This window comes from Arthrobacter sp. OAP107, from assembly GCF_040546765.1.
Classification (GTDB): Bacteria; Actinomycetota; Actinomycetes; order Actinomycetales; family Micrococcaceae; genus Arthrobacter.
Genome location: NZ_JBEPOK010000001.1, coordinates 1,078,133 through 1,305,155, shown reverse-complemented (window position 1 = coordinate 1,305,155; position 227,023 = coordinate 1,078,133). Strand labels below are relative to the sequence as shown.

Annotated in this window: 215 protein-coding genes, 5 tRNA genes and 3 pseudogenes (2 of these 223 cut by a window edge); 84 read left to right on the top strand and 139 right to left on the bottom strand. The window is 65.8% G+C overall.

From position 1 onward, the window contains the following. Window positions 1-222: the 3' end of an MFS transporter gene (locus ABIE00_RS06125; protein WP_354258032.1), read on the top strand. Its footprint begins 1,080 nt before the window's first position; 222 of the gene's 1,302 nt are visible here — the last part of the coding sequence; the start codon falls outside the window, past its left edge; its stop codon occupies window positions 220-222. Between the two features lie 118 nt (window positions 223-340). Then, on the top strand, window positions 341-850 hold the full coding sequence (locus ABIE00_RS06120; protein ID WP_354258030.1) for an Lrp/AsnC family transcriptional regulator: 510 nt from the start codon (window positions 341-343) through the stop codon (window positions 848-850). Between the two features lie 7 nt (window positions 851-857). Here the strand turns inward: ABIE00_RS06120 and ABIE00_RS06115 are convergent, their stop codons facing one another. The 3 genes from ABIE00_RS06115 to ABIE00_RS06105 form a co-directional block, all read right to left on the bottom strand. After that, complete coding sequence (locus tag ABIE00_RS06115) at window positions 858-1,127, bottom strand: 2-nitropropane dioxygenase (RefSeq protein ID WP_354258028.1); 270 nt, start codon at window positions 1,125-1,127, stop codon at window positions 858-860. Beyond that, a complete protein-coding gene (locus ABIE00_RS06110; RefSeq protein ID WP_354258025.1) occupies window positions 1,124-1,843 on the bottom strand; it encodes an ArsR/SmtB family transcription factor in 720 nt (239 codons plus the stop codon). The genes ABIE00_RS06115 and ABIE00_RS06110 overlap by 4 nt, the downstream gene beginning before the upstream one ends. Before the next feature lie 128 nt (window positions 1,844-1,971). After that, window positions 1,972-3,207 carry an MFS transporter gene (locus tag ABIE00_RS06105; protein ID WP_354258022.1) on the bottom strand — a complete coding sequence of 412 codons (1,236 nt, stop codon included), beginning with the start codon at window positions 3,205-3,207 and terminating at the stop codon, window positions 1,972-1,974. 156 nt (window positions 3,208-3,363) lie between these two features. On the opposite strand from ABIE00_RS06105, the gene ABIE00_RS06100 reads away from it, so the two are divergent. The 5 genes from ABIE00_RS06100 (at window position 3,364) to ABIE00_RS06080 (ending at window position 6,926) form a co-directional block, all read left to right on the top strand. Then, window positions 3,364-3,912, top strand: coding sequence for an Lrp/AsnC family transcriptional regulator (locus ABIE00_RS06100; RefSeq protein ID WP_354263283.1), 549 nt, complete (start codon window positions 3,364-3,366; stop codon window positions 3,910-3,912). Window positions 3,913-4,097: 185 nt separating this feature from the next. Beyond that, the gene (gene corA / locus ABIE00_RS06095) at window positions 4,098-5,093 is read left to right on the top strand and encodes a magnesium/cobalt transporter CorA (RefSeq protein ID WP_354258019.1); all 996 of its coding nucleotides are present in this window, start codon (window positions 4,098-4,100) and stop codon (window positions 5,091-5,093) included. Further along, a complete protein-coding gene (zapE, locus tag ABIE00_RS06090; RefSeq protein WP_354258016.1) occupies window positions 5,093-5,599 on the top strand; it encodes an AFG1/ZapE family ATPase in 507 nt (168 codons plus the stop codon). The genes corA and zapE overlap by 1 nt, the downstream gene beginning before the upstream one ends. A 75-nt stretch (window positions 5,600-5,674) precedes the next feature. Further along, entirely contained in the window at window positions 5,675-6,016 is a 342-nt protein-coding gene (locus tag ABIE00_RS06085; protein WP_354258013.1) for a hypothetical protein, read from the top strand. Window positions 6,017-6,524: 508 nt separating this feature from the next. Further along, on the top strand, window positions 6,525-6,926 hold the full coding sequence (locus ABIE00_RS06080; RefSeq protein ID WP_354258010.1) for an Hpt domain-containing protein: 402 nt from the start codon (window positions 6,525-6,527) through the stop codon (window positions 6,924-6,926). A 59-nt stretch (window positions 6,927-6,985) separates the two neighbouring features. Here ABIE00_RS06080 and ABIE00_RS06075 read toward each other — a convergent pair. The 5 genes from ABIE00_RS06075 to galU all read right to left on the bottom strand — a co-directional run bounded on the left by ABIE00_RS06075 (window position 6,986) and on the right by galU (window position 10,573). Then, a tRNA-Ala gene (locus ABIE00_RS06075) sits at window positions 6,986-7,058 on the bottom strand. A 44-nt stretch (window positions 7,059-7,102) separates the two neighbouring features. Continuing rightward, the gene (locus ABIE00_RS06070; protein WP_354258007.1) at window positions 7,103-7,903 is read right to left on the bottom strand and encodes an SDR family oxidoreductase; all 801 of its coding nucleotides are present in this window, start codon (window positions 7,901-7,903) and stop codon (window positions 7,103-7,105) included. 33 nt (window positions 7,904-7,936) lie between these two features. Beyond that, window positions 7,937-8,914: a hypothetical protein gene (locus ABIE00_RS06065; RefSeq protein ID WP_354258004.1), complete on the bottom strand. Its 978-nt coding sequence runs from the start codon at window positions 8,912-8,914 to the stop codon at window positions 7,937-7,939. A gap of 126 nt (window positions 8,915-9,040) precedes the next feature. Beyond that, entirely contained in the window at window positions 9,041-9,661 is a 621-nt protein-coding gene (locus ABIE00_RS06060) for a GNAT family N-acetyltransferase (protein ID WP_354258001.1), read from the bottom strand. A 6-nt stretch (window positions 9,662-9,667) separates the two neighbouring features. After that, on the bottom strand, window positions 9,668-10,573 hold the full coding sequence (galU, locus tag ABIE00_RS06055) for a UTP--glucose-1-phosphate uridylyltransferase GalU (protein ID WP_354257998.1): 906 nt from the start codon (window positions 10,571-10,573) through the stop codon (window positions 9,668-9,670). 88 nt (window positions 10,574-10,661) lie between these two features. Between galU and ABIE00_RS06050 the strand changes: the two genes are divergently transcribed. The 3 genes from ABIE00_RS06050 (at window position 10,662) to cpaB (ABIE00_RS06040) (ending at window position 12,721) form a co-directional block, all read left to right on the top strand. Then, entirely contained in the window at window positions 10,662-11,273 is a 612-nt protein-coding gene (locus ABIE00_RS06050) for a 5-formyltetrahydrofolate cyclo-ligase (RefSeq protein ID WP_354257995.1), read from the top strand. Window positions 11,274-11,421: 148 nt separating this feature from the next. Next, complete coding sequence (locus tag ABIE00_RS06045) at window positions 11,422-11,709, top strand: FmdB family zinc ribbon protein (RefSeq protein WP_354257992.1); 288 nt, start codon at window positions 11,422-11,424, stop codon at window positions 11,707-11,709. A gap of 265 nt (window positions 11,710-11,974) precedes the next feature. Next, complete coding sequence (cpaB, locus tag ABIE00_RS06040) at window positions 11,975-12,721, top strand: Flp pilus assembly protein CpaB (protein WP_354257989.1); 747 nt, start codon at window positions 11,975-11,977, stop codon at window positions 12,719-12,721. A gap of 39 nt (window positions 12,722-12,760) precedes the next feature. Here the strand turns inward: cpaB (ABIE00_RS06040) and ABIE00_RS06035 are convergent, their stop codons facing one another. From ABIE00_RS06035 to ABIE00_RS05985, 11 genes are all read right to left on the bottom strand, one after another. Further along, window positions 12,761-13,048: a hypothetical protein gene (locus ABIE00_RS06035; protein WP_354257986.1), complete on the bottom strand. Its 288-nt coding sequence runs from the start codon at window positions 13,046-13,048 to the stop codon at window positions 12,761-12,763. After that, window positions 13,045-17,253 carry an AAA family ATPase gene (locus tag ABIE00_RS06030; protein ID WP_354257983.1) on the bottom strand — a complete coding sequence of 1,403 codons (4,209 nt, stop codon included), beginning with the start codon at window positions 17,251-17,253 and terminating at the stop codon, window positions 13,045-13,047. The genes ABIE00_RS06035 and ABIE00_RS06030 overlap by 4 nt, the downstream gene beginning before the upstream one ends. Before the next feature lie 159 nt (window positions 17,254-17,412). Then, the gene (gene guaA / locus ABIE00_RS06025) at window positions 17,413-19,002 is read right to left on the bottom strand and encodes a glutamine-hydrolyzing GMP synthase (protein ID WP_354257980.1); all 1,590 of its coding nucleotides are present in this window, start codon (window positions 19,000-19,002) and stop codon (window positions 17,413-17,415) included. 71 nt (window positions 19,003-19,073) lie between these two features. Beyond that, window positions 19,074-19,574: a DUF3817 domain-containing protein gene (locus ABIE00_RS06020; protein WP_354257977.1), complete on the bottom strand. Its 501-nt coding sequence runs from the start codon at window positions 19,572-19,574 to the stop codon at window positions 19,074-19,076. Further along, window positions 19,571-20,425 (bottom strand): SURF1 family protein, encoded by an 855-nt coding sequence (locus tag ABIE00_RS06015; protein ID WP_354257974.1) that lies wholly within the window; start codon window positions 20,423-20,425, stop codon window positions 19,571-19,573. Before ABIE00_RS06015 ends, ABIE00_RS06020 begins: the two co-directional genes overlap by 4 nt. A 251-nt stretch (window positions 20,426-20,676) precedes the next feature. Continuing rightward, window positions 20,677-21,165, bottom strand: a complete 489-nt coding sequence (locus ABIE00_RS06010) for a PTS sugar transporter subunit IIA (protein ID WP_331575587.1) — start codon at window positions 21,163-21,165, stop codon at window positions 20,677-20,679. 47 nt (window positions 21,166-21,212) lie between these two features. Beyond that, window positions 21,213-22,964, bottom strand: a complete 1,752-nt coding sequence (locus ABIE00_RS06005; protein WP_354257971.1) for a glycerol-3-phosphate dehydrogenase/oxidase — start codon at window positions 22,962-22,964, stop codon at window positions 21,213-21,215. 97 nt (window positions 22,965-23,061) lie between these two features. Continuing rightward, entirely contained in the window at window positions 23,062-24,198 is a 1,137-nt protein-coding gene (locus ABIE00_RS06000; RefSeq protein ID WP_354257968.1) for a GuaB3 family IMP dehydrogenase-related protein, read from the bottom strand. Window positions 24,199-24,466: 268 nt separating this feature from the next. Next, window positions 24,467-26,326: an ABC transporter ATP-binding protein gene (locus ABIE00_RS05995; RefSeq protein WP_354257965.1), complete on the bottom strand. Its 1,860-nt coding sequence runs from the start codon at window positions 26,324-26,326 to the stop codon at window positions 24,467-24,469. A gap of 97 nt (window positions 26,327-26,423) precedes the next feature. Beyond that, a complete protein-coding gene (gene guaB / locus ABIE00_RS05990; RefSeq protein ID WP_331575577.1) occupies window positions 26,424-27,935 on the bottom strand; it encodes an IMP dehydrogenase in 1,512 nt (503 codons plus the stop codon). A 189-nt stretch (window positions 27,936-28,124) separates the two neighbouring features. Further along, on the bottom strand, window positions 28,125-30,194 hold the full coding sequence (locus ABIE00_RS05985) for an acyltransferase family protein (protein WP_354263281.1): 2,070 nt from the start codon (window positions 30,192-30,194) through the stop codon (window positions 28,125-28,127). 217 nt (window positions 30,195-30,411) lie between these two features. On the opposite strand from ABIE00_RS05985, the gene ABIE00_RS05980 reads away from it, so the two are divergent. After that, entirely contained in the window at window positions 30,412-31,368 is a 957-nt protein-coding gene (locus tag ABIE00_RS05980) for a DUF389 domain-containing protein (protein ID WP_354257961.1), read from the top strand. A 105-nt stretch (window positions 31,369-31,473) separates the two neighbouring features. Here ABIE00_RS05980 and groL read toward each other — a convergent pair whose 3' ends face one another. The 3 genes from groL to ABIE00_RS05965 all read right to left on the bottom strand — a co-directional run bounded on the left by groL (window position 31,474) and on the right by ABIE00_RS05965 (window position 34,083). Beyond that, window positions 31,474-33,084 carry a chaperonin GroEL gene (groL, locus tag ABIE00_RS05975; protein ID WP_354257958.1) on the bottom strand — a complete coding sequence of 537 codons (1,611 nt, stop codon included), beginning with the start codon at window positions 33,082-33,084 and terminating at the stop codon, window positions 31,474-31,476. Window positions 33,085-33,169: 85 nt separating this feature from the next. Then, window positions 33,170-33,463, bottom strand: a complete 294-nt coding sequence (gene groES / locus ABIE00_RS05970; RefSeq protein WP_003805290.1) for a co-chaperone GroES — start codon at window positions 33,461-33,463, stop codon at window positions 33,170-33,172. Window positions 33,464-33,681: 218 nt separating this feature from the next. Beyond that, complete coding sequence (locus ABIE00_RS05965; RefSeq protein WP_354257955.1) at window positions 33,682-34,083, bottom strand: hypothetical protein; 402 nt, start codon at window positions 34,081-34,083, stop codon at window positions 33,682-33,684. A 54-nt stretch (window positions 34,084-34,137) separates the two neighbouring features. Between ABIE00_RS05965 and ABIE00_RS05960 the strand changes: the two genes are divergently transcribed. Next, window positions 34,138-35,367 carry a THUMP-like domain-containing protein gene (locus ABIE00_RS05960; protein ID WP_354257952.1) on the top strand — a complete coding sequence of 410 codons (1,230 nt, stop codon included), beginning with the start codon at window positions 34,138-34,140 and terminating at the stop codon, window positions 35,365-35,367. A gap of 17 nt (window positions 35,368-35,384) precedes the next feature. On the opposite strand, the gene ABIE00_RS05955 is transcribed toward ABIE00_RS05960, so the two are convergent. Both ABIE00_RS05955 and ABIE00_RS05950 read right to left on the bottom strand, forming a co-directional pair. Then, window positions 35,385-36,212: a shikimate 5-dehydrogenase gene (locus tag ABIE00_RS05955; protein WP_354257949.1), complete on the bottom strand. Its 828-nt coding sequence runs from the start codon at window positions 36,210-36,212 to the stop codon at window positions 35,385-35,387. Window positions 36,213-36,254: 42 nt separating this feature from the next. Further along, on the bottom strand, window positions 36,255-37,694 hold the full coding sequence (locus ABIE00_RS05950; RefSeq protein ID WP_354257946.1) for a glycoside hydrolase family 3 N-terminal domain-containing protein: 1,440 nt from the start codon (window positions 37,692-37,694) through the stop codon (window positions 36,255-36,257). Window positions 37,695-38,154: 460 nt separating this feature from the next. Here ABIE00_RS05950 and ABIE00_RS05945 point away from each other — a divergent pair, with 460 nt between their 5' ends. Further along, window positions 38,155-39,306, top strand: coding sequence for a glutamate--cysteine ligase (locus ABIE00_RS05945; protein WP_331575566.1), 1,152 nt, complete (start codon window positions 38,155-38,157; stop codon window positions 39,304-39,306). Between the two features lie 13 nt (window positions 39,307-39,319). Here the strand turns inward: ABIE00_RS05945 and tsaD are convergent, their stop codons facing one another. From tsaD to ABIE00_RS05915, 6 genes and pseudogenes are all read right to left on the bottom strand, one after another. Then, on the bottom strand, window positions 39,320-40,489 hold the full coding sequence (tsaD, locus tag ABIE00_RS05940; protein WP_354257943.1) for a tRNA (adenosine(37)-N6)-threonylcarbamoyltransferase complex transferase subunit TsaD: 1,170 nt from the start codon (window positions 40,487-40,489) through the stop codon (window positions 39,320-39,322). Continuing rightward, a complete protein-coding gene (gene rimI / locus ABIE00_RS05935) occupies window positions 40,486-41,022 on the bottom strand; it encodes a ribosomal protein S18-alanine N-acetyltransferase (protein ID WP_354263280.1) in 537 nt (178 codons plus the stop codon). Before rimI ends, tsaD begins: the two co-directional genes overlap by 4 nt. Window positions 41,023-41,120: 98 nt before the next feature. After that, the gene (gene tsaB, locus ABIE00_RS05930; RefSeq protein ID WP_331575562.1) at window positions 41,121-41,792 is read right to left on the bottom strand and encodes a tRNA (adenosine(37)-N6)-threonylcarbamoyltransferase complex dimerization subunit type 1 TsaB; all 672 of its coding nucleotides are present in this window, start codon (window positions 41,790-41,792) and stop codon (window positions 41,121-41,123) included. Continuing rightward, complete coding sequence (gene tsaE / locus ABIE00_RS05925) at window positions 41,792-42,430, bottom strand: tRNA (adenosine(37)-N6)-threonylcarbamoyltransferase complex ATPase subunit type 1 TsaE (protein WP_354257939.1); 639 nt, start codon at window positions 42,428-42,430, stop codon at window positions 41,792-41,794. Before tsaE ends, tsaB begins: the two co-directional genes overlap by 1 nt. Beyond that, window positions 42,427-43,680, bottom strand: a complete 1,254-nt coding sequence (gene alr, locus ABIE00_RS05920) for an alanine racemase (protein WP_354257936.1) — start codon at window positions 43,678-43,680, stop codon at window positions 42,427-42,429. Before alr ends, tsaE begins: the two co-directional genes overlap by 4 nt. 65 nt (window positions 43,681-43,745) lie before the next feature. After that, window positions 43,746-44,838 (bottom strand): annotated as a pseudogene (locus ABIE00_RS05915) (carbohydrate kinase family protein). A gap of 126 nt (window positions 44,839-44,964) precedes the next feature. Between ABIE00_RS05915 and ABIE00_RS05910 the strand changes: the two are divergent. From ABIE00_RS05910 to ABIE00_RS05895, 4 genes are all read left to right on the top strand, one after another. After that, window positions 44,965-46,419 (top strand): family 4 glycosyl hydrolase, encoded by a 1,455-nt coding sequence (locus tag ABIE00_RS05910; RefSeq protein ID WP_354257933.1) that lies wholly within the window; start codon window positions 44,965-44,967, stop codon window positions 46,417-46,419. A 180-nt stretch (window positions 46,420-46,599) separates the two neighbouring features. After that, the gene (gene mshA, locus ABIE00_RS05905; RefSeq protein ID WP_354257930.1) at window positions 46,600-47,877 is read left to right on the top strand and encodes a D-inositol-3-phosphate glycosyltransferase; all 1,278 of its coding nucleotides are present in this window, start codon (window positions 46,600-46,602) and stop codon (window positions 47,875-47,877) included. 21 nt (window positions 47,878-47,898) lie between these two features. Continuing rightward, window positions 47,899-49,611: a formate--tetrahydrofolate ligase gene (locus ABIE00_RS05900; protein ID WP_354257928.1), complete on the top strand. Its 1,713-nt coding sequence runs from the start codon at window positions 47,899-47,901 to the stop codon at window positions 49,609-49,611. Between the two features lie 210 nt (window positions 49,612-49,821). Beyond that, window positions 49,822-50,781: a hypothetical protein gene (locus tag ABIE00_RS05895; protein WP_354257925.1), complete on the top strand. Its 960-nt coding sequence runs from the start codon at window positions 49,822-49,824 to the stop codon at window positions 50,779-50,781. Window positions 50,782-50,889: 108 nt separating this feature from the next. Here the strand turns inward: ABIE00_RS05895 and ABIE00_RS05890 are convergent, their stop codons facing one another. Then, window positions 50,890-51,426, bottom strand: coding sequence for a DUF2306 domain-containing protein (locus tag ABIE00_RS05890; RefSeq protein ID WP_354257922.1), 537 nt, complete (start codon window positions 51,424-51,426; stop codon window positions 50,890-50,892). Between the two features lie 98 nt (window positions 51,427-51,524). Here ABIE00_RS05890 and ABIE00_RS05885 point away from each other — a divergent pair, with 98 nt between their 5' ends. After that, complete coding sequence (locus ABIE00_RS05885; protein WP_354257919.1) at window positions 51,525-52,148, top strand: MerR family transcriptional regulator; 624 nt, start codon at window positions 51,525-51,527, stop codon at window positions 52,146-52,148. Window positions 52,149-52,280: 132 nt separating this feature from the next. On the opposite strand, the gene ABIE00_RS05880 is transcribed toward ABIE00_RS05885, so the two are convergent. The 9 genes from ABIE00_RS05880 to ABIE00_RS05840 form a co-directional block, all read right to left on the bottom strand. Then, a complete protein-coding gene (locus tag ABIE00_RS05880) occupies window positions 52,281-53,366 on the bottom strand; it encodes an inositol-3-phosphate synthase (RefSeq protein ID WP_354257916.1) in 1,086 nt (361 codons plus the stop codon). A gap of 176 nt (window positions 53,367-53,542) precedes the next feature. Next, complete coding sequence (gene mgrA, locus ABIE00_RS05875; protein WP_354257913.1) at window positions 53,543-54,583, bottom strand: L-glyceraldehyde 3-phosphate reductase; 1,041 nt, start codon at window positions 54,581-54,583, stop codon at window positions 53,543-53,545. A gap of 143 nt (window positions 54,584-54,726) precedes the next feature. Continuing rightward, a complete protein-coding gene (gene treZ, locus ABIE00_RS05870; RefSeq protein WP_354257910.1) occupies window positions 54,727-56,523 on the bottom strand; it encodes a malto-oligosyltrehalose trehalohydrolase in 1,797 nt (598 codons plus the stop codon). Next, entirely contained in the window at window positions 56,520-58,862 is a 2,343-nt protein-coding gene (treY, locus tag ABIE00_RS05865) for a malto-oligosyltrehalose synthase (protein WP_354257907.1), read from the bottom strand. The genes treZ and treY overlap by 4 nt, the downstream gene beginning before the upstream one ends. Then, window positions 58,859-61,330 carry a glycogen debranching protein GlgX gene (gene glgX / locus ABIE00_RS05860; protein WP_354257904.1) on the bottom strand — a complete coding sequence of 824 codons (2,472 nt, stop codon included), beginning with the start codon at window positions 61,328-61,330 and terminating at the stop codon, window positions 58,859-58,861. Before glgX ends, treY begins: the two co-directional genes overlap by 4 nt. A gap of 110 nt (window positions 61,331-61,440) precedes the next feature. Continuing rightward, window positions 61,441-62,970, bottom strand: a complete 1,530-nt coding sequence (locus ABIE00_RS05855; protein WP_354257901.1) for an NAD(P)H-hydrate epimerase — start codon at window positions 62,968-62,970, stop codon at window positions 61,441-61,443. Between the two features lie 19 nt (window positions 62,971-62,989). Further along, window positions 62,990-63,337 carry a holo-ACP synthase gene (locus tag ABIE00_RS05850; protein WP_104136634.1) on the bottom strand — a complete coding sequence of 116 codons (348 nt, stop codon included), beginning with the start codon at window positions 63,335-63,337 and terminating at the stop codon, window positions 62,990-62,992. A gap of 4 nt (window positions 63,338-63,341) precedes the next feature. Then, on the bottom strand, window positions 63,342-65,234 hold the full coding sequence (gene glmS, locus ABIE00_RS05845; RefSeq protein ID WP_354257898.1) for a glutamine--fructose-6-phosphate transaminase (isomerizing): 1,893 nt from the start codon (window positions 65,232-65,234) through the stop codon (window positions 63,342-63,344). A gap of 45 nt (window positions 65,235-65,279) precedes the next feature. Continuing rightward, on the bottom strand, window positions 65,280-65,996 hold the full coding sequence (locus tag ABIE00_RS05840; RefSeq protein ID WP_354257895.1) for a signal peptidase I: 717 nt from the start codon (window positions 65,994-65,996) through the stop codon (window positions 65,280-65,282). 53 nt (window positions 65,997-66,049) lie between these two features. Here ABIE00_RS05840 and coaA point away from each other — a divergent pair, with 53 nt between their 5' ends. The 3 genes from coaA to mscL are packed head-to-tail and all read left to right on the top strand — an operon-like array spanning window position 66,050 to window position 68,450. Continuing rightward, window positions 66,050-67,015, top strand: a complete 966-nt coding sequence (gene coaA, locus ABIE00_RS05835; protein ID WP_354257891.1) for a type I pantothenate kinase — start codon at window positions 66,050-66,052, stop codon at window positions 67,013-67,015. Window positions 67,016-67,020: 5 nt separating this feature from the next. Further along, window positions 67,021-67,986 carry a M15 family metallopeptidase gene (locus ABIE00_RS05830; RefSeq protein WP_502914201.1) on the top strand — a complete coding sequence of 322 codons (966 nt, stop codon included), beginning with the start codon at window positions 67,021-67,023 and terminating at the stop codon, window positions 67,984-67,986. Between the two features lie 50 nt (window positions 67,987-68,036). Then, a complete protein-coding gene (mscL, locus tag ABIE00_RS05825; protein ID WP_354257888.1) occupies window positions 68,037-68,450 on the top strand; it encodes a large conductance mechanosensitive channel protein MscL in 414 nt (137 codons plus the stop codon). Between the two features lie 93 nt (window positions 68,451-68,543). On the opposite strand, the gene glmM is transcribed toward mscL, so the two are convergent. The 3 genes from glmM to rplM form a co-directional block, all read right to left on the bottom strand. Continuing rightward, complete coding sequence (gene glmM, locus ABIE00_RS05820) at window positions 68,544-69,905, bottom strand: phosphoglucosamine mutase (RefSeq protein ID WP_354257885.1); 1,362 nt, start codon at window positions 69,903-69,905, stop codon at window positions 68,544-68,546. A gap of 214 nt (window positions 69,906-70,119) precedes the next feature. Then, window positions 70,120-70,626: a 30S ribosomal protein S9 gene (gene rpsI / locus ABIE00_RS05815; protein WP_354257882.1), complete on the bottom strand. Its 507-nt coding sequence runs from the start codon at window positions 70,624-70,626 to the stop codon at window positions 70,120-70,122. 36 nt (window positions 70,627-70,662) lie between these two features. Further along, window positions 70,663-71,106, bottom strand: coding sequence for a 50S ribosomal protein L13 (gene rplM / locus ABIE00_RS05810; RefSeq protein WP_003805351.1), 444 nt, complete (start codon window positions 71,104-71,106; stop codon window positions 70,663-70,665). A 305-nt stretch (window positions 71,107-71,411) separates the two neighbouring features. On the opposite strand from rplM, the gene ABIE00_RS05805 reads away from it, so the two are divergent. The 18 genes from ABIE00_RS05805 to ABIE00_RS05720 all read left to right on the top strand — a co-directional run bounded on the left by ABIE00_RS05805 (window position 71,412) and on the right by ABIE00_RS05720 (window position 87,202). After that, the gene (locus ABIE00_RS05805; RefSeq protein ID WP_354257878.1) at window positions 71,412-72,092 is read left to right on the top strand and encodes a prepilin peptidase; all 681 of its coding nucleotides are present in this window, start codon (window positions 71,412-71,414) and stop codon (window positions 72,090-72,092) included. A gap of 271 nt (window positions 72,093-72,363) precedes the next feature. After that, window positions 72,364-72,570, top strand: coding sequence for a Flp family type IVb pilin (locus ABIE00_RS05800; protein ID WP_354257875.1), 207 nt, complete (start codon window positions 72,364-72,366; stop codon window positions 72,568-72,570). A 143-nt stretch (window positions 72,571-72,713) separates the two neighbouring features. Next, window positions 72,714-73,058: a TadE/TadG family type IV pilus assembly protein gene (locus ABIE00_RS05795; protein WP_354257872.1), complete on the top strand. Its 345-nt coding sequence runs from the start codon at window positions 72,714-72,716 to the stop codon at window positions 73,056-73,058. Continuing rightward, window positions 73,046-74,041 (top strand): pilus assembly protein TadG-related protein, encoded by a 996-nt coding sequence (locus ABIE00_RS05790; RefSeq protein ID WP_354257869.1) that lies wholly within the window; start codon window positions 73,046-73,048, stop codon window positions 74,039-74,041. The genes ABIE00_RS05795 and ABIE00_RS05790 overlap by 13 nt, the downstream gene beginning before the upstream one ends. 19 nt (window positions 74,042-74,060) lie before the next feature. After that, the gene (gene cpaB / locus ABIE00_RS05785) at window positions 74,061-74,825 is read left to right on the top strand and encodes a Flp pilus assembly protein CpaB (protein WP_354257866.1); all 765 of its coding nucleotides are present in this window, start codon (window positions 74,061-74,063) and stop codon (window positions 74,823-74,825) included. Further along, the gene (locus ABIE00_RS05780; protein WP_354257863.1) at window positions 74,822-76,027 is read left to right on the top strand and encodes a CpaE/TadZ family protein; all 1,206 of its coding nucleotides are present in this window, start codon (window positions 74,822-74,824) and stop codon (window positions 76,025-76,027) included. Before cpaB (ABIE00_RS05785) ends, ABIE00_RS05780 begins: the two co-directional genes overlap by 4 nt. Further along, entirely contained in the window at window positions 76,024-77,514 is a 1,491-nt protein-coding gene (locus ABIE00_RS05775; RefSeq protein WP_354257860.1) for a TadA family conjugal transfer-associated ATPase, read from the top strand. The genes ABIE00_RS05780 and ABIE00_RS05775 overlap by 4 nt, the downstream gene beginning before the upstream one ends. A 2-nt stretch (window positions 77,515-77,516) precedes the next feature. Continuing rightward, entirely contained in the window at window positions 77,517-78,458 is a 942-nt protein-coding gene (locus ABIE00_RS05770; RefSeq protein ID WP_354257857.1) for a type II secretion system F family protein, read from the top strand. Window positions 78,459-78,471: 13 nt separating this feature from the next. Continuing rightward, a complete protein-coding gene (locus ABIE00_RS05765) occupies window positions 78,472-79,350 on the top strand; it encodes a type II secretion system F family protein (protein ID WP_354257854.1) in 879 nt (292 codons plus the stop codon). A gap of 307 nt (window positions 79,351-79,657) precedes the next feature. Then, window positions 79,658-79,876: a Flp family type IVb pilin gene (locus tag ABIE00_RS05760; protein WP_354257851.1), complete on the top strand. Its 219-nt coding sequence runs from the start codon at window positions 79,658-79,660 to the stop codon at window positions 79,874-79,876. A 105-nt stretch (window positions 79,877-79,981) separates the two neighbouring features. After that, the gene (locus tag ABIE00_RS05755; RefSeq protein WP_354257848.1) at window positions 79,982-80,362 is read left to right on the top strand and encodes a TadE/TadG family type IV pilus assembly protein; all 381 of its coding nucleotides are present in this window, start codon (window positions 79,982-79,984) and stop codon (window positions 80,360-80,362) included. Further along, on the top strand, window positions 80,359-81,264 hold the full coding sequence (locus ABIE00_RS05750; protein WP_354257845.1) for a TadE/TadG family type IV pilus assembly protein: 906 nt from the start codon (window positions 80,359-80,361) through the stop codon (window positions 81,262-81,264). The genes ABIE00_RS05755 and ABIE00_RS05750 overlap by 4 nt, the downstream gene beginning before the upstream one ends. Window positions 81,265-81,276: 12 nt before the next feature. Beyond that, window positions 81,277-82,011 carry a Flp pilus assembly protein CpaB gene (cpaB, locus tag ABIE00_RS05745; protein ID WP_354257842.1) on the top strand — a complete coding sequence of 245 codons (735 nt, stop codon included), beginning with the start codon at window positions 81,277-81,279 and terminating at the stop codon, window positions 82,009-82,011. 440 nt (window positions 82,012-82,451) lie between these two features. After that, window positions 82,452-83,216, top strand: coding sequence for a CpaE/TadZ family protein (locus ABIE00_RS05740; protein ID WP_354257839.1), 765 nt, complete (start codon window positions 82,452-82,454; stop codon window positions 83,214-83,216). Next, window positions 83,213-84,709 (top strand): TadA family conjugal transfer-associated ATPase, encoded by a 1,497-nt coding sequence (locus ABIE00_RS05735; protein ID WP_354257836.1) that lies wholly within the window; start codon window positions 83,213-83,215, stop codon window positions 84,707-84,709. The genes ABIE00_RS05740 and ABIE00_RS05735 overlap by 4 nt, the downstream gene beginning before the upstream one ends. Then, the gene (locus ABIE00_RS05730; RefSeq protein WP_354257834.1) at window positions 84,709-85,662 is read left to right on the top strand and encodes a type II secretion system F family protein; all 954 of its coding nucleotides are present in this window, start codon (window positions 84,709-84,711) and stop codon (window positions 85,660-85,662) included. Before ABIE00_RS05735 ends, ABIE00_RS05730 begins: the two co-directional genes overlap by 1 nt. Window positions 85,663-85,693: 31 nt before the next feature. After that, the gene (locus ABIE00_RS05725; RefSeq protein WP_354257832.1) at window positions 85,694-86,575 is read left to right on the top strand and encodes a type II secretion system F family protein; all 882 of its coding nucleotides are present in this window, start codon (window positions 85,694-85,696) and stop codon (window positions 86,573-86,575) included. A gap of 165 nt (window positions 86,576-86,740) precedes the next feature. Next, window positions 86,741-87,202: an Hpt domain-containing protein gene (locus ABIE00_RS05720; protein WP_354257829.1), complete on the top strand. Its 462-nt coding sequence runs from the start codon at window positions 86,741-86,743 to the stop codon at window positions 87,200-87,202. 66 nt (window positions 87,203-87,268) lie between these two features. On the opposite strand, the gene ABIE00_RS05715 is transcribed toward ABIE00_RS05720, so the two are convergent. Continuing rightward, complete coding sequence (locus tag ABIE00_RS05715) at window positions 87,269-88,048, bottom strand: response regulator transcription factor (protein ID WP_354257826.1); 780 nt, start codon at window positions 88,046-88,048, stop codon at window positions 87,269-87,271. A gap of 252 nt (window positions 88,049-88,300) precedes the next feature. Here ABIE00_RS05715 and ABIE00_RS05710 point away from each other — a divergent pair, with 252 nt between their 5' ends. Together ABIE00_RS05710 and ABIE00_RS05705 are read left to right on the top strand one after the other, a co-directional pair. After that, window positions 88,301-89,968 carry a sensor histidine kinase gene (locus ABIE00_RS05710; RefSeq protein WP_354257823.1) on the top strand — a complete coding sequence of 556 codons (1,668 nt, stop codon included), beginning with the start codon at window positions 88,301-88,303 and terminating at the stop codon, window positions 89,966-89,968. Between the two features lie 115 nt (window positions 89,969-90,083). Beyond that, window positions 90,084-92,036 (top strand): HNH endonuclease signature motif containing protein, encoded by a 1,953-nt coding sequence (locus tag ABIE00_RS05705; RefSeq protein WP_354257820.1) that lies wholly within the window; start codon window positions 90,084-90,086, stop codon window positions 92,034-92,036. A 4-nt stretch (window positions 92,037-92,040) separates the two neighbouring features. Here the strand turns inward: ABIE00_RS05705 and ABIE00_RS05700 are convergent, their stop codons facing one another. The 33 genes from ABIE00_RS05700 to rpsJ form a co-directional block, all read right to left on the bottom strand. After that, entirely contained in the window at window positions 92,041-92,526 is a 486-nt protein-coding gene (locus ABIE00_RS05700) for a sensor histidine kinase (protein ID WP_354257817.1), read from the bottom strand. Between the two features lie 95 nt (window positions 92,527-92,621). Then, entirely contained in the window at window positions 92,622-93,392 is a 771-nt protein-coding gene (locus tag ABIE00_RS05695; protein WP_354257814.1) for a response regulator transcription factor, read from the bottom strand. 131 nt (window positions 93,393-93,523) lie between these two features. After that, window positions 93,524-94,414, bottom strand: coding sequence for a tRNA pseudouridine(38-40) synthase TruA (truA, locus tag ABIE00_RS05690; protein ID WP_354257811.1), 891 nt, complete (start codon window positions 94,412-94,414; stop codon window positions 93,524-93,526). Window positions 94,415-94,445: 31 nt separating this feature from the next. Further along, window positions 94,446-95,030 carry a 50S ribosomal protein L17 gene (gene rplQ / locus ABIE00_RS05685; protein WP_354257808.1) on the bottom strand — a complete coding sequence of 195 codons (585 nt, stop codon included), beginning with the start codon at window positions 95,028-95,030 and terminating at the stop codon, window positions 94,446-94,448. Between the two features lie 78 nt (window positions 95,031-95,108). Continuing rightward, on the bottom strand, window positions 95,109-96,119 hold the full coding sequence (locus ABIE00_RS05680) for a DNA-directed RNA polymerase subunit alpha (protein ID WP_003803733.1): 1,011 nt from the start codon (window positions 96,117-96,119) through the stop codon (window positions 95,109-95,111). A 132-nt stretch (window positions 96,120-96,251) separates the two neighbouring features. Next, window positions 96,252-96,653: a 30S ribosomal protein S11 gene (gene rpsK, locus ABIE00_RS05675; protein ID WP_003803734.1), complete on the bottom strand. Its 402-nt coding sequence runs from the start codon at window positions 96,651-96,653 to the stop codon at window positions 96,252-96,254. Between the two features lie 71 nt (window positions 96,654-96,724). Then, window positions 96,725-97,099, bottom strand: coding sequence for a 30S ribosomal protein S13 (gene rpsM / locus ABIE00_RS05670; RefSeq protein WP_003803743.1), 375 nt, complete (start codon window positions 97,097-97,099; stop codon window positions 96,725-96,727). 172 nt (window positions 97,100-97,271) lie between these two features. Next, window positions 97,272-97,385, bottom strand: coding sequence for a 50S ribosomal protein L36 (gene rpmJ / locus ABIE00_RS05665; RefSeq protein ID WP_009358722.1), 114 nt, complete (start codon window positions 97,383-97,385; stop codon window positions 97,272-97,274). Between the two features lie 70 nt (window positions 97,386-97,455). After that, complete coding sequence (gene infA, locus ABIE00_RS05660) at window positions 97,456-97,677, bottom strand: translation initiation factor IF-1 (RefSeq protein WP_011775571.1); 222 nt, start codon at window positions 97,675-97,677, stop codon at window positions 97,456-97,458. A 171-nt stretch (window positions 97,678-97,848) separates the two neighbouring features. Beyond that, a complete protein-coding gene (locus ABIE00_RS05655; protein ID WP_354257802.1) occupies window positions 97,849-98,895 on the bottom strand; it encodes a P1 family peptidase in 1,047 nt (348 codons plus the stop codon). 167 nt (window positions 98,896-99,062) lie between these two features. Continuing rightward, window positions 99,063-99,890: a type I methionyl aminopeptidase gene (map, locus tag ABIE00_RS05650; RefSeq protein ID WP_354257799.1), complete on the bottom strand. Its 828-nt coding sequence runs from the start codon at window positions 99,888-99,890 to the stop codon at window positions 99,063-99,065. A 127-nt stretch (window positions 99,891-100,017) separates the two neighbouring features. Next, window positions 100,018-100,587, bottom strand: coding sequence for an adenylate kinase (locus ABIE00_RS05645; protein WP_354263278.1), 570 nt, complete (start codon window positions 100,585-100,587; stop codon window positions 100,018-100,020). A gap of 5 nt (window positions 100,588-100,592) precedes the next feature. Further along, window positions 100,593-101,903 carry a preprotein translocase subunit SecY gene (gene secY, locus ABIE00_RS05640; RefSeq protein ID WP_354257796.1) on the bottom strand — a complete coding sequence of 437 codons (1,311 nt, stop codon included), beginning with the start codon at window positions 101,901-101,903 and terminating at the stop codon, window positions 100,593-100,595. A 196-nt stretch (window positions 101,904-102,099) separates the two neighbouring features. Continuing rightward, entirely contained in the window at window positions 102,100-102,585 is a 486-nt protein-coding gene (gene rplO, locus ABIE00_RS05635) for a 50S ribosomal protein L15 (RefSeq protein WP_354257793.1), read from the bottom strand. Beyond that, window positions 102,585-102,791: a 50S ribosomal protein L30 gene (gene rpmD / locus ABIE00_RS05630; protein ID WP_003803757.1), complete on the bottom strand. Its 207-nt coding sequence runs from the start codon at window positions 102,789-102,791 to the stop codon at window positions 102,585-102,587. Before rpmD ends, rplO begins: the two co-directional genes overlap by 1 nt. Window positions 102,792-102,794: 3 nt before the next feature. Then, window positions 102,795-103,511: a 30S ribosomal protein S5 gene (rpsE, locus tag ABIE00_RS05625; RefSeq protein WP_306924872.1), complete on the bottom strand. Its 717-nt coding sequence runs from the start codon at window positions 103,509-103,511 to the stop codon at window positions 102,795-102,797. Further along, window positions 103,508-103,891, bottom strand: a complete 384-nt coding sequence (rplR, locus tag ABIE00_RS05620) for a 50S ribosomal protein L18 (protein WP_003803763.1) — start codon at window positions 103,889-103,891, stop codon at window positions 103,508-103,510. Before rplR ends, rpsE begins: the two co-directional genes overlap by 4 nt. A gap of 2 nt (window positions 103,892-103,893) precedes the next feature. Next, a complete protein-coding gene (rplF, locus tag ABIE00_RS05615; protein WP_003803764.1) occupies window positions 103,894-104,430 on the bottom strand; it encodes a 50S ribosomal protein L6 in 537 nt (178 codons plus the stop codon). A gap of 18 nt (window positions 104,431-104,448) precedes the next feature. Further along, on the bottom strand, window positions 104,449-104,847 hold the full coding sequence (rpsH, locus tag ABIE00_RS05610) for a 30S ribosomal protein S8 (RefSeq protein WP_018769139.1): 399 nt from the start codon (window positions 104,845-104,847) through the stop codon (window positions 104,449-104,451). 82 nt (window positions 104,848-104,929) lie between these two features. Further along, the gene (gene rplE, locus ABIE00_RS05605; RefSeq protein ID WP_331572343.1) at window positions 104,930-105,511 is read right to left on the bottom strand and encodes a 50S ribosomal protein L5; all 582 of its coding nucleotides are present in this window, start codon (window positions 105,509-105,511) and stop codon (window positions 104,930-104,932) included. After that, entirely contained in the window at window positions 105,511-105,870 is a 360-nt protein-coding gene (gene rplX, locus ABIE00_RS05600; RefSeq protein ID WP_003803770.1) for a 50S ribosomal protein L24, read from the bottom strand. Before rplX ends, rplE begins: the two co-directional genes overlap by 1 nt. Window positions 105,871-105,873: 3 nt before the next feature. After that, complete coding sequence (gene rplN, locus ABIE00_RS05595) at window positions 105,874-106,242, bottom strand: 50S ribosomal protein L14 (RefSeq protein WP_003803789.1); 369 nt, start codon at window positions 106,240-106,242, stop codon at window positions 105,874-105,876. Window positions 106,243-106,721: 479 nt separating this feature from the next. Beyond that, window positions 106,722-107,027: a 30S ribosomal protein S17 gene (rpsQ, locus tag ABIE00_RS05590; RefSeq protein ID WP_076801234.1), complete on the bottom strand. Its 306-nt coding sequence runs from the start codon at window positions 107,025-107,027 to the stop codon at window positions 106,722-106,724. Then, on the bottom strand, window positions 107,024-107,353 hold the full coding sequence (gene rpmC, locus ABIE00_RS05585; protein WP_003803792.1) for a 50S ribosomal protein L29: 330 nt from the start codon (window positions 107,351-107,353) through the stop codon (window positions 107,024-107,026). The genes rpsQ and rpmC overlap by 4 nt, the downstream gene beginning before the upstream one ends. A gap of 2 nt (window positions 107,354-107,355) precedes the next feature. Continuing rightward, entirely contained in the window at window positions 107,356-107,772 is a 417-nt protein-coding gene (rplP, locus tag ABIE00_RS05580) for a 50S ribosomal protein L16 (protein WP_003803795.1), read from the bottom strand. Beyond that, entirely contained in the window at window positions 107,773-108,609 is an 837-nt protein-coding gene (rpsC, locus tag ABIE00_RS05575) for a 30S ribosomal protein S3 (RefSeq protein ID WP_003803796.1), read from the bottom strand. It lies immediately after the preceding gene. Next, on the bottom strand, window positions 108,610-108,975 hold the full coding sequence (gene rplV / locus ABIE00_RS05570) for a 50S ribosomal protein L22 (RefSeq protein ID WP_003803798.1): 366 nt from the start codon (window positions 108,973-108,975) through the stop codon (window positions 108,610-108,612). 38 nt (window positions 108,976-109,013) lie between these two features. Next, on the bottom strand, window positions 109,014-109,295 hold the full coding sequence (gene rpsS, locus ABIE00_RS05565) for a 30S ribosomal protein S19 (RefSeq protein ID WP_003803803.1): 282 nt from the start codon (window positions 109,293-109,295) through the stop codon (window positions 109,014-109,016). 12 nt (window positions 109,296-109,307) lie between these two features. Further along, the gene (gene rplB, locus ABIE00_RS05560; RefSeq protein ID WP_003803804.1) at window positions 109,308-110,147 is read right to left on the bottom strand and encodes a 50S ribosomal protein L2; all 840 of its coding nucleotides are present in this window, start codon (window positions 110,145-110,147) and stop codon (window positions 109,308-109,310) included. A 30-nt stretch (window positions 110,148-110,177) separates the two neighbouring features. Beyond that, on the bottom strand, window positions 110,178-110,483 hold the full coding sequence (rplW, locus tag ABIE00_RS05555; protein ID WP_003803807.1) for a 50S ribosomal protein L23: 306 nt from the start codon (window positions 110,481-110,483) through the stop codon (window positions 110,178-110,180). Continuing rightward, window positions 110,480-111,100 (bottom strand): 50S ribosomal protein L4, encoded by a 621-nt coding sequence (rplD, locus tag ABIE00_RS05550; protein WP_003803809.1) that lies wholly within the window; start codon window positions 111,098-111,100, stop codon window positions 110,480-110,482. The genes rplW and rplD overlap by 4 nt, the downstream gene beginning before the upstream one ends. A gap of 4 nt (window positions 111,101-111,104) precedes the next feature. Continuing rightward, window positions 111,105-111,755, bottom strand: coding sequence for a 50S ribosomal protein L3 (gene rplC / locus ABIE00_RS05545; RefSeq protein WP_331572353.1), 651 nt, complete (start codon window positions 111,753-111,755; stop codon window positions 111,105-111,107). Window positions 111,756-111,772: 17 nt separating this feature from the next. After that, window positions 111,773-112,081: a 30S ribosomal protein S10 gene (gene rpsJ / locus ABIE00_RS05540; protein WP_003803825.1), complete on the bottom strand. Its 309-nt coding sequence runs from the start codon at window positions 112,079-112,081 to the stop codon at window positions 111,773-111,775. A 408-nt stretch (window positions 112,082-112,489) separates the two neighbouring features. Here rpsJ and ABIE00_RS05535 point away from each other — a divergent pair, with 408 nt between their 5' ends. After that, window positions 112,490-113,938 carry a GH1 family beta-glucosidase gene (locus ABIE00_RS05535; RefSeq protein WP_354257780.1) on the top strand — a complete coding sequence of 483 codons (1,449 nt, stop codon included), beginning with the start codon at window positions 112,490-112,492 and terminating at the stop codon, window positions 113,936-113,938. 24 nt (window positions 113,939-113,962) lie between these two features. On the opposite strand, the gene ABIE00_RS05530 is transcribed toward ABIE00_RS05535, so the two are convergent. The 7 genes from ABIE00_RS05530 to rpoB form a co-directional block, all read right to left on the bottom strand. Further along, window positions 113,963-114,088, bottom strand: a complete 126-nt coding sequence (locus ABIE00_RS05530) for a hypothetical protein (RefSeq protein ID WP_331572357.1) — start codon at window positions 114,086-114,088, stop codon at window positions 113,963-113,965. Between the two features lie 152 nt (window positions 114,089-114,240). Continuing rightward, window positions 114,241-115,431, bottom strand: a complete 1,191-nt coding sequence (gene tuf, locus ABIE00_RS05525; protein ID WP_003803827.1) for an elongation factor Tu — start codon at window positions 115,429-115,431, stop codon at window positions 114,241-114,243. A gap of 255 nt (window positions 115,432-115,686) precedes the next feature. Then, a complete protein-coding gene (gene fusA / locus ABIE00_RS05520) occupies window positions 115,687-117,801 on the bottom strand; it encodes an elongation factor G (RefSeq protein ID WP_003803828.1) in 2,115 nt (704 codons plus the stop codon). 69 nt (window positions 117,802-117,870) lie between these two features. Then, on the bottom strand, window positions 117,871-118,341 hold the full coding sequence (rpsG, locus tag ABIE00_RS05515; RefSeq protein ID WP_003803829.1) for a 30S ribosomal protein S7: 471 nt from the start codon (window positions 118,339-118,341) through the stop codon (window positions 117,871-117,873). A 1-nt stretch (window position 118,342) separates the two neighbouring features. Then, entirely contained in the window at window positions 118,343-118,717 is a 375-nt protein-coding gene (gene rpsL / locus ABIE00_RS05510) for a 30S ribosomal protein S12 (protein WP_003803830.1), read from the bottom strand. Window positions 118,718-119,154: 437 nt separating this feature from the next. Then, window positions 119,155-123,054 carry a DNA-directed RNA polymerase subunit beta' gene (locus ABIE00_RS05505; protein WP_314191557.1) on the bottom strand — a complete coding sequence of 1,300 codons (3,900 nt, stop codon included), beginning with the start codon at window positions 123,052-123,054 and terminating at the stop codon, window positions 119,155-119,157. Between the two features lie 102 nt (window positions 123,055-123,156). Further along, window positions 123,157-126,663 (bottom strand): DNA-directed RNA polymerase subunit beta, encoded by a 3,507-nt coding sequence (rpoB, locus tag ABIE00_RS05500; RefSeq protein WP_331572364.1) that lies wholly within the window; start codon window positions 126,661-126,663, stop codon window positions 123,157-123,159. A 393-nt stretch (window positions 126,664-127,056) separates the two neighbouring features. Here rpoB and ABIE00_RS05495 point away from each other — a divergent pair, with 393 nt between their 5' ends. Beyond that, a complete protein-coding gene (locus tag ABIE00_RS05495) occupies window positions 127,057-128,256 on the top strand; it encodes an acetyl-CoA C-acetyltransferase (RefSeq protein ID WP_354257773.1) in 1,200 nt (399 codons plus the stop codon). Between the two features lie 31 nt (window positions 128,257-128,287). Then, on the top strand, window positions 128,288-128,755 hold the full coding sequence (locus ABIE00_RS05490) for an aminoacyl-tRNA deacylase (RefSeq protein ID WP_354257770.1): 468 nt from the start codon (window positions 128,288-128,290) through the stop codon (window positions 128,753-128,755). A gap of 209 nt (window positions 128,756-128,964) precedes the next feature. Here ABIE00_RS05490 and rplL read toward each other — a convergent pair whose 3' ends face one another. The 9 genes and pseudogenes from rplL to ABIE00_RS05445 form a co-directional block, all read right to left on the bottom strand. Continuing rightward, entirely contained in the window at window positions 128,965-129,342 is a 378-nt protein-coding gene (rplL, locus tag ABIE00_RS05485) for a 50S ribosomal protein L7/L12 (protein WP_331572370.1), read from the bottom strand. A 73-nt stretch (window positions 129,343-129,415) separates the two neighbouring features. Continuing rightward, window positions 129,416-129,997, bottom strand: a complete 582-nt coding sequence (gene rplJ / locus ABIE00_RS05480) for a 50S ribosomal protein L10 (RefSeq protein ID WP_076801202.1) — start codon at window positions 129,995-129,997, stop codon at window positions 129,416-129,418. Between the two features lie 308 nt (window positions 129,998-130,305). Next, window positions 130,306-131,413 (bottom strand): annotated as a pseudogene (locus ABIE00_RS05475) (GNAT family N-acetyltransferase). A gap of 81 nt (window positions 131,414-131,494) precedes the next feature. Then, window positions 131,495-132,586: a GNAT family N-acetyltransferase gene (locus tag ABIE00_RS05470; RefSeq protein WP_354257765.1), complete on the bottom strand. Its 1,092-nt coding sequence runs from the start codon at window positions 132,584-132,586 to the stop codon at window positions 131,495-131,497. A gap of 227 nt (window positions 132,587-132,813) precedes the next feature. Further along, window positions 132,814-133,521 (bottom strand): 50S ribosomal protein L1, encoded by a 708-nt coding sequence (rplA, locus tag ABIE00_RS05465; protein WP_331572376.1) that lies wholly within the window; start codon window positions 133,519-133,521, stop codon window positions 132,814-132,816. Between the two features lie 187 nt (window positions 133,522-133,708). Then, the gene (gene rplK, locus ABIE00_RS05460) at window positions 133,709-134,140 is read right to left on the bottom strand and encodes a 50S ribosomal protein L11 (RefSeq protein WP_003803853.1); all 432 of its coding nucleotides are present in this window, start codon (window positions 134,138-134,140) and stop codon (window positions 133,709-133,711) included. Between the two features lie 133 nt (window positions 134,141-134,273). Next, entirely contained in the window at window positions 134,274-135,134 is an 861-nt protein-coding gene (gene nusG, locus ABIE00_RS05455) for a transcription termination/antitermination protein NusG (RefSeq protein WP_354257761.1), read from the bottom strand. 114 nt (window positions 135,135-135,248) lie between these two features. Continuing rightward, window positions 135,249-135,533, bottom strand: coding sequence for a preprotein translocase subunit SecE (secE, locus tag ABIE00_RS05450; RefSeq protein WP_354257758.1), 285 nt, complete (start codon window positions 135,531-135,533; stop codon window positions 135,249-135,251). Window positions 135,534-135,613: 80 nt separating this feature from the next. Continuing rightward, a tRNA-Trp gene (locus tag ABIE00_RS05445) sits at window positions 135,614-135,686 on the bottom strand. Between the two features lie 272 nt (window positions 135,687-135,958). Here ABIE00_RS05445 and ABIE00_RS05440 point away from each other — a divergent pair. After that, on the top strand, window positions 135,959-137,176 hold the full coding sequence (locus ABIE00_RS05440; RefSeq protein ID WP_354257755.1) for a pyridoxal phosphate-dependent aminotransferase: 1,218 nt from the start codon (window positions 135,959-135,961) through the stop codon (window positions 137,174-137,176). A gap of 193 nt (window positions 137,177-137,369) precedes the next feature. Here the strand turns inward: ABIE00_RS05440 and ABIE00_RS05435 are convergent, their stop codons facing one another. Next, window positions 137,370-138,047: a LuxR C-terminal-related transcriptional regulator gene (locus ABIE00_RS05435; RefSeq protein WP_354257752.1), complete on the bottom strand. Its 678-nt coding sequence runs from the start codon at window positions 138,045-138,047 to the stop codon at window positions 137,370-137,372. After that, on the bottom strand, window positions 138,044-139,489 hold the full coding sequence (locus ABIE00_RS05430) for an ATP-binding protein (RefSeq protein WP_354257749.1): 1,446 nt from the start codon (window positions 139,487-139,489) through the stop codon (window positions 138,044-138,046). The genes ABIE00_RS05435 and ABIE00_RS05430 overlap by 4 nt, the downstream gene beginning before the upstream one ends. A gap of 125 nt (window positions 139,490-139,614) precedes the next feature. Here ABIE00_RS05430 and ABIE00_RS05425 point away from each other — a divergent pair, with 125 nt between their 5' ends. The 5 genes from ABIE00_RS05425 to ABIE00_RS05405 all read left to right on the top strand — a co-directional run bounded on the left by ABIE00_RS05425 (window position 139,615) and on the right by ABIE00_RS05405 (window position 143,961). Then, the gene (locus ABIE00_RS05425; protein ID WP_354257746.1) at window positions 139,615-141,321 is read left to right on the top strand and encodes a PspC domain-containing protein; all 1,707 of its coding nucleotides are present in this window, start codon (window positions 139,615-139,617) and stop codon (window positions 141,319-141,321) included. Between the two features lies 1 nt (window position 141,322). After that, window positions 141,323-141,607, top strand: coding sequence for a hypothetical protein (locus ABIE00_RS05420; RefSeq protein ID WP_354257743.1), 285 nt, complete (start codon window positions 141,323-141,325; stop codon window positions 141,605-141,607). Window positions 141,608-141,610: 3 nt separating this feature from the next. After that, window positions 141,611-141,865, top strand: coding sequence for a PspC domain-containing protein (locus tag ABIE00_RS05415; protein ID WP_354257740.1), 255 nt, complete (start codon window positions 141,611-141,613; stop codon window positions 141,863-141,865). A 234-nt stretch (window positions 141,866-142,099) separates the two neighbouring features. Continuing rightward, window positions 142,100-143,125: a 6-phosphofructokinase gene (locus ABIE00_RS05410; protein WP_354257737.1), complete on the top strand. Its 1,026-nt coding sequence runs from the start codon at window positions 142,100-142,102 to the stop codon at window positions 143,123-143,125. A 119-nt stretch (window positions 143,126-143,244) separates the two neighbouring features. Continuing rightward, window positions 143,245-143,961, top strand: coding sequence for a GNAT family N-acetyltransferase (locus ABIE00_RS05405; protein WP_354257734.1), 717 nt, complete (start codon window positions 143,245-143,247; stop codon window positions 143,959-143,961). A 95-nt stretch (window positions 143,962-144,056) separates the two neighbouring features. On the opposite strand, the gene ABIE00_RS05400 is transcribed toward ABIE00_RS05405, so the two are convergent. From ABIE00_RS05400 to ABIE00_RS05375, 6 genes are all read right to left on the bottom strand, one after another. Beyond that, a complete protein-coding gene (locus ABIE00_RS05400; RefSeq protein WP_354257731.1) occupies window positions 144,057-145,571 on the bottom strand; it encodes a DHA2 family efflux MFS transporter permease subunit in 1,515 nt (504 codons plus the stop codon). A gap of 4 nt (window positions 145,572-145,575) precedes the next feature. Then, entirely contained in the window at window positions 145,576-146,022 is a 447-nt protein-coding gene (locus ABIE00_RS05395; RefSeq protein WP_354257728.1) for an ankyrin repeat domain-containing protein, read from the bottom strand. Then, entirely contained in the window at window positions 146,019-147,104 is a 1,086-nt protein-coding gene (ygfZ, locus tag ABIE00_RS05390) for a CAF17-like 4Fe-4S cluster assembly/insertion protein YgfZ (protein ID WP_354257726.1), read from the bottom strand. Before ygfZ ends, ABIE00_RS05395 begins: the two co-directional genes overlap by 4 nt. 41 nt (window positions 147,105-147,145) lie before the next feature. Then, entirely contained in the window at window positions 147,146-147,868 is a 723-nt protein-coding gene (locus ABIE00_RS05385) for a flavodoxin family protein (RefSeq protein ID WP_354257723.1), read from the bottom strand. A 120-nt stretch (window positions 147,869-147,988) separates the two neighbouring features. Continuing rightward, window positions 147,989-148,621 carry a nitrobindin family protein gene (locus ABIE00_RS05380; RefSeq protein WP_331571716.1) on the bottom strand — a complete coding sequence of 211 codons (633 nt, stop codon included), beginning with the start codon at window positions 148,619-148,621 and terminating at the stop codon, window positions 147,989-147,991. 164 nt (window positions 148,622-148,785) lie between these two features. Further along, window positions 148,786-149,577 carry a permease gene (locus tag ABIE00_RS05375; RefSeq protein WP_354257720.1) on the bottom strand — a complete coding sequence of 264 codons (792 nt, stop codon included), beginning with the start codon at window positions 149,575-149,577 and terminating at the stop codon, window positions 148,786-148,788. A 221-nt stretch (window positions 149,578-149,798) separates the two neighbouring features. On the opposite strand from ABIE00_RS05375, the gene ABIE00_RS05370 reads away from it, so the two are divergent. The 11 genes from ABIE00_RS05370 (at window position 149,799) to asd (ending at window position 160,239) form a co-directional block, all read left to right on the top strand. After that, window positions 149,799-150,497, top strand: a complete 699-nt coding sequence (locus tag ABIE00_RS05370; RefSeq protein WP_354257717.1) for a winged helix-turn-helix transcriptional regulator — start codon at window positions 149,799-149,801, stop codon at window positions 150,495-150,497. Between the two features lie 279 nt (window positions 150,498-150,776). Continuing rightward, on the top strand, window positions 150,777-151,748 hold the full coding sequence (mshD, locus tag ABIE00_RS05365; protein WP_354257714.1) for a mycothiol synthase: 972 nt from the start codon (window positions 150,777-150,779) through the stop codon (window positions 151,746-151,748). A gap of 104 nt (window positions 151,749-151,852) precedes the next feature. Further along, window positions 151,853-154,102 (top strand): RNA degradosome polyphosphate kinase, encoded by a 2,250-nt coding sequence (locus tag ABIE00_RS05360; protein WP_354257712.1) that lies wholly within the window; start codon window positions 151,853-151,855, stop codon window positions 154,100-154,102. An 11-nt stretch (window positions 154,103-154,113) separates the two neighbouring features. Next, a complete protein-coding gene (locus ABIE00_RS05355; RefSeq protein ID WP_354257710.1) occupies window positions 154,114-155,085 on the top strand; it encodes an NUDIX hydrolase in 972 nt (323 codons plus the stop codon). A 90-nt stretch (window positions 155,086-155,175) separates the two neighbouring features. After that, window positions 155,176-155,979, top strand: a complete 804-nt coding sequence (locus ABIE00_RS05350) for a thymidylate synthase (RefSeq protein ID WP_354257708.1) — start codon at window positions 155,176-155,178, stop codon at window positions 155,977-155,979. Then, window positions 155,976-156,560, top strand: a complete 585-nt coding sequence (locus ABIE00_RS05345) for a dihydrofolate reductase (protein WP_354257706.1) — start codon at window positions 155,976-155,978, stop codon at window positions 156,558-156,560. The genes ABIE00_RS05350 and ABIE00_RS05345 overlap by 4 nt, the downstream gene beginning before the upstream one ends. A 3-nt stretch (window positions 156,561-156,563) precedes the next feature. Further along, entirely contained in the window at window positions 156,564-156,782 is a 219-nt protein-coding gene (locus ABIE00_RS05340; protein WP_354257703.1) for an NF038396 family protein, read from the top strand. 119 nt (window positions 156,783-156,901) lie between these two features. Next, a complete protein-coding gene (locus ABIE00_RS05335; RefSeq protein WP_354257701.1) occupies window positions 156,902-157,981 on the top strand; it encodes a WXG100 family type VII secretion target in 1,080 nt (359 codons plus the stop codon). Between the two features lie 9 nt (window positions 157,982-157,990). Then, the gene (locus ABIE00_RS05330; RefSeq protein WP_354257698.1) at window positions 157,991-158,644 is read left to right on the top strand and encodes a hypothetical protein; all 654 of its coding nucleotides are present in this window, start codon (window positions 157,991-157,993) and stop codon (window positions 158,642-158,644) included. Further along, entirely contained in the window at window positions 158,631-159,032 is a 402-nt protein-coding gene (locus ABIE00_RS05325) for a hypothetical protein (protein ID WP_354257695.1), read from the top strand. Before ABIE00_RS05330 ends, ABIE00_RS05325 begins: the two co-directional genes overlap by 14 nt. A 76-nt stretch (window positions 159,033-159,108) precedes the next feature. Further along, the gene (asd, locus tag ABIE00_RS05320; RefSeq protein ID WP_354257692.1) at window positions 159,109-160,239 is read left to right on the top strand and encodes an aspartate-semialdehyde dehydrogenase; all 1,131 of its coding nucleotides are present in this window, start codon (window positions 159,109-159,111) and stop codon (window positions 160,237-160,239) included. A gap of 57 nt (window positions 160,240-160,296) precedes the next feature. Here the strand turns inward: asd and ABIE00_RS05315 are convergent, their stop codons facing one another. Further along, window positions 160,297-161,265: a hypothetical protein gene (locus ABIE00_RS05315; RefSeq protein ID WP_354257689.1), complete on the bottom strand. Its 969-nt coding sequence runs from the start codon at window positions 161,263-161,265 to the stop codon at window positions 160,297-160,299. Between the two features lie 246 nt (window positions 161,266-161,511). On the opposite strand from ABIE00_RS05315, the gene ABIE00_RS05310 reads away from it, so the two are divergent. Beyond that, window positions 161,512-162,630, top strand: coding sequence for a winged helix DNA-binding domain-containing protein (locus tag ABIE00_RS05310; protein WP_354257686.1), 1,119 nt, complete (start codon window positions 161,512-161,514; stop codon window positions 162,628-162,630). Between the two features lie 268 nt (window positions 162,631-162,898). Here the strand turns inward: ABIE00_RS05310 and ABIE00_RS05305 are convergent, their stop codons facing one another. The 6 genes from ABIE00_RS05305 to ABIE00_RS05280 form a co-directional block, all read right to left on the bottom strand. Next, entirely contained in the window at window positions 162,899-163,966 is a 1,068-nt protein-coding gene (locus ABIE00_RS05305) for a UDP-N-acetylmuramate dehydrogenase (protein WP_354257683.1), read from the bottom strand. A 34-nt stretch (window positions 163,967-164,000) separates the two neighbouring features. Further along, window positions 164,001-165,269 carry an MFS transporter gene (locus tag ABIE00_RS05300; protein WP_354257680.1) on the bottom strand — a complete coding sequence of 423 codons (1,269 nt, stop codon included), beginning with the start codon at window positions 165,267-165,269 and terminating at the stop codon, window positions 164,001-164,003. Window positions 165,270-165,281: 12 nt separating this feature from the next. Continuing rightward, window positions 165,282-165,719, bottom strand: a complete 438-nt coding sequence (locus ABIE00_RS05295) for a MaoC family dehydratase (RefSeq protein WP_354257678.1) — start codon at window positions 165,717-165,719, stop codon at window positions 165,282-165,284. Window positions 165,720-165,721: 2 nt separating this feature from the next. Beyond that, the gene (locus ABIE00_RS05290; RefSeq protein ID WP_354257675.1) at window positions 165,722-166,183 is read right to left on the bottom strand and encodes an FAS1-like dehydratase domain-containing protein; all 462 of its coding nucleotides are present in this window, start codon (window positions 166,181-166,183) and stop codon (window positions 165,722-165,724) included. A 35-nt stretch (window positions 166,184-166,218) separates the two neighbouring features. Next, window positions 166,219-166,443, bottom strand: coding sequence for a DUF3188 domain-containing protein (locus ABIE00_RS05285; RefSeq protein ID WP_354257673.1), 225 nt, complete (start codon window positions 166,441-166,443; stop codon window positions 166,219-166,221). 159 nt (window positions 166,444-166,602) lie between these two features. Continuing rightward, window positions 166,603-167,466: an HpcH/HpaI aldolase/citrate lyase family protein gene (locus ABIE00_RS05280; protein WP_354257670.1), complete on the bottom strand. Its 864-nt coding sequence runs from the start codon at window positions 167,464-167,466 to the stop codon at window positions 166,603-166,605. Window positions 167,467-167,781: 315 nt separating this feature from the next. Between ABIE00_RS05280 and ABIE00_RS05275 the strand changes: the two genes are divergently transcribed. Both ABIE00_RS05275 and ABIE00_RS05270 read left to right on the top strand, forming a co-directional pair. Further along, window positions 167,782-168,819 carry an ABC transporter substrate-binding protein gene (locus tag ABIE00_RS05275; protein WP_354257667.1) on the top strand — a complete coding sequence of 346 codons (1,038 nt, stop codon included), beginning with the start codon at window positions 167,782-167,784 and terminating at the stop codon, window positions 168,817-168,819. A 58-nt stretch (window positions 168,820-168,877) separates the two neighbouring features. Beyond that, window positions 168,878-169,798, top strand: a complete 921-nt coding sequence (locus ABIE00_RS05270) for a TauD/TfdA dioxygenase family protein (protein WP_354257664.1) — start codon at window positions 168,878-168,880, stop codon at window positions 169,796-169,798. A gap of 78 nt (window positions 169,799-169,876) precedes the next feature. On the opposite strand, the gene ABIE00_RS05265 is transcribed toward ABIE00_RS05270, so the two are convergent. From ABIE00_RS05265 to ABIE00_RS05245, 5 genes are all read right to left on the bottom strand, one after another. Continuing rightward, window positions 169,877-170,842, bottom strand: coding sequence for an aldo/keto reductase (locus ABIE00_RS05265; RefSeq protein ID WP_354257661.1), 966 nt, complete (start codon window positions 170,840-170,842; stop codon window positions 169,877-169,879). Between the two features lie 123 nt (window positions 170,843-170,965). Further along, window positions 170,966-172,675 carry a glycoside hydrolase family 13 protein gene (locus tag ABIE00_RS05260; protein WP_354257658.1) on the bottom strand — a complete coding sequence of 570 codons (1,710 nt, stop codon included), beginning with the start codon at window positions 172,673-172,675 and terminating at the stop codon, window positions 170,966-170,968. A 52-nt stretch (window positions 172,676-172,727) separates the two neighbouring features. After that, the gene (locus ABIE00_RS05255; RefSeq protein WP_354257656.1) at window positions 172,728-173,648 is read right to left on the bottom strand and encodes a carbohydrate ABC transporter permease; all 921 of its coding nucleotides are present in this window, start codon (window positions 173,646-173,648) and stop codon (window positions 172,728-172,730) included. After that, the gene (locus tag ABIE00_RS05250) at window positions 173,648-174,595 is read right to left on the bottom strand and encodes a carbohydrate ABC transporter permease (protein ID WP_354257653.1); all 948 of its coding nucleotides are present in this window, start codon (window positions 174,593-174,595) and stop codon (window positions 173,648-173,650) included. Before ABIE00_RS05250 ends, ABIE00_RS05255 begins: the two co-directional genes overlap by 1 nt. A 22-nt stretch (window positions 174,596-174,617) precedes the next feature. After that, complete coding sequence (locus ABIE00_RS05245; RefSeq protein ID WP_354257650.1) at window positions 174,618-175,910, bottom strand: ABC transporter substrate-binding protein; 1,293 nt, start codon at window positions 175,908-175,910, stop codon at window positions 174,618-174,620. Between the two features lie 257 nt (window positions 175,911-176,167). On the opposite strand from ABIE00_RS05245, the gene ABIE00_RS05240 reads away from it, so the two are divergent. After that, a complete protein-coding gene (locus ABIE00_RS05240; protein ID WP_354257648.1) occupies window positions 176,168-177,370 on the top strand; it encodes an ROK family transcriptional regulator in 1,203 nt (400 codons plus the stop codon). Between the two features lie 102 nt (window positions 177,371-177,472). Here the strand turns inward: ABIE00_RS05240 and ABIE00_RS05235 are convergent, their stop codons facing one another. From ABIE00_RS05235 to ABIE00_RS05225, 3 genes are all read right to left on the bottom strand, one after another. Then, a complete protein-coding gene (locus tag ABIE00_RS05235; protein WP_354257646.1) occupies window positions 177,473-179,044 on the bottom strand; it encodes a Na+/H+ antiporter in 1,572 nt (523 codons plus the stop codon). A 143-nt stretch (window positions 179,045-179,187) separates the two neighbouring features. Beyond that, window positions 179,188-179,847 carry an SDR family oxidoreductase gene (locus ABIE00_RS05230; RefSeq protein WP_354257644.1) on the bottom strand — a complete coding sequence of 220 codons (660 nt, stop codon included), beginning with the start codon at window positions 179,845-179,847 and terminating at the stop codon, window positions 179,188-179,190. Window positions 179,848-179,886: 39 nt separating this feature from the next. Continuing rightward, on the bottom strand, window positions 179,887-180,447 hold the full coding sequence (locus ABIE00_RS05225; protein WP_354257642.1) for a dihydrofolate reductase family protein: 561 nt from the start codon (window positions 180,445-180,447) through the stop codon (window positions 179,887-179,889). A 326-nt stretch (window positions 180,448-180,773) separates the two neighbouring features. On the opposite strand from ABIE00_RS05225, the gene ABIE00_RS05220 reads away from it, so the two are divergent. Continuing rightward, entirely contained in the window at window positions 180,774-181,463 is a 690-nt protein-coding gene (locus ABIE00_RS05220) for an HNH endonuclease family protein (RefSeq protein WP_354257639.1), read from the top strand. Between the two features lie 92 nt (window positions 181,464-181,555). On the opposite strand, the gene ABIE00_RS05215 is transcribed toward ABIE00_RS05220, so the two are convergent. The 4 genes from ABIE00_RS05215 to ABIE00_RS05200 form a co-directional block, all read right to left on the bottom strand. Next, window positions 181,556-181,629 (bottom strand) — tRNA-Met (locus ABIE00_RS05215). A 61-nt stretch (window positions 181,630-181,690) separates the two neighbouring features. Then, window positions 181,691-181,762: transfer RNA gene (locus ABIE00_RS05210), tRNA-Thr, on the bottom strand. Between the two features lie 256 nt (window positions 181,763-182,018). Then, entirely contained in the window at window positions 182,019-184,103 is a 2,085-nt protein-coding gene (locus tag ABIE00_RS05205) for a DEAD/DEAH box helicase (protein ID WP_354257636.1), read from the bottom strand. 502 nt (window positions 184,104-184,605) lie between these two features. Next, complete coding sequence (locus ABIE00_RS05200) at window positions 184,606-185,259, bottom strand: MOSC domain-containing protein (RefSeq protein ID WP_354257634.1); 654 nt, start codon at window positions 185,257-185,259, stop codon at window positions 184,606-184,608. 226 nt (window positions 185,260-185,485) lie between these two features. Between ABIE00_RS05200 and ABIE00_RS05195 the strand changes: the two genes are divergently transcribed. The 5 genes from ABIE00_RS05195 to ABIE00_RS05175 all read left to right on the top strand — a co-directional run bounded on the left by ABIE00_RS05195 (window position 185,486) and on the right by ABIE00_RS05175 (window position 191,950). Continuing rightward, entirely contained in the window at window positions 185,486-186,187 is a 702-nt protein-coding gene (locus ABIE00_RS05195) for a Tat pathway signal protein (protein WP_354257631.1), read from the top strand. Window positions 186,188-186,189: 2 nt separating this feature from the next. Next, complete coding sequence (locus ABIE00_RS05190; RefSeq protein WP_354257628.1) at window positions 186,190-187,413, top strand: glutathionylspermidine synthase family protein; 1,224 nt, start codon at window positions 186,190-186,192, stop codon at window positions 187,411-187,413. Further along, window positions 187,410-188,930: an APC family permease gene (locus ABIE00_RS05185; protein WP_354257625.1), complete on the top strand. Its 1,521-nt coding sequence runs from the start codon at window positions 187,410-187,412 to the stop codon at window positions 188,928-188,930. The genes ABIE00_RS05190 and ABIE00_RS05185 overlap by 4 nt, the downstream gene beginning before the upstream one ends. Window positions 188,931-188,995: 65 nt before the next feature. Next, window positions 188,996-190,216 (top strand): acyl-CoA dehydrogenase family protein, encoded by a 1,221-nt coding sequence (locus tag ABIE00_RS05180; RefSeq protein ID WP_354257622.1) that lies wholly within the window; start codon window positions 188,996-188,998, stop codon window positions 190,214-190,216. 51 nt (window positions 190,217-190,267) lie between these two features. Then, a complete protein-coding gene (locus tag ABIE00_RS05175) occupies window positions 190,268-191,950 on the top strand; it encodes a phospholipase D family protein (RefSeq protein ID WP_354257619.1) in 1,683 nt (560 codons plus the stop codon). A gap of 66 nt (window positions 191,951-192,016) precedes the next feature. Here ABIE00_RS05175 and ABIE00_RS05170 read toward each other — a convergent pair whose 3' ends face one another. The 7 genes from ABIE00_RS05170 to ABIE00_RS05140 all read right to left on the bottom strand — a co-directional run bounded on the left by ABIE00_RS05170 (window position 192,017) and on the right by ABIE00_RS05140 (window position 200,084). Beyond that, the gene (locus tag ABIE00_RS05170) at window positions 192,017-192,760 is read right to left on the bottom strand and encodes an SDR family oxidoreductase (protein ID WP_354257616.1); all 744 of its coding nucleotides are present in this window, start codon (window positions 192,758-192,760) and stop codon (window positions 192,017-192,019) included. Continuing rightward, window positions 192,757-194,097 (bottom strand): glycosyltransferase 87 family protein, encoded by a 1,341-nt coding sequence (locus ABIE00_RS05165; protein WP_354257613.1) that lies wholly within the window; start codon window positions 194,095-194,097, stop codon window positions 192,757-192,759. Before ABIE00_RS05165 ends, ABIE00_RS05170 begins: the two co-directional genes overlap by 4 nt. A gap of 87 nt (window positions 194,098-194,184) precedes the next feature. Further along, complete coding sequence (locus ABIE00_RS05160) at window positions 194,185-195,612, bottom strand: MFS transporter (protein ID WP_354257610.1); 1,428 nt, start codon at window positions 195,610-195,612, stop codon at window positions 194,185-194,187. Continuing rightward, window positions 195,609-196,157 (bottom strand): winged helix-turn-helix transcriptional regulator, encoded by a 549-nt coding sequence (locus ABIE00_RS05155; protein WP_354257607.1) that lies wholly within the window; start codon window positions 196,155-196,157, stop codon window positions 195,609-195,611. Before ABIE00_RS05155 ends, ABIE00_RS05160 begins: the two co-directional genes overlap by 4 nt. 37 nt (window positions 196,158-196,194) lie before the next feature. After that, window positions 196,195-197,529 carry a glycosyltransferase 87 family protein gene (locus ABIE00_RS05150; protein ID WP_354257604.1) on the bottom strand — a complete coding sequence of 445 codons (1,335 nt, stop codon included), beginning with the start codon at window positions 197,527-197,529 and terminating at the stop codon, window positions 196,195-196,197. Beyond that, window positions 197,526-198,686 (bottom strand): cystathionine gamma-synthase, encoded by a 1,161-nt coding sequence (locus ABIE00_RS05145; RefSeq protein ID WP_354257601.1) that lies wholly within the window; start codon window positions 198,684-198,686, stop codon window positions 197,526-197,528. Before ABIE00_RS05145 ends, ABIE00_RS05150 begins: the two co-directional genes overlap by 4 nt. Before the next feature lie 12 nt (window positions 198,687-198,698). Continuing rightward, entirely contained in the window at window positions 198,699-200,084 is a 1,386-nt protein-coding gene (locus ABIE00_RS05140; protein ID WP_354257598.1) for a cystathionine beta-synthase, read from the bottom strand. Window positions 200,085-200,203: 119 nt separating this feature from the next. Here ABIE00_RS05140 and ABIE00_RS05135 point away from each other — a divergent pair, with 119 nt between their 5' ends. Together ABIE00_RS05135 and ABIE00_RS05130 are read left to right on the top strand one after the other, a co-directional pair. After that, a complete protein-coding gene (locus ABIE00_RS05135; protein WP_502914272.1) occupies window positions 200,204-201,337 on the top strand; it encodes an SLC13 family permease in 1,134 nt (377 codons plus the stop codon). Between the two features lie 202 nt (window positions 201,338-201,539). Next, window positions 201,540-201,983, top strand: coding sequence for a VOC family protein (locus ABIE00_RS05130; RefSeq protein ID WP_354257592.1), 444 nt, complete (start codon window positions 201,540-201,542; stop codon window positions 201,981-201,983). Here the strand turns inward: ABIE00_RS05130 and ABIE00_RS05125 are convergent. Beyond that, entirely contained in the window at window positions 201,973-202,377 is a 405-nt protein-coding gene (locus ABIE00_RS05125; protein ID WP_331571620.1) for a VOC family protein, read from the bottom strand. The genes ABIE00_RS05130 and ABIE00_RS05125 overlap by 11 nt on opposite strands. A gap of 151 nt (window positions 202,378-202,528) precedes the next feature. Here ABIE00_RS05125 and ABIE00_RS05120 point away from each other — a divergent pair, with 151 nt between their 5' ends. Next, a complete protein-coding gene (locus tag ABIE00_RS05120) occupies window positions 202,529-203,527 on the top strand; it encodes a DNA-3-methyladenine glycosylase family protein (RefSeq protein WP_354257589.1) in 999 nt (332 codons plus the stop codon). A 79-nt stretch (window positions 203,528-203,606) separates the two neighbouring features. Here the strand turns inward: ABIE00_RS05120 and ABIE00_RS05115 are convergent, their stop codons facing one another. Both ABIE00_RS05115 and ABIE00_RS05110 read right to left on the bottom strand, forming a co-directional pair. Next, window positions 203,607-204,524, bottom strand: a complete 918-nt coding sequence (locus tag ABIE00_RS05115) for a putative endonuclease domain-containing protein (protein WP_354257587.1) — start codon at window positions 204,522-204,524, stop codon at window positions 203,607-203,609. A gap of 131 nt (window positions 204,525-204,655) precedes the next feature. Continuing rightward, entirely contained in the window at window positions 204,656-206,329 is a 1,674-nt protein-coding gene (locus tag ABIE00_RS05110; protein ID WP_354257584.1) for an AMP-binding protein, read from the bottom strand. A gap of 33 nt (window positions 206,330-206,362) precedes the next feature. Here ABIE00_RS05110 and ABIE00_RS05105 point away from each other — a divergent pair, with 33 nt between their 5' ends. Then, window positions 206,363-206,641, top strand: coding sequence for a putative quinol monooxygenase (locus ABIE00_RS05105; RefSeq protein WP_354257581.1), 279 nt, complete (start codon window positions 206,363-206,365; stop codon window positions 206,639-206,641). A gap of 75 nt (window positions 206,642-206,716) precedes the next feature. On the opposite strand, the pseudogene ABIE00_RS05100 reads toward ABIE00_RS05105, so the two are convergent. Further along, window positions 206,717-207,172: pseudogene (locus ABIE00_RS05100) on the bottom strand (IS30 family transposase); the annotation flags it as partial. Between the two features lie 237 nt (window positions 207,173-207,409). Between ABIE00_RS05100 and ABIE00_RS05095 the strand changes: the two are divergent. Further along, window positions 207,410-208,612: an IS110 family RNA-guided transposase gene (locus ABIE00_RS05095; RefSeq protein ID WP_354257578.1), complete on the top strand. Its 1,203-nt coding sequence runs from the start codon at window positions 207,410-207,412 to the stop codon at window positions 208,610-208,612. Here ABIE00_RS05095 and ABIE00_RS05090 read toward each other — a convergent pair. Beyond that, window positions 208,600-209,373: an IS30 family transposase gene (locus ABIE00_RS05090; protein WP_354257575.1), complete on the bottom strand. Its 774-nt coding sequence runs from the start codon at window positions 209,371-209,373 to the stop codon at window positions 208,600-208,602. The genes ABIE00_RS05095 and ABIE00_RS05090 overlap by 13 nt on opposite strands. Before the next feature lie 97 nt (window positions 209,374-209,470). Further along, window positions 209,471-209,905 carry a thioredoxin gene (gene trxA, locus ABIE00_RS05085; RefSeq protein ID WP_354257572.1) on the bottom strand — a complete coding sequence of 145 codons (435 nt, stop codon included), beginning with the start codon at window positions 209,903-209,905 and terminating at the stop codon, window positions 209,471-209,473. Window positions 209,906-210,302: 397 nt separating this feature from the next. Between trxA and ABIE00_RS05080 the strand changes: the two genes are divergently transcribed. Beyond that, window positions 210,303-211,304, top strand: a complete 1,002-nt coding sequence (locus ABIE00_RS05080) for a LysM peptidoglycan-binding domain-containing protein (RefSeq protein WP_354257569.1) — start codon at window positions 210,303-210,305, stop codon at window positions 211,302-211,304. A gap of 972 nt (window positions 211,305-212,276) precedes the next feature. Beyond that, window positions 212,277-212,402: a hypothetical protein gene (locus ABIE00_RS05070; protein ID WP_354257563.1), complete on the top strand. Its 126-nt coding sequence runs from the start codon at window positions 212,277-212,279 to the stop codon at window positions 212,400-212,402. A 61-nt stretch (window positions 212,403-212,463) separates the two neighbouring features. Here the strand turns inward: ABIE00_RS05070 and ABIE00_RS05065 are convergent. Further along, window positions 212,464-212,545, bottom strand: a tRNA-Tyr gene (locus ABIE00_RS05065). A gap of 210 nt (window positions 212,546-212,755) precedes the next feature. On the opposite strand from ABIE00_RS05065, the gene ABIE00_RS05060 reads away from it, so the two are divergent. Then, window positions 212,756-213,124 (top strand): hypothetical protein, encoded by a 369-nt coding sequence (locus ABIE00_RS05060; protein ID WP_354257560.1) that lies wholly within the window; start codon window positions 212,756-212,758, stop codon window positions 213,122-213,124. A 356-nt stretch (window positions 213,125-213,480) separates the two neighbouring features. Here ABIE00_RS05060 and ABIE00_RS05055 read toward each other — a convergent pair whose 3' ends face one another. Continuing rightward, complete coding sequence (locus ABIE00_RS05055) at window positions 213,481-213,735, bottom strand: hypothetical protein (RefSeq protein ID WP_354257557.1); 255 nt, start codon at window positions 213,733-213,735, stop codon at window positions 213,481-213,483. Window positions 213,736-213,934: 199 nt separating this feature from the next. Here ABIE00_RS05055 and ABIE00_RS05050 point away from each other — a divergent pair, with 199 nt between their 5' ends. Together ABIE00_RS05050 and ABIE00_RS05045 are read left to right on the top strand one after the other, a co-directional pair. Next, window positions 213,935-214,426 carry a YajQ family cyclic di-GMP-binding protein gene (locus ABIE00_RS05050; protein ID WP_354257554.1) on the top strand — a complete coding sequence of 164 codons (492 nt, stop codon included), beginning with the start codon at window positions 213,935-213,937 and terminating at the stop codon, window positions 214,424-214,426. Window positions 214,427-214,526: 100 nt separating this feature from the next. Further along, window positions 214,527-214,919, top strand: coding sequence for a GNAT family N-acetyltransferase (locus ABIE00_RS05045; RefSeq protein WP_502914200.1), 393 nt, complete (start codon window positions 214,527-214,529; stop codon window positions 214,917-214,919). A gap of 222 nt (window positions 214,920-215,141) precedes the next feature. On the opposite strand, the gene htpX is transcribed toward ABIE00_RS05045, so the two are convergent. Together htpX and ABIE00_RS05035 are read right to left on the bottom strand one after the other, a co-directional pair. Further along, window positions 215,142-216,011 (bottom strand): zinc metalloprotease HtpX, encoded by an 870-nt coding sequence (gene htpX, locus ABIE00_RS05040; protein WP_354257551.1) that lies wholly within the window; start codon window positions 216,009-216,011, stop codon window positions 215,142-215,144. Window positions 216,012-216,051: 40 nt separating this feature from the next. Further along, complete coding sequence (locus tag ABIE00_RS05035) at window positions 216,052-217,323, bottom strand: MFS transporter (protein ID WP_354257548.1); 1,272 nt, start codon at window positions 217,321-217,323, stop codon at window positions 216,052-216,054. A 76-nt stretch (window positions 217,324-217,399) separates the two neighbouring features. Between ABIE00_RS05035 and ABIE00_RS05030 the strand changes: the two genes are divergently transcribed. The 3 genes from ABIE00_RS05030 to ABIE00_RS05020 all read left to right on the top strand — a co-directional run bounded on the left by ABIE00_RS05030 (window position 217,400) and on the right by ABIE00_RS05020 (window position 220,147). After that, window positions 217,400-217,873, top strand: a complete 474-nt coding sequence (locus tag ABIE00_RS05030) for a Fur family transcriptional regulator (protein WP_331571600.1) — start codon at window positions 217,400-217,402, stop codon at window positions 217,871-217,873. Window positions 217,874-217,892: 19 nt separating this feature from the next. Next, window positions 217,893-219,374 (top strand): catalase, encoded by a 1,482-nt coding sequence (locus ABIE00_RS05025; RefSeq protein ID WP_354257545.1) that lies wholly within the window; start codon window positions 217,893-217,895, stop codon window positions 219,372-219,374. Window positions 219,375-219,511: 137 nt separating this feature from the next. Continuing rightward, the gene (locus ABIE00_RS05020) at window positions 219,512-220,147 is read left to right on the top strand and encodes a DUF2461 domain-containing protein (protein WP_354257542.1); all 636 of its coding nucleotides are present in this window, start codon (window positions 219,512-219,514) and stop codon (window positions 220,145-220,147) included. 42 nt (window positions 220,148-220,189) lie between these two features. Here ABIE00_RS05020 and ABIE00_RS05015 read toward each other — a convergent pair whose 3' ends face one another. Then, entirely contained in the window at window positions 220,190-221,743 is a 1,554-nt protein-coding gene (locus ABIE00_RS05015) for an amino acid permease (protein ID WP_354257539.1), read from the bottom strand. A 252-nt stretch (window positions 221,744-221,995) separates the two neighbouring features. Continuing rightward, window positions 221,996-227,023: the 3' portion of a peroxidase family protein gene (locus ABIE00_RS05010; protein WP_354257536.1), read on the bottom strand. It continues 936 nt past the right edge of the window; the window shows 5,028 of its 5,964 coding nt (coding positions 937-5,964); its start codon lies beyond the right edge, outside the window — the gene reads right to left on this strand; the stop codon is at window positions 221,996-221,998.

Genomic DNA, 227,023 nt, shown 5'->3' with positions numbered 1-227,023 from the left:
GCCCAGGCAGCGTCGCTGTACAACCTCGCGTACTACCTCGGTTCCAGCATTCTGGGCTGGGCAGGTGGACTGGTGTTCCAGTCCTTCGGCTGGCCGGCGCTGGCTGCCGCCGTCATCATCCTGGGATGCACGACGGCGGTGATCACCGCCGTCGTGCATCCCACTTCCGGGCGCCAGCGGCAGCCGCGCCGGCAGGACGAAGCAAGCCTCCAGCACTCCTGAATAACTCGCCGCCTAACAGATCGGCCAGCCTGCAGATGTTCGGAAGTGCCGCCTGCCCGTGAATGTCTTGGCCACTTTGCCGCCGCTAAGATGAACGGAGGACACTTCAGGAGGATCCGTGAGCAGCAACCCGAAGAATATTCGGCCGGCGGCGGGGCACGAACCGCTCGACGCCATCGATGAGCGGCTGCTCGCGGCCCTGGTGGACGACGCCCGGATCTCCAACAAACAGCTGGCGGAGCTGGTGGGCATCGCCCCCTCCACCGCCCTCATGCGGACCCGCGCACTCTCGGACCGGGGCATCATCCAGGGATACGAGGCGAAACTGAGCCTTTCCGCGATCGGCCGTTCGGTGCAGGCGCTGATCGCCGTCCGGCTCCGCGCGCACGACCGGGAGCAGATCGACCGGTTCACCTCCCGCGTCCCCAAGCTGCCCGCCGTGCTGTCGACCTTCCACACGTCGGGCTCGGTCGACTATCTGCTGCACATCGCCGTCGCCACCACAGAGGACCTGCGGGACTGGGTTCTGGACAACCTCGCCACCGACCCCGTGGTGGGCCACACCGAAACCACACTGGTGTTCGACCACATGCAGGGCAATCACGGGCCGCTGCCCGACCAGGACTGACCTGCGGCTAACCCGTCCTGCCGGAGCGCGGGCCTTCACCCTTGGCGGCGGGAAGCAGCAGGCCCGAGTGCGCTGCGCCGAGTATGTCGCCCCGGAGGAGGGCCAGCTCGTCCCGGCGACGCGCGGCGTTGCGCTGCTGCCGCACGGTTTCCTCCGGAACAACCCTGCGCCGCTCCGCCCACGCCACCAGGCCGGCGCCGACACGGACCGCCACAGCTTCCAGGACAGAGGCACGGCGGTAGCCGGAGACGGACTGGTTGAGCGATAAAGCACTCATGGCTCTTTCCTTTCGGGACTCGCTGACTTTTTTGTGCTGCTGGATTCCGCTTGGGGCGGGTTCTGCGTCTTGCGCTGGCCGCGGGTGCCTGCGGAAGCGGGGACACCGAGGATGGGGAAGGCGTTGAAGTGGATCTGCACGGGCCGGGCCCCCTCCTGGTCCCCCTCGCCGCGGATCTCCTCCAGCAGCCGGTAGGAGTAGGCCTCCATGGCCCGTGTGTACGCGTCCAGCTGCTCCTCATTCATCCGCACGTTGGCGGTGCTGACCGTGGCCGCTTCCAGCCAGTCGCGGTCCAGGGTGTCCGCCCCGTGCGCCATGAAATCGGCGAGCACGGCCTGGCGGCGGTGCTCGAACTCCCGATTGACCAGCCGCGACGCTTCCTGGGTGGCGGGGGAACTGGCAAGTTCAGGCGAGGACACCTCGATGGCGCCGCGCGGCCGTTCCCACCACCGTTCCCGTGCCGTGCCTTTTCCCTCGACCTCCCGGACGAAGTCGTGCTTGGCCAGCTGGCGCAGGTGATAGCTTGTGGAACCGCTGGACTCCCCCAGCAGCTCGCCGAGGCTGCACGCCGTCTGCGCGCCGTACCGTGACAGCATTTCCAAGATCTGGACCCGCAGCGGATGGGCCAGGGCCCTGAGGGAGGCGGGGTCCATCTTCCGGACGGGGTACGGCAGTTCCTGCACATCAGGGGCTTCGGGGGTGGGGTGGGTGGCCATACGCCAAGGCTACCGTTGCAAAGATTTATTTGCAACGGTTATTTTGCAACCATTTCTTTGCAATAGTTTCTTTGCAAGAAGCCGGTGGTGGGTGCCCGCCGTCGCAACCCGGCCGGGTTCCTGCGTTGCTACCGTTGGAGGCCGTGGCGCCAGGTGACCGCTGCCAGCAGCCCCGCCGCGCAGGCACAGGCAGTCACGAATCCGGCGACAGCCGCGTCCAGTCCGTAGGCCGCCGTCGCGAACCCCAGCCCCACCACGGGGACGGCACTGCCGAGGTAGGTGATCACGTAGACGGTGCTGATGATCTGCGCATGCCGGGACGCCTCCACCTTTCCGGCCACGTCATTGAAGACGGTCCGGAACGCAACTCCCTGCCCGAGGCCCGCGGCCACGCTCGCCGCGACCAGCAGCCACGGGTTGCCGGCGGCAGCCGCGGCGGCGATGAGCGCCACCGCGCCGCCCAGGACGGCCAGCCCTGCCGGCACAGCGAACCTGCTGCGGACGGCGATCAGCTGGCTCAGGGCGGACGCCCCGAGGGTGAGCCCGGCGAGCAGTCCGATCAGCGGCCGGGAATCGGTGCCGATGATCTTCGCGAAATAGCTTGGTGCGAGGGACAGGCAGAAGCCGAAGACGGCAAAGCTGAGGAAGCCGACGGCCGCCGCCAGCCAGAATGCACCGCGGGCCTCGCTGGACACCGTCGGCCGGCGGGGGGCCAGGGCCTTCAGCGGGCGGGGGCCGGCGGCAGGCTTGATGGCGGGGCGGGCGCGCAGCAGGTAGAGCGGGACGAGCAGGGCCGCCAGGACGATCGAATGGATGAGGTACGGCGTGGTGGTGGAGCCCGGCAGGAGGGAGAGGATCCCGCCGATCGCGGGGCCGGCCGCCACTCCCCCGGCCGAGGCCAGCAGGGTGAAGCGGGAGGCCCACTCCGGGCGCTCCGGCAGCAGCTCACGCAGGGCCGCCGAGCTCGCCCCCGTGGCCAGGGCGACTGCAACGCCCTGGAGTGCCCGGCCGCCGCACAGCCCGGCAAGAGTGTCCGCGTTCGCAAAGACCAGGCCGCCCGCGAGCCCCGTCAGCACGGCAAGGAGGAGCGCGGCACGGCGGCCAATGTGATCGGACCAGTGCCCCGCCAGCATGAGCGTGGCCACGAGCGCCAGGACATAGGCAGCGAACGCGACGGTGATGCCCAGGGAACTGATGCCCAGCCGCATCTGCAGCAGCGGATACAACGGGGTCGCCAGGTTTGCGCCCACCAAGAGGGTGAAAATGACGACGCCGGCCATGGCCAGCCGTGAGGTGGTGGACGCATCCCAGCCCCAGCGGGTGGCCGCAGCCGGACGCATTCGAAGTTCGCTAATGACGGTCATGCCCGTGCCCTTGCCTGTGTGTCCGCGGAACCTGCCCCTTGTGGGGGCGGCTCGCGCGGATGGAATCTTGGTACCTAAAGAATGCGGCAAGAGTGCGTACCGGGCCCGACATTCTGTGGGAATATTGAGCAAAACCATCAATCTTTGGCCGGATACATGAACCGGAGTGACGATTTGAACACCTTGGACCCCACGGATCTGAAGATCCTGCTCGAGCTGATCCGCGACCCCCGGGTCCAGATCGGCGAGCTGAGCGAAAAACTGGGCATCGCGCGGAACACTGCCCAGTCGCGCGTGCGCCGGATGCTGCGCTCCGGCATCCTGCACGACGGCGGGCGCGAGATCGACCTCGAAGCGGTGGGCTACGACGTCGTCGCCTTTGTGACGATTGAGGTGACCCACCGGGAGCTCGACGGCGTGATCGCCGCCTTGCGGCTCATCCCCCAGGTCCTCGAAGTGCACGAAATCTCCGGCAGGGGCGACGTCTGGTGCCGGGTGGTGGCCACCGACACACATAACCTGCAGGCCGCACTGCGCTCGATCCTGCGCATCAAGGGTGTGATCCGCACCGAAACGGTGCTGGCCCTCCACACGCACATCCCATACCGGACCGAGCCGCTGATCAGCCGCCTCGTTCAGTCGACAGGTGTTCAATCGGCGGGTACCCAGTCGGCTGCGGCGTCCCCGACGCTGCGGCCGGAATAGGATTCGAGGATGGATTGGCTCTCTTACCTCGCCGGACGCTCTGCCGCGGTGACGCTGATCGACTCCGGCCATGATGTCCTCGCTGTGACGGCCGCCGGAGCCATCACCGGCGCCATGTCCTAAACGCCCGAATGTCCTGGACCAACACGAGGCCCTGCCCCCAAACAGACGGAGACCTGCACACCGTGACCATCATCGACAACGCCGTCTACGTGGACGGGGTCCGCGCCGCGGAGCCCGAAAACCTGGAACAGACGTTTGAAACGCTTGGCAGCCATGGCGGAATGGCCTGGATCGGCCTGTACCGGCCCTCGAAGGCCGAGATGGCCGCCGTCGCCGAAGAGTTTGGCCTGCACGAGCTGGCCGTCGAGGACGCCATCTCGGCCCATCAGCGGCCGAAGCTGGAGCGCTACGGAGACAGCCTTTTCACCGTGCTGAGGCCCGCCCGGTACCGCGACGACACCGAAACCGTGGAATTCGGGGAGCTCCATATTTTTGTTGGCACGAACTTCGTGGTCACGGTCCGGCATGCCGAGATGTCCGGCGTCGGGCAGGTCCGCCGCCGCCTGGAGTCCCGGCCGGACCTCCTCCGGCACGGACCGCCGGCGGTGCTTTACGCCCTCCTGGACCAGGTGGTGGACGACTACGCCCCGGTGGTGGCCGGGCTGCAGAACGACATCGACGAGATCGAGGACCAGCTCTTCTCCGGGGACTCCGCAGTGTCCCGCCGCATCTACGAACTCGCCCGCGAGGTCATCCAGTTCCAGCGGGCCATCCATCCGCTGCCGGCCATGATGCAGCAGCTCAACCAGGGATTTGACGACTTCGATGCCGACGACGAGCTCCAGCACAATCTCCGGGACGTCGAGGACCACGTGGAGAGGGTGATTTCGCGGGCCGATTCGTTCCGCGACCTCCTGCAGAACGCGCTGACCCTGGACGGCACGCTGACGGCCAACCGGCAAAACGAGGCCAGCGCCCAGCAGAACGAGCAGGTAAAAAAGATCTCGTCCTGGGCGGCCATCTTCTTCGCTCCGTCCTTCGTGGCCGGCGTGTACGGCATGAACTTTGACCACATGCCGGAGCTGCACTGGGCTTACGGCTATCCCATGGCGATACTGCTGATGGCGGCCACAGCCGCCCTGATGTACCTCATCTTCAAGCGGAAGGGTTGGCTCTAGTGGCCGGTTTTCACCGGGGCCTGGTCATCACGCCCGGCACGGAACGGCAGCTGGGCGCGTGCGGGCTCTTCAGGCCTTCGCCTTCCCAGCGGGACGTACTGCCCCTGCCCACCGGTCCCCTGGCGGTCAGGGGCGCCGACCCGGACATCCTGTGGGTGGGCTTCGCCGAGCTGTGCAGCGCGTCGAGGACAGCGGCGGACTATCTTCTGCTGGCGCAGCGGTTCCCGGCCTTGGTGGTGGACGGCATACCCTCACCTTCTGCAGAGACCGCGGCGAGCAAGGCTGGGTGGCAGAGGTTCCAGGCTTTGCTCGACGTCCTCCACGGGCAGGACATCACGCCGTTCCTCATCGCGCCGGGACCGCTTGGCAGCCCCTTTGGTGAGCCGGAGGGCAGCGCCCATGGGGAAGTGGGCGCCGTCCTGTCCCTTATCGGAGAGCGGCTCTCCATGCTTCGCCGGATCGAGTCGGACGAGCAGTTGGCGGATGAGCAGTCCGGCGGCTGCTAGCAACGGCCGTAATCCGTCCGCCCTGGGCCGGCTGCGTCTGCTTACAATCGATTGACATCAACTACTGAGGGAATCATGAAGAAACTCACTACTGCCCTGCTCGCTGCCGGGTTCGTCCTCTCCGCATCAGCCTGCGCCGCACCGCAGCTCACCACCGCGCAAACCTGCGACCGGATCCGGACGGTTGTCTCGAACCCCACGAACTCCGTGGGCAAGACCGGCATGACCCGCCTGGCCAACCAGATCCGTCCTATCGAGGCAGTGTCCTCGGACGAACTGCAGCCCGCGCTGCAGGCCATCCTGGAATACACGGACGAGTCCGCCAAGGAAACACCTGACCAGGCGAAGCTCACCGAGCTGAAGGCCGGCTATGAGCAGGCCGGCAGCACCTACAGCAAGTTCTGCGGCGGTCAGTAGCCCGCATCTCTTCCACGCCAGGCGGCCACGGACAGGCATTCCTCCTGCCCGCGGCCGCCTTTCGCGTCGGCAAACAGGACCGCCCCTGCCACGCTTTCCTGGTGCAGATAGCCAGCCCCAAGCTTGGGAGTTCCTTGGGCGTGCGGCGTGAGACCCCTCACCCAGGGGGTAAAAGCGAAGCCTGGCTCTCAGGTAGCTCCGGCGTTTCATAGCGTTCGCGCCGCAGACTGTTCCTGTCCCTGAAGCGGAAGGTAGCCGCGAACCGTCGCTTCAGACTGCCGGGTCCGGAACGCATTCCCCCCATGTCTCCGGACCCGGCGGACAATCACCTGACCCGGCCAGGAACCGCTGGAGCCCGCTGCCGGTGACGCCCAGCTGTGGCTGGCCGGGTGAACGCTAGGAAGTCTTGATCCGAATCTGCGATGACAGTGTCGGGTTCTTGAGCTGCGTCCCGGACCATTTTGTTGAGAATCGCAGGACAACGTGGACAACTGGATGAGGTGGCTGCATGGTGGAGGACGCTGACGCGGGCCAGGACCTTCCGGTCCTGGACGACGGTGCGCTGCAGACCCTCACGGACGAAGCCGGGGAGGACGCAGCGCAGAAGTTCATGGAGGAGTATCTGGTGATGCTTCCCGTGCGGGCGGCCAAGATCTTCAAGGGCCTCACGCGCGGCGATGCGGAGACGACTCTGGAAGCCATCATCAGCCTGAGGGTCAGCTCCGGGATGGCGGGCGCGCAGCGCCTCGAGGCATACTGCGGCAGCCTGGAGAGCGCGCTGAAACACGGGCACAACCCGGACATGACAGCAGTGAAGGCAGTGCTGTTCGCCAACATCCGGCAGGTAGTCCGCGAAGCGTCCCGGCGCGGCCATCTGCCGCCCAAGTCACACGGTTCTTCAGGCCCATGAGCCGCAGCCGCGGATTCTGCAACCAAAAACACCCCGGTCCGCAGACCGGGGTGTAACTGTGGAGCTAAGGGGATTCGAACCCCTGACCTCTTCGATGCGAACGAAGCGCTCTACCAACTGAGCTATAACCCCGTGGCGCCGTTTTCCGAAGGAACTCCAACGCCGGTTTCCCTAGGCTACAAATTTTCTCGCCGGTTTGCCAACCAGGCCTCAAATGTCGTGTCTCCGTACCGCCGGTCCGGCACCAGGTTCCGTCCTTCACGCAGAAATCTGCCTGCGGATCCCGGCAGCGGCAGTTCGGTAACCAGGCCTCTGGCGCCGGTTATCCGCTTCCAGGTGCCGGCCAGCGATCGCATGCCCAGCACCTCCGGCCCTCCGACCGTCTGCAGGGTGTGGGAACCACCGGAAGGCGGTGCCAGGGCCTCTGCGAGCAGCGCCGACGCCACTTCGGCAGGCGAGATGGTCTGGAACCGGGCACCCTTGATCACCGGCACAAGCCCGGCGCGGGAACCCGCACCGAAAATCCCCGCCAGCAGGCTGTGGAACTGCGTAGCCCGCACGGTGCGGGTCTCCAGCAAGGATCTCGAGTACACGCGCTCCTTGTCCGCCTTTGACCGGTAATAGGAAAGGGTGCTCTGGTCGCAGTTGACGATGGACAGCTGGACGGCGCGGGTAACACCCGCCGCCGCCGCTTCACCGAGCAGCAGTGCGCCGCCAGCAGCATAGTGCCTCAACGCTTTGCCGGTCCGGGCTTCGAGGCAATCGATCACGACGCCGGCACCCGCCAGCGCTTCCGGCACCCCTTCTCCGGTGGTGACGTCCGCGCGGAAGTAAGCGGCGCCGTCGTAATAGCCCCTGGCCCCCGGAAGCGGCGGGTTCCGGCTCAGAACGGCGACGGCGTGCCCCAGGTCAAGGGCCTGGCGCACCACCTCACGGCCGGCTTCGCCGGTACCGCCGGCAACGCAGATGCGGACCACTAGCGTGATGCCCGGTCCGGCCCCGGCCTCCGGTTACGCCCGGCGGCGCTGCAGGACGTCATCAAGGTTGCTCAGCGCGCTCTGGGCCTTGGTCAGCGGCTTGGCGGGCGCGGCGTTCGGGGAGGCAGCGGGAGGAGCGGCCGCTGGCCCCTGCTTGAGTGAGGGCTTGCCCACGGACTTGGGGGCCTCGGGCAGCGCCAGCGGCTCAGGTGCCGGACGCTCGGCCTTGGCTGCTTCAACATAGGTCGGCTTGGGAACTTCCACCGGATCCCAGCTGGAATCGGGCGAAGCCGTCGGGCCCTGTAGCGGGGCTGCTGCGCTGTCGTCGCCGGCCGCAAGGGCAACTTCCAGCGCCGCCTCGCGGAGTTCGACTGCCGTCAGGGGCTTGGGCTTCGGTGCTTCTGCCTCGGCATCGAAAAGTGCATTTTCCCGGGGCATGGCAGGCTCGGGGGCGGGTGCTGCCTCCGCGGGGGGCTCGGCAACGGACTCCCGGCCGGCGGGTGAGTCCATGGCCGCCCTGAAGGCGGCGCTGACTTTCCTGCGGCGGTCGCGGACGGCCAGTCGCCGCAAAACCACGACGGCGGCAGCACCGGTCAGGAACGCCACGGCCGGAACCCAGGGGTTGCCGAGCCCAAAAAGCCGTAGAACTCCGGCCACAATGGCCGTCAGGAAGGACAGCAGCCCAACGAACGCGATGGCCGTCCGTCCGTAGCGGATCCGAAAGGCGCCGGTTTCCTTGGCGGCAGGCCTGCTGCCGGACGGAGCCGGGGTGAGGCCTGTAGCTGGTTCGCTGCTCTTCCTGGTGTCCATGCGTTTCTCCTGCTGGGCGGCCATATACACAACCGTTCCGGCTTGCGGGTTTGCAGTTTCGGCGTCGACGCTCTCCAGCGTCAGGTCACCGGCAGTCTGGAACTGATGCCGGCCGTTGCGGAGCACGTAAGGGGCAACCCAAACGATCCAGAGCGCAACTGCAGCCACGAGGATGACTGAGCTGCTAAGGGGGAAGTCCACACACAAAACCGTATGAGGAATGTTGGGGCTCTTGTGGCATTCGTCTCGGTGTGTCGCGGCCCAGCTTCAAATCAATGGACTTATGCGTGGAACCCGGCCCTGACCAGCGGCTCTGTCCATCCGCGGTCAGGCAGGCCGGACCCGCAGCCAGCGACTGAGGAGCCCTTCCGGTATCTCCTCTGAAGTCAGTGCGAAGGAGCGGTGGTCCGCCCATTCCCCGTTGATGTGCAGGAAGCGCGGGCGGTAGCCCTCGTCCCTGAAACCGAGCTTTTCCACGACGCGCAGGCTGGGACGGTTTTCGGGACGGATGTTGATTTCCATCCGGTGCAGGCCAAGGGTCCGGAAACAGTGGTCGGTGGCCATCGCCACCGCCGTGGGGGCGATCCCGTGGCCGGCGCGGTCCTTGTCCACCCAGTAGCCGAGCGTCGCCATCATGGCGGATCCCCAGACAATGGAGGAAACCGTCAGCTGGCCCACGATGACCGGGTCACGGTGCCCAGGTGTCCACTCCGCGATCACAAAGGGCAGCGCCGTCGCCTGGGCGGCCTGGGTTTTCAGGGACCGGACCATCTGCCGGTAATCGGGCAGGGCCCCGCCCGGGATCGGGTTGGAGGCCTCCCAGGGCGCAAGCCAGTCGCTGTTGCGGGAACGGACGTCAGTCCATTCCTTCCTGTCCCGGTACCTGATGGGCCGCAGGACAAGGTCACCGCATTCCAGCGTGACCGGCCAGATGTGGCTGACCCTCATGAAGGGTTATTCGGACAAACGGGCGGCAACCTGCGGAAGCCACTCACGCAAACCGGGTCCGAGGTCGTCGCTGTCGATGGCGAGCTCCACGCAGGCCTTGAGGTAACTGAGCTTGTCCCCGGTATCGTAGCGGCGGCCGCGGAAGACCACGCCGTACACGCCGCCGCCTTCGCCATCCCTGCTGGCCAGCTCCTGCAGGGCATCCGTGAGCTGGATCTCCCCGCCGCGGCCGGGTTCGGTCTTTTCCAGCACGTCGAATACATCGGGGTGGAGCACGTAGCGGCCGATGACAGCCAGGTTGGACGGCGCCTCGTCGACGTCCGGCTTCTCCACCAGCTTGTTGATCTTGACGAAGCCTTCGCCCTCAATTTCGGAGATGTCAGCGCAGCCGTAGGCACTGATCTGGGACGGCTCCACCTCGATGAGGGCCACGACAGAACCGCCGGTCTTGGCCTGCACGTCGATCATGACGCTGAGGAGCTCGTCACGGGCATCGATGAGGTCGTCACCGAGGAGAACGGCGAACGGCTCGTAGCCCACGTGCTGGCGGGCACGCAGCACCGCGTGGCCCAGTCCCTTGGGGTCACCCTGGCGGACGTAGTGGATGTCGCCCAGGTTGCTCGCGGCCTGGATCGATTCCAGCTTGGCGGTGTCGCCCTTGGCCTCCAGCGTGGCCTCAAGCGCCGGAACGCGGTCGAAGTGGTCCTCGAGCGCACGCTTGTTGCGTCCGGTGATCATCAGGACGTCGCTCAGGCCCACTTTGACGGCCTCCTCGACGACGTACTGGATGGCCGGCTTGTCAACCACCGGCAGCATCTCCTTGGGCATGGCCTTGGTGGCAGGCAGGAACCTGGTGCCGAGCCCAGCAGCGGGGATTACGGCCTTGCGGACTGAACAATTAGTGGTAGTCACTGGTCTAATCTATCCGAGGGAACATTCATACGGTAAATGCTTCCGGCAGCGGCCCGGCCGCCTGCCGCCGCGACAAAGGATGAAATCCATGCCAACAGGGACCATGCCGTCGAAGGACGGGATCCGTTCGCAGCACCGGCAGATCCGGGCCACGATGACAGCAACAGACCTCGCAATGGCCGGCGAGGGCATCGCTACCCATGGTCTGCCCTGGGCCGAGGCCATCGCTGCGGGCAGGCCAGCCACCTTCACCGCCTACCTCGGCGTCGATTTCGAACCGCCGACCCTTCCCCTGCTGCACGCGCTGCATGAGGCTGGCCACAGCATCCTGCTCCCGGTCTGCGAACCGGACCGGGAGCTCAGCTGGGTCTTCTGGACCCCGGACAGCGAGTTCGTCCGCAGCAGGTATGCGCCCATTCAGGAACCGGCAGGCGAGCGCCACGGCCTGGACACGGTGCGGACTGCCGCCGGAATGTTCATGCCGGCCACTGCGGTGGACCGCAGCGGCAACAGAATCGGGCAGGGCGGCGGCTATTACGACAAGTTCCTGGCCGCAGCCAATGCCGGCGGGCTGCACCTCCCGAAGGCTGCCATCATCTACGACGCTGAGCTCCTGCCCGCTCAGACCATCCCGGCCGAAGACTTCGACCGTCCCGTCGAGGCAGTGCTCATGCCCTCCGGTCTGGTAGCCTTCGCGTGACCTCGCCCGGACGGGGTGCTAGAATTGGCACTCAGGCCCTGCGACTGCTAATGGAGTCATTTCGTCCGCGGTGATCCGTCAAGGAGAAACCGGGAAAATGAGACCAGGCAGCACGGGACCTGTCGTTTGTCCAAGAGGAGGATCTACAGTGCCCACGTATGCCTATGCCTGCAAGGATTGCAGCCATGCCTTCGACATCGTGCAGTCTTTCACCGACAGCACTCTGACGTCCTGCCCCGAGTGCCAGGGCACGCTGCGCAAGAAGTTCAACAGCGTGGGCGTTGTCTTCAAGGGCTCCGGCTTCTACCGGACTGATTCGCGCGATTCCAAGGGAAGCACCGTTTCGCCTTCCCCCGCTGCGTCAGCGCCGGCCACCCCTGCGGCTTCCTCGTCCTCTGCCTCATCCGCTGCCCCGGCAGCTGCCGCCGCGAGCTAGGCGGTTTTCCGCGGCACCTGCCGCCATTGAGCTCCGAGAGTCCGGCCGGGTTCACCACGGCCGGACTCTTTTGTATCCCGCGGGCACTCCCGGGGGGCTTGGGTGTCCCTTCGCGCTTGGCTGGACCGTACGACGGCGGCGGCAGGCTCGGGGGCTCAAGTGTCTGTTCGCGCTTGGGCTGGGTAGTACGACGGCGGCCGTGGCTTTTCCACATACGGCTGCGAGCACCTGTTGTGCGCCACGGGAGGGCCCGTAGCGTGGCGGCATGCCAGCTACCGGAATCTTCCCCGCGAGGGCATCGCGCCCGGCCGTTCGTCCTGCACGCCGCAACGCCTTGCCCGCTTCCGCCGCCCGTCCCCGCCCGCGCGGAAGGCGCCTCGCCGGGTGGCTGAACCGCAACCGCCGCCTGGCCGTGGCGCTCCTCCTCTGCGCAGCCGCCGGGATCGCCGTCCACCAGCTCACTCCTGCCCCTGCCCAGACCGTGCGCGTCCTGGCCGCTGCCCGTGACCTTCCGGCCGGAGTGAACCTCGGCGGGAGTGACGTCAGGACCGTCAGCGTCCCGCCGGCCATGGTCCCGGAGGGGACCTTTGCCGACAGCGCCGGGCTGGCCGGCAGGCAGCTGGCAGCGCCGCTTCGCCAGGGCCAGCTCCTCACCGATGCACAGCTCGTTGGGCCGGGCCTGCTGACGGGAGCGCCGCCCGGGTCCGCCGCGGTCCCGCTCCGGATGGCCGACCCGTCCTCCATCCAGCTGGTGTCCCCCGGCCAGCTCGTGAACGTGGTCCTGACAAGCGGCAACGGCTATGAGCAGGCATCAACATCCAAAGTACTCGCCCAATCAGTGCCCGTTCTCTGGACCTCCGGTCAGGAAGGCCAAAGCGGCCAATGGCTTGCTGCCGGGGACTCGGACGGGCTGTTGGTGGTGGCGGCCACCCCTGCGCAAGCCAGTGCGCTGGCAGGTGCGTCCACCCAGGGAAAGCTGTTTTTCGTGCTGGTGGGATCCGGTGCCCGGTGAGCCAGTCTCCTCGGATGCGCATCCTGTTTGCGCGATTGCTCAGCCCCAGTGCGGGGGCTTCTGCTCCTTCAGCCAGGCGTCGTGGTCGTTGCCGGACTCTGCGTCGCCCCAGGAGCGGGGATCGTCCTCGGCGGCCCTGGCGGGGACCACGCCCGTCCGCTGCTGCCCGCCGCCTGTGGCACGGCGGCCTTTTACGGGCTTCGCCGGTGCCGCCGGCTTCTCATCTTTGCGTTCGGCAGCGTCTTCACGCCCTGCCGCGTCTTCACGCCTGGTCCGGTCTTTGCCTTCGGTCCGGTCTTGGCGTTCGGCCCCGGCGTCGGATGTCACAGCGGGCCCTCCTTCCGTTCCGTGGCCAGCCCGTCCTGCCTGGCTTCCGAACGGAAGCCCACTCCGGCGCCGGCTGCGTCGTAAGCAGCAGGGCCGCCGTCTGCGGGGGCAACCCTGGCCCGATGAGCCTCTGCCTGATCCACGTCCTGCTGATCAGTGTCCGTCTCATCCGAAACGGTCTGGTCCGACCCCTCCGACACCGCGTGCTGCGGGACCGCGTGCTCCGAAGACGCTTCCGTTGCGTTCCGGCCTGGTGCGTCCCAGCCACTCATGTCCGCATCGCTACCGTTCGGGCCGTCGCCGTTCGCGGCGTCGCCGAAACGATCATCCATGTTCGCGTATCCGGTCTCTTCCCCCGCCTCAGAGTCGAAATTGCCCACGGCGAGGGTGCTGACGTCGTCATCCAGGAAGAATCCCGGCGCACCTACAGAGCGCGCGGGAAGGGCCGGCTTCTCAAGCCCGAGGTATCCGCCGATCCTGTCGGCGCAGGCCGAGGGATCGGTGAAGACCTCGATGGTCCACAGCGGCATGTACCGCCAGCCGAGCCGTTCCAGCAGCTGCGGGCGCAGCCGGCTGCGTTCCCGGACAGTCATCTGGCGGTACTGCTCGGTGCCGTCCGATTCGATGGCTACCGGACGTGGAATGTCGGCCTCGTCCTGGCCCATGGTGCTGAGCGGATCAGCTGCGGCCACCACGTCGATGGCACCGTCGTACTGGTGCCAGACGCGGGCGCCGCGGGCACGCAGCCGGTCGCCGAGGTCGGCCACCAGCGGATCGGCCCCCAGCGCCTGTTCGCTGGCAGCCGCCCGGGAGGCAGGTGTCCCCAGGTCGGTGTTGCCCGAGATCTCCCGGTCGAGGAGTTCGAAGAGGTCGACGGCGCCGTGGGCCAGCCGCGTCCGGTCAAGGTCCTCTGGCTTGAAGCACGTCAGCACATGCAGCGACTGCCGAGCCCGGGTCATGGCCAGGGCAAACTTGGCCCTGCCGCCCTCGGCGGACAGCGGGCCGAAGCTGTGCAGGGCGCGGCCGTGCGGCGTCCGCCCGTAGCCCGGCGAGAAGATCACGCGGTCGCGGACAAGCCCCTGGGCGCGCTCCAGGTCCACCACCCGGAAGGATTCATCACCTGCCGTAAAGAACCCGGACAGCGACAGATGGTTGGGCAGCTGCAGCCGGATGGACTCACCGATGCGGGCCGCGTGCCGGAGGCTGGCAGTCACCACCGCCAGCGAGGTCCGGGGCCGGAGCCGCGCGTGCTCGAACACCAGTTCCACCACCCGGTTCACCTCGGCCACCACCGATTCGACGCCCTCATGGTCGGCGCTGGGCAGACCGGTGCCGTCGGGCAGGTACTCCACCGTCAGCGCACGGTCCAGTCCGGTGGCCGACTGGCCCTCGGGGAGGCGGCGGAGGCCGCCGTCGTAAAAGTTCTTGCTCAGCTGCAGCACCAGGTCCTCGTCCACCGCGCGGTAGACGGAGCGCAGCGGCGCCGTCGGCAGCACCGCAGAAAGCGCCGTGAACGCACTTTCGACGCTCTGGTGCGACTGCTCGCCGGCAGCGAGCCGCTCCACCGCAACGGTAAAAGTTCGCGGGCTGGCGATCTTGTCGTCGCCAAACGCGATCACCTGCCGGGCACGGGCGACGGCGGGGAGGACCGCCTGCAGCGACGTCGCCTCCGCGTCGAGGATCACCACGGCGTCGAACTTTTGCTCGGCAGGCAGGAGTCCGGTCATGAGGTAGGGACTGACCGACCAGACAGGCACCAGCATGGGAACCAACCCGGGTGCCTGTGCCGTCAGCGCAGCCAGCGTGACACGCCCGTCCTTGAGCAGGCTGCGGAGCAGGTCGGCCTGGCGGGCATGCTCCTCGATCCCGGCACGCCAACGCTCGGCCAGCTTCCACCGCAGCCGGCCTGCGCCGCTGGCGATGTGGGCGTTGTCGGCGAGCCGGTACTCCGCCTCAAGCTGGCGCAGCGCGTCGCCGTCGGACATGGCCAGGTAGTCGTCGCCGCTGATCATCGCTTCGAGCGCCGACTGCCACCAGGCGAGGTCGAGTTCGGCAGCGACGGACCCGGCACCGACCTCGCGTTCCGAGAGGTCTGCAAGCAGTTCGCCCAGCCCGTGCTCGCGCATGTTCTCGATGAGCAGTGTGCGCTCGGGCAGGGTCTGCAGTGTCTGCGTGTCCGCGACCAGCCGTTCGAGGCGCTCCATGAGCTCCGGGTAAGGAACGTTTTCGAGCGAGCCGCCGGCAGCGGTATGCCGCAGGGCCTCACCCAGCATCTTCATCTCGCGGGTCAGTCCGCGGTGCATGATGCTGATCTCGGCCAGGCCGGAGGGGACGGCCGGGTGCCGCTGCGTGGTGGCGTACCCGGCCCACTGGGCACGCTGTTCCTGCACCAGCACCAGCGAACTGTGAAGGTCGGCAATGTGCACACCGGGTCGGACATACTCCTTGGCCACCCGGCGCAGGCGGGACCGCTGCATGGAGGCCATGTCGATGCCCCGCTCCCTGCGCCAGGAGGACGACGCGGTCGCGGAAATAAGGTCGGTCACGGGCCGGTCAAAGATATCCGGGGTGAACTTGTCCAGGCTTTCGCGGACGGCCACCAAAAGCTTGAGCTGGGAGCCCCATTCGGCAAAGGTGGTGCCCAGCCGGATTTCGGCGTGGCTGGCCACATCCTTCATCCGGTCCTGCAGCAGCGGCAGCTTGTTCGCCACCGCACGCGCCAGCTCCTGGGCTTCCTCGGTTTCCTTGCGCGTCACCAGCCGCGCCCCGTGCCAGGGGCTGGTGGTGGATGCCCTGCTGAACGCACCGAGTTCGGCGGCACGTTTCAGCCGGCCAGCCAGCTCCTCGCGGTCCCGGATGCTGTCCAGGACGCTGCGCTTCAGGCGTACGGTGGTGGCCGGAGCCGGCTGGATGGACGTCAGCTCCGCGAGCGACTGCATGGCCTGGTACGGCGAGCAGCCCCACCGCTGCCGGACGTTGTGCAGCGACGCGACGTGGTCCACAAGCGCGTGGCGGTGCTCGGTGAGGGTCTTGTGCAGGCTGCCGAGCTGCGGCTCCTGGGCCTTCTCGTTGCGCACGATGGCGCGCACCAGCTGTCCCTTGAGCTGCTGCGGCGCGGCGTTTCCGGACAGCTGGAAAAGGATGGAGTCCAGGCCCAGGTTTTCGAGACGTCCGGCCACTTCGTTGAGGCTGGCACGTCGGTCCCCCACCACCAGGACGGTCTTGCCTTCGTCCACGAGGGCACCAATGGTGTTGATGGCCGTCTGCGTCTGGCCGGTGCCGGGCGGGCTGCTCACCACCAGGGAGTCCCCTGCACGAACGGCGTCGATCACATACTGCTGGTCGGTGTCGGCGTCGAGGAGCAGGAGCTCCTCAGCAGGGTCACGCTCGTCCACGCTCGGAAAGCGTCCGGGCTCGAGCGCGGGCACGTCCACGACTTCACCCGCCGCCGCCTTGGCCAGCGAGGCCACCAGCGTGTTCTGCCCGTTGATCCACGGATCGTCGAGGTTCCCCGAAAGGTCGGCGAAGGTCGAGACCAGCAGGTTGTGCTCCACCTCGGCGCCGTGGATCGGCTTGACCAAGGTGCTGATCCGGTCCAGCACGGGCAGGGGGTCGAAACGAGCGGTACTGTACGCCATCCGGGTCACTGCGTTCACGTCGAACACGATCCCGTGGATGGTCTTGAGGTGACGGATCAGGGCGGGGTTGATACGCGCCTGCTCCGTGAGCTGGAGTTCGTAGTCGTCTTCGCCGGGCCGGATGGTCAGCGACATGGCGGTCAGCATCACCGGTGCCGAGACGCGCTGCGGCTTGCCGCCGACGGCGGAGGTCCACACCACCGTACCGGCCGAAAAGTACCCGGCCTCGATGCCGCGGTCATTGGCCAGTTCGAAAATCTTCGAGCGCAGGTTCCGGCAGGCCCGTGCGGCCACGACGTACTGCTGCTGGTCGCGGATCAGCGTGGAGAGCCGCGTCCGCCGCCCGGCCATCAGCTGCGCCAGGCCCGAAGGGTGCGCGTGCGTGAGGTCGATGGAACCTTCGGGCGTCTTGGTGAAGCGCAGCATGGTGTCTGCCCCTGTAACGGGCTTGAGCCCGGACAGCCACTTCCTGAGCTCCTCCGAACCCTCGGAGTCGACCTGACCTACTGACACTACTGCCTTCTTTTCTGCGCTTGCGCGTGATGACGCCTTGGACCATACGGGCATAGTTTCGAGCGTAGCCGGAAACCGCCGCGGTTGAGAGACCGCAACACTGGGACGGCCCAAGTTGCGGCGCATTTCGCACCGTTGCCCGCCGTGCCGGATGCGATGCCCGGGAATGCAAAATGGCCGGCCTCCCTGCGGAGGCCGGCCAGTTTTACAACGCTATTCCCACTCGATGGTTCCCGGCGGCTTGCTGGTGACGTCGAGAACCACGCGGTTGACGCCGTCCACCTCGTTAGTGATCCGGTTGGAGATCCGGGCCAGCAGGTCGTAGGGAAGACGGGACCAGTCGGCCGTCATGGCGTCCTCGGAGGAGACGGGGCGCAGCACGATCGGGTGGCCATAGGTGCGGCCGTCGCCCTGGACGCCGACGCTGCGGACGTCCGCGAGCAGCACCACGGGCATCTGCCAGACGTCGTTGTCGAGCCCGGCGGCGGTCAGTTCGGCGCGGGCGATGGCATCGGCTTTGCGCAGCAGGTCAAGACGTTCCTTGGTGACTTCGCCGACGATGCGGATGCCCAGGCCGGGGCCGGGGAACGGCTGGCGGCCGACGATCTCCTGGGGCAGGCCGAGCTGGGCACCGACGGCACGCACCTCGTCCTTGAACAGGGCACGCAGCGGTTCGACGAGCTCGAACTCCAGGTCCTCCGGCAGGCCGCCCACGTTGTGGTGGCTCTTGATGTTCGCTGCGCCTTCGCCGCCGCCGGATTCGACGACGTCCGGGTACAGGGTGCCCTGCACCAGGAACTTGATCTTTTCGCCGTGCGCGGCGGCGTCGGCGATGATGGCGCGCTCGGCCTCTTCGAAGGCCCGGATGAATTCGCGGCCGATGATCTTGCGCTTGGTTTCGGGATCGCTGACGCCGGCCAGCGCCGCCTGGAAGCGCTCCTGCTCGTTGGCCACGTAGAGGTTCACGCCGGTGGCGGCGACGAAGTCGCGCTCCACCTGCTCAGCTTCGCCTTCGCGCAGCAGCCCGTGGTCAACGAAGACACAGGTCAGCTGGTCGCCGACGGCACGCTGGACGAGCGCTGCCGCAACGGCCGAGTCCACGCCGCCGGAGAGGCCGCAGATGACCCGGGCATCGCCGATCTGCTGGCGGATGCGCTCCACCTGCTCCTCTAGGATGTTGCCCGTGGTCCAGTTCTGCTCCAGCTTGGCGCCTTTGAAGAGGAAGTTTTCCAGCACCTGCTGGCCGTAGGCGGAGTGCTTCACCTCGGGGTGCCACTGCACGCCGTACAGGCACTTCTCCTCGTTGGCGAACGCGGCAACTTCGGCGCCCGCCGTGGTGGCCAGCACTTCGAAGCCCTCGGGAGCCTCGTGGACGGAGTCACCGTGGCTCATCCAGGTGTTCTGGTGCTGGGGCATGCCGTCGAGGACGGAGCGGCTTTCGCCGAGGATGGTGGTCTGGGTGGAGCCGTACTCCCGCAGGCCGGTCTTGTCCACCTTGCCGCCGAGGGCGTTGGCCATCGCCTGGAAGCCGTAGCAGATGCCGAAGACCGGGACGCCGGCTTCGAACAGCTCGGCGCCAACACTCGGGGCGCCGTCGGCGTAGACGCTTGCGGGTCCGCCGGAGAGGATGATGGCGGCGGGGTTCTTGGCCAGGAGCTGCTCAGTGCTGTAGGTATGCGGAACCACTTCCGAATACACATTCGCTTCCCGGACGCGGCGGGCAATCAGCTGCGCGTACTGGGCACCGTAGTCAACAACCAGCACCGGCTTCTGGGAAGTCTGGGATGCAGTGGGAGTAGTCACCGTACTAGCCTACTTGGCGGGCTTGCCCCGACGCATCTTGAGCGGGCCCGCTGTGATGCACGGAACGCAAATCAGTAGCGGCTGGCGGCCTGCGGGTTGGCAGCGAGCTCGGCCTCCACCTCGGCGTGGAACTTCTTCTCCACAATGAAGGACAGGAACGGGACCACGCCGCCGAGCGCCAGCAGGATCATCTTGGCGAACGGCCAGCGCATCAGCGACCACAGCCGGAAGTTGGACATCAGGTACACCACGTACATCCAGCCGTGAACGATAAGCACGGTTACGGACACGTTGAACCCGCCGATGACGCCCTTCGGTTCCGCCTGGGTGAACCCGAAGCCGAACGCCTGGCCGGTCAGGGCGTCCGTCCCGCCGGCGAAGAGATACTGGCCGAAGCCGTAGCGGGCCACCAGCTCAGCGCACAGCAGCAGCAGCATGGCGCCCGTGAGGTAGGCCATGACCTTGTAGAACTTCAGGGCGGAGCGGATCTGCGCCTCCGTGCCGCCAAAGCGGCGCTTCTTCGCCGCCCCGGTCGGGTTGGAGGGCTGGATTGCCGGCTTGGGTTCGATCATGGCTGTACCTTTTGTTGGATCTCGTTGGGTTGGGTCGGTTCTGGTCCGCCGTGGCTGTGGCCATCGGCGTCGTGGTCCTCGGCGTCCTCGAGGCTCCTGCGGTAGTCGTCCTTGACCAGCCGCCACCAGATGAACAGGGCGAAGCCGGCGAAGACGATCCACTCCACGGAGTAGAACAGGTTCAGCCAGTTGACCTTCGCGGCCGGCGGCTGCGCGGCAATGCCGAGCGGCTCCAGGCCGCTGCCGGCGGCAGCACCGACGTCGGCCGTTCCTGACTTTTCCGCCGTGGCGGACACAAATGCGGGGTAGCTGCTGACGTTCCAGGCGTTGATGAGTTCGGCCACCGAAACGGCCGTTGCCTGTCCGGGTGCGGGTGCGGTGTTGGGCACCGGCGCCTCGGACGGCAGCAGCCGTCCGGTCAGCCGGATAATGCCCGACGGCGGGGCGCCGGCGTCGGCGGGATCGGCGATCCAGCCGCGGGCCACCGGTATGTAGGTTTTCGGTGAGGCTGCCACGCCTTTGAGCGCCGGGGCGTCCGCGACTGCGAAGGCTGTGACCACCCAGTATCCGGTCTTGCCGTCCTTGATCCGGTTGGGCACCAGGACCTGTTTGGCCGGGTCGTAGGTGCCGGATGCCGTGACCATCTGGTCCGCCGCCGAGCCATGGAAGAAGTCGCCGGGCTGCAGGGTTTTCGTTAGGGCCTGGACCTGCTCCGTGGTGGGGTTGACCGGCACTTCAGGCTGTGTGGAACGGCCGAACTGCCATTGGCTCAGGAGCACAAAGACACCCGAAACGGCGATCGCAAAGACCAGGCCTGCGATCCACCGGGGCTGGAGGGCTGTTTTCCACACCCCTTAACGTTACTTCGTCCGCGTGTAGAACAACGAAACGCCTGCCCAGAGGCGGGCCTGCCCCAAGAGTGGGGCAGCCGGGTCCCTACGTGGCGACGGAGTCGACACGAAAGGGCCTGCCCCAAGAGTGAACTGGTCCCCGATAGTTGGACTGGCCAAGTATCGGGGACCAGTTCAAAGCCGGGTCCCTACGTGGCGACGGAGTCGACACGAAAGGGCCTGCCCCAAGAGTGGGGAGCCTGCCCCAATCTTTAGTGGTCGAAGAAGACCAGGCTGGAGTTGATGAGCTCTGCGATGACCTCGGCATCGTAGGCCCGGCGCAGCGATTCCCGGAAGGATTCCTTGGACAGGGACCGCGCCAACGTGGCGAGCACTTCCAAGTGGTCGGAGAAGGAACTCGCCGGCGTGGCGATCAGCAGGATCACTGTGGCAGGGCCGTCGGAGGCGCCGAAGTCCAGGGCCTTGCCGTACTTGGTGATGCCGACGGCGATCGAGGTCTCCGAGACGTACTCGCTGCGGGCGTGCGGCAGGCCCACTCCCCCGGGCAGGCCGGTCGCCAGCTGGTGCTCGCGGGCGTTGACGTGCGCCAGGAAGCCCTCGAGGTCTGAGACGCGGCCGGCATCGTAGAGCTTCCGGGCCAGCTGGCTGGCCGCATCCACCTTGTCCTCGGCCTCCATTTCGAGGATCACCATGTCCGGCGTGGTGAGTTCGGCATCGTAACGGTCCAGTGGTTCCGCCAAGTGGTGTCCCTTCAGTGAGGCTGGGCCCGTCCGGGCGGGGCGCGATCTCAGCGCAGCGGGACGATATCCTCCGCACCCAGCCGGGCAGCATCCGCTGACTCGTCATCGGGCTGCTGCTGGCTGAGCCGTTCGGCCTCCACCCGCGCAAGGTAATGCTTGATTTCGCTTTCCCGCTGCGCATCGCTCCAGCCAAGAATTTCTCCCATAAGCTTAGCGACTACCGGGACGGCAGACACACCGCGGTCCCAAGCCTCGATGGAAATCCGGGTACGCCTGGTCAGGACGTCGTGCACGTGCCGGGCGCCTTCGTGGGTCGCCGCGTAGACCGCCTCGGCCTGCAGGTAGTCGTCGGCGCCGGGCAGCGGTTCGGCGAGTTCGGGCCGCTCGCGAATGATGGCCAGCACCTCGGAGGCCATGGATCCGTAGCGGTTCAGCAGGTGCTCCACGCGCGCCACGTGCACCCCCGATTCCTCGGCAGTCCGGTTGCGGCGGTTCCAGGCGGCCTTGAACCCGCTGGCCCCCAGCAGCGGAATGGTCTCGGTGCAGCTCGGCGGCACGCGCTCGTCCATGCTGCGCACGGCCTCGTCCACGGCGTCCTTGGCCATGACGCGGTAGGTGGTCCACTTGCCGCCGGCCACCACCACCAGGCCGGGCACCGGATGCGCCACGACATGCTCGCGGGAGAGCTTGGCGGTGGAGTCGCTTTCCCCCGCCAGCAGCGGCCGCAGCCCGGCATAGACACCCTCCACGTCCTCCCTGGTGAGCGGCCGTTTCAGGACCTTGTTGACGTGTTCCAGGAGGTAGTCGATGTCCTTGCTGGACGCCGCGGGGTGGGCCTTGTCCAGGTGCCAGTCGGTGTCCGTGGTGCCGATGATCCAGTGCCGCCCCCACGGGATGACGAACAGCACGGACTTCTCCGTCCGCAGGATCAGCCCGACCGTTGACTGGAAGCGGTCCCGCGGCACCACCAGGTGGATGCCCTTGGACGCGCGCACCTTCAGCTGGCCGCGCTCGGTGACCATGGCCTGGGTTTCGTCGGTCCATACCCCGGTGGCGTTGATGACCTGCTTGGCCCTGATGTTGAAGGTGGAGTTGTCCTCGCGGTTGACCACCTTGGCGCCCACCACGCGCTCGCCCTCGCGCAGGAAGTCGACGACGGCGGTCTGGTTGACCGCGTGGGCGCCGTAGTATGCGGCGGTGCGGACCAGGTTGGCCACGTACTTCGCGTCATCCACCTGACCGTCGTAGTAGCGGATGGATCCGACGAAGGCGTCGTCCTTCAGGCTCGGGGCGGCGCGCAGGGTGCCCCGGCGCGAGAGGTGTTTGTGGAACGGCACGCCGCGCTTGTGGCCGCCGGAGATGGACATGACGTCGTACAGTGCGATGCCCGCGCCGATGTACGGCCGCTCGACGAAGTGTTTGGTCAGCGGGTACAGGAACGGCACCGGCCGGGCCAGGTGCGGCGCCAGTTCGGAAAGCAGCAGGCCCCGTTCCTGGAGTGCTTCCTTCACGAGTGCGAAGTCGAGCATTTCCAGGTAACGGAGGCCGCCGTGGATGAGCTTGGAGGACCGTGACGATGTCCCGGCGGCCCAGTCGCTGGCTTCCACGATGCCGACGTTCAGGCCGCGGGTAACGGCGTCGAGGGCAACGCCCGTCCCGACGATGCCGCCGCCGACGATGAGGATGTCCAGTTCCTTGCCCGGCTCCGCCGAAGCCTTCAACGCGGCTAGTGCAGCCTCCCGCGCCTCGGGTCCCAGAGCGCCTTTGGTCGCCGCCGGACGTTCATCGAAACCGGTCATGACAGGCCTCCATCCTCATCGAACGTTGTAGTTCACCAGAGTACTTCGTACGTCAGCCGATGGGCAGGGCGCGGACTATGTTGCCGGGTGCCGCAGGTCAGTTTCCTTCGTAGGGGGAAACCACGACGTCGACCCGCTGGAACTCCTTGAGGTCCGAGTAGCCGGTGGTGGCCATGGAGCGGCGGAGCGCGCCGATGAGGTTGGAGGTTCCGTTGGTGTGGTGGCCCGGCCCGAAGAGCACCTCTTCCAGCGGACCGACAGTTCCGATGTTGACCCTGTCGCCGCGGGGCAGTTCCAGGTGGTGGGCCTCCTGGCCCCAGTGCCAGCCCTTCCCGGGGGCTTCCTCTGCCCGGGCGAGGGCCGTGCCGAGCATGACGGCATCGGCGCCCACAGCGATGGCCTTGACGATGTCCCCCGAGGTGCCCATGCCGCCGTCGGCAATCACGTGGACGTAGCGTCCGCCGGACTCGTCCATATAGTCGCGGCGGGCGGCCGCGACGTCGGAGATGGCGGAGGCCATGGGCGAGTGGATGCCCAGGGCGCGGCGCGTGGTGGTGGTGGCGCCGCCGCCGAATCCGACCAGAACGCCGGCGGCCCCGGTGCGCATGAGGTGCAGGGCGGGCGTGTAGCCGGCGGCACCGCCCACGATGACGGGGACGTCGAGTTCGTAGATGAACTGCTTGAGGTTCAGCGGCTCGTGGTCCTTCGAGACGTGCTCGGCGGAGACCGTGGTTCCGCGGATCACAAAGATGTCGACGCCGGCAGCCACCACGGTCTTGTAGTGTTCCTGGGTGCGCTGCGGGGTCAGGGAGCCCGCCACGGTGATGCCGGCGGCGCGGATTTCGGCCAGCCGGGACGTGATCAGTTCGGGCTGAATCGGGGCCTGGTAGAGCTCCTGCATCCTGCGCGTGACGGCCGGGCTGTTGGTTTCATCCGCGAGCGCGCCGATCTCGTCCAGCACGGGCTGCGGGTCCTCGTACCGGGTCCACAGGCCCTCGAGGTCCAGGACGCCCAGGCCGCCGAGCTTGCCGAGCGTGATGGCCGTCGCCGGGGACATGGCCGAGTCCATGGGTGCCGCGATGACCGGCATGTCGAACTTGTAGGCATCGATCTGCCACGAGACGGAGACGTCCTTGGGGTCACGGGTGCGACGGTTGGGGACGATCGCAATGTCGTCCAGGGAGTAGGCACGACGCCCACGCTTGCCACGGCCAATCTCAATCTCGTAAGTCACTGCTCTAGGTTATCCCAGCTACAGTAGGCGCACGGGCAAGCGGTGGGTCTTCGACGGCCATATCGCAGGGATCGGAACCGCCTCCGGCCTGCGCGCGGTGGTGGGCAGACTTCATAGCGGGTACCTACAGCTTCTGCGCCGTCGTCAATTGGCACGGCAAGGACACCGGGACCCTGTCCGCCGTTCAGCCCTCCGGTGACTTTCGGGTTCAGCAGCGTTCAGCCGCGGCCCAGCCTCGCCCGGGTCCGGACAACCGTGGTGGAAAGCCTCAGATCCCGCCGGCCTCCTCGACGCTGAGCTGGGACTCGAACATCCGGAAGTAGCGGCCGCGGAGGGCCACCAGTTCCCGGTGCGTGCCCTGCTCCACGATCCTGCCGTCCTCGAGCATGTACACGATGTCCGCCTTCTCGATCGTGGCGAGCCGGTGGCTGATGGCGATGATGGTGCTGCTGCGCTCGGAGAACAGCCGGGTGAAGATGCGGTGCTCCGCCAGCGCGTCGATGGCGGAGGTTGGCTCATCCATGACCATGAAGGAGGCGTTCCGGTAGAAGTTCCGGGCCATGGCCAGCCGCTGCCACTGCCCGCCGCTCAGCCCGCTCCCCTTCCGGCCGCGCGGATCTTCCATCCAGTTGCTGACGTGGTTGTCCAGGCCGTTGGGCAGCTTGTTGATGAACTCCAGTGCCTCGGCGTCGGCGGCCGCACGGCTGATCTGCTCATCGTTCCGGGGTGCGTCGACGTCGCCGAAGAGGATGTTTTCCGCCGCGGTGGCGAACTCGTACTTGAGGAACTCCTGGCTCAGCACCGCCAGGTGGCGGTGCCAGGAGGTGACGTCGACGGCGGCGAGGTCCACGCCGTCGAGCATCACCTGGCCGGAGTCCGGGCGGTAAAGCCCGGCAAGGATGCGGATCAGCGTGGACTTCCCGGCGCCGTTCTCCCCCACGATGGCAATGTGCTGACCTTCGCGGATGGTCATGCTGATGCCGCGGATCACTTCGATGTCACTGCCGGTATAGGTGAAGCGGATGTCCCGCAGCTCAACCGTCCTGGGCGCCTCCAGCAGCGGCGGTGCGTGGCTGGAATGCACGGGCAGCGCCATGAACAGCTCGTAGTCCTTGAGGTTGGCCAGGTCCTCGTCGATCGAGCTGAGTGAGGACACCAGGCTGTTCGCCGTGGACAGCGCCCGGCTGACGATCTGCTGGATGTAGAGGAACTGCCCCACCGGCTGGGCCCTGACGATGATCTGGCCCACCACCCAGATGAGCGAGACAACCTCCGCCGCGTATTGCAGGGCATCGGCGGCCAACTGCTTGGGCATGTACCGCTTCTGGAAGTCCAGCCGGCGCTTCTCGTCGGCGTCGCGGAGCCGGGAGCGAAGATCCATAAGGTACCCGACGATCCCGTACAGGCGCATCTCGGCGATGTGCTGCGGGCGGAGCAGATTGGTCTCGATCATCCGCCGCTGCCGCCGCGAATCCACCTGTGTGTTCCAGTGCGCGATCTGCTCGCGGGACAGCTTGAACTGCAGGTACACGCTCGGAACGATCGCGACCAGCACGATCACCGCGATCCACCAGCTCACCAGAAGCAGCGCGCCGATGGCCAGAAGCACCGACACCAGCTGCGTGAAAATGGCCGCAATCCGGTCCAGGACCCTGGCATAGGAGTCCGAGAACCGCTTGGCGCGGTCGTAAAGATCTACGGTTTCCTTGTCGTCGTACCGCCAGAAGTCCAGCGCAAGAAACCGTTCGTACATCAGGTCGCCCACGATGGCTCCCACCCGGAAGCTCATGACCTGCTGGATGTAGCGGTCCAAACTGCCGAAGGCGCCCCAGAACAGGCCCAGCGCGGCGGTGATGATGACGTAGACGATGGCCTGCTGCCCGGCCGCAGCGTCCCCGCTGTAGGCTGCCGCCAGCGCGGTGGTGGTCAGGCCGGCGAAGTAGGTGGTGACCAGCGGCAGCACCGCCGAGATCAGCGAACCGGCCACCTTCATGAGCACGGCACCCGGCGACGCGCGGAAACTGACGCGCAGCACCTGGGCCACGGCGCGGGCATAGGGCTTCAGTGCCAGCCGCCGCTGGGGCTCCCTTTTCGGGTTCAGTTCGGCGGGATGGCGTGGTTGGGACATGGCTCCAGCCTAGTCCCGGTGCACCGACACGTCTGAGGCGGCGCAAACGACGACGGGCCGCTGGGAGGTAAACCCGCGGCCCGTCAGCGGTACCCGGCTAGCGTGAACCGTAGTTCGGCGCCTCGACGGTCATCTGGATGTCGTGCGGGTGCGATTCCTTCAGCCCGGCCGGAGTGATCCGGACGAACTTGCCGCGGGCCTTCAGCTCGGCAACGGTCGGAGCGCCCGTGTAGAACATGGTCTGGCGCAGGCCGCCGACCAGCTGGTACGCCACCGAGGCCAGCGGACCGCGGTAGGCAACGCGGCCTTCGATGCCTTCGGGGATGAGCTTGTCATCGCCGGAGACGTCGGCCTGGAAGTAGCGGTCCTTGGAGTAGGACGTGTTCTTCCCGCGCGACTGCATGGCGCCGAGGGAGCCCATGCCCCGGTAGCTCTTGAACTGCTTGCCGTTGACGAAGATCAGCTCGCCCGGGGACTCGTCACAGCCGGCCAGCAGGGAGCCGAGCATCACGGTGTCTGCGCCCGCAACCAGCGCCTTGCCGATGTCGCCCGAGTACTGCAGGCCGCCGTCGGCGATCAGCGGTACGCCGGCCGGAATGGCAGCCTTGGCCGATTCGTAGATCGCGGTGATCTGCGGAACGCCCACACCGGCCACCACGCGGGTGGTGCAGATGGAGCCCGGACCAACGCCCACCTTGATGCCGTCGGCACCGGCGTCGATCAGTGCCTGGGCGCCTTCGCGGGTGGCAGCCTGGCCGCCGATGATGTCCACGTGCGCGGCAACCGGATCGGACTTGAGGCGGCGGATCATGTCCAGCACGCCCTGCGAATGGCCGTTGGCGGTGTCGACGAAGAGGGCGTCCACGCCGGCGTCGATCAGCTTCATGGCGCGTTCCCAGCCGTCACCGAAGAAGCCGATGGCGGCACCGACGCGCAGCCGGCCCTCGTCATCCTTGGTGGCCAGCGGGTACTGCTCGGCCTTGGTGAAGTCCTTGGTGGTGATGAGGCCCTTCAGGCGGCCCTGCTCGTCCACCAGCGGCAGCTTCTCGATCTTGTTCGTGGCCAGCTTGTGGGAGGCCTCTTCGCGGCTGATGCCGACGTGGCCGGTGACCAGCGGCATCTTGGTCATGACGTCGCTGACCAGGCGGATCGGGAAGTCGGATTCCGGCACGAAGCGGGTATCGCGGTTGGTGACGATGCCGAGAAGGCGATTGCCGTCGTCGACCACGGGAAGGCCGGAGACGCGGTAACGGGCGCACAGCTCGTCGAGTTCCTGCAGCGTGGCCTCGGGGCCGATGGTGAGCGGGTTGGTGATCATGCCCGACTCGCTGCGCTTGACGCGGTCCACCTGGTCGGCCTGGTCGTCGATAGCGAGGTTGCGGTGGACCACACCGAGGCCGCCCTGGCGGGCCATGGCGATGGCCATCCGGGATTCGGTGACGGTGTCCATGGCCGCGGAAAGCAGCGGAGTCTGGACGGTGATGCGCTTGGAGATCCGGGACGACGTGTCGGCCTCGGAGGGGATCACGTCGGTGTGGCCGGGAAGCAGCAGGACGTCGTCGTACGTCAGGCCGATGAAGCCGAAGGGGTCGTGCTCGGGCTGGGTCATGAGTGCGCCTCTTACCTTGGTTTACAGGTTCACGGGTAGGGGTTGCAACCGATGACCAGCCCGTCATTACGGGACTGGCCTGTGCAGGGTTGGCTCGGGGCCAGGAGGTGGTTCTGGAGGAATTGAATTAATACTAGAACCTTGGCGGCGATCCCCATATTCCGCAGCGGCACTGTGAGCAAGGGCACGCTACTTCCACCCCGTGGACGCCAGGAGCCTCTTCTCGAACATCGGAATCATGGACTGCACGTAGGTCTTGGTGAGGTGGTTGTCGTCCTTGTAGACGTAGACGTTGCCCACCACGGCCGGGCAGATGCCGCCCGCGCAGATGAAGTCGCTCATGTCCATCAGATGCAGCCCGTCCACCTTGCCCCGGTATGCATCCAGCGGGGACTTGGCGGCAAGGGATTCTCCCAGCGGCGGGTTGCACTCCGCCGCGTCGGTGCCGTACTTCTGGACGCATTCAGGCATGTTGATGGCGAAGCGGGGGTTGTCCCTGACGCCCACCACGTCTATTCCGGCATCGGTGAACGGCTTGATGCCCTCCAGGTAGCCGGGCACCTCGGTTTCGAACGGGGCTTCCTTGTGCGTGAGGGACGCCACTGTGAACACGGCGTCCGGCTTGTGCTCCATGACGTACGCGGCGCTGGCCTTGTTAAAGGCATTGCAGTCGGCCTCCCGTTCCGTGGATTCGGCGCCAAACCGGCAGTTCCCCTTCAGGAGGGTGACCACCTCCCAGCCGTGGTCCCTGGCGATGGGCCCGAGCGCGGCCATGTACTGCTGGGCGTGCGAGTCACCGAGCACCACGATCCGTTTGGTCACCTTGTCCGGCTTGCTGTTCTGCAGGCAGCCGTTGAGCAGCGGGTCGCTGGGGACGTTTTCGTCGGTGCACAGCCCGTCTATGTCCGCCCACTCGTTTTTCATGGCGGCAGGGGCCGGAATCACGGTGGCGTCCGGCGTCGGCTTGCCGGCGTTTTCCGGCGCCAGCGCGGCAGCACCCGGAGTCAGCTCGCGCGGCTGCGCCGCTGCGGCTGCTTCCTCGGCGTTCAGTCTGGTCTGCCACAGCGCAACCGGCCCGGCCAGCAGGGCACCGCAGGCAACAATCACGACGGCGGTGCGCCAGGCCCGCAGCTGCGGCCAGTGCCACTCGCGCAGGGGCTTCTCGACGAAGCGGGTGGTCAGTACGGCCAGGACCACTGAACCTGCCACGATGGCGAGGCCCTGGACCAGGTTGGGCTTTTCGATGCCGGTGGCTGCAAGTGAGAGCACCAGGACCGGCCAGTGCCAGAGGTACAGGGCATACGAGTTGTCCCCCAGGCCTACGAGGGGCTTGGAGCACAGGATCCGGTCCACGCCGAACCGGCTGCCGCTTTGCCCGGCGACGATGATGGCAGCCGCGGCCAGCGTGGGCCACAGTGCGATGAAGCCCGGGAAGGACCGGTCCACGGTGAGGAGCAGGCCGCAGGAAATCATGGCGGCGAGCCCGGCCCAGCCCAGCACCACGCGCAGTGCCTTGCCCGGTTTCAGGTAGGGCAGTGCCAGGGCCAGCAGCGATCCCAGCGCGAACTCCCACAGCCGGGTCCGGGTGTCGAAGTAGGCGTACGCCTGGTTGCTGGCCGTCTGGTCGATCGAGAACACCAGGGAAGCGATGAAGATGCCGCCGAAGGCAACCATCAGGACGGTCCGGTAGCTGACGTCCCGGCGGCGCCGCAGCAGCCGCCACACGAGGGCGGAGCCGGCGAAGATGAGGGGCCAGAGAATGAAGACCTGGCCCTGGATGGAGAGCGACCAGAAGTGCTGGAGCGGGCTGGCCCCGGAGTGGTCCTGCGCGTAGTAGTCCACTGCGGTGTTGGCCAGCAGCCAGTTCTGCCCGTAGAGGAGGGATGCCCAGGCCTCGTTGAGGACGTCGGGCCAGCGGCTCTGCGGCAGGACCAGCCAGGTTCCGGCCAGCACACCAAGAATCACGACGACGGCGGCCGGGATCAGCCGCTTGAAGAGGTGCAGCCAGTGGCTCACGAGCCGCAACGGCGTGCCCTTCTCCACCTTGCGGACGAAGGACAGGGTCAGCAGGAACGCGGAGATGAGCAGGAAGATATCCACGCCGCCGGAAACCCGGCCAAGCCAGACGTGGTAGGTGACCACCATGAGCACCGCCAGGGCGCGGAGGCCCTGGACCTCGGGCCGGTAGCCCGGCTTGGCTTTCAGCCGGGCAGCTCTCGGCTCACGGTTTTCTTTTCCCGCCGGCTCCTCGCGCGGCATGCTTTTCAGCGGGTCCGTCGATCTCGCTTCTGGCACAGATAACCCCTCAAACGGCAGCACAAAGCACCTATGTTACCGATTCGTGACATTCGAGACGAATCAAACGCGCCGGGGGTGACCGGCGTCTCAGCAGGGCGGGTTCCGGTTTCCTGGGCACTATAGAGTCGGTGCCTAAGGGGATTTGGTGCGTGGATTGGAGTGTCAGGTGATCGTCCAGATGCGGATTTGCGTACCAGCCGAACTGACCACCCTCGTGGCAGACCTGTGCCAGCAGCAGGCCGGCACAGCCGAGGTAGCACTGCACACGGCTGCTTCGATCCTTCCCAAAGGCGACGTGGTCCTGGTGCATGTGGCCCGGGAATCGGTCGAGGAGCTGATGGAGAAACTCCGCGCCCTGAACGTTGAAAGGGTCGGTTCCATTGCCCTTACAGCTCCGGACCTGGTTCTTTCCGACAGGGCCGACAGGGCCGAGGAGACTGCCCCCGGAGAAGGCGCCGACACGGTTATCTGGGACGAGGTCTCGCGGCAGACCGGTGAGGAGTCCCGGCTCAGCTGGACCCTCCTGTCGTTCCTTGTGCTGGCCACCCTGCTCGCAGCGATCGGCATCGTGACGGACTCCACCATCGCAATCGTCGGTGCCATGGCCGTGGGGCCTGAGTTCGGACCGCTCGCTGCGCTGGCGGTTGCCGTGGTGCGCCGAAACTGGAGGCTCGGCGGGCGGGCGGCGGTTGCCCTGGGCGTGGGCTTCCCCGCGGCCATGCTGATCACAGCGCTGATCACCTGGCTGGCCCTGCCGCTGGGCCTCTTTCCGCGGGACGTGCTGGACCGGGCCTCGGCGGCCGAGTTCATCTACCACCCGGGACCGTTTTCGCTGATCGTGGCCGTCCTCGCCGGTGCCGCCGGGATGCTCTCGGTCATCAGCGGGCGCTCGGCCGCCCTGATCGGCGTCTTTATTTCTGTGACCACCGTGCCCGCGGCCGGCTTCGTAGCGGTGGCGCTGGTCCTTGGCGAATTCAGCAAGGCGGCCGGGTCGGCCCTGCAGTTGCTGGTGAACCTTGGCGGCATCGTGGCCGCCGCCGTCGGGGTCCTGTACTTTTACCGGTTGGTCACCAAGCGGCTTCCCGACGGCGACGCGCTCCGGCTGCGGCGGCAGGCCCTTCGTGCGCGGCGCTAGCACCGGACCCTAAACGCAAGGCGCCTGGGCCAGGGAAACGCAAGGAGGCCCGGCCAGCAATAGCTGGACGGGCCTCCCTGTGACACCGCGGGAGCGGGCTGCAGCCTAGTGGCTGTGGCCTGCGTGCTGGTCTTCCTCGGCGGGCTTCTCGGCCACGAGGGTTTCGGTGGTGAGCACCAGCGCGGCGATGGAAGCCGCGTTGCGCAGGGCTGCACGGGTGACCTTGACGGGGTCGATGACGCCAGCGGCAATCAGGTCCTCGTACTCGCCGGACTTGGCGTTGAAGCCGTGGTTGTTGTCCTGCTCGGCAACCCGGGCGGCCACAACGTAGCCGTCGTGGCCGGCGTTCTGGGCGATCCAGCGCAGCGGCTGGACCAGTGCACGGCGGACGATGCCGACGGCGGCAGCCGCGTCACCTTCCAGAGCCGTGACGGCAGGGTCCTCGTCGAGTGCCTTCAGCGCGTGGATCAGGGCGGAACCGCCACCGGCCACGATGCCTTCTTCGAGGGCGGCGCGGGTGGAGGACACTGCATCCTCGATGCGGTGCTTCTTTTCCTTCAGCTCAACCTCGGTGGCTGCGCCAACCTTGATCACGCCGATGCCGCCGGCCAGCTTGGCCAGGCGTTCCTGCAGCTTTTCCCGGTCCCAGTCGGAATCGGTGCGGGTCAGTTCTGCACGCAGTTGGGCAACACGTGCCGATACGTCTTCGGCCGAACCTGCGCCGTCGACGATGGTGGTGTTGTCCTTGGTCACCGTGATGCGGCGGGCGGTACCCAGCACCTCGAGGCCCACGGAGTCCAGGCTCAGGCCCAGTTCCGGGGACACAACCTGGGCGCCGGTCAGCGTCGCGATGTCCTGCAGCATGGCCTTGCGGCGGTCACCGAAGCCCGGAGCCTTGACGGCAACCACGTTCAGGGTGCCGCGGATGCGGTTGACGATCAGCGTGGACAGGGCCTCGCCGTCGACGTCCTCGGCGATGATGAACAGCGGCTTGGAGCTCTGCAGCGCCTTCTCCAGCAGCGGCAGGAATTCCTGCACGGAGGAGATCTTGCCCTGGTTGATCAGGATGAGGGCGTCCTCGAGGACCGCTTCCTGGCGTTCGGTGTCGGTGATGAAGTACGGGGACAGGTAGCCCTTGTCGAACTGCATGCCTTCGGTGAGAACCAGCTCGGTCTGCGTGGTGGAGGATTCCTCAATGGTGATCACGCCATCCTTGCCAACCTTGCCGAATGCCTCGGCGAGCAGTTCGCCCACCTCGTCGCTCTGGGCGGAGATGGCGGCAACGTTGGCCACCTGGGTGCCCTCGACCGGACGGGCGTTCTCCAGCAGGCGGGCTGCGATGGCCTCGACGGAGACCTCGATGCCGCGCTTGATCTGGCCCGGAGCGGCGCCGGCGGCAACGTTGCGCAGGCCTTCCTTGACCAGTGCCTGGGCGAGCACGGTTGCGGTGGTGGTGCCGTCACCGGCGACGTCGTTCGTCTTGGTGGCGACTTCCTTGGCCAACTGGGCGCCAAGGTTCTCGTACGGGTCGTCCAGCTCGATTTCCCGGGCGATGGTCACGCCGTCGTTGGTGATGGTGGGGGCGCCCCACTTCTTGTCCAGCACGACGTTGCGGCCGCGGGGACCAAGCGTCACCTTAACCGTGTTGGCGAGCTTGTCGATGCCGGCTTCAAGCGACCGGCGGGCAGCGTCGTTAAACGCAAGCTGCTTTGCCATGGTTTGTCCTTTCAAGACAGAACCCCGTGCAGCCGCCCGGTCAGACAGAAATCAGACGCGGACGGCGGCACGGGGATCCAAAGAGTTACTTTACGACGATCGCCAGAACGTCGCGGGCGGAGAGCACGAGGTACTCGGTGCCGCCGGTCTTGACTTCGGTTCCGCCGTACTTGGAGTAGATGACGACGTCGCCAACGGCTACGTCGACCGGTACGCGGTTGCCGTCTTCGAAGCGGCCGGGGCCTACTGCAACAACTTCGCCTTCCTGCGGCTTCTCCTGCGCGGAGTCCGGGATGACCAGGCCGGAAGCCGTGGTCTGCTCGGCTTCGAGCGGGCGGACAACAATGCGATCCTCAAGAGGCTTAATAGAGACCGACACTCGGACCTCTCCTTTTCGTCAAAATTCATGGACAGTAAAAACTGTTGCGCCTTGGCGGCAGACCGTCGTCGCGGTGCCGGCAGCAGCCAGGCTGGCAGCTCTTCGTGTGTTAGCACCCTCCTAGGGAGAGTGCTAATGATGACTCTATGTAAGGGGTTAGCACTCGGTCAAGGCGAGTGCCAGAATTTCATCTGCCGTAACTCCCGCATGCCTTTCGTTCAGCGCCCGGCAAGCTCGTCAAACCCCAGGTCCTCGCCGCCGTCGGCGTCCCCGTCCCCCGCGTTTCGCTGGTCGCGGACAAGCACGACGGCGGCCGCCGCCGCGATCACGGCCGACACGATGAGGACCACGATGCCGCCTACACGCGCCCCCAGGTACAGGTCCCGGATCTGCCGGGCTTCCTCGGTGGCGTCGCTGATGTTCTTGCCGCCCACCGAGTAGACAGTGGCGTTGAAGGAGTCCAGCAGGAAGATGATCACCAGCAGGACAAGACAGACGACGGCGATAACGGCGCCGCCGATCAGCACCGGGCGTGCATACCGGACCAGGCGGCTATGCTGCACCGGGCCGGGGTTGGTGCTTTCGGGCTGACCGGGGGTTGGCGTTTCGCTGGATTCCATTCAGACCACCCTATCGGGAAGAGGGCGGCCGGCCGCTCCACTAGGCTTGTTCCCATGTCTGACGCACCGCAGGACCAGATTGCCCCGCTCCTCACAGAAGAAGGATGGGAGCTGCTGGCCTCGCTCGGACCCTACCGGGAGGGCCGCTCCTTCACCCTCAGCTCAAGCCTGCGCAAGGCCGGCCACTCCCCCGAACTCGTGTCCGCCGTGCTGACGCAGTCACGGCTCCGGACCCGGGCCGAGGCCAAGTTCGGCGAGTTTGCCCGGCAGATGCTCTTCACCCAGGCCGGACTGGAGCAGGCCACTCGGCTCAACGTCGCAGCCCGGCACGCACAGCGCTTTGCCCAGGCGGGCGTCCGCCACGTTGCGGACCTCGGCTGCGGGCTCGGCGCGGATGCCATGGCCCTGGCGTCACTGGACATCGCCGTGACCGCGGTGGAGGTCGACGAGACCACCGCCGCCTGCGCCACGATCAACCTCATCCCCTTCCCGCACGCCACGGTGGTCCATTCGGACGCGACGTCGGTGGCGCTGGAGGACGGGGCCGGCGTCTGGCTGGACCCCGCCCGGCGCACCACCACCACATCCGGCACCAAGCGGATCTGGGACCCCGAGGCGTTCTCTCCCCCGCTGTCCTTCGTGGAGTCGCTGGCCGCCGCGGGGCGGGCCGTCGGCGTGAAGATGGGGCCGGGCATGCCGCACGATTCGGTGCCTGCCGGCTGTGAGGCGCAGTGGGTCTCGGTGGGCGGCGACGTCACGGAGGTCACGCTGTGGTTCAACGCCGTGGCCCGGGCCGGCATCCGCCGGGCCGCGCTTGTCATCGGCGCGGCGGGCGCGGCGGAACTCACCAGCGGGGAGGAGTTCGACGGCGGCCCCGTTGCCCCCGTCGGGCCAGTGGAGGGTTTCCTGTACGAGCCGGACGGCGCCGTCATCCGTGCCGGGCTCGTGGCGGACCTCGCCCTGGACCTGGGCGGCCACCTCGTGGACGAGCACATCGCCTACATCTGCGCCCCGGAACTGCTGGATACTCCGTTTGCCCGGGCCTACCGGGTCCTGGAGGTCATGCCGTTCAACGTCAAGGCGCTCAAAACCTGGGTCCGGGAGAACGGCGTCGGCGTTCTGGACATCAAGAAGCGGGGCACGTCCGTCACCCCGGAGGAGCTGCGCAAGCAGCTGCTGCCCGGGGGCAAAGGCGCGGGCAAGGCGGCGGGCAAAAAGACAGCCACCCTGGTCCTCACCCGGATCGGGGAAGAAAGAGTGGCTGTCTCCGTGGAGCCTGTGTAGCTGCCGGGCCGCGCTGCCTACTGGGCGCGGACGAACGCCTCGGCGTCCCGGACCTGCTCGTCCGTGGGACGGATGCCCGTGTACAGCACGAACTGCTCCAGCGCCTGGATGGTGGCCACTTCGGCGCCGGTGATGACCTGTTTACCGGCCTCCCGCGCTGCCTTGATGAGCGGCGTTTCAGCGGGCAGGGCCACGACGTCGAACACGACTTTGGCGGCCTCGATGGTCTCGGCGGGGAAGGACAACGCATCGGCTTCCGGCCCCCCGGCCATTCCCACGGGCGTGACGTTGATGACCATGTCCGCGGTGGCCTCCGGGCCGGCGCCGAGCTCCGCGCGCCAGGTGAAGCCGTAGAGGTCTGCGAGCGCCCGGCCGGTGGCTTCGTTGCGGGCGATGATGGTCACGTCCTTGAACCCGGCGTCGCGCAGGGCTGCGGCCGTGGCCTTGGCCATGCCGCCCGCGCCCTTGAGCAGTACCTTTGACTCCGCCGGTACGAAGTTGCGCTGCAGCAGCTGTTCGATTGCCGTGTAGTCCGTGTTGTAGGCGGTCAGGCGGCCGCCGTCATTGACGATGGTGTTGACGGAGTCGATGGCCTTCGCGGACGGGTCCATGGCATCCACCAGGGCGATCACGTCCTCCTTGTAGGGCATGGAAACGGCGCAGCCCCGGATCCCCAGGCCGCGGACGCCCGCGATCGCCTGGGCCAGATCGGTGGGCGCGAAGGCCTTGTAGATCCAGTTCAGGCCCAGCTGGTCGTACAGGTGGTTGTGGAAGCGGGTCCCGTTGTTGCTCGGCCGGGCCGAGAGGGAGATGCACAGGGTCATGTCTTTATTCAGAATCGGCACCCCTCCATTAAACGGCGGCGCTGCCTTTATTACCGGCCGCAGTCACTTGCAGCCGGTGCCGGGCCGGTAAGGCCCGACGGCGGCCGGCAGCTTTCCGGGTGCGGTGGCCTTCCCCGCCAGGACAGCCAGCAGCGCCTTGTACGCTCCGGGCGTCCGGCCGTAGAGGGCGATCTTGGTCGGTGCGAGGGACTGTGCCAGGGGCCACGGCGCGTCCAGGGCCACCGCAATATCGCCCTTGGCGGGGCCGGCGCCGTAGCCGATCAGGCTGACCAGCGGACCCGTCGTCCCCAGCGTGATCCCGGCGTCCCTGGCCGCGGCGGCAAAGCGGGCCCGGTCCACCGGTGAGCCCCCTGTCACCCGCACTTGGCCGCCGACTAAAGCGCTGTTGCACCGGCCGGCCACCAAGGTGATGGCCCGGGCCGAAATTTTCGCGGACAGGGCCTCTGCGTTTCCCGGTGCTGCCGGAGGTTTCGGCCGGGCAGTGCGCCCGCGCCAGATCATCATGGTCACCACGCGGCGGGCCGCGTCCTCGAGGCGCGACAGCGGGAGCTTTCCCTCGGTGACAGCACGGACTATAGCGGCATGGGCGGCGGCTGCGTCCGCCGGCATCAGCAGCAGGTCGGCCCCGGCTGCCAGCGCGGCCGGTGCCGCCGATCCTCGGGGGTAGCGGCCGGCCACCGCGCCCATGTTCAGCCCGTCCGTGACGGCCACGCCCTTGAAGCCCAGGCCGCGGAGCGCCTTGTAGGTTGCCTTCGACAGGGACGCGGGCATGCCCGGCTCCAGGGCCCTAGCGGCGATGTGGCCGGTCATGATCATGGGCGCACCTGCCTTGACCGCGGACTGGAACGGTTTCCAGTCCCGCGCCTTGAGCTGAGCGAGGGTGGCGTTCTGGACCGGGAGGCCCTTGTGGGAATCGGTGGTCACGGAACCGTGCCCGGGAAAGTGTTTGACGGTGGGCAGCACCCCGCCGGCCAGCATGCCTTTGGCGAACCCGGCACTGAGCGATGCCGCGGCCCGGGGGTCAGCGGACATGGACCGCGCGCCGATCGTTGGATCGGCGGGGCCGATCGTGACGTCGGCCGCGGGTGCGAAGTCCACCGTGAAGCCCAGCGGCGCGAGTTCCGCCGCCAGCCCGGTGCCGGCCTCGGCGGCCAGCGGCACGCTGCCCGCGGCGCCGTAGCTCATCGGGGTGGGCCAACGGGTCAGCGGGGCGCCGACGCGGCTGACTGCTCCGCCTTCCTGGTCGACGCCGATCAGGCCGGGCCAGGTGCGGCCTCCTGAACGGGACGCCTGGTCCAGCCTGCGCGTCACTCCGGCCAGGGCCGGGACGTCCACCAGGCCGGTGGCTGTTCCGGGCACGTTGTCGGCCATGATCATCGACCCCGCAAGGTGCAGGCGTTCCACCATGGCGGCCTGGGCTTCATGGTTGAGGCCGGTGTAGAAGGGCAGGAGCACCTGCCCGGCCTTCTCCTGCAGGGTCATTTTCGCCACTGCCGCGGCGGCAGCGTCGGCGTCCCGCTGCTGCGGGCCCCAGCCCAGCGCCGCGGTTTCCTTCGCGGGCTTTGCCGCGGACGGGGACGGGCTTTGGGCGCCTGTCCGGGGCGTGCCTGTCTGCGCCGTCTGTGGCGGCTTCGGTGCGCCGGAAGCGGAAGGCGCGGGCGCCGTCGTCGTGCTTTGTCCCGGCCCGGGTGACGGGGGCGCCGTGCACGACGCAACAGCGAACAGCGCCGCGAGCGCCGCCGCAGTCCGCGGGCATGCAATGCCGGAATGTTTCCTGGGGGTTTGGGGGCGGCTGGTTGTGTGAAGACTCTCACGCGCCCTGTGTAGCCAAGCCATCAACTCGATGCTACCCCTGCACTAGACTTGGATGACCGTTCCCCTGCCAGCCGTTCGCCAGGAACGGACGGCAACCGGACCCACGTCAGCACACAGCGAGGAACACATGAAGATTGATTTCGCTTCATCCAGGCAATCAACTCTTGGTGTGGAATGGGAACTCGCGCTGGTGGATGCGCAGACCGGTGAACTTTCATCGGTGGCCAATGAGGTCCTGCGTGGGGTCGTGGCCCGGCACCCCGAGCTGAACGAGGATGACGAGCACCCGCACATCAAGCAGGAGCTGCTGCTCAATACCGTGGAGCTGGTCACCGGCATCTGCGAGACGGCCGCGGAAGCGAAGGAAGACCTCGCCCGTTCCCTGGCCGCCGTCCGTGAAGTCACGGACCCGATGGGCGTCGAAGTGTTCTGCGCCGGGAGCCACCCGTTCAGCCCGCCGCAGCTGCAGCCGGTCACGGACAAAGAACGCTACGCCAAGCTGATCGACCGCACTCAGTGGTGGGGCCGGCAGATGGTGATCTACGGGGTGCACGTCCATGTCGGCCTGGACCGGCGGGACAAGGTGCTGCCCGTGCTTGACGGCCTGGTCAACTACTTCCCGCATTTCCAGGCCCTGTCCGCATCAAGCCCGTTCTGGGGCGGCGAGGACACCGGCTACGCCTCGCAGCGGGCCCTGATGTTCCAGCAGCTGCCGACGGCGGGCCTGCCGTTCCAGTTCGCCAGCTGGGAGGAATACGAGTCCTACGTCCAGGACATGTTCACCACCGGCGTGATCGACACCATCTCCGAGATCCGCTGGGACATCCGCCCGGTGCCGGCCCTCGGCACCATCGAGATGCGCATCTGTGACGGCCTGGCCACGCTCGAGGAAGTGGGCGCCGTGGCGGCCCTGACGCAATGCCTGGTCCACGAATTCTCCACCATCCTCGACGCCGGCGGCAGCATTCCCACCATGCCGCCGTGGCACGTCCAGGAGAACAAGTGGCGGGCCGCCCGCTACGGCATGGACGCCATCATCATCCTCGACGCCGAGGGCAACGAGCAGCTCGTCACCGACCACCTGCTGGAGACGCTCAACCGGCTCGAACCCATCGCTGCGAAGCTGGGCTGCCTGGATGAGCTGGCCGACGTCGAGAAGATCATCAGCCGCGGCGCCGGGTACCAGCGCCAGCGCCGCGTGGCCGCCGAAAGCGGCGGAAACCTGCAGGCCGTCGTCCTCGACCTCGTGAAGCAGATGCGGAACGGTCCCACCGCGTAGGGCGCCCACCCAACTAGGTAGCAGTTGAGGGCGTTCCCAGCGCCGAGAACGCCCTGTTCTGCGTCCTACTCGGCGCGGAAACCGTGGTGACCGGCATGGACGAGTCGGGCGCGAAATTAATTCCGCTGGGTTCAATGCCGGCCATGACCAGCTGCGCGCCAAGTGCGGCCACCATCGCGCCGTTGTCCGTACACAGATCCAGCGGCGGAACGTGCAGTGTGATGCCCGCGGCGGAGCAGCGCTGTTCGGTCAGTTGCCGCAGCCGCGAATTGGCTGCCACGCCCCCGCCCAGCAGCACGTCCGTGATGCCACGCTCCCGGCAGGCCAGCACCGCCTTGGAGGTGATGACATCCACCACGGCTTCCTGGAACGCCGCGGCGATGTCCGCCACGGGCACGGGATCGCCGGCGGCCTCGAACTGTTCGACGCACCGGGCCACCGCGGTCTTCAGGCCGCTGAACGACCAGTCGTAGCGGTGCCGGCCGGGCTCCTCCGCGGTGCCCATGTACTTGGGCTGCGTCAGTCCGCGCGGGAACCGGATGGCCTTGGCGTTCCCCTCGCGCGCCAGCCGGTCAATGGCCGGGCCGCCGGGGTAACCCAGACCCAGGATCCTGGCGACCTTGTCGTACGCCTCGCCGGCGGCGTCGTCGATGGTGGAACCCAGCAGCTCGACGTCGTCAGTGATGCTGCGGATGCGCAGGATCTCGGTGTGGCCGCCGGACACCAGCAGGGCGCCGAGGTTTTCGGGCAGTACCGGTTTTGCGGCGGCGCCGGCCTCGGTTCCTGTTCCGATGCCGGGGCGGGAGTTGAGGAGGCCGACCCCCACGTGGGCCACCAGGTGGTTGATGGCATAGAGCGGTTTGCCGGTGGCGACGGCGAGCGCCTTCGCGGCGCACACGCCCACCATCAGCGCGCCGGCCAGCCCCGGACCGGACGTCACCGCGATGGCGTCGATCTCGTCCAGCGTCACGTCCGCCTCGGCCAGTGCGGCCCGCAGGGCAGGAACGAAGGCATCCAGGTGGGCGCGCGAGGCGATTTCCGGGATCACGCCGCCAAACCGGACGTGTTCCTCCATCGACGAGGACACCGTGTTGGTCAGGAGGTCGGCGCCGCGGACGATGCCCACGCCCGTTTCGTCGCACGAGGACTCAATGCCGAGGACTAGCGGCTGCGAGCGGTTCATTTCTGGTCTGCCTCCGTCGGAGCGGTTTCGCCGGCGCGGCCGGCTTCGTCGGTCTGCCCGGGCCGGGGTCCGGCGTCGTGCACGATGTCCTGGTGCACAGCCAGCACGTCCTCCAGCTGGAGCCGCATGATCAGGGCGTCCACGCCGTCGCGGTAGTACTTCTTCCGCACGTGGATCTGCTCGAAGCCGAAGCGGACGTACAGCTGCTGGGCCCGGGGGTTGTCGGCGCGGACCTCGAGCAGGATGTCGGCTGCGCCGCGGCGCCGCCCCTCGGCGATCAGGTCGGTGAGGAGCGCTGTGCCGATGCCCTTGCCCTCATATTCGGGGACGACGGCGATGGTCTGGACGTCGGCGATCGGCTCCACGCACATCAGTCCCGCGTAGCCGACGATGCCATCCGGTCCCTCGGCCACCAAGTACCGGCGCGTCTCCGGCTGCACCAGTTCATCCCAGAACATCTGCAGCGGCCACGCGTCCACCGGGAACAGCCGTACCTCCAGTTCGTGGACGGCCGGGATGTCGTCAGGGAGCATGTCGCGGATGGTCACGCCCGAGTCCAGCCGGCGGGGCAGGACGGGCGCGGTGCCGGGCGTTGGAATGCCGGAGGCTCCGGCTGGTTCGGGCAGCAGGTTCACAGGGCACGCTTCCGGGGGCCGGGGACCTGGGCGTCGGATTCACGAAGATACAGTGGTGTGGAGTCCAGGAGTTCCTCGCCGGATTCCAGCCTCGCCAGCGCGAACTGCCCCAGGTAGAGCGCGTCCGGCTGTTCGGTGCTGAAGTCCGGATCCGCGCGCACGTCGTCGGGGTACAGCCCTGCGCCCGCGCCGTAAGCAGGCAGGTCGGGCAGGTCAGCGGCGAAGCCCACGTGCGGCCCATCCGTGAGCTTTGGCAGCTGGCCCGCGGCCAGGGTGTAGCGCGCCCAGTAGACCTCTTTGCGCCGGGCGTCCGTGGCCACAAGGAACTCGGCCGGCGCGTTGGTGGATTCGGCCACCTCGAGGGCGACGGCGTCGAGGCTCATCATGCCGTGCAGCGGCGTGTTCCAGACAAAGGCGAGCGTACGCGCCGTCGCAATGCCGGACCGGAGCCCGGTGAACGGGCCGGGACCAACGCCCACCACGATCGCGTCGATGTCCGCTCCGGTCACGCCGGCGTCCGCGAGCAGGCGCTCGATTCCGGGGGCGAGGACCTCGGCGTGGCTCCTCGTGTCCTCGGTGGAGAAGCTGCCCACCACGCCCTCCAGGGCGTCGTCGGATACCAGCGCGGCGCTGGCCACGGCTGAGGTGTCGATGGCAAGAATGAGCATCAGGAGATTCCTTCCGCGGCCAGAACGGGCTGTTCGGACCAGCGCGGCCCGAAGCCGCGGATGATGATGGTGCGGGGCTCGTCGTCGTCCTCCGACTCGAAATCCAGGGCGCCGTTCCCCGTCCGGTGGGCCGCGGCGGCGCCGCCAAGCTGGCGGTGCAGTTCCACCTCGAGCCGGCTCTCGGTCAGGTGCTCCACGCGGTCCCGGCCCCACTCCACGACGGTCACGGCAGAGTCCAGCGTGTTCTCCAGGTCGATGTCGTCAATTTCCGACGCCGATCCCAGCCGGTACGCGTCCACGTGCACCAGGTCGGGCCCGCCAGGACGCGGCCCGTCGGGGAGGTTCGGGTGGATGCGCACCAGCACGAAGGTGGGGGAAATGATGCCCTCGCGGACGCCCAGGCCTTCGCCCAGGCCTTTCGTAAAGGTCGTCTTGCCGGCGCCCAGTTCTCCCGTCAGCACCAGGAGGTCCCCCGCCCGGAGCACCTGCGCCAGGGCCGCACCGAGCGCGTGGGTCTGGTCCGCCGTCGTGACCGTCAGGGTCTGGACCCACAGCGGAGTGTTTCCGGTTTCCGGAATGCCGCCGTTCTCCGCAAGGCGACCGTTTTCCGGAACGCGACCGTTTTCCGGAACGCTCATGGCGCCGGCGTTTCGGTCGCTGCCACTTCGGTCACGGGCGATTCGTTGATGTAGGTGCGGGGCACGCGGGGGCTGATACGGGTGACGATCTCGTAGTTATTGGTGCCGGCGGCGCGGGCCCAGTCATCGGCCGTGGGGCCGCCGTCGGCACCCTCACCGAACAGGACCGCCTCTGCCCCGAGGACGCTGTGGCCGCCCCGGCTCACGTCGAGCGGGCCAAGGTCGATCACCATCTGGTCCATCGCGATCCGTCCCACCACGGGGTAGGTGACACCCTCCACGCGAACGGGGCCGCCGGTGGCGACGCGGGGTACGCCATCGGCATAGCCGAGCGGGATGAGCCCCAGCGTGCTCTCGCCGGAGGTGCGGTAGTTGAAGCCGTAGGAGACGCCCTGGCCGGAGTGCACGTCCTTGCAGTGGGACACGACGGTGCGCAGGGTCATTGCCGGGCGGAGGCCCAGTTCCGCGGAGGTCTGCCCCTCGAAGGGCGAGAGGCCGTAGATTCCCAGCCCTGCACGGACCAGGTCGAAGTGCGTGTCCGGCCGGGACAGCGTGGCCGGGGTATTGGCCAGGTGGCGGACTTCGGGGTCCACGCCCGCATCCTCGGCGATGGCCAGGACCTCGCGGAACGCAGCGAGCTGGTCATCGGTTTCCGGACGCTCGGGTTCGTCGGCCACGGCAAGGTGGGAAAAGATGCCCACCACACGCAGCAGGCCCTGGTCCTGGTATTCCACGGCTTCACCAACCAGCCGGTCCCACACCTCGATGGTGGCACCGTTGCGGCCAAGCCCCGTATCGACTTTGAGGTGGACGCGGGCCGGCCGTTCCTGTTCCCGGGCGGCGGCCACGATCTGTTCCAGCTCCCAGCCGGAGCACCCGATATCGACGCCGGCAGCAACCGCCGCGCCGAAGTTGCTTTCCGGGGTGTGCAGCCAGGCGAGCAGCGGGGCTTCGATGCCCGCGGCGCGCAGTGCCAGCGCCTCGGAGATGTGCGCCACGCCCAGCCAGCTGGCGCCTGCCTCGAGGGCCGCACGGGCCACGGGCACGGCGCCGTGGCCGTAGGCATCAGCCTTGACCACCGCCATCACCTTGGCCGGCTCGGCGGCTGCGGCAAGCCGCCGGACGTTGTGCCGGATGGCCTCGAGATCGATGACGGCGGAGCGCTCATGGGCCGTCCGGTCGTATGCGTGGAACGTCCCGGCCGGGCCCGTAACTGCCGGGCGGTCACCTGTTGCTGCTGGATAAATCACTCTACTGATTCTAGTGCTGGCACTTCGGGCCGAATAATTGCCCGGAAAACGGCGTGAATTCCTGCTCAGGCGTCCGAGAGGTGCGCGATGGTGGCGGCCGCGCGCCGTGGGGCTTCCTGCGGAACGTCCCTGACGATGTCGGCGAGGAAGGAATAGCGGCGGAGCCACTGGCTGCCGCGGCGTTCCGGCCGGGCGTTGGCGCGTTTCCACCAGTCGGCGATGTCTCCCCAGCCGGGTGCTGCGAGGGAACCGCCCACCTCCTGCACGGCCAGTGCCGCGCAGAGGTTGGCGAAACGGAGCCGGTCGCTGAGCGGCCACCCCGCCAGGCTCCCGACGATGAACGCGGCCCCGAAGCAGTCCCCGGCGCCGGTCGGATCGAAGGCGGCCACAGGCAGCGACGGCACCCACTCCTCCTCGCCGGATTCGGAGTCCACTGCCACGGCCCCCTGCGCCCCCAGCGTCACCACCGCCACGCGGCACCCGGTCCGCCAGGGAGTACAGCGCCGCCCATGGATCGTCTTTGCCGGTGAAGGCCATGGCCTCGCGCTGGTTGGGCATGAAGGCATGGAAGTACTGCAGGTTCGCAAGCCGCGCGTGGGCCCATTCGCCGGTGGGGTCCCAGCCGACGTCGCCGAACAGCTTCACGCCCTCCCTGTGCGCCGCGAGCGCCCAGGGCTCCAGCTCATGGCCGAGGTCCGCCACGGCAGCCAGCGAGCGGGGCGGATCCCCAATCATTTCGGAGGAGGTCACCGGTGCGGGGTGCCCGTGCGTGACCATCGAGCGGTCGTGGTTCACGCTGAGGGAGACGGTCACGGGCGAGTGCCAGCCCGCCACCCGGCGGGACAGGGACAGGTCCACGTGCTCCTGCCGGTCCAGAATCTTCCAGTTGTAATCGCCGTAGCCGTCGTCGCCGAAGGCCGCCGCCAGACCCGTCCGCAGGCCAAGGCGCGCCGCCGCGATGGCCTGGTTGGCCACGCCGCCGGGGCAGCTGCCCATTCCCTCGCTCCAGATTTCCGTTCCGGGTTCGGGCGCGTGCGGCAGCCCGGTGAAGATGATGTCCTGAAAAACGGTCCCCGCCAGCAGCAGGTCGAACTCCCCCGCAGCCTGCGTACGGACGGCAGCGAGGGGGTCGAACCGGCGTGCGGGATTCGCCTCCATGTTCGGCACATTACGCTGTGTACCTTGGCGTTGAAACCCCGCGATGTGGGGGTGGGGACGCGTCCGGGCTCTGTGCCGCTCCGCCGTCCGGGGCTTGTCGCCGGTTGCGGCGCATAGACTCCTGCCATGCGGCTCATGATCGCCGGCGGCGGCGGATTCCGGGTTCCCCTCGTTTACCGTGCCCTCTGTTCCGGGCCCTATTCCGGCCTGGTCAGTGAGGTGGTGCTGTACGACGTCGACGGCGGCCGCCTGGCTGCCATCGAGGCCGTGCTTCGGTCCATGCCTTCGGAAATCAGCCGGTCACCGGAGGTGAGCGGCGCGGGGGACGGAAGTTCCGCCGTCGGACGTTCCTCCACCCGTCCGCCCGTGGTGACGTCCACAACGTCCCTCGCCCAGGCACTCGACGGGACGGATGTGGTGTTCGCCGCCATCCGTCCGGGCGGAACGGCCGGCCGGGTCGCCGACGAACGGGTGGCACAGGAGCTCGGGCTGCTGGGACAGGAAACCACCGGCGCGGGTGGCATCTCGTACGCGCTGCGGTCCATCCCGGCCATGCTGGAGCTGGCCGCCGGCATGCGGACGCACTGCCCGGACGCGTGGCTGGTCAACTTCACCAACCCGGCGGGGATGGTCACCGAGGCGCTGGTTCCCCTGCTGGGCCGGAAGGTGATCGGCATCTGTGATTCCGCGAGTGCCCTGGTGCACCGCGCCGCCAATGCGGCCGGCGTGCCGCTGCCGGCGGACAAGCTCGACGGCGTGGGCTACTACGGGCTGAACCATCTCGGTTGGCTGTACCGGCTTGAGAGCGGCGGCCGGGATGTCCTCCCCGGCCTGCTGGCCGATGCCGCGGCGCTGGCCAGCTTTGAGGAGGGCCGGCTGTTTCCACAGCCGTTCCTGCGCAACCTGGGGCTGCTGCCAAACGAATACCTGTTCTATTACTACGAGACGGCGCGCGCGGCGTCAGGCATGCGGGCTCTGGCGAAGACGCGCGGTGAGTCGATCCACGGCCAGCAGGCGGAGCTGTATCCGCGGCTGGCCGGCGCCGGAGACGACGCCTACGGCTTGTGGGAGGCGGCGCGGCGGTCCCGCGAGGAGGGGTACCTGGCCGAAGCCAGGTCCGGCGGTGAGGCGCGGGACCCCGAGGACCTTGCCGGCGGCGGCTACGAGCAGGTGGCGCTGGCGGTGATGCGGGCGCTGGCGGGCGGTGGCGGCGCACGGGCGGCTACCCAGCTGATCCTCAATACCCCGAACTCCACCGGACGGCTTGCGGGGGCCGCCGGCTCCCAGGCCGCGATTCCCGGGCTGCCGGGGGACGCCGTCGTCGAAGTTCCCTGCACGGTCACGCCGGAAGGGGCGGTGCCCATCCCGCAGGACCGGCCGGCCGAACCGCAACTCGGCCTCCTGCAGCAGGTAAAGGAGGTGGAGCTGCTCACTGTCCGTGCTGCCTGCACGGGCGACCGTGATGCGGCGCTGGACGCATTCGCGGCTCACCCCTTGGTCGGTTCCTCTGGGCTGGCTGCTGGGCTGCTCGCCGGCTACGAGGATGCGTTCCCGGAGTTGGCCGCGTTGTGGCGGCACTGAGCCCGTACAGCGCTAAAGCGCCGGACGGGTTTTAGCAGTGCCGTGCTACATCCGCTGGCCGCCCGCGCTGGCGTGTGGGACGCGACGTTGGCAGGAGTTCCAGCGCCACCGTTTCGCTGAGCGTTGAGGAGTAGTGTTTTATCCGACGAAGTTCCCGCAGTACGGAGAGGAGGGAGGGCCATGTCCGTCATCAAGCGAGTGGCTTTCCTGTCGCTGCATACCTCCCCCATGGAACAGCCCGGTTCCGGGGACGCCGGCGGCATGAACGTCTACATCCGCGGCCTTGCCTCCGCCCTGGCCGAAACCGGCATCGAAGTGGAGGTCTTCACCCGCTCCACAGCCGCCGGCCAGCCTGCGGTCGAACACCCGGACCCCGGCGTCTGCGTCCACAACGTCATGGCCGGCCCGCCCCGCAAGCTGCCCAAGGAAGAACTCCCCGAGCTGCTGCACAGCATGGTCGCCGAAATCGAGCGTGTCCGCGCCCAGCAGCCGCACGGACGATACGACCTCATCCACTCCCACTACTGGGTCTCCGGCGTCGCCGGCCTGGAACTCTCCGCCCTCTGGAACATCCCGCTCGTGCACACCATGCACACCATGGCCAAGGTCAAGAACCTCCTCCTGCATTCCGGCGAACAACCCGAACCGCGCCGCCGCGAAGACGGCGAACACCGCATCGTCGACGGCGCCACCCGCCTCATCGCCAACACCACCGCCGAAGCCGCCGAACTCGTCTCCCATTACGATGCCGATTTCGACCACATCGACGTAGCACCCCCCGGCGTGGACCTCTCCGTCTTCACCCCCGCGTTCCGCGCCCGGTCCCGCACCGCCCACGGCGTCGCCCCCGGCACTTTCCACCTGCTCTTCGCCGGCCGGATCCAACGCCTCAAGGGCCCCCAGATCCTGCTCAAGGCCGCCGCACTGCTGCGTCGCCGCCGCCCCGACATCGACCTCAGACTCACCATCCTCGGTGCGCTCAGCGGAGCCAAGGACTTCAACCTCAATTCCCTCGTCAGTGCCGCCGGACTCGACGACGTCGTCACCCACCACCCGCCCGTCAGCGCACCTGAACTTGCCGGCTGGTTCCGGGCGGCCGACGTCGTCGTCATGCCCTCCTACAGCGAGTCCTTCGGACTGGTCGCGCTCGAGGCCCAGGCCTGCGGCACCCCCGTCCTCGCCACCCGCGTCGGCGGGCTCACCCGCGCGGTCAGCCACCGCCGCACCGGTCTCCTCGTGGACGGCCACCGCGCCGCAGACTGGGCCGACGCCCTCGAAGCCCTCCATGACGACCCCGACACCCGGCATAACATGGGGACCGCCGCCGCCATCCACGCCGCAAACTCCGGCTGGCAGCGCACCGCCGCCATCACCCTCGACAGCTACCACGCGGCCGTCGACGAACATGCCTCCAGCCACCCCATGGCAGCCGTCTACGGGACGCGGCTCACGGGCTAAAACCATCCTGAAAGGACAACGATGTCTGACAGCACTCCCCTGAGCGGTACAGGCCAGAGCAGCACTCCCCTGAGCGACCTGGACATTGCCCGAAGGGCAGTGCTGCGGCCCATCGAGGAAATCGCCGCGGCTGCCGGCATCGATGCCGGGGCGGTCGAGCACTACGGCCGGTACAAGGCCAAGATCGACCCCGCGAAGCTGTCAGCCCCCGCACCCGCCGGAAAGGTGGTGCTGGTCTCGGCGATGTCGCCCACCCCGGCGGGGGAAGGAAAATCAACCACGACCGTGGGACTGGCGGACTCCCTTGCCAGGGCGGGCCACAAGGTAATGGTCGCGCTGCGGGAGCCCTCGCTCGGCCCCATCCTCGGAATGAAGGGCGGAGCCACGGGCGGCGGCCTCTCCCAGGTGCTGCCCATGGACGAGATCAACCTGCATTTCACCGGCGACTTCCACGCCGTGACGTCCGCCAACAATGCCCTCATGGCCCTCGTGGACAACCACATCTACCAGGGCAACGAACTGAACATCGACCCGCGCCGCATGACGTTTAAGCGGGTCCTGGACATGAATGACCGCTCCCTCCGCGAGATCGTCATCGGACTTGGCGGCCCCGCCCAAGGCGTCCCGCGCCAGGACGGCTTCGACATCACCGTCGCCTCGGAAATCATGGCGGTCTTCTGCCTCGCCACCGACATAGCCGACCTGCGGGACCGGCTGGGCCGCATCACCTTCGGTTACACCTACGACCGGACGCCGGTTACCGTGGCGGACCTCGGCGTGCAGGGAGCGCTGACGCTGCTGCTGAAGGACGCGATCAAACCGAACCTCGTCCAGACCATCGCCGGCACCCCCGCACTGGTCCATGGCGGGCCGTTCGCGAACATTGCCCACGGGTGCAACTCGCTGATCGCCACGCAGACCGCACGGCGGCTGGCCGACATCGTGGTGACTGAGGCTGGATTCGGGGCCGACCTCGGCGCCGAAAAGTTCATGGACATCAAGGCGCGGGTCGCCGATGTGGCGCCGGCCGCCGTCGTGGTGGTGGCGACCGTTCGCGCGCTCAAGATGCAGGGCGGGGTTTCCAAGGACCGGCTGAACGAGCCCAACGTTGAGGCCGTCGAGGCGGGTGTGGTGAACCTGCGCCGGCACGTCCGGAATGTGGAGCGGTTCGGTGTGGCGCCGGTGGTGGCGATCAACAAGTTCCCCTCCGACACCCAGGCGGAGCTCGACTGGCTGCTCGGCTGGTGCGCCGGCGAGGGCATCCAGGCCTCCGTGGCGGATATCTGGGGACGCGGCGGAGGGGGCGACGGCGGTGATGAGCTGGCTGCCAAGGTCGCCGCTGCGGTCAGCGGGCCGTCGTCGTTCCGGCATCTCTACCCGCTGGATATGTCGGTGGAGGACAAGATCCGCACCATCGTCCAGGAAATCTACGGGGCCGACGGCGTGGACTTCTCGGTACCTGCACTGCGCCGGCTGGCGGACATCGAGAAGAACGGCTGGTCCGGGTTGCCGGTCTGCATGGCGAAAACGCAGTACTCGTTCACGGACGACGCCACACGGCTGGGAGCGCCCAAGGGGTTCACCATCCATGTGCGTGACCTCATCCCCAAGACCGGAGCAGGCTTCATTGTGGCCCTGACCGGAGCGGTCATGACCATGCCCGGCCTTCCCGCCGTACCCGCGGCAATGCGGATGGACGTGGACGACGCCGGCAGTCCGGTCGGCCTCTTCTAGACGCCTCCTCACTTCCCGTCGCTCCAACCCCAACCCTCCCTGCCGATCCGCTCTCACTTCCTGCCGGTTTTCCGGCATCCCTCTCTCATTCCCTACCGGTATATCCCGGATCCTCTCTCACTTCCTGCCGGTTTTCCCGGGACCCTCTCTCACCCCTGTCGCCTGTGGATAACTTCTGCGGCGTTCCTCAATATGGGTCACAATGCCTGCATGGAAACGCGCGACGGCTTACCTCCCCGATTATCGTCAGCCCCGTTCACCTTCGACTCGGCTCGGACCGAAGGCATCCCCGCGTCACGGCTGCGGCGTCGGGATGTGATTCATGTGGGGCGCGGACTTTACCGCCCGTGGGACTGGGACTTTGATCTGGAAGCGGCGGCGCGGGCGCTGTCAGAAGCCTCTCCGGGCGCTTGGATCTCACACGTCACTGCGGCGCGGCTCCGATGCCAAGTGCTGCCGCCATGGCTGTCGGACTCCACGGAACTACATTTGAGCAAGCCGAAGCGGCTGCCCTCGGTACGTCGTAAGGGAGTGCTTGGCCATACCCTGCTGGCGGAAGAAGACGAGATTGAGACAGTCGACGGCATCCATATCAGCAGCCGGTCACGGACATGGCTGGATTTGGCACGGAGACTGCCGCTGCGGGATTTGGTGTGCATGGGTGACCAGATAATCCGTATTCCACGAATGGAATTCGAGGGCCGGGCCCAGCCTTTCGATACCCTGAACGGTTTACGTTCCCTGGTTCTGCGGCACCCCAATCTGCAGGGCATTGTCCGTGCCAGGGCGGCACTGAACCTGATGCGGGTGGGTGCAGACTCGGCACCTGAATCAATGCTTCGTCTGGCGATGGTGGACGCCGGACTCCCTGAACCCGACCTCCAACTCACGCTGAGAAGCGGCGACCCGTTGTCGCCGTCGGCCGATCTCGGATACCGTGCCCAGCGGATCGCCATTCAGTACGACGGCGGTCATCACCTCGCCGAGGCTCAGATCTTTCGTGACAGACGACGAGACAAAGCTTTCGAGGCCGCGGGATGGACCGTACTGACGGTAAGGAAGGACGACCTCGACGAGGGTTTCCATGGGGCGATCATCCGGATAAAGCGGGCAAGACGAATGGCGCAGCTGGACCATCCTCACGCATCTGGCTTTGCCGGCCCCTGGTGAGAGAGGGTGGCCGTCATCTCTGCAGGAAGTGATAGAGGATCGCATCAAATCTTGCAGGAACTGATCGAGCGTCCCTAGGGGTGCGGGCGCTGTATGGATAACCGACGGCTACCCGTCCACCTTTGCAGGCACGTCGGCTGCACGCCCGGCAGGCCTCACATCTTGACCCTTTGAGGCGGACACGTTCCCCGAGCCCCCGCCGCGGCGGAGCGAGGTGAAGACGACGGCGACGCTGACCGCCACCAGGGCGGCGACGTACAGGGCAGTCGGCAGATCCTCGGCCAGGAGGCGCGGAATCGCGCGGCCGGGCACGGAGATGGCGAAGCCGAACGCCACCGCGATGCCGATGTAGCTGCCGATCATGTTGCCCCGATGCGCCGGGATGTTCCTGCGGACGGCAGCGATGAGACCGAGCGTGACGGTCACGATCGTGAACGCCGACAGCCCGTGAAGCCAGCTGAATTGTCCGTGGCTGACGATCCTGAAGCTGCTGAAGCAGACGTAGTACATGGCCGCAACCCACAAATGTCCCATAGTGCGGTGGATCCGGTCACGGCGGCGCCGAAGGATCTGGACCGGACCTATGGCGAGGACAAAGAGGGCGGCAATGACATGGCTGGCAAGCAATACATTCCAAGGCTCCATGCCCCTAGGATAGGAGCACTATCCAGCGGTGTACATCAAGATAGCCGGCGCGGCGGCAGCTATCCAAGGGAGGCCTGGCGCCGGGGAATGGAGCGGACATGCAGCTGAAGGAACTAAGTGAGCGGACGGGAGTCTCTCCCGCCAGCATCAAGTTCTACCTTCGCGAAGGGCTGCTGCCTGCGGGCCGTTCGGTGCACGCCACCCGGGCGGAGTATTCAGAAAAGCACGTGAGCCGGCTGGAACTCATCCAGGCGCTAAGGCGCGTGGTCGGGTTGAACCTCGCCCAGATCAGGTCCCTGCTCAGGATGGCCGACGGCGGCGTTCCCCGCCTTGAACTCTTGGCTGCGGTCCAGTGCACGGTGCTGGGCCTCGATGAGGTGAGTACAGCGCAAGGCGACTTGCACACACCGGGGGGTGACGCCGTCGTGCGTTCCCGGAACTGGCCGGACGTGCCGAGCGACGCCAGAAATTCGCTCAATGCCCATTTGGCCCGGATGGAAAGTCTCGGTGTGCGGGTGCCCGGTGACCTGCTCGACGCCTACAGCCGGGCGGTGGATGCCATAGCCGCAGTGGACATTTCGGCCACCACGGCGCCGGACGACGTCAATGAGCTGATCATGACGGCGGCCGTGGGCATGCACCTGCACGGGCAGCTGGTCCTGAAGCTGCTGGCGCTCGCGCAGGCAAGCCATGCAATCCGACGCTATGAAGAGCACGCTTAAATGGCGATGCTCCCGCACCCGAAGGTGAGGAAGCATCGCGTCAAAACCCGCAAAAGGTGAGGAAGCGTCCGGTCAGAACCGACAGGATCTGAGCAAGCGTCCGGTGAAAACCTGCAGGAAGTGCGAGAGCGTTTAGCGGTCGAGGTCACCGCGGATGAAGGCCTCGACCTTCTCGCGGGCGAGGTCGTCGTTGAACTGCTCCGGCGGGGACTTCATGAAGTAGCTCGACGCGGAGGTCAGCGGGCCGCCGATGCCGCGGTCCAGGCCGATCTTCGCCGCGCGGATCGCGTCGATGATCACGCCGGCCGAGTTGGGTGAGTCCCAGACCTCGAGCTTGTATTCCAGGGATACCGGGGCATCGCCGAAGTTGCGGCCCTCGAGGCGGACGAAGGCCCACTTGCGGTCATCGAGCCACTGCACGTAGTCGGACGGGCCGATGTGGACGTCCTTCGCTGCGAGTTCGGCTTCGACGTTGGAGGTGACGGCCTGGGTCTTGGAGATTTTCTTGGACTCGAGGCGGTCGCGCTCCAGCATGTTCTTGAAGTCCATGTTGCCGCCGACGTTCAGCTGGTAGGTGCGGTCCAGCGTGACGCCGCGGTCTTCGAACAGCTTCGCCATCACGCGGTGGGTGATGGTGGCGCCGATCTGGCTCTTGATGTCGTCACCCACGATCGGCACGCCCGCGGCGGTGAACTTGTCAGCCCATTCCTTGGTGCCGGCGATGAACACGGGCAGCGCGTTCACGAACGCCACGCCGGCGTCAATCGCGCACTGGGCGTAGAACTCGGCGGCTTCCTGGGAACCGACCGGCAGGTAGCAGACCATAACGTCCGCCTGGGCGTCCTTCAGGGCCTGGACCACGTCCACAGGTTCCTCGGTGGACTGCTCGATGGTCTCCAGGTAGTACCGGCCCAGGCCGTCCAGGGTGTGGCCGCGCTGGACCGTCACGCCGGTCGGCGGGACCTCGGCAAGCTTGATCGTGTTGTTCTCGCTGGCCAGGATCGCGTCGGCCAGGTCGACGCCGACCTTCTTGCCGTCCACGTCGAAAGCGGCCACAAACTTCACGTCGTTGACGTGGTACTTGCCGAACTCCACGTGCATCAGACCCGGAATCGTGGCCTGGGGGTCGGCATCCCGGTAGTAATGGACACCCTGAACCAGCGAAGCGGCACAGTTGCCCACGCCGACGATAGCTACACGAATCGGATTTGAAGACACGGAACTCCTTTGAGGACAAACTTCATGTGCCCTGCGCGTCTGTACCTTGCTGTACGACGGCGGCTGACGGGCACCGCGCCACGCGGCGCACTTATCAGTCTAACCAAACGCTGCCGGGGCCGGCTTTGTTCCCGCCGGCCCCGGCCATTTGATTACGTGTCACTTTTGAGGTGCGGTCAGACCGGCTGCGCCCACAGGTTGATGTCGGATTCGACGGCGAACTCGTCGATCGCCGTCAGCTCGTCAGCGCTGAACTCGAGGTTGTTGATGGCCGCCAGGGTGTCCTCGAGCTGCCTGACGCTGGACGCCCCGACCAGCGCGGAGGTCACCGGGGAGCCCTTGGGCTGGTCGCGCAGGATCCAGGCGATGGCCATCTGGGCCAATGACTGTCCCCGGCCGGCGGCGATGGCATTCAGCCCGCGGACCCTGTCCAGCTTCTCGTCGGTCAGGGCCGATTCAGAGAGGAACCTCGCCTTGGCCGCGCGGGAGTCGGCCGGGATGCCGTTGAGGTACCTGTCGGTCAGCATGCCCTGGGCCAGGGGGGAGAACGCGATGGACCCGGCACCCACCTGATCCAGTGCCTCGTAGAGGTTGGGCGAGCCGTTCTCGGTCCAGCGGTTCAGCATGGAGTAGCTGGGCTGGTGGATGAGCAGCGGGGTGCCGAGCTCTTTCAGGATGCGGGCGGCCTCGAGCGTCTGCTCCGGCGTGTAGGAGGAGATGCCGGCGTACAGGGCCTTGCCGGAACGGACCGCGTAATCGAGCGCGCCCATGGTTTCCTCCAGCGGCGTCTCCGGGTCCGGGCGGTGGCTGTAGAAGATGTCCACGTAGTCCAGGCCCATGCGCTGCAGCGACTGGTCCAGGCTGGAGATCAGGTACTTCCGGGAGCCCCACTCGCCGTACGGACCGGGCCACATGTAGTAGCCGGCTTTGGTGGAGATGACCAGCTCGTCACGGTACGGCCTGAAGTCGTCCTGCAGGTGCCTGCCGAAGTTGGTCTCAGCGGAGCCATCCGGCGGACCGTAGTTGTTCGCGAGGTCGAAGTGGTTGACGCCGAGGTCGAAGGCCCGGCGCAGGATGGCGCGCTGTTCATCGAAGCGCTTGTCATCGCCGAAGTTGTGCCACAGGCCCAGCGAGATGGCCGGCAGTTTCAGGCCGCTGCGTCCGACGCGGCGGTAGGGCATGGTGTCGTAGCGGGTGTCCGGGGCCACATAAGTCATGCGTTCCATCCTGCCAGCCGCGCCAGAGCTGCGGGGCGGGCGTCCACCATCCGGTCACCGGCGGTGGACGCCGCCCCTCCCCGGGAAAGCCGCGCCACCGGGAAAGCCGCGCCACCGGGAAAGCCGCGCTTCCCGGGAAAACGTCAGTCGCTGACGACGGCGGCGCTCAGCGGACCGAGTTCCGCACGCTCACCTTCCAGCCGGACGGCGTCGTCGGTGGCCAGCAGCAGGGCCGTGCCCGCACCGTCCAGGCTCACCGGCTGTTCCGAGAAGTTGAGCAGCACCTGCACGCCGCCGCGGCGGTACCGCAGCCAGCGGGCGTCCTCGTCGAACGCCACCTGCGTGTCCTCGAAGCCCAGCTTGGTGAGGTCCGGCGTGGAGCGGCGCAGGGCGGTCAGCGAACGGTACAGCTCCAGCAGCCGGGCATGGTCACCTTCGGCGGCTTCCGCCCAGTCCAGCTTGGACCGGCGGAACGTCTCCGGATCCTGGGGATCGGGCACGACGGCGGGATCCCACCCCATGCGCTCGAACTCCTTGATCCGGCCTTCCGCGGTTGCCTTGCCGAGCTCCGGCTCCGGGTGCGAGGTGAAGAACTGCCACGGCGTGCTGGCGCCGTACTCCTCGCCCATGAACAGCATGGGCGTGAAGGGTCCCGTCAGGGTCAGCACCGCGGCGAGGGCCAGGCTTCCGTACGGCAGGGTCTGGGAGAGCCGGTCCCCCGTGGCGCGGTTGCCGATCTGGTCGTGGTTCTGCGAGCAGACCACCAGGGCGGCCGGATGGACCGCACTGAAATTGATCGGCCGTCCGTGGTGGCGTTCCCGGAAGCTGGAGTAGCTGCCGTCGTGGAAGAAGCCGTCCCGGAGCACCTTGGCGAGGGCCGCGAGCGAGTCGAAATCGCCGTAGTAGCCGGTGGTTTCGCCGGTGACGTTGACGTGGACGGCGTGGTGGAAGTCGTCGCTCCACTGCCCTTCCAGCCCATACCCGTTGACGTCCCGCGGGTAAAGCAGCCGCGGGTTGTTGAGGTCGGATTCGGCGATGAGGGTCAGCGGGCGTCCCACCTCGGCGGAGATCTGATCGGCCAGCGCTCCGAAGTCCTCCAGGATGTGGACCGCCCGCTCGTCCTTCAGGGCGTGGACGGCGTCGAGCCGCAGGCCGTCCACCCGGTAGTCACGCAGCCACATGGCCAGGTTGTCCAGGATGAACCGGCGCACATGGTCGGAGCCGGGCCCGTCAAGGTTCACCGAGTCGCCCCACGTGTTGCCCTCGCCCTGCTTGAGGTACGGCCCGTACCGCGGCAGGTAGTTCCCGCTGGGGCCGAGGTGGTTGTAGACCACGTCCTGGATCACGCCAAGGCCAGCGGCGTGGGCGGCGTCGACGAACCGCTGGTACGCCTCCGGGCCGCCGTAGGCCTCGTGGACGGCGAACCACTGCACGCCGTCGTAACCCCAGTTGTGCGTGCCGTTGAATGCGTTCACGGGCAGCAGTTCGATGAAGTCGACGCCCAGGCCGGCCAGGTAGTCCAGTTTCCCGGTGGCCGCGTCCAGCGTTCCTTCGGGCGTGAACGTCCCGAGGTGGAGCTCGTAGATGACGGCGCCCTGCAGTTCCCTGCCCTGCCAGGCGGCGTCCTGCCAGCTGTAGGCGGACGGGTCGAACGTGCGGGACAGGGCGTGGACGCCGTCGGGCTGGCGGCGGGTCCGCGGATCCGGAAGGGGTGTTTCGTCGCCGTCCAGAAGGTACCCGTAGTCGACGTCGCCGTCGGCGGGTGCGCCCGCGGCGGTCCACCAGCCGGCGTCCTCCGGCCCGGTGCCGGCCCGGTGCTGCATGGCGTAGCGCTCCCCGCCTGCAAGCAGCGTCACGGATTCAGCGTTGGGCGCCCAGATGTCGAAGCGCGCGGGGCCGTGCACGGGTTTCGCGGCTTCGCGGGGGTAGGTGTGCGTCATGATTCTCCTCCTGTCTGCGTCACTGCTGTCGGCGGCACCAGCAGCGCAACGGGGAACGACCGGAAGATGTCGGCGATCTTCACTGTCCCCGGTCCAAAGCCGGCACCAGTCAATTCGTCTTTCATGGCGGTCTTAAGTTCGACGGCGGTGTCCCGCCACCCGCCCGACTGTTCCAGCCCGTAGGGAAGCCGGGTGGCCAGGGTCAATGCACCCGGCGCCGCCGGGGTGCCCCGGTCGAACGCGAGCAGGTGCCCGGCGGCGGGCCCGCTGGCCCGGACCGGACGGTACCCGGTGAACAGCTCCGGCCGGTCCCGGCGCAGCCGCAGCGCGCGCGACGTCACCAGCAGCTTCGTCCGCTCATCGGTAAATGACGGGGGAAGCTCGCCGGCATCCAGCTGCTCCAGCGCGGCGCGGCGGTTATCGAAGCTGAACGGCCGCCGGTTGTCCGGGTCCGTCAGCGACCGGTCCCAGAACTCCGTGCCCTGGTACACGTCCGGAACGCCGGGCATGCTCAGCTGCACGAGCTTGGCGGCGAGGGAGTTCGAGGCGCCGTACGGCTCCAGGAGCCCGATGAGGGCTTCCACCTCGGCCTGCACGGCGGGATTGTCGAACACGGCGTCGACGGCGGCTTTCAGCTTCTCCTCGAACGCGGGGGCCGGATCGGTCCAGTTGGTCGAGTTCCCGGCTTCGCGCGCGGCCTTCAGCGCGTAGTACTGCAGGCGTTCCCGGCTTGCGGGCCAGGCGCCGGCAATGGCCTGCCACAGCAGCGCGGACAGCGGGCCGTCCGGCAGCGGGGCCAGTTCGCGCAGCCGGTCCAGGGCCTTCTCCCATTCGCCCGCAACCTCGGAAATGACCGTAATCCTTGCCCGGGTGTCCTCACTGCGTTTGGTGTCGTGCGTGCTGAGCGTCGTCATGGACAGCGGAAGCTCGGACTGCCGGCGTGCCAGCCGGGCGTGGAACTCGTCCGGCTCCACGGCGAATTCGGTGGGGTCGGCGCCCACTTCCGTGAGGGTGCCCAGGCGGTTGTAGCGGAAGAACGCTGTGTCCTCCACGCCCTTGGCCATGACCATTCCCGAGGTCTGCTGGAAGCGCCGGGCAAGCTCCAGGTCCGTGTCCAGCAGCAGCGGCTGCAGGGCCTGGATGGCTTGGTCGAGTTCCGGCCGCCTGCGCGCGGCAAGCTCGCACGCCTCCTTCAGGACCTCGGCGCCCTCCGGCAGGTAGGTGCGGTAAATCGGGAAGGCGGCGATGATTTCGGCGAGGGCGTCGGCTCCGGCGTCTATCGAAACGCCGGCGTCGCCCGGAACCAGCCTTGCCAGCCGCAGGATCTCCGAGTGCAGGATGCCGTCAGTGATCCGGCGCTTGGTTCCGCGGATCATGTCCTGGTAGTCGGCGGGCTCGCCGCCACGCAGGGACGCGTCCAGCCGGTCGAGCGGTTCCTGGCCGCGCGGGTCCACGAGAACCCGGTCTACGTCGGCGAGGGCGTCGTAGCCCGTGGTGCCTTCACACTCGAAGCTCGGCGGCAGCTGCTCCCCCGGCTCCAGGATCTTTTCGATCAGCAGGTAGGCGCCGCCGGTGACGTCCCGGAGCCGCCTCAGGTACCCCTCGGGGTCGGCGAGGCCGTCCGGGTGGTCGATCCGCAGACCGTCCGCAAGGTCCTCGCGGAACCAGCGCACCACCTCCTGGTGTGCCTCGTCGAAGACGGCGGGGATTTCCACACGGACGCCGGCGAGCGTGTTCACCGCGAAGAAGCGGCGGTAGTTCAGCTCGTTGTCCGCACGCCGCCAGCCGATGAGCTCGTAGTGCTGCCGGGCGTGGACGTCCCGCGGGGCATCACCCTCGGTGTAGGTGCCCTCGGCGAGCGGGAAGCGGTGGTCGTAGTACCGCAGCTCCCCGTCCTTGATTTCGAGCTGGTCGAGGTCACCGTCGCTGCCGAGGACCGGCAGCCGGATTCGCCCCCCGGCAAGGTCCCAATCGACGTCGAACGCCTCCGCGTAGCGGGACTTGCGCCCCTCCTTGAGCAGCGACCACCACCAGGGGTTCTGCACCGGCGTGGCGACGCCGACGTGGTTGGGCACGATATCGATCAGCACGCCCATGCCCGCGGCGCGGGCCGCCTTGGAAACCGCCGCGAGGCCCTCCGGGCCGCCGCGCTCGGGGTCGACGGCGGAGGGATTGGTGACGTCGTACCCGTGGTCGGAGCCCTGCTCGGCAGTCAGGACCGGAGAAAGGTAAACCCAGTCAACGCCGAGCGAGTGCAGGTACGGGACGGTGTCGGCCGCGTCAAAGAGCGTGAATCCCTTCCTGATCTGCAGCCTGTACGTGGAGACTGGCGTTCTCATGCGTCCTCCCCGGCGGGCTTGACCGCCCTCAAGTGGCCGCCGCGCCTTCCGGCAGGCTTGCGCCCCGGCTTTTCCGCGGGCTGCTCCTCCGGGTCCTTCGCAGGCTCCGCACCAGGTTCCGCTGCGGACTTCGAAGGCTCCGCAGCCGGCGGATCGGCCGGGTCAGTGGCCTGTTCCGGCGCCGGCTCCGCAGCCGGCGGATCGGCCGGGTCAGTGGCCGGTTCGGCGGGCGGATCTGCCGGCTTCTTCGTCTTGGCCGGCTCGGGAATGGCAGGGGCGGTGAGCGCCGCGGTCTCGGCGGTGGCGGTCTGCGTCAGTGCAGCCAGCGACGCAGCCACGGAATGGTCGGGCTCCTCCTCCGGTGCGCTGTGGGCGCGAAGAACAACCAGCGACTTGGCCGCAACGGACAGGATGGTTCCGGCGTCCGCGGGTTTGGAGTCGGCCCCTTCACCGGCGGTGTCGATGATGACGTCCCACGCCGGCGCGTATTCGTCCGGCGGCAGCGTGAACTCAACGTCGCCGTCGTGCGCGTTGAAGTACAGCAGGAAGTTCACGTCGGTGATCCGGCGGCCACGGTCATCGTGGCCCTGGATGCCGTCGCCGTTGAGGAACATGCCCACCGAACGGCCGAAGCCGCTGTCCCAGTCCTCCGGCTGCATGAGGTTGCCGTCGGGGTCGAGCCATACGATGTCCGGCAGCCGCTCGCCCTCGCCCCGCCGTACCGGCCGGCCGTCGAAGAAGCGGCTGCGCCGGAATGTGGGGTGCTTGGCGCGCAGCGAGTTGACGGCCGCGGTGAATTCGATGAGCGGCTGGTCCACGCTGTCCCAGTTCACCCAGGTCAGTTCGGAGTCCTGGCAGTAGCCGTTGTTGTTGCCCTGCTGGGTGCGGCCGAGTTCGTCGCCGTGCAGGATCATCGGCACGCCCTGGGAGAGCAGCATGGTGGCGATGAAGTTGCGCTGCTGCCGGGCCCGGAGCGCCAGGACCTTGGGATCGTCCGAGGGCCCCTCGACGCCGCAGTTCCAGGAGCGGTTGTGGGATTCACCGTCCTTGTTGTCCTCGCCGTTGGCGTCGTTGTGCTTCTCGTTGTAGGACACCAGGTCGCGCAGCGTGAAGCCGTCGTGTGCGGTGACGAAGTTGATCGAGGCCACCGGGCGGCGGCCGGAGTGCTCGTAGAGGTCGGCCGAGCCGGTGATGCGCGAGGCGAACTCGCCGAGCGTGGCAGGTTCGCCGCGCCAGAAGTCGCGCACGGTGTCGCGGTACTTTCCGTTCCACTCGGTCCACTGCGGCGGGAAGTTGCCCACCTGGTAGCCGCCGGGCCCGACGTCCCACGGCTCGGCGATGAGCTTGACCTGGGACACCACGGGATCCTGCTGGATGAGTTCGAAGAACGTGGAGAGCCTGTCGACGTCGTAAAACTCCCGGGCCAGCGCGGCGGCGAGGTCAAAGCGGAACCCGTCCACATGCATCTCGGTGACCCAGTAGCGCAGCGAGTCCATGAGCAGCTGCAGGGAGTGCGGCTGGCGGACGTTCAGGGTGTTGCCGGTACCCGTGTAGTCCATGTAGTACTGCTTGTCGTCCTCCACCAGGCGGTAGTAGGCCTCGTTGTCGATGCCTTTGAAGCTCAGGGTGGGCCCGAGGTGGTTGCCTTCGGCCGTGTGGTTGTAGACGACGTCGAGGATGACCTCGATGCCGGCGCGGTGCAGCGAGCGGACCATCGCCTTGAAGTCCTGCACCTGCTGGCCCGTGTCGCCGGTGGAGCTGTAGGTGTTCTGCGGAGCGAAGAAGCCGATGGTGTTATAGCCCCAGTAATTGCTCAGGCCCTTCTCCTGCAGGGTGCCGTCGTTGACGAACTGGTGCACCGGCATCAGCTCGATCGCGGTGACACCCAGCTTCTGCAGGTGCGAGATCACGGCCGGGTGTGCCACGCCGGCGTACGTGCCGCGCTGTTCCTCGGGGATTTCCGGGTGCAGCTCGGTGAGCCCCCTGACGTGCGCCTCGTAGATGACCGACTTGTGGTACGGGATGCGCAGGTTCTGGTCGTTGTCCCAGTCGAAGAACGGGTTGATGACCACGCCCATCATCATGTGCGGCGCGGAGTCGGCGTCGTTCTTGGATGAGGGGTCGCCCATGTTGTAGGAGAAAAGGGCCGGATCCCAGTCGATCTGGCCGGAGACTGCCTTGGCGTAGGGGTCAAGGAGCAGCTTGTTGGCGTTGAAGCGCTGGCCCTTGGCGGGGTCGTAGGGTCCGTGCACGCGGTAGCCGTACTTCTGCCCGGGCTGGATCTGCGGCAGGTAGCAGTGCCACACGTAGCCGTCGACTTCGCGGAGCGTCACGCGGGTTTCGGTCCCCTCGTCGTCGAAGAGACAGAGTTCCACCTTGTCTGCGTGCTCGCTGAACAATGCGAAATTGGTTCCCGTGCCGTCAAATGTGGCTCCCAGCGGGTAAGCCGATCCGGGCCAGATTTCCATTCGTGCTCCTATACCTCGTCCAACACTGCGTTCTGCAGGTTCTCGCGCACTACCTGCAGGTAACTTGGTCTTACCGTAGCGGGTGGGTGTGACTATTACGCGACCCACGGCTAATTACTAAGCGTGCTGACTTTACCCCATATTTCGGGTAGGGCGTCGGATATCCGCCCCGCTGTCAGCGGGCCGCCCGCCGCAGCCGCCGCTCCGGCGAGGCCGTGCAGGCTCGCCCCCATCGCGGCAATGGCCGCCCAGCGTTCGTCCGGATCGATGCTCGCCGCCCGGAAACGTCCGACGTCGGACCCCACCTGGGCGAGCAGCGCACCGATGATTCCGGACAGCACATCACCGCTTCCGGCGGTGGCCAGCCAGGGCGTTCCCTCGGACTGGCTGTAGAAATCCTGGTAGGGCGAGGCCACCAGAGTGCTGGCGCCCTTCAGCAGCACCGTGGCCTCGGTCAGCCCGGCGGCGCGGCGCACGGCAGCGAGGGTGGAGGCTTCGACGGCCTCGCGGTCCAGGTCGGCGCCGAGGCGTTGCAGCAGGGCGGCCAGCTCCCCGGCGTGCGGCGTGAGCACTACCTGCGGGGCCAGCACGTCCGGCAGCACGGGCAGGGCGCCGGCGTCGGCCACGGTGGGCAGTCCGGAGTCGACGGCGTCCCGGACGCGCTGCATCTCTTCCTCGTCCTTGCCGTCCATCCCCGAGCCGACGAGCCAGGCCTGGACGTGGGTCTCTGCCACGGTGCCGGTGCTGCAGACCACCTCGGGGCAGCTGTGGCGGATGAGGTCGGCCACCTCGGGCGGCCCGACGTAGCGGACCATCCCGACGCCGGCGGCCAGCGCCCCGCGGCAGGCGAGCACGGCGGCGCCCGGGTAGGCCGGTGATCCGGCCACCACCCCGAGGACGCCCCGCGAATACTTGTGGGCTCGCCGTGCAGGCCGCGGGAGCAGGGTGGCCAGGTCGGCGGTCTCCAGTCGGCGCAGGGCGGGCCACGGGAGCGAGTCCTCGATGCCGATCGGAACCACCACCACCCGCCCGGCGAAATCCGCCCCGGGATCCGCCAGCAGGCCGGCCTTGGCCCCGCCGAAGGTGACGGTGATGTCCGCGGGCAGCACGGGGCCGCCGGCCTCGCCGGTGTCGGCGTCCACGCCGCTGGGCACGTCGCACGCCACCACGAGGCCGTGCGTACTGCCGGCAAGCTGGGCCACGAGTTCCGCCGTGGCTCCCCTGAGCCCGCCTTGGGCGCCGGTTCCGAGCAAAGCGTCAATTACGACGTCGGCCCTGCCGGCCAGCGCTGTCAGCTCTCCGGCGGTCGCGTCGGTCAGCGTCAGTACCCTGCCGCCGGCGCGCCGAAACGCGGCCAGACCGTCCGGGTGGGCAGTGTCAGAGGCGAGCACCGCCGTCGTACGCATTCCCCGGCCGGTGAGGTGCGCGGCGGCGAAGAGGCCGTCGCCGCCGTTGTTGCCCTTGCCTACCAGGACGGCGACGCCGGCGCCGTACAGGCGGCGTCCGCGGCGGCGCAGCTCCGCGATGACGGCGCCGGCCATACCGCGTGCTGCCCGCTGCATGAGAACAGCGCCCATACCTGAATCCAGCAGGGGCTTTTCAGCTTCCCTGATCTGGGTTCCGGTATAGGCGCTGATCATGGAGTCAGTCCGGCCGGGGTCAGCCCTCGGCCAGGACGGTGGCCGTGGCAATGCCGCCGTCGTGGCTCATCGAGAGGTGCCACCGTTTGACGCCCTTGGCGTCGGCCACAGCAAGCACCGTTCCTTTGACCTGGATGGTGGGGCCGTTCTGGTCCAGTCCGATCCAGCAGTCCTGCCAGTTCATGCCGGCGGGCGCGCCCAGGACCTTGGCCACGGCTTCCTTGGCGGCAAAACGCGCCGCCAGCGAGCGGGTGTTCAGTTCCCGTTCAGCCGGCACAAAAAGCCGGTCCCGCAGTCCGGGGGTGCGCTCCAACTGCCGTCCGAAGCGCTCGATGTCCACTACGTCTACGCCAATGCCAACAATCATCGGGTTACTCTACTGTGACGCTCTTGGCCAGGTTGCGCGGCTGGTCCACGTCGTAGCCCTTGGCGGCGGCAAGCTCGCACGCGAAGATCTGCAGCGGAACGGTGGTCAGCAGCGGCATCAGCAGCGTCGGGGTCTCCGGGACGTAGAAGACATACTCGGCGTAGTCCCGGACCGCTTGGTCGCCTTCCTCGGCGATCACCAGGGTGCGCGCACCACGGGCCCGGATCTCCTGGATGTTGGACACCACCTTCGCGTGCAGCGAGTTACGCCCGCGCGGGGACGGGACCACCACGAACACCGGCTGGCCCTCGTCGATCAGCGCGATCGGGCCGTGCTTGAGCTCACCGGCGGCGAAGCCCTCGGCGTGGATGTACGCGATTTCCTTCAGCTTCAGCGCACCCTCCAAAGCGACCGGGTAGCCCACATGGCGGCCCAGGAACAGCACGGACTTCTCGTCCTTCATGCTCCGGGCCAGCTCGCGCAGTTCCCCGGCCGAGTCCAGGATCTCCTGGATCTTCGCCGGGATCTTGCCCAGGTCCGCCAGCACGTCCTTGATCTGCCCGGAGAAAATGTTCCCGCGCAGCTGCGCCAGGTACAGGCCCAGCAGGTACGCCGCGGTGATCTGGGCCAGGAACGCCTTCGTGGACGCCACCGCGATCTCCGGACCGGCGTGCGTGTACAGCACGGCGTCGGATTCCCGCGGAATGGTCGAGCCGTTAGTGTTGCAGATCGACACCGTCTTCGCGCCCTGCTCCCGGGCATACCTCACGGCCATCAGCGTGTCCATCGTCTCGCCGGACTGGCTGATGGACACCACCAGGGTGTTCTCATCCACGATCGGGTCCCGGTACCGGAACTCGTGGGCGAGCTCCACCTCGGTGGGAATCCGGCACCAGTTCTCGATCGCGTACTTCGCCACCAGGCCCGCGTACGCGGCCGTGCCACAGGCCAGCACGATGATCTTATTCACCTTCTTCAACAGCTCCGGATCAATCCGCAGCTCATCCAGGGTCAGGTTGCCATTCAGGTCCGAACGGCCCAGCAGGGTCTGCGCCACCGCGTCAGGCTGGTCATTGATTTCCTTCTCCATGAACGAGGAGAAGCCGCCCTTTTCCGCCGAGGCCGGATCCCAGTCCACCACGTACTCCTTGCCCTGCGCCGGGGCACCGAAGAAGTCCGTGATGTTCACCGTGTCGGCCGTGATCGTCACGATCTGGTCCTGGCCCAGCTCCACCGCGCGGCGGGTGTAGTCAATGAACCCGGACACGTCCGAACCCAGGAAATTCTCACCCTCGCCCAGACCCACCACCAGCGGAGAGTTCCGGCGCGCCGCGACCACCACGTCAGGCTGGTCGGCGTGCACCGCCAGGAGCGTGAACGCACCCTCGAGCCGCTGGCAGGCCAGTTCCATGGCCCGGGTCAGGCCGCCGTCGGAAACGTCCCCGCCCAGCTTGTTCCGGAAAATATCACCCAGCAGCGCCGCGGCCACCTCGGTGTCCGTCTGCGAGGCGAATTCAACACCCTGAGCCAGCAGCTCCTGCTTCAGCTCAGCAAAGTTTTCAATGATGCCGTTATGGATCACCGCAAGCTTCCCGCCATCAGACAGATGCGGGTGCGCGTTCTGATCCGTCGGACCACCATGCGTGGCCCACCGCGTGTGCCCGATACCGGTCAGCGACGCCGGCAACGGCCGCTCCTCCAGCTCAGCCAGCAGGTTGCTCAGCTTCCCGGACTTCTTCCGCGAAGAAATCTCCCCGTCAGCCACCACCGCAACACCGGCCGAGTCATAACCCCGGTACTCCAGACGGCGCAGACCCTCAAGAACAACATCCAACGCGCCATGCCCGGCAACAGCCTGGCCCGACGAACGGCCAACATAACCCACGATTCCACACATGGGTATAAGCCTAACCGGCTTTCCGGAGAAGTCCCTCCCCTTACGTCATCCTGCCCGCCGTCGCCGGCGGACGCTCAGGACGATGAGCAGCACGGACTGGCCAACCAGTCCGGCCGCTGCAACCATCATCCACTGCTCGCGGTCCGCGCCACCGACGGCGCTGGTGAGGTAGCCAACCAGCGGGATCGCATACAGCGGCTTGCCTTTAATTTGTCGGGCGCGGACGCGCTCCGGATCGTTGGCGCCGGGCTGGTCGCCCCTGGTGACCAGGGTTCTCTCGCCGTCCTGCAGGGCACCGAAGCCCACAATCCGTTGCGTGCGAACCTCGGGGCTGTCCGGCATGGGCTGGTACGTGACGATGTCCCCGTACTTCAGCTGGCTCAAGGCGGTGGGTTTCACCACGATGAACGTGCCGGCGGAATACGTCGGCGCCATGGAGCTTGTGGGCACGGTGTACGTCTGGGACCCGGTGGCCTGGGGAATGACCACGAGGCCGAGCGCGGCGAAGAGGAGGATCATGAGGACTGCAAAGTTCGCCCAGCGCCGGGCCGCGGCGAACCGTTTGCGGCGGCGGATTTCGACGATCCGGGGGCCGCTCCCCCGCCGCGCCTGCCGCCGAAGTCGCGGCCAGTCGGCTGCGGCACCTGCGGTAGGACTGCCTTTCCCATGTTGAGACCCTTCAAATCTGCTGCGGTTCTCCTTCTTCACTGAACGGTCCCGCGGCAGGATCAGGAACGGGTAACGCATAAGGTCAAGATTCACTCAAGAATGGCTCGCATTTCGCTCTCGGCGCCGGGAGGGGCAGAATCTCTAAGGTGACTTTGCAACGCAACGAAGCGAACGGAGAGGGTGTTTCCCCGTTCGTGGAGCTGGACCGGCAGACCTGGTCCCGGCTTTCGGCCCAGATGGAGCAGCCCCTTAACGAAGAGGACGTGCTGCGCCTTCGCGGTCTCGGTGACCCCCTGGACATCAGCGAGGTGCGCGAGGTCTACCTGCCCCTGTCCCGGCTGCTGCACCTGTACGTGGAAGCCGCCGGCCAGCTGCATGCGGCCACCACAACTTTCCTTGGCGAGCAGACCCAGCGCACCCCGTTCGTGATCGGCGTCGCGGGTTCCGTGGCAGTGGGCAAGTCCACCATCGCCCGTGTCCTCCGCGAGATGCTGCGGCGCTGGCCGGGCACGCCGAACGTCGAGCTCATCACCACCGACGGTTTCCTCTATCCCCTGGCCGAACTCAAACGCCGGCAGCTGCTGGACCGGAAGGGTTTCCCGGAGTCCTACGACCGCCGCGCGCTGCTGCGCTTCGTGAGCGAGATCAAGGGCGGCGCAGAGGAGGTGCGGGCACCCTGGTACTCGCACGTCACCTATGACATCGTCCCCGGAAAGGAAGTCGTGGTCCGGCGGCCGGACGTCCTCATTGTCGAGGGCCTGAACGTGCTCGCTCCCGCGCGGCCGCGGCACGACGGCCGCCAGGGGCTGGCGCTGAGCGACTTCTTCGACTTTTCGATCTATGTGGACGCCAAAACGTCATACATCGAGGAATGGTACGTGGACCGGTTCCGCAAACTCCGTTCCACCGCCTTCGCGCAGCCGGAGTCGTACTTCCACCGGTATGCCACGCTGTCCGATGCCGAGGCCGAGGCGACCGCCCGCGATATCTGGAAGCGCATCAACGAACCGAACCTGGAAGAGAACGTGCTGCCCACCCGTGGCCGGGCGCAGCTGGTGCTCACCAAGGAATCGGACCACTCCGTCCGCAGGATGCTGCTGAGGAAGGTCTAGCACGCATGTGCAGCAACTGCTCTCCCGAGCCGTCGGCCGACGCCGGGCCCCCCTTTCGGGCACAGCCCACCCGCCGCGCGGTTGCACGCCTCTTGATGACCGGTGCCGGATTATCGGCTCTGGCTGCCTGCACCCCTGGCCCTGCACCGGAGGCTTCTAAAGCCGGATCGTCGAGTGCCGGCCCGGGCCCCCACGCAGATTCCGCCGGCTCTCCGGCGGCGTCCGGCTCTGCGTCCGCCAGCAACTCTGCGTCGCCGTCGGCGGCTGCTTCGGCATCGGCCGGCCCCCCAAAGTCACCGTCAGCTTCGGCGACGCCGTCCACGACGGCGGCGGCAGCCTCGCCGTCGGCCGCGTCACGCCTGCCCAGGCAGTTCTCATTGACCGATCCAGCCAGTCCCTGGGTGATTGTCAATAAGCACCGCCCGCTCAAACCGGCCAACTACGTTCCCGCCGATCTCGTTCAGCCGCGCGTCGCCCTCGCCGTCACCGGCGAGGCGGCGCAGCTGAACAGCACGACGGCGGCTGCCGCAGAACGGATGTTCGCCGCGGCTGCGGCGGACGGCGTGAACATTACGCTGGCGAGCGGCTACCGCTCGTACGCGACGCAGGTGGTCACGTACAACGGCTGGGTGAGCTCCCAGGGGCGGGCCGCGGCGGACACCGCCTCGGCGCGGCCGGGTTACTCAGAGCACCAGACGGGCTGGTCGTTCGACATCGGCGACGGCGGCGGCGCGTGCAGCTTCCAGCCCTGCTTCGCCGAGCAGCCGGCCGCCGTCTGGGCCAAGGCCAACGCGCACCGCTTCGGCTTCGTGGTGAGGTATCCGTGGATGCAGCACACCATCACAGGGTACTTCTACGAATCGTGGCACCTGCGGTACGTAGGTGTGGAGGCGGCCACGGACATGCGGAAGCGCGGCATCGCCACCCTGGAGCAGTATTTCGGCCTCGCTTCCGCCCCCGGCTACCTCTGAAGCACCGGCCAGTCAACGTCCCGTAAACGTGGTGCGGTAGTTTAGTTGGCATGCTTAGTGGATTCAAGAAGTTCATTCTCAAGGGAAACGTCATCGACCTGGCCGTGGCAGTGGTCATCGGATCGGCATTCAGCGCGGTGGTGGATGCGCTGGTCAAGAGCGTCCTGATGCCGCTGATCTCGGTGCTGGTCGGAGAGCCGAACTTTGACAATTTCCTGGCGTTCGGCGACGTCCGGTTCGGCGTGCTGCTCACGGCGGTGGTCAACTTCCTGCTGGTTGCCTCGGCTCTCTACTTCGTCATCGTCGCCCCGATGAACAAACTGATCGAGCACCGCAACCGCAAGCTGGGCATCGGGCAGGACACGAAGAAGGAAGCAGCCGAGGATCCGCAGATCGCCCTGCTGAAGGAGATCCGCGACGCCCTGCAGAACCAGAACCAGAACCAGGACCAGGCAGCCAACTAGCACCGGGCCCATAACGCCAGAATTAATGCAGCCCGCCTCCGACTGACTTATTCAATCATGGAGGCGGGCTGCTATTGGCGTTGGGGCGAAATCTCAGTCGCCGACGAGCGCCAGCGCCAGCTGGGTCTTCACAACTTGGGCGAGGCGTTCGGCGATGACCTGTGCGGTCTGCTGGTCGCCCGCCTCCACCATGACGCGGACAACGGGCTCCGTGCCGGACGGGCGCAGGAGCACGCGGCCGGTGTCGCCCAGCTCGGCCTCTGCTGCCTTGACGGCTGCGGCCAGGGTCTCGTCGCCGCCCACCCGGCTCCGGTCCACGTCCTTCACGTTGATGAGGACCTGGGGCAGCTTGGTCATAATGGTGGCGAGCTCCTTGAGCGGGCGGCCGGTCAGGGCCACCTGTGCTGCCAGCTGCAGGCCGGTCAGCACGCCGTCGCCAGTGGTGGCATAGTCGGCGAGGATCACGTGACCGGACTGTTCGCCGCCCAGGTTGTAGCCGCCGTCGCGCATTTGTTCGAGAACGTACCGGTCCCCCACGCCCGTCTCGCGGATGGCGATGCCAGCGTCACGGAGGGCGATCTTGAGGCCGAGGTTGCTCATCACGGTGGCGACGAGGACGTTGTCTGCGAGCTTGCCGGCCTTCTTGAGGGCGACGGCGAGGATGGCCATGATCTGGTCGCCGTCCACTTCGTTGCCCTCGTGGTCCACGGCCAGGCAGCGGTCGGCGTCGCCGTCGTGGGCAATGCCGAGGTCGGCACCATGCTCCACCACAGCCGCCTTGAGCGGGCCGAGGTGCGTGGAGCCCACGCCTTCGTTGATGTTCAGGCCGTCCGGTTCTGCACCGATCACGACGACGTCAGCACCGGCGTCCTTGAAGACCTGGGGGGAACAGCCGCTCGCGGCGCCGTGTGCGCAGTCAAGGACCACCTTGAGGCCGTTGAGGTCGTGCGGGAGGGTTCCCAGGAGGTGGACAATGTAGCGGTCCTCGGCGTCGGAGAAGCGCTGGATGCGGCCCACCTCGCCGCCCACCGGGCGGACGGGCTCCTTGCCCATCTGGGCTTCGATGGCGTCCTCCACCTCGTCGGGGAGTTTCTGGCCGCCGCGGGCGAAAAACTTGATCCCGTTGTCGGGAGCGGGGTTGTGCGAGGCGGAGATCATGACGCCGAAGTCGGCGTTCAGGTCTGCCACGAGGTAGGCGGCGGCGGGAGTGGGCAGGACGCCGGCGTCGTAGACGTCAATCCCGGAGCTGGAAAGCCCGGCCTCCACAGCCGCGGCAATGAATTCGCCGCTTGCGCGCGGATCCCTGGCAACCACGGCGCGCGGCCGTGCACCTTCGCTGGTGCGTTCATGGCCAAGCACGACGGCGGCGGCCTGGGCCAGCTGCAATGCGAGCTCGGCAGTCAGCAGGCCATTCGCCAGGCCCCGGACACCGTCTGTTCCAAATAATGTAGACATCGGGTCAAGTTTAGACGATCTGGGTCCGTCTCCCTGCCTTGAACCGCCCTGCCGGGCGTCCGTGACAGACACTGCGGACGTTTCCCCTGCTCACCGGCTTTGCCTGCACTGTAACCGGGGTTAACGGCAGAAGCCCGCCCCGCCAAATGACGGAACGGGCTTCTGAAGTCCAGGGTTCGGCCGCACCAGCGGCCCCACCCCGGGTAAGCGCGATTTAGCGCTTGGAGTACTGCTGAGCCTTGCGTGCCTTCTTGAGACCGGCCTTCTTACGCTCGATGACGCGGGCGTCACGGGTGAGGTAGCCGGCCTTCTTCAGGGTGGCGCGGTTGTTCTCGACGTCGATCTCGTTCAGTGAACGGGCGATGCCGAGGCGCAGTGCACCGGCCTGGCCGGAGGGGCCACCGCCGTGGATGCGGGCGATGACGTCGTAGGCGCCTTCGAGATCCAGGATCTTGAAGGGCTCGTTGACGTCCTGCTGGTGCAGCTTGTTCGGGAAGTAGTTGTCCAGCTCGCGGCCGTTGATGGTCCACTTGCCGGAGCCCGGCACAACGCGAACGCGTGCAACGGCTTCCTTGCGGCGGCCAACAGCTGCGCCGGCAACGGTCAGTGCCGGGCGCTCCTTCTTCGGAGCAGCTTCAGCAGCGCTGCTTTCCGAGGTGTAGCTGGTCAGGTTTTCCTCAGCCTCAACGGCTTCGGTGGTCAGTTCATCGTTCTGAGCCACGGTTCTCCTTGTAGATAAAAGTGTTGGTGGCCAGGACTACTGGGCGACCTGGGTGATTTCGAAAGTCTTGGGCTGCTGGGCTGCGTGGGGGTGCTCGGCGCCACGGTAGACCTTCAGCTTGCTCAGCTGCTGGGCAGCGAGGGAGTTCTTGGGGAGCATGCCCTTGATGGCCTTCTCAACGGCGCGGACCGGGTTGGACTCCAGCAGTTCCGCGTAGTTGACGGAGGTCAGGCCGCCCGGGTAGCCGGAGTGGCGGTATGCGCGCTTCTGCTCCAGCTTGGCGCCGGTGAGGGCAACCTTTTCAGCGTTGATAATGATGACGAAGTCGCCCATGTCCATGTGGGACGCAAAGGTCGGCTTGTGCTTTCCGCGCAGCAGTGTTGCGGTCTGGCTGGCAAGACGACCCAGGACAACGTCGGTGGCGTCAATGACGTGCCACTGGCGGTTGATATCGCCGGGCTTCGGGGTGTACGTACGCACGGTGTTTGCCTCGTTCTTGTTCTGGCGTTCTTGTTTTAGGCGTCACACGGGGTGCGCCTACTATCTATGCGCGACCGGAACAGAGGTGAGGGCTCTATGGACCAGTTATCCCCTAGTCCCGAAAATGCCCGTCGGGTAGCGATCCTGCAACTGGATCCCCAAGCGGGCACGCATCATCGAGAAAGGACACGCACAACGACTACCAAGAATAGCGCCAACCGCAGGCCCGGGTCAAAATGGGGTATCCGGTGGCGAGGGGCTAGGAGTCCTGCGCCAGCGCCGGGCCCTTCCAGCCAGGAGTCCACGTGTCGTCAGCAGGTATCGCCGCCAGCACCGGGCCGCTCTTTTCAGAGCCGCTCTTTGCAGTGGCCATAGGACTCCTTGGCATTCTACTGAGCCCGCTTGCTGAACTCCTCATCGCCCGCACCCTCCCCCGCCTCGGCGGCCTGCCGGGTGCGCGGACAAGAATTACGACGGCGGCACTTACCGGAGTGCTGTGCGGCACCCTTGCGCTGCGGTTTGGAATGGAATGGGCACTGCCAGCCTTTCTGCTGCTGGCCGTCCTCGGCGTGCAGCTGGCCCGCATTGACCTGGCGCACCATCTGCTGCCGAACCCCCTCGTGCTCACGCTGCTGGTGGCCGGCCTGGCACTCTTCGTTCTCAGCAGCACGGCCACGGCGGAGTGGGCCGAACTGCTCCGCGCAACGGCCGGGGCCGCCATCCTGTTCGTTGTTTTCCTGATTCTGGCCCTGATTTCGCCTAATGGCATCGGCATGGGGGACGTCAAGCTCGCGGCTCCAGTGGGTCTCTACTTGGGTCACTTGGGCTGGAGCCAGCTTTTCTACGGTGGAGCACTCGGCTTTGTATTGGGCGGTATTTTGTCCGTCGTTTTGATTAGGCTGAAACACGCCAATTTGCGCTCCGAGGTCGCTTTTGGCCCTTCGATGCTGGCTGCCGCCTTGGGCACTGTTTTATTGGCATCCTAAAAGCCGGTATGCGCTGGTTAATGGTTAAATTTCCTACGGTTTCCTTGATGATTTCTTGATGATTCGAGTAGCTGCGTGCTTGGAGTTTTCCTAATCTGAGTACCGGCTCGGGGGGAATACTCATTTCCCTGGGGGGAAAGTCGGGTAGAGCTACGCATTGTTGCCGGCGTGTTCCGGGTGGATTCTTTAGCTATCGAAACACCAGCCCTTTCGCGGTATGGGGGAGGCTGGAATTCGAAGCATTTATTCCACCAAATTTAAGGAAATTACAATGACTACTCTCATGGTCTCGTTTCTTGCCTTCGTTTCCGGAATCAAGGACCGTCTGGCATCAGAAAAAGGCGCCACAGCAACCGAGTATTCACTGCTCATCGCTTTCATCGCATTCGCTGTTATCGGCGGCGTCACCGCTTTTGGCGGCGCCCTCAACACCTGGTTCACGGACCTTGGTACAACCGTCGCTGGCTGGGCAAACTAACCGGTTCAACGCGAATCTCTCGGTGTCGCCGCGTTCATCATGACCCGGACGCGGCGCACCGTCCACTTTTCAACTGCATCAAGATGCGGGGGGATCCAGTGATACGCACAAGTTCCACAACCCGGAAGCGAGATCGCGGTGCCGTGGCCGTTGAGTTCGCCCTCGTGGCGCCGCTGCTCCTGGCCCTGGTTGCAGGCGTCGTTGAATTCTCGTACGCCTATAACCTCCAAATTTCCGTCACTCAGGCCGCACGCGAAGCCGCCCGAACCATGGCGGTCGAGAACAGCCAGTCCGCGGCAAAACTCGCTGCGGCTGCCGGCGCGCCAGGCCTCAGTTCAGGCTCCTTTCAGTACACCTTCAGCCCGGCGACCTGCACGGATGGCAACAACATGACAGTTGGCATCACATATCCCGCAGCCACCCTGACGGGGATTTTCGGTGGAACGGTCACACTCACGGGAACAGGAGCAATGCGATGCGGCGGCTGAAGGCTTCCAGGAGTGGCAGCGAAGGCGGCGCAGCAGGCGTCCTCGTGGCCATCCTGATGCTCGTTCTTCTTGGTGCCGGCGCCTTGGCCGTGGATGTGGGGCAGATCTACGCCGAACGGGCACAACTTCAGAACGGAGCGGATGCGGCGGCCCTGGCGGTGGCGCGGACCTGTGCTGACGGTTCTTGCGACGACGCTGTCGCTGGACCGCTTGCCAATTCCAATGCCAACGACCACCTCAGCGACGCCGCTGTTGACGCGACGTCAGTGCCAGGTCAGGTCACAGTGACAACCACAACACGAAACGGCAGCGGCAGCTTTCTCGCCAACCTCTTCGCGAATGCTCTCCCCAATCCGCCGGCAATTACCGTCGGCGCCAAGGCCACTGCCACCTGGTCCGTCGATGCCGCCGCGGGTGCCTTCCCGCTGGTTTTCGACCAATGCCAGATCGGCGTCGCCTACGCCCCGAAGGGCGTCACCGTCCTGATGAAGGAACATGGCAAGAGCCCCTGTGTCGGCAGCCCTTCCGGGCATCACATTCCGGGTGGTTTCGGCTGGCTCGACGATACTGGCGCCTGCGACGTGGCGGCCGACGCCACAGGATGGGTTGGTTCCAACCCGGGCAACAGCAAGACACCGCCCAGCTGCGGCCCTACGCTCGATTCCTGGCGGTCGCAGATTGACTTTTCCAAGAATCAGTTCGCCTATGCGTTTTTCCCAATTTTTGAGGACGGGCAAGACAACGGGATCGACGGAAAATTCCATCTTTCCGGATACGCGCGAGTCCAAATCCACGGCTGGTCCTTTGTCAAGGACTCAGATAATCTCGCGGGACTTAAAGCGGATCCCGTCTGCACCTTGCTTTTCAAAAAGGGAGTCGATCGCGGCATTTGCGGTCAATACGTCGAGTTTATTCCTTGGTCCCTCAGGTCTTCTGAGGAAGGACCCTATTTTCAGAATTCAGTTGTAAAACTCATCAAATGAGGATCAGAGGGGATTGAAAGTGAAAACTCGAATGCTGGGAGGCATCGCCGCACTGCTTGTCGCCATCATCGGTACCGTGCTGCTGGTCTCATACGTACAGAATGCGGACAAGAGGGCCATGGCCCAGACGGAAACGGAGTCGGTATACGTCGTCGAGGAGGCCGTTGCGGCCGGAACCGGCATTGATAAGGTGGCGGGCGCAGTTGTCAAAAAGGATGTCCCGAAGTCAGCGGTCGCGTCCGGCGCCGTCACGGACCTGACAGACCTCGGGCAACGGGTCACGGCCGTGGCCCTTGTTCCCGGGGAGCAATTGCTGTCGTCGCGGATGGTGGATGCATCGTCCCTCCTCGGGCCGTCCAGGGTGGCGGTTCCGCAAGGTTTGCAGGAAATCACCCTCAAGCTTCCTATCGAGCGCGTGGTCGGCGGCACTCTGGCTGCAGGCGATTCGGTCGGAATCTTCCTTTCCGTTGATGACCCCGCCTCGAGTTCCGGGGAGACTCAGCTGACCTTCCACAAGGTGCTGGTAACCGCGGCGCAGTTCAGCAATGGCAGCGCGGCCAAGGCCCAGGAGGCAACTTCTGACGTGGATTCCACCAAAGGCGCGCTGGCCTCGAAGAAGACCACTGCTGACGACACGTTCCTGATTACCGTCGCACGCAACGCCGCCGACGCCCAGCGGATCATCTTCGCCACCGAGTTCGGCAAGGTCTACCTGTCCAAGGAACCGGCAGGCGCCGTGGAAGGCAGCATTGGCGTCGTGAACCGGGCAAGGCTGTTCCGATGAGCCGTTTCGTCCTCATCACCCCGAACGCCGACTTCGAACGCCGGACCCAGCTGGCAGTGTCGGGCGTGCACGGCTCGCTGCATGTGTTCCAGGCCGACTACCTGCCCGAGAGTCCGCAGGACTTTCTCCGGCAACTGGTCGGGGAACCGCCTGAAGTGCTGATCCTCGGACCGGGCGTGCCCGTTGACGGCTCCTTGAAACTGGCGTCCGTCATGGATCTGCAATATCCCGAAGTCAGCGTTGTCTTGGTGGTGCCTGAAACTAAGGAAGTAGTCCTCCAGGCAATGCGTTCCGGAGTCCGTGACCTGCTCGACCCGGACGCGGACCCGGACGTCATCCGCGTCCTGCTGGAGCGGGCGAGCCTCGCGGCTGCTGGCCGCCGTCGTGGTTTGGCCCCCGGGGCGTCCGAGCACGCCGACCACGGCGAGGGCGGGCGGGTCATCGCCGTCATGTCCCCCAAAGGCGGGGTGGGCAAGACCACGGTGGCCACCAACCTCGCCGTCGGTCTTGGCAAGGCCGCCCCCATGGGCGTAGTGATCGTGGACCTGGACCTGCAGTTCGGCGATGTTGCCAGCGGGCTGATGCTGGACCCGGAACACACCATCACGGACGCCGTGGTGGGCGCCGCCAGCCAGGACTCGATGGTCCTCAAGGCGTATCTCACCGTTCACCCAGCCGGGATCTACGCCCTCTGTGCGCCCAAGAACCCCATTGAGATGGACAGGATTTCGGGCGAGCAAGTCAGCCGGCTCCTGAGCCAACTGCGCGAGGAGTTCCACTACATCGTGGTTGATACGGCACCTGGGCTGGGTGAGCACGTGCTGGCAACGCTGGAACAGGCCACAGATGCTGTCTGGATCTGCGGAATGGACATCCCGAGCATCCGCGGCCTGAGGACCGGGTTCCAGATCCTGACCGAACTCGGACTCATGCCGGAGAAACGGCATGTGGTGCTGAATATGACAGACCGCCGGGCGGGCCTCACATTGCAGGACATCGAGGCCACGATCAGCGCGCCCGTGGACGTGGCGCTCCCGCGTTCCAAGACTCTGCCCTACTCCACAAACAAGGGAGTTCCGGTGCTTCAGGACAACGCGCGGGATGTTGCGGCAAAGGGGCTCCGCCAGCTGGTGGAGCGCTTCAAACCGAACTGGGAAGAAAGACCCCACAAAAAGTTGCACAGAAGGGCAGTAGTCGAATGAACCTCACAGACCGGTTCCAGCACCTACGGGGCGAGGCCAAAACCGACCCCGGGAAACTACAGCCCGCTGACGTCTTCCAACGCAAGCCCGCGGCGGCCACGCTCGGTAAGAAACACGAGGAGCAGGCTGCCGGCTCGGCGGCGAGCGCCTCGGCCGCCGTGGAGATGCCTCCCGTCGCTTCGGTTGCCAGCGAAGCCCTGAACGCCCTGAAGGAACGGGCAACCCAGACGCTTTTTGAACGGCTGGGCACTCGGCTCACGGATTCTGCCCTCGAGGACGAGGAACTGCATCAGCTTGTGCGGGATGAACTGAAGAGCGTCGTGGACGAGGAGCAGGTTCCCTTGTCGGGACCCGAACGGCAGCGGCTCATCCGCGACATCATCGACGACGTCCTGGGCCATGGCCCGATCCAGCGGTTCCTCGAGGACCCGTCCATCACCGAGGTCATGGTCAACCGCTACGACCAGGTTTATGTGGAACGCCAGGGCCGTATCCATCCGACGGACACCAAGTTCAGTTCGGATGACGCGCTGCGCAGGGTCATTGAACGGATCGTATCTAAGGTGGGGCGGCGCATCGACGAATCCTCGCCGCTGGTGGATGCGCGCCTGGCCGACGGCTCCCGCGTCAACGCCATCATTCCGCCGCTAGCCGTCAACGGGCCGGCCCTAACTATCAGGAAGTTCGGAAAGGATCCCCTGACGGTCCAGAACCTGATTTCGCTCGGCAGCCTCTCTCCCGAGATGGCTGAGCTCCTCCAGGCGTGCGTGCTGGCGCGGATGAACATCATCGTTTCCGGCGGCACAGGAACAGGCAAGACCACGCTCCTGAACGTTCTCTCCTCATTCATTCCGTCAGATGACAGGATCGTGACGATCGAGGACGCAGTGGAACTCCAGCTGCAGCAGGATCATGTGGTTCGATTGGAAAGCCGCCCCCACAACATTGAGGGCAAGGGCGAGGTTTCCATCCGAGACCTGGTGCGCAATTCCCTCCGTATGCGTCCGGATCGGATCGTTGTGGGTGAGGTGCGCGGCGGCGAAAGCCTGGACATGCTCCAGGCCATGAACACTGGCCATGATGGTTCCATTTCCACGGTCCACGCCAACTCCCCCCGCGACGCCATCGCCAGGCTGGAGACCCTGGTCCTGATGGCGGGAATGGATATCCCGCTGAGGGCAATCCGCGAGCAGGTTGCCTCGGCGGTCAACCTGATTGTGCATATCTCAAGGCTGCGCGACGGCACCCGTCGGGTCACTCACATCACCGAGGTTCAAGGCATGGAAGGCGACATCGTGACACTGCAGGATGCCTTCGTCTTCGACTACTCGGCCGGCATGGACGCCAACGGGCGCTTCCTGGGAAAGCCTGTTCCCACAGGAGTCCGGCCCCGTTTCACTGACCGCTTCGCCGAACTCGGCATCGAGATTTCGCCCTCAGTGTTCGGTGCCTCGTTGTCCGGCGTGCCACACCAAAGGAGGCTGTGACGATGACGGGCGAAACGGGACTCTTCGTGCTGGCAGTGTCCATGCTGTATCTGGCTGTCTTCCTGGTCTTCGTCGTCGTGCTCAGACCCCGCGCCCTGCCTTTGGAACGGCGACGTCCCGGTGCCCCGCCGCAGCAGTCCATCCTGAGTCGGGTTACCGGCCAGGCCGTGGGGGCCCTGAACAAGGGCGTCCAGAAACGCGGGCCTGGTCTCCTGACCCGTGACCGGCTGGACGCATGTGGGCTCAAGAAGGATCCGGGTGATTACCTGCTCATGGGCGGGGTAATCACACTCCTTGCAGCCGTCGCGGGTTTCATGTTGGGGGGACCTTTCGCCGCGGTGTTCCTGGCCTTGACCACGCCGGTGACCCTGCATCTGGTGCTGAACGTCCTCGCGTCACGCCGCCGGGCGAAGTTCGACCAGCAGGTGCCGGACACACTGCAAATGCTCTCGGGCGGCCTTCGTGCCGGGCACAGCCTCCTTCGGGCTGTGGACGCCGCTGCGCAGGAAAGCCAACCGCCGATGTCCGAGGAGCTGGGCCGCATCATCAACGAAACCAGAATCGGACGCGACCTCGGCGATTCGCTGGCTGGTGTGGCGAACCGGACCAGGAGCGAGGACTTCCTGTCCATCTCGCAGGGTATCGAGATCCATCGCGAGGTGGGCGGTGATCTGGCCGGCGTACTGGACAACCTTGGCGACACAGTTCGGGACCGTACGCAGGTACGCGGTCAGATTCGGGCGCTGAGCGCCGAGGGCAGGATGTCTGCCCTGGTCCTTATGGGACTGCCGGTCGTGATGTTCATAGGCCTCACGATGTTCAACGAGCGGTATGCCCGGGTATTCACCAGCACGCTGCCGGGATATCTCATGATCACTGCGGCTGTGATGCTGTTGTCCGCCGGCGGCTTCTGGCTTAGCCGCATCGTCAAGCCGAAGTTCTAGGAAGGTGATCAGCATGCAACCTCTTGCCTACGCCGCGATCCTCGCTGTCATTGCGCCGATTACCGTCATGACCTGGCTCGTGTTCACCGGCGACAGGGCCGGGCTGCGCAACATCCGGGCGAATCTTGGCCTGGCGCCGAAGACGAAGGGGCCGGCGCTCTCCGCCAACGAAAAGCTGGCGCTCATGAGCCACCGGCTGATTCCGAAAGGCTACCTCGGATGGCTGGACAAGCAGCTGGCCGGGGCGGGACGTCCGAAGGACTGGCCGCTGGCGCGCATCATCATGATCAAGCCACTGTTGGCCTCCGGCGGCGCCGTCGTCGGATATTTGTTCTTCATGGGGCGCCCGTCAGCCCAGAGTTTCCTTATGACGGCCGGCGTCACGGTTCTGAGTTACGTCACTCCGGACCTTCTGCTCCGCAGCCGTGCGCAACGGCGGCGGGAAGCAATCCGGCTTGAGCTGCCCAAGTCACTGGACCAGATGCTCATCTCCGTCCAGGCCGGACTCGGGTTCGAGGCGGCGATGGGCCGGGCCGGCGCCAACGGGAGCGGCCCGATGGCCGAGGAACTGATTCGCACACTCCAGGACATCCAGGTGGGTCGATCCCGCAAGGAGGCCTACCTCGCCATGGCAGAGCGGGTGGACGTGCCCGACGTCCGCAGCTTCATCCGGGCCGTGGTTCAGGCGGACGCGTACGGTGTGGCCATTGCCGGCGTTCTGAAAACCCAAGCCGAGGACATGCGGATCAAGCGGAAGCAGCGCGCCGAGGAACACGCCATGAAGATGCCGGTCAAGATGCTGTTCCCGCTGATCTTCTTCATCCTTCCCACCCTGTTCATAGTGGTCCTCGGGCCGACGGTGATGAGCATCATTTCGCTGTTCACGGGGTAGGGCCGGCTGGCAGCAGCACGGCTGCCAGCTGGCCCAACTCGCTCAGTTCAGTGCGCAGTGGGTCACCAAAACGAACCCCCTCGGAACCCAGCACCGAGAGGGTCTTCTGGTTGCCCGGAACGCCTGATCAAGCCGCACCAATTGCGCACGGTAGCCGCAGGATCAGCGCACGTAGCACAGGAATAGCGCAACCTGGAAAGGCTTGGCGCAGGAAGCTGCAAGATCCGTACTCCCGAGTGAAAAGGCTTGCTAACTTTTTTGTAGAGCTGGCACGGGGCCAGCCACCTGACACATCCAGGAGCATTTCATGGTCTCTCTCATCGCTTCCCTCCACGTACTCGGACTCAACCTCAAGCAGCGGCTTACCCGCGAAGAAACCGGTGCCACGGCCGTTGAATACGCGCTCATGGTCGGCCTCATCGCGGTTGTGCTGATCGGCGGACTCACCGTCTTCGGCCCCCAGCTGAGCACCTTCTTTAGTGGTCTTGGCGGCCAGCTCGGCATCGTGCCGAAGGTTGCCGGCTAGCCAACCGCAGAACGCCGGCACCTGGAATCCTAGAAAAATCACATCGAGGCTGAGGCAGCGGTCCCACGCCGGTCCGCTGCCTCACCTACAGGAGAAAGCAAGAGCATGAAACAGTGGAGGAATGAATCGGGCGCGGCCGCGGTGGAGTTCGCCCTGGTCGTGCCTCTCCTGCTGCTCCTCCTGCTCGGCATCATTGAGTTCGGCCGCGTGTTCAATGCCCAAATGCAGGTTACCGCGGCTGCCCGTGAGGCGGCGCGCGTGATGGCCATTCAGAAGCAGGCTGACTTATCCATCGCCACCGCCGTGGCCGACGCGCCCGGTCTAACGCCCGCGCTGACGCCCGGCCAAGTAGCCGTTGCACCGGGTTCCTGTACAACGAGCACTGACGCCACTGTCACAGTGACGTACTCGCTGCGTCTCGTGGCGGGCCTTTTCGGAAGTTCCATTCCGCTCACCGGGCGGGCGGTCATGCGATGCGGCGGATGACCGGCCATGAAGACGGCGCGGTTGCCGTCATGACCGCCCTGCTCATGGTCGTTCTACTCGGAATGTCGGCCATCGTTGTGGACATCGGCATGCTCTATGCCGAGCGCGCGCAGCTGCAAAGTGGAGCTGACGCAGCAGCCTTGGCCATTGCACAGGACTGCGCCACCGCCCAGTGTGGTGACTACGTAGCCACCGCTCGGACACTAGCAAACGCCAACGCGAACGATTCCCGTTCGGCCGCTGCACCTGTCATTGCGGGCAACACCGTGACTGTCCAAACCAGCACGGTGACCCGTGACGGCGGCACGGCTGTGCGGCACTGGTTTGCCCCAATCCTAGGAATCGATTCCACCCGTGTCGTCGCCAGCGCGAAGGCATCGTGGGGCAGCCCGTCCAAAGCCACTGTTTTTCCCTTCACCGCGCCCACGTGCCTGTTTAATCAGACTCCGACAAACACCGAAATCTGGATCACTAGCGCGTCCGCTTGCATTGGAGCCGCTGGCACGAGACTCCCCGGCGCCTTCGGATGGCTGGATGAAGACGGGAAGAAGAACTGCAGGGCGAGCGTGGACATTGACCAAACCATCCTCGGCGGCGCACCAGGTAAGAGCGGGCCGCAAAACTGCAATATAGATGGCACCACCATCCTGCTGCCCGTATATGACCAGAAATCCGGCCAAGGCAACAACGTCACGTATGTCATCCACGGCTTCGCTGCCTTCCGGGTGACGGCCCACAGTTGGCCGAGTCACCAGCTCAACCAGCCACCTGACTGCAACAACTGCACCGGCGTCAAGGGAAGGTTCATTACTTTGGTCTCTCTTCAAGACCTGCAGTCGTTCGGCGTCGAGGAGCTGGGCGGTCCCGCCCTTAATGCTTTTTTCGTCAGCCTCAGTCAATAGGAGCCACTTACCGTGAAAAGCCGAATCATCGCGGGTGTCGTCGCGGTTCTCCTGGCGACGGTCGGTACGGTCCTTCTCCTCTCGTACGTCGCCGGGGCGGACCAACGGGCCCTCGCAGGAACACAGACTGTCGAAGTGCTAGTAGTGAACAAGGGAGTTCCGGCCGGGACCCCAGCCAAGTCGTTGGCTGATTCCGTCGGCCGGCAGTCCGTACCGGCAAAGGTAAGGCCAAAGGATGCTGTCACCTCGCTCGCGGAGCTGGGTGACCAGGTCACTACTGTAGAGCTGGTTGCCGGCGAGCAACTCATCAAATCGCGTTTCCTGGACCCGGCGGCGATCAAGGGTGAAGAAGCGGTCACCGTTCCGAAAGGAATGCAGGAAATTTCCGTCCAGCTGGAGCCGCAGCGCATCGTCGGCGGTCAGCTCCAGCCCGGTGACACCGTAGGAATTTTCATGTCACTGAAGCCCGGAGACTCGGGCGTGCCGGTCACCCATCTCATCTTCCACAAGGTACTTGTGACCGGCGTCCAAGGGCTCGCCGTGCCCACAAAGGCGGACGCCACAGCTTCCCCAACGGCTGCCCCTGTGCCGTCAGGGAGCGTCATCGTTACTCTGGCCCGCACCGGTGCGGACGCCGAGAAGGTCGTATTTGCTCAGGAATTCGGCACAATCTGGCTGTCAAAGGAGCCTTCCACCGCGTCGGAGACCGGAACCCGACAGCTGACCGCCAAGGACCTGTTCAAGTGAGCCGCTACGCAGTAGTTACAACCGTGCCCGCTTACCACGAACGCTTGAGGGCAGCGGCCACCGGCGTTCTCGAAGGGGAAGTGCATTCGTGGACCGGAGAGGCTTTTCCTGGCGAGCCGGTGGAACTGCTGAACCAGCTTCCCGACCCCGAACTACTTGACGTTGTTGTGCTCGGCCCCGGGGTCCCGCTGGACGACGCACTTCGCCTTGCGAGCGACTTCGAAATCCAGCGGCCTGAAGTGTCCGTCCTGCTTGTTGCACCACCTACTCCGGAGCTGGTAGTCTCTGCAATGCGCGCCGGCATTCGAGATGTTGCCGAGCCCGATTCAGATGTCAGCAGCGTTAGCGCTCTGCTCCACAGGGCCACGCGGAGTGCCTCCATCAGGCGACGGGCTGCAGGGTTCCCTGGTGACGATTCTGCCAGCGGTAGCAGGGGGCGAGTGATTGCGGTGATTTCGCCGAAGGGCGGCGCTGGAAAGACCACTGTGGCCAGCAACCTCGCCGTCGGCCTGGCGGGAGCCGCACCCCACGGCACAGTGCTCCTCGACCTGGATCTCCAGTTCGGTGACATTGCCAGCGCCCTGACGATATCGCCCGAGCACTGGGTGACAGACGCTGTCCAAGGACCAGCAGGGCGCGACACTATGGTGCTTAAATCGTTTCTCAGTGCCCATTCGAGCGGGCTGTACGCGCTGTGTGCTCCGGAGTCGCCGGCCATGGCCGATCAGGTGACCGGGGACCAGGTCGCCCATCTGGTAGATCAGCTCGCGGGCCTTTACCGATTCGTCGTGATCGATACCTCCCCGGGTCTTTCTGAACACACCCTCGCAGCTCTCGATAAAGCAACGGATCTTGTCATGGTCAGCAGCATGGACGTTCCCGGCGTGCGGGGCATGCGCAAGGAGTTGGATGTCCTTCGCGAACTGGACATGGCGGCCACCAAACGCCACCTGGTGCTGAACGCGGCCGATCCCCGCGACGGGCTGTCACTGCGGGATGTGGAAACGACTCTTGGCCTCGCCGTCGATGTCGTTGTTCCCGCATCGCGGACGGTGAGGCTATCCGTTAATCAGGGCGCGCCTTTGCTGTCCACCAATGGCCGCGACCCCGCTAGCAAGGCCCTGCGGAAATTAGTGGGGCGGTTTGCACCGACACCTACACCAACCCGCAAGCGTGGTGCACGACACCGGATTGGAACTCCATGAACCTGACTAAGCGCCTTGAGGCCGCCCGAGGGCAATCGGTTGTGGCGGCAGACCCGGCCCGTAAAGGCCCAGGCGGCACTTCCGACGCCCGTTCGCACACTCTGGACAGCGGAGTAACTGTGATTGCGGATTCCGGCGTGCCAGCGGCGCTCCCCGCGGAGAAGCCTTCCCGGCAGTTGAAGACACCTGCTGCCGTTGCGCCGGCACATGACGCCCTCGCTAAGCTTAAGGACCGAGCTGGGGGCATCCTCTTTGAACGACTGGGGACACGTCTTCTTGACGCCTCACTCACCGAGGAACAGCTTCACTCGCTTGTTCAGGAAGAGTTGGTCCAGGTCGTCGAGGAGGAGGAGGTTCCTCTCACCAAGGAGGAACGCCAGCGGCTGATCCGCGGAGTGAGCGATGACGTGCTCGGATACGGCCCGCTCCAGCGACTGCTAGATGACGAGGACATTACCGAAATCATGGTCAACGGGCCCGACATGATCTACGTGGAGCACAAGGGAAAGCTGACCCGCAGCGGCGTCAGATTCGCCTCCGAGGAACACCTGCGCAAGGTCATTGAACGAATCGTTGCCCGCGTCGGCAGACGCATCGACGAATCCTCGCCGCTGGTGGATGCCCGCCTCGCAGACGGGTCTAGGGTCAACGCGATCATCCCACCGCTCGCAGTCAACGGATCGTCGCTAACTATCCGCAAATTCGCCACTGATCCTTTCCAGGTCCGGGATCTTATCGGGTTCGGCACGCTTTCCCCCGAAATGGCTGAACTTCTTGATGCCTGCGTTAAGGCCCGGCTGAACATCATCGTGTCAGGAGGGACTGGTACCGGAAAGACCACCCTTCTCAATGTCCTGTCCTCGTTCATCCCTGAAGGCGAACGCATCGTTACCATCGAAGATGCGGTTGAGCTACAGCTACAGCAGGACCATGTGGTGCGTCTGGAAAGCAGGCCGTCCAACATCGAGGGCAAGGGCGAAATCACCATTCGGGACCTCGTACGGAATTCCCTGCGGATGAGGCCTGACCGCATCGTTGTGGGCGAGGTCCGTGGTGGCGAGACTCTGGACATGCTTCAGGCGATGAACACCGGCCACGACGGCTCCCTGTCTACTGTCCACTCGAACTCGCCACGGGACGCCATCTCCAGGCTCGAGACGCTTGTGCTGATGGCGGGGATGGACCTCCCGTTGCGCGCCGTGCGTGAGCAGATTGCCTCCGCTGTCGATGTGATCGTGCAGCTCACGCGGCTGCGGGACGGCACCCGTCGGGTAACACACGTAACTGAGGTCCAAGGCATGGAGGGGGAAGTGGTCACACTGCAGGATGCTTTCGTTTTTGACTACTCCGCGGGCATCGACCCCAATGGCCGTTTTCTGGGTAAGCCCGTGCCCACAGGAGTCCGGCCCAAGTTTACTGACCGGTTCAACGAACTGGGGATCCAGCTCTCCCCCGGCGTTTTTGGCGCTGCGCCAGCTAGGAAGAGTGCCTGATGAATGCCGAGCCATCTCCTGTCATCCTTGTCATTGGATGCCTGCTTTGTTATACGGGGCTGGCCGTCTCGGGGTTCTTCGCACTTGCGCCACGCCCTACGAAGAACTCCATTAATCGAGATACGGCTTCAAACTCGGCCTCCTCGGCCGAGCTCAGCCTTCTAACAGTCCGGGTTACGGGCTTCATCGAGGGGGTGCTCAAACGCCGCAACCGCACGGCAGGAGTCGCTGGCGCGCTTGAGGCAGCCGGGCTGAAGTTCCGTCCCGCTGAGTTCGTTTTGCTCGTCGTTGTGGCATCCGTGTTAGCGGCCGGCGTTGGCTTGGTCATCGGTGGAGCGTTCTTCTCTATCGTCCTCGCGCTTACTGCTCCCTTCGCCGCGCGGTTCGGGCTCCGCCTTTTGGCCTCGAGACGACGAAAACAGTTTGCCGACCAACTGGACGACACCCTTCAATTGCTGGCCGGTGGCCTTCGCGCGGGCCACAGCCTCCTGAGGGCAATTGACGCCGTGTCGGGCGAGTCGGAGTCTCCCACATCTGAGGAGTTCACTCGGATCATCAATGAGACGAGGCTGGGCCGCGACCTAGGCGAGGCTCTTGAGGACACGGCCACGCGGACACAGTCCGAGGATTTCTCCTGGGTGGCGCAAGCTATGGCCATCCACCGGGAGGTAGGAGGAAACCTGGCGGATGTCTTAGACCAGGTGGGACACACCATTCGTGAACGCAACCAGATCCGCCGGCAGGTCAAGGCATTGAGCGCAGAAGGAAAAATCTCGGCAATTGTATTGATGGTCCTGCCGTTCGGACTCGGAGGTATCCTCCTGGTCATCAGCCCCGGTTATATGAACCCGTTCGTTGAAACCCCGATCGGTCTGGTGCTAATGGGAGTTTCCGCCGTCCTGTTGACGCTTGGAGCCCTGTGGCTTCGCAAGGTTGTCAGTTTTAAGTTTTAGTGCGAATCGAAGCAATACGAAAGGACGTGGAATGTCGCCAGTAGCATTGGGTGGAATTTTTGCCATCGCGACGGCGATCCTCCTGCTGGCCTGGTCCGTTCAGGGAAATAGACAACCCGGACACCGCATCATCCAGGAGAACCTCTCCCGCGGACTAACCGCCGAGAAAAAGCAGCAAAAGCCAAAGGCTCAACGACTTGAAACCCTTGCCAGCCGCTTTACGCCCGGCAGGTTAATCTCCGGGCTCGACCATCGACTCGCTCTGGCTGGCAGGCCGGCCGCGTGGCCGCTTAAACGGCTAGTGGCCGCCAAGATTGTTCTCGGAGTGTCTGCCGGTTTCCTCGGAATGCTCTATTTCAACAGTGCACCCGGCGCCAAGACTGCCCTGCTGGCACTGTTCGTGACTGTCGTCGCCTACTTCGTACCCGATCTTCTGATCCACAGTAAGGGAACCGAGAGGCAGAACGCCATCACGCTGGAACTTCCGGATACCCTGGATCAAATGACTATCGCTGTCGAGGCGGGCCTCGGATTCGACGCAGCGATGGCGCGTACCGGCCAAAACGGTCGAGGACCATTGGCGGCTGAGTTCGTCCGGACTCTGCAGGACATGCAGCTCGGAATGTCGCGCCGTGAGGCGTACGCAGCGATGAACGAGCGAACCAGCGCTCCGGATCTTAGACGGTTTGTGAGCGCGATCGTACAGGCGGACAAGTATGGCATCTCCATCTCCGGCGTACTACGAACACAAGCCAGTGAGATGCGACTCAAGCGCAGGCAAAGGGCCGAGGAAAAAGCGATGCAGATTCCCGTCAAAGTCCTCTTTCCGCTGATGGTCTGCATTATGCCGGTACTATTCATTGCACTTCTGGGCCCGGCCGCCATCAACGTGATGGAAACACTGGGAAAATAGTGCCACACTGATAGCCCTGTCCAGCGGCGGGACCCTCCCAACAGACTGCTGCCCTCCTTCCGTCGACGAAGTAGATGGCGGCCCCCACCACAAGGTACCCGCAGGGTTTCCACAAGATCCAAGGTCAATCAGGGTTTTCCCAACCTCAGAAAGTAGCCTTAAGTCATGTCCAATTCAGGTTCCGGCACAGCCGACAGCAGCGCCAGCGGCGTCTGCGTCCCGGCGTCTGGCCGCCCTGATGGCATGGCTCACAACGAATCGGAGAGTGCCGCTTTGCCCGTCCTGGACCTAGACGTACTTCACGAGCTTGAAGAAGACATGGGCAATACCGGCGTGGCGCACAACTTCGCTCGGGACTACATCAAGATCTGGGACAAGCGCCGGACATACCTTGAGGCGTCGGTCGAGGGCGATGACGCCGAGGCCGCCATGGACGCCGTCCTAAGCCTGAAGAACTCCGCCATGATGGTGGGCGCCGCACGGCTGGCCCAACTGGCGGTGAACCTGGAACGCCTCGTCAAGAGCGGAGACCTGTCCGCTGTACGCCGGCTGCTGCCATTCGTGGCGCTCACCGGCGAACAAACCGTCTGCGGCCTGAAGCAGGGCTACCTCCCGCCGGAGGCCTGAGCCGCACGCAAAGCCGCCGGCCGCAACTCAGCCGGCTACCCGCCGTCGACCGTTACCTATTAGGCCCTACTCCGCCCGCTTGGGCGCCAGCCGGTAGCCCACCCCACGCACGGTGACGAGCCAACGCGGATCCTGCGGATCCTCCCGGAGCTTGCGGCGCAGGTTGCCGATGTGGACTTCAACGGCCCGCTCGTCCGCTTCGCTGATATAGGTGTCCTCGCGGTAAAACTCCCCACGCACTACGCGCACCAGGTCGGCCCGGGTACGCACCGCGCCGGTTCCCCTCAGCAGCTCGTGCAGCAGGTCGAATTCGCTGCGGGTCAGCCCCAGGGGCGTGCCTCGGAGTGCCACGGTCCGGGTTTCGGTGTCGAGTGCCAGCCCGTTGTGCTGCAGCACGGTCCCCCGGCGCGAGGCGGTGGCGGCGGCACCAGAGGACCCGGCCTCCGCAGCTGCTGAAGCGGGAGCCTCACCGGCGACCCGAGGCCGGCGCAGCATGGCCGAGATGCGGGCACGCAGTTCACGCGGCCTGAACGGCTTGACGATGTAGTCGTCCGCGCCGCCCTGAAGTGCGGTGATGGTGTCCAGCTCTTCGTCACGGCCGGTGAGCATCACGATGTAGGCGTCGCTGAACTGGCGAATGCGGCGAAGGACTTCGAACCCGTCGATATCCGGCAGGCCGACGTCGAGAGTTATTACGTTTGCCTGGCGCTGCCTGGCCACATCAACCCCGTCACGGCCGGTCCCTGCGGAGTGCACCTCAAAACCAGCCTGCTGCAAAACCGCGTCGAGGAGATTCCGGACGTCCACATCATCCTCGATAACCACGGCAACACCAAGATCGCCCACCACAACCTCATATCCAGGTATAACCACCGCACAGCCCAGCGCAATGCGGTAAGCGTTACCAGATTACCTACGGTACAACGTAGAAGTGTCCAAAGAGCCAAAATTGACCATATCTTTTGGACGCACACCGGTCAGTAGTGCCAAACCCTCCAAATACCGAACTATAGATGTGCATAATGGGCTTCATGTGTGCATTTAACGTCGAGGGGCCCCGGAATTCGGAAGTGCAGGCGAGTACCGGGCGCAGCCGCATTGGGTGAGCAGGTGCTGGTCCACGACACGGACCGATTCTTCCGCCGGCTGCAGCCCCGCGTCCAGGTAGCGCTCTGCCAACTCCCGGTAACCCTTATTCTTGCTGCGTTGGCGATCGCGGCGCCGGCGGTGTGGCCCACGCTGATCGAGAGTCCGGTCTTTATCGCGGCCATCGTCATGATGGTTGCCACGTTTCTCGGGTGCTTTCTGGTTCCCTGGGAACGGCTGCCGCCCAACGCCTACCTGGTAATTCCGATCCTCGACATGGTGGTCATCGGGCTGGCACGCAACGGCGCGGTTCCAGCGGTGGCCGGACTCGGAGTTCTGGCGATTTTCCCGGTGATCTGGCTTTCCAGCTCCGACAACTATCCGCGCACCACCATATTCCTGAGCTTTTTCGGTACCGTCCTCATCGGCATTCCCACGCTGGTGCAAAAGTTTCCCAAGATTTCACCTTCGGACATTGCCACGGCAATTTTGCTGCCGCTTATGATGTTGGCCGTCTCGGTGGCCATTCGGTTCGCCAGCGCCAATGTGCGCCTGCAGCGCCAGCGACTGGAAAAGAAGGACGCCGAACTCCGCGAACTGCTTGTGGAGAGCAAGGACCGCGAACGGCTGCTGAAGACCATCCTGGACACTACCGACGTCGGGATTGTGGCCGTGGACGCCGACGGCCAGAAGGTGCTGGTCAACGACCAGCAGAAAACCTTCAGGCAGGCCGCGGCGCCCGCCGGCATGGAGCAGCCGCTGGAAGCGGAGCAGCTCATGTTCGGCCGGGACCGGGTGACCCCGCTGCCGCTCGACAAGCGTCCCATCCGCCGGGCCATTGCCGGCGAGACTTTCGCCGACTATCTGGTGTGGCTGGGCGAGGGATCAACGCAAAGGGCCGTCTCCACCGCTGCGCGGATTATTAAGAACGACGACGGCGGGTTCAGTGGGGCGGTCATCGTCTATACCGATGTCACGGGCTTGGTCGAGGCACTCTCCGCCAAGGAAGAGCTGATTTCCAACGTCTCCCACGAGTTCCGCAGTCCCCTGATGTCAGTCCTGGGCAATGTGGACCTGGTGCTGGATGAAGCGGACGGTCTGTCCCCCGACTCCGTGCACCGGCTGGAAGTGGTGCAGCGCAATGCCGAGCGGCTGCTGTCCCTCGTCTCCGAGCTTCTGGTCTCGGCATCTGCCGTCTTGGCCGTGCATCCCCGCCGGACCGACCTCGCGGGCCTGATCGAGAACAGCATCGGCTCGGTACAGGCCCAGGCGGACGCGAGCCACGTCTCCCTCACCACCGACGTGCCGGCGCCCTTATGGGCGCACGCCGACCCACTCCGCATCGGCCAGGCTCTGGACAATCTGGTGTCCAATGCCATCAAATACTCTCCCGACGGCGGCAAAGTCACCGTGAGTGCGCGGCGCAGTGACTCGTGGGTTCAGCTGAAGGTCCAGGACACGGGCATGGGCATCAGCGAAGAGGAAACATCGCGCATCTTTACCCGCTTCTTCCGCACCCAGGCCGCACGCCAGGCGGCCATTCCAGGCGTAGGGCTGGGCCTGTCCATCACCAAGACCATCGTGGAGCGGCACGGCGGTGCCATCTCCTGCGACAGCAAGCCCGGCGCGGGCACCACATTCACCCTCACGCTGCCGGCCGAAGGGACGCCCGAGTCCTGACCCGGTTTGGGGGGCGCCCGGTTTTCCACATAACCCGGTTTTCCACATAACCCGGTTTTCCACATAGACGCTAGGCAGCGTGGTTCTTGTTCCAGGCCGGTGGCAAGCTGTGGGTATGGATAAGAGTGCGGCAGCTGCGGAGGCGTTGGACGCTGTTAGTGCCTCTGCCGCAGAGCTGGCTGCCGAGCTCCGCAGAGCCAGCGATCCAGGCCTGACGGGCGCGAATCCACTGCAGGAGGAGCCGGACCCACTGCAGGAGCAGGCGGATACGTTCCTGGGTGGTCTGGCCAAAGTGGCCGGGATGGAAGCCAGGATTGCCGCCGCGAAGGTGCATCTGGCGGCCGGGTCGGCAGCCACCGATGCCGCGATGGCGCCGCCGGCTGAGAGCCCGTCGGATCGTATTGTCCGGCAGATGTCACTGACTGCTGAGGTGGCCTGTGCGCTGACAGTGAGTGAGGGGTCGGCGGCCCGGTTTCTGGATGAATCGGCCAGGCTCAGTACGGACCTGCCGTTGACGCTGACCGCGCTCGGGGCAGGAACCCTCTCATGGCAGCACGGGCGGATCATGTGCGACGAAACCGACGGGCTAGGGCCGGAAGCGGCGGCGGCGTTTGAGGCGCATTTCCTGGACCCGGACGCGCCGGGGTATGCGCGGGGTTGCCCGGCCGGGGAGCTGGCGCCGGCGCGGTTCCGGGCGAAGGCGCGGTATTGGCGGGAACGGCATCATCCGGTCAGCATCGAAAAACGCCACCACAAGTGTGTGAAGGACCGGCGGCTGGAGTATGCCCCGGACCGGGACGGCATGGCCTGGCTCTCGGCGTATCTGCCCGCGGACCAGGCCGCCGGGATCTGGAACCGCACCACCACCGCCGCCCGCGCCATGCAGGGACCAACCGAAACCCGCACCCTGACCCAGCTCCGGGTCGATGCTGCCGCCGCATGGCTGCTCGGCCCAGCACTGCCGGTGGACGGTTCCGCTGAAGACCCGGCCACTGCATTCATTCCCACAAGTCTCGTGCCGACAGATTCCGTCGCCGCCGGGTCATCGCCCGCAAACTTACTTCCCACAGCTCTCCTGCCCGCCGACTTTGCCCGGGCCATTGATGTGGCAGCCGGCGGCGCCACCCAGCCCGGCGGTGTGCCGTCCCCGGGATTGCATCCCAGCGGGGTGCCGTCCTCGGGATTGCCGCGCGGTGGTGTGCCGTCACCGGCGGCGCTGGTTCTGGTCACCGTGCCGGTGTTTTCGCTGCTCGGCCTGTCCGGGGAACCGGCCACACTCGACGGGCACGGTCCGATCCCGCCGTCCATGGCCCGCCGGCTGGTCGCCGAGGGCGCAACCTCATTCCTCCGGGTCCTCACCGACCCGCGCGACGGTGCACCACTGGAGATCGGCCGCACCAGCTACCGGCTGACCAAACCGATGCGCCAATGGCTGCGGCTCCGCGACGCCAAATGCACGTTCCCGAACTGCAACAACCACTCCCTGGACAACGACGCCGACCACATCCTCGCCTGGGCAGACGGCGGCGGCACCGGCGTCGCCAACCTCGGCCAACCCTGCCCGAAACACCACAGGTTGAAACACTCCACAGCGTGGCAACCGGTCGGTGCCACCCGCGACACCCCACCGGGCTGGATCTCACCGTCGGGCCGGTCCTACCCGGCCGAGCACCAGGACTGGGAACCACCCACCTGGCCGGAACCACCGCCCGGCCAAAACTTGCCGGAATGGCCAACCGGCCACGCTTGGCCGGAGCCACAGTCGGGGCAAGTCATGTCGGAACCGCAGGCCTGGCTCGCACCCGAAGAATGGCTGGAACCGCTCGACTCATCCGTGGCGCCGGACTGGACCGACAATCCCGCAGGCTTCCCCGACCACCCCACAGACTTCGAGGGCGTCACCACTCCCAACGGCGTCATCGACGCCGGAAGCTTCGACGACGCAGACAACTGCGACAGCTACGACGGTCCCGACACCCTCAACGGCCCGGAGTTACGTCTGCCAGCGGATCCTTTGCCCGACTGGGCATCATCCCCGGCAGTGCAGGCTGGAGGGCCAATCCGGTGACCCGCTAGTCCAGCGGCAGTGTCACCGTCACGCAGGTTCCCTCCGAGGCCGATGAAAGAACGGTCACACCGCCCCCTGCGGCGTCTACAGCCAGTCGCATGAGCTGAAGCCCCATACCCGTGTGCCTCCCGTGGCTGACAGTCAGGGCGTCAAAGCCGACGCCGTCATCGGATACCTGGAGTTGAACCCCATGGCTGGCCCCGGTCTTACACACGCAGCACAGTCTGACAGTCACGGCTGATGCTTCGGCAAACTTGTGTATGTTGCTCAGCAGCTCCTGGGCGGCTCTGTACAGGAGCAATGCGGAATCTCTGTTCACCTCCATTCCGTGGTGAGGCGTTTCCATACGGACTGCGACGCCCCTTTCACGGAGCGGAAGAGTCAGCCGGTTAATTGCACCGGCCACACCAAGCACGTAGAAATCGACCTGGTGTAGATCAGTGAGAACACCATGGACCGCGACAACACCGTCGCTTTGCATTGATTCCATGCATCCACGGTGCGCCCGCATGCTTGGCATTTTCCTATTGTTTTTGGGACGACCCCCCATTTGGAGGGTGCCCCGCGGGGGCGCACCATATAGCTCTACGCCAAGGTGTAGCCGGACCCGCGGACCGTCTTAAGCCAGCGTGGTTTCCTCGCGTCGTCCCCCAGCTTCCGGCGCAGGTTGCCGATGTGGGTTTCGATGATCCGGCCGGGGTCCCGCGAGCCCGCCGCGCTGCCATCCGGGCCTTCGTCGCGCTGTATGAGGCCCAGAAGCCCGACGAGTTCCGTCTTGGTTACCACGCCGGTGCCGCGCTGCAGCAGGATGTGCAGCAGGTCGAACTCGGTGCGGGTCAGCTGCAGGGTGCAGCCTCCGATGGTGGCAGCCCGCGCCGCGTAGTCCAGCTCCAGCCCCTTGTGCTCGTAGCTGTTCACATAACCCCGCAGCCTCGGGGACATGAGGAGCGGCTCCCGCGGCGTCACGATCGGCGGGACGGTCAGCTGCCGGGGCCGGCGCAGCATACCGTCCACTCGTGCCCGGAGCTCCCGTGGCCGGATGGGCTTGACCATGTAGTCGTCAGCCCCGGCATCGAACCCCCTCAAGGTGGCCCGAAGGCCGCTCCGTGCGGTGATGATCAGGATGTACGTGTGGCTGAACTCGCGGATGCGGCGCAGCACGTCGTAGCCGTCCGTGTCCGGAAGCGCCAGGTCCAGCGTGACAGTGTCCGGCTGCTTGGCGCGCACCAGCGCCACCCCGGATTCACCGGTGGCAGCACAGTGCACCTCGAACCCGGCCTCCCCGAGCGTGGCCTGCAACACTGACCGGACTTCCTCATCCCTGTCGATGACGACAACGACGCGACGATCATTCATCCCTTACCCCCTGTAAGGACCGCATGATTAAAGACTGCGTCTCAGCCTACTCGCTGTATGCCTGGAAATGAGGCACGACCCTCACACCCGCGACACCAGGTCGCAAGGCAGCAGAGGAGCCGGGCGGCCAATTACTCCCGGAGCGCCCGGGTGAGCTCAGCCCTGGCGAGCAGTTCGCCGTCGGAGGGGTAGGCCACTTCCTCGAACACCAGGGGGTGCGGCGCAGCCAGGACGGAACGCGCGTCCCGTTTCCGTGCCAGCAGGCGCTCGTGCAGCCACTCCGGACGCTCCTGCCCCTCCCCCACGTACAGTGCCGACCCCACCAGGGCGCGCACCATGTTATGGCAGAAGGCGTCGGCCTGGACGGTGGCGACGATAACGCCGTCCTGCCCGCGGGAGAACTCGAACCGCTGCAGCTCACGTACAGTCGTGGAGCCTTCGCGCGGCTTGCAGAAGCTCAGGAAGTTGTGCAGGCCCAGCAGCTTCGCCGAGCCCTCATTCAGCAGGTCCACGTCCAGGGGCGTCTTGTGCCAGAGGGTGTCGTACCTGCTGAGGGGATCCCACTTGTCCGGACCGTCCCCGATCCGGTAACTGTAACGGCGCCACAGGGCGGAGAAGCGGGCGTCAAAGCCTTCAGGGGCCAAGGCGGCGTGGTGCACCACGATAGCGCCGGTCTGGTCCCCCAGCCCGCGGCTGAGCGTGCCCCGCAAGCGCCGGAGAAGTGCGACGGCGGGATCGACGGCCGCGCCACGGTTCAGTCCCAGCCACTCGGCTTCCGTGAGGTCGAGGTGGACCACCTGGCCGCGGGCATGCACGCCGGCGTCAGTACGCCCGGCCACCGTGACGCGTATGGGCCGGCGGAGTAAGAGCTCGAGCGCATCCTCCAGAACTCCCTGAACGGTACGCAAACCTGGCTGCACTGCCCACCCGCTAAACGGGCCGCCGTCGTACGCCAGATCGAGCCGGATACGCAAAAACCCGCCGCCCCCCAGATCGGGAGCAGCGGGTTTTTGGTGGGTCATAGACTCAAGTCTATGCGAAGGATTTAGCGAATTACTTCGCGTCCTTGGCCTCGTCGGCAGCAGCTTCGTCAGCGGCAGCTTCCTCGGCCGGAGCCTCTTCAGCAGCAGCCTCTTCAGCCGGAGCTTCCTCAGCGGCCGGAGCCTCTTCGGTTGCAGCTTCGGTCTCGACGACCTCTGCCTCCGGAGCTTCCTCTGCAGCCGGAGCAGCAGCGGCAGCGGCCTGGGTAGCCTCGGCTACAACGGCCTGCTTGGCGGAAACCGGATCGAGAACCAGCTCGATGACAGCCATGGGAGCGTTGTCGCCCTTACGGTTGCCGATCTTGGTGATGCGGGTGTAGCCGCCGTTGCGGTTCTCCACAGCCTGGGCGATGTCGGTGAACAGCTCGTGGACGACGCCCTTGTTGCTGATCAGGCCGAGAACGCGGCGGCGGGAAGCGAGGTCGCCGCGCTTGGCGAAGGTGACCAGGCGCTCTGCGTACGGCTTCAGGCGCTTGGCCTTGGTGACCGTGGTGGTGATCCGCTTGTGCTCGAACAGTGCGGAAGCCAGGTTCGCGAGCATGAGACGCTCGTGAGCCGGGCCGCCACCGAGGCGCGGGCCCTTAGTGGGGGTAGGCATAATTGTTTCTCCTCATATGGAAGCCGGGAGGCTGCGCACAACGTGGTGCGGGCCAGCCCCTCGGCCAAGATCTGCTTGTTAGAGCTCGTCGTCGCTGAACGCGGCGTCGTCCTCTTCGATGGCTGCGGCGCGGGCTGCCAGGTCGAAACCGGGAGGGGAGTCCTTCAGGGACAGACCCAGTTCAACCAGCTTTGCCTTGACCTCATCGATGGACTTCGCACCAAAGTTGCGGATGTCCATCAGGTCAGCCTCGGAGCGGGCAACGAGTTCACCCACGGTGTGGATGCCCTCACGCTTGAGGCAGTTGTAGGAACGGACGGTGAGGTCCAGATCCTCGATCGGCAGAGCCATGTCTGCTGCCAGGGCAGCATCCGTCGGCGACGGGCCAATCTCGATACCCTCAGCTGCGGTGTTCAGCTCGCGGGCCAGACCGAACAGTTCCACCAGGGTCGTGCCAGCGGAAGCAACGGCATCGCGCGGGGCGATGGCCTGCTTGGTCTCGACGTCGACAATGAGCTTGTCGAAGTCGGTGCGCTGCTCAACACGGGTGGCTTCCACGCGGAAAGTAACCTTCAGCACCGGCGAGTAGATGGAGTCAACCGGAATGCGGCCGATCTCTGCGTCGCCGGACTTGTTCTGAGCTGCCGAAACGTAGCCGCGGCCGCGCTCGATGGTCAGTTCGAGTTCGAACTTGCCCTTCGAGTTCAGCGTGGCAATGTGCAGATCCGGGTTGTGGAACTCGACGCCGGCCGGCGGAGCGATGTCCGCAGCGGTGACGACTCCGGGGCCCTGCTTGCGCAGGTAAGCAACAACCGGCTCGTCGTGCTCGGAAGACACGGAGAGGTTCTTGATGTTGAGGATGATCTCGGTGACATCTTCCTTGACACCCGGAACCGTCGTGAACTCGTGCAGCACGCCATCGATCCGGATGCTGGTTACAGCGGCACCGGGGATGGAGGAGAGCAGGGTACGGCGGAGGGAGTTTCCGAGGGTGTAACCGAAGCCCGGCTCCAGCGGTTCAATGATGAACCGGGAGCGGTTTTCGGAGACGACCTCTTCGGAGAGGGTGGGGCGCTGTGCAATGAGCACTTAGGTTTCCTTTCGGCGAGCATCCGCTATATGACGCAACACAGGTGGTGGAAAATCGGTCTGAGGACTTAACGCGCTGGGCTTGCCCGGACCCGAAACGGGTCCGGGCAAGCTCCGGTGCACGGAAAGTACTTAGACGCGGCGGCGCTTCGGCGGACGGCAGCCGTTGTGCGCGGCGGGGGTGACGTCCTGGATGGAGCCAACCTCGAGGCCGGCAGCCTGCAGCGAACGGATTGCGGTTTCGCGTCCGGAACCCGGTCCCTTGACGAACACGTCAACCTTCTTCAGGCCGTGCTCCTGTGCACGCTTGGCGGCGGCTTCGGCAGCCATCTGCGCAGCGAACGGGGTGGACTTACGCGAGCCCTTGAATCCAACCTCACCGGCGGAAGCCCAGGAGATTACAGCACCGGTCGGGTCCGTGATGGACACGATGGTGTTGTTGAACGTGCTCTTGATGTGCGCCTGGCCAAGCGCGATATTCTTCTTGTCCTTCTTACGCGGCTTGCGAACCGCGCCACGAGTCTTCGGGGGCATTTCTTCTCCTACAGAAAGTTATTTGGGGGAAGGCCGTGCTGATCCCACATTTGCCGTCAGGCAAATGCGGTTTAGCGGGCCTTCTTCTTGCCGGCGACGGTACGCTTCGGGCCCTTGCGGGTACGAGCGTTGGTCTTCGTACGCTGACCGCGTACGGGCAGGCCCTTGCGGTGACGCAGGCCTTCGTAGCTGCCGATTTCAACCTTGCGGCGGATATCTGCTGCCACTTCGCGGCGAAGGTCACCCTCAACCTTGTAGTTGCCTTCAATGTAGTCACGCAGCTCTACCAGCTGCGCGTCCGTCAGGTCCTTGACCCGAACGTCAGCGCTGATGCCGGTGGCAGCCAGGGTTTCGTGTGCACGGGTCTTGCCCACGCCGTAGATGTAAGTAAGCGCAATTTCCAGCCGCTTTTCGCGGGGAATGTCTACGCCAGCGAGACGAGCCATAGTGGCAGTACTCCTTGAATAAACCGGAGGTCGTAGGCAGTACACCCGCACTTTCAGTGCGGCCCCAGCCTCCGACCGGGGGTTAGCTGTCCGGGCCCATACGTCCCAGTTCAGCTTGTGCTGCCTTTATTTACTTGCGTGGGTTAGCAACCCAGGGATTCCCTGACGGGAATTAGCCCTGGCGCTGCTTGTGGCGCGGGTTCTCGCAGATCACCATGACCCGGCCGTTACGGCGGATCACTTTGCACTTTTCGCAGATCTGCTTGACGCTCGGCTTGACCTTCATGGCGTTCCTTTGCGTGATAGCAGTTGGGCCGATGGAGCGGCCTTAGGCAATTGCCTTGGCCGCCCAACGTTTACTTGTAGCGGTAGACGATACGACCACGTGTCAGGTCGTAAGGGCTCAGCTCCACCACTACGCGGTCCTCAGGAAGAATCCTGATGTAGTGCTGGCGCATCTTTCCAGAGATGTGTGCCAGGACGACGTGCTTGTTGGTGAGCTCAACGCGAAACATCGCATTGGGCAGCGCCTCAGTCACTACGCCCTCGATCTCAATGACCCCGTCCTTCTTGGCCATATCCTCCGCTAACTGTTGTTTGCCACAGACCTCCGGCTGGCGCCGGACATGACTGCGGACGTTTTTTGATTTGATTGACCGTCGCCCTCCGGCCCGCAAATGGGCGTGCCAGGGCAGACAACCAACATGCAACTCTACGGCATGAGGACCGGAAAGTTAAATCCAGCCATGTTAGCGCACATTGCCCGGGTATGCACCAAATTCTCCCGCGGGAGTTGCCACCGACTCGGCGCTGCTCACGCCGTCCAGGATGGCCAGGCGTACGACGTCGGCTGCCGCGCTCTGCAGGGTGATGAGACTTATCTGCCGGGCAGCTTCCGTGCTCCTGTCCAGCTCCTGGCCTCCGGTGGCAAGGCAGAACACGGTGTCCCCGTCGGCCAGCGTGTGGCTCGGATTCAGCGCCCGGGCCAGTCCCGCATGGGCAGCCGAGGCGGTGCGCTTGCACTCGGCCGCATCCAGTACCGCATTCGTGGCTACGACGACGAGCGTTGTGTTCAGGGGCGGCTGATTGAGCGTGGGGCCACGACCGCCGGGTTCCCTAACCGAGCTTGCGAGGTTAGGGGGCGGGTGGGGAGCTTCACCAGATGATTCTGGAACCAGCGGTAGGCCGAGCGCATTGACCACCGCTATCGCACCTACAACGACCGGTCCGGCTGCGGAGATGTTCTCCAGGGTGACCGACGCTGTGCCCACTCCACCCTTGTACTTACCCCGCCCGATGACGGCTCCGGTGCCGGCACCCACGTTGCCGCGTTCGACGTCGTGCCCTTCCGTCTGCGCGCCGGCGGCCACTGCCGCCGCGTAGCCCATCTCTGCGTCCGGGCGGGCGTGAAAGTCGCCGCCGCGGCCGAGGTCGAAGATGGCGGCAGCCGGAACGATGGGCACCACACCTCCCGTCACTGCGAAGCCGCGGCCCTGCTCCTCGCACCAGCGCTGGACACCGTGCGCGGTCACCAGTCCATAGGCACTGCCGCCGGTGAGCACCACCGCGTCCACGGTGCGCACCAGGGTAGTGGGATCGAGCGCGTCCGTCTCGTGGGTTCCGGGGCCTCCCCCGCGGACGTCCACCGAACCGGCTGTCCCCGCAGGGGGCAGCACCACCGTCACCCCGCTCAGCCACCCGCCGTCGGACTTCTGCTGGTGGCCCACACGCACGCCCGGCACATCGGTAATCTTTCCCTGCCCGGCCGTTTTGCTGGCTCCGTCGCTCGCTCCCATGGCTCCCATTCTGCCCTGCGGGCTGACACGGCGACGCAGATAAGTTCCCTTGACGCAGAAAATCCCTGGCGCTACTGGAATTCCAGTAGCGCCAGGGATTTTGCGCGTCGCCCGGCAAAAAGCGGGTGGCCCGGCAACGAGCGGGCCGCCCGGCTAAATGCGTGTCCTCAGGGAATCGGGACCGGCACCACGCCCAGGGGTGCGAGCCGGGCTGCGCCGCCGTCGGGCGCTGACAGAACCCAGATGCCCTTCTCGTGGACAGCGACGGAGTGCTCCCACTGACAGGATCGCTTGCCGTCGGTGGTGACCACGGTCCAGTCGTCCTCCAGCACGGCCGTCTCGATGCCGCCGCGGACCAGCATCGGTTCGATGGCCAGGCACAGCCCGGGACGGATCTTCGGGCCGCGGTGGCTGGTGCGGTAGTTCAGCACGTCGGGGGCCATGTGCATCTCGGAGCCGATGCCGTGGCCCACATAGTCCTCGAGGATGCCCAGGGGCTTGCCCGGCACTGAGGAGACATAATCGTCAATCGCCGCGCCGATGTCGCCGACGAACTTGCCCTTGGCCAGCCCGGCGATACCGTGCCACATGGCCGTCTCAGTGACGTCCGAGAGGCGCTGGTCCTCAGGATCCGGCGTTCCCACGATGACGGTCCGGGCCGAATCGGAGTGCCAGCCGTTGACGATGCAGCCGCCGTCGATCGAGATGATGTCCCCGTCCTGCAGCACCTTGTCGCCCGGGATGCCGTGGACCACTTCCTCGTTGACGGACGTGCAGATGGTGGCGGGGAAGCCGTGGTAGCCCAGGAAGTTGGACTTGGCGCCCGCCTCCAGCAGCACCGCAGCGAAGACCTCGTCCAGCTGCCGGGTGGTGACGCCCGGCGCTGCCGCGGCCACGGCCGCGTCAAGGGCGCGGCTCAGGACGAGCCCGGCCTCGTGCATGGTGCGCATCTGGGCGTTGGTCTTGTATTCAATCCGTGGCTGGCCGAATGCCATCAGCGGTGTTTCCTCTCAATGTGCCCCTGCCTGGCAGGTTTCCGGATATGGAGCCGAACGGCAGGGGCTAAAAGCCGGAGGCCCCTCCCCATGGTCCGGGAGGAGCCTCACAGCGTTGGAACTAATTTCAGGCGGCCTGCGCCTCTTTGATGGCCTGCATGACGCGGTCGGTGACCTCGTCGATCTGGCCGATGCCGTCGACCTGGGTCAGGATGCCACGCTCGGCATACTTGGCCACAACTGCCTCGGTCTGCTCGTGGTAGAGGTCCAGGCGGTGACGGATGACGGCTTCGTTGTCGTCACTGCGTCCGGTTTCCTTCGCGCGGCCGAGCAGGCGGGAGACGAGCTCCTCGTCGTCCGCGGTGAGCTGCAGGACGACGTCCAGCTTCTGGTCGCCGACGGCCAGGATCTGGTCCAGGTAGTCAACCTGGGCGGTGGTGCGGGGGTAGCCGTCCAACAGGAAGCCGTCCTCGACGTCGGCTTCGCTGAGACGGTCGCGGACCATCTTGTTGGTCACGCTGTCCGGCACGAAGTCGCCGTTGTCCATGTACTTCTTGGCCTCAACGCCGAGCGGCGTCTCGCCCTTGACGTTGGCGCGGAAGATGTCGCCGGTGGAGATCGCAACAACGCCGAGGCGTTCCGAGATGCGTTCCGCCTGCGTGCCCTTGCCCGAACCCGGTGGTCCGATAATCAACATTCTGGTCATCGCAATAGCCCTTCGTAGTGACGCTGCTGTAGCTGCGCGTCAATTTGCTTGACGGTTTCCAGGCCAACGCCCACCATGATCAGGATCGAGGTGCCACCGAACGGGAAGTTCTGGTTTGCGTTGATCAGCACGAGCGCCACCAGCGGGATCAGTGCCACGAAGCCAAGGTAGAAGGCTCCGGGCAGCGTGATGCGCGACAGGACGTACTGCAGGTAATCCGCGGTCGGCTTGCCGGCACGGATACCCGGGATGAAGCCGCCGTATTTCTTCATGTTGTCGCTGACCTCTTCAGGGTTGAAGGTGATCGCGACATAGAAGTAGGTAAAGAACACAATCATGGCGAAGTAAAGTGCCATGTAAATGGGGTGGTCACCGCGAGTCAGGTTGTTGTTGATCCACTCAACCCACGGCTGGATCGACTCCCCCGCCTTCGGCTGGTTGAACTGCGAGATCAACGCCGGCAGGTAGAGCATCGAGGAAGCGAAGATGACGGGAATGACACCGGCCATGTTCACCTTGATGGGAATGTACGTGCTGGTTCCGCCCACAGTGCGGCGGCCGATCATCCTCTTGGCGTACTGCACCGGGATGCGGCGCTGGGACTGCTCCACGAAGACCACCAGGGCAACCGTAAGCAGGCCGATGACGATGACGATGAAGAACGTGCCCGGACCCTGCGCGGACCAGATGGCACCCAGCGACGTCGGGAAGCCGGCAGCGATGGCCGTGAAGATCAGCAGCGACATGCCGTTGCCGACGCCCTTTTCGGTCACGAGCTCACCCATCCACATGATGAGGCCGGTGCCGGCCGTCAGCGTGATGATGATGAGGATTGTGGTGATGACGCCCTGGTCCGGGATGATCGGCAGGTTACAACCGGGCAGCAGCTGGCCGGAACGCGCCAGCGACACCAGCGTCGTGGCGTTCAGCAGGCCAAGGGCGATGGTCAGGTACCGCGTGTACTGCGTCAGCTTGGACTGCCCGGAGGCGCCCTCTTCGTACAGCTGCTGGAACCGCGGGATGACCACACGCAGCAGCTGCACAATGATGCTCGCCGTGATGTACGGCATGATGCCCAGGGCGAAGATGGAGACCTGCAGCAGTGCACCGCCGCTGAAAAGATTGACGAGCTGGTAGATCCCGCCCTGGGTCTGACCGTTCGACAAGCATTGCTGGACATTCTGGTAGCTCACACCGGGCGAGGGGATAAAGGCTCCCAAGCGGAAGATTGTGATGATTCCCAGCGTGAACAACAACTTGCGTCGCAGATCAGGCGTTCGAAACGCCCGGCCGAATGCGCTTAGCAAGCGTCCTCCTCAGTAATTAATAGGTCACGTGATGCAGGTCGATAAACCCAACAACCGAGTCTAACCGGTGTTTGCGGCATGCGAACAATCCGGAAGACCCAATGGGTATGAAAAAACTCCCGGCACGGGGGCCTCGGCCCCCGTGCCGGGAGTTTGTGCAGCGGGCAATTGCCCACCGGCTCCGGGACGGAATCCCTTAGAGCGCGGTGGTGCTGCCGCCGGCTGCAGCGATCTTTTCAGACGCACTGGCTGAGAAGGCGTGGGCGGTGACGTCAACCTTGACGGTGATGTCGCCGGTGCCAAGCACCTTCACGGGCTGGTTCTTGCGAACAGCACCCTTTGCAACCAGGTCCTCCACGGTGACAGCGCCACCTTCCGGGAACAGCTCGTTGAGCTTCTCCAGGTTTACAACCTGGAACTCAACCCGGAACGGGTTCTTGAAGCCGCGAAGCTTCGGAAGGCGCATGTGCAGCGGCAGCTGGCCGCCGGCAAAGCCAGCCTTCACCTGGTAGCGGGCCTTCGTACCCTTGGTACCGCGACCGGCGGTCTTACCCTTGGAGCCTTCACCACGACCAACACGGGTCTTGGCGGTCTTGGCACCCGGGGCGGGACGCAGGTGGTGAACCTTCAGAGCGCTCTGCTTTTCAGCAGCTGCGGTCTCGGCCGTGTTCTTCTCTGCCATTACTTCGCCTCCTCAACATTCACGAGGTGCGGAACCGTGTTGAGCATTCCAACGGTCACGGCATCGGCGGTGCGGACAACGGTGTGTCCGATCCGCTTCAGGCCGAGGGACCGCAGGGTGTCGCGCTGGTTCTGCTTGGCGCCAATGACGCCCTTGATCTGGGTGATCTCCAACTTGGCGTCGGAGGGAGTCAGGTTCTTTGCCATGACTTAGACACCTGCCTTCTGGTTCATCAGAGCCTTCACCAGTGCCGGCGGAGCGATCTCGTCGAGCGGCAGGCCACGGCGTGCTGCCACGGCTGCCGGCTCTTCGAGGCGCTTCAGGGCATCAACGGTCGCGTGAACGATGTTGATGGCGTTGGAGGAACCGAGGGACTTGGAGAGGATGTCGTGGATACCCACGCACTCCAGTACCGCACGGACCGGACCACCGGCGATAACACCGGTACCGGCGGAAGCCGGACGCAGCATTACGACACCAGCGGCGGCTTCACCCTGAACGCGGTGAGGGATCGAGTTGCCAACGCGGGGAACGCGGAAGAAGGACTTCTTGGCCTCTTCAACGCCCTTGGCGATAGCAGCGGGAACTTCCTTGGCCTTGCCGTAACCGACGCCGACCAGGCCGTTACCGTCACCAACGACGACGAGTGCGGTGAAGCTGAAGCGACGACCACCCTTGACGACCTTGGATACGCGGTTGATGGTTACAACGCGCTCGATGAACTGGTTCTTCTCGGCTTCACGTCCGCCGTCGCGGCCGCCACGGCCACCACGGTCACCACGGCCCTGGCCACGGTCGCCACGCTCGCCGCGACGGGCGCCACCACGGCGGTCCTCGGTAGCGGGGGCAGTGGTCTCAGCAGCTGCGGCTTCGGTAGCCTTCTCTTCTGCAGACACAGTGTCCTTTTCCTTGTTTGCTTCGGTCACAGTGACAGCCCACCTTCGCGTGCACCGTCAGCGACGGCGGCAATCCGGCCGTGGTACTTGTTACCACCACGGTCGAAGACAACAGCTTCGACGCCGGCAGCCTTGGCACGCTCGGCGACGAGCTCGCCAACGCGCTTGGCCTTGGCAGTCTTGTCACCGTCGAATGCACGAAGGTCAGCTTCCAGAGTGGACGCGCTCGCTACGGTCTGACCAATGGTGTCGTCGACAACCTGGACAAATACGTGGCGTGCGGAGCGGTTGACGACCAGGCGAGGACGTACAGCCGTTCCGGAGATGCGCTTGCGGATACGAAGCTGGCGGCGGCTGCGCGAAGCAGACTTGCTCTTGTTCGTACGCTTCTTGTTAATGGCGATGGCCATGGTTACTTACCAGCCTTTCCGACCTTGCGGCGGATGACTTCGCCCGCGTAGCGGATGCCCTTGCCCTTGTACGGGTCAGGCTTGCGCAGCTTGCGAATGTTGGCAGCAACCTCGCCGACCTGCTGCTTGTTGATGCCTGAGACAGAGAGCTTGGTCGGTCCCTCTACTGCAAAGGTGATGCCGGCCGGAGCCGAAACGCTGACCGGGTGGCTGTAGCCGAGAGCGAACTCAAGGTCAGAACCCTTGGCCTGAACACGGTAACCGGTACCGACGATTTCGAGCTTCTTCTCGTAGCCTGCGGTGACGCCCTGGATCATGTTGGCGATCAGGGTGCGGGTCAGGCCGTGGAGCGAGCGGGAGGCGCGCTCGTCGTTCGGGCGGGTGACGGTCAGGGTGCTGTCTTCCAGCGCAACCTCGATCGGGCTGGCCACAGTGTGGCTCAGCTCGCCCTTGGAACCCTTGACGCTGACGACAGAGCCGTCAACCTTGACCTCAACGCCGGCAGGAACGGTGATGGGGAGACGTCCAATACGTGACATTATTCTCTTCCTTTCCCGTTACCAGACGTAAGCGAGGACTTCGCCGCCCACGCCCTTCTTGCCGGCCTGCTTGTCAGTCAGGAGGCCGGAAGAGGTGGACAGAATTGCGATACCCAGGCCACCCAGCACGTGCGGCAGGTTGGTGGACTTCGCGTAAACGCGGAGACCCGGCTTGGAGATGCGGCGGACACCCGCGATTGAACGCTCGCGGTTCGGACCGAACTTGAGCTCGAGGGTCAGCTTCTTGCCGACTTCAGCGTCCTCTTCCTTCCAGCCGGCGATGAAACCTTCGGCCTTGAGGATGTCAGCAACGCGAGCCTTGAGCTTGCTGTAAGGCATAGACACGGAGTCGTGGTATGCCGAGTTTGCGTTACGCAGGCGCGTAAGCATATCTGCGACAGGATCTGTCATAGTCATTTGGGCACTTGCCCTTCCTCGTAACGGTTTCCGCCGTTCTGTCCCTGGGGGATCAGAGCGGCCGGACCTTTTACGTAGTTAATTAAGCTTCGGTTTTGAACGGGAAACCAAGCGCCTTGAGCAGCGCGCGGCCTTCGTCGTCGGTCTTGGCGGTGGTCACAACCGTGATGTCCATACCGCGGGTGCGGTCGATGGAGTCCTGGTCGATCTCGTGGAACATAACCTGCTCGGTCAGACCGAAGGTGTAGTTGCCGTTGCCGTCAAACTGCTTGCCGCTGAGGCCGCGGAAGTCGCGGATACGGGGCAGGGCCAGCGTGACCAGACGATCCACGAATTCCCACATGCGGTCGCCACGCAGGGTGGCGTGTGCACCAATGGGCATGCCTTCGCGCAGCTTGAACTGTGCGATCGACTTGCGGGCCTTGGTGACCTGCGGCTTCTGGCCCGTGATCAGGGTGAGGTCGCGGACAGCGCCGTCGATCAGCTTGGAGTCCTTGGCGGCATCTCCAACACCCATGTTCACTACAACCTTGACCAGACGGGGAACCTGGTTCACGTTCTCGTACTTGAATTCCTCAAGAAGCGAGCTCTTGATGGAATCGGCGTACTTGGTCTTCAGACGAGGAACGATCTTCGTTGCCGGAGTCTCGAGAGTCTCAGTCATTAGATGTCCTTCCCGGAGCTCTTGGCCACGCGGATGCGGACGGTCTTCTTGACGCCGTCCTTCTCTACGGTGTCGAGGCGGAAACCAACGCGGGTCGGCTTCTTGGTGGACGGGTCAACCAGAGCCACGTTGGAAACGTGGATCGGAGCCTCGACAACCTCGATGCCGCCGGTCTTGGTGCCGCGCTGCGACTGTCCGACCTTGGTGTGCTTGGTTACGCGGTTGATACCTTCAACCAGCACGCGGTTGGTGTCCGGGAACACGCGCAGGACCTTGCCCTGCTTGCCACGGTCGCCGCCGCGCTCAGCCTTGGCGCCAGTGATGACCTGTACCAGGTCACCCTTCTTGATCTTAGCCATGGACTAGAGCACCTCCGGAGCCAGAGAAACGATCTTCATGAACTTCTTGTCACGGAGTTCACGACCAACCGGTCCGAAGATACGGGTACCGCGGGGGTCACCGTCGTTCTTCAGGATGACGGCTGCGTTCTCGTCAAACTTGATGTAGGAACCATCCGCACGGCGGCGTTCCTTCTTGGTACGGACGATGACAGCCTTGACGACGTCGCCCTTCTTTACGTTGCCGCCCGGAATTGCATCCTTGACGGTTGCGACGATTACGTCGCCAATGCCTGCGTAGCGACGGCCAGATCCACCGAGAACGCGAATGGTAAGGATTTCCTTAGCACCCGTGTTGTCGGCAACCTTGAGTCGCGACTCCTGCTGAATCACTATTTACTCCTTGCGTCGCGCCGGTTCTCAGACCGAATAACTTGCTACGGAATGAGCCTTGCGGAACGGTTGATCGGGGTGTCTCTTGACCTGACTGGATTTTGCCAGACCAGGCCTAAACGCCCGTGCCACAAACAGTTGCTTCCCAAGCCCATGAAGGCGCAAGGGGGCACTATGCCGTGGCACGATTGTTTACGAGGTTTGCTGCAGGCGCACAACAGGCGCCATACAAACTCAAAATCTTAGCACAGTTTGGCCCAGCCTCCATATCACCTCCCGCCGCTCCCCCGCAACGTACGACGGCGTCACGCCGGGGCGGCCTTTTGGCCCGCCTGCCGCAGCGCTCCCCCGCAAAGCCGGCCCGCCGCCGTCGTACGCGTTCCAAAAAACCTGTGCGTCGTGACGACAGATCCGCGCTTAACGCGGAAACCCCCGCTCCCAAGGGGAACGGGGGTTTCCATGCAGCCAGGCTGCAGATGTTACTTAGCCTTCTCGAGGATCTCCACGAGCCGCCAGTTCTTGGTGGCGGACAGCGGGCGGGTCTCGGCGATGACAACCAGGTCGCCGATGCCGGCGGTGTTCTGCTCGTCGTGTGCCTTGACCTTGGAGGTGCGGCGGATGACCTTGCCGTACAGGGCGTGCTTCACGCGGTCTTCAACCTGAACAACGATGGTCTTGTCCATCTTGTCAGAGACCACGTAGCCGCGACGCGTCTTACGGTAACCGCGCTGCTCAGCCGTAGCTGCCGTAGCAGTTTCCGTCACGTTCTCGTCCTTTTCACTCACTTGGCGTCCTCCTCGGTCTCAGCCTCGGCCGGCTTTTCAGCCTTCTTAGCTGCAGACTTCTTGGACTTCTTTTCTTCCTTGGCTTCCACAACCGGTGCGGCAACCTCGGCACGAATGCCCAGCTCGCGCTCACGGAGAACGGTGTAGATGCGTGCGATGTCCTTCTTTACCGCGCGCAGACGACCGTGGTTCTCCAGCTGTCCGGTGGCGGACTGGAAACGCAGGTTGAACAGCTCTTCCTTGGACTTGCGGAGTTCTTCAACGAGACGCTCGTTGTCGAAACCGTCCAGCTGTGCGGGTGCGAGATCCTTCGACCCTACTGCCATTTCTACTCACCACCTTCGCGACGCACAATGCGTGCCTTCAACGGCAGCTTGTGGATTGCCAGGCGCAGGGCCTCGCGAGCTACCTCTTCATTGACACCGGAGAGTTCGAAGAGAACCCGGCCCGGCTTGACGTTGGCGACCCACCACTCCGGCGAACCCTTACCGGAACCCATGCGGGTTTCGGCAGGCTTCTTGGTCAGCGGACGGTCCGGGTAGATGTTGATCCAGACCTTACCGCCACGCTTGATGTGGCGGGTCATCGCGATACGGGCAGATTCGATCTGACGGTTCGTGACGTATGCCGGGCTCAGAGCCTGGATGCCGTACTCACCGAAGGAGACCTTGGTGCCGCCCGTGGCAGCGCCGGAACGACCCGGGTGGTGCTGCTTACGGTGCTTGACTCGACGTGGGATAAGCATTTAAGCCTGTCCTCCTTCTGCTGCCTGTGCCGGTGCTGCTGCCTCGGCTGCCGGAGCTGCAGCAGCAGGAGCTGCGTCGGCTGCCGGACGGTCGTTACGACGGCGGCGGTCACCACGGTCAGCGCCACCCGGGCGGCCCGGACGGTCGCCGGAGCGGCCACGGGACGGAGCAGCAGCTGCCTGCTGAGCCAGTTCCTTGGAGGTGACGTCACCCTTGTAGATCCAGACCTTCACGCCGATGCGGCCGAAGGTGGTCTTGGCTTCGTAGAAGCCGTAGTCGATGTTCGCGCGGAGGGTGTGCAGGGGCACACGGCCTTCGCGGTAGAACTCCGAGCGGGACATTTCTGCGCCACCCAGACGGCCCGAGCAAGCGATACGGATACCCTTGGCACCGGCACGCTGCGCGGACTGCATTGCCTTCTTCATCGCACGGCGGAATGCCACGCGGGAAGTCAGCTGTTCTGCAACACCCTGGGCAACAAGCTGGGCTTCCATCTCGGGGTTCTTGACCTCGAGGATGTTGAGCTGAACCTGCTTGCCGGTGAGCTTTTCGAGCTCGCCACGGATGCGGTCTGCCTCGGCGCCGCGGCGGCCGATGACGATGCCCGGGCGTGCCGTGTGGATGTCCACGCGGACACGGTCACGGGTGCGCTCGATCTCAACCTTGGCGATACCGGCGCGCTCCATGCCCGTGGACATGAGCTGGCGGATACGGATGTCTTCGCGAACGAAGTCCTTGTACCGCTGACCGGACTTGGTGCTGTCAGCGAACCAGTGCGATACGTGATCGGTGGTGATGCCGAGTCGGAACCCGTGCGGGTTTACTTTCTGTCCCACTTAGCGAGCCTCCTCTTTCTCCGGGGTAGCGACTACCACGGTGATGTGGCTGGTGCGCTTCTTGATCTGAAATGCACGACCCTGAGCACGCGGCTGGAACCGCTTCATGGTCGGGCCTTCATCAACAAACGCTTCGCTGATGATGAGGTCACCTTCGTCGAACGCAACACCGTCGCGGTCCGCGAGGACGCGGGCGTTGGAGATTGCCGACTGAACTACCTTGAATACCGGCTCCGAAGCTGCCTGGGGGGCAAACTTCAGAATTGCCAGAGCCTCGTTCGCTTGCTTTCCACGAACAAGGTTGACGACGCGCCGGGCCTTCATAGGCGTTACGCGGATGTGGCGCGCAATTGCCTTGGCTTCCATTGCTTTCCTTCTCTCGTCTTTGACGTAAGTGCAGGCGCCTAGCGGCGCTTGCCCTTACGGTCGTCCTTGACATGGCCGCGGAATGTCCGCGTGGGAGCGAATTCGCCGAGCTTGTGCCCGACCATCGACTCGGTGACAAACACCGGGATGTGCTTGCGTCCGTCGTGCACGGCGATCGTGTGCCCGAGCATGTCGGGGATGATCATCGAGCGGCGGGACCAGGTCTTGATGACGTTCTTGGTGCCCTTTTCGTTTTCCCTTGCGACCTTCACAAAGAGGTGCTGGTCAACGAAAGGACCTTTTTTCAGGCTGCGTGGCATGTGTCCAGGCTCCTATCGCTTGTTCTTGCCAGTACGACGGCGACGAACAATAAGCTTGTCGCTCTCTTTGTTGGGGCGGCGGGTACGGCCTTCAGGCTTACCGTTCGGGTTGACCGGGTGACGACCACCGGAGGTCTTACCTTCACCACCACCGTGCGGGTGGTCAACCGGGTTCATGGCGACACCACGGACGGTCGGGCGAACGCCCTTCCACCGCATACGGCCGGCCTTGCCCCAGTTGATGTTCGACTGCTCGGCGTTGCCGACCTCGCCGATCGTGGCGCGGCAGCGCACGTCAACGTTGCGGATTTCGCCGGAGGGCAGACGCAGTTGGGCGAAGCGGCCTTCCTTGGCGACGAGCTGAACAGATGCACCGGCGGAACGGGCCATCTTGGCACCGCCGCCCGGGCGCAGCTCAACCGCGTGGATAACAGTACCCACGGGGATGTTGCGCAGGGGCAGGTTGTTGCCAGGCTTGATGTCAGCGTTGGCGCCGGCTTCCACGAAGTCGCCCTGGGAGAGCTTGTTCGGGGCGATGATGTAGCGCTTGGTGCCATCAACGTAGTGCAGGAGGGCGATGCGAGCCGTGCGGTTCGGATCGTACTCGATTTCGGCAACGCGGGCGTTGACGCCGTCCTTGTCGTGGCGACGGAAGTCGATCAGACGGTACTGGCGCTTGTGTCCACCACCCTTGTGACGGGTGGTGATCTTACCGGTGTTGTTACGGCCGCCCTTCTTGGGCAGCGGACGTACCAACGACTTTTCCGGCGTCGACCGCGTGATTTCGGTGAAGTCAGCTACGCTCGAGCCGCGGCGGCCCGGCGTAGTCGGCTTGTATTTACGGATTCCCATAATTCTATTTCCTCGTTAAAGTGGTCTCCGCTACGCGAGCGGACCGCCGAAGATGTCGATAGTGCCTTCTTTGAGGGTCACAATGGCACGCTTGGTGCTCTTGCGGGTGCCCCATCCGAATTTGGTGCGCTTGCGCTTACCGGCACGGTTGATGGTGTTGATCGATTCGACCTTGACGGAGAAGATCTTCTCCACGGCCAGCTTGATCTCGGTCTTGTTCGAGCGGGGGTCCACCAGGAAGGTGTACTTGCCCTCGTCGATCAGGCCGTAGCTCTTTTCCGAGACGACGGGTGCAAGCACAACGTCGCGCGGGTCTTTGATGGTGGCTGCGCTCACTTGGCATCCTCCTCGTTCTTTGCAGCCTTGTCAGCAACGAATGCTTCGTAGGCAGCCTTGGTGAAGACTACGTCGTCGGAAACGAGCACGTCGTAGGTGTTCAGCTGGTCCACGTACAGGACGTGGACTTCGGCGAGGTTGCGCACGGACAGTGCAGCAACGTCGTTCGCGCGCTCGATGACGACCAGCAGGTTCTTGCGCTCGGAAACTCCGCGCAGGACTGCCAGTGCTGCCTTGGAGGACGGCTTGTCGCCGGCAACCAGTTCAGAAACAACGTGGACGCGGCCGTTGCGGGCACGGTCAGAGAGAGCGCCGCGCAGGGCAGCAGCAATCATCTTCTTGGGGGTCCGCTGGCTGTAGTCACGCGGGGTGGGCCCGTGGACGACGCCACCGCCGGTCATGTGAGGAGCGCGGATCGAACCCTGACGGGCGCGGCCGGTGCCCTTCTGCTTGAACGGCTTGCGGCCTGCACCGGAAACTTCGGCGCGGGTCTTGGTCTTGTGGGTACCCTGGCGAGCAGCAGCGAGCTGGGCAACGACGACCTGGTGCAGCAGCGGCACGTTGGTCTGAACGTCGAAGATCTCTGCAGGCAGGTCAACCTTGACAGTGTTAGCCATTGAACTAGGCTCCCTTCACGGCGGTGCGTACGAGTACGACCTGGCCGCGGGCACCGGGAACGGCGCCCTTGATCAGGAGCAGCGACTTCTCGACGTCAACCGCGTGGACCGTCAGGTTCAGCGTGGTGTGACGAACGGCGCCCATGCGGCCGGCCATTTTCATGCCCTTGAAGACGCGGCTCGGGGTGGATGCTCCACCGATAGAACCGGGCTTACGGTGGTTCTTGTGGGCACCGTGGGAAGCTCCAACGCCGTGGAAGCCGTGACGCTTCATAACACCGGCGAAGCCCTTACCCTTGGTGGTGCCAACGACGTCGATCTTCTGGCCGGCTTCGAAGACCTCTACGGAGAGCTCCTGGCCCAGCTCGTACTCGGCAGCATCTGCGGTACGGAGTTCGACGACGTGACGGCGAGGCGTGACGCCTGCCTTTTCAAAGTGACCAGCCAGCGGCTTGGTGACCTTGCGGGGATCGATCTGGCCGTAGCCGATCTGAACGGCGACGTAGCCATCAGTCTCTGCATTGCGCAGCTGGGTGATGACGTTCGAGTCAGCCTGGACAACAGTGACGGGGATGAGCTTGTTGTTCTCGTCCCAGACCTGGGTCATGCCGAGCTTCGTGCCCAGCAGGCCCTTTACGTTACGGGTTGCGGTCATAGTCTCTCAGCACCTCCCTACAGCTTGATTTCGATGTTCACGTCGGCCGGCAGGTCCAGACGCATGAGCGAGTCAACAGCCTTGGGCGTGGGGTCGATGATGTCGATCAGACGCTTGTGCGTGCGCATTTCAAAGTGCTCGCGGCTGTCCTTGTACTTGTGGGGAGAGCGGATAACGCAGTACACGTTCTTCTCCGTCGGCAGCGGCACCGGGCCGACTACCGTTGCGCCTGCGCGCGTGACCGTCTCAACGATCTTCCGTGCTGAAACGTCAATGACCTCGTGGTCGTATGACTTCAGCCGGATGCGGATTTTTTGTCCCGCCATGTCGCCTGACTCTCTTTCAGTAATTGCTGCTCTGTTTACTTGCGTGTTGTATGGCTGCCGAAGCATTTGAAGTCGTGACTACCACCCGCCGCACAAGCTGAATCCGGATGAATCCGGGTTCCTCAACCTGCCGGCGCACCCGACCCCCGCGGTCGGGCGTGTCGCGCTGTGCAAAACGCACGAGCCCGCATTTCCTTGGGGGGTGGGTTATGTTTGGGCTTCAACCTGGACCCTGACACCCGGCATTATCCGGATCGGGACGCGAAGAAGCGCTTGAACAACTCAACTAGTATGCCGGAATTTGTCCCAGGATGCGAATCGGGCCTTTTCAGGCACCGGTCCCCCGGCCCGGGCCCCCAGCCGGGACCGCCATTGCCGCCCCGAGTCATCCGGTTGGATGATGGGTGGATGATGGTGCAGAACGCCGACGCCGGCAATTCCGCGTCGGTGGAAAACCTCGCCGGACGCCTGCGCCCGGATTTCATGCTGGGTGTTGCTGCCGCCGCCTTCCAGATCGAGGGCGCCCTCGCCGCGGACGGCCGCGGGCCGTCCGGCTGGGATGCCTTTGCGGCGAAGCCGGGCAACATTCTCAACGGGCATTCGCCGGCGGTGGCCTGTGACCACTATAACCGTGTTCCAGAAGACGTTGCCCTCATGCGCGAGCTCGGCATCGACTCGTACCGCTTCTCGATCTCCTGGCCCAGGATCCATCCGGAGGGCCGCGGCGCAGCCAACCCGCGGGGCCTGGACTTCTACGACCGGCTGGTTGACCTGCTGCTGGCGGCCGGCATCTCCCCCATGGCCACGCTCTACCACTGGGACACTCCCCTCCCCCTTGAGCGCAGCGGCGGATGGATGAACCGCGCTACGGCTGAGCGGTTCGCGGAGTACGCGGCCGCCGCGGGCAAGCGGCTCGGCGACCGTGTGGCGCAGTGGGTCACGCTCAACGAGCCCGTATCCGTTACGCTGAACGGCTACGCCCTCGGCGTCCATGCGCCCGGCCGCGACCTGTTGTTCAAGGCGCTGCCATCCGTCCACCACCAGCTGCTCGGGCACGGGCTCGCCGTACAGGCCCTGCGCGCCGCCGGCGTGAGCGGGACTATCGGCGTCACCAACCTGCACTCCCCCGTACGCCCTGCCACGCGGCGGCTGGCGGACAGGTTGTTGGCCAAGGTCTGCGACCTTGTCCTCAACCGCGTGTACGCCGATCCCCTCCTCCTGGGACGCTACCCTGCCCCGCCACTTGCCGCACGCCCCTGGTTCAGGTTCTTATCCCGGACGTCCGACGACGACCTCCGGCTGATCAGCCAGCCGCTCGACTTCTACGGGGTGAACTACTACTACCCTGTCCGGGTTGCCGCGGGACACGGCCTGCCGGAGACCCCCACCGGCAACGCACAGGCCATGGCGCGGGTGCCGTTCCACTTTGCGGCCTTCCCCGAATATCCCATCACCGGGTTCGGGTGGCCGGTGGCCCCGAACCACCTGGGCATCCTGCTGCGGGAACTCAAGGATAGGTATGGGGAAGCATTGCCCCCGGTGTACATCACCGAGAGCGGCGCAAGCTTTCCGGAGCCCGAGCACGTCACCGGCCCGATAGCGGACTCGGACCGCATCGATTACCTTGCGCACCACCTGGACCAGGCGGTGAAGGCCACTGCGCCCGGCGGCATCGCGCACGACGTGCAGCTGCTCGGCTACTTCGTCTGGACGTTTATGGACAACTTCGAATGGGCCGCCGGGTATTCGCAGCGCTTCGGCCTGGTGCACGTGGATTTCGAGACCCTGAAACGGACGCCCAAGAAGTCCTTTTATTGGCTGCAGGAACTCAGCCGGGCACGGCCGCGCACAGCGTGACGTGCCGCCCCGTTCTTGCCGGACCTACTGGTTCTTGTTCGCCCGGTTGATCCGCTTGGCGCGTTCAATCTCGTGGCGGAAGTGCTTCTTCGTCCAAACAACGCCCACCACCACGGCGGCAACCACCAGCAGGAAAATAAGCCAACCCATGATGCTCCCTCTTTGCCATGTTTCTGTCGCGAGCACTAACCGTATCAGGGGCACCCTCCAAAGTTGACCCGCAGAGACAAAAACAGCCCCGCTGCGAGTAGCAGCGGGGCTGTTTTCGAAGATCAGGCCGTTAAGCCTGGAATCAGCAAGAGTTACTTGATGATCTTGGTGACACGTCCCGAACCAACGGTGCGGCCGCCTTCACGGATAGCGAAGCCGAGGCCCTCTTCCATAGCGATCGGCTGGATGAGCGCAACGGTCATCTCAGTGTTGTCGCCAGGCATAACCATTTCCGTGCCTTCCGGCAGGGTGATAACGCCGGTTACGTCCGTGGTACGGAAGTAGAACTGCGGGCGGTAGTTCGAGTAGAACGGGTTGTGACGTCCGCCTTCGTCCTTGGAGAGGATGTAGACGTTAGCCTCGAAGTCGGTGTGCGGGGTGATGGAACCCGGCTTGACGACAACCTGGCCACGCTCGACGTCGTCGCGCTTCAGACCGCGGAGCAGCAGGCCACAGTTCTCGCCGGCCCATGCTTCGTCGAGCTGCTTGTGGAACATCTCGATACCGGTAACCGTGGTCTTCTGGACCGGGCGGATGCCGACGATCTCGACCTCGGAGTTGATGGCGAGGGTTCCACGCTCGGCGCGGCCCGTAACAACGGTGCCACGGCCGGTGATCGTGAAGACGTCTTCGATCGGCATCAGGAACGGCTTGTCGCGGTCACGTACGGGGTCCGGAACGGACTCGTCGACAGCAGCCATCAGGTCCTCAACAGACTTGACCCACTCCGGGTCGCCTTCCAGGGCCTTGAGGCCGGAAACGCGGACAACCGGTGCTTCGTCGCCATCGAAGCCCTGCGAGCTCAGGAGCTCACGAACTTCCATTTCGACGAGGTCGAGGAGTTCCTCGTCGTCAACCATGTCTGCCTTGTTCAGCGCGACCAGCAGGTAGGGAACACCAACCTGGCGGGCGAGCAGAACGTGCTCGCGGGTCTGAGCCATCGGACCGTCAGTAGCGGCAACCACGAGGATTGCGCCGTCCATCTGAGCAGCACCGGTGATCATGTTCTTGATGTAGTCAGCGTGACCCGGAGCGTCTACGTGTGCGTAGTGGCGCTTCTCGGTCTGGTACTCAACGTGGGAGATGTTGATGGTAATGCCGCGCTGACGCTCTTCCGGAGCAGAGTCGATCGACGCGAAGTCACGCTTCTCGTTGAGAGTCGGGTACTTGTCGTACAGCACCTTGGAAATGGCGGCCGTCAACGTCGTCTTACCGTGGTCAACGTGACCAATGGTACCGATGTTAACGTGCGGCTTAGTCCGCTCGAACTTTGCCTTTGCCACAGGTTCCTCCTAGAACGTTTTTCAAATGGCTTACCTTCGACCGCGCTTATCGCGGCAGAAACTCCAGTAAGTCTACTTGGGGGCTTTGGATTGATGAAATTGCAGATTCAGGAACTAATACTAGTGCCTAGAGCCTGTTCGTGCGGATGGCCGGAACCGGGCCGGAACCAGCGTTCCGGCCATCTGCACTAGGTGTGTTCCGCAGGGGAAACGCACCTGGTTTTTCGCAGCTTGTCGCGTGGACAGTCCTGGGGACTATTCGCCGCGGGACTTCTGGATGATCTCGTCGGCAACTGCCTTCGGGACCTCGGCGTAGCTGTTGAACGTCATGGAGTACACAGCGCGGCCCTGGGTCTTCGAACGCAGGTCACCGATGTAGCCGAACATGCCGGACAGCGGTACGTGTGCGCGGACAACCTTGACGCCCTGGGCATCTTCCATGGACTGCATCTGGCCACGGCGGGAGTTGAGGTCACCGATAACTTCACCCATGTATTCCTCAGGGGTGCGGACCTCAACATCCATCAGCGGTTCGAGCAGAACAGGGTTCGCCTTGCGTGCGGCTTCCTTGAAAGCCATACGGCCGGCGATCTTGAACGCCATTTCCGAAGAGTCAACATCGTGGTAAGCGCCGTCAACCAGCGTTGCCTTGATGCCAACAACCGGGTAACCGGCCAGGACACCGTCGTTCAGTGCATCCTGGATACCGGCGTCGACGGACGGGATGTATTCGCGCGGAACGCGGCCACCAGTGACCTTGTTCTCGAACTCGTACAGCTCGCCTTCCGCAGTGTCCAGCGGCTCGATCGCGATCTGGATCTTTGCGAACTGGCCGGAACCACCGGTCTGCTTCTTGTGCGTGTAGTCGTGACGCTCAACGGCACGCTTGATGGTTTCGCGGTAAGCAACCTGCGGCTTGCCAACGTTGGCCTCGACCTTGAACTCGCGGCGCATGCGGTCCACCAGGATGTCCAGGTGGAGCTCGCCCATGCCGGCGATGATGGTCTGGCCGGTGTCTTCGTTGAGGGAGACCTGGAAGGTCGGGTCCTCAGCGGAGAGCTTCTGGATGGCCGTGGAGAGCTTCTCCTGGTCACCCTTGGTGTTGGGTTCGATGGCAACCGAGATCACGGGCTCCGGGAAGCTCATGGACTCGAGGACGATCTGGTTGCTGGAGTCGCACAGGGTGTCGCCCGTGGTGGTGTCCTTCAGACCGATCGCTGCGTAGATGTGGCCCGCGGTAGCGCCCTCAACAGGCATTTCCTTGTTGGCGTGCATCTGGAACAGCTTGCCGATGCGCTCCTTCTTGCCCTTGGTGGAGTTAACCACCTGTGCGCCTGCTTCCACGTGACCGGAGTACACGCGGATGAAGGTGAGCTGGCCGAAGAACGGGTGCGCAGCAATCTTGAACGCCAGAGCGGAGAACGGCTCTTCCGCGGACGGCTTGCGGGTCAGTTCCTTCTCTTCGTCGCGGGGATCGTGACCGATCATCGGCGGGACGTCGAGCGGGTTCGGCAGGTAGTCGACGACTGCATCGAGCATCGGCTGAACGCCACGGTTCTTGAACGCGGAGCCACAGAACACCGGGTAGAGCTCGGAGTTGATCGTCATCTTGCGGATGCCGGCCTTGAGTTCGTCGATGGTGAGTTCTTCACCCTCGAGGTACTTCTCCATGAGTTCTTCGGAGGCCTCTGCAACGGTCTCCACGAGGGTCGAACGGTATTCCTCGGCCTTGGCCTTGAGGTCTTCCGGGATCTCGCGGATTTCGTACTTGGCGCCCATGGTCACGTCGCCCTTGGCATCGCCGGGCCACACCAGTGCGCGCATGTAGAGCAGGTCCACGACGCCGATGAAGTCGTTCTCGGCACCGATGGGCAGCTGCATAACCAGCGGCTTGGCACCCAGGCGGCTGATGATGGTGTCTACGGTGAAGTAGAAGTCAGCGCCGAGCTTGTCCATCTTGTTGACGAAACAGATGCGCGGAACGTTGTACTTGTCAGCCTGGCGCCAAACGGTCTCAGACTGCGGCTCAACGCCTTCCTTGCCATCGAAGACGGCAACTGCACCGTCGAGGACGCGCAGGGAGCGCTCAACCTCAACCGTGAAGTCCACGTGGCCCGGGGTGTCGATGATGTTGATCTGGTTGTTTTCCCAGAAGCAGGTCACGGCGGCAGACGTGATGGTGATGCCGCGTTCCTTTTCCTGTTCCATCCAGTCAGTGGTCGAAGCGCCGTCGTGCGTTTCGCCAATCTTGTGGTTCACACCTGTGTAGAACAGAATGCGCTCGGTGGTGGTGGTCTTGCCGGCATCGATGTGGGCCATGATGCCGATGTTGCGGACCTTACTAAGGTCTGTAAGCACGTCCTGTGCCACGGTGTCTCCCTTTCGGATGGACTACGCGTTCGCCGCCGGCTCGGTGGAGCCGGCGGCGTACGGGAAGTTTTACCAGCGGTAGTGGGCGAAGGCCTTGTTGGACTCGGCCATCTTGTGGGTGTCTTCGCGACGCTTCACAGCGGCACCGAGACCGTTCGAGGCATCCAGGATTTCGTTCTGGAGACGCTCGGTCATCGTCTTTTCGCGGCGGGCCTTGGAGTAGCCGACCAGCCAACGCAGGGCGAGGGCGGTGGAGCGGCCCGGCTTGACCTCAACCGGAACCTGGTAGGTGGCGCCACCGACACGGCGGGAGCGGACCTCGAGGGAAGGCTTGACGTTGTCCATGGCCTTCTTGAGGGCTGCAACGGGGTCGCCGCCGGACTTGGCGCGTGCACCTTCGAGGGCACCGTAAACGATGCGCTCTGCGGTGGACTTCTTGCCGTCAACCAGCACCTTGTTGATCAGCTGGGTGACCAGCGGGGAGCCGTAGACGGGATCTGATACGAGCGGCCGCTTCGGGGCCGGACCCTTGCGAGGCATATTACTTCTTCTCCATCTTTGCGCCGTAGCGGCTACGAGCCTGCTTACGGTTCTTGACACCCTGGGTATCGAGGGCACCGCGGACGATCTTGTAGCGAACGCCGGGGAGGTCCTTCACACGACCACCACGGACGAGCACAATGGAGTGCTCCTGGAGGTTGTGGCCAACACCGGGGATGTAGGCGGTAACTTCGATGCCACCGTTGAGGCGCACACGTGCAACCTTACGCAGAGCCGAGTTCGGCTTCTTCGGGGTGGTGGTGTAGACGCGGGTGCAAACACCGCGGCGCATCGGGCTGCCCTTAAGCGCGGGGGCCTTGGTCTTTGAGACCTTCGGCGTGCGGCCCTTGCGGACCAGCTGGTTAATCGTAGGCACTTTCGTGTTCTCCGTTTTATCCGGAGCGGCCTCTGACAGCCGCTCTCCTTTTGCTTTGCCCCGCCGCCCGAGCTTTGAAGAAGTCTCCAGAGCAGCTGAGGCGAAGCCTTAATGTCGGATCGCATACGAGGGACGCTGCAGCTCGCGGCCGCAACTGTCCCTAGGCATGCAAAAATGTGGCATACGTTGCACAAGAACCCTGCAAACCGGAAACGTCGCTCTCGGTTCTGCCTTTCGACTGATACAGCCTTCCAGCAAACCGGGCGCACTCATCCACTGCCACAATAACAATTGGTCTCAAGTTTAGCACGGACTCCCCCGAGGCCTTAATCCGCGCGGATTTGCCCTGCGGTTAAACGACAACGCGGGGTCACTACGCGCCCAATCCGGGTGATGGATCGGGCGGTAAGTGACCCCGCGTTGCTTACAGCGGACTGTTACCGGAAGTCGTTGCCCAGGTCGTAGTCGTCCAGCGGGATGGCGTGGAACTCAGGAGCTCCGTCGCCGCCCAGCGTGTCGTAGGAGAAATCGCTGAATGCGCTCGGGCCGGTGAACAGGTTGGCCTTTGCTTCTTCAGTCGGTTCCACCGTGATCTCGGTGTAGCGCGGGAGACCCGTGCCGGCCGGGATCAGCTTACCGATGATGACGTTCTCCTTGAGGCCCAGCAGAGGATCGCTCTTGCCTTCCATGGCCGCCTGCGTCAGGACGCGGGTGGTCTCCTGGAAGGATGCTGCGGACAGCCAGGACTCGGTGGCCAGCGACGCCTTGGTGATACCCATGAGCTCGGGACGTCCGGAAGCCGGAGTCTTGCCCTCGGATACAACGCGGCGGTTGGCGTCCTCGAACCGGCTGCGCTCGGCCAGCTCACCCGGGAGCAGGTCGGAGTCGCCGGATTCGATGACCGTGACGCGGCGCAGCATCTGCCGGACGATGACTTCCACGTGCTTGTCGTGGATGCCAATGCCCTGGCTGCGGTACACGCCCTGCACTTCGTCCACGAGGAACTTCTGTGCGGCACGCGGGCCCATGATGCGCAGAACCTGCTTCGGGTCGACCGGACCGTTGATGAGCTTCTGGCCCACCGACACGTGCTGGCCGTCCTCGATCAGGAGACGCGACCGGCGCAGGACCGGGTAGGCGATCTCTTCGGAACCGTCGTCCGGAGTGATCACCAGGCGCATCTGACGCTCGGATTCCTCGATGGTGATGCGGCCGGCCGCTTCCGCAATCGGCGCCACACCCTTCGGGGTACGGGCTTCGAAGAGCTCCTGGATACGGGGCAGACCCTGGGTGATGTCGTCGCCACCGCTGGCGGAAACAGCACCACCGGTGTGGAACGTACGCATCGTCAGCTGGGTACCGGGTTCACCGATGGACTGTGCGGCGATGATGCCCACAGCTTCACCGATGTCCACGGTCTTGCCGGTGGCCAGCGAGCGGCCGTAGCACAGGGCACAGGTTCCGACGCTGGACTCACAGGTGAGCACGGAGCGGACCTTGACCTCGGTGATGCCGGCTGCGAACAGCTCAGCGATCACGACGTCACCGCAGTCGGTGCCGGCCGGAGCCAGGACGTTGCCCTTGGAGTCGACGACGTCCACGGCCAGCGTACGGGCGTAGGCGCTGTTCTCGACGTTCTCGTCCAGGGTCAGCTCACCGTTGGCGTCAGCCACGGCGATCGGGGTGACGAGGCCGCGTTCGGTGCCGCAGTCCTCTTCACGGACGATGACGTCCTGCGAAACGTCCACCAGACGACGGGTCAGGTAACCCGAGTTGGCGGTACGCAGCGCGGTGTCGGCAAGACCCTTACGTGCACCGTGCGTGGCGATGAAGTATTCCAGTACCGACAGGCCCTCACGGTAGGAGGACTTGATCGGACGCGGGATGATTTCACCCTTCGGGTTAGCCACCAGGCCACGGATACCCGCGATCTGGCGGACCTGCATCCAGTTACCACGTGCACCGGAGGACACCATGCGGTTGATGGTGTTCATCGGCGACAGGCTGTCGCGCATGGCCTGGGCGATCTCGTTGGTCGCCTTGTTCCAGATCTCGATCAGTTCCTGGCGACGCTCGTCGTCGTCGATCAGGCCCTTGTCGTACTGTCCCTGGATCTTGGCGGCGCGCTCCTCGTAACCGGCGAGGATGGCCGGCTTGGCCTCCGGAACCTCGATGTCGGAGATGGCGACGGTGACGCCCGAGCGGGTGGCCCAGTAGAAACCGGCGTCCTTCAGGTTGTCCAGCGTTGCGGCCGTGACAACCTTCGGGTAGCGCTCTGCGAGATCGTTGACGATCCGGGACAGCTCGCCCTTGTCGGCAACGGCTTCAACCCACGGGTAGTCCTCGGGCAGGGTCTCGTTGAAGAGGACCTGGCCCAGGGAGGTGTCCACCAGTGCCGGCTGACCCTGCTCCCAGCCTTCGGGAGCTTCCCAGCCAGCGTAAGGAACGAAGCCCTCAAGACGGATCTTGACCTGGGAGTTCAGGTGCAGCTCGTGTGCGTCGAACGCCATGATGGCTTCGGACACGGAGCCGAAGATCCGGCCTTCACCAGCTGAACCGACACGCTTGGTGGTCAGGTGGTAGAGGCCGATGATCATATCCTGCGAAGGCAGGGTCACCGGACGGCCGTCGGACGGCTTCAGGATGTTGTTGGAGGACAGCATCAGGATGCGTGCCTCAGCCTGGGCTTCGGGGCTCAGCGGCAGGTGGACCGCCATCTGGTCGCCGTCGAAGTCGGCGTTGAACGCGCCACAAACCAGCGGGTGAAGCTGGATGGCCTTGCCTTCAACAAGCTGCGGCTCGAATGCCTGGATACCGAGGCGGTGCAGGGTAGGTGCACGGTTGAGCAGCACCGGGTGTTCGGTGATGATCTCTTCCAGCACGTCCCAGACCTGCGGACGGTAACGCTCCACCATGCGCTTGGCCGACTTGATGTTCTGGGCGTGGTTGAGGTCAACCAGGCGCTTCATCACGAACGGCTTGAAGAGCTCCAGCGCCATCTGCTTGGGCAGGCCACACTGGTGCAGCTTCAGCTGCGGGCCGACGACGATGACCGAACGGCCGGAGTAGTCGACGCGCTTGCCGAGCAGGTTCTGGCGGAAACGGCCCTGCTTGCCCTTGAGCATGTCGCTCAGGGACTTCAGCGGACGGTTGCCCGGTCCGGTGACCGGACGGCCGCGGCGGCCGTTGTCGAAGAGGCTGTCAACAGCTTCCTGAAGCATGCGCTTCTCGTTGTTGACGATGATCTCCGGGGCACCCAGGTCAAGCAGTCGCTTGAGTCGGTTGTTGCGGTTGATCACGCGGCGGTAGAGGTCGTTGAGGTCGGACGTCGCGAAGCGGCCACCGTCCAGCTGGACCATCGGGCGCAGTTCCGGCGGGATCACCGGGACGGCGTCCAGCACCATGCCGAGCGGGCTGTTGTTGGTGGTCAGGAACGCGTTGACCACCTTGAGGCGCTTCAGGGCGCGGGTCTTGCGCTGGCCCTTGCCGTTGGCGATGATGTCACGCAGGTTGTCGGACTCAGCCTGCATGTCGAAGTTCTCAAGGCGCTTCTTGATGGCCTCGGCACCCATGGAGCCCTCGAAGTACATGCCGTAGCGGTCACGCAGTTCGCGGTACAGGCCCTCGTCACCTTCGAGGTCGGCGACCTTCAGGTTCTTGAAGCGGTCCCAGACCTGCTCGAGGCGCTCGATCTCGGCGTCGGCGCGCTTGCGGACGTTCGCCATCTGGCGGTCAGCCGAGTCGCGTGCCTTCTTCTTGTCGGCAGCCTTGGCACCCTCGCCCTCAAGACGGGCGAGCTCGCCCTCAAGGTCGCGGGCGATCGCGGCGATGTCGGAGTCACGGTTGTCGATCAGCTGCTTCTTCTCGACGTCATGCTCAACCTGCAGGTTGGGCAGTTCCGCGTGGCGGTTTTCTTCGTCGACGCTGGTGATCATGTAGGCGGCGAAGTAGATGACCTTTTCGAGGTCCTTCGGAGCCAGGTCAAGGAGGTAGCCCAGGCGGGACGGAACACCCTTGAAGTACCAGATGTGGGTGACGGGAGCAGCCAGTTCAATGTGGCCCATGCGCTCACGGCGCACCTTGGCACGGGTGACCTCGACGCCACACCGCTCACAGATGATGCCCTTGAAGCGCACGCGCTTGTACTTGCCGCAGTAGCATTCCCAGTCACGGGACGGGCCGAAGATCTTCTCGCAGAAGAGTCCGTCCTTCTCAGGCTTGAGCGTGCGGTAGTTGATGGTTTCCGGCTTCTTAACCTCGCCGTACGACCAGCCGCGGATGTCTTCCGCGGTGGCGAGGCCGATCTGCATGAGGCCGAAGGAGGATTCGCTGGACATATGGTCCCTGTTCTCTCTTGTTCTCTAAATTCTGAAGTCTTGGTTGCGGGAAGGGTCGAGGGGCCGACGGCGGGTGGTCACCACCCGCCGTCGGGACCCCTGCTAGACCTCTTCTACGGAACTGGGCTCTGCACGAGACAGATCGATGCCCAGTTCTTCCGCAGCCGTGAAGACTGCGTCATCAGAGTCACGCATTTCAATTGTGGTTCCGTCCGTGGAAAGCACTTCCACGTTCAGGCACAGCGACTGCATTTCCTTGATCAACACCTTGAAGGATTCGGGAACACCCGGCTCGGGGATGTTCTCGCCCTTGACGATCGCCTCGTAGACCTTCACACGGCCGTGGATGTCATCGGACTTGATCGTGAGCAGTTCCTGGAGCGTGTAGGCGGCGCCGTAAGCTTCGAGCGCCCACACTTCCATTTCACCGAAGCGCTGGCCACCGAACTGTGCCTTACCACCCAGCGGCTGCTGCGTGATCATGGAGTACGGGCCGGTGGAGCGGGCGTGGATCTTGTCGTCCACCAGGTGGTGGAGCTTCAGGATGTACATGTAGCCGACCGAGATCGGATCCGGGAACGGCTCGCCGGAGCGGCCGTCGAACAGGCGCGTCTTGCCCGAGGAGTCGATCAGGCGGTCGCCGTCGCGGGTCACGTTGGTGGAATCGAGCAGGCCCGTGATTTCCTCTTCGCGGGCGCCGTCGAAGACCGGCGTTGCAACAGTGGTCTGGCCACTCTCGCGCGGCAGGTTCGGCAGCTGCTTGGCCCACTCGGGCTCGCCTTCGATCTTCCAGCCCGTCTTGGCAACCCAGCCCAAGTGCGTTTCCAGCACCTGGCCGACGTTCATACGGCCCGGAACACCCAGCGGGTTCAGGACGATGTCAACGGGGGTACCGTCGGCAAGGAAGGGCATGTCCTCGATCGGGAGGATCTTGGAGATAACACCCTTGTTGCCGTGGCGGCCGGCGAGCTTGTCGCCGTCGGTGATCTTACGCTTGGCAGCCACGTAGACGCGGACCAGCTGGTTGACGCCCGGGGGCAGCTCGTCGTCGTTGTCCCGGTCGAAGACGCGGACGCCGATGACGGTGCCGGACTCGCCGTGCGGAACCTTGAGGGAGGTGTCGCGGACTTCGCGCGATTTCTCACCGAAGATGGCGCGGAGCAGGCGCTCTTCCGGAGTCAGTTCGGTTTCACCCTTCGGGGTGACCTTTCCGACCAGGATGTCGCCGGCTTCAACCTCGGCACCGATGTGGATGATGCCGCGCTCGTCCAGGCCTGCCAGGACTTCCTCGGACACGTTGGGGATGTCACGGGTGATTTCCTCGGCACCGAGCTTGGTGTCGCGGGCATCGATCTCGTGCTCCTCGATGTGGATGGAGGAAAGAACGTCCTCGGCAACGATCCGCTGCGAGAGGATGATGGCGTCCTCGAAGTTGTGGCCTTCCCATGACATGAATGCCACGAGGAGGTTCTTACCGAGGGCGAGCTCGCCCTGGTCCGTTGCCGGGCCGTCGGCGATGATGCCGCCAACTTCCAGGCGCTGGCCTTCGTTCACCAGAACACGGTTGTTGTAGCAGTTGCCCTGGTTGGAGCGGGCGAACTTGTTGATGCGGTAGTTGGTTTCCGTGCCGTCGTCGTTGAGCATGATGACGAGCTCGGCGGAGACCTCGGTAACCACACCGGCCTTCTTGGCGATGGTGACGTCACCGGCGTCGACGGCGGCAGCACGCTCCATGCCGGTACCCACGAACGGGGCCTCGGAACGGACCAGCGGCACAGCCTGGCGCTGCATGTTGGCACCCATGAGTGCACGGTTGGCGTCGTCGTGCTCGAGGAACGGGATCAGGGCGGTTGCCACGGACACCATCTGGCGCGGGGAAACGTCCATGAACTGAACATCAGCGGCGGGAACCAGCACGGGCTCGCCTCCACCACCGCGGGCACGGACCAGGACGGTCTCTTCAGCGAAGCGCTTGTTCTCATCGAGCGGAGCGTTGGCCTGTGCGATCAGGACCTCTGCCTCGTCGTCGGCCGTCAGGTACTGGACGTCGTCGGAGACGACGCCGTCCTTGACCAGGCGGTAAGGCGTCTCGATGAAACCGAACGGGTTGATGCGGCCGTAGGACGCCAGCGAACCGATCAGACCAATGTTCGGGCCTTCAGGGGTTTCGATGGGGCACATACGTCCGTAGTGGGACGGGTGAACGTCTCGGACTTCCATGCCTGCACGGTCACGGGACAGACCGCCCGGGCCCAGCGCGGAGAGGCGGCGCTTGTGGGTCAGACCCGAGAGCGGGTTGTTCTGGTCCATGAACTGGGACAGCTGGGAGGTTCCGAAGAACTCCTTGATGGCTGCCACGACGGGACGGATATTGATCAGGGTCTGCGGCGTGATGGCCTCGACGTCCTGCGTGGTCATGCGTTCGCGGACGACGCGCTCCATGCGGGACAGGCCGGTGCGGACCTGGTTCTCGATAAGCTCGCCCACGGCGCGGATGCGGCGGTTGCCGAAGTGGTCGATGTCATCGATCTCGACGCGCAGCTCGTGGTCTTCGCCGTCGCGCTTGCCCATGATGGTCTTCTCGCCGGCGTGCAGCGCGACGAGGAACTTGATCATGGCCACGATGTCTTCAACGTGCAGGACCGATGCTTCCTTGTCGCCAAGGGAGCGGTCGATGCCAAGCTTGCGGTTGATCTTGTAGCGGCCAACCTTGGCCAGATCGTAACGCTTGGAGTTGAAGTACAGGTTGTCCAGCAGGGACTGGGCAGCCTCGACTGTGGGCGGCTCGCCCGGACGCAGCTTGCGGTAGATGTCCAGCAGGGCGTCTTCGCGGGTTTCGGTGGCGTCCTTCTCCAGCGTTGCACGCATGGAGTCGTACTGGCCGAACTCCTCGAGGATCTGGCCTTCGGTCCAGCCGAGGGCCTTCAGCAGCACCGTGACCGACTGCTTGCGCTTGCGGTCGAGGCGCACGCCGACCTGGTCGCGCTTGTCGATCTCGAGCTCGAACCAGGCTCCGCGGGACGGAATGATCTTTGCGGTAAAGATGTCCTTGTCGCTGGTCTTGTCAGCGGCGCGCTCAAAGTAGGCGCCCGGGGAACGGACCAGCTGGGAAACGACGACACGCTCGGTGCCGTTGACGACGAAGGTGCCCTTCTCGGTCATCAGCGGGAAGTCACCCATGAACACGGTCTGCTGCTTGATTTCGCCCGTGTTGTTGTTCATGAATTCGGCCTTGACGTACAGCGGTGCCGAGTACGTAGCGTCCCGGTCCTTGCATTCAGCCATGGTGTACTTCGGGTCAGCGAACTCCGGATCGGAGAAGCTCAGGGACATGGTGCCCTGGAAGTCCTCAATCGGGGAGATCTCTTCGAAGATGTCGGAAAGACCGGAGGTGGTGGCGACACTCAGGTCGCCTTCTTCGACGGCCTTCGCAACGCGGGCCTGCCAGCGTTCGTTTCCGACCAGCCAGTCGAAGCTGTCCGTCTGCAGGGCAAGCAGATTCGGAACGTCAAGAGGTTCGTGAATCTTTGCGAATGAGAGCCGGCGAGTCGCACCATCGGTGCTTGCCGTGTTAGCGGTTTCGTTATTAGAGGTGCTCGAGGCGACCAAGAGGGATCCTTCCACAGACCTTCAGGCGTTTTCAGATCTCCCCCGCTTTTCACCCTGCGAAGTGACTCCGCAGTGCTACCATCCGGTTCCGCTATATGACCCGGAACCTGGTTCTGCCCATGCTGGTGACGTTGTTCACGGCACATTGATGGAACAGCTAACAGGCTAAGCCCACCGCTATATGAAGGCTGAAGGTAAACAGGGAAGACGCAAATATCTACGATACGGCAAAACCCCACGCGTGTCTACCCCACTTGCCAGCAGAAAGCAAGCACCGTTGCCACGGGCACCTAACCGGAATGCACCCCGCCTTCCCAGCGTTGAATGGATAGGTGACCGGGCTCACGATACCCTTAGGCCAACCATCGACCAAAAGATCGGAAGAGAATATCCATGAGCAACTCCGCGGACAACAGCGACGTTGTCATCCTGTCCGGCGCGCGCACCCCGCAGGGCCGGCTGAACGGGCAACTGGCGAGCTTCACTGCCGTCGAACTCGGAGCGCACGCCATCAAGGCGGCCATCGCGGCGAGCGGACTGGAAGCCGATCGGGTGGACGCTGTGATCATGGGCCAGGTGCTGCAGGCTGGGGCCGGCCAGAACCCGGCACGCCAGAGCGCCATCGGCGCCGGCATCGGCTGGAACGTCCCCACCGTGACCATCAACAAAGTCTGCCTCTCCGGGCTCACGGCCGTGATCGACGCGGCGCGGATGATCCGTGCCGGCGACGCCACCGTCGTCGTCGCCGGCGGCCAGGAGTCGATGACGCGGGCGCCCCATGTCCTCCCCGGCTCCCGCCAGGGCTGGAACTACGGCACCGTCCAGGCGCTGGATGTTGCGGCACACGATGGGCTGACCGATGCTTTCGACGGCCAGTCGATGGGTCTGTCCACCGAATCCAAGAACCTGACGCTCGGCATTGACCGCACCGCGCAGGATAACGTGGCCGCCAGTTCCCACCAGCGTGCCGCAATCGCGTCGAAGAACGGCGTTTTCGACGACGAGATCTCGCCGATCAGCGTCAAGCAGCGCAAGGGTGATCCCGTGGTGGTATCCACCGACGAGGGCGTCCGGCCGGACACCACGGTGGAGTCCCTGGCCGGCCTGCGGGCCGCCTTCGTCACCGACGGCACCATCACGGCAGGCAACTCCTCTCCCCTGTCCGACGGCGCCTCCGCCCTGGTGCTGACCTCACGGAAGTTCGCGGAGGAGAACGGCCTGGAGTACCTGGCTGTTGTGGGCAAGCCCGGGCAGGTGGCCGGGCCGGACAACTCCCTGCACTCCCAGCCCTCCAACGCCATCCGGAACGCGCTGGACCGGGCCGGCTGGAGCACCGCGGACCTGGACTTCATCGAGATCAACGAGGCGTTCGGCTCCGTGGCAGTGCAGTCCCTGAAGGATCTGGACTACCCGCTTGAGCAATGCAACATCCACGGCGGCGCCATCGCACTGGGCCACCCCATAGGCGCCTCCGGCGCACGGCTGGCGCTGCACGCGGCGCACGAGCTGAAGCGGCGCGGCCGAGGCAAGGCGGCAGTCTCACTCTGCGGAGGCGGCGGCCAGGGCGAGGCCCTCCTGCTGTTCCGTGATTAATGGACGGCGGCACGCATGAAGGGCGGGACTTGTGAGCGGTAGGGAACGGTTCCTTGCCGATGCCGCGGCGCACGGCCTGGACGTCCAGCTCGTCGAGCGGCTGGCGGCCCACAGTCTCGAGGAGGCTGCAGAGATCCTCGGCATCAGCCCGGCGGACATCGTGAAGTCCCTCGTGGTGAAGCATAAGGACGGCAGCTTCCTCTTCGCCCTCATCCCGGGCGACCGCCAGATCTCGTGGCCCAAGCTGCGCAGCCTGGTGGGCGTCAACAAGCTCTCGCTCCCGGCGGCCCACGTGGCGCTCGAGGCAACCGGCTACGAGCGCGGCACCATCACTCCCCTTGGCAGCACCACGGCCTGGCCCGTCTATGCGGACCGGAGCATCGCCGGCAAACGGATTTCCATGGGCGCAGGCCAGCACGGCTACAGTGCCTTCGTGGACGCCGACGCCCTGGTCTCGGCCCTCGGCGCGGTACTTGCGGACATCAGCGAACCCAACTAGCTCGCATTAAAGCAACGGGGGCCCACACCCGCAGGGTTCCCTGGCCGAGCTTGCGAGGCTAGGGTGCGGGTGGGGAGGGTCATTTAGCGCCCAATTCGACCCTTGGATTGGGCGCTAAATGACCCCGCGTTGTTTGTTAAATCGCGTTGTCTGTTAAATGCAGGAATCCCCGCCCACCGGAGTGGACGGGGATTCCTGGAAAGGCAGCGTTACTTGAGGGTAACGGTGGCGCCAGCTTCTTCGAGCTGAGCCTTTGCCTTCTCGGCAGCTTCCTTGGTGGCGCCTTCGAGAACAGCCTTGGGAGCGCTGTCAACCAGGTCCTTGGCTTCCTTGAGGCCGAGGGAGGTGATGGCGCGAACTTCCTTGATCACTGCGATCTTCTTGTCGCCAGCAGCTTCGAGGATGACGTCGAAGTCAGTCTTCTCTTCGGCTTCTTCTGCAGCGCCACCGGCAGCGGGGCCGGCAACAGCAACAGCAGCTGCGGTAACTTCGAAGGTCTCTTCGAAGAGCTTGACGAACTCGGAGAGCTCGATGATGGTCAGTTCCTTGAAAGCTTCAATGAGCTCTTCGTTGCTGAGCTTCGCCATGGTTGGCGTCCTTCCTATAAAGGTGGCCGGGGGCTGAATGCCGCCGTTCCACCGGAGTCTTTTGGGGAGAGAGTTAGTTCTCTTCGGCAGCGGCTTCGGCCGGAGCCTCTGCTGCTTCTGCGGCCGGAGCTTCTTCAGCGGCGGGAGCTGCGGCTTCAGCCGGAGCACCGTTCTCTTCTTCAAGCTTGAGGCGCAGTGCGTCGATGATGCGTGCAGCAGCGGCAGCAGGGGCCTTGAGGACGCCTGCAACCTTGGCGAGCTGCAGCTCGCGGGACTCGAGTGCTGCCAGGGCAGCAACTTCGCTGGCGTTCAGTGCCTTGCCCTCGAAGTAACCGGTCTTGATGACCAGCTGCTTGTTGGCCTTGGCAAAATCCGTCAGGCTCTTGGCAGCTGCAACTGCGTCACCCTTGATGAACGCGATTGCAGTGGGGCCGGCGAGCTGGCCGTCGAATGCTTCGACACCAGCTTCCTTGGCTGCAATGGCGGTCAGGGTGTTCTTGACGACCGCGAACTTGGTGTCCTGGCCGAGAGAAACACGCAGCTGCTTGAGCTGTGCAACGGTGAGCCCACGGTATTCGGTCAGGACAGCGGCGTTCGATTCCTTGAAATCGTTAGTGATCTCAGCTACTGCTGAAACCTTGGTAGGCGTTGCCATAACCCTCCTTCCGGGGATAGTGCCGGTATTCCGGGTCCCCGCTCAGGTGAGCTAAAACTAAAAACGCCCCGCGCAGATGCACGGGGCTTGGCTCAACGCTGTTCAAACAGCGGAACTTTGCTTCGTTCACCTGCGCCGGCCGCCCTATGTTCAGGGTCCTTCGTCCGGAAACCCACTGGCTCTTCCGCACACAACTGCAGAGTTGAGCTGAGCTCGAAAGAGTGGGAATCCAACAACCGACGGTCTTTGGTAGTTCAAGCTTACGGGACGGCTTGGCCGATAACCAAATCGTGCTGGCCGCCGGCTCCCTAGCTCCTGCTGGGCCCCAGGTCCGGCAGTTCCTTCTGCCAGATCCCGGTGACTCCCGCCGTCGTGAACCCAAGCTGGTGGTTGACCGTGAGAAGATACCGGTTTTCCGGCGCGTTCCACGTGTAGATCACGCGCGCATCGGGGAACTGCTCGGTGAGGCGCTCCATGTTGGCCACCTTGATGAGCAGGCCGAGCTTGTTGCCGCGGTGTGCCTGCAGCACCACCGTGTCGTCCTGGAAAACGACGTCCTGCCGCTGCGCCAGGACGCTGATGGTGGTCAGCCCCACGAGCGTCTCCGTGGCGATATGTTCGACGGCGGTCACCACCGTCCGCCGTCCCTGGGAAATGGTGACTTCCTCGGCTTCCCGCAGGATCCTGGCGTCGAAAACCATGCTGTCGTCGTCCGCCGGCCCGGCGTCACCGCCGGCCTGGTTTTCGAGGGCAGCCACCGCTTCCAGCCAGCGCTCCGGGCAACGGTCGGTCCAGTGGTGCAGGCGGTAGCGGCCGTTGTTGGCCTCCTGCGCCTCAGCCTCGAGCTCGGCCACGAGCTTGCTGTCCAGCGGCAGCGCGCACGAGCTGAACTGTTCAATGTGCTGCAGCGTGTAGCCGGTGCGCTGGGCGAAATCCACCTCGCGGCTGCCCAGCGGCACATAGCCCTGGCCCGATCCGGGCACCAGCTGCTCGGGCGCGAATTCGTGCAGGGACGCGCCGGGATGGTTGGTGTCCACCAGGATCATGGTCCGGCCCTCCTCCCGGGCGAAGTGTTCGGCGGCCTCCAGCAGCTGCCTGCCCACGCCCTGGCGCTGGTACTCGGGGAGGATGTCCAGCGTGAACTCGGCAAGGTCCACAGTTGTCCGCGAGGGGAAGGGCGATGTCCACGGTGCCCACGATTTCGTCACCGATCTTCGCCACGAGGATCACCTGACGCTCGTATGGGTCATCGAGTTCGAGCAGCTTTTCCACGGGCGTGTAGGCGAGGTCGTCACTGCCCCAGGTATCCATCCGGACCTTGCGACCCACCTCCACTGCAGCGAGGAAGTCAGCTGCATCGGCAGCATCCACGGAGTCAGGAATCCACAGCCGCTCGATCCGCACCTCTTTTGCCATCATCCCCAGCCGTTTCCGCCGCTTGCCCTTAAGGGTGCGGGCTTGAGTCCACGCGGTGTATCCGTCGCCAGCATATGCCGGTTAACGCCGGCGCTGCCACTCACCGTCGTACCCTGCCGGACGGAACCCCAGGGCAACGTTGATGGCCAGCATGTGGTCATTCTCGGCGGCGTTGAATGTGAGGACCCGTTCCACTTCGGGATGCTCCTGCTGCAGGCGCCGGAGGTTGAGCACCTTCACCAGCATTCCCAGCCGGTGCCCGCGGTGCGCCTTCGCCACCAGGGTGTCGTCCTGTTCGGCCAGCCACGGTTTTTCGTCCGTGTGCTGCAGCACCGAGTAGGCGGCCAGCTCGCCACTCGCCTTGTGCCGGGCGACTGCCACCAGTGACTCCAGGCCCGTCCGCTTCCACTCGTCCTCGAGGTGCCGGACACGACGGGCGTCCCACACCTCGGCGTCATAGTGCAGCGCCCCGGCCGGGGTATCCGTGCTCATCCGCGACATGAGCTCTGCCATTTGCTCCACGTACTCATCCGGGCAGCGGTCTGTCCAGCCGATGATCTCGTAACCGTCCCCGGCTATGCGGGCGGCCTCCCGTTCCAGCGCGTCCAGGACACCGTCCGACGGCGGCATGTCCAGTGCGCTGAAGCGCGTCACCTGTTCGAGGGTGTAGCCGGCCGCCACGGCGAACCGTACGCCGCGCGCCGCGGCCGGAACTCCGCCCGTGCCCGTTCCGGGCTTCAGGATCCCCGTCGCGTCCGCGTCAAACCCGGGTGGATGCTCGGTGAAACTCTGCAGGGTGCTGCGACCGTCCTCCTCCGCCAGCGCCTCTGCGTGCCGCAGTAGTGCCTGGCCGATGCCGCGGCCGCTGAACTCATTGAGGACGTCCACCCGGACGAACGCATCCTGCAGGTTTTCCTTTTGCGTAAGTCTCACCCAGGATCTCGCCACCATGCGGCCGTCCAGTCGCACAAAGAAGAGCCGCAGCCTCGCGTAGTCATCGTCCCGCCATCCCTCCAGCCTGCCCTTGCGGGGCGCTGCCCGGTCGAGGTTCCCCCAGGTTTCCAGCACCACGGCGTCGCTGAGGTCGCTGAAGTCGTGGAAGTCCGTGGCGTCGGTAGCGTCAAGTGACGCAGGCAGGAAAAGCGGCTCGATCCGGTAGGAGGGCGTCGTCACCGGATCAGCCTAGCCGCAACGCCCTGCGACCGACAGAGCCCTCCAGAGCGGTGCCGGCGCACCTGACTGGAGTCCCGCCGTCGTATGACTGGAGTCCGCCGCCGTACGTCAGGGCAACGAACTTCAGGGGGTAGCGAGCGACGGCCGTCGCAAACGCAAAAGGACCGCCCGGCAAATGCCGGACGGTCCTTTGGTGCGGCCGGGAGCCGGCCGCAGGTTCGCGAGGATTAGGCCTCGATGAGAACCTTGGTGACGTTGGGGTCAACGGAGATGCCGGGACCGAACGTGGTGGCAACCGTTGCCTTCTGGATGTAGCGGCCCTTGGAAGCGGACGGCTTCAGGCGGAGCACCTCTTCGAGGGCGGCGGCGTAGTTCTCGGCCAGCTTGACGGCGTCGAAGGAAACCTTACCGATGATGAAGTGCAGGTTGGAGTGCTTGTCGACGCGGAAGTCGATCTTGCCGCCCTTGATGTCGTTGACAGCCTTGGTGACATCGGGGGTGACGGTGCCGGTCTTCGGGTTCGGCATCAGGTTACGCGGACCCAGGACCTTACCGAGGCGGCCAACCTTGCCCATGAGGTCAGGGGTGGCAACGGCTGCGTCGAAGTCGGTCCAGCCGCCGGCGATCTTTTCGATCAGGTCGTCGGAACCAACGAAGTCGGCGCCGGCAGCGATTGCTGCTTCGGCCTTCTCGCCCGTGGCGAACACGAGGACGCGGGCCGTCTTACCGGTGCCGTGGGGCAGGTTGACCGTGCCGCGGACCATCTGGTCAGCCTTACGGGGGTCAACGCCCAGGCGGAAGGCAACCTCAACGGTGGCGTCGAACTTGGACGGGTTGGTGTCCTTGGCGAGGGTTACTGCCTCGAACGGCGCGTAAAACTTCTCCGCGTCGATCTTGGCGGCGGCTGCCTCATATGCTTTGCTGCGCTTTGCCATGCTGCTTTTTCTCCTTGTGCAGTTGTGGTCTACGGACCGCGCTGGGCCCTGCCACAGCCGCGAGTCCGGCGGTTTTATCCGTGTCGGAACTTGCGGCATTTCAATGTTTCAGTGGTGCCGGTTTCCCGGCGGTGCTGTCCGGCGTCTTCCCGTTTCCCGGATCCGTCGCCGCATCAGCGGGGGGGAATTAACCCTCGACGGTGATGCCCATGGAGCGGGCGGTGCCGGCGATGATCTTCGCTGCGCCTTCGAGGCTGGTGGCGTTGAGGTCTTCCATCTTGGTGGAGGCGATCTCGTTGACCTGGGCCTGGGTCAGCTTGGCAACCTTGACGGTGTGCGGGGTAGCTGAACCCTTGGCGACGCCTGCAGCCTTCTTGATGAGCTCTGCAGCCGGCGGAGTCTTGGTGATGAACGTGAACGAACGGTCTTCGTAAACGGTGATTTCAACAGGAATAACGTTGCCGCGCTGGGCTTCCGTCGCAGCGTTGTACGCCTTGCAGAATTCCATGATGTTGACACCGTGCTGGCCAAGCGCAGGACCGATCGGCGGAGCCGGGTTGGCGGCACCTGCCTGGATCTGCAGCTTGATGAGGCCGGTGACCTTCTTCTTGGGAGCCAATGTAGGGTCCTTCTCTCAAATGCGTCCTGGGACACAGGAGCGTGCCTCAGGTGGTTGACCGCCATGGCGAGGCGGTCGGCCGTTCCGGAACTGCTAAAGCTGGCCGTTCCGGAACGAGTTCTGGGGTGATCGGCTAGATCTTGGTGACCTGGTTGAAGGCCAGCGTGACCGGGGTCTCGCGTTCGAAGATGGACACCAGCACCACGAGGGTCTGGGAATCCACCTTGATCTCGGAGATCGTGGCGGGAAGGGTCTCGAACGGGCCTTCCTTCACGATGACCGACTCGCCGACCTCGAAGTCGACGTTGACCGGAGCGGCAGCCTGCTTGGCGGGCTTGCCCTTCTCCGCCTGCTCCTCTTCGAAGACCGGCGCGAGCATGGAGAAGACCTCGTCGAGGCGCAGCGGCACGGGGTTGTGGGCGTTGCCCACGAATCCGGTGACACCCGGGGTGTGGCGGACGGCGCCCCACGAGGCGTCGGTCAGGTCCATGCGGACCAGCACGTAGCCGGGGATGCGGACGCGGTTGATGACCTTGCGCTGAGCGTTCTTGATCTCAACGACTTCTTCCATCGGCACCTGGATTTCGAAGATGTAATCTTCCATGTCCAGGGTCTGGATGCGGGTCTCAAGGTTGGCCTTGACGCGGTTTTCGTAACCGGCGTAGGAGTGGATGACGTACCAGTCACCCTCCTGGCGGCGCAGCTTGGACTTGAACTCTTCGGCCGGGTCGGTGGCCTGGGCGGCAGCAGCGGCCAGGACGTCTGTCCCTTCGGCGCCTTCCTCGGCGTCCTCTCCGGTCACGTCGTCGGCGTCTTCCTCATCGGAAGCGCCGGTCTCGTCCTCATTGGAAGCGTCAGCGTCGTCTTCAAAATCGGCGTCGCCTTCGGAATCGGGCGCAGCAGACTCAACCTCGGAGCCCTCAGCGGACTCAGCCGCGGGGTTCTGGGTTTCATCCAGCTCAGTCTCAGTTACCTCGAGCTCCTGCTCAGACACTTGGTCTCCTGCTTCCTCATTGCCTAATTGCCTATTTAAATGGCTCAATTCCGCACACCCCGCAACTCCCTGCCGTTTCCGGCCGGAGTCCACGCAGTCTGCGGACCGATCGCCTTAGCGGTCCGTGGGGCCTGTACCGCTGAAGACCCAGCCCACCGCGGTGCCGAACGCGAGGTCCAGCAGGGTGACGACTACCATCATGATGACTACGAATACGAGCACCACGAGCGTGTAATTGATCAGTTCTTTGCGGGTGGGGGCTACGACCTTCTTCAGTTCGCCAATGACCTGGCGGATGAAGAGTGCGATGCGAGCGAAGAAGCCGGCCTTGGCGGCCTTCTTTGCGGGGCGGCCCTTGGAGCTGCTTGCAGCTGTTTCGGTCACCTGTTCCTCACTCATCCTCGCAAGTCGGATTACCCGGCTCTGAACTGAACCTTTGATTGCTGCGCTTGCTCCGGCTTTCGCCGGAACAGCCTGCGCAGGGCAGACAGGACTCGAACCTGCAACCTGCGGTTTTGGAGACCGCTGCGCTACCAATTGCGCCACTACCCTATGGATCAAAAACCGACAGAGGCCGCGCTTCCCCAAAGCTATCTGGGGCGCACGTCATCATCCGTGTTTTCAACACCGGAGAACCAGTCTACGCAACAACTGCGCTTACGTCGAACCAGCCTCATTTCGGACCGTTTCCGGCTTTTGAATCCGCGCCGCACCGCAGTCACAAATCCGTGTTCCACCTCGAACGATCCGGTGAACAGCATAGAGTAGATTCCGTCGAAATCCACCATTCAGCTCTCCAGCTGCAAGCGAAGAACGGACCCGCCATGTCTTCCGCCCGCGTTTCCCAACGCATTTCCGCCATTGCCGAATCCGCCACACTTGCTGTCGACGCCAAGGCCAAGGCGCTGAAGGCGGCCGGCCGGCCGGTGATTGGCTTCGGTGCGGGCGAGCCCGACTTCCCCACTCCGGACTACATCGTCCAGGCCGCCATCGACGCCGCCAGCCAGCCGAAGTACCACCGCTATTCCCCCGCCGGAGGCCTGCCCGAGCTGAAGAAGGCCATCGCCGAGAAGACGTTCCGGGACTCCGGCTACAAGGCCGACCCGTCCCAGGTGCTGGTCACCAACGGCGGCAAGCAGGCCGTCTACAACACGTTCGCCACCCTCGTAGATCCAGGCGACGAAGTGATTGTCCCCACGCCGTTCTGGACCACCTACCCCGAGGCCATCCGCCTCGCCGGCGGCGTCCCGGTGGAGGTCTTTGCCGGTCCGGAGCAGGACTACCTGGTGACCGTTGAGCAGCTCGAAGCAGCCGTCACGGACCGCACGAAGATTCTCCTGTTCGTCTCGCCGTCGAACCCCACCGGCTCGGTCTACTCGCCCGAGCAGGTCGCCGAGATCGGCAAGTGGGCCGCCGCCAAGGGCCTGTGGGTGGTCACCGACGAGATCTACGAGCACCTGACATACGACGGCGTTCCGTTCACCTCCATCGCCACCGCCGCCCCCGAACTGGGCGACAAGGTAGTGATCCTCAACGGTGTTGCCAAGACCTATGCGATGACCGGCTGGCGCGTGGGCTGGATGATCGGGCCCGCCGACGTCATCAAGGCCGCCACCAACCTGCAGTCCCACGCCACCTCCAACGTGTCCAACATTCCGCAGATTGCCGCCCTGGCAGCCGTCTCCGGCCCGCTCACCGCGGTAGATGAGATGAAAGTGGCCTTCGACCGCCGCCGGAAGGCCATCGTGGACGGGCTCAATGCGATCGAGGGCGTTGAATGCCCGACGCCGAAGGGCGCCTTTTATGTGTACGCGGACGTCCGCGCGCTGCTGGGTAAGGAATTCCCGACGGCGAACGGTACGGTCCGCCCGGAGACCTCGGCCGCGCTGGCCGCGCTGATCCTGGACGAGGTGGAGGTGGCCGTGGTTCCCGGTGAAGCCTTCGGCCCGTCCGGCTTCCTGCGGCTCTCCTACGCCCTGGGTGACGACGACCTCGCCACCGGCGTCGGCCGCCTGCAGGAGTTCCTGGGCAAGGCCCAGTAACCAGGCAAGGCGCAATAGCTCCAAACGCTCCATCACCTCCTGCAGGAAAATCACGGATCCTCTCTCACTTCCTGCAGGAAATCTTCAAACGCTCCCGCACCAATTGTTTTTGGTGCGGGAGCGTTTGCGTTTCGGCGGCAGGACGTGATCGAGCGTTGGGGGGAAAGGCGGCAGGTAGTGAGGAAGCGTGTGGCTAGAGGAGGCGGCGTTCGGCGGCCCACTTGGTCAGTTCGTGGCGGCTCGACAGCTGCAGCTTCCGGAGCACGGCCGAGACGTGGGTTTCGACGGTTTTGATCGAGATGAAGAGCTCCTTGGCCACTTCCTTGTAGCTGTAGCCGCGGGCGATCAGCCTCATCACCTCAAGTTCGCGGGCGGAGAGCTTGTCCAGTTCGTCGTCGGCGATGTCCGCCGGGGCGGTGCCGAAGGCATCCAGGACAAAGCCTGCCAGGCGTGGGGAGAACACCGCATCTCCGCTGGCAACCCGGAATACGGCGTCGGTGATTTCCGCGCCGGAAATGGTCTTCGTAACATAGCCGCGGGCACCGGCGCGGATCACAGCCACCACGTCCTCGGCGGCATCGGACACACTCAGGGCAAGGAACCTGGTTGTTCCCAGCAGCGCCGCGGAGCCCGTGATGACCTCCCGGCCTCCCCCACCGCGGCCACCGGGCAGGTGCACGTCCAGCAGCACGACGTCGGGCCGTGCTGCGGCAATGACCTCGACGGCCTGTTCCACCGTGCCGGCCTCGCCGACCACCACCACGCTCGGGTCCAGGTCAGCCTTCAGGCCGGACCGGAAAATCGCGTGGTCATCCACGATCACCACCCGCACGCTTCTTCCCGCCGCGCCTGCCCCTGCCGGTGTACTCATGACTTCCCTTCCCCGCTGTCCGCGACGTCCGCGACGTCCGCAGGCAGCCTGAGGCGCACCTCGGTTCCGTCGCGTCCGCTGTTGATTACGGCGTTGCCGCCGTGCCGCTTCATCCGGCCAATAATTGATTCACGCACGCCCAGCCTGTCGTGCGGGACGGTATTCAGTTCGAAGCCCGGGCCGCGGTCTTTGACGAAGACGTCCGCGCCGCCGTCGGACACTTCGAGGTAGACCGAAACGGGACCGCCACCATGGCGGGCAGCGTTCAGCATGGCTTCGCGGCTGGCCTGGACCAATGCCTCGTGGCGCTCGGTCATCTCCGTATCGCCCACGGTCACGACGTCGACGGCGTTTCCCAGTCCGTCCTCGACCTCGGCCGCGGCGGCCTTGATCCGGTCCGAGAGCTGTCCGGCGTCACGGGCGGGGTCCTGGAAAAGCCAGCCCCGCAGCTCGCGCTCCTGGGCCCGGGCCAGGCGGACGACGTCGTGTTCGTTGCCTGCCCGCCGCTGGATCAGGGCAAGGGTCTGGAGGACGGAGTCGTGCAGATGGGCGGCGATCTCCGCCCGCTCGGTCTCCCGCACGCGTCCTGCCCGTTCCGTTTCCAGGTCACGCCAGAACTTCAGGCCCCACGGCAGCAGCACCAGCGCCACGCCGCCCAGCACGGCCACGGAGGCGAGCAGCGCGAGCCAGGTCTGCTGCCATGAGCCCGACCCGGAGACCATCACCAGCACCCCGGCCACCACGAGCGCGAGGCCCGCAGCCAGCCGCGCCCAGCCGCCCGCCTGGTCCGCCTTGGCTTTGTCCACCAGCCCTGCCCTACGGGTTTCATCCAGCTGCATCCAGGCAATCGCCGCGCCCCCGAGTATCGCCGCCGCCGGGATCAGGGTGCCGAGGGGCACCTCCACCCCCAGCAGCCTGGCGATCATGATTGCGGCCACAAGCAGGAGTCCTGCGCCCAGCAGGATCTCCTTGCCGTAGCGCATGCTGCGGATCCGGAACCACGCGCCTGCCCCGGAAACGGCGGCAGCCGTCGGAGGCTGGGAGGCGGCGCCGTCGTCGTACTCCCCCGCAGGCGGGGGAACGGCGGAGACCGAAGGGACAGCGCCCGGCGAAGGGACAGCGCCCGGTGAAGGGAAAGCGCCCGGTAAAAGGAGGGGGGCCGGCCCGGGCTGCAAGCCCATGGGCGGCAGGCTCACGGCAGGTGCAATGGGCGACGCCGGGCGGCGGGCATTGCGCCTGGCGCTCTCGTCCGCGGTGGGAACCATGATCCACAGCCACGCGTAGAACGCCAGCCCCGCGCCGCCTGCGAAGGCGGCCACCACCATCCCAATCCGGACCATGCGCACCGGCCAGCCAAGATGGGCCGCCAAGCCGGAGCAGACGCCGGCAATCACGCGGTCGCTGCTGCGGACCAGAGGCGGGCGGACGGGGGCTGTGGTCATGCATCAATCCAAACACGGATCAGGGTTCGCGAGGCCTGTTATGAGGGTGAACCCGGGGTAAGTCAGGGACGGCTCAGGGTGTTCCCCAATAGAGGACTGACCAGCGCAAACGGCAAGATCGAGGTATGAACTCGCAGAACCCCAACCCCAATGAAGGCCAGCAGCCGGGAACCCCGTCCGAGGGCGGCACCGGCCAGGAACCGGCACACGATGCACGACCGGAAAACGCCGGTCCGGAAAACGCCGGTCCGGAGAATGCCGGTCCGGAAAGCGCCCGTCCGGGAAACGCAGAACGGGAACACACTGAACCGGAAAACACGGAACCCGCTGCGCCGGAAAATCCCACGAAGCCGCTGTTCACACGCTCCGGAACGCACGCCGGACCGGCTTATGGCGCCCCCGCTTACGGCGCCGGCTACGGCCACACGGCCCAGCCGCTGAACTTCTTCGACTGGATCCGCAGCCACGGCATACACCGGGGACGCGACCGCTGGATCGGCGGCGTCTCGAGCGGCGTTGCGGAGAGGATGGGCATCGACCCGCTGATCGTGCGCGGCATCTTCATCGTGCTGACGCTGTTCGCAGGCATCGGCGTCCTCCTGTACGGCCTCGGCTGGGCCCTGCTGCCTGAGCCCGACGGCCGGATCCACACCCAGGAGGCAGGCGCCGGCCGCTGGAGCACCGGAATGACCGGCGCGCTCATCACCTCGATCGTCGGCCTCACCGGCATAGGCGGCGGCTTCTGGGGATGGGGCCACGACGGCTTCGGCTTCTTCTGGGCGCTGTTCTGGATCGGCGGCATCATCTACCTGATCTACTTCCTGACCCAGCGCAACAAGAACCGCAGCGGAACACCCATGGGCAGCGCCACCGGAGCCCGGGCCGCCTACGGCTACACAGCCCCCGGCAACCCGCCGGCGACCGCTACAGCGGGATCCACGGCGTCCTCCGCGTCACCGACCTCCGCAGCACCATCCTCCGCATCATCATTCCCCGGGTCCTCCTTCGCCACCGGCAGCCACACGCCCACCCAGCCCTACACGGTGCCGCCAACCCCGGACGCCATACCCTCATACGGCCAGGCAAGCCAGCACGGCCCTGCAACCCCGTACGGCCCGGCAGCCTCCACTGCCCCCTACGGCGGCGGCCTTCCGCCCCGCCGGCCGGCTCCGGTTCCGGTGCCCGCACCCGCCCCCAAGTCGCGGCCCAGCGGCCCAGGCACTCCGGCGGTAGCCATCACCGCCGGACTGGCGCTGCTCGCTGGCGGAACGCTCAAGGCGCTCGACGCCGGCAACCTGATTGATCTCGGCGATTCAGCCAACGCCGTGGTCTGGGCAGCCGGTGCAGCGGTCCTTGGCCTTGGCATCCTGCTGGCCGGGATGCGCGGCAGGACCTCGGGTGTCCTCGGGTTCTTCGCCGTGATGGCGCTCATCGTCGGCGGCATCTTCAGCGCCGTGCCCAACGGTGACCGCTTCCGCTTCCAGAACGCGGACTGGAACCCGGTCACCATCGAACAGGCCCGCCAGGGCTTCCAGATCACGGGGGGCCGGGGAACTGTCGACCTGACCGGCCTGAACCTGAACCCGCCCCTGGGCACCGACGTCGTGATTCCCCTTGATGCCACGGCAAGCAACGTAACCGTCATCATCCCCCGCACCGTGCCGGTGGATGTCCGGGCCGACATGACCCTGGGCAACCTGAACGAGGGTACGGAGAGCCGGGGCGGGATCACCTCCCGGCAAAGCAGCTACAACTCGGACAAGCCCGGCGCCCGCCTGATCCTCCAGATCGACGGCACCGTGAGCAACATCGCCATCCAGGAAGGAAACTGACATGAGCAGCTTTGATCCGTCAGCGGAAACAAACCCTCTGCCCAAACCGGCTGCCACGGGAACGGACAAACCCGCAGAGGCGCCCGCCCGGGTAGGCACCATCGTCTGGGGGCTCGTGGTCCTCGCCCTGGCCGTTCTGATCGTCATCTCCCAACTGGGGATTGTGGTCCTGAACGGCACTTACGTGCTGATCGGCCTGATGATCGGGGCCGGGGCCGCATTGGTGATCGGCGGGCTGCTCTCCGCACGAAAACGTGACAACAGCACAACAAACGGGAAGTCTTGAACCATGGAAAAGTTCTTCAGCATTGTCAGGGGCCTGGGCCTGAAGCGCGGACCGCAACGTTGGCTTGGCGGCGTATGCGGCGGAATCGCCGGGAAGCTGAACGTGGACGTGGCATTCGTCCGAATCGCTTTTCTCCTCTTCTGCCTGCTGCCGGGCCCGGCCGTCGTGTTCTACCTCGCGGCGTGGCTGATCCTGCCGGACCAGAACAACTCCATCGCCCTTGAGTCCTTCCTCGAGAAGCGCGGCATAGGCCGGTAGAGCCCGTTGGCGGGCAGCCGCCGTCGTCCATCCATACAGTGCCCCCGTTCCCGCCGGAACGGGGGCACTGTGCTGTCGTGGACCATGCCGGCCCAGGCGTCCTGGGCCGGCGTCCGGACCCCGCGGCGGTGTAATCGTTTGTGTCCTACCCCACACTCCGCACTAGAATCTCTAATTGAGCTCAGCGTGGCGCTCTGCCCGTAAACCCTTCGAACCAGGATTTGAGCCAAGAAAATGAAAATCGGAATCCTCACCAGCGGCGGCGACTGCCCCGGACTGAACGCCGTTATCCGCGGCGCCGTCCTCAAAGGCATTGCCATCCACGGCCACGAATTCGTGGGGTTCCTCGATGGTTGGCGCGGCGTGGTGGAGGGTGACATCATCCCCATTCCCCGTACCCTTGTCCGCGGTATTGCCAAGCAGGGCGGCACCATCCTCGGCACATCGCGCACCAACCCGTTCGAGAACGGCGGCGGACCCGACGTCATCAAAGCCCACATGGAACGGTTGGGCATCGACGCCATCATCGCCATCGGCGGCGAAGGAACCCTCGCGGCCGCCAAGCGCCTCACCGACGCCGGCCTGAAGATCGTCGGCGTTCCCAAGACCGTGGACAACGACCTCGACGCCACCGACTACACCTTCGGCTTCGACACCGCCGTGCAGATCGCCACCGAGGCCATCGACCGGCTGCGGACCACCGGCGAATCCCACCACCGCTGCATGATCGCCGAGGTCATGGGCCGGCACGTCGGCTGGATCGCACTGCACGCCGGCATGGCCTCCGGCGCCCACGCCATCCTCATTCCGGAACAGAAGACCAGCATCGAACAGATCACCAAATGGGTGACCGAGGCCCACGACCGTGGCCGTGCACCGCTGGTAGTGGTTGCCGAAGGGTTCGTTCCGGAGCACATGGAAAGCCCGCACTCCGAACGCGGCCTGGACACCTTCGGCCGGCCGCGGCTGGGCGGCATTGCCGACCAGCTGGCCCCGGAAATCGAAGCCCGGACAGGCATCGAAACCCGCGCCACTATCCTGGGACACATCCAGCGAGGCGGCGTACCGTCCGCCTTCGACCGCGTCCTGGCCACCCGGCTGGGCATGGCCGCCGTCGACTCCGTGGTGGAGGGCCGCTGGGGCACCATGGTCTCGCTCAGCGGCACCGACATTGACCATGTGGGCTTCGAAGCAGCCCTGGGCAAACTCAAGACGGTCCCGCAGCACCGCTACGACGAGGCCGCCGTCCTCTTCGGCTAAGGTCCAGGGCTGGTTCCTGGCAGCGCGAACGTACAGTTGTGGCCCCTGATTCTGCGGAGTCAGGGGCCACACCTGTACGTTCGCGCCTGTCTGACGGCAGGGATCGGTAGGCTGGGATCATGAGTCTCGACCCCGGATCCGCCGCCATCATCCAGCTGGCCTGGGCCCGCCGCCTGGGGCTCGACGATGGCGCTTTCGCCCGCGCATTGGAAACCGGCGAGCGGATCACCAGGGCTGACGATGCAGCGCAGTCGGTCGAGTTCGTGCGGCTGTTCGGCAGCTCGGCCTTAGTAGGTCCGCACTGGGCGCTGGACGCCGCGGCCGGCATTTCCGACGAGGAGATGGCCCAGCACGTCACCCTGCTGACCATCACCCGCCGGCACGGAGGCCATGGCCAGGGCGCCGCCGCACTCTTCTTCGCCGACGACCTGCCGCTGCTGCAGCCCGCTGAGGAGCTGACGGTGTCGCACGGCAACCCGGAAGCTATTGAGCTCGAAGGCCTGTGCCCGCCCGACGACGTCAACGAGGTGGGCCTGTCCGACCTCGAGAACCGCTACACCATCATTCACGACGACGAGGGGCAGCGGGTACCTGTGGCCTGCGGCGCCTACTCCGAATGGGAAGGCATCCTGGCGCACATGGGCGTTCTGGTGGCTCCCGACTGGCGCCGCCGCGGGCTGGGATCGCTCGCGGCCTCGGTGGCCGCCCACGAAGCACTGGCCTCCGGTCTGACGCTGCAGTGGCGCACCGATGTCAGCAACAAGGGCTCGCTGGCCACGGCACGCAGCCTGGGCTTTTCCACCGGCGGCATCCAGACCAGCGTGCTGCTGGGCTAGCGTGCTGCTGGGCTAGGCGGGGCGCCGCATCGGCGTGAATCGGCGGCCGGCCGCCTCAGCAGCCCGCGCCACCCTGGCGCCGGCCGCCAATCGCGCTAGCGCGTCGTCGCCTCCGCGTCCTTGCCGGCAGGCCGCTGCCCGCCCCAGCCCTGGACGGCCTTGGGCTTGGCGAAGAACAGGGCCACGGCGGCGCCGAGCACGATCACAGCCGCAGGCAGCATGATCGACTGGCCCATGGCCGTCGCGAAGCCGTCATGGAGGGCGGGAGGCAGCTGGCCGCCGAAGCCCCCGGCCTCGCCCGAACCCCCAGGCGTCCCGCCGGGTGCCGCCGGAAGTTCCGCGGCGAGCCGCGCCTGCATGAGCACGGCGATGGCGGCACTGCCGAGGACAGCACCGATCTGCCGCGTGGTGTTGTACACGCCCGCGCCGGCACCCGCCTGCCGCATGGGCAGGTTGCGGGTGGCGGTGGAGCTCAGCGGCGCCCAGATGCCCGCGTTCGCGAAGCCGAGCATCGCACTGGGCAGCAGGAACAGCCACACGGGCGTGTCCGGATGCATCAGGGCCGAGTTCCAGAACAGCGCCGCCGCCATGAGCAGCAGGCCAGTGGACGTAATGTATTTGGGGTTCACCCGGTCAATGATCTTGCCCACCAGCGGCGCGAGCCCTCCGGAAATCAGCGCCATGGGCGCCATCATCAGGGCCGACTGCGTGGGGGTCATGTCCCGAACGATCTGGTAGTAGAAAATGAGCGGCAGCCCGAAGGCCGTGACAGTGAAGCCCACCGTGGTGATCCCGATGTTGGCCAGCGAGAAGTTGCGGTCCCGGAAGAGATCCAGCGGCAGCAGCGGCTCGCCCTTGTTGGCCGCCTGCCAGCCGACAAACAACGCCAGCACCACGATGCCGCTGATGATCAGACCCCACACAGTCACCGGGCCGGCGATGGTGCCCCAGTCGTAGGTCTCGCCTTCCTGGATGCCAAAGACAAGGAGGAAAAGTCCGACGGCGCTGAGCACCACGCCGGGGACGTCGAACCTGTGCGGATGGGTGGTGAGGGACGGAACGAATCGCCAGGCAAGGATGAAGCCCACGATCCCGATCGGCACGTTGATGAAGAAGATCCACTCCCAGCCAAGCCCGTCCACGAGCACGCCGCCCAGGATCGGACCAACCAGCGTGGCCACACCGGCGGTGGCGCCCCACAGGCCCATCGCGGCGCCGCGCCCGTCAGGCGGGAATATCCTGGTGATCACGGCCATGGTCTGCGGCGCCATCAGCGCAGCGCCCAGGCCCTGCAGGACGCGGGCAGCGATGAGCATTCCGACGGTGCCGGACAGCCCGCACCACAGCGACGCGAGGGTGAACACCACGAGGCCGGCCAGGTACAGCCGTTTGGGTCCGAACCTGTCACCCAGCCTGCCGGTGATCAGCAGCGGCACCGCGTAGGCCAGCAGGTAGGCGCTGGTGACCCAGATGACGGCGTTGATGTCCGTATCCAGCCCCTCCATGATGCGTGGGTTGGCCACCGAAACGATGGTGGTGTCGATCAGGATCATGAAGAACCCGATGACGAGGGACCAGAGTGCAGGCCACGGCCTGGTGACGTTCTCCAAAAGCTCAGCCCAGCAATTCCAGGATGTCGTCCCGGGCGAACATCCGGGCGGCGTCGCGCGCCGACGGGGAGCCGGCGTCGGGATCTGCTCCCGCGTCAATCAGTGCCCTGGCGACGTCCGAGTAGCCCTTGAACACCGCACCAGCCAGCGGGGTCTGCCCGCGGTCGTTGGCGGCGTTGGCGTCACCGCCGTGGTGCAGGATGAGCTGCACGGTCTCGGCGTGGCCGTGGTAGGCGGCGAGCATCAGCAGCGAGTCGCCGGCGTAGTTGGTCATCGTGGCCGGGGCGCCGGCGTTGAGGTAGCTGCGCAGCAGCTCGGTGTCGCCGTTCCGGGCGGCGTCGAAGAGGGTATGCGCCAGCGCAAGAGTTTCCTCATCTGGCCCCTGCGATGCTGGCCCCTGGGCAGCGGGCTGCTGCGAAGGGTGTGCGTCGGGCGCGGTGGAGTCTGTCATCTGTGGGTCCCCCTCAGGAATCCTGTCTGCCTTCCGACGACCTGTCCGGCGTCGGGCGCCACGATCACTTCCTGCGCGGCTGTGTACGGTTCATCCCCGTCCATTACCGTCAGTATTTCATCCGGGGCGACCGAACGCTTGATGACTGCCAGCGCGATGGGGCCCATCTCGTAGTGCTGTGCCACGGACGTCACGGTGCCCACCTTGCGCTCCCCCACCCGGACTTCACTGCCGGGGGCGGGCAAGGTGTGCTGGGAGCCGTCGAGCTGCAGGAACACGAGGCGCCGCGGCGGGTGGCCAAGGTTGTGGACGCGGGCGATCGTCTCCTGGCCCTTGTAGCAGCCCTTGGCCAGGTGCACTGCGGTGCGGAGCAGGTCCAGTTCGTGCGGAATGGTCTTGTCGTCCGTTTCCGCGCCGAGCCGCGGACGCCAGGCGGCCACCCGCAGGGCTTCGGCGGAGAGGACGCCTGCGAGCCTGCGGTCCCCCACCGTCTGCTCGAGCTCGGCGGCGGGCACAAGGTATTCGAACCACGGGCGTTCGGAGCCGGGATGGGTGTCCTCCGGGACCACAGCGTAGGAGTAGCCGCCTGTCCCGACGTGCGGCCAGGGATCCTGCCACACCACCAGGCCGGACCATTCGGGCACTGCCTTGGTGGATCCCACCACCGCCCAGTCAGCCGAGACATCAGCCACCTCGACCCGGAGCATGAACTTCATCCTGGTCAGCCACTCCGCCAGCGGACCCGCTTCGGCCGCCTCAACAATCAGCCAGGTGGTCCCGCCGTCGTCGACGACGCAGGCATCGAATTCGATGCGTCCCTGCACACTCAGCAGCAGCAGCTCGCTGGACTCACCGGGCTGCAGGTTGGTGACCTGCTGGGAGGACAGCGTGTTGAGCCAGCTCAGGCGGTCCGGTCCGGTGACCGTCACCACGCCTCGGTGGGAAAGATCGACGACGGCGGTTCCGGACGCCAGGGCGCGCTGCTCCCGGAGGGGCTCGCCGTAGTGGGACGCGACGCCGGCGTCGGGGCCGCCCGCTTCAACGGCGCCAGGGCGCGACAACAGAGGGCTCTTGGTAGTCATATGAAGGGGAACGTCCTTGGCTGGGAGGGTATTCCGGCCACCTAGCGGTATTCCGGGTTTTCGAAACCGAATTTGGTTCCGGCCTTCCATTCTTCCGGAAGGTTGCCGTAGGCGGGAATTCCGCCGGCGTCCTTGAGCGTCCGGGCCAGATGCAGGAGGTTCCACGTCATGAACGTGGTGTTCCTGTTCGTGAAGTCGCTTTCCGGGCCACCCGACCCCTCATCCAGGTAGCTGGGTCCCGGCCCAACGGGACCAATCCAGCCGGCATCGGCCTGCGGCGGAATGCTGAAGCCGATATGCTGCAGGCTGTAAAGGACGTTCATGGAACAGTGCTTGATGCCGTCCTCGTTGCCGGTGATCAGGCAGCCGCCCACCTTCGGGTAATAAGCCCACTGGCCCTTCTCATTAAGCTGGCCCGAGTGCGCGTAGAGCCGCTCGATGAGCTTCTTGGTCTGGGAGGAGTTGTCCCCCAGCCAGATGGGTCCGGCCACCACCACGATGTCCGCTTCCTTAACGGCCGGATACAGCTCCGGCCATTCATCGGTTACCCAGCCGTGCTCGCGCATGTCCGGGTACACGCCGCTGGCTACGTCGTGGTCAACGGTACGGATGACCCTCGTGGCCACACCTTGCTTCTCCATGATCAGCCGGCTCACCGTGATCAGGCCCTCGGTGTTGGACTTCTCCGGCGAACGCTTGAGCGTGCCATTAAAGTAGACGGCTTTGAGGTCGCTGTAGTCAGCCGGGGGCTGGGACTCATCCATCGGACACTCCATCAGGTTGCTGCGGAACTCAGGTATGGGACCTGAGGCCAAGGTAGCCGAAGGGAACGCCGACGAACAGAGCAGCCGGAACACAGTGTGCCGCATGGCACGGCGGTGCGGTCAGGACACCTTTTTAAGGAACGCCGAGGCGTGTGCCTCAAGCCCGTTGCCGGCCTCCGAGACCGTGCCGCCGGCCGAGGGGCTGCCGGTGGCCACGTCCCAGCGCCAGAGCAGGTTGCCGTCAACCAGCCCGAAGATCCTGGTGGCCGCACTGTATTCCTTGGAGTGGCTGCCGCGCATCACCATGTCGGTGCTGAGCTGGATCTGCGGGCCCTTAATCTGCCCGTAGTACAGCTCAGAGATGCCGCCGGGGTGGCTGATGGAGACCGAGATGTCGAAGCCGCCATCCTTGTTGCGGAGGGCCTCCACCTCGTCGGCGCTTTTCAGTACGGGCACGATGTCCCCTGGAACCAGGCCGGGGCCGCTGTCGGCCTCCAGCTGCTTGCGCTCCAAGGCCCAAAAACCGGTCTCAACAGTGAGCGGCCGGAGCCTGGTACCGTCCTCGTCGGTCAGCCAGCTTTCCGCACGGTACTGCAGGTAGGGCAGACCGTTGTGGGTGAAGGAGACATGCTGCAGGAAGTGCTCTGAACCTTCATCACCAGCTCCGAGCCGGCCGCGGCCCTCCCACTCGCCAATGAGCCAGGAGAGGGGAACCAGTTCGGGGGTGAGGTCCGTAGGAATTTCAATAGGCACAGCCGCTACCTCTCGAAACCGCTAAGCAGGGGTTTACCGCTGACCTTTGAACAGACGGTAGACAACAAAACCGGCAAACCAGGCCATGGACAGGCTGGCTACGCCGAGCAGGACAAGGAAGAAGATTTCAAATGCAAGTACGGACATGATGCCATCCTAACCCGTCAGGAGATGAGTAGTTTGTCTATGAAGTAAGCGAGCGAACCGACCGCCGCGATCGGCGCCAAACCCATGCCCAGGGCAGCCGGAAAGTTCAGCGGAGCCCCGCGAAGGGTCACCAGCCGGCGGAAACTGACCAGGACTGCCCCTACCACCACGCCGAACACGGCAGCGGGCAACACGGCGATGTCCGAGAACACCAGCCCGGCCAGCGGCCCCGCCAGTCCGGCCAGGGTGATGCCCAGGGGCGCAATAATCCGGTCCGGCCACCGGATGAGGCCGGCGAGCAGTGCGACGGCGGCGCTGATCCCAGCCACCAGCACCATCTCCTTAACACCGTTGAACCTGGCGCCGGCGATCCAGCCGGACCCCAGGCAGGACAGCAGGACCCCCACGCTGCAGCCGAGCGTCGACTCGAGGCGCTGCGCCTGGCCGGTGCCGCGCACCAGCTGGACAAGGAAGACCGCGGTGACACCCAGTGCGATGAAGCCCGGCGTCCAGTTGAGATAGCCGGGGGCGGCCGCGAAAGTGGCCGCAACGGCCGAGCCTGCCCCGGACAGGCCGATCACGGCGGCGAGGGTTTTCTTGGCAGGGATATCCAGGTAATGCGGCCAGCCGACACCGATCCCCAGGGCAAAAAGCACGGCCACCGCGAGGAGGACATCCGGAGTCCGGAAGACACTGGCCACCAGCGTGGCCAGGCCCGCCAGGCCAACGACTCCGATGCTCCATGACTGGAGCGTCCGGCCTTCAGCGGCCGGAGGGATCACCTCGCGGGCCGGCCGTGGCGTACTCATCTCGGACTCTGCACTCAAATCTGCTGCGACCTCATCCTGGCTGTGCCGTTGGCGGGCAGGGCTCGGCCCCCTGACGGTTTCAATCCTGCCCTATCTGAACGCCATATGTCGTAAACAAGGCACGCGGGTGCGGCCCATCAGTGTCGGTCCGGGAGCCGTTGGGTATACTCAAACATCAGCTCAGTCGCCCGACGATGCGCGGACAGCCCCTTGGAGGAATAATGTCGCACATCCTGTTACTGACCAACAGCACCGGGTCATCGGTGGACATTCTGCCTGCCTTGGAACTCCTGAACCACCGGGTGCACATCCTGCCCGCGGAGCCCACCGCGCTGCTGGAGACAGACCCCTGCGACATCGTCCTTTTGGATGCGCGCAAAGATCTCGTGGGCGCCCGCTCCCTGACCCAGCTCCTGAAGGCCACCGGCCTCAGCGCACCGCTGGTGCTGATCCTCACCGAGGGCGGCATGGCGGCCGTTTCCTCCGCCTGGGCCGTGGATGACATCGTGCTCGATTCGGCGGGGCCGGCCGAAGTGGAGGCACGGATCCGCCTCTGTGTTGCCCGGGCTGTACCGGAGCAGGAGGAGGCTCCCTCCGAAATCCGGGCTGCCGGCGTCGTAATTGACGAGGCGAGCTATACGGCGCGTGTCAACGGCGCGGCACTGAACCTGACCTTCAAGGAATTCGAACTCCTGAAGTACCTCGCGCAGCACCCGGGCCGGGTTTTCACCCGGCAGCAGCTCCTCACGGAGGTGTGGGGATACGACTACTACGGCGGCACCCGGACCGTGGACGTCCACGTCCGGCGGCTGCGCGCCAAACTGGGCGCCGACCACGAGAACCTCATCAGCACGGTGCGTAACGTGGGCTACCGGCTCACGCTGATGCGCCAGCAGGAGGATGAACTCACGGAGGCGTAGGGCCCGGAGCCCCGTATCCAAGGCCCAACAAAAGCGAAAATGCAGAACGGCCCGGCTCACGAGAGCCGGGCCGTTCTGCATTTTCTAACTTACTTAGACGTGGAGGACATACGGGTCGAACGTATCGAGGCCACCCCAGTGGTGGATCCCCCTCACAACCTGCATGATTGCCGGCTGAGGTAACGACTATACGGGGCGCCACGGCCTGTTCCAAATCGGGCACGCCCGGGCGGCTTCCAAATCGGGCACGCCCGGGCGGCGTCCGTATAGCCTTACAGCATGAGTCCAGCACACCCCGAGAAATGGCCTGTCCTTGTCATCAAGGGCGGCGTGGATGACGAGCTGTTGCGGGATGTCCGTGCCCTGCTGGCCGCCGCCGAGGAATCGGATGGCAATCCCCCCATTTCCGAACAGACGCTCGTGACCATGCGCGCGGCGGACACTGGCCCGCACACGCTGCTGACCCTTGCCCTCTACGCCCCCGACGAGCAGTCGGACCCTGCCACCGCACAGGACCTGGCCGGTTTCGCGGTCGTCGTCGAGGAGCCGGACGGGACGGGCGTCGCGGAAATCGCGGTGCACCCCAGCTACCGGAACCAGGGCGTGGCGGACCGGCTCGTGGGCACGCTCAAGTCCTCCCGCGGCCTGGACGGGCTGAAGGCCTGGTCGCACGGCAACCATGAGGCAGCCGCGGACCTGGCAGCCCGGTACGGCTACGGACCGGTCCGGGAGCTGTGGAAGATGCGGCTCACCACCGCCGCCGCTGACCTGCCCGACGCCGGTCTTCCGGACGGGGTCTCGATCCGCGCCTTTGTGCCGGGCAAGGATGAGGAGGCCTGGCTCGTGGCCAACCGTCAGGCTTTCGCGCACCACCCGGAGCAGGGCTCCCTCACCAGGGCCGACCTGCAGGCCCGGATGGACGAAGCCTGGTTCGACCCCGCGGGTTTCCTCCTGGCCGAGGACCGGGACGGGCGGCTCCTCGGCTACCACTGGACCAAGGTGCATCCGCAGCACGGACCTCATCCGGCCATCGGCGAGGTGTATGTGGTGGGCGTTACGCCGGCCGCGCAGGGCATGGGCCTGGGCAAGGCGCTGACCATCGCCGGGATCCGGCACCTCCAGCAGCAGGGCCTGCACGCCGTCATGCTGTACACGGATGCGGACAACACCCCGGCCGTCTCGCTGTACCGGCGGCTGGGCTTCACGCGCTGGGACATGGACGTCATGTACGGGCCGCTCCAGGGACGCTGACCGCACCCTCCGGCCCGCCTGCCGCGGCCCCGAAATCTTCGGGTCCCGGACGGGTTAATGCTTGTAAGGTTGAAACTAAACCCGCCAGTACTCAAGGAGAGCGCATGCAACCGGAATCCGCCGGAACAGCCACCACCGAAATCAAGGCGGCCCCTGCGCGTGCCCGGTTCGGCTCCTCCGAAGTGCCGGCGTCCCGCGCCACGCAGGACCGCATCGACATCCCCGAGTTCGCAGCCATCCTGGAACCTGACGGTGAGATCAGCCCGGACCGGTTCCTGGACCGCGAACTGAGCTGGCTCGCGTTCAACGCCCGTGTCCTCGAACTTGCCGAAGACCCCGACCTGTACCTGCTGGAACGCGTCAACTTCCTCTCGATCTTCGCCTCCAACCTCGACGAATTCTTCATGGTCCGGGTGGCCGGCCTGAAGCGCCGCATCGCCACCGGGCTCGCCGTCCCCTCCCCCGCCGGGCTGAGCCCCGTCCAGGTCCTGGAACAGATCGGCGAGGCGGCCCACCGCCTGCAGCAGCGGCACGCCCAGGTCTACGCAGAACAGATCCGGCCGGCCCTGGCATACGAGCACATCCACCTCATGCACTGGGACGAACTCGACGACGACGCCCGGCACCGGCTCAGCGCCATGTTCGCGGAGAAGGTCTTCCCTATCCTCACCCCGCTGGCCGTGGACCCCGCCCACCCCTTCCCGTACATTTCGGGCCTTTCGCTGAACCTGGCCGTGGTGGTGCGGAACCCGGTCAGCGACAAGGAGCTCTTCGCCCGTGTCAAGGTCCCGGACCAGCTGCCCCGCATGATCTCCATCGACGGCCCCCGGGCAGGTTCCGTGCCCGGCCGCGTGGCCCGCTTCATCGCCCTCGAGGAAGTCATCGCCGTCCACCTGGACCAGCTCTTCGCCGGCATGGAGGTCCTGGAGCACCACACCTTCCGCGTCACCCGCAATGAGGACGTCGAGGTGGAAGAGGACGACGCCGAGAACCTCCTGCAGGCGCTCGAGAAGGAACTGCTGCGCCGCCGGTTCGGCCCGCCAGTCCGGCTCGAGGTCACCAACGACATCAACCCGAACATCCGGGCACTGCTGATCCGCGAGCTCGGTGTGGACGAGTCAGAGGTCTACTCCGTTCCGGCGCCGCTGGACCTCCGTGGTTTGTCCGTGATCGCCGGCATCGACCGTGCGGACCTGCACTACCCCAAGCACGTGCCCCACACGTCCCGGTACCTGAACGAGTCCGAGACATCCAAGGCGGCGAACGTGTTCGCCGCCATGCGCCGCCGCGACATCCTGCTGCACCACCCCTACGATTCGTTCTCCACATCCGTCCAGGCATTCCTGGAACAGGCGGCGGCTGATCCCAAGGTGCAGGCCATCAAGCAGACCCTGTACCGGACCTCGGGTGACTCCCCCATCGTGGACGCCCTCATCGATGCCGCCGAGGCGGGCAAGCAGGTGCTGGCCCTCGTGGAGATCAAGGCCCGCTTCGACGAGCAGGCCAACATCTCCTGGGCCCGCAAGCTGGAGCAAGCCGGCGTCCATGTGGTCTACGGCATCGTGGGCCTGAAGACCCACTGCAAGCTCTCCCTCGTGGTCCGCCAGGAGGTGGACGGCCTCCGCCGCTACTGCCACATCGGAACCGGCAACTACCACCCGCGGACCGCGCGCTACTACGAGGACCTGGGCCTCCTGACGGCCAACGAGCAGGTGGGCGAGGACCTCACCAAGCTGTTCAACCAGCTGTCCGGATACGCCCCCAAGTCGACCTTCAAGCGCCTCCTGGTGGCGCCGCGCTCCGTGCGCTCGGGCCTGATCGACAGGATCGAAGGCGAGATCCGCAACGCCCGGGCAGGCATTCCCGCGCGGGTGCAGATCAAGGTCAATTCCATGGTGGATGAGGCCATCATCGATTCCCTGTACCGCGCTTCGCAGGCCGGCGTGAAGGTGGACGTCATTGTCCGCGGCATCTGCTCGCTGCGCCCCGGCATCCCCGGGCTCAGCGAGAACATTACGGTCCGCTCCATCCTGGGCCGCTTCCTGGAGCACTCGCGCGTGTTCGCGTTCGGCAACGGCGGCGACCCCGTGGTGTACATCGGTTCGGCGGACATGATGCACCGCAACCTGGACCGCCGGGTGGAGGCACTGGTGCAACTGTCCGGCGGCGAGGACACCGCCTACGTCCTGGACCTGCTGCGCCGGTACATGGACCCCGAGACGTCCAGCTGGCACCTGGACAGCGACGGGGAGTGGACCCGCCACCACATCGGCGAGGACGGCCGCAAGCTTGACGACGTCCAGTCCTGGCTCCTGGCATCACGCTCCCGGCAGCGCGCCGTCGTCCGACGGTAGGAACCCGGCCTTTGAAGAGCAGCGACTCACCCATTGCGGATCAGACAGATCACCCGGGCGAGCCGGTCGCCGTCACGGCCGCCGGCGCCGTTCCTTGGCGCGTCAAGAAGGACCAGCTGGAAGTCCTCCTGATCCACCGCCCGCGATACGACGACTGGTCCTGGCCCAAGGGCAAGCTTGACCCCGGGGAAACGGTGCCCGAGTGCGCCGTCCGCGAGGTGGAGGAGGAGATCGGCCTCGTGGCGCCCCTCGGCATCCCGCTCCCGCCCATCCACTACCACGTCTCCGCCGGACTGAAGGTTGTTCATTACTGGGCCGTCGAGGTGACCGGCAATTCCCTGCGGCCCGACGGCAAGGAGGTGGACAGCGTCATGTGGTGCGCCCCGGAGCGTGCGGCCGAACTGCTGTCCAACCCCTCGGACCGGGCGCCGCTGGAATACCTGGCCGCGGCGCATGCCCGCGAGGAACTGCAAACCTGGCCGCTCGTCGTCGTGCGCCATGCCAAGGCCAAGCCGCGATCCTCGTGGACCAAGGCGGAGGGAGAGCGCCCCCTGGCCGCCACCGGCGTCCGCCAGGCGCAGGCGGTGCACAGGCTGCTGAAGGCGTGGAAACCGCTGCGCGTGGTCAGCAGCCCGTGGCTGCGCTGCGTGGCCACCATCGCCCCCTACGTCAAGTCCTCGGATGCCAAGGTGAAACTGGTGGATGCCCTGACGGAGCACCGGCATGCCCGGAACCCGAAAAAAACGGCCGCCGTCGTCGACGCATTGTTCGACAAGCAGCGCGCGGTGGTGCTGTGCACCCACCGGCCCGCCCTCCCCACGGTGCTGGGCCAGCTTGCCGGTTACATGACCCCGCGGCTCAAGGGACTGCTGCCGGTGGCTGACCCGTACCTCGCCCCGGGGGAAATGATCATCTGCCATGTGGCGCACGGCAGCAGGAGCAGAATCGTGTCCGTGGAGCAGTTCAAACCCTTCGACGACTGAGGGTTGCGGGGTGTTGGCTTGGTCGGCTCGGCGATGGAAGCGTAATAGGCAATGCCGAAGGGCGTTATGCAGATCCCATAGACTGGACGGGTGAGCACCCCAACGCCCTATGAAGACCTTCTGCGCGACGTCATGGCCAACGGCACGCACAAATCAGACCGCACCGGCACCGGAACCAGCAGCGTTTTCGGGCGCCAAATACGCTTCGATCTGGGCGAAAGCTTCCCGCTGATCACCACCAAGCGGGTGCACTTCAAGTCCGTCGCCGTCGAGCTGCTGTGGTTCCTCCGCGGCGACTCCAACGTGAAGTGGATGCAGGACCAGGGCGTCACCATCTGGAACGAGTGGGCCGATGCCGATGGTGAACTCGGGCCAGTCTACGGCGTTCAGTGGCGGAGCTGGCCCACCCCGGACGGCGGTCACATCGACCAGATCGCCGAGCTCGTGGAGGGCCTGAAGTCGAACCCGGACTCGCGCCGGCACATCGTCTCGGCCTGGAACGTGAGCGAGCTCAAGGACATGGCGCTGCCGCCCTGCCACGCGTTCTTCCAGTTCTATGTTGCGGACGGCAAGCTCTCGTGCCAGCTGTACCAGCGCTCGGCGGACATGTTCCTGGGCGTGCCGTTCAACATCGCCTCGTACTCGCTGCTCACCTGCATGCTGGCGCAGCAGACCGGCCTCGAGCCCGGCGAATTCGTCTGGACCGGCGGCGACGTGCATATCTACGACAACCACATGGACCAGGTCCTGAAGCAGCTGGACCGGGAACCGTACGAGTACCCGCAGCTGAAGATCACCCGCAAGCCGGCGTCGATCTTCGACTACACGCTGGACGACTTCGAAGTGGTGGGCTACCGGCACCATCCCACGATCAAGGCACCGATCGCCGTATGAGCACGGAGGGCACTATGGACGGGCAGGCTTTCAGCGAGGACATCGCCGCAGGGATGTCAGGGATCGGGCTCGTGTGGGCACAGACCCCCGCCGGCGTCATCGGCAAGGACGGCGACATGCCGTGGCACCTGCCCGAGGACCTGAAACACTTCACCAGGGTAACCACCGGCCATCCCGTCATCATGGGCCGCAAGACCTGGCTCTCCTTCCCGGCGAAGTACCGTCCCCTGCCCAACCGGACCAACATCGTCATCACCCGGCAGGAAAACTGGGGCAGCACGCCCGAGGCGGAGGGCGCCGTCGTCGTCAAATCCCTCGACGACGCCCTGCTGGAATCACAGTTCGCCCCGGGCTGCGAAGCAGTCTGGATCGTCGGCGGCGGCGAAATTTTCAAAAAGGCCACCGGCCTGGCCAATGTCGCGGTGGTCACCACCATCGATGTGGATGCCGACGGCGACACGTACGCCCCGGAGCTCGGCGACGGGTGGGTGGCCGGCCCGTCCGTGCCCTCCGACGGCTGGCTGACGGGGGCCAACGGCACCCGCTACCGGTTCACCAAGTGGAACCGCTCAGAAGGTTAGAAGATGCTGCGTAAACCCGAAACCCTCTTTGTGCTCGGCTACATGTTGCTGCCTTTACTGGCACTGCTGTCCGCGATTGTTGGCCTGACCATGATCCTGGGCGGCAACAAGATCGCCGGCATCATCGTTCTGGTGGTGGTGACGCAGGTATTCGCCTTCGGCGCCTTCTTTGCCCTGCGCGCCCGCAAGAATGCGCTGTTCGAGGAGCCGGACCGCCAGTAGCGTCCGGATGGGGAGTGCTGCCCATCGCGGCGGGCATGGGCCCGAACTAGAGTGATGGCTGGACTTAGCAGCAACCGTCCCCCGTCCGGGGCGGTCAGGATTTGGGGGATGATGCCGCAGTGACAGGTAATTTGTGGGGCGCCGACGTCGCGCAGCTTCGCACGCTAGCGCAGCAGTTCGGTAAGGTTTCCGACACCCTGCTGCAGACGTCGTCGCAGCTGACCAACCAGATCAACAACAACCCTTCGTGGAAGGGCAATGACGCCACGCAGTTCCGCTCGGACTGGAACGGCAACCACCGGGCGCTCATCCAGCGGACGGCCCGCGCCCTGAAGGACGAGTCCCGGAAGCTGCTGGACAACGCCAACGAGCAGGAGAAGGCCAGCGATGCCGCCCCGGGCTCCGGCGGCGGCCCCGTCACCCTGGGCGATCCCGGCTCTTCGCTGCCAGGCGTGCTGGGCGGCGTGCTGCTTGGGGGTGTTGGGGCGCTCAAGGCGGGCATGACCCTGCACAAGTTCATCAAGGCCCCGTTTACCCTTGCCAAGCACCTCAGCCAGTACGGCTGGGTGCTGAAGAACCAGCGGGCGGACTTCATCAAGTCCTTCCTGCAGGGTAGGCACCGCATCGGCGGGCCGGGTTTCGCAGCGCACCGGCTGCTCGGCAACCCGGCACTCGATGACCTGCTGAAGGGCTCGGCGTCCGCCCACCGCGGGCTCGGGCTGATCGACAAGGCCACCGACATTGCGTCTCTAAAGAACCTGAACAAGCACATCGGCTTTCTTTCCAAGTTGGGCCCTGTCCTGGAGGAGAAGCCCTGGCTCGGCGCCGGCACCAAGCTCGAGTGGCTGGGCAAGTCGGGCCTCGCCCGCGGACTTGGCTGGGCCGGCGTCGGCTTCAGCGCCTACGACTCCGTCAAGAGCTTTGCCGACGGCGACATCAAGGGCGGGTTGGCCAGCGCGGGTAAGGGCCTCTTGGGTGTCGGGTGCTTCCTGCCGCCTCCTGCCGGGACTGTCTGCCAGGTGGCCAGCGTTGGCATCGCGGTGTACGAGAACTGGGACACTATCAGCAGCGTCGGCAAGGACATCGGCGAAGGAGTCGTCAACGCCGTGAAGGACCCCGGAAAGTTCGTGAGCGACACGAAGGATACGTTGGTTGATGCAGGCAAGTCCGTGGGCAAGTTCCTCGGATTCGGCGATTAGGAGACAAGCATGACTGTTCAGGACCCGACCCAGCAGGAACCGCGCCTCGGCATCGACGTCATCGGCTTCGGCGTGGGCGAGTTCGCCTACCTGCTGAACGTTTTCGAGGGCCCTGCCCGTGACCGTTCAGTCAGCGTCTTCCGTGCTGAAGAGATGATCGACGACGTCACCCTGTCCACGGCCGGCGCCTCTTCGCTGCTGGCACGCGACCTGGCTGCGGTTGATGACGACGGTGATCTCGGCGTGAAAGGTGTGGCCGCCGCTGTGGCCACGGCACTCGGCCAGGCGACCCGGTGGACCGAGATCTCGTTGCTGACCGGCGAGTCGATGGACAACGTGGCACTGCTGGAAGCACCCGGTGTTTCCCTGATGCTGCAGCCCCGGCTCCTGGGCACCTGGTTCGTCTTCGCCCAGGATCCCGCCATTTCCTCGGCGGAGGCGACGCTCCGGGTGGTACGCCAGCATGTCGAACAAAACCCCGGCGGCTCCGCCTATCTGGTTTTGAAGACCCTGGCCTCCGAGCAGCACCTCCTGATCCGCCGTGAAGAGACCTCGTGGACCACCGGCGTTCCCGATTTCGAAAAGGACGAGGTGGCAGAAACGGCAGGCCTTGATGATGCCGGACTGCTGGCAGCGATTGAGGATGCCCGTGGCGAGGCGTAGCGAGGGTGTCCCGCAGGAGCCGGGCTACGTTCCGTCCCAGGCCCCCGACGGCAAGCTGATCTACCGCCGCGCCGAGAACGGGGAAACGGTGGGCTACACGCCGGACGAATATGGCGTGCGCAAAGACGACGGCCACGGCCTCGTGAAACCCGTCAACAGCTCCGCCGGGTTGCTCGTCCTGGCGGTTCTTGCCTCGCTGTTCACGGGCGGGATCGTATACGGCATTGTCCGCATTGCACTCGACGGCACCTGGGGCATCCTGGGCGAGGTCTGGTGGGTTGTGCCTGTCGGGATTTTCGTTCCCTTGGCGGCGTGGTCCGCGTATGCCAAGGAGCGCCGGGCCGAGAAACTGCGCAAAGCCCGCAACCTTCCACGGCCCGTGGACTGAGGTCTTTGCGTCGAACGCGCCAGGAGCCGTGACGTAACCGACTGCGGCCTGCCTGATCCAAAGATAAACTGGCTAAATGACTACAGCAGCTACTCCGTCCGTTGGACTGGTCGGTTGGCGCGGCATGGTCGGCTCCGTCCTGATGCAGCGCATGCAGGACGAGGGCGACTTCGCCAGCATCAACCCGGTATTTTTCTCCACCTCAAACGCGGGAGGTGCCGCCCCGTCCTTCGCTGATGGGGCCGGTAAGCTCGAGGACGCGTTCGACGTCGAGACCTTGGCGAAGCTGCCGATTATTGTCACCGCCCAGGGCGGAGACTACACCAAGCAGGTCCACGGCGAGCTGCGCAGCCGGGGCTGGGACGGCCTCTGGATCGACGCCGCCTCCACCCTGCGCATGAACGATGACTCGATCATCGTCCTTGACCCGATCAACCGAGACGTCATCGACAAGGGCCTCGCCAACGGCGTCAAGGACTTCATTGGCGGCAACTGTACCGTCTCCTGCATGCTCATGGGCCTCGGCGGGCTCTTCAAGAACGGCCTCGTTGAGTGGGGCACGTCCATGACCTACCAGGCCGCCTCCGGCGGCGGCGCGCGGCACATGCGCGAGCTGCTAAGCCAGTTCGGCACCCTCAATGCTGAGGTCAGCACGGAACTGAATGACCCGGCGTCGGCCATCCTGGACATCGACCGTAAGGTGCTGGCCCACCAGCGCAACGGCGTCGACGCCACCCAGTTCGGTGTGCCCCTTGCCGGCTCCCTCATCCCCTGGATCGACGCCGATCTCGGCAACGGCCAGTCCAAGGAAGAGTGGAAGGCAGGCGTCGAGACCAACAAGATCCTGGGTACCTCGGAGGAGAACCACGTGATCATGGATGGCCTCTGCGTGCGGATCGGGGCCATGCGCTCCCACTCGCAGGCGCTCACCCTGAAGCTGCGCGAGGACCTCTCCATTGCCGAGATCGAGAAGTTGCTCGACGCAGACAACGAGTGGGCCAAGGTGGTGCCCAACTCCAAGGAAGCATCGATGGCCGACCTGACCCCCGTGGCTGCCTCGGGCACGCTGACCATTCCGGTGGGCCGTATCCGCAAGCTCGAAATGGGCCCGCAGTACATCAGCGCCTTCACCGTCGGCGACCAGCTCCTCTGGGGCGCCGCCGAGCCGCTGCGCCGCATGCTCAAGATCGCCACCGGCACGCTGTAACCAGGCTTCGACCGACTCCACCGGCCCTGCCCCGCACCACCGGCCCAGCCCACTGTTTCAAGGGTCCGGCCGCTCATGCGGAGCAGGGCCGGTTTTGTATCCGCGCCCGTGCGGTGGCGGCCAGACCCGCCGCTTGACGTCAGCTGGCGAAGCAAGATGCGGCCACTCCAGCCGCACGAAAATCCATCCTTCCTCGGTCAGGGCGTTCTCGCGGGCACGTTCGGCCAGCAGCACCTCGTCGGTGGGCCCGAAGTCGCTGTACTTTCCCTTGCCGTCAAACTCGATGATGACCCGCCGTGACGGATCGGCGAAATCTGCACGGAACAATCCAGCCGGTGTGGTCAACTCGTACTGCGGTTCGAAGCCGTCGATGCCAACCTCTCGCAGAAGCAGGCGCGTGCGCGTCTCTCCGGCGGATTCCGATCGGGCGTCAAGGGCATCCAACAGAGTCAGCGCTCGGCGGCGACCGCGTTTGATGTTGCTTTGCTCCAGCAGTTGCAACATCCTGGGCAAGTCCGCGCCCTTCCGCAGCGCGTGGTCGCCGATTACAGCTGCTTCATTGAGCCTCAGCAGGCGTGCGCAGTCGAGGACTGTGCGTTCCAGGCTCGTCACGTAGATTTCCCTCCCGTCAGCCAGCGGGAGTGTGCTGACATCGGAGTCGTCGAGCGCGAAAAGATGGGTCTTCACGTCCGGGCCGGTGCTGGTCCTCGAGTTTGAATAGCCGGTTGTCACGTGGATCTGTGGCCCGCAGTTCCAGACACTGCAGGCATGAAGCCGGGCTGCGCTGACGTGGCTATAGCGGCATGTACCGCCGGTACTCTCATAGTGGGCCTGGATCCTGAGGTGGTCACGCTCCCAAGGCTTGAGCTGGCTCCAGTGTGAGCTGCGCACATAAGCGCCGCGGCGGAGCCTGAACAGGACACCGTTTCTGACCGCTCCGGTCAGGAGCCTGTCGCCTATGCCTGCCTCCACAAGCTGCCGGGTCGAAGCCACAGGTAGGGTTGGCCACAGCGCTTCGATAGCCACGTGGAGTTCCTCTCGCCGCATGCTTCAAGGTTCTCCCTGCGATGGGCCGGAGGACAGGCGTGGCTTGCTCTATGTGGACAAGTCGCGGCCGGACCGCGTTCCGGCCAGCTCTGGGCCGCAGGACCAAAGCCGGGTTGAGTATATCGAAACCGACCCTTAGCCGCAGGAGCGGTCCCGGCCCGGGCCGGTAATGCGGGGCGAGGCCGGTCGCCCCTGCAGCAATCCGAAGCGTCCTAGGATGGGCTCATGGCAGCGACGGTAAAGACCCGGATTTCGTCCAAGGTGATGGGCCGGCTGCGGCTGGCGTCGCAGGGGCTTCTGGGGCCCGGGTTCGACGGCGTGCCGGAGGCCGTCCGGGCGGCCGTCCGGGCAATGGGCGCGATGCAGGCACAGGATCTCCAGTCGGCGCTGTGGGCTGTGGGTGTCCGTGTTCCCGGCGCGGGACTGAGCGATGTCCGCAGGGCTTTGGATGACGGTGCGGTCGTCCGCTCGTGGCCCATGCGCGGGACGCTGCACCTGCTGGCGCCTGAGGATCTGCAGTGGATCCTAAACATCACCACGGCCCGCATGGTCCAGGGTACGGCCGGGCGGCACCGGCAACTGGAAATCACCAGCGCCGACGTGGAGAAATGCCGCGAAGTAGCCCTCGGCGTGGTCGACGGCGGACGGGCCGCGAGCCGGGAAGAGCTGTTCGCGGCCTTCGAAGCTGCCGGCCAGGCCACCAAGGCCCAGCGCGGGATCCACCTGCTGTGGATGCTGTGTCAGAGTGCCTCCTTGGTCCTCGGGCCGCTGGACAGCAACCAGCAGAAGTTCGTTGCGTTCGACCGTTGGATCACGTCCTCACGGGATCTGGGCCGTGAGGAGGGGATCGCGGAACTGCTGCTGCGATACCTGCGCGGGCACGGACCCGCCACCCTGCGCGACTTCGCCTGGTGGTCCAGCATTCCCTTGACTGAAGTCCGGCGGGCCCTGCCGGAGGTAAGCGGCGAGTTGGTTGAGTTGGAGCACGACGGAACCCAGTACTGGCTGTCGCCGGAAGCCGCCGCATTGCTGGACGACGGTGTGCCCGGGCAGCGCACGGTCCTTGCCCTGCCGGGGTTCGACGAGTTCGTCCTCGGCTACACAGACCGGAGTATCGTGCTGCCGCCCGAGCACGCGCAGAAGATCGTCCCCGGCGGCAACGGGGTGTTCAAGAAGGCCATCGTCGCCGGCGGCGAGGTGACTGGCACCTGGGCGAGGCAAGGGAACGGCCAGACGGCCGCCGTCGTGCCCGTTCCCTTCGACGACACGAAACCCCTGGGTCCGGCGGCCCTCGCGGGTTTCCGCCGGGCTGCCGAGCGGTACGGGCGGTTCCTGGCCTCCTGACGGCTCCTGCCCCGCACGCAGGACCGGCCAAGCCCCGCAAGGCCGTCCCTGCCCCGCAAGACCGGCCCGGGGCGGGGCCGGTCGAGCGGCTAAGGGCCGGTCATGGCGTGAGACCGGCCACTCTGGCCTAGGCTGCCTGCTCCGCACGCTCACCGTAGAGGGGCACACGCGACTCGAGTTCCCGCAAGACCGGCCCCGCCCCGCAGGACCGTCCCGGGGCGGGGCCGGTCGAGCGGCTAAGGGCCGGTCGTGGTGTACCCCTGCAACGCTAGAGCGTGAGGCCGATCAGGAGCGGCTCGGGGTGCAGTTCAATGCCAAAACGCCCGACGACGCCGGCCCGCACCTCGCGCGCGATCGCCACCATGTCGGCGGCGCTGGCGGAGCCGCGGTTGGTGATGGCCAGCGTGTGCTTGGTGGACAGCGAGGCCCGGCCGCCTGAGACGCTGCCCTCCTCCAGCCCGAAGCCCTTGCCGAAGCCGGCGTGGTCAATCAGCCAGGCCGCCGATAGCTTGATCAGCCCGTCGGAGCCGCCCGGGTACCGGGGTGCGTTTTCGGGCAGTCCGTCTGCCACGGAGGACGGCACGATCGGGTTGGTGAAGAACGAACCCGTGGAGTACGTGTCGCGGTCGGCCGGATCCAGCACCATGCCCTTGGAGGCGCGCAGCCGCAGGACCTCGCGGCGCACATCGTTGGAGTAGGCACGCTGGCCCTGCTCCACGCCCAGGATCCGCGCCAGCTCGGCGTATCGGATGGGTGCGCTCATGCGGCCCAGCGGCAGCTGGAATTCGACAGTCAGCACAACGTAGCGCGGGGACCCGTCCACCGTGGTCTGCTTGAGGATCGAATCCCGGTAGCCGAACTTCAGCTCCGAGTTGGTGAAGGTCTTCACCCCGTTCCGCTCCCGGTCCCAGGTCCGGACCGCAGCGATGGTCTGTGAGACGTCCGCGCCGTACGCGCCGACGTTCTGCACGGGCGTGGCGCCGGTGGCACCGGGAATCCCGGACAGCGCCTCAATGCCGGACCAGGCGTGGAGCACTGCATGCTCAACCAGCGCGTCCCAGTTATGGCCCGCCTGCACCACCACGGAAACGCCGCCGCAGGAGTCCTCCGCGCTGACGGCGAAGCCCTCGGAGGCGATCTTCAGGACGGTTCCGGGGAACCCGTCGTCGGAAATCAGCAGGTTGGAGCCGCCGCCGATGATGAGCAGCTGCTCACCCGCGGCGTCCGCAGCACGGACCGCCTCGATGATCTCGGCCTCGGTGCGGGCCTCGACGTAGGTGCCGGCGGGACCGCCGACGGCGGCCGTGGTCAGATCGGAAAGCATTGGGGAGGTCACCAGTCCAGCCTATAGGGAACAGAAGCAGGGGAAATCAGGGAAGCTTGCGGGCCACCGGGGACAGCAGGAAGCTTGCCACCAGCACCGCCATGACGGCCAGCAGCGAGTGCAGGATCCCCACATGCTCAGCCAGCAGCCCCAGCAGCGGCGGGCCGCACAGGAAGGCCCCGTACCCGATCGTGGACACCACGGACACTCGGGCGGCGGCCTTGGCGGGATCGTCGGCCGCGGCGGACATGCCCACCGGGAAGCCCAGCGAGGCGCCAAGCCCCCAAACGGCCAGGGCGGCGTAGGCCAGCCACGGCACCGGGGCGAATACGAACAGCGCCAGCCCAAAGACGGCCATGGCCGAGCACCACCGCATCACCGGGACCCGGCCGAACCGGTCGAGCACCACTGTCCCAAGAAACCGGCCGATGGTCATGAACGTGACGAACAGCCCGTACCCGGCGGCGCCCGCCGCATCCGACTGGTGGTGTCCGTCCGCCAGCGCCAGAGCCACCCAGTCCCCCGCCGCGCCCTCGGCCAGCGCCAGGCCCAGCACCATGACGCCGAGCAGCAGCGTCCGCCGGTCCCGCCAGGCCTGGGCGATCTTGCGCTTGTTGTCCAGCGGGGCCTCGGTACCGTCAGTTGACGCCCGGACGACGGGGATCGGCCCGGTGGAGGGGTCCTCGAAGTTGTCGGGCCGGTACGGAGCCGTGCGTTCCGCCGGGGTGACGTCGGCACGGAACCAGCGAGCCGCCGTCGTCACCGAACCGGCGACGACCAGCCCGGCGGCCGTGAGGTGCCAGAGGACCGGCACGCCCGCGCCTGCCGCCCAGGCACCAAGCCCGGCTCCCGCAACCGTGCCCAGGCTGAACGAGCCGTGCAGCCGGGGCATGATATGCCGGCCGATGGCCCGTTCGACGGCGGCGCCCTCCACATTGGACGCGGTGTTCCAGCTGGCAGTGCCCAGTCCGACGACGACCAGTCCTGCGGCAACGGCAACCGGGCTGGACAGGACGGATGTGCCGAAGCCGGCCAGGATCAGGCCGCACCCCACCATGATGCTGCCGGTCCGGATGGTCCGCCGGGAACCGAGCCGGAGCACGATCAGCCCCGACGCGGAGACCGAGAGGAAGGACCCGGCGGTCATGCACAGCAGGAGCAGTCCCACCGTGCCGGGAGTGAGGCCGAGGCCGTCACGGATCGCCGGCAGGCGCGAGACCCAGGACGCGAAGGCGAGCCCGCTGGCGGCGTAGGCCACCACCACGGCGTTGCGCCACAGGGCGACTTCCCGCGCCTGGACGGCGGTGGAACTCAAGACAGCATCACGTCACGTCAACCGGACGAGGGCCTGGGCCTTCACGAGCACCTTCTGCCCGTCGAACACCACGGTCAGGTCCACGCGGGCGGTGCGCGCTTCGGCATCGAGTGCGCCGACGGCGCCGCTGACGTCGATCACGGCACCGGCGTCGCCGGTCCCCGTCGTGTCCGTGACCAGCACCGGCTTGGTGAAACGCGTCTGGTAGTCGACGACGGCGGCCGGGTCACCGGCCCAGTCACTGACCAACTGCACGGCGGCACCCATGGTGAACATGCCGTGGGCGATGACGCCGGGAAGCTCGACTCCCGTGGCGAAGGCCTCGTTCCAGTGGATGGGGTTGAAGTCGCCCGAAGCGCCGGCGTACTTGACCAGGTCCTGGCGGGTCACCTCGATGCTGCGGCTGCCGATGTCCTGGCCGACGCTGAGTTCTTCGAATGTGGGGCTCATGGCTACTGTCCCTCTCCGCGGACCAGGATGGATGACTTGGTGGTGGATACCGGCTCGCGCCCGTCCCCGTCCGTCAGTACGAAAATCTCGCTGCGCGTGGTGATCATGGCACCACCGCCCATGGCGCGCACGCCGTCGACGTGCAGTTCGGCGACGAGCCGGTCCCCGGCAAAGATCGGGCGGTGGTGGGTGAAGCGCTGGTCGGCATGGACGACGCGGGAGAAGTCGATGCCTGCCTCCGGATCCTCGATCAGCTGGGCGTCGGCGCGCTGTGCGATGATGATCGCGAACGTGGGCGGTGCCACGAGGTCGGGGTGGCCCAGGCCCTGTGCGGCGTCAATATCGAAGTGGGCGGGGTGGGTGGCCTTAACGGCGCGGGCGAACTCGCGGATCTTCTCGCGGCCAACGTCATACACCTCTGCGGCAGGGTAGCTTCGGCCCTGCAGGTCCGGATTGATAGTCATGGGTTCAAGCCTATCGGGGCGGGTGTGCGGGTTTCCTACTTGCGGATGTTCTTCCGCACACGCTGGCCGCGGACCACCAGTCCCACCATGTGGAGCACCAGGCCCAGGCCGATTACCGGCAGGGACCCGATCATGAGCCCCTGGTTGGCGGTGACATTGCCTGCAATGTTGAGGATGAGGCCGACGGCGATGAGGCCCATCGCGGTGAAGACCAGGATTTTGTAGGACTTGGGCGCGGTGACCCAGAATTCGTGCAGCACCGTGCCAGTTTACCCAATCAGGCCGTGCGCCCCCATTTAAGGGCTTCCTCAGAAGAGGGCTTCCTGCACCGCCGGCACCTCCGAGGTGCACTCCCGGAAGACCCCGTGCACCAGATAACTGGTATCGGTCACGGGGTCTCCTGGTGATGCTGGTGGCGCTTACAGCGCAGGCTGGACGCCGAACGCTACCGCGAGCTTCATGATCTTCTCTGCGCGGCCGAGGCGGGGCAGGTCGGAGCCGTCGCGGATGACGCGGCCGTTGGCTTCGAAGTCGTTCATGAAGTCGGTGGCCCAGGCGACGTCCGACGGCGTGGGGCTGATGACCTCGTTGATGACGCTGGTCTGGTCGATGGCCAGGCAGAGCTTTCCGGTCATGCCCATCATCACCGTGACGCCGGTCTGCTCGCGCAGGATGGGGTGGTTGGTGCCCACGGTGGGTCCGTCGATGGGGCCCGGCAGGTTGCCGACGCGGCTGGCGACGACGAGCTTGGCGCGCGGGTAGGCCATGGCCTCCTGGGTGTTGGCCATGCCGGTGTCGCGGCGGAAGTCACCGGAGCCGAAGGCCAGGCGGAAGGCGCCCTGGGCCTTGGCGATGTGGTTGGCTTCCTCGATGCCGAGCGCAGATTCCACGAGCGGGATGACCGGCGTCTTGCCGTCCATCCGGTGGAAGGACTCGGTGACCTGGTCAGCCGATTCGGTCTTGGCCAGCATGACGCCGAGCAGCCCCGGCGTGCCGCGCAGGCCCGCGAGGTCGTCGGCCCAGAACTTGCTGGTGGCGTCGTTGATCCGCACCCAGGCCCGGCCGCCGCCGCCGAGCCAGTTCACCACGTTCTCGCGGGCAACGTCCTTCTGCGAGGGGTCAACGGCGTCTTCGATGTCGAGGATGATCGAGTCCGCGCGGGACACAGCGGACTGGTCGAATAGCTCGGTCTTCATCGCGTTGACGAGCAGCCACGACCGGGCGATCTCGGCGGGGATATTGCGTTCGTGCCGGGTGATCTCGGCTGTGGAAGTAGACGTCATGGTTCTACCGTATCGGGCGCGCGCCCGTGTGCGCGACGCAGATCGGCCCCGCAGGGCAGACCAATACGAACAAAAGGGTCAGTGTACCGCCCTTCCTGGGCATCCCTGATGCCACCTGTCACACCGATTCACCCTCCGCAACGGGACGCCTCATGACCCGCTGTTGCGCCGTGTTTCCGCGGATTTCCAACGGTTGCCCGCCGTGACCCGGCACTTTTCTGCATCCTGTCGAGTGCGCTTACATCGATCCATCGGCCGTTGCAGCGGCCGGAGCGAACGTGGCGAACCAGCCAATTAACCCCTGAAGGAACCCCCATGAAACGACACCTGACCATCCTGAGTGCTGCGGCCGCCGTCGTCATCGCCCTGACGGTGTCCGGCTGCGGCGGGAGCGCCGCCGGTGTTGACACAGGCGGCACGGGAGCTCCCGGCGCCAATGAAGTCAAGGAACTCCGCTACCAGGGTTGGGCCAACAACGTCACCCTTCCCGAACTGGCCCAGGACCTCGGCTACCTGGGCGACGTCAAGCTGAACTGGGTGGGCAACACCATCAGCGGGCCGCAGGACATCCAGTCCGCAGCGACCGGCCAGACAGACTTCGGCGGCGCGTTCGCCGGGGCCGTGGTGAAGCTCGTGGAGGCCGGCGCCCCGGTGAAGGCGGTCATCAACTACTACGGCGAGGACAGCAAAACCTTCAACGGCTTCTACGTGAAGGAAGACAGCCCGATCAGGACCGCCCGGGACTTCATCGGCAAGAAGATCGCCGTGAACACCCTCGGCGCCCACTCCGAGGCCGTCATCAACACCTACCTCCGCAAGAACGGCCTGAGCCCGGACGAGATCAAGCAGGTCCAGCTTGTGGTGGTTCCGCCGAACGACACCGAGGAAGCCATCCGCCGCGGCCAGGTTGACGCCGGCGCACTGGGCAGCATCCTGCAGGACAAGGCCATCGCCAACGGCGGGTTGCGGTCCGTTTTCAGCGACTACGACCTGTTCGGCACGTTCGCCGGCGGACCCTACGTCTTCCGGGATGACTTCATCGCGCAGAACCCCAACACGGTGCGGACCTTCACCACGGGCGTGGCCAAGGCCATCGAATGGGAGCGGGCCACGCCCCGCAAGGAGGTCATTGCCCGGCTCACCAAGATCCTGAAGGAACGCGGCCGCAACGAGAACCCCTCCGCCCTGCAGTACTGGAAGAGCGTGGGCGTCCCTGCCAAGGGCGAGATCAAGGACGAGGACTTCTCCCGCTGGGAGGAGTACCTAAAGTCCGCGGGCATCATCAAGTCCGGCCTGGACACCAAAAAGCTGTACACCAACGAGTTCAACGGACTCCTGACCGGTTCCAAGTAACCGACCAAGCAATAGCAACCGCCTGATTCAAAGCAACGCACAAAGTGAGGAAAGAACGATGACTGTCATCACCGAAACAAAGCTCGAATTCTCCAAGCTGGGCTCCCGTATCGGCGCCGAGATCCGCGGCCTGGATCTCAGCGGCGACCTCTCCGCGGAGACCGTTGCGGAGATCCGCTCAGCCCTCAACGAGCACAAGGCCCTGGTGTTCCGCGAGTCCAACATCCTCTCCGACGAGGCGCAGGTGAAGTTCGCCGGCCACTTCGGCCCGCTCACCAAGGCGCACCCCACGGTGGCATCCGTGGAGGGCGAGGAGAACGTCCTGCCGGTGGACAGCGAGAACGGTTCGGCCAACAACTGGCACACCGATGTCACGTTCGTGGTCAACCCGCCGCAGGCGTCCACCCTGCGCAGCATCGACCTGCCGGCCTACGGCGGCGAGACGCTGATCGCCTCCTCGGCCGGCGCCTATGCCGACCTTCCCGACGAGCTGCGGAACTTCGCGGACACCCTGTGGGCCATCCACACCAACGACTACGATTACTCGGTGCCCAAGAACCTGGAGCACACCAACGCCGAGGAGCGCCGCAAGGAGTTCACCCGGCTGAAGTTCGAGACGGCCCACCCCGTGGTGCGCGTCCACCCGCTGACCGGCGAGCGCGGACTGTTCATTGGGGGCTTCGCGCAGCGCCTGCGCATTGTGGGCCTGTCCAACACCGAGTCCAAGGACATTATCCGCCTGCTCCAGGCCTACGTAACGCGTCCTGAGAACGTGGTCCGGGTGAACTGGGAACCGAACCAGCTGGTGCTCTTCGATAACAGGATCACCCAGCACTACGCCCCGGACAACTACGACGGCCAGCCGCGCAAACTCAACCGCGTCACCATTGCCGGGGACGTCCCGGTGGGTGTAGACGGCAAGCAGAGCCAGGCCCTGAAGGGCGATGCCTCCACGTACTCGGAGATCGCCCCTCTCTAGGGTTATCCATCCAAACTGGGTCGCAGTTGTTGTCGTTTTGAAGGCTCATAACGACAACAACTGCGACCCAGTTGGGTTTTAAGGGATGTTGCTTCCCCGGGCCGTGACCCACAGCCGGTACCACTCGGCCCGGGTCATGGTCTCGGCCGCCCGGGCGGCTCCGGCGCAGGCCCGGATCCGGTCCGGGTTGGCGGAACCGATGACCGGCGCGATCCCGGCCGGGTGCTTCATGAGCCAGCCCAGCAGCACCGCCTCCATGGTGGTGTCCTTCTCCCGGGCCATCTCCGCCAGCAGCGCGGCCGTGGCGCTCTCGGCCGGAGTGGGCCGTTCGGGCGGGTTGCCGGTGTAGTGGCCGCGGGCCAGTGCGCCGTAAGCCTGCAGCGTGATCCCCCGCCGGGCGCAGTACTCCAGCGTCCCGTGCGGAAAGCTGTAGCTATGGGCATCGGGATGGTTTACCAGGACAGTGCTCTCCAGCCAGTCGCGCTTGAGCAGGCTGAGCTCGAGCTGGTTGGCCACCACCGGGGTCTCGAGGCTGTCCTGCAGGAACTCGATCTGGGCGGCTGACATGTTGGACACGCCCAGGGCCCGCACCTTGCCTTCCGCCATCAGCTTCCCGACGGCGGCGGCCACCTCCGCGGGGTCCATCAGGGGATCCGGGCGGTGCAGCAGGAGGATGTCAACGTAGTCGGTGCGCAGGCGCTCGAGACTGCCGTTCACGCGCTCCATGATGGCGTCCGCGCTCAGGTCGTAGTGTGTCTCCAGCCCCCGCTCGTTCAGCCGGATCCCGCACTTGGTCTGCAGCTGGATGCGTTCGCGCAGTCCGCTGGTGCCGGCCAGGACCTCGCCGAAGACGGCTTCGGCCTTTCCGTGCCGGTAGATGTCGGCGTGGTCAAAGAGCGTGACGCCGATGTCCAGCGCCGCATCGATGGCCTCAGCCGCGGCCTCGACGTCGGTGATTTCATGGGGTTCGGTCGACCAGTCACCGCCCAGGCCCATGCAGCCGTAGAGCAGCCGGCCGTATGGTGCTGCAGTCTGTTCAGTCATGGCTTCACTCTTTCATTTGTTCCGGGGCCCGGACAGAGCCCCGGCGCCGGGTGTTTAACGAACCGCTGGCGGCGCCCGGTCCAATCAGACCAGGGGCCGCCAGCGGCAGGTATTCCGTGCGGATCAGCGCAGCCAGGCCGTGGTGTTGGCCGGCAGCTTCCCGTCTTCCAGCGGGGCGCTGCTCACCAGCACAGTGCCCGCAGGAAGGTCGACGGCGGTGTCCCCGAAGTTGGTCACGGACTGCCACCCACCGGGGCGGCTGAAGTGCAGGACGTCCGGGTTCCCGGTTTCGGTCCATTCCAGCTCTTCGGCGGCCTGCAGCTCGCGGCGGAGCTTCAGTGCCGTGCGGTAGAGCTCGAGCGTGGAGCCCTGGGTGCCGTCCTGCGCCTCAACGGCGTAGGTGCTGAACCACTCGGGCTGCGGCAGGTGCGCGCCGCCGTCGCCGAACCCGAAGGACGTGCCTTCAACGGACCACGGCAGGGGCACACGGCAGCCGTCGCGGCCCACCTCCACTCCCCTGTTGCGGAAGAATGACGGGTCTTGCCGTTCGGATTCGGGGATGTCGGCCACTTCCTGCAGACCCAGTTCCTCGCCCTGGTACAGGTAGGCGGAACCTGGCAGCGCGAGCATCAGGAGCGTGGCGGCGCGGGCGCGGCGCCGGCCGAGTTCGACGTCGAGGTCCTTTTCCGGACCGCCGGCCAGCAGCCAGTCCTTGCCGTCCTGGCCCTTGGCGTGCTTGCCCTTGGAGCCCTTGGGCAGGCCGTAGCGGGTGGCGTGCCGGACGACGTCGTGGTTGGAGAAGACCCAGGTGGAGGAGGCGCCGGTGGCGGCCGCCTCGGCCAGGTTGCGGGTGATGATCTCGTGGAACTCCTCGGCGTCGAAGTCGGCCTGCAGGAGGTCGAAGTTGAAGGCCTGGCCCAGGCCCTCGGGGCTGGCGTAGCGGGCCCGGCGGGTGGCGTGCACCCAGGCCTCGGCCACGGCGGTGCGCGGCGGGTTGTACTCGTTGAAGACTTCGCGCCATTCGGCGTAGACCTCGTGCACTTCGTCGCGGTCCCAGAACGGGTGCGACCCGTCGTCGAACCCGTCCGTGCCGGTGTTGGCGGCGCTCAGCTCCAGCTTGGACAGCAGCGGTTCGGTGAGGTCCTTGGTGAGCGCGTGCGCCACGTCAACGCGGAAGCCGTCCACGCCGCGGTCCGACCAGAAGCGCAGGGTCTTGAGGAAGTCGTCGCGGATTTCCCGGTTGGCCCAGTTCAGGTCCGGCTGTTCCTTGGCGAAGATGTGCATGTACCACTGGCCGGGGGTGCCGTCCGGTTCGGTGATGCGCTCCCAGGCGGAGCCGCCGAAGACGGAGTCCCAGTCCGACGGCGGGAATTCGCCGTTGGGGCCCTTGCCGTCCCGGAAGATGTAACGGTCCCGGGCCGGTGAACCCTTCGGGGAGGCGAGGGCTTCCTCGAACCATTCGTGCCGGTCCGAGGAGTGGTTCGGGACGATGTCCGCGATCAGCTTGATGCCGGCCGCGTGGAGGGCGGCGGCCATCTCGTCGAAATCCTCCAGCGTGCCGAGCTTCGGGTCCACGTTGCGGTAGTCATCCACGTCGTAGCCGCCGTCAGCGAGCGCCGAGGGGTAGAACGGGCTGAGCCAGACGGCGTCGATTCCGAGCGTCTTCAGGTACGGGACCTTGGCCGTGATGCCTTTGATGTCGCCCAGGCCGTCGCCGTTCGAGTCGGAAAAGCTGCGGGGGTAGATCTGGTAGACGGACGCCTGGCGCCACCAGTTCGGATCGGCCAGACGGTCGGAATCGGAAAGGGTTGCCAGCGTGGCGGTGGTGGACAAGGGATGATCCTTTTCTTGTGGTTGGGGTTGTTGCTGGACTGGTTTGATGGGTCTACTTGACGGCCCCGCGCATGACTCCGGACAGTACCCAACGCTGGGCGAGGATGTAAACCACCAAGGTGGGTGCCATGGCCATCAGGTAGGAGGCGAACGCGAGGCTGTAGTTGGTGTTGAACTCTCCCTGGAAGAGCATCTGCACCACGGGAAGGGTCTGCAGGGCGGGGTCGGCGATCATCATCTGCGGCAGCAGGAAGTCGTTCCATGAGCCGAGGAAGGCGAAGATGCCCACAGTGGCGTTCATGGGGGCCAGCAGCGGGAAGATGATCTTGCGGAACACCTGCCAGGTGGTGGCACCGTCGAGCCGTGCCGATTCCTCCAGCTCCACGGGAATGGAGCGGACGAAGGCGATGTACAGCAGCGTGTTGAACGAGATCCCGCCCAGCACGTGCAGGAACACCACGCCGCCCGGGTTGTCCAGGCCGAGGAGGGCCGTCTGCTTGATGAGCGGCAGGATGATCACCGGGAACGGGATGAACATCGCCGAGAGCAGGTACACGAAGGAGCCCCGGAAGAATTTCCGGTTCCAGTTCCTGGTGATGGCATAGGCCACGAGCGAACTGCAGGCCAGCGAACCGAGCACGCTGAGTACGGTGACGAACGCCGTCGACATGAACGCCCGCGGGAAGTTCGTTGCCACGTAGGCGGCGCCGAAGTTTTCCCAGTTCATGGTGCTGGGCCATTCCAGACCCGTGCCCGTACCGATCTGGTCCGGGGACTTCAGGGCCATGACCACGGTGAAGTACAGCGGGAGCAGTACGGTCAGCGAGGCCACCAGCATCAGCGCGGTGAGCCACCAGTTGACCTTGTAGCCCTCCCGGCCGGAGCGGTTCTTCCGGCGCAGCGGGTTGGCCGGGCTGATTGAGGGGCCGGTGTTGCCTGAACGGCGGCGGGTGGTTAGCGGAAAAGCTGTCATCAGAGTGAAACCCCCCGGCGCTGGATGAGGCGCAGCTGGATGACGGAGATCAGCAGGGTGATCAGGAAGTAGATGACCGCGTTCGCCATCTGGTAGGAGTAGTCCCCGCCCGTGAAGCCGGAGAAGATGCGCATGGCCACGGACTGGGTGGCCATGCCGGGGCCGCCGCCGGTGAGGCCCACGATGATCTCATAGGTACCGAGGAAGCCCTTGAAGCCGAGGATCACGTTGATGACGAGGTATCCGAGGATGAGCGGCAGCGTCAGGCTGGCGAACTGCCGGAAGCTGCCGGCGCCGTCGAGATCCGCGGCCTCATACACCTCGGACGGGACGCTCTGCAGCCCCGCCAGGTAGATGATGGTGGCGCCGGGGGCCGCCTGCCAGACCGTGACCAGCACAATGGCCAGCCAGGCGTAGTTCTCGTCGGCCAGGATGCTCGTGGCCAGCGGCGTCACGCCGAGGCTGTCCGCGATCACCGGCAGGGTGTTGGAGAACAGGTAATTGAACACGAAGGACACCACCAGGGCCGAGAGCACCATGGGGATGAAGAAGACGGTGCGGATGCCGGTGCGCCACTTGATCCTGGCATTCAGGCCGAGGGCGATCGCGAGTGCCACGACATTGACCACCACGGTGGTGGTCAGGGCGAACACGAACGTGAAGATGTAGGACTGCAGGATGGCCGGGTCTTTGAAGATGTTGACGTAGTTGGACAGTCCGATGAACTTCCAGTCACCGTAGCCGGCGTAGTTCGTCAGGCTGAAGAACACGCCCACGAGTGCCGGCAGCGTGATGAAGAAGGCGAACAGTGCCAGGACCGGCACCACCATCCAGTAGTACGCGGGATCGATCCTGTTCTTGGACCTGCCGGTGCGCTGCCGGGGTTTCGGGGAAACAGTTGCGGCTGCGGGCGTGGCTGCCTGCGCCGTCTCTGAGGTTGTCGTCATGGGGACTCCTGAATTCGGGCGGTCAGACCGCGGTGCGCTCGGCCACCCGGCGCCATTCGTCGTCGAGGGCGGAAAGGAACTGCTCGCCGTTCTTGCCGTACACGAAGGACTGGATGTAGTTGTGCAGCGGCACCGACGGCGGGAAGTAGGTGGTTGCCCCCTGGTAGTACCGCCCCTCCCGCACGGAGGCCGCGAGGCCGGTGATCTGGGGATTTTCGACGGCGGGAGCTTCCCTAAGCGGCGAGAACGCCGCGTTCTTCTCGTTGTAGGCGTTCACCACGGAAGGGTCCAGCAGGTAGCTGACGAACCGGCGTGCCGCGGACATGTTCGGTGTGTGGCGGGTGATGGACAGCGCCATGTCCACGTTGACCCGGGCCTTGGTGTCGGCCGGGTTGTTCGTGGCGGGCAGCGGGAAGCTGCCGAGCCGGACGTCCTTGTTGGCGGCCACCAGCTGGGACAGCGCCCACGGGCCCTGCAGGTACATGGCCGCCTGGCCCTTGGCGAATGCGGCATTGCCGTCCGCATAGTTCTTGCTCGTGGCGCCCTTCTGCGAGAAGGCGGCCAGCTCGAGCATCTTGGGCAGGACCGGGCCGAAGTTGCTGGTGAACGATTCCTTGGCGCCTTCGGTGATGGCGGCCCCCTTGGCGGTGAGCTTCGCGAAGAAGTCCGCGACGTCCAGGGAGCCGCCAGCGAGGTAGTCGAACATGCCCTGGCCGAGGGTCCAGCTGTCCTTGAACGTGCCGTAGATGGGGGTGATGCCGGCGGCCTTGAACTTCCCGCAGGCCGCGACGAACTCGTTCCACGTGCCGGGGACGGAGACGCCCTGCGCCTCGAAGATGTCGCGGTTGTAGATGACCCCGGCGGCTGCCAGGGAAAACGGGAGGGCGCTCGTCTCGTGCCCGTTGTACTGTCCCCATGAGCTGACCAGGTCCTGGATCTTGGGGTCGATCGTGGCGGCGGCCGGATGGTCTGAAAGGTCCGCGAACACGCCCTTGCGGACGAAGTCGGCGGTGGCCTGCGCGAAGCCGCGGGTCACGACGTCGGGCGGGTCGTTGCGGACCAGGCCGGGAACGAAGTTGCCTTCATTGAAATCCTGGATGACTCGGATGTCCGGGTTGAGCGCTTCGAAGTCCTTGATCACCTGGTTGAAGTAGGCGACCACCTCGGGCTTGTTCTGCATGAAGCGAAGCGTGGTGACGCCGTTCTGGCGGCTGGGAACGGAACCGCAGCCTGCCAGCGGAAGGACGGCTGCTGCGCCGGCGAGCCCGGCAGCCTTGAAAAGTGCGCGGCGGCTGAGCGGAGTTGGTTTGGCCACCGTCCCGCGGCTGAGCGGACTTGCGTTCACAGCGCGGAGGCCGGGACTGAGTGCTGCCAGATGGCGCCGCGTTGCGGCTGCCGGGGCTGGTGCTTCGATGGGCTGTTCACAGTTGCTCCTTTGCAAAAGGGCTGAGGAAAAAGCTGGAGGAAGGATCCCCTGGCCGGTGGCCGTCCGGTCAATGGGGTTATTTTATATGGAATCTAAATTTAGTTCCTCAAGTATTATGTGGGGCAGAGCACAAGGAGGTCAACACCATGTCCGAGATGACGCAGGCCACGCCCCAGCTGCTGCGCCGCGTGAGCGCCGGCGCGGTCCTGGATTTCATGCGCGCCTCGGGTGCGGTGACTGTTACCGAGGTCATCCAGGCCACCGGGCTGACCCGGGCCACCGCCATCTCCGTGTGCGAGGACCTCATGGAGCGCGGGTGGATCACCGAACTGGAGAACCAGCGTGCCTTTGGCGGATACCAGAAGGGACGGCCCGCCAGGCGGTTCGAACTCAACGAGCGTGCGGGCTACGTGCTGGGAATGGACGTGGGCTTCTCCAAGGCCACCGTGGTGGTCGCCGATCTTCGCGGCCAGGCGCTGGGGCGGGCCAGCCAGCCGTTTGAGATTGAGGACATGTCCGCCGAGGAACGCGTCGCGGTCATTGACCGGGCCGCCGCCATGGCCCTGCACAGCGTGGGCGCCTCTCCTGAAGCCGTGCTTGCGGTGTGTGCCGGCATCGCCGCCCCTGTGGACCGGAACGGCAACATCCTGGCGGCCCAGCGCTTCTGGGGGCTGTTCGACGTCGGCCTGAAGTCCGCGCTGCACAAGCTGCACGGGTGGACGGTGCTGCTGGAGAACGACGCCAACCTCGCCGCCCTCGGCGATCGGTGGCGTGGCGCGGCAGCGGGCGTGGACGACGTCGTCGTGATCCTGGCGAGTGAGCGCTTCGGTTCCGGCGTCATCGAAGACGGCCGCCTGCTGCACGGCAGCGGGGGCGGCGCGGGCGAGCTCGCGCACCTGGACCTGGTGGAGGGCGTGGGCGACACTTACGGCATCGCGTCGCTGGCGCGGGCCTGGGCTGCGGAAGCGCTGGCGGGCAACGCGAAGACGTCCCTCCGGGACCACGCGGCCACGGGGGCCGAGGCGGAACATGTCTTTACTGCTGCCGCCGCGGGTGATGCGGAGGCACTGAAGATCCTGGACCGGCTGGCCGACAGGATGGCCCGGATCATCGGCTCGGTGGCTACCGTGATCAACCCCGAGCTCGTGGTGATCGGCGGCGCCGTGGCCAACTCTGCCGGGGTCCTGCTCAAGCCCATTGCGGCGCGGCTGCCGGACTTCACGGCCACCCCGCCGCGGGTGGCGGTCTCACCGCTGGGCGATTCAATCGTTACCGTGGGCGCGGTCCGGCGGGCCCTGGACTACGTGGAGACGAACACCCTGGACCTGGAGCTCAACCTTCCGGCCTGACCCGCAACCCCAGACAAGCGCGAACGTACACTTGGGGCCCCAAAACCACCCGCTTTTAGGGCCCCAAGTGTACGTTCGCGCTGTTCTACCCGGGCAGGATTCCTACTCCGGCATGATCATGGTGCGCAGGTCGAGCTGGCGCAGCACCCTGTCCGCCACCTCGGGATCCATGTCCGGTTCGCTGCGGGCCGCCACGACTTCCTGCCGCGCGGCGTCCAGGGCGATGGTCTGGACCGTGATGGCCAGCTCCCGGCCGCGCTCACGCTTCTCGGCCAGACTCTCGTTGCGGAGGCTGCCGTCCAGCAGTTCGGCATGGAGCCGGGTCATCTTCACCTTCACCAGCGCCACCTTCTCCGGCGGCAGCTCCTTCACGAGCTCGTGGTCCTTCAGCGCGGCCACGGCGGCCGACTGTGCACGGCGGGCCAGGAGCCGGGCCGCGTCACGCTCCTCCGTGCCGTCCTGGGACGCGTTCAGGACCCTCATCAGCCAGGGCAGCGTCAGGCCGGGCAGCACCAGTGTGGCCAGCAGCACCGCACAGGCAGTGACGAGCACCTGGTCACGGGCAGGGAAGGGCGTGCCGTCGGCAAGCGCAACCGGGAGGGCGAGCGCCAGGGCCAGGGTGGCCAGCCCGCGCATGCCGCACCAGGTCAGGATCAGGACCTCCTTCGCGGAGGTCGGCTGCAGCAGGTTCTTCCGTTTCCGCGCAGACACAGCCAGCAGGCCCAGCCAGAGGAACCGCACAGCGAAGACCAGGACGCAGACCACGACGGCGGTCCCCGTCATCCCGAAGATCGCGGCACCTTCCGTCCGGACCACGTCCTGGATCTCGAGCCCCACCAGCCCAAAGGCAAGCCCGGTCACCAGAAGCTCCACCACGTCCCAGAAGGCGGTCCGGGTCACCCGCTCGGCGGCGTCCTGCGGACGGGTGTGCCGCTGCATCTCCAGGGCCGTGACCACGACGGCGATGACGCCGGACGCGTGGAACTCCTCCGCCAGGATATAGGCGGCAAAGGGCACCACCAGGGTCACGGCGCTGCGGGCCACCATGGAGGCGACGAGCCGGGTGATCAGCGACGTTAGCCAGCCCATTCCGATGCCGACCACGACGGCAAGTGCCGCTCCCACCACGAACTTTAGGACGACGTCGGGCCCTATTTTTGTGCCCCCGACGGCGGCGGCAACGGCCGCCTGGAAGATGACAATGGCGGCGGCGTCGTTGAAGAGCCCCTCGCTCTGCAGCACAGTGATCAGCCGCCGGGGCATGTGCACACGGCCGGCAACGGACTCCACCGCAACAGGGTCGGGCGGGGCCACCATCGCCCCGAGCGCGATGGCGGCCGGGATGCCGATCCCCGGGATCATGAGCCACGCGGCTCCGGCGACCACCGCCGTCGAGACGACCACCAGTCCCACGGCAAGCATGATAAGGGTACGCCACCGGACCCGGAAAACGGCCCAGGAGCTCCGCTGCGCCGTGGCGAACAGCAGCGGCGGGAGGAAGATCGGCAGGATCAGCTCCGGCGGAATTTCGATGTCCGGGAAGCCCGGGATGAACGTCAGGGCCACGGCCAGCAGGAGCATCAGGACCGGATAGGGCAGCCGCAGCCGGTCCCCGAGGCCCACGGCCACCACGGTGGCGAGCAGGAGCCCGATGATGAGTGCCAGCTGGTCCATGTGCCCACTTTCCCCGGAGTGCGCCACGCCTCGGACGGAGGGCGGCCGCGCCTTACAACCCTACCGGGAACACCCCTGCCCGCCGCCTGCCCGGCGCTGCTGCTCTCCGGACCCGCTGTTCTGCTCGCCGGGCTTCGGCCGGGCTACTGCAGGGCGTTCAGCGCGGCGGCCACCGGCTGGGTGCCGTCGCGGAACTCGATGGTCCGGCCGGCGGTTCCCGGCAGGTCCAGCACCGCGGCGGCGACCAGAGCCACATTGGCGCGCGACGTCTGTGTCCCGGAGCTCGCGTCCTCGGGGTTCACATCGACCAGCCCGTTCCCCGGCCCCTCGGTCAGCGTCCCCGGGCCCAGGACGGTCCACTGGAGTTCGGTGCTGCGGAGGTACTCGTCAGCGGTGGCCTTGGCCTCGGCGTAGGCGTGGAAGCTGTGCCCTTCGGGAACCCGGTGGTCCGGGCCGGCGCCGAAGTAGGACACCATCACATAGCGTCCGACACCGGCCTCCGCGGCGGCGTCCATGGAACGGATGGCGGCGTCCCTGTCCACCGCATACGTGCGGGCCGGGTTCCCTCCCCCGGCGCCGGCTGACCAGACCACGGCGTCGTGGTTCCGGAGCGCGGCGGCGATCTCCGCCGTCGTCGAGTTTTCAACGTCGAGGACCGACGGCGATGCACCGGTGGCGGCGACGTCCGCCGCGTGGTCCGGGTTACGGATGAAGGACGTGACGCTGTGCCCCTGTTCCGTGAGGAGGGCGGACAGATGCAGGGCCACCTTGCCGTGGCCGCCGATGATTGCGATACGGGTCATGCCCCCATTGTGTCCCAAACCGGTGCCCCAGCCGGGCCATCACGTCCGGTTGGCGTAGCGGAGGAAGACCGTGCCGTTGCCGAACCGGCGCTCCTCAAGCAGCTCAAGCCGCAGCCGGACGTCATCCGGAAGGAAGCTCTTGCCGCCGCCCACTGCCACGGGCGAGAGGAACATCTGGAACTCGTCCGCCAGTCCCGCCCGGATGGCCGCCCCGGCAAGGTCGGCGCCACCTATCGCCAGGTCCCGGCCGGCCTCTGCCTTGAGCCGTCCGACGGCGTCGGCGTCGAACTCCCGCTCGATCCTGGTCCGGGCGGTGCTCACATCCTCCAGGGTGCGGGAGAAAACCACCTTGTCCGCCGCCTTCCAGATGTCCGCGAAGTCCCGGACGTAGCCGGGTATCTCGCCGAAGTCCTCCGGATGGTCCCAGACTGCCATCACCTCGTACATCCGGCGTCCGAGCAGGTGTGTTCCCACCGGCCGCATCAGCTCGTTGACGAAGGAATGCACTTCTGCGTCCGGTTCGGCCCAGTCGAAGTTGCCGTTCCGGTCCGCGATGTAACCGTCAAGAGACATGAGTCCCGAGTAGATCAGTCTGGCCATGCCGGCTCCTGGTTGTCCGCCTGCCTGTTTGCCTTACTTGTGCAGTCCGACCTTAGGTTCCAGCCGCCCTGAGCACAACGGTTCCGCCGCTTCCGGAGCCATCCGCAGCGTTCCCACAGGATTGCATCAAGACCTCATCAAGGATCCGGTTCTCCCCTGTACCGGCTGGCATGCTGGTTGACGCATCAAGCAAGTCGTACCGTTTCAGGAATCATGGGGGAAGCATGTCATCAGGCACGTCCAATCACACAGACCCGAACGCCGGGCCGATCAGGCACGCCGGGCCGTTCAGGCAGGCAGCCGCGTTTATACAGGCACGACGCCGGGTGGCTGCCATCACTGCCACGGTCTCGTCCGGCCTCTGGGTCCGTTCGCTGTCCGCTACCGCCGTGGCCGCAGGCCTGCTGCTCACCGGACTGGCAGTCCCCGCCGAGGCCGCAAGCTACTATTCCGCGCCGCTGCGCACCGCCGCCCGCGCCCTCACGGTGTCCCCGGAGAACAATGCGGGGTATGACCGGACCCGCTACTTCGGCACTTGGCTGGATACCAACCGTGACTGCCAAAACACCAGGGCCGAGGTCCTGCTGCAGGAGGCTAAGGTGGCCGCCACGTACACCACCGCACGCCGGTGCACCGTGCGCACGGGCCGTTGGGTCACCAGGTGGGACAACCGCACGCACACCCTTGCGTCCGCCGTGGAGATCGACCACACCGTCCCTGTCCACGAGGCGTGGGGCTCGGGTGCCCGCTACTGGTCCCAGGCGCGGCGGGTGGCGTTCTACAACGACCTCGGCGACGGCCGGTCCCTGAACGCACAGACGGCGGCGCTGAACTCCGCCAAGCAGGCCAAGGGGCCGGAAGCGTGGATGCCACCGGCGAATAAGTGCGAATACATCGGCAACTGGATAGCCGTGAAGATCCGCTGGGGCCTGCGGGTGGACAGCGCCGAGAAGGCGGCCCTGGTCCGCTGGGCAGACTCCTGCCCGAACGTGCGCATCAGCGTCACCAGGGCGTAGGCCCGGTTTCCGGAAGCACCGCAGCCGAACCAGCACAATCGCGAAAAACAAAAGCAGGCCAGGGGCTGAATGCCTCTGGCCTGCAGATTCTGTAGCGGTGGGGAGGCTCGATCTCCCGACCTCACGATTATGAGTCGTGCGCTCTAACCAACTGAGCTACACCGCCACGAATGAGAAAAACCTGTGTCAAGCCGGTCAAGACCGCCTTGACACAGGCCCTCATTCCGAGCCCCCCACCGGAATCGATCCGGTGACCTCGTTCTTACCAAGAACGCGCTCTACCACTGAGCTAGGGGGGCAACGAGTAAATACTCTACCGGAAGATTTGGCACTCAACAAATCGGCGGCGGAACGGGGCTCCTGCGGTCTAAAAACCCCGGAAATACAGGCCTGGATCGGGCTGCGGGCCCCTTTCGGAGGCCCCTTCAGAGCCTTTCAGAACGCAGATGTGACGAAGCGTACACACGGCCAGGTGGAACGGCCTTAAACAGAAACAGGCCGGCTGGTCAGCCGGCCTGTTTCTATTCGGATGCTTGGTTCATCACCAGACGGTGACTACCACTTGCCCTTGCGGTTGAAGTCGCGGTGGCCGCCCTCGTTGCCGTGGCGCGGCTTGCGTGCGCCATCACCGTGGCCGCCGAAGCGGGAGTCGCTGGACTGGCCCCGGTCGCCGCCGAAGCCGCGCTCGGAGCGCTCGCTGTACGAGCGGCCACCGCGGTCAGCGGAGGAACGCTCGCCGTCGTTCTTGCGGAACTCCTTCTTGAAGCCCCCGCCGCCCTTGAAGTTGCCGCCGCGGTCGCCGCCACGGTTGCCCTGGTAGCCGCCGCGGTCACCCGAGGGCTTGCGGCCGGAGTCCAGCTCAAGGTGGATCAGCTCGCCGCCGATCCGTGTGCGGGACAGGGCCTTCAGCTGATCGGGGCTCAGGTCGGCCGGGAGCTCGACGAGCGAGTGGTCCGAGCGGATGTCGATGCCGCCGATCTGCGACGAGGAAATGCCGCCTTCGTTGGCGATGGCGCCCACGATGGAACCCGGCATGACTCGCTGGCGCCGTCCGACGGCGATCCGGTAGGTGGCGTTACCCTCAGTGAGGGCACGGGTCGGGCCGCGTGAACCGAAGCCGTCCTTGGAGCGTTCGCGCTTCTGGTACTCCGGAGCAGCAGGCAGTTCCTTGACGAGCAGTGGCTGGCCGCCTTGGGCCATCACGGCCAGTGCCGCAGCGATTTCTGCTGCCGGCACGTTGTGCTCTTCCTCGTAGGACGCGATGAGGTCGCGGAATGCCGCCACGTCTTCGGACTCGAGGGTCTCGGTGATGCGCTCGGCGAACTTGCCCAGACGCAAGGTGTTGACGGTCTCAGCGGTGGGCAGGTGCATCTGCTCCACCGGCTGGCGCGTGGCCTTCTCAATGGAACGCAGCAGGTACTTCTCGCGCGGAGTCATGAACAGGATCGCGTCGCCGGATCGGCCGGCACGGCCGGTACGGCCGATGCGGTGCACGTAGGACTCGGTGTCGTGCGGGATGTCGTAGTTGACCACGTGGCTGATGCGCTCGACGTCGAGGCCGCGGGCGGCCACGTCCGTCGCGACCAGGATGTCGATCCGGCCTTCCTTGAGCGCGTCAACGGTGCGTTCACGCTGCTGCTGCGGGATGTCGCCATTGATGGCGGCAGCCTGGAAGCCCCGGGCGCGCAGCTTGTCGGCGAGGTCCTCGGTGGCCATCTTGGTGCGCACGAACGCGATGACGCCGTCGAACTCTTCGACCTCGAGGATGCGGGTCATGGCGTCGAGCTTGTGCGGGCCCATGACCTGCAGGTAGCGCTGGCGGGTGTTGGCGCCGGTAGTGGTCTTGGACTTCACCGAGATCTCGGCCGGGTTGTTCAGGTACTGCTTGGACATCCGGCGGATCTGGCTCGGCATGGTGGCGGAGAACAGTGCCACCTGGCGGTCGGACGGGGTCTGCTGGAAGATCTGCTCCACGTCTTCGGCGAAGCCCATGCGGAGCATTTCGTCGGCCTCGTCCAGCACCAGGTACTGGAGCTCGGACAGGTCCAGGGAGCCCTTGGCGATGTGGTCGATCACACGGCCGGGGGTGCCGACAACAACCTGGGCACCGCGGCGCAGGCCGGCGAGCTGGGGGCCGTAGGCGGAGCCGCCGTACACGGGGAGGACGGTGAAGTCATCTATGTGCTTGGCGTATGAAGTGAAGGCCTCGGCAACCTGGAGAGCCAGCTCGCGGGTCGGAGCCAGGACCAGGGCCTGCGTCTTGCGGGACGGGCCGTTGAGGTCGTGGAGCTCGGCCAGGCGGGACAGTGCCGGTACTGCGAATGCTGCAGTCTTACCGGTGCCGGTCTGGGCGAGGCCCACGACGTCGCGGCCTTCAAGCAGCAGCGGGATGGTTGCTGCCTGGATGGGGGAAGGCTTTTCGTAGCCCACATCCTGCAGGGCGGCGAGGACGCGGCCGTCGATGCCAAGATCGGCGAAGCGGACGCCTTCTTCTTCCGGCTCTTCAGCCTTGGCGGGAGCGTCAGCCTTGGCGGGAGCGTCGGCAGCAGGCTCGGCTGCGGGGACAGCAGCCTCGGTGAATTCAAGGTTGGCGGTTTCGGCGGTCGCCGTCTGGGTGGCGTCGTCGTGGTTTTCGGGCATAGGGAGATATTCCTCATCCATAGGGGGCCAGGCGGCACAACCCGAGGTGAGCGGAGCCGCAGTACATGTGCCGTGGGCGCCGGGCATTCATTGACCGGCCGGTCACTAGAAGTCCGGCGCTTTCGCAATCCCGTGGCAGGACTTCACACTGCATCTCTTGGCTGCTATCCCAGCAGTCTGTACAGCGTTTTCTTCAGCCGGCTCTCCCTATGAAACTGCCCGCATCACATTTGCGGGCTCCAACACTTGCCAGTCCTGCCTCAAAAATTGGGCAGGAATAAGGGATTTCCGGAGTGGGGGATATTTCTAGTGTAGGGCACGACCCCGCATACCGGCGAACCGAGGGCTCGGCGCGGACGGTGAGCTTGCGCACACGCGGCATTTTTGCCCCGGTTTCCGCGCCGAAGCCGTCCACCGCCCGTGCCGTGTCAGAGGCATTCCCACCGCGGGTTGCTGAAAGGGTGCAGAAACGCGGCAGGGCCGCCGGGCCAGCTCCTGCGTGTTAGCCGCCGACGCTGCGGAGCATCTTCTCGAACCGGTCGTGGTACTCCGGCTGCAGGCGGATTTCGCCGTCGGCTTCGGCGTCGCGCAGGGCCTCGATGGCGTCGACGTCGGGCTCGCTGAACCAGCGGCCGATCGTCACCCCATGCTTGGGCACGAAGAGGCGGTGGATGTGGTCGCCTGCCTGCACTGAGCCGGTCTTGATGACGCGCAGGTACGCACCCACCCTTCCGGCCTCTGTGAAGCGCTTGACCCACTGCGTCTCGTCCATGCGCCGCTGGAACGTCGCACACGGAACCCGCGGCGAGGTGACCTCAACCTCAACATCCAGCCCGATCCGCCAGCGTTCCCCGATGACGGCGCCCGTGGTTTCGATCCCGGCGACGCGCAGGTTCTCGCCGAAGATCCCCGGCGGCAGTTCGCGCTGCAGCTCTCCGACCCAGTAGTCGGCGTCGGCCTGGGAATAGGCGTAGAGCGCCTGGTCCTCTCCCCCGTGGTGGACGCGGCTGGCCTGGACGTCACCATGCAAACCAAGCTTGTGCACCTTGACCGGCCCGTCCACAGGCCGCTTGTCGATGGCGGTGACGCCCACGCTTCCCTCATCGGGAAGGAGCTGGTGGACCCGGCAAACGGCGAGAACAGTGGCTGTGTGCATGGCACCAGTCTAGGTTCTCGGCCTGACCAGCGCTTTTGGGGTTTCCGGCTGGACGCTTCGGCCGGGAAATTTGTTCACCGCAGCACCCTCCAGCCACTAGGCTTGCTGCAGTATTTACCGGCCGGACGGACAGCCGGTACCGCCGGCCGCAGCCACGCGTTCCGGCCACCAACAGCACCGCAGCCAACAGCACCGCAGCCAAGAGCATGGAGCAGCAGGGGGAACCATGGACCCGGAGAAGGACCCGAGCAAGGACGCTGACGGGGCCCGGAACGACGGTGGGAGCGGCGGAACCGGGGGCAGATCCGGTGACGACGCCTCCCGCGGCCCTTCCAAGCCGCCGCCCTGGCAGGTGCCCAAGCCGGAGCTCCACCCCGAGCTGCTGACCCCCGGCACGCCGGGACAGGGAACGCCAGGACAGGGCACGCCGGGACAGGGCGGCAAAGCAACCCCGCCTGAAGGTACCCAGAACCACCCCGGCTTCCCCCAGCCCGGCCCCGTCTTCGACCCCTTCGCCCGCGACCGGGAGCGCGACGCGGCAGCGCGGAAGAAGCGGTCGCAGCGCCGCACGGTGGTGGTGGGCCTCGGCGTCACGGCCCTCCTGGCCGGTACTATCACCGCCATCGTGGCCAGCAATGAGCAGGACCCCGACTACGCCCAGGTCTGCTTCAACGAGCAAACGGGCGAGCGCGTCGAGGACACCCAGTGCAACAGCTCGGCCGGGCGCGGCGGGGGCCTCTACGCCTGGTACTTCTATGCACGCGGGGCCAGCGTTCCGGGCATCGGCCAGAGCAGGACGGCCTATCCGAACTTCACGCGGACAGTGCCCCAGGGGGCCAGGACGTCCACAGGCTACAGCTCCAAGGGCGGCACGGTCAGCAGGGGCGGCTTTGGCAGCAGCTCCAAGGGCGGAAGCACGGGAGGCTAGGGGTGAAGCGGTTACTCTCGGAGCCCCGGCCGGACTGGAAGCAGAAGATCGAGGAGCAGGGCCTGGTGTTCTCCACCACCACCCTGCCCGGCGGCAAGAAAATCGAGTACTGGAACGAGTCCGCCTACTACGAATTCGCCATGGACGAGGTGGAGACGCTGGAGGTCACGGCCGAGGACATGCACAGGATGTGCCTGGAGGCCGCAAAGTTCCTGGCCACAGGCGCCATGGGCCCCATCGGCATCGGCCCGCAGGCGTTGGAACTGGCCGCCGAGTCGCTGCAGGCCGGGGACCAGGACATCTACGGCCGCTTCGATTTCATCTATGACGGCCAGGGCGGCGCGGCCAAGATGCTCGAGTACAACGCCGACACGCCCACCGGCCTGATCGAGGCGGCCGTGGCCCAATGGTTCTGGCTGCAGGACGTCTTCCCGGAGAAGGACCAGTGGAACGGCATCCACGAGGCACTGATCCGGCAGTGGAAGAAGCTGCAGTACCGCACGGGAATGAGCACGCTGCATGTTGCCCACTCCGAGGCTGAGGAGTCGGGTGAGGACTGGATGACGGCCGCCTACATGCGGGACGTCGCCGGCCAGGCCGGGTGGACCACCATCGGCATCAACATGTCGGACATCGGCTGGGACCCCAACCTGAAGCGCTTCGTGGACATGGACAACTTCATGATCAGCACCATCTTCAAGCTCTACCCGTGGGAGCTGATGATGAAGGAGCCGTTCGGCCACCGCCTGCTGCAGCGCTCGCAGAATCCGCGCTGGGTGGAGCCGGCCTGGAAAATGCTGCTGTCCAACAAGGCGCTCCTGGCCGCCCTGTGGCACCTCTACCCGGACCATCCGAACCTGCTGCCCGCCTACCTCAATGATCCGGGCCCGCTGCGGGAGTGGGTGGCCAAGCCGCTGCACGGCCGCGAAGGCGACAACATCAGGATCCACGCGGATGGCATCAGCCTGGAGAAGCCGGGCGGATACGGCCGTGAGGGCTGGTGCTTCCAGCAGTACCATTCCCTGCCCGACTTCGACGGCAACCATCCGGTCCTGGGCCTGTGGGTGGTGGACGGTGAATCGGTGGGCTGTGGCATCCGCGAGTCCGACGGGCCGGTCACCGACTACTTCTGCCGCTTCGTCCCCAACACCATTGACGCGCCGGCGCCCCTGAGCGCCCAGGCAGCAGCCCACGCCAACGCGAACAAGGCAGGTATTGCGCTATGAAAACCAGAACGACGGCGGCCGGCGGCGCCGGGGGCCAGCCCGGCGGTGCCGTCCCCGGCAAAGGGCTCCGCGCCGGGATCCTGGACCTCGGCGACTCGGTGATGCTGGGCCTGGCCTCCACCGCCCCTGTGTACTCACTGGCTGCGACGCTGGGACTGATCGTGGCCGTCAACGGGGACTACACCCCGCTGATCCTGGTCCTGGGGTTCATTCCGGTCCTGTTCATCGCGTACGCCTTCCGCGAGCTCAACAGCGCCATGCCGGACTGCGGCACCACATTCATCTGGGCCCGCCGGACTTTCGGACCCTGGGCGGGATGGCTGGGCGGCTGGGGCGTGGCCCTGGCCGGCGTCGTGGTCCTGGCCAACCTGGCGCAGGTGGCGGGCCAGTACCTCTGGCTCCTCATCGGCGACGGGTCCTTGGCGGGGAACAAGACGGTGGTGACGGCCACCGGCGTCGTTTTCATCGCCTTCATGACCTTCGTGAACTACCGCGGGATCCGGCTGGGCGAGCACGTCCAGCGGACCCTGACGTACATCCAGTACATCTCTCTGGGCATCTTCGCTGTGGCCATCATCGCCAGGATCGCGGGCCTGACCGGAGGGGCGCCGGCGGGCCAGCCGTTCGACGTCGAATGGTTCAACCCGGCCGGGGCGTTCGCCGATCCCGGCGCGGTGGTCCACGGCATATTGCTGGCCCTGTTCATCTATTGGGGCTGGGACACCTGCCTGGCCGTGAACGAGGAGACGGAGAACCCGGCCACCACCCCAGGCCGCGGAGCGGTCATCTCGGCGTTCGTGCTGGTGGCCATCTACGTCTCGGTGGCGCTGCTGGTGATGATGTACGCGTCCGTCGGAACGGAGGGAATCGGGCTGGCCAACGCCGACAACCAGGATGACGTGTTCCTGGCGATGAAGGACGTGGTGCTGGGGCCGTGGGGCTGGCTGATTGTGGTGGCGGTGCTGGCGTCCGTCCTGTCCTCCACCCAGACCACCATCCTGCCCACCGCCCGCGGCACGCTGTCCATGGGCGTCCACCGGGCCCTGCCGCCGAAGTTCGGGGAGGTCCACGAGCGGAACCAGACCCCGGGATTCTCCACCCAGGTGATGGGCGCGGCGGCCATCGTGTACTACGTGGCCATGAGCTTCCTCAGCGAAAACCTGCTGTCCGATTCCATCAGCTCCATCAGCCTGTTCATCGCGTTCTACTACGCCCTCACCGGCTTTGCCTGCGCCTGGTATTTCCGGGATACCCTGCGGGAATCCGCCCGCAACCTGTGGTTCCGCGGAATCCTCCCGCTGCTCGGGGCGCTGCTGCTGACCGCCGCGTTCTTTATCTCGGCGGCGCAGATGTGGGATCCGGCCTACGGGAATACCCAGATCTTTGGTGTGGGCGGGGCGTTTGTGAGCGGCGTGGTGCTGCTGGCCCTGGGCGTGGTGCTGGCTGCGGTCTGCCGGTTCCTGCCGTCAACCCGGGAGTACTTCCTCGGCGGGACGCGGGTTCCCTCGAACCGGTAAAGCGGCCGGCCGGCGGCGGCACAGGAGTCCTTCGGCGTGTGCGCCTCGGCACGTAGGATGCTGGAATGAGCAATGACGCCCTTGATCCTGCGGAGGCTTCGGCCGAGTACGGTCTCCCGGACCCCTCGGATGTCCTGGCCCTGGACACCCTGCTGACTCCCGATGAGCGGGCCCTGCGGCAGCGGATCCGGGACTTCACCGACCAGCAGATCCGCCCCGACATCGCGGACTGGTACGAGCAGGCGGTCTTCCCAATGCACCTGCCGGCGCAACTGGGCGAGCTGGGCGTCCTGGGCATGCATCTGGAGGGCTACGGCTGCCCCGGCCGGTCGGCCGTCGAGTACGGCCTGGCCGCCATGGAGCTGGAGGCCGGCGACTCCGGAATCCGCACGTTCGTCTCGGTCCAGGGGTCCCTGGCGATGACCGCGATCCACAAATGGGGCTCGGAGGACCAGAAAGAGGAGTGGCTCCCCCGGATGGCCGCCGGCGAGGTGATCGGCTGCTTCGCGTTGACCGAGCCGACGGCAGGCTCGGACCCGTCGTCGATGACCACCACAGCGGAGCGGGATGGAACCGGAGAGGACGCCGGCTGGGTCCTGGACGGCGCCAAGCGCTGGATCGGGCTCGCCTCCGTGGCCGACGTGATGGTGGTGTGGGCGAGGACCGACGACGGCGTCCGCGGCTTCCTCGTGCCCGCCGCCACGGCGGGGGTCACCGCCACACCCATCGGGCGGAAACTGTCCATGCGCGCTTCCATCCAGTGCGACGTGGCGTTCGACGGCGTCCGGCTGGGTCCGGAGGCGCTGCTGCCGGGCGCCCGCGGACTGAGCGGCCCCTTCAGCTGCCTGAATGAGGCCCGGTACGGCATCGCCTGGGGCGCCATGGGCGCGGCCCGCGATTCCTATGAGGCGGCGCTGCAGTATTCGATGGCGCGCCTGCAGTTCGGCAAGCCGCTGGCCGGGTACCAAATGACGCAGGAGAAGCTCGTCAACATGCTGCTCGAGGTCCAGAAGGGCACCATGCTCGCCCTGCACCTGGGCCGGCTCAAGGACTCCGGCCATCTCCGCCCGGAGCAGATCTCGCTGGCCAAGCTGAACAACGTCCGCGAGGCCATCAAGGTGGCGCGGGAAGCCCGGACCATCCTTGGCGGCAACGGCATCACGCTGGACTACTCTCCCTTGCGGCACGCCGCCAACCTCGAGTCGGTGCGCACCTACGAAGGGACGGATGAGGTGCACACCCTGATCCTCGGCCAGCACATCACCGGGCTGCCGGCATTCCGCTGACGGCGCTGTTTAGCTCTCGCCCCGGCCGCATGGCCGGGGCATACTGGGCACATGGCTGACGCTGACGATCCCCCGGCCCCAGTAAGGACCGGGGACCACCGAGTGGACAGCAGTACCGGTGCCTGGTTCTTGAGTGGCGCTGAGCGGGGGAATGCAGCCACCGACGTCCACGCGGGCGGTGCCGGATCGCCCTCCTGGTCGGAGGGCAACCTGGTGCGGCCCCTCATTCACGGGGCCACCTACTTCGCCCGGTTGCTGGAGGAGCTGTCGGCCCTGACTCCGGGAGACCGCGTGTGGTTCACCGACTGGCGTGGCGATGCCGACGAGCGGCTGACGGCGGATGGACCGACGATCGGTGAGCTGCTGGCGCGGTTGGCCCGGGCGGGAGTGGAAGTGCGCGGCCTGATGTGGCGATCCCACGGGGAGCGCGTCTCAGCCCCGATGAGTGGACGGTCCAACGAACTCCTCAGCCGCCAGATCAACGACGCCGGCGGGGAGGTGCTGCTGGACCAGCGGGTGCGCCTCTTCGGCTGCCATCACCAGAAAATGGTCGTCATCCGCCGGCGTGAGGACCCGTCGCGGGACGTCGCGTTCGTGGGCGGGATCGATCTTTCCCACAGCCGTCGGGACGACGCGGATCACGAAGGGGACCCGCAGGCGGTGGCCATGGATTCCCGGTACGGAAAAACGCCACCGTGGCACGATGCCGCCCTCGAACTCCGTGGCCCGGTCGTGGCAGATCTGCTGGAACTGTTCGCCGAACGGTGGAATGACCCTCATCCCCTGGACCGCCGCACACCGTACCGGATGCTGCTGCAGCGCCTGGCCGATATGCCCAGGCACCCCGAACCGCTTCCGGCCACTGCGCCGCCTCCGCCGCCTGCGGGACCTCACGCCGTGCAACTGCTGCGCACCTACGGCATGAAGCATCCGCCGTTCCCCTTCGCACCTGGCGGTGAGCGGAGCATCGCGCGGGCCTACACGAAAGCCTTCGCCCGGGCCCGCTCGCTGATCTACATCGAGGACCAGTACCTGTGGTCTGAAGAGGTCGCAGCCGGAATCGCAACGGCCCTCGAACGCAACCCCGAGCTGAACGTGATCGCCGTCGTTCCCCGATACCCGGACTCTGACGGTATTCTCGGAGGGCCGCCCAAGCGGGTCGGGCAGATCCGTGCCATCAGCAGGATGCTCCGGGTTGCGCCTGACAGGGTTGGGGTGTTTGATCTGGAAAACCGGGCCGGGACTCCGATCTATGTCCATGCCAAGATCTGCATCATCGACGACGCCTGGTTCACCTGCGGGTCGGACAACTTCAACCGTCGGTCCTGGACCACTGACAGCGAGCTCACCTGCGCCGTCATCGACACCACTGCCCGTCATCCGGAACCGCACAGTACAGACACAGGGCAAGGGGCAAACGCCGTCCCCGGTGCTTCCCGGCTGTTGGCCTACAGGCTGCGGCTCCAGCTCTGGGCCGAACACCTGGGCCTGGACGAGGATGACCCTCAGCTCCACGCCCCGGCGGCCGGGCTGAAACTCTGGAACGCCGCCGCCGATGCACTGGACCATTGGCACGCAACAGGCCGCCGCGCGCCCCGCCCCAGGGGACACGTTCGCCACCACACTCCCGAGCCCGTGCCGCCCCTTCAGCGTCTCTGGGCAGGCGCTGCAAACCGGCTCGTAGTGGACCCGGACGGCCGCCCCCGCCGGATGCGCGGCACTGCCCCGTTCTAGGCGGGCACCTCGCAGTTGCCATGGCGGCCCGGGATCATGCCCGCCCCTAAGGGCGCTCCGAAAGCGTCAGGCGGAGAACCCGCCGTCGGCCTTAATGAGCTGGCCGGACACCCAGCGGCCCGCCGGGGACAGCAGGAAAGCCACGGTTCCCGCCACGTCGGCCGGAGTGCCCAGCCGCCCGCCGGGCTGGCGCCGGACCAGCTCCTCACGAAGCCGACCATCCATCCAGCCGGTGTCCACGGGCCCGGGGTTCAGCACATTGGCGCTGATGCCCAGCGGGCCAAGTTCACGCGCCGCGGCGATCACGATCCGGTCCAGCGCCCCCTTGGACGCGCCGTACGGCAGGTTGAACGCTGTGTGGTCACTGGTCAGCGCGACGACCGCGCCGCCGTCGTCCGCCGCCTGCTGCGCAAAGGCGCGGATCAGCTGCCAGCTGGCCCTGGTGTTCACGGCGAAGTGCCGTTCGAAGCTTTCGAGGGTGGTGTCCATGATGCCCGAGTCGACGGATTCGGCGTGGCTGAGCACCATCCCGTGGAGAGTTCCTGCCTGCGCCGCCGCCTCCGCCATCAGCTGATCGACGGCGTCCGGGTCCTGAAAGTTGGCGGGCAGCGTCAGCACCTTGGAGCCGGTGGCCCTCAGTTCCGCGGCGAGCCGGCCGACGTCGTCCGGGTGGATTCCCCACGGCATGCGGGCGTCGTAGTCCTGCCAGTAGGTCAGCACCAGGTCCCACCCGGCGGCCGCCAGCTGCCGGGCGATCCCCGCGCCGATTCCGGCGAGGCGCCCGACGCCGGTGACCAGTGCGGTGCTCATTCCGCCAGCTCCGCCACCGCGCCGCGGCGGAGAACCACGAGCCAGCACACCATGATGGCGAGCGCACAGAACACCCCGGCGCTGGACGCCATGAGCCACGGCGCCGGCGTCTGCAGGTCAAGGTTGTCGGCGCCCAGGGCCGTGCCGATGGTCTTCGGCGAGAACAGGAACACCGCCGTGGACAAGCCCAGGACGGCGCCCATCGCCCAGCGTGAGAGCCTGTGCCGCCGAGGGGTCTCGCGCAGCGTCCAGGCGAAAGCCGGAAGCACCGCCGCCATCCAGACCCAGTGGTGGGACCACGAGACGGGGCTGACCAGGAGCATGGTGAGTGCCGTGGCGGAAATGGCCACCACCCTGGCGCCCTGGCTGCTGGCGGTCCGGATGACGGCCGCGCCCAGACCCACGACCAGCAGGCTCAGGAGTATCCACGGCACGTTCACGAAGTCCGCCGGAACCCCGAAGTGGAGCAGGGCGCCCTTGATGGAAAGGTTGTCCACGTAACCGGCGCCGCCGATCCGGGACGTATCGGGAAGAATCTCCAGCCAAAAGCTGCGGGACTCGGCCGGCCGGAGCACCCAGCCGAGCAGCACGGTGAACGCAAAGCCTGCGCCCATGTTCAGCAGTCCGCGCCAGTCCTTCCGCACCAGGAAGTACAGGCCGAAGACCAGGGGCGTCAGCTTGATGCCGGCCGCCACGCCCACCAGGAAGCCGCTGCCGGGAACGCCGTTCCTCCAGCCCGGGTTCCGGGACAGCAGGTCCGCCGTCATCAGCCCCAGCAAGAGGATGTTGATCTGGCCGAAGACCAGGGTTTCCCGCCATGGCCCCAGATTCAGGACAGCCAGGAAAAGCACGACGGCGCCGAGCCGGTTCAGTGCGGACCTGAAGGTAAGCGAGGCAAAGGTGCTGCGCCAGCTCGGCTTGCTGTTCCAGTACCGGACACCGAGCGCCGCCATCCAGGCGGCCACGGCCACGCCGGCGGCGTTGAACAGCAGCAGCGCGGTGGCCTGCGGCAGCTTGGCGAGCAGGCTAAAGACGAGGGCCGCGAACGGCGGGTAGGTGAACGGCAGTTCCGGGCCGCCTGCCCAGTTCACCGTGGGCTGATAAAGGCCCGACGGCGACAGGCCGGCGTCGTTGAGGATCCTGCCGCCGTACCAGTAGACGCTGAAGTCCAGGCCTTTCCCGCCCCAGACCTCCAGCCGGGAGGCGACGAAGACGGCCGTGGCCAGCACGGCCAGCAGGACCACCAGCTCGACGGCGGCCAGCGCGGTCCGGCGGCCGCGGAGCCGTGGTTTTGCAGCGGGTCTGTCGTTCTTCGTTCGGACGGTAAGCAGTGCCATTCAGTGTCCCCCAGCTTGAGTCCGGCAACGTGCCTGCGGGACGCGTCGCGCGATCTGCCGCAAGAGCCGCGCCCGAGGGCGCCCCGCTCAGTCTACTGAAGCGACTGCCAATGCGGCGGACTTCCGTCGTCCGGCGTCTTTGCGGATGGTGGCGCTGATGACCGCGGCGATGGTGCACATCGCGGCGGCACCGAACCAGGCGTAGGTGTAGTGGCCGGTGGCATCCCGGATCGCCCCGGCTGCGAGTGCGGCTGCGGCGGCGCCCAGCTGGTGCGCCGCGAACACCCAGCCGAACACCACGCCGCCGTCGGCGCCGAACACCTGGCGGCAGATGGCGGCGGTGGGCGGAACCGTGGCCACCCAGTCCAGGCCGTAGATCACCACGAACACGATCATGCTGGGCTGGACCGAGGAGCCCAGCAGCAGCGGCAGCACCAAGAGCCCGATGCCGCGGAACTGGTAGTACACGGCCAGCAGGATCCGGGGGTTGAACCGGTCGGTCAGCCAGCCGGAAGCGATAGTGCCCAGGATGTCGAAGATCCCGACGACGGCGAGCAGGCCGGCCGCCGTCGTTTCCGGCATGCCGTGGTCATGGGCGGACGGGATGAAGTGGGTGCCGATCAGCCCGTTCGTGGTGGCTCCGCAGATGGCGAACCCCGCGGCGAGCGCCCAGAACGTACGGTTCCTGCTGGCGCTCCGAAGTACCTGCAGTGCCCGGACGGCGGCATTGCCGCGGGGTTCGGCAGTCCCGGCGGGGGCCGAACTTTCGTCCGCCGCGCCGGACGGCTCCTCGGCCCCGTAAGGCAACGCCCCGACGTCGGCCGGTGAGTTTTTCAGGAACTTCAGCACCAGCGGAACCACGGCCAGCGCCCCGGCGGCGATGAGCAGCGAGGCCTGGCGCCAGCCCGGATCCTGGGCGAGCACCGCGATAAATGGCAGGAAGACCAGCTGGCCGGCGGCGCTGCCTGCGGTCAGGATGCCGATCACGAGGCCCCGGCTCTTGGTGAACCACGTGTTGGCGATGGTCGCCGCGAACACCAGGGCCATCGAACCGGTGCCCAGGCCAATCAGCAGGCCCCAGGTGAGGAGGATCTGCCAGGACTGGTTGACCAGCACAGTCAGGGCGCTGCCGGCGCCGATCAGCCCGAGCGCGACCGCGGTGACGGCCCGGATGCCGAACCGTTCCATGAGGGCCGCGGCGAACGGTGCCGTCAGGCCGAACAGCACCAGGTTGATGCTCACCGCGGACGACAACACCGTGGTGGACCAGCCGAACTCCTGCTGCAGCGGCACCATGAGCACACCGGGCGCGGCACGGAAGCCGGCGGCCCCGACGAGCGCCAGGAACGCCACCGCCGCCACGGCCCACGCGGGATGCGGCCGACGCCGCTTCTTCGGGCCGTCCGTCGAAGTCCTCCTGCTTTCCTCTTGAGTTTTTGTCCAGATATGGTCGTCTAAAGGCCCTTCAGGGCGAGATATCCGGACAAAGACTCCGGGGTCCTCAGGGGTGGTCATGCGGCTGTTCCTTCATCTTCGCCGCTTTGAACGCGGTTGGTCGTGGTAGCGGGTTGCCGGGGCGCTGTGGCCAGCGGGAGCGGCTCTTCGCTGCGGGTCAGGCTGTGCCAACTGGTGTTCTCCGCGGTGAGCCGTTCACCGCATTCGGTGCAGGTGTCCGCGGACGATGTACGTTGACCGCACGATGCGTGGACCACGTACATGTGGGCCTGCTCGGACGGCGCCTGCAGATGCTTTTCGGACCAGATCACGACGGCGTTGAGCACCGGCAGGGCGTCTTCACCTTTGCCGGTGAGGACGTACTCGTGGCGGGTACGTCCGCCATCGTCATAGGGCTGTTTTGCCAGGAGGCCGGACTCCACCAGGGAGGCAAGCCGCCGGGTGAGGACGGAGTCAGCCACCTGGAGGCGCGTTTTCACCGCGTCGAAACGGCCGTTGCCGAAGAAGACCTCGCGCAGAACCAGCAGGCCCCACGGATCGCCGAAAATGTCGAGGCCGCGGGCCATGCTGCAGTTGCGCTGGGACCAGTCGGAGCGGAGTGCCATGCTGCGACATTAGCTGACTTTCTTGAAGAAAGCTAGCCTAGCGGCGCGGACCGATCCCTGTCCGCGCGGGCCGGTAGGCTGCGGCCCAGTAGACCAGCAGCGCGACCCCGCACAGCACGCCCAGGCTCGAGACCATCAGCGGCCACTGTGTCTGCGGGTTCACGCCCCACACCTCGGCCCCGGCCGCCATCGCGAGGTCCTTGGGCGCGAGGTAGAAGGCCACTGCCGAGACCGCCACCACCAGCCAACCGGCCAGCCGCATGAGGCCTGTCCGGGAGGGAACGCGGTGCATCGCGAAGGCCATGGACGGCAGCGCCACCGCGATCCACACCCAGTGATGCGACCACGAAACGGGGCTGACCAGGAGCATGAGCACTGCGGTTGCGGACACCGCCACGAAGTTTTCCTCCACGGCCACCGCCCAGCGGATCACCAGCGCAGTGAGCCCCGCCAGGGCCAGCGCCAGCACGAGCCACAGCAGGCTGGTGGTCCCCGAGTCCGGCAGCCCGAAGTGGAGCAGCAGCCCCTTCAGGGACAGGTTGTCCACGTACCCCGGATCGCCGATGCGGCCGGTGTTGGGCAGGATCTTGGTCCAGAACGTTACGGACGCCTGGGGCAGAGCCGCCCAGGCCAGGGCAATGGATCCGAGGAATCCCGCCGCCATCCAGCCCAGGGCCTTGAAATCGCGGCGCACCAGGAAATACAGCGCGAACGCGAGCGGCGTCAGCTTGATCCCGGCAGCCACACCGATCAGCAGGCCCGCGGGCCAGCGGATCTCACCCGCCCGGGACTTCCCGTGCAGCGCGAAGTCGGCCAGGATCAGGCCCATCAGGATGATGTTGATCTGCCCGAACACGAAGGTGTCCCGCCAAGGTCCCAGCAGGACAATGGCCCCGGTCCCGGCCAGCGCCACAGTCCTGAACCGCCAGTCCGCAAACGCATCCCGCCAGCGGGTCATCCCGAAGTGGTGCCGGGCGAGCCAGGCCGCCACCACCGCGGCCCCGCCCAGCGCCGCCCAGATGAAGAGCTGCCCGCTTTGGCCGAGGCTCATGGTGGCCAGGCCGGCGAACAGCAGCGCGGCGAACGGCGGATAGGTGAACGGCAGCCCGTCCCGGGGCGCGTACAGCTCGCCGATGCCGGCCTCGCCGGTCTGCAGCACCTTGGTCCCGCCGTAGTAGTAGACCTCGAAGTCGTTCATGGCCGGGGCATACTCGGCGTACAGCCAGATCAAAGCGAGGACGACGGCGCCAGCCCCGCCCGCCGTCGCGAGCCACCCGAGGGCACGCCGGCGTGCGGTTCGGCGGGGCGCCTCATCCCTGCCGGCTTCCTGCCGGGTGCCGGTGCCTTCCTGCGTCTGCGGGGAGGCCGTCACAGGATGTGCGTGAAGGCTTGCTCAAGGTCGGCGATGAGGTCCTCAACGTCCTCGATGCCGCAGGAAAGCCGGATCAGGTTCACGGGGACGGCAAGCTCGGTGCCCTTGACCGAGGCGTGCGTCATCTCGGACGGATAGTTCATCAGGGACTCGATGCCGCCGAGCGATTCGGCCAGCGTGAAGACCGACGTCGATTCGGCCACCTTCCGGGCAGCGGCCTCGCCGCCCTTGAACTGCACCGAGATCATGCCGCCGAACTTTTTCATCTGCTTCTTCGCCAGCTCGTGGCCCGGGTGCGAGGGCAGGCCCGGGTACAGCACGGCCTCCACCTCGGGGCGTTCCAGGAGCCATTCGGCCACAGCCTGCGCGTTGTCGCTGTGCCGGTCCATGCGAACGCCGAGGGTCTTGAGCCCGCGCGTTGTAAGGAAAGCGTCCATCGGGCCGGAGACGGCACCGACTGCGAACTGCACGAAGCCGATCTTCTCGGCCAGCCCGGCGTCCTTGACCACTATCGCACCGCCCACCACGTCGGAGTGGCCACCGATGTACTTGGTGGTGGAGTGGACCACGACGTCGGCACCCAGGTCGAGCGGGGTCTGCAGGTAGGGCGACGCAAAGGTGTTGTCGACGATCAGGAGGGCCCCGGCGTCGTGCGCCACCTTGGCGAGCGCCTCAATGTCGGTGATCTTCATCATCGGGTTGGACGGGGTCTCCACCCAGACGAAGCGGGTCTTGTGGGCGGCAACCGCGGCCTGAACGGCGTCGAGATCGGCCATGTCAACGGGGGTGTTGCCGATCCCCCACTCTCCGAGCACGCGGCTGATCAGCCGGTAGGTGCCGCCGTAGGCGTCGTTGCCGAGCACGATGTGGTCGCCGGGGCGCATCAGGGCGCGGATCAGCGAGTCCTCGGCCGCGAGTCCGGAGCTGAAGGAGTAGGCGTGCGTGCCGCGCTCGAGCGCCGCGAGCTGTTCCTGCAGGGCGTCGCGGGTGGGGTTGCCGCCGCGGCCGTACTCGTAGCCGTCCCGCAGCCCGCCGATGCCGTCCTGAGCATATGTCGAGCTGAAGTGCAGGGGCGGAACGACGGCGCCGGTGCGCGGCTCGAAGGCCTGGCCGGCGTGCACGGCGCGGGTGTTGAATCCTTGGTTCTCTTCAGACATGGGGCTCCTTGATCAGTGGCTGAGGTAGGCGAGCAGGTCGTGGCGGGTCAGGATGCCTATGGGCGCGCCGACGAACGTCACCATTACGGTGTCGACGTCGGAAAGCAGTTCGCGGGCCGCGGAGATGGTTTCGAGCGAGCCGATCACCGGCAGCTTCTCCCCCATGTGCTCGGCGATCTTGTCCGTGAGCCTGGCCTCGCCGCGGAACAGCTTGGCCGTCAGGGTCCGTTCATCGACCGCCCCCAGGACTTCGCCCATGACCACGGGCGGCTCCGCGGAGAGCACCGGGATGTGGCTGACGCCGAACTCGTTCATGATGTTGATGACGTCGCGGACGGTCTCGTTCGGGTGGATGTGCACCAGGTCCGGCAGCTCGCCCGTCTTGAACTTGATGACCTCACCCACGGAGGCCTCCTCGCCACCGGAGAGGAAGCCGTAGGAGCGCATCCACTGGTCGTTGAAGATCTTGGCGAGGTAGCCGCGGCCGGAATCGGGCAGGATCACCACCACCACCGCGTCCTCGGGCAGACCCCGGGCGGTTCGCAGGGCCGCCACCACGGCCATCCCGGAGGAGCCGCCCACCAGCAGGCCCTCCTCGCGGGCAAGCCGCCGGGTCATCTCGAAGGAGTCGGCGTCGCTGACGGCCAGGACCTGGTCCGGGACCGACTTGTCGTAGTTGGCCGGCCACATGTCCTCGCCCACGCCCTCGACGAAGTACGGGCGCCCGGTGCCGCCTGAGTAGACAGAGCCTTCGGGATCGGCCCCGATGATCCGGACCCGGCCGCCGTCGGACTCCGGACGGTCCGCCGACACCTCCTTGAGGTAGCGGCCGGTACCGGTGATGGTGCCGCCGGTTCCGGCGCCGATGACGCAGTGCGTCACCTTGCCGTCCGTGTCCCGCCAGATCTCGGGGCCGGTGGTTTCATAATGGCTCAGCGGCGCGGCGGGGTTGGAGAACTGGTCCGGCTTGTACGCGCCGGGGATCTCGGTGACCAGGCGGTCGGACACGCCGTAGTAGCTCTGCGGGCTGTCAGGTTCGACGGCGGTGGGCGTCACCACCACTTCGGCACCGTAGGCCGCCAGGACAGCGCGCTTGTCCTCCCCCACCTTGTCCGGGACCACGAAAATGCATTTGTAGCCCTTTTGCTGCGCCACCAGGGCCAGGCCCACGCCGGTGTTCCCGGAGGTGGGCTCGATGATGGTGCCGCCGGGCTTGAGCTTGCCGTCGCGCTCGGCTTCCTCGACCATCTTCGCCGCGATGCGGTCCTTGATGGATCCGCCGGGATTCACGTATTCCAGCTTCACCAGGACGGTGGCTTTGATGCCCTCCGTGACGTGGTTGAGCTTGATGAGCGGGGTGTTGCCGATGAGGTCCAGGACTGACTGGGCGTACTTCATGGGTACCAACTTACCGTCTTGGGCTGCGTGGTTGCCCCGGCAGGGTTCGGTGCGAAGATTGGGCGGTGGCATCCCTGCGAATACCGAAGAATGTGCGGAGCTACCTGCTGCCGGGCAGCATGCTGCTTGCCGGGGCCGGCTGTCTTGCCGCCGGCCTGCTGCCATGGCCCGCGTTCGCGTCGTTGGCGGGACGCACCGCCCCCATCCTGGCCTTCGTGGTGGCGATGACCGTCGTCACGGAACTGGTTGATGATGCGGGGCTGTTCCGCGTGCTGACGGACCGCATTTCGGCGCTGGGCCGGGGCAGCGTCTTCGTGCTGTGGCTCTTTGTGCTTGCCCTGTCCGCCATCGCCACGGCCTTCCTGTCACTCGATACCACCGCGGTGCTGGTGACTCCGGTGGTGGTGCTGCTCGCGGTCCACGCGAAGATCCCGCCCCTGCCGTTCGCCCTGAGCACCGTGTGGCTGGCCAACACCGCGTCCCTGTTCCTGCCGGTCTCCAACCTGAGCAACCTGTTGGCGCAGTCGAACATGTCCCTCAGCCCGCTGGGATTTGCCAGGCTCATGTGGGCGCCTGCCGCCGTCGGTGTTGTGGTGCCGTCGCTGCTGCTCTGGCTGGCCTTCCGCCGGGACCTGCGTGGCCGGTACGGGCCGCAGCCCGTCCACGCGGCCAGCGACCGGACGGTGCTCCGGGCATCGGCCGGCACGCTGTTCGTGCTGCTTCCGGCTCTGGTTTCCGGTGTCCCCGTGGCGGTTCCTGCCGCCCTCGCGGCAGGGTTCCTGGTGGCCATGTTCGTGGTGCGGCGGCCGTCAGCCCTGCGCTGGTCGATGCTGCCGTGGCGCCCGCTGATGCTGACCGCCGGGCTGTTCATGGTGGTCGAGACCCTGCACGCGCACGGCCTCACCCGGGCCCTGGCACCGGCCGCCGGGGCCGGGGAGACGTTTCCGGACCTGCTGCGCCTCGCGGCACTGGGCGCCGGTTCCGCCAACATCGCCAACAACCTCCCCGCCTACCTGGCCCTGGAGCCCGCGGCCGGATCGCCGCTGAGGCTGGGCGCGCTCCTGATCGGGGTGAACCTGGGTCCGCTCATTTCGCCCTGGGCGTCGCTCGCCACGCTCCTGTGGCACGAGCGCCTGCAGAGCCTGAACCTGCGGGTGCGCTGGGGCGGGTTTGCGGTTGCCGGCGCCGCCGTGATTGTCCTGGCGCTTCCACTGGCGGTCCTGGCGCTCTGGCTGGGGAACGGGATGCCGTGACTGCCGGGTTGCCGTCCCGCGGCCGGTGCCGGGTGCCCGTGCCGCGGCCGGTGCCCGGTGCCGGGTGCCGCGGCTCCGGCCAAAGTACTAGCCAAGGCGTGTCCGGGCAGGGCAAGCTTGCTACGGCGCCCGGGACCGGGTGCCGATGATCAGTGCCGTTGAATCAGCGCTGATGAATCAGTGCCGTTGAAAGGAACGTGTCTTGGACTGGACCCTCGAAGTGGTTGTGCTGCCCGTGAGCGACATTGGCCGGGCGGTGGAGTTCTACCGGGACAAGGTCGGCTTCAACCTGGACCACGACACGCAGAACGAGCACATGCACGTGGTCCAGCTGACGCCACCCGGCTCGGGGTGTTCGATCGTCATTGGGGACCTGCCCTCGCAGAACGAGATGGAGCCGGGCTCCATGCGCGGCCTGCAGCTGGTGGTGGCAGACGCCCAGGCCGCGCGCGACGAGCTGCTCAGCCGCGGCGTGGAAGCAAGCGAGATCACCGTCTTCGACGAGCGCGACGGCGGCACCTTCTTCGGGTTCAGTGACCCCGACGGAAACACCTGGGCGGTGCAGGAGCTCCGGATCCGCGCCCAGAAACCGCTGATCCCGGTGGAGGCCCGCGGCCGCTTCGGCGAGAAGCAGGTCAGCCCGTAGCACCGCCGGCATCGGCCGGGAGGTTCTCCCAGAGCCCCAGGATGTTGCCCTCGGTGTCCTTGAAGTAGGCGTAGTGGCCCATGCCGGGGATGGTCTCCTTGGGTTTCACCACGGAACCGCCCAGCTGCTCGACGGTCTTCAGCGTCGCGTCGATGTCCTCCACGTCCACGGTGATGACGGGTGTGGTCAGTTCCCCCTCCCGAGCCATCATGCCGCCGTTGATGGCACCCGGCTCGGTAGGCCTGCCGGTCTTTTCGTCCATCGGGGTGGTGATCACCACGTTGTAGTCCATCTCAGGCATCGGGTCGATCCGCCAGCCGAGCGCCTGATTGTAGAAGTTTCTTGCCCGGTCCTGGTCGTCCGCGGGGATTTCAAAATGCACTACTCCACCCATTGCGATCACCTGCAACTCGAAGGAAGGGCACGGCCGGCCCGCGCCACACAGGGATTGTAGTCCTGCCTCGGCCGCGGGATAAGTGCCTGGCGCAAACCCTTCGGGCGGGACGGGCGGCAGGTTTGTCAGTCCGGCGTGGGACGATGTTTGTATGACCATTGCTGACGCCCCTGCCCGGCTGGCAGCCGCGGCAGACGCGTCCCTCAGATGGCATCCGGGCGGCCCGTACAGCCTGCACCGCACCGTGGGTATCCTGATGCGCGGCAACGGCGACCCCTCCTTCTCCTCGCGCCCGGACGGACTGTGGATGGCGTTCACGACGCCGGATGGCCCGGTAACGCTGCGGCTGACCGAGGCGGGCCGGGCGGGATCTGGACCGGACTGCGGCGGCCCCTGCGTCGATGCCCTGGCGTGGGGCCCCGGTTCCGGCGCCGCCATCGCCGGGGTTCCCCGGCTCCTCGGCGCCGACGACGACTGGGCGGCGTTTGACGAGCCTTCCTTCGCCGCAACACTCCCCCGCATGGTCCGTGAGGCCCGGCGCCGGAACCCCGACGTCCGTCTGCCCTCCACCGGGCGGATGGTTGATTCCCTCGTGCCCACCATTCTGGAGCAGAAGGTCACCGTCATCGAGGCGCGGCGGGGTTTCCGCTACCTGATGTACCGGCACGGAACTCCCGCCCCCGGCGCCGGTACCGTCGCGCCAACGGGACTGCTTGTACGGCCCACCGCCGGGGCCTGGCTCGGAATCCCGTCCTGGGAGTGGCACAAGGCGGGGGTCGGCCCGCAGCGTTCGGCGACTGTCATGCGTGCCCTGCGCTCCGCCGTCGCGCTTGAACGTCTGGCCTCCCTGCCGGCGGCGGAAGCAGCCGCCAAGCTGCAGACCATCCCGGGGATCGGGGTGTGGACGGCAGCCGAGGTGGTGCAGCGGACGCACGGCTGCCCCGACTCCATCGCGGTGGGCGATTACCATCTGGCCGCATACGTTGGCGCGGCGCTGACCGGCCGGCGGACTGACGACGCCGGCATGCTGACCCTCCTCGAACCGTGGACCGGGCACCGGCAGCGGGTGGTCCGGATGCTCGGCCTGAGCGGCTTCCGGAAACCCACGTTCGGTCCGCGGATGACCATCCAGGACCACCGCAGCCACTGACCCGCGCCCTTACTGCAACGCGGGGTCAGATAGCGCCCAATAAACCGCCCCATCGGGCGATATCTGACCCCGCATTGCCCTAGGCCGCCCGACGTTTCGCACCTTTGACCCGGCTGATCACTCCCCGGAATCCCTCGTCCATATCGTTGGCATTCACCTGGAAATAGGACCAGCCGGCGCTGGTGAACGCCTCGTCGCGCCGGTTATCGCGGGACTGCTGTTCACGCGAGAGGTGATGCTCGCCGTCATACTGCAGTGCGATCCGGAAGCGCCGGTACCCGAGGTCGGCAGTCGGCGACCAAGGATCTTGGGGGTCCAGGTGCACTTGCAGTTCCGGCTCCGGCAGGTGCGCATCCAACATCGCAATCCGGAGGAAAGTTTCAGGGTAGGAGTCGGCGCCCACCCGCATTTCGTCCAGGGCCAGCCTTGCCTTCTCAACACCTTTCATGTTGGGATGCTGCCGGATGAGCAGGCGCAGCCCCTCCTTGTACGCGTAGGGCTCCGTGCGGCCCTCGAACTGGGGCCGCGGAATCCGGATCAGCTGATCCCCCATGGCAACGACGTACTTCAGAGGGAGCGCGCCGGCGAGGTCCAGCCAGGTCCGGGGCGGTAACGAGATGGGAATGCCGTCGCACTCCCCGATTTCGCCCGGAATCATTCGGACGCGATGGCCGACCACTCCGGCGCGGCGAACCCTTGGCAGCTCGTGCGGCTTGCTCAAGTGAACCGTCTCCCCGTCCATCCACGGCGGCAGCCCCAACAGCGTGAGCTCGGCTGCTGTCTGATGCGACACCCAGGCTCCCGGGGTTGCCGTTGCCAGCACCCGGGCCCGGGCCTGCAGGTCGAGAAAGCGCCCCTTCGGCAGGTAGATGAGACGTCCGCCGCCTGCGAGGTCTTGGGCGCGGAGCCGTTTCTCTGTCACTCCGAGCGCCCTTGATTCGTACACGGTAAAGGGGACCTGATGCAGGGGTTCCGGGAGCGGCGTCGGGCGGGTCATGGGAACTATTCTGGCGGCCTGCCGAAGCCTTTTGGAGTTATCCACAGCCCCAATGCTGCAACCTGCAACGCGGGGTCAGATATCGCCCAATGGAGGCACCTCATTGGGCGATATCTGACCCCGCGTTGCTTCTAGAGGCCCAGCCGGGCGACGGCTTCCTCGCGCATCTCCACCTTGCGGATCTTGCCGGACACCGTCATGGGGAAACTGTCGCGGACCTCGACGTAGCGGGGCACCTTGTAGTGCGCCAGCTTCCCGCGGCAGAACTCCGCCACAGCCGCCGCATCCAGCGGTTCGGCCCCGGGCTTGAGGATGATGCAGGCCATCAGCTCCTCGCCGTACCTTGCATCGGGCACGCCGATCACCTGGACGTCCTGGATGGACGGATGGGTGTAGAGGAACTCCTCGATCTCGCGCGGGTAGATGTTCTCGCCGCCGCGGATCACCATGTCCTTCATCCGGCCCTCGATCACCACGTACCCTTCGTCGTCCATGCGCGCCAGGTCGCCGGTGTGCATCCAGCCGTCGGCGTCGATTGCCTCGGCAGTCTTCTCCGGCTGGTTCCAGTACCCCTGCATCACGGCGTAGCCGCGCGTGCACAGTTCACCGATCTCGCCGCGCTCCACCACCTCTCCCATGGGGTCCACGATCTTGCTTTCCAGCCGCGGCATGGTGCGGCCCACCGTTTCCGTGCGCTGCTGCAGCGTGTCCCCGCCGCGGGTCATGGTGGACACCGGCGACGTCTCGGTCATGCCGTAGCAGATGGCGACGTCCCGCATGTTCATCTCGGAAATCACCCGGTTCATCACCTCGATGGGGCACAGCGATCCGGCCATGACCCCGGTACGGAGCGTGGAGAGGTCGTAGGAGGCGAAGTCAGGCAGCGCTAGTTCGGCGATGAACATGGTGGGCACCCCGTAGAGGGAGGTGCCGCCGAAATCCTGGACGGCCTCCAGCGCGGCGGCCGGTGTGAATCCGCGCCCCGGGATGATTGTTGCGGCACCGTGGCTCAGCGCGTTCAGGTTGCCGATCACCATTCCGAAACAGTGGTAGAACGGCACCGGAATCACCACCCGGTCGTGCTCGGTGTACTTGAGCAGCTCGCCGATGGAGTACCCGTTGTTGAGGATGTTGTGGTGCGTCAGCGTGGCGCCCTTGGGGAAGCCCGTGGTTCCGGACGTGTACTGCAGGTTGATGGGATCGTGCGGATCCAGACCCGCCATGCGGGTCTTCAGGACCGAATGCCCGACGGCGTCCGCCCGCTTGAGCAGCTCGGCGTACGTGAGCTCCTGGTCACCCAGGGGGACCCCGGCGTCGAGTCCTTCCAATTCGAAGTCAGGCAGGAACACGAGCTCCCGGAGGTCCGGGCATACTGCGAGCGCCTGGCGTGCCATCCCCACATAGTCACTGTTCCGGTCCGACGGCGCCGCGACCAGCATCCGCATGCCGTTCTGTTTCACCACGAACTCCAGCTCATGGCTGCGGTAGGACGGATTCACGTTGACCAGGACCGCCCCGATCTTCGCCGTGGCGTACTGCAGGATGGTCCATTCCGCGCAGTTCGGACTCCAGATGCCGATCCGCTCCCCCTTTGCGACGCCAAGGGCGAGGAGCGCCCGGGCCAGCCGGTCGACGTCGTCGTTCAGTTTGGTGTAGCTCCAGCGGCGGGCGTCCGCGCCGGGCACGGGGGCGGCCTCGATCAGCGCGTCGTGTAAGGGGAACTGCGCCACCACGCGCTCAAAGTTCTCGCCGATGGTTTCCTCGAGCAGGGGGACGTCCGCGTCCCCGGCGGTGTAAGCGCGCATAAGGCACGCTATCAAGCCGGTATTGTGAAATCCATGAGTGCACCCATCGACTTGCAGGCCACGTTCATCCCCAACGACGGCGAATTCTTCCGCGTGAAGCTCGCCCTGGAAATCGCCATTGACGAGGTAGTCAACGAGCCCGGCTGCCTCCGGTACGAGCTCACCGAGGCGACGGAGGAGAAGCTGGTCCTGACCGAGCAGTGGGAGTCGGAAGAGGCCCTCGACGCGCACTCCAAGGGCATTGCCCTGCAGGACCTGAACGAATCCCTCAGCGCCCTCCTGGCCGAACCTGCCCAGGTGGAACGCCTCTAGTTTCTCGAAAAACAACGGGGTCACTTATCGCCCAATTTCGGGCCTCAAAGTCAATGGGTCGTTGCAACATGATGGTCACGCTGCGGCGGCGATGAGTTGGCGCATGCGTTGTTTGGGTGTTTCGAGGTTCAGTGTGGGGCGGGGCCGGTTGTTGAGTTTCCCGGCGATGATTTCGAGGTCCTCCGCGGTGAAGCCTGAGAGGTCTGTGCCTTTTTCGAACCAGTGACGCAGCAGCCGGTTGGTGTTCTCGTTGGTTCCGCGCTGCCATGGCGAGTGCGGATCGCAGAAGTACACCCCCGCATCCAGCGCCATGCGGATGCGGGGGTACTGCACCATTTCGGTACCACGGTCCCAGGTCACGGTCTTGACCAGCTGATCCGGGAGCCGGCGCATCTGGGCGATCATGGCGTCGGCTACTTCCTGGGCTGTGTGCGGACCTGGCAGGTGCAGCAGGACCGTGTAGCGGGTGCTGCGCTCGACCAGGGTGCCGATGGCGCTGCCGCCGTCCTTGCCGATGATGAGGTCACCTTCCTTACGTTGTTGTTGTGGGTGATTTCGGAGCTGTCGTAGTGTTTCGATCACCCTCGGGCGGCGGGCATGGCACAAGTCTCCTAGCCGCTTGGACGGCTCACTGGGAATGGCCGCCCGCTGCCCGCCGATGACTCGACCGCTGATTGAGAATTACGACATTGATCGTTGGGTAAGGACGTGCCGGCGTAGTTATCGACAGGGCCAACCGAAATTGGAGCTGATCAAAGGGGACTGAATATGTCGGCTTACTGGGCAGGAATCGACTCGGGCAAGAGGGAACATCATTGCGTCGTAATCGATCAGACAGGGGCGGTGCTGCTCTCGAAACGGGTCGAGAACGACGAAAGCGCACTCCTCGATCTCATTGCCACGGTCGCGGAGATCGCGGCTGGCGGCGAAGTCTGTTGGGCCACGGATCTAAATGCCGGCGGCGCTGCCCTGCTGATCGAGCTGCTTACCGCGCACGCCCAGCAACTGCTGTATATCCCTGGACGGATTGTGCATCACGCCGCGGCGACCTACCGCGGAGACGGCAAGACTGACGCGAAAGACGCCAGGATCATTGCTGACCAGGCACGGATGCGCACGGACCTGCAGCCAGTCCGCGGCGCGGACCAGATCAGTGTGGACCTGAGGCTCCTCACCGCCCGCCGGACGGATCTGATCTGCGACCGTGTCCGGGCAATCAACCGGCTCCGCGCCACCTTGCTGGAATACTTCCCGGCTCTCGAGCGCGCGTTCGACTACTCGAAAAAGGCACCCCTGATCCTCCTGGGTGGCTACCAGACCCCCGAGGGCATCCGGCGGATAGGGCTGACCCGACTCACCGGCTGGCTGAAGAAACGCGGCTGCCGCAACAGTGCCAAGATGGCCGAGAAGGCACTGATAGCCGCGAACTCCCAGCACACAGTCCTGCCCACTCAGGCCACAGGCTCTGCCCTGGTCGTCCGGCTGGCAGAGCAAATCAGCACCCTCGATGCAGAAATCGCTGACGTCGATGCGCAGATCACCGACCTGTTCCGGCAGCACGAAAGCGCCGATGTTCTGCTCACCATGCCTGGGTTCGGCCCCGTCCTCGCAGCAACCTTCCTCGCGAACATCGGCGGCAACCTGAACGCATTCGACCCAGTCGACCGGCTCGCCAGCGTCGCTGGCCTAGCTCCCGTCCCGCGCGACTCCGGACGAATCAGCGGAAACCTCCACCGACCCCGTCGCTTCAACCGCAGGCTCCTGCGAACCTGCTACCTCGCCGCCCTCTCCAGCCTCAAGAACAGCCCGGCCTCAAGAACCTACTACGACCGGAAGCGCGGAGAAGGAAAGTCACATAAACAGGCCCTCATCGCACTCGCCAGACGCCGCATCAACGTCCTCTGGGCCATGCTCCGCGATCACACTATCTACCAGGAACCAATGCAACGCATCACCGCTCAAGCGGCTTGACAGAAGCATTGAGATTCCCAATGGCCCGGCACGGCGCGGTCTGCGGTTTCGGCGGGGCGTTCTGAGATCTTCGGAGCATCCTTGTAGTGCTGGCCTGCAGCTCCGCGGGGCCGCTCACCGCGGGACACGCGTTTGCTCCGGCTGGTGCTCAGGCACCGGTAAAGATCTTTGCGCAGCTCGCCCCGGCCCTGGACATAGAGGCTCTGATAGATCGTTTCGTGGCTGACCTGCATGCTCTCATCGTGACCGAAGGTGTCCTCTAGAACCAAGGACACCAGCTTCGGGGACCAGCCATCATCCATGGCGTCCTCGACGTATTTGGCCAGGTCCGGATTCTGAAGCCTGAAAGCCTTAGGCCGCCGGGCACGCTGATGGGTACGAATCTGTGCCACATCGGCCTGATACGTTCCATCAGCGCACTGGTTCCGGCGGATTTCCCGCCACACTACCGACCTGTTCCTGCCGATCTCCCGGGCGATCGCTGCGACCTTGGCGCCCTCGCGGACCCGGATCATGATCACCGCCCGGTCCACCAGATCAAGCCGGTTGGATTCCGGCCGGACAGCCGGCACCGGGCCGGCCTCAACGCCCCCGTCAACACCCATACGCATCTGCATGCCGCCAGTCTTACCCAGCCACCGCTGCGTAGTACTGCGCCACACCCCGATCCGGGCAGAGGCTTCCTTCACCGACACCCCCTGCCGCAGCAGCGAAAAGAACTCATCCTTCAGCGCATCGGGCGCCCGATAACCACTCGGCATGGCAACCTCCAGAAATCAGATGTTGCAACGACCGTATGATTCTGCCGAGGGGTTATTGGGCGCTAAGTGACCCCGCCTTGCTTGTTTAAGAGACCCTTTAGAAGTCGGGGATCTGCGAGCCGTCCTGGGGCCCGGAGGTCTTGCTGCTGTTGCCCGCGGCAGCGGCTGCCTCGGCCTGGGAGCGGGCCACGTGCGCGTGGACTTCCTCCATGTCGAGCGCCTTGACGGCGTCGATGACCTGCTCAAGCTGCGCGGCGGGCAGCGCACCGGGCTGTGAGAACACCAGCACCTTCTCGCGGAATGCCATCAGCGTGGGGATCGAGGAGATGCCCGCCTCCGCTGCCAGCTGCTGCTCGGCTTCGGTGTCCACCTTCGCGAAGACGACGTCCGGGTGCTTCTCTGACGCCGCAGAGTACGTGGGCGCGAACTGGCGGCAGGGGCCACACCATTCAGCCCAGAAGTCCACCAGGACAATGTCGTTGCCCTCGATGGTCGATGCGAACTGTTCACCTGTGATGTCAACGGTAGCCATGGTTCAACCGTACGCGAGCCGTGTCCGTAAGTCCCGCGCACCATAGCCTTGTTCGCTCCCCGCGTCACCGGGAATTTTTTGCGCCCGGCGCTTCCGGTCAGGCCGCCTGTGCGTGTAGCCGGCCCCCTGACCGGCTGCGCGGCCGCTACCTGCGGAAAACAAGTGCCCGCTCCCGGAAAAACAGGTATCCCCTACTCGTGCAGTCCCTGCGCGGTGCTTCCTACACTCGAATCAGGCTGGGGCCGGCACGCTAGCGAGCAGCGTGCGCCACTCATGAATAGCGGTCATGCGCCCCATATGCCGTGCTTCCGCCTTTGGGCCCGAGCGCCTCCTGTGTCTGCGCGTCACCGTCCGACGCGCATCCGGACACCGCATGCGCACGAAGCAAGGGTCCGCCATGAACCAGCAGGACACGCCAGATCCGCAGAACACGCCTGGCCACGGCAACAACCCGCGGCGCAGGCACGGACCGCTGGCCGGAAGGCCCGCTGCACGCGTGGTGATCATTTCCGCGGCGGTGTCCGCCGCCCTTTTGGGGGCGTCAACGGGCATCAGTGCGCTGATGGCGTCCGACGGCGGGAGCCCGGCTGCCGCCGTCGGCCAACCGGCCGCCGGCGAACAGGCAGTAGAACGGCCAGTCCCGGCGGCTTCGTCGGCAGCGGCCGCCGCACCCGCCGCAAGTGTGCCGGCCAAGGCGCTGGCCGCCGCGCCTGCCACCACGGTGCAGGCAAAGGCACCCGTGAAGCCAGCAGCCAAAGCGGCAAAAACGACGGCCACCAAGGCACCAACCAAGGCGGCGGTGAAGGCACCCGCTAAGACAGTTACCGTCCGCAAGGTTGCTCCGTCCCCTGCGCCCAGGCCCGCCACGTACCGGGTGGTTGCCGGCGACACGGTCAACTCCATTGCCGCACGCTTCAACGTCAGCGCCGGCGGCATGCTGGCAGCCAACGGCCTTGGCCGCAGCTCGGTCATATTTCCGGGCCAGACCCTCAAGCTCAGCGGCCGCGCCATGTCTGCACCGGCACCCGCTCCAGTGGCAGCACCTGCACCGGCACCGGCTCCCGCTCCTGCAGTGCGGACCATCTATGTTGCGGGCGCCGGTGGCCAGGCGATGGTGGACAGCTGCATCGGCCCCATCCATTTCACGCCCACCGACGGGTACTCGCTCTTCATCACCGAGCACGACTTCTGCGGCGGCTGGGCCAGGTTCTCGGGTATCAGCGTCGGCGAACGGGTCGACATTCCGGGCTACGGCTCGTACCGGGTCTCGGCCCGGAGCCAGGTGCCGAACCCTGGCACCACCAACGACGTCGCTGCGGTGTTCGGCGGGTTCCCCCGGGCGGTCCTGCAAACCTGCATTCCGGGCACCACCCAGATGCTTGTCATCGCGCTGAACTGAACGTGCTGTGCCTGCACCCAGGGACTACTGTGTTTTCTGGTTTCGCGAACAACCAAAACCTGTGCAGAAAGAGCCGCAACCAAGTAGCACAACTGAAAAAAATGCGTACTGGCTACGCGTGCTTGCCGGTATGGAGAGCCCCTAGAATCGTCTTACTGGGGCGGCACGATGGAGATCGTGCCTCACTTTCCAAAACGTCCAGGCTTGTGGAAATCTCGGCGATTTCCACCGGTAAGTACAGGCTTCGCGCGTTGATTTGCAAACTAGGCGGAGTGATTTGGGGAATCCAATGACTCAAAAGGAAAGAACCGGGCTGCAGCCAGGCGACATGCGGCCGTTCGGCTTCGGCCCGAAAAGCCTGCGAGCAGGACTCGACCTTACCAGCGCTCTGATTGCCGCCGTTCTCGTAACGGGAACGGTAGCCATGAATATGGTGATTGGTCCTTCAAATGGAGCTAGCCAGGCTGTCGTTAGGCTGGTACCGCCCATCCCGCTCGCTTCTGTGGACCCTCCTTGGCCCGCGTTAGATCATGAGCCAGCCCGCCCCGCAGAAAGTCCCCTGCTGGCTGCTGCCCCGGGCGCCGAACCTTCCGCGACGCGTAAGGCCGCCCAGCAGACGGCTGCGGCACGTGCCGAAAGGACGCCTTCAGCGGCTTCATACATCGTAGTCGCGGGAGACACTCTAGACGCAATAGCGAAGCGGTTCGGTCTGGACCGTACGAAGCTGCTGACCCTCAACGGCCTTGCCCCGAATGCCGTTGTGGTTCCGGGGGACGTTCTGCAGCTTGGCAAAGCTGCCCCGGCCCAGTAGCCGCGGAGGCACCGACATGCTGTAGAGAAGGCCTCCGCCGAGCCAAGTCAGCGGCCGCGGCGGCCGACTCTCAGTTACAGGATGCCCTCACCTGCAAGAAGTCGTCGACAGCGACTTCCCGCTTGAGCACAGATGCCGCGCCATGCCGCAAAGGAGCTTGCATGGGTTCGAGGCATAATGTGCACCGCAGGGAGCTCGAGCACGGCATCGGCAAAATCCTTGCCAAGTTCACCGTCGATCCCGCACGCGGCTCCCAGCCGAAAAAACAAAACACCCCCGGCCTGTAGGCCGAGGGTGCGGTCGATGTGTCGGGACATCTTTACTCAATGTCCCGACACATCACAAACGTGGCAGATGAGGGATTCGAACCCCCGTAGGCGTTGCCAGCTGATTTACAGTCAGCCCCCTTTGGCCGCTCGGGTAATCTGCCGAACTTCAAATGAAGGTCACCCCGGCCGATGTCTCCATCAACCGCGGGCAAGACAACCTTACAGAACTTCTGCCGAAGAATGAAATCGGGCGCGTTGACTCAATGAAAACCTCCGCGTAGCCGGCTCCCTCATTTGGATACCTCCGCGCAGCGGCCTGGTGGTGAGTGTTGGCGGCGGTTGCGGACTATGCCCGTTTTAAGCAGCTAACGATGGTCCAACAGCAAGCCGTGTCAAAGAAGAAAGCCATTGCCTTTCAGAGCGCCGTCCGTACAGGGAAGTTCCGGATCCTGGACGAGCTCGTCGACCTGACTGGTCAGCACCGCGGTTATGCCAAGGCGGCGCTGCCGGAAGCGCTTGTGTTGAAAATGGTCAGACCCAGGCCAGGCCGGACCCCGGTCTACGGGCCGGACCTGCTGCCGGCTCTCATCAAGTGCTGGGCGGTCCTGCGGACCCCGGCCGGCAGGCTGGTTTCCCCGATGTTGCCGGTCTTGGTGCCGGTTGCGCCGCGACCGGGAGGAGATAGTCATCGCCGACACCCAGGCGGATCTGCAGATGCGCAGGAGCTCGGCGACGATTGATGGCAAGCTGGCGGGAGAACATCGATTTCATCCCGAGGGGACGCTCACACACCTGATATGTAGGTCTGATATGTAGGTCTCGTTTGTCAAGAGCATGAGGAAGCGGTCCGCGGGCTGGGCGAGAGGAACGACGCAGTCCGGATTTGTGGAGAAGGGTCTGGCGGGCAACCAACGGGGCCGTTCACCACCACGCGATCCGGGATGAAAGGATACCGTGGCGCCCGATCATTCAGATGATAACCGCGCTCAGCCGGATGCGCTCAAGTCCGTCAGCAGGGGCTGGAAGTACTGACCTCCCGGAGGTATCGCAATGAGGCAACAGGTCGGGGAACTGCGGGCCGAATTTCCACGGAAGACTAGGCTTCGCCGAGGATCCGGCCGGCGAGCTTGGCCTCGAACCGCAGCGCCTGCTCCTCGGTGATCTGGTTCAGCTGCACGGCCCGCTGGAGATCCGCCTGCACCCCTTCCATCCGGGTAGAGGCGTCGGCTACGGGGCTGAGGATGATGGATGCAGCCACGGCAGCGGCGGCCACGGACGAGGCGGCGGTGGCGATGGTTCCGGCGGCTGCAGCGGTGGACTTGGTGACGTAGCGGACGGCCTTGTGGGTCATTGCTTTCCTTCCGAGCGGCTTCCAACTGCTACAACTCTGGGCGTCAAAACTTCGTTCCCACCAAGACTTGGCTATGAGTGAACTGTGAATGCTGCCCACCTTCACATCACCGCCATCCGTACTACGCTGGAATCCAGATACCCACACCCTGCCCGGAGCCTTACGGCCCGGGCGAAGCATGCACCAGCAAAGGAGAGTCATGGCAGGCGAGTCCACATTCGACGTCGTAAGCAAAGTAGACAAGCAGGAGGTGGCCAACGCGCTGAACCAGGCGCAGAAGGAGCTCGCCCAGCGCTATGACTTCAAGGGCGTCGGCGCCGAGGTCGATTTCAGCGGCGAGAAGATCCTGATGAAGGCGAACTCCGAGGAGCGCGTGCTGGCCGTGCTGGACGTGCTGCAGTCCAAGCTGATCCGGCGCGGCATCTCGCTCAAGTCCCTGGACACCGGCGAGCCCTACGCTTCCGGCAAGGAATACCGGCTGGAGGCCTTCATCAAGGAAGGCATCGCGCAGGACCTGGCCAAGAAGATCAACAAGCTCATCCGCGACGAGGCCCCGAAGTCCGTCAAGTCCCAGATCCAGGGCGACGAACTGCGCGTCACGTCCAAGTCCCGCGACGACCTTCAGGCCACCATGGCCCTGCTGAAGGACTTCGACGAGGCGGATCTTCAGTTCGTGAACTTCCGCAGCTAAGCAAAATGTCAACGGGCCGGGGACGCACCAATTCGGGCGTCCCCGGCCCGTCTGCGCATCCGGCCGCCGGGGATCCGGGAAGGCGACGAAAGGACAGGACATGAATTTCGTGGTCACCCCTGAGCGGTGGGACGCCGAGGACGGGGCGAGGCTCCGCAGGATGCAGCGGGCCGAGCTGGACGCCCGCTACGGCAGCGACGACCACGAACCGGGCTCGCCGCCCAGCGCCGAGGACATCACCGTGTTCCTGGTCGCCCGGAACCACGAGGGGGCAGCCGTCGCGTGCGGAGCCCTGCGACGGCTCGATGCCGGGTCGGCGGAGATCAAGAGGATGTTCGTGCTCCCCGGCCACCGCGGGAGCGGGGCGGCCACGGCGGTTCTGCGAAGCCTCGAGGCCGAGGCAGCCCGTCTGGGCCTGAGCGAACTCAAACTGGAAACCGGCATTGCCCAGCCGATGCCATCCGCTTCTACGAACGCGAGGGCTACCGCGTGATCGACAACTTCGGACCCTACGCGGGCGAGCCGCTCTCCGTCTGCTACGCCCGCTCGCTCGCGTGACGACGCGCAACTGATCAGGCGACGCGCAAACTTGCGCTCGCTACGGGCATTCCGGCCGCGCCAGGCATTTTGCGCGTCGCTGAGTGCTTTGCGCGTCGCTGAGTGCGGTGCGCGGGGTGCGGTGCGCGTCGCGGGCGGGAAGTACGACGGCGGCCGGTCAGCTGAGCGGCCGGCCCGCCATCCGCTCCAGGCGGCTGATGCGGTCCTGCATCGGCGGGTGCGTCGCGAACAGCTTGCTGAGCCCGCCGCCGCGGAACGGGTTGGCGATCATCAGGTGTGAGGCGTTGACCAGCCGCTGGTCCTGCGGGAGCGGTGCGGCCTGCACGCCCTGGTGGATCTTGCGCAGGGCGGACGCGAGTGCCAGCGGATCGCCGGTGAGCTGTGAACCGTCCTCGTCGGCGTCGTACTCCCTGGTGCGCGAGATGGCCACCTGGATCAGGGACGCGGCCAGCGGCGCCAGGAGTGCCATCGCGATGAGGGCGAGGGGGTTCGAGTTGCGCCTGTCCCCGCCGCCAAAGAACAGCAGCATCTGCCCTACCGAGGTGATGACGCCCGCTACCGCTGCGGCCACGGACGAGGTCAGGATGTCGCGGTTGTAGACGTGCATGAGCTCATGGCCGAGGACGCCCCGGAGTTCCCGCGGGGTGAGGAGCTGCAGGATCCCCTCCGTGCAGCAGACGGCCGCGTTCTGCGGGTTCCGGCCGGTGGCGAAGGCGTTGGGCGCCATGGTGGGCGAGACGTAAATCCGCGGCATCGGCTGGTTCGCGCGGGCGGAGAGCTCCCGGACCATCTGGTACAGCTGCGGTGCCTGGGCTTCGGTGACAGGGTAGGCCTGCATGGAGCGGAGCGCGATCTTGTCGCTGTTCCAGTAGCCGTAGGCCGTGGTGCCGATGCCGATCAGCGCCATGATCAGGATCGGCGCCGAGCTGCGGGTACTGGCGGCGATGAGGGCGCCCAGGCCCAGCAGGATCGCCCACAGCACGCCGAAGAGCGCGGCGGTTTTCAGTCCGTTGTGGTGATTGTGCACTTTTTCCTCCACAGCTCAGAAGTCGGAACCGGCACCGCCGCTACGGAACCGGGTTCCGCGCGTCGTACTTGAGGAAGCCGGATTGCCACCGCGCCACCAACCAGGCCACCACGATGCACAGGAGGCCGCCCAGCAGCAGGACCCAGCCCTCACTAAGAATTTTAGTGCCGCCGCCTGCCAGCATGTCGCCCAGCCGCGGCCCTCCGGCGACCACCACGATGAAGACCCCCTGAAGCCGGCCGCGGAGGTGGTCCGGGGTCGCGGCCTGCAGGATGGTGGTGCGGAAGACGGCACTCACAGAGTCGGCAATTCCCGCCAGGGCGCAGCAGAGGGCTGCCGGGATCAGCCAGAAGGTCACGCCGCCGGAGCCCGACCGCCCGGCCAGCACCACCACGAGGCCGAACGCCGCAAACGAGGCGCCCCACCCCATGACCGACCAGACGACGGCGGTCCCCTGCCGCCGCACCGCGCCGAGCGGCCCGGAAAAGAGGCCGGCAAGGAAGGCCCCCACCGCCACGGCGGCCAGCAGGATGCCCACCGTGGTTTCCCCGCCGCCGATCATGAGTGCACCGATGGCCGGCAACACCGCCCGCGGCTGGGCGAGGATCATGGCGACGAGGTCGAGGATGAACGTCATCCGCAGGTTGGGCCGTGTGCCCAGGAAGCGGAAGCCCTCCACCACGGACCGCATCCCGGCCCGGCCCGCTTGTTCGCCGGGCGGCATGGGCGGAAGCTTGAGCAGGGCCCAGAAGGCAAAGACGAAGCTGACGACGTCCAGCGTGTACGTCCACCCGAAGCCCACACTGGCCACCAGGACGCCGGCGAACAGCGGCCCCGCCGTCATGCCCAGCCCGAACGTCACCATGTTCAGCGCGTTGGCGGCCGGCAGGAGCTCCTTCCGCAACAGCGCGGGAATGATGGCGCTGCGGGCCGGCTGGTTGATCGCCTGGGCACCGCTTTGCACGGCTACGAGTGCATACAGCAGCCACACATTGCCCACCTCCAGCCATGCCTGGAGGGCGAGACCGCCGGTGGTCAACCACAGCACCGCGGACGACAGAAGGGCCACCGTGCGGCGGTCATGGGAATCGGCAATGGACCCGCCCAGCAGGCCGCCCAGGACGAGCGGAACCAGGGCAAAGATGCTGAGCAGCCCGACGTACAGGCTGTCCTGGGTGAGCCGGTACACCTCCAGACCAACGGCGACCAGCGTGAGCTGGCTGCCCACGTTGGACACCGCCGACCCCAGCCAGAGCCGCCGGAAATCAGGGCTTTCGCGCAGCGGAGTGATGTCGGCCAGAAGTTTTCCCACCCGGCAACTCTAGCCTCGGCAGGCACTTAGCCCCGCCTTATTGTGATCTAGTCAGAATAGGTGATTCAATGGAGTCATGACCGATCACCCGGAACGCCACGAAGCATGGGCCGCGGCCCTGCGTGCCCACGGGCGCCGGGTAACCAAGCAGCGGCTGGCGGTCCTGGCCGCCGTCGAGCATCACCCGCACTCCCCGGCGGAAAACATCCTTGCGGCTGCCCGCGAGGAACTGCCGGAACTGACGGCGCAGTCCGTGTATGTGGTGCTGGGTGATCTGACGGACCTGCAGATGCTGCGCCGTTTCGAACCTCCGCATTCGCCGGCGCTGTATGAGACGCGGGTGGGCGACAACCATCACCATGCGATCTGCATCAGCTGCGGCCGGGTGGAGGATGTCGACTGCGCTGTCGGCCATGCTCCGTGCCTCACCCCGCATTGGAGCGAGGATTCCCACCCCATGACCATCCAGATCGCGGATGTCATGTACCAGGGGATCTGCGGAGAGTGCCAGCGGGCCCAAAAACTTCCTGCAAACGTAAATGACAAGTAATTAAGTAATAAGGAGAATAATGACTGCCATTTCAACGACCCAGTCAGGTGCGCCGGTCACGTCCGACGCGCATTCCAAGGCTGTCGGCGCTGACGGCGCGATCATCCTCACGGACCACTACCTGGTGGAAAAGCTCGCCCAGTTCAACCGCGAGCGGGTTCCGGAGCGCGTGGTGCACGCCAAGGGCGGCGGCGCTTTCGGTACGTTCAAGACCACGGAGGACATCTCCAAGTACACCAAGGCCGCATTCCTGCAGCCCGGCGTCGAGACCGAGATGCTGATCCGTTTCTCCTCCGTAGCAGGCGAGAACGGCTCCCCCGATACGTGGCGTGACCCCCGCGGTTTCGCGGTGAAGTTCTACACCTCCGAGGGCAACTACGACCTCGTGGGCAACAACACCCCGGTGTTCTTCATCCGCGACGGCATCAAGTTCCCGGACTTCATCCACTCCCAGAAGCGCCTGCCGGGCACGCACCTGCGTGACGCCGACATGCAGTGGGACTTCTGGACCCTGTCCCCCGAGTCCGCACACCAGGTTACCTGGCTGATGGGTGACCGTGGCCTGCCGGCCTCCTGGCGCGAAATGCAGGGCTACGGTTCGCACACCTACCAGTGGATCAACGCCGAGGGTGAGCGTTTCTGGGTCAAATACCACTTCAAGTCCAACCAGGGCGTGAAGAACATCACCGGTGAAGAGGCCGAAGCCCTCGCCGGCTCGGACGCGGACTTCTACATCCGCGACCTGCACGAGAACATCGAAGCCGGCAACCTGCCCTCCTGGGACCTGCACGTCCAGGTCATGCCGTACGAGGACGCCAAGACCTACCGGTTCAACCCGTTCGACCTGACCAAGGTCTGGCCGCACGCGGACTACCCGCTGATCAAGGTCGGCACCATGGAGCTGAACCGGAACCCGGAGAACTACTTCGCGCAGATCGAGCAGGCCACCTTCGCGCCGTCGAACTTCGTGCCGGGTATCGCGGCTTCGCCGGACAAGATGCTCCAGGCCCGGATCTTCTCCTACGCCGACGCACACCGCTACCGCGTGGGCACCAACCACGCCCAGATCCCGGTGAACCAGCCGAAGAACCAGGTCAACAACTACAGCCAGGACGGCGCTGGACGTTTCCTGTTCAACGCTCCTTCCGTGCCGGTCTACGCGCCGAACACGTTCGGTGGTCCGGCTGCCGTTGACACTGACGTTGTCGGTGGCGGCTGGGAGAACGACGGCGCGCTGACGCACGCCGCGCACTCCCTGCATGCTGAGGACGGCGACTTCGTCCAGGCCGGTGCGCTGTACCGTGAGGTCTACAACGACGGCGAGAAGGCCCGTTTCCTGGACACCATCACCGGTGCCGTCGGCGGCGTGAAGCGCGCCGACATCAAGGAACGCGCCATCCAGTACTGGACCAACGTTGACGCCGAACTCGGCGCCAAGCTGCGCGCCAACCTCGGCGCAGCACCGCTCTCCGACGCTGAGGCTGCCAACAAGATCGGCTAACAGCACCTGACAGCAACAGGAACCCCGCCGCGGCTTAGCCGTAGCGGGGTTCCGTGCGTCCGGGAGAAGCCGCTTCATTGTCCACATACGCGGAGTTGCCGTGGCTCTCCTCCCGTGCGGTCCCTAGGCTCTTAGTCATGAGCACATTCGAGGGCATCCCCGCCGCGGCAACCAAGTTCTACGCTGAGCTGGAGGAGAACAACAACCGCAACTGGTGGCAGGCCCATTCCGCGGTCTACCAGGATTCCGTCAAAGCCCCGCTCCACGCGCTCCTCGCTGACCTCGAGCCGCGCTTTGGTCCGGGCAAGATCTTCCGCCCCAATCGTGACGTCCGCTTCTCACCGGACAAGTCACCCTACAAGACCGCGCAGGGCGCCTTCGCCTCATATCAGGAAGGCGTCGGCTACTACCTCCAGATCAGCGCCGACGGCCTGCTGGTTGGCGGCGGCTACCACTCGCATTCACCCGCGCAGTTGGTCCGCTACCGCAATTCTGTCGATGCCGGGAGCACCGGCGAACAGCTGCAGCACATCGTGGACGCTGTCGCAGCCGCCGGATTCGCCATCGAAGGCGAAAAACTGAAAACCGTGCCGCGGGGCTTCCCGAAGGACCATCCCCGGGCCGAACTGCTGAAGCACAAGTCGCTCTCCGCCGGTGTCATCCTCGGGGAGCCCGAGTGGCTCGGCTCGGCGGAGGCGGAACGCGAGATCGCCGCCCGCTGGGAACAGCTCCGCCCGCTGGTGGACTGGGTGGGCCGGCACGCCGCCCCGTAACAGACCCACCAGCGCGCGGTCGCCCACGTGGATCGGGTCAGGCTAGACCTTGGTCAGTGCGTCGTCGTCCTCATCCCGATCGTCGAGGTTGCCGGCAGTGCCGTTCACCGCGGCTTTGGCGGCGGCGAACTTTTCGTTGAGGCGGGAGTGCCGCTGTCCGTAGGCGAAGTAGATGGCAATGCCCACCACCAGCCAGATGCCGAAGAAGATCCAGGTCTCCACGGCGAGATTGGTCATCAGGTACAGGCACAGCACCGCGGACAGGACGGGAATCACCTTGCCGAACGGCACGCGGAATGCCGGCTTCAGGTCGGGGCGCTTCCTGCGCAGCACGATGATGCCCAGGCTGACCATCACGAAGGCGGACAGGGTGCCGATGTTGATCATTTCCTCGAGAAGGTCCACGTTCGTGAGTCCGGCAACCAGCGCAACGGCGGCGCCGCAGATGATCTGCAGGCGGGCCGGCGTCGAACGCTTTTCGCTGGTCCTGGACAGTGAGCGCGGCAGCAGGCCGTCGCGGCTCATGGCCAGCACCACGCGGGCCAGGCCCATGAGCAGCACCATGATCACAGTCGTCAGACCCACGAGAGAACCGAAGGCGATCACCTTCGCGGCATCGGTGTTGCCGACAGCCTCGAAGGCCGTGGTGAGTGTGGGGCTCTCAGCCTCGGCAAGCTGCGTGTACGAGACCATGCCGGTCAGTGCAAGGGACACCAGGATGTACAGCAGCGTCACCAGGGCCAGTCCGCCGAAGATGCCGCGGGGCAGGGTCTTCTGCGGGTTCTTGACCTCTTCCGCGGAGGTGGCCACCACGTCGAAGCCGATGAAGGCGAAGAACACCAGCGCGGCGCCGGCGAAGATGCCCAGGGTGCCGTACTGTGCGGGGGCGGCGCCGGTCAGGAAGCCGAAGAATGACTGCTTCAGAACGTCGGCCGCGCCGGCGTTTGCCGTCGGTTCGGAGGCCGGGACGAAGGGGGTGTAGTTGGAGAGCTTCACGTAGCTGAAGCCCACGATGATCACGAACACCACCACGCCGATCTTGATCAGCGTGAAGATGTTGCCCACGCGGGCGGACAGCTTCGTTCCGAGCACCAGCAGCACGGTGAAGACGGCGACGATGAGGAAGGCGCCCCAGTATAGGTCAACCCCGCCGATGGAGATGGCCGGCGGCATGTCCACGCCCATCAGGGCGAAGACCTTGCTGAGGTAGATGCCCCAGTACTTGGCGATCACCGCGGCCGCGGTGAAGAGCTCCAGGATGAGGTTCCAGCCGATGATCCAGGCCAGGATCTCGCCCATGGTGGCGTAGGTGAAAACGTACGCGGAGCCGGCCACCGGGATGGCAGTGGCGAACTCGGCGTAGCACATGATCGCCAGGGCGCAGGTGACGGCGGCGACCAGGAAGGAAATGGTGACGGCGGGGCCGGCGAAGTTGGCAGCGGCCTTGGCGCCCACAGAGAAGATGCCGGCGCCGACGGCCACTGCGACGCCCATGATCATCAGATCCCAGGTGCTCAGGGAGCGCTTCAGCTTGCGTCCGGGCTCATCGGCGTCGGCTATTGACTGCTCGATGGATTTGGTCCGGAAAAGGTTCATTGGAAGTCCACAGTCCTGATAGGGGATGGAAACAGACCTATCAAGTGTAGTGTCCATCCAGTGGACGGCTATATTTGTCCCGAATATTGAGACGACTGCACGCAAAACCATGCCCGGCCCTCCTCCGCGCTGCGGCTGCGCGGTGTGGTGGAGGGCCGGGCATGGGGTCCGGAGAAATACATGTTAAGGAACCGCATTAGATGAGAGGGCCGGGCTGCGGACTGCTCTAACAGCCACAGCCCGGCCGCTCTCCTATCGTGCGCCTGTCCTGAACATCCAGGCTCCCGATCCGAGCGGGTTGCCGGCCAGGTCCCTGATGGCGGAGGTCCCGCCAGTCAGTTCGAACCTGTACTGGGTATTGGCCAGCAGGGTAGCGGACGGGTTGAGGGTCACGGTTCGCGTGGTGGCGTTGTAGGACACTGCCGCGGTGGTAACCGCACCGTTGGACTGACGGATGAGACGGACGGTGGTGCCGTTCAGCCCGGTAACGGCTTCGCTGAACCGCGCCGTCACGTTGACGGTTCGGCTCACGTTGGTGGCGCCCCCGCCGGGTGTCAGAGAAACAACCGTCGGTGCGGGCCCCGTGGTGAACTGCCACGCCGCGTTCGGCATGGTGTTGCCGGCCGTGTCACGGATTGCGACGGCCGCAGCAGCCCCGGACACCGAGACCGTGTAGGTCTGGTCAGCGAGGAGGTTGGCGTTCGGGTTGATGGTGGCAGTCCTCGTGGTGTTGTTGTAAACCACGCTTGCAGGAATGGCCGTCGGACTCGTACCGCGCCGGAGGACAACAGATGTCGTGGTGACATTGCTGACTGCCTCGCTGAAGGTCACGCTCAGGTTGTTCGTCTGGCTGACGGACCTGGCGCCCGCGGCGGGCGTCCTGGCAGTGATGGTCGGTGCCACGAACTCGGTCCGCGGCGTGATCAGTTGGGTGCGGTTGGACCGTGTGCCGGTTCCTGCGGAGCTGGTCGCGGCGACATCGAAGGTGTAGCCGGTCGCGTTGATCAGAGTGTCCTCCACTGCGCTGGTGCCCGTTCCGACAGTTGTTGTCCGTACCGGCGTCGTGCTGGTCCCTACGAACGTGCGGATCTCGTAACCCGTGACCGGCGCCGCGTTGGTTACCGTCAGCGGAGCGAGCCAACTGAGCGTTACCTGGGCGTTGCCGGCCACGCCGGCCGCGTTACGGACGGCTCCCGGAGCCACGAGGGGTGCCACCGGGGTCACTGCTGCGGAGGCGGTCGAGGCTGCTCCCGTGCCCTCTGCGTTGACCGCGGCCACGTCGAACGTGTAGGCCGTCCCGTTGGTCAGCCCGGTGACGACTGCGGTTGTCACGTTACCGGTGACCTGCTGGGTCACCGCCAGTACGGTTCCGTCGAAGGCCCGCACCCGGAACCCGGTGATCGGCGAGCCGCCGTCCGAGGCCGGAGCGGTCCAGTTCAGCGTCGCCGTGCCGTTCCCGGCCGTCGCGGTCACGAGGGTCGGAGCGCCCGCAACAGTCAGTTCCGCCGTTGGCGACGGAGTGACCGCGTTGGATGCTGCCGAGAACGGGCTGGTGCCCTGTGCGTTCGTTGCCGAGACCTGGAACCTGTACTGATTACCATTGGTCAGGCCAGGAACCAACAGGCTCGCGTCCGTGCCGGCTGCGGGGAGCAGGGCTCCCACCTGGACGCCGGCAGGGTTGGTCGTGACATCCAGTACCTTCACGTTGAAGCTACTGGCTACGCCGACGGTCGGCGCCGTCCAGGTAACGGTGGCCCGAGCGTTACCCGGGGTGGCGACGCCGATGACCGGAGCGTTGGTGACAACGGTGTCGGAGAATGCGAGTACCTCGATGTTGCGCAGGGTGTCGGTGCCGTCGGTGCCGACGTTATCCGTCACCGTGGTGGTCGAACCCGCCGAGCCGAGGGTGCCGTCTCCGCCGGTGGTGGTGACGGTGTAGTTGGCCTCCGGTCCGGTGAACACTGCCGAGTCGGTGCCGCCGGAGCCCATGAGGATCTCGCGGACGGCCACGATGTTGCCGGGGTTCACCGTTCCCGCGAAGACGGCTTCCTGGAGCGTCGGTCCCGTGAGGTTGCCGTTGGCGTCCTTCAGGTACCTGCTGGTCATGGCGCTCTGCCCCGGCGCTTCAATGCTGGCGCTGCCGATCTCGGTTGCCGCATTGTTCGGGTCAGTGCGGACACTTAGGCGGACGCCGAGGTACCGGTCGCCGTCGATGATGTCGTTGGCGCCGCGTCCCTCAAGGAGGTCCGAGCCGCCGCCGCCGAGGAGGATGTTGCCATCGCCCCAGACGTTCGTACCGGTGAGGAGCGGGCATTCCTTGGAGGCCGAGGCTGCCACAACGTCGGATGTCAGCGTCGGGAGTGCCGTCACCAGGTCGCCAAGTCCGGCGATCCTATCCACACCGGCCTGGTCCAGCACGTCACATCCGATGAAGCCGGCACCACCAACGGCGCTGGGAACCAGGTCGTCGCCGCGGAGCTTGTCGTCGAGTTTGCCGCCGGAGAGTGCTTCAACCTCGTTGAACTTGTCGCGGACACCCACCGTAAGAATATCCAGCGGCGGGATCGGCAGGGCCAGGTCAAGATCCTGTGCCTGGGGGTCGCCCTGACCGATCTCCCAGTCGTATCCGGAGGCTCCGGCGACCTTCTCGATGCCGGGACCGCCGACGCCGATGTCATCGCCGCCTTCCATGTCGTAGTCGTCGTCGCCGCCCTGGCCGACGAGGATGTCATGACCGGGCTTCTGGGAGTCGTCCAGGAAGAACAGGTTGCCGCTGTCCCCCTGCATGAGGTCCGGCTGGTTGCCGCCTTCTTCCCAGTCATCGCCGCTGTCGCCGAATGCGGCGTCAAGGCTCTCACCGAGCATGACGAAGTCGTCTCCGGCTCCGGCGAAGGTCTCGTTGGCATTGGCTCCGCCGTTGGTGAAGTCCTTGCCGTCGCCACCCATGAGGATGTCCAGGCCCGGGCCGGCGTCGATCGCGTCATTGCCGGGTCCGCCCTTGGGAACGTCGTCGCCGGCGAGGTCAGTGATGATGTCATCGCCTTCGCCGCCGAGTGCGATATCGGCTCCGTCACCACCTTCGATGATGTCGTTGCCGTCACCGCCCCAGAACGTGTCGTTGTCATTGCCGCCGTAGATCCGGTCGACGCCGGCAGTGCCGTTGTAGACGCTCTGTCCGTTGATCCCGGAAGGATCCACCGTGTTCCTCGCACGGTATTTGATCGTTCCGTCAGGCATGCGGATCAGGAGATCCGCCTCACTGCAGTCTGAGTCCGGGTCGTCCGCTACCGTGTTGCCGGAGGCTGCGAAGCCGGCGGTGGTGCCTGCCAGCTTCTTCAGTTCGAACTTGCAGTCCGCCGTGGCGAACGCGTCGGCCTTCAGGCTGTGCACGTTCGTGTTGCGCATCATCATCTCTGCGAAGGAGTTGCCCTCCAGCTGCGCCCTCAGGTTCATGCCAGGAGTGCGGGCCAGGTAGTACAGGCGGTCGCCGTTCTGCAGGTCCGTCAGCTGGTTCTCGAAGACGTAGTTGAACGTGCTGCCCAGCAGGCCGCCAAACAGGTTCGTCCTTTCCGCCAGGCCGCCGACCCACAGATCGACATTATCGAGGCCGGTAATCGAACTTGCCCCGTTGTTGACCCAGGCGTCCGTGCTGTTCATGAACGCTGCGGCATCAGCAGGGGGGACATCCGCGGTAGTGGGGCTGACGATGATGCGTGCAGCCTCCCGCTTGCCCGCCAGCGTCGTTGCGCCGGTGATGGACGGGTGCAGACCGTAGGCTGCCACGAAGTTGACGAGCGATTCCGGGTGCTTGAGGTTCTCGCCGAAGTCAACCCAGTTGGTGTAGGGCTTGAGCTGGCTGTCGTTCGTTGAGTTGAACAGGTCCCGACGAAGGACGTTCAACCGCGGAATGCCTTCAGAACGCGCCCGCGTCATGTTGATCGTCGGAAGGTCCAGGGGCAGTCCCAGGAGGTTGTTGCGGAGTGTGTCGGTCACGAACTCATCCAGTTCGTTGCCGGCCTGGTCCGACATCCCCATGATGACGCTTCCGGCAGCCTCCTCCGAGGTCAGCGGGCCGGCAGGGCCACCGTTGGTGTACTCCGGCGGGTTGAGGAAGCCGTCGAGCAGCGAGATGTCATTCTGGCTGCCCCGGGTGTCGTCTGAGGTGCCGAACACGGCATCGGGTCCGGCCCCGTCCTCGTTCCGGCGCGAGATCGTTTCGGTCAGCATGGAGTGGCCGAAGCGGTACACGGCGTGGGCGAACTCAGCCTTAACCGCGGGGTTGAGCTCCGTCTGGGTGAAGGCAAACGGTTCGAAGGGGTTGATCGCCGGCTGAACCTTGCGGGCGAACTCCTCGAAGACCAAGTGCTGGTATTCCATCTCCGTGATGAAGCGTGCCGCCTGGAAGAGCCGCTCACCGTTCCAACCGTTGGCGCCGGAGGCCAGCTTCCATTCAGCCAAGGCTGCCGTGCCGCTCGCGGACGTGTCGTTGGTCAGCACGTTCTCGATGTCGCCGACGAGCCGGTCGTGCTCCGAGTGGAAGATCTGGTGGATGGTGGTGAGGCCGATGTTCTCGTTGACACGTCCGTCACCGGCGATGAAGTGCGCGTTCAGCATTTCGTCGTCGTAGGTGCCGGGTGCCTGGCTGGCGAAGTCGGCCGAGGCCGTCGTGTCCGCGTCGGGCGCGGGAGTGACCGGCGGTGTTGCGGGGTTGTGGTCGGTGTCCTGCGGGGACGGGTCCGCGTTGTGGGCGATGTCCGTCAGGAACGGGGTGTCAAAGTACTTGACGTTCGCCGGCACCAGGGTGCCGAGGCCGCCGTTGTCAGCGCGGTTGGCTTCCACGAGCCCGGTCGCGGTGACGAACTGCGGCAGCCCGCGCGCCGGGCCGGGGATGAACTTGCCGTACGGGTCCGCGGCGATCATCGGAACGTTCAGGACGTCCTTGTCCTTGAGCTGGATGCCGAGACGAGCCGCCGCCTGGGCCTTGGTGGTGGTCCAGGTAGCCATGCCGCCGGCGGTGGGTCCGGCAGGTCCACCGAGCAGTTTGCCCGTGGCGACGGGCTTGCCGTCGGTGTTGTCAACGTACTCCCGCAGGAACACCTGGTGCGAGGCGTGTGAGGTGTAGGTCTGGCTCTGGTCGACCCAGGGCGAGTCCGTGTTGTTCGCATCCTGGATGTCGTCGGCGCTTTCATCGGCAGGCGTTGCTGGGTTGTCACCCAGGACGCCGTCCGGACCGGGCTGGTTCTGGCCCCGGGTCAGCACCATGAAGCGCAGGTTCGGGTC

Excerpts from the sequence above, each read along its gene's own strand:
- ABIE00_RS06115 (WP_354258028.1), bottom strand. The coding sequence starts at position 1,127 with ATGAGTGCTTTATCGCTCAACCAGTCCGTCTCCGGCTACCGCCGTGCC.
- ABIE00_RS06110 (WP_354258025.1), bottom strand. The coding sequence starts at position 1,843 with ATGGCCACCCACCCCACCCCCGAAGCCCCTGATGTGCAGGAACTGCCG.
- ABIE00_RS06105 (WP_354258022.1), bottom strand. The coding sequence starts at position 3,207 with ATGACCGTCATTAGCGAACTTCGAATGCGTCCGGCTGCGGCCACCCGC.
- ABIE00_RS06100 (WP_354263283.1), top strand. The coding sequence starts at position 3,364 with ATGAACCGGAGTGACGATTTGAACACCTTGGACCCCACGGATCTGAAG.
- ABIE00_RS06085 (WP_354258013.1), top strand. The coding sequence starts at position 5,675 with ATGAAGAAACTCACTACTGCCCTGCTCGCTGCCGGGTTCGTCCTCTCC.
- ABIE00_RS06080 (WP_354258010.1), top strand. The coding sequence starts at position 6,525 with ATGGTGGAGGACGCTGACGCGGGCCAGGACCTTCCGGTCCTGGACGAC.
- ABIE00_RS06060 (WP_354258001.1), bottom strand. The coding sequence starts at position 9,661 with ATGAGGGTCAGCCACATCTGGCCGGTCACGCTGGAATGCGGTGACCTT.
- ABIE00_RS06050 (WP_354257995.1), top strand. The coding sequence starts at position 10,662 with ATGCCAACAGGGACCATGCCGTCGAAGGACGGGATCCGTTCGCAGCAC.
- cpaB (WP_354257989.1), top strand. The coding sequence starts at position 11,975 with ATGCCAGCTACCGGAATCTTCCCCGCGAGGGCATCGCGCCCGGCCGTT.
- ABIE00_RS06030 (WP_354257983.1), bottom strand. The coding sequence starts at position 17,253 with ATGCCCGTATGGTCCAAGGCGTCATCACGCGCAAGCGCAGAAAAGAAG.
- ABIE00_RS06020 (WP_354257977.1), bottom strand. The coding sequence starts at position 19,574 with ATGATCGAACCCAAGCCGGCAATCCAGCCCTCCAACCCGACCGGGGCG.
- ABIE00_RS06005 (WP_354257971.1), bottom strand. The coding sequence starts at position 22,964 with ATGACCGGTTTCGATGAACGTCCGGCGGCGACCAAAGGCGCTCTGGGA.
- ABIE00_RS05995 (WP_354257965.1), bottom strand. The coding sequence starts at position 26,326 with ATGTCCCAACCACGCCATCCCGCCGAACTGAACCCGAAAAGGGAGCCC.
- guaB (WP_331575577.1), bottom strand. The coding sequence starts at position 27,935 with ATGACCCAGCCCGAGCACGACCCCTTCGGCTTCATCGGCCTGACGTAC.
- ABIE00_RS05985 (WP_354263281.1), bottom strand. The coding sequence starts at position 30,194 with ATGCCGCGCGAGGAGCCGGCGGGAAAAGAAAACCGTGAGCCGAGAGCT.
- ABIE00_RS05980 (WP_354257961.1), top strand. The coding sequence starts at position 30,412 with ATGCGGATTTGCGTACCAGCCGAACTGACCACCCTCGTGGCAGACCTG.
- groL (WP_354257958.1), bottom strand. The coding sequence starts at position 33,084 with ATGGCAAAGCAGCTTGCGTTTAACGACGCTGCCCGCCGGTCGCTTGAA.
- ABIE00_RS05965 (WP_354257955.1), bottom strand. The coding sequence starts at position 34,083 with ATGGAATCCAGCGAAACGCCAACCCCCGGTCAGCCCGAAAGCACCAAC.
- ABIE00_RS05960 (WP_354257952.1), top strand. The coding sequence starts at position 34,138 with ATGTCTGACGCACCGCAGGACCAGATTGCCCCGCTCCTCACAGAAGAA.
- ABIE00_RS05950 (WP_354257946.1), bottom strand. The coding sequence starts at position 37,694 with ATGACCCTGCAGGAGAAGGCCGGGCAGGTGCTCCTGCCCTTCTACACC.
- ABIE00_RS05945 (WP_331575566.1), top strand. The coding sequence starts at position 38,155 with ATGAAGATTGATTTCGCTTCATCCAGGCAATCAACTCTTGGTGTGGAA.
- tsaD (WP_354257943.1), bottom strand. The coding sequence starts at position 40,489 with ATGAACCGCTCGCAGCCGCTAGTCCTCGGCATTGAGTCCTCGTGCGAC.
- rimI (WP_354263280.1), bottom strand. The coding sequence starts at position 41,022 with ATGCTCCCTGACGACATCCCGGCCGTCCACGAACTGGAGGTACGGCTG.
- tsaB (WP_331575562.1), bottom strand. The coding sequence starts at position 41,792 with ATGCTCATTCTTGCCATCGACACCTCAGCCGTGGCCAGCGCCGCGCTG.
- tsaE (WP_354257939.1), bottom strand. The coding sequence starts at position 42,430 with ATGAGCGTTCCGGAAAACGGTCGCGTTCCGGAAAACGGTCGCCTTGCG.
- ABIE00_RS05910 (WP_354257933.1), top strand. The coding sequence starts at position 44,965 with ATGCGGCTCATGATCGCCGGCGGCGGCGGATTCCGGGTTCCCCTCGTT.
- mshA (WP_354257930.1), top strand. The coding sequence starts at position 46,600 with ATGTCCGTCATCAAGCGAGTGGCTTTCCTGTCGCTGCATACCTCCCCC.
- ABIE00_RS05900 (WP_354257928.1), top strand. The coding sequence starts at position 47,899 with ATGTCTGACAGCACTCCCCTGAGCGGTACAGGCCAGAGCAGCACTCCC.
- ABIE00_RS05895 (WP_354257925.1), top strand. The coding sequence starts at position 49,822 with ATGGAAACGCGCGACGGCTTACCTCCCCGATTATCGTCAGCCCCGTTC.
- ABIE00_RS05890 (WP_354257922.1), bottom strand. The coding sequence starts at position 51,426 with ATGGAGCCTTGGAATGTATTGCTTGCCAGCCATGTCATTGCCGCCCTC.
- ABIE00_RS05885 (WP_354257919.1), top strand. The coding sequence starts at position 51,525 with ATGCAGCTGAAGGAACTAAGTGAGCGGACGGGAGTCTCTCCCGCCAGC.
- mgrA (WP_354257913.1), bottom strand. The coding sequence starts at position 54,583 with ATGACTTATGTGGCCCCGGACACCCGCTACGACACCATGCCCTACCGC.
- treZ (WP_354257910.1), bottom strand. The coding sequence starts at position 56,523 with ATGACGCACACCTACCCCCGCGAAGCCGCGAAACCCGTGCACGGCCCC.
- treY (WP_354257907.1), bottom strand. The coding sequence starts at position 58,862 with ATGAGAACGCCAGTCTCCACGTACAGGCTGCAGATCAGGAAGGGATTC.
- glgX (WP_354257904.1), bottom strand. The coding sequence starts at position 61,330 with ATGGAAATCTGGCCCGGATCGGCTTACCCGCTGGGAGCCACATTTGAC.
- ABIE00_RS05855 (WP_354257901.1), bottom strand. The coding sequence starts at position 62,970 with ATGATCAGCGCCTATACCGGAACCCAGATCAGGGAAGCTGAAAAGCCC.
- ABIE00_RS05850 (WP_104136634.1), bottom strand. The coding sequence starts at position 63,337 with ATGATTGTTGGCATTGGCGTAGACGTAGTGGACATCGAGCGCTTCGGA.
- glmS (WP_354257898.1), bottom strand. The coding sequence starts at position 65,234 with ATGTGTGGAATCGTGGGTTATGTTGGCCGTTCGTCGGGCCAGGCTGTT.
- ABIE00_RS05830 (WP_502914201.1), top strand. The coding sequence starts at position 67,021 with ATGTGCAGCAACTGCTCTCCCGAGCCGTCGGCCGACGCCGGGCCCCCC.
- mscL (WP_354257888.1), top strand. The coding sequence starts at position 68,037 with ATGCTTAGTGGATTCAAGAAGTTCATTCTCAAGGGAAACGTCATCGAC.
- glmM (WP_354257885.1), bottom strand. The coding sequence starts at position 69,905 with ATGTCTACATTATTTGGAACAGACGGTGTCCGGGGCCTGGCGAATGGC.
- ABIE00_RS05800 (WP_354257875.1), top strand. The coding sequence starts at position 72,364 with ATGACTACTCTCATGGTCTCGTTTCTTGCCTTCGTTTCCGGAATCAAG.
- ABIE00_RS05790 (WP_354257869.1), top strand. The coding sequence starts at position 73,046 with ATGCGGCGGCTGAAGGCTTCCAGGAGTGGCAGCGAAGGCGGCGCAGCA.
- ABIE00_RS05780 (WP_354257863.1), top strand. The coding sequence starts at position 74,822 with ATGAGCCGTTTCGTCCTCATCACCCCGAACGCCGACTTCGAACGCCGG.
- ABIE00_RS05775 (WP_354257860.1), top strand. The coding sequence starts at position 76,024 with ATGAACCTCACAGACCGGTTCCAGCACCTACGGGGCGAGGCCAAAACC.
- ABIE00_RS05770 (WP_354257857.1), top strand. The coding sequence starts at position 77,517 with ATGACGGGCGAAACGGGACTCTTCGTGCTGGCAGTGTCCATGCTGTAT.
- ABIE00_RS05765 (WP_354257854.1), top strand. The coding sequence starts at position 78,472 with ATGCAACCTCTTGCCTACGCCGCGATCCTCGCTGTCATTGCGCCGATT.
- ABIE00_RS05760 (WP_354257851.1), top strand. The coding sequence starts at position 79,658 with ATGGTCTCTCTCATCGCTTCCCTCCACGTACTCGGACTCAACCTCAAG.
- ABIE00_RS05755 (WP_354257848.1), top strand. The coding sequence starts at position 79,982 with ATGAAACAGTGGAGGAATGAATCGGGCGCGGCCGCGGTGGAGTTCGCC.
- ABIE00_RS05750 (WP_354257845.1), top strand. The coding sequence starts at position 80,359 with ATGACCGGCCATGAAGACGGCGCGGTTGCCGTCATGACCGCCCTGCTC.
- ABIE00_RS05735 (WP_354257836.1), top strand. The coding sequence starts at position 83,213 with ATGAACCTGACTAAGCGCCTTGAGGCCGCCCGAGGGCAATCGGTTGTG.
- ABIE00_RS05730 (WP_354257834.1), top strand. The coding sequence starts at position 84,709 with ATGAATGCCGAGCCATCTCCTGTCATCCTTGTCATTGGATGCCTGCTT.
- ABIE00_RS05725 (WP_354257832.1), top strand. The coding sequence starts at position 85,694 with ATGTCGCCAGTAGCATTGGGTGGAATTTTTGCCATCGCGACGGCGATC.
- ABIE00_RS05720 (WP_354257829.1), top strand. The coding sequence starts at position 86,741 with ATGTCCAATTCAGGTTCCGGCACAGCCGACAGCAGCGCCAGCGGCGTC.
- ABIE00_RS05705 (WP_354257820.1), top strand. The coding sequence starts at position 90,084 with ATGGATAAGAGTGCGGCAGCTGCGGAGGCGTTGGACGCTGTTAGTGCC.
- ABIE00_RS05700 (WP_354257817.1), bottom strand. The coding sequence starts at position 92,526 with ATGGAATCAATGCAAAGCGACGGTGTTGTCGCGGTCCATGGTGTTCTC.
- ABIE00_RS05695 (WP_354257814.1), bottom strand. The coding sequence starts at position 93,392 with ATGAATGATCGTCGCGTCGTTGTCGTCATCGACAGGGATGAGGAAGTC.
- truA (WP_354257811.1), bottom strand. The coding sequence starts at position 94,414 with ATGACCCACCAAAAACCCGCTGCTCCCGATCTGGGGGGCGGCGGGTTT.
- rplQ (WP_354257808.1), bottom strand. The coding sequence starts at position 95,030 with ATGCCTACCCCCACTAAGGGCCCGCGCCTCGGTGGCGGCCCGGCTCAC.
- rpsK (WP_003803734.1), bottom strand. The coding sequence starts at position 96,653 with ATGCCCCCGAAGACTCGTGGCGCGGTTCGCAAGCCGCGTAAGAAGGAC.
- rpsM (WP_003803743.1), bottom strand. The coding sequence starts at position 97,099 with ATGGCTCGTCTCGCTGGCGTAGACATTCCCCGCGAAAAGCGGCTGGAA.
- rpmJ (WP_009358722.1), bottom strand. The coding sequence starts at position 97,385 with ATGAAGGTCAAGCCGAGCGTCAAGCAGATCTGCGAAAAGTGCAAAGTG.
- infA (WP_011775571.1), bottom strand. The coding sequence starts at position 97,677 with ATGGCCAAGAAGGACGGGGTCATTGAGATCGAGGGCGTAGTGACTGAG.
- ABIE00_RS05655 (WP_354257802.1), bottom strand. The coding sequence starts at position 98,895 with ATGGGAGCGAGCGACGGAGCCAGCAAAACGGCCGGGCAGGGAAAGATT.
- map (WP_354257799.1), bottom strand. The coding sequence starts at position 99,890 with ATGGCATTCGGCCAGCCACGGATTGAATACAAGACCAACGCCCAGATG.
- ABIE00_RS05645 (WP_354263278.1), bottom strand. The coding sequence starts at position 100,587 with ATGTTGATTATCGGACCACCGGGTTCGGGCAAGGGCACGCAGGCGGAA.
- rplO (WP_354257793.1), bottom strand. The coding sequence starts at position 102,585 with ATGGCAGAGAAGAACACGGCCGAGACCGCAGCTGCTGAAAAGCAGAGC.
- rpmD (WP_003803757.1), bottom strand. The coding sequence starts at position 102,791 with ATGGCAAAGAACCTGACTCCCTCCGACGCCAAGTTGGAGATCACCCAG.
- rplR (WP_003803763.1), bottom strand. The coding sequence starts at position 103,891 with ATGGCCATCGCCATTAACAAGAAGCGTACGAACAAGAGCAAGTCTGCT.
- rplF (WP_003803764.1), bottom strand. The coding sequence starts at position 104,430 with ATGTCACGTATTGGACGTCTCCCCATCACCGTTCCTGCCGGCGTTGAG.
- rpsH (WP_018769139.1), bottom strand. The coding sequence starts at position 104,847 with ATGACTATGACAGATCCTGTCGCAGATATGCTTACGCGCCTGCGTAAC.
- rplE (WP_331572343.1), bottom strand. The coding sequence starts at position 105,511 with ATGACTGAGACTCTCGAGACTCCGGCAACGAAGATCGTTCCTCGTCTG.
- rplX (WP_003803770.1), bottom strand. The coding sequence starts at position 105,870 with ATGGCTAAGATCAAGAAGGGTGACCTGGTACAGGTCATCACTGGCGCC.
- rpmC (WP_003803792.1), bottom strand. The coding sequence starts at position 107,353 with ATGGCAGTAGGGTCGAAGGATCTCGCACCCGCACAGCTGGACGGTTTC.
- rplP (WP_003803795.1), bottom strand. The coding sequence starts at position 107,772 with ATGCTTATCCCACGTCGAGTCAAGCACCGTAAGCAGCACCACCCGGGT.
- rplV (WP_003803798.1), bottom strand. The coding sequence starts at position 108,975 with ATGGAAGCCAAGGCAATTGCGCGCCACATCCGCGTAACGCCTATGAAG.
- rpsS (WP_003803803.1), bottom strand. The coding sequence starts at position 109,295 with ATGCCACGCAGCCTGAAAAAAGGTCCTTTCGTTGACCAGCACCTCTTT.
- rplB (WP_003803804.1), bottom strand. The coding sequence starts at position 110,147 with ATGGGAATCCGTAAATACAAGCCGACTACGCCGGGCCGCCGCGGCTCG.
- rplD (WP_003803809.1), bottom strand. The coding sequence starts at position 111,100 with ATGGCTAACACTGTCAAGGTTGACCTGCCTGCAGAGATCTTCGACGTT.
- rplC (WP_331572353.1), bottom strand. The coding sequence starts at position 111,755 with ATGACCGCAACCCGTAACGTAAAGGGCCTGCTGGGCACGAAGCTCGGC.
- rpsJ (WP_003803825.1), bottom strand. The coding sequence starts at position 112,081 with ATGGCGGGACAAAAAATCCGCATCCGGCTGAAGTCATACGACCACGAG.
- ABIE00_RS05535 (WP_354257780.1), top strand. The coding sequence starts at position 112,490 with ATGATGGTGCAGAACGCCGACGCCGGCAATTCCGCGTCGGTGGAAAAC.
- ABIE00_RS05530 (WP_331572357.1), bottom strand. The coding sequence starts at position 114,088 with ATGGGTTGGCTTATTTTCCTGCTGGTGGTTGCCGCCGTGGTGGTGGGC.
- rpsG (WP_003803829.1), bottom strand. The coding sequence starts at position 118,341 with ATGCCTCGCAAGGGTCCGGCCCCGAAGCGGCCGCTCGTATCAGATCCC.
- ABIE00_RS05505 (WP_314191557.1), bottom strand. The coding sequence starts at position 123,054 with ATGTCCAGCGAATCCTCCTTCGGCCTCATGCAGATCGGCCTCGCCACC.
- ABIE00_RS05495 (WP_354257773.1), top strand. The coding sequence starts at position 127,057 with ATGAGCAACTCCGCGGACAACAGCGACGTTGTCATCCTGTCCGGCGCG.
- rplL (WP_331572370.1), bottom strand. The coding sequence starts at position 129,342 with ATGGCGAAGCTCAGCAACGAAGAGCTCATTGAAGCTTTCAAGGAACTG.
- rplJ (WP_076801202.1), bottom strand. The coding sequence starts at position 129,997 with ATGGCAACGCCTACCAAGGTTTCAGCAGTAGCTGAGATCACTAACGAT.
- rplA (WP_331572376.1), bottom strand. The coding sequence starts at position 133,521 with ATGGCAAAGCGCAGCAAAGCATATGAGGCAGCCGCCGCCAAGATCGAC.
- secE (WP_354257758.1), bottom strand. The coding sequence starts at position 135,533 with ATGAGTGAGGAACAGGTGACCGAAACAGCTGCAAGCAGCTCCAAGGGC.
- ABIE00_RS05440 (WP_354257755.1), top strand. The coding sequence starts at position 135,959 with ATGTCTTCCGCCCGCGTTTCCCAACGCATTTCCGCCATTGCCGAATCC.
- ABIE00_RS05435 (WP_354257752.1), bottom strand. The coding sequence starts at position 138,047 with ATGAGTACACCGGCAGGGGCAGGCGCGGCGGGAAGAAGCGTGCGGGTG.
- ABIE00_RS05430 (WP_354257749.1), bottom strand. The coding sequence starts at position 139,489 with ATGACCACAGCCCCCGTCCGCCCGCCTCTGGTCCGCAGCAGCGACCGC.
- ABIE00_RS05425 (WP_354257746.1), top strand. The coding sequence starts at position 139,615 with ATGAACTCGCAGAACCCCAACCCCAATGAAGGCCAGCAGCCGGGAACC.
- ABIE00_RS05420 (WP_354257743.1), top strand. The coding sequence starts at position 141,323 with ATGAGCAGCTTTGATCCGTCAGCGGAAACAAACCCTCTGCCCAAACCG.
- ABIE00_RS05415 (WP_354257740.1), top strand. The coding sequence starts at position 141,611 with ATGGAAAAGTTCTTCAGCATTGTCAGGGGCCTGGGCCTGAAGCGCGGA.
- ABIE00_RS05410 (WP_354257737.1), top strand. The coding sequence starts at position 142,100 with ATGAAAATCGGAATCCTCACCAGCGGCGGCGACTGCCCCGGACTGAAC.
- ABIE00_RS05405 (WP_354257734.1), top strand. The coding sequence starts at position 143,245 with ATGAGTCTCGACCCCGGATCCGCCGCCATCATCCAGCTGGCCTGGGCC.
- ABIE00_RS05395 (WP_354257728.1), bottom strand. The coding sequence starts at position 146,022 with ATGACAGACTCCACCGCGCCCGACGCACACCCTTCGCAGCAGCCCGCT.
- ygfZ (WP_354257726.1), bottom strand. The coding sequence starts at position 147,104 with ATGACTACCAAGAGCCCTCTGTTGTCGCGCCCTGGCGCCGTTGAAGCG.
- ABIE00_RS05385 (WP_354257723.1), bottom strand. The coding sequence starts at position 147,868 with ATGGATGAGTCCCAGCCCCCGGCTGACTACAGCGACCTCAAAGCCGTC.
- ABIE00_RS05375 (WP_354257720.1), bottom strand. The coding sequence starts at position 149,577 with ATGAGTACGCCACGGCCGGCCCGCGAGGTGATCCCTCCGGCCGCTGAA.
- ABIE00_RS05370 (WP_354257717.1), top strand. The coding sequence starts at position 149,799 with ATGTCGCACATCCTGTTACTGACCAACAGCACCGGGTCATCGGTGGAC.
- mshD (WP_354257714.1), top strand. The coding sequence starts at position 150,777 with ATGAGTCCAGCACACCCCGAGAAATGGCCTGTCCTTGTCATCAAGGGC.
- ABIE00_RS05360 (WP_354257712.1), top strand. The coding sequence starts at position 151,853 with ATGCAACCGGAATCCGCCGGAACAGCCACCACCGAAATCAAGGCGGCC.
- ABIE00_RS05345 (WP_354257706.1), top strand. The coding sequence starts at position 155,976 with ATGAGCACGGAGGGCACTATGGACGGGCAGGCTTTCAGCGAGGACATC.
- ABIE00_RS05340 (WP_354257703.1), top strand. The coding sequence starts at position 156,564 with ATGCTGCGTAAACCCGAAACCCTCTTTGTGCTCGGCTACATGTTGCTG.
- ABIE00_RS05330 (WP_354257698.1), top strand. The coding sequence starts at position 157,991 with ATGACTGTTCAGGACCCGACCCAGCAGGAACCGCGCCTCGGCATCGAC.
- asd (WP_354257692.1), top strand. The coding sequence starts at position 159,109 with ATGACTACAGCAGCTACTCCGTCCGTTGGACTGGTCGGTTGGCGCGGC.
- ABIE00_RS05310 (WP_354257686.1), top strand. The coding sequence starts at position 161,512 with ATGGCAGCGACGGTAAAGACCCGGATTTCGTCCAAGGTGATGGGCCGG.
- ABIE00_RS05295 (WP_354257678.1), bottom strand. The coding sequence starts at position 165,719 with ATGAGCCCCACATTCGAAGAACTCAGCGTCGGCCAGGACATCGGCAGC.
- ABIE00_RS05290 (WP_354257675.1), bottom strand. The coding sequence starts at position 166,183 with ATGACTATCAATCCGGACCTGCAGGGCCGAAGCTACCCTGCCGCAGAG.
- ABIE00_RS05280 (WP_354257670.1), bottom strand. The coding sequence starts at position 167,466 with ATGACGTCTACTTCCACAGCCGAGATCACCCGGCACGAACGCAATATC.
- ABIE00_RS05275 (WP_354257667.1), top strand. The coding sequence starts at position 167,782 with ATGAAACGACACCTGACCATCCTGAGTGCTGCGGCCGCCGTCGTCATC.
- ABIE00_RS05270 (WP_354257664.1), top strand. The coding sequence starts at position 168,878 with ATGACTGTCATCACCGAAACAAAGCTCGAATTCTCCAAGCTGGGCTCC.
- ABIE00_RS05265 (WP_354257661.1), bottom strand. The coding sequence starts at position 170,842 with ATGACTGAACAGACTGCAGCACCATACGGCCGGCTGCTCTACGGCTGC.
- ABIE00_RS05255 (WP_354257656.1), bottom strand. The coding sequence starts at position 173,648 with ATGACAGCTTTTCCGCTAACCACCCGCCGCCGTTCAGGCAACACCGGC.
- ABIE00_RS05250 (WP_354257653.1), bottom strand. The coding sequence starts at position 174,595 with ATGACGACAACCTCAGAGACGGCGCAGGCAGCCACGCCCGCAGCCGCA.
- ABIE00_RS05240 (WP_354257648.1), top strand. The coding sequence starts at position 176,168 with ATGTCCGAGATGACGCAGGCCACGCCCCAGCTGCTGCGCCGCGTGAGC.
- ABIE00_RS05235 (WP_354257646.1), bottom strand. The coding sequence starts at position 179,044 with ATGGACCAGCTGGCACTCATCATCGGGCTCCTGCTCGCCACCGTGGTG.
- ABIE00_RS05230 (WP_354257644.1), bottom strand. The coding sequence starts at position 179,847 with ATGACCCGTATCGCAATCATCGGCGGCCACGGCAAGGTGGCCCTGCAT.
- ABIE00_RS05225 (WP_354257642.1), bottom strand. The coding sequence starts at position 180,447 with ATGGCCAGACTGATCTACTCGGGACTCATGTCTCTTGACGGTTACATC.
- ABIE00_RS05205 (WP_354257636.1), bottom strand. The coding sequence starts at position 184,103 with ATGCCCGAAAACCACGACGACGCCACCCAGACGGCGACCGCCGAAACC.
- ABIE00_RS05200 (WP_354257634.1), bottom strand. The coding sequence starts at position 185,259 with ATGCACACAGCCACTGTTCTCGCCGTTTGCCGGGTCCACCAGCTCCTT.
- ABIE00_RS05195 (WP_354257631.1), top strand. The coding sequence starts at position 185,486 with ATGGACCCGGAGAAGGACCCGAGCAAGGACGCTGACGGGGCCCGGAAC.
- ABIE00_RS05185 (WP_354257625.1), top strand. The coding sequence starts at position 187,410 with ATGAAAACCAGAACGACGGCGGCCGGCGGCGCCGGGGGCCAGCCCGGC.
- ABIE00_RS05180 (WP_354257622.1), top strand. The coding sequence starts at position 188,996 with ATGAGCAATGACGCCCTTGATCCTGCGGAGGCTTCGGCCGAGTACGGT.
- ABIE00_RS05175 (WP_354257619.1), top strand. The coding sequence starts at position 190,268 with ATGGCTGACGCTGACGATCCCCCGGCCCCAGTAAGGACCGGGGACCAC.
- ABIE00_RS05170 (WP_354257616.1), bottom strand. The coding sequence starts at position 192,760 with ATGAGCACCGCACTGGTCACCGGCGTCGGGCGCCTCGCCGGAATCGGC.
- ABIE00_RS05165 (WP_354257613.1), bottom strand. The coding sequence starts at position 194,097 with ATGGCACTGCTTACCGTCCGAACGAAGAACGACAGACCCGCTGCAAAA.
- ABIE00_RS05160 (WP_354257610.1), bottom strand. The coding sequence starts at position 195,612 with ATGACCACCCCTGAGGACCCCGGAGTCTTTGTCCGGATATCTCGCCCT.
- ABIE00_RS05155 (WP_354257607.1), bottom strand. The coding sequence starts at position 196,157 with ATGGCACTCCGCTCCGACTGGTCCCAGCGCAACTGCAGCATGGCCCGC.
- ABIE00_RS05145 (WP_354257601.1), bottom strand. The coding sequence starts at position 198,686 with ATGTCTGAAGAGAACCAAGGATTCAACACCCGCGCCGTGCACGCCGGC.
- ABIE00_RS05140 (WP_354257598.1), bottom strand. The coding sequence starts at position 200,084 with ATGAAGTACGCCCAGTCAGTCCTGGACCTCATCGGCAACACCCCGCTC.
- ABIE00_RS05135 (WP_502914272.1), top strand. The coding sequence starts at position 200,204 with ATGCTGCTTGCCGGGGCCGGCTGTCTTGCCGCCGGCCTGCTGCCATGG.
- ABIE00_RS05125 (WP_331571620.1), bottom strand. The coding sequence starts at position 202,377 with ATGGGTGGAGTAGTGCATTTTGAAATCCCCGCGGACGACCAGGACCGG.
- ABIE00_RS05120 (WP_354257589.1), top strand. The coding sequence starts at position 202,529 with ATGACCATTGCTGACGCCCCTGCCCGGCTGGCAGCCGCGGCAGACGCG.
- ABIE00_RS05115 (WP_354257587.1), bottom strand. The coding sequence starts at position 204,524 with ATGACCCGCCCGACGCCGCTCCCGGAACCCCTGCATCAGGTCCCCTTT.
- ABIE00_RS05110 (WP_354257584.1), bottom strand. The coding sequence starts at position 206,329 with ATGCGCGCTTACACCGCCGGGGACGCGGACGTCCCCCTGCTCGAGGAA.
- ABIE00_RS05105 (WP_354257581.1), top strand. The coding sequence starts at position 206,363 with ATGAGTGCACCCATCGACTTGCAGGCCACGTTCATCCCCAACGACGGC.
- ABIE00_RS05095 (WP_354257578.1), top strand. The coding sequence starts at position 207,410 with ATGTCGGCTTACTGGGCAGGAATCGACTCGGGCAAGAGGGAACATCAT.
- ABIE00_RS05090 (WP_354257575.1), bottom strand. The coding sequence starts at position 209,373 with ATGCCGAGTGGTTATCGGGCGCCCGATGCGCTGAAGGATGAGTTCTTT.
- trxA (WP_354257572.1), bottom strand. The coding sequence starts at position 209,905 with ATGGCTACCGTTGACATCACAGGTGAACAGTTCGCATCGACCATCGAG.
- ABIE00_RS05080 (WP_354257569.1), top strand. The coding sequence starts at position 210,303 with ATGAACCAGCAGGACACGCCAGATCCGCAGAACACGCCTGGCCACGGC.
- ABIE00_RS05070 (WP_354257563.1), top strand. The coding sequence starts at position 212,277 with ATGGGTTCGAGGCATAATGTGCACCGCAGGGAGCTCGAGCACGGCATC.
- ABIE00_RS05060 (WP_354257560.1), top strand. The coding sequence starts at position 212,756 with ATGGTCCAACAGCAAGCCGTGTCAAAGAAGAAAGCCATTGCCTTTCAG.
- ABIE00_RS05055 (WP_354257557.1), bottom strand. The coding sequence starts at position 213,735 with ATGACCCACAAGGCCGTCCGCTACGTCACCAAGTCCACCGCTGCAGCC.
- ABIE00_RS05050 (WP_354257554.1), top strand. The coding sequence starts at position 213,935 with ATGGCAGGCGAGTCCACATTCGACGTCGTAAGCAAAGTAGACAAGCAG.
- ABIE00_RS05045 (WP_502914200.1), top strand. The coding sequence starts at position 214,527 with ATGAATTTCGTGGTCACCCCTGAGCGGTGGGACGCCGAGGACGGGGCG.
- ABIE00_RS05030 (WP_331571600.1), top strand. The coding sequence starts at position 217,400 with ATGACCGATCACCCGGAACGCCACGAAGCATGGGCCGCGGCCCTGCGT.
- ABIE00_RS05025 (WP_354257545.1), top strand. The coding sequence starts at position 217,893 with ATGACTGCCATTTCAACGACCCAGTCAGGTGCGCCGGTCACGTCCGAC.
- ABIE00_RS05020 (WP_354257542.1), top strand. The coding sequence starts at position 219,512 with ATGAGCACATTCGAGGGCATCCCCGCCGCGGCAACCAAGTTCTACGCT.
- ABIE00_RS05015 (WP_354257539.1), bottom strand. The coding sequence starts at position 221,743 with ATGAACCTTTTCCGGACCAAATCCATCGAGCAGTCAATAGCCGACGCC.